Source organism: Mesorhizobium sp. M0816 (assembly GCF_040320005.1).
In the GTDB taxonomy this organism is placed as follows: Bacteria; Pseudomonadota; Alphaproteobacteria; order Rhizobiales; family Rhizobiaceae; genus Mesorhizobium.
This window is the reverse complement of sequence record NZ_JAMYOT010000001.1, coordinates 171,992-398,976: the sequence shown is the minus strand read 5'-3', so window position 1 is coordinate 398,976 and position 226,985 is coordinate 171,992. Positions and strand designations below refer to the sequence as shown.

209 protein-coding genes, 3 pseudogenes and 1 riboswitch (2 of these 213 running past the window's edge) are annotated in these 226,985 nt (G+C 63.4%); of the genes and pseudogenes, 112 read left to right on the top strand and 100 right to left on the bottom strand.

Translation table 11 applies throughout. From position 1 onward, the window contains the following. From NKI17_RS01865 to NKI17_RS01825, 9 genes are all read left to right on the top strand, one after another. Positions 1-1,396: the 3' portion of an ABC transporter substrate-binding protein gene (locus NKI17_RS01865; RefSeq protein WP_352905328.1), read on the top strand. The gene continues 50 nt to the left of window position 1, outside the view; 1,396 of the gene's 1,446 nt are visible here — the last part of the coding sequence; the start codon falls outside the window, past its left edge; its stop codon occupies positions 1,394-1,396. Between the two features lie 152 nt (positions 1,397-1,548). Beyond that, positions 1,549-2,472 carry a carbohydrate ABC transporter permease gene (locus tag NKI17_RS01860; protein ID WP_023676026.1) on the top strand — a complete coding sequence of 308 codons (924 nt, stop codon included), beginning with the start codon at positions 1,549-1,551 and terminating at the stop codon, positions 2,470-2,472. 9 nt (positions 2,473-2,481) lie between these two features. Continuing rightward, positions 2,482-3,339, top strand: coding sequence for a carbohydrate ABC transporter permease (locus NKI17_RS01855; protein WP_023676025.1), 858 nt, complete (start codon positions 2,482-2,484; stop codon positions 3,337-3,339). Between the two features lie 5 nt (positions 3,340-3,344). Beyond that, a complete protein-coding gene (locus NKI17_RS01850; RefSeq protein ID WP_352796135.1) occupies positions 3,345-4,463 on the top strand; it encodes an ABC transporter ATP-binding protein in 1,119 nt (372 codons plus the stop codon). Further along, the gene (locus NKI17_RS01845) at positions 4,460-5,584 is read left to right on the top strand and encodes an ABC transporter ATP-binding protein (protein WP_352680414.1); all 1,125 of its coding nucleotides are present in this window, start codon (positions 4,460-4,462) and stop codon (positions 5,582-5,584) included. The genes NKI17_RS01850 and NKI17_RS01845 overlap by 4 nt, the downstream gene beginning before the upstream one ends. Next, positions 5,584-7,146, top strand: a complete 1,563-nt coding sequence (locus tag NKI17_RS01840; RefSeq protein ID WP_352796132.1) for an FGGY-family carbohydrate kinase — start codon at positions 5,584-5,586, stop codon at positions 7,144-7,146. Before NKI17_RS01845 ends, NKI17_RS01840 begins: the two co-directional genes overlap by 1 nt. Positions 7,147-7,153: 7 nt before the next feature. Next, the gene (locus tag NKI17_RS01835; RefSeq protein ID WP_352796129.1) at positions 7,154-8,194 is read left to right on the top strand and encodes a 2-hydroxyacid dehydrogenase; all 1,041 of its coding nucleotides are present in this window, start codon (positions 7,154-7,156) and stop codon (positions 8,192-8,194) included. 19 nt (positions 8,195-8,213) lie between these two features. Beyond that, positions 8,214-9,731 (top strand): glycerol-3-phosphate dehydrogenase, encoded by a 1,518-nt coding sequence (locus NKI17_RS01830; protein ID WP_352796127.1) that lies wholly within the window; start codon positions 8,214-8,216, stop codon positions 9,729-9,731. Continuing rightward, complete coding sequence (locus NKI17_RS01825) at positions 9,731-10,669, top strand: sugar phosphate isomerase/epimerase family protein (protein WP_352452428.1); 939 nt, start codon at positions 9,731-9,733, stop codon at positions 10,667-10,669. Before NKI17_RS01830 ends, NKI17_RS01825 begins: the two co-directional genes overlap by 1 nt. 47 nt (positions 10,670-10,716) lie before the next feature. Here the strand turns inward: NKI17_RS01825 and fba are convergent, their stop codons facing one another. Further along, positions 10,717-11,781 (bottom strand): class II fructose-bisphosphate aldolase, encoded by a 1,065-nt coding sequence (gene fba / locus NKI17_RS01820; protein ID WP_352905327.1) that lies wholly within the window; start codon positions 11,779-11,781, stop codon positions 10,717-10,719. A gap of 255 nt (positions 11,782-12,036) precedes the next feature. Between fba and NKI17_RS01815 the strand changes: the two genes are divergently transcribed. The 3 genes from NKI17_RS01815 to derI are packed head-to-tail and all read left to right on the top strand — an operon-like array spanning position 12,037 to position 14,040. Then, positions 12,037-12,801, top strand: a complete 765-nt coding sequence (locus NKI17_RS01815) for a DeoR/GlpR family DNA-binding transcription regulator (RefSeq protein WP_023676017.1) — start codon at positions 12,037-12,039, stop codon at positions 12,799-12,801. Between the two features lie 10 nt (positions 12,802-12,811). Next, a complete protein-coding gene (locus NKI17_RS01810) occupies positions 12,812-13,570 on the top strand; it encodes a triose-phosphate isomerase (protein ID WP_352796121.1) in 759 nt (252 codons plus the stop codon). 26 nt (positions 13,571-13,596) lie between these two features. After that, entirely contained in the window at positions 13,597-14,040 is a 444-nt protein-coding gene (gene derI / locus NKI17_RS01805; protein ID WP_352796119.1) for a D-erythrulose-4-phosphate isomerase, read from the top strand. Here derI and dhaL read toward each other — a convergent pair. From dhaL to mtnK, 10 genes are all read right to left on the bottom strand, one after another. Beyond that, a complete protein-coding gene (gene dhaL, locus NKI17_RS01800) occupies positions 14,037-14,675 on the bottom strand; it encodes a dihydroxyacetone kinase subunit DhaL (RefSeq protein WP_352452422.1) in 639 nt (212 codons plus the stop codon). The genes derI and dhaL overlap by 4 nt on opposite strands. A 9-nt stretch (positions 14,676-14,684) precedes the next feature. Further along, positions 14,685-15,692 (bottom strand): dihydroxyacetone kinase subunit DhaK, encoded by a 1,008-nt coding sequence (locus NKI17_RS01795; RefSeq protein ID WP_352905326.1) that lies wholly within the window; start codon positions 15,690-15,692, stop codon positions 14,685-14,687. A gap of 66 nt (positions 15,693-15,758) precedes the next feature. Beyond that, a complete protein-coding gene (locus tag NKI17_RS01790; protein ID WP_023676012.1) occupies positions 15,759-16,232 on the bottom strand; it encodes a 6,7-dimethyl-8-ribityllumazine synthase in 474 nt (157 codons plus the stop codon). Positions 16,233-16,309: 77 nt separating this feature from the next. Beyond that, positions 16,310-16,456: riboswitch (FMN riboswitch) on the bottom strand. A 116-nt stretch (positions 16,457-16,572) separates the two neighbouring features. Further along, the gene (locus NKI17_RS01785) at positions 16,573-18,882 is read right to left on the bottom strand and encodes a xanthine dehydrogenase family protein molybdopterin-binding subunit (RefSeq protein WP_352905325.1); all 2,310 of its coding nucleotides are present in this window, start codon (positions 18,880-18,882) and stop codon (positions 16,573-16,575) included. A gap of 308 nt (positions 18,883-19,190) precedes the next feature. Then, positions 19,191-19,451 (bottom strand): nuclear transport factor 2 family protein, encoded by a 261-nt coding sequence (locus NKI17_RS01780; RefSeq protein ID WP_352905324.1) that lies wholly within the window; start codon positions 19,449-19,451, stop codon positions 19,191-19,193. A gap of 71 nt (positions 19,452-19,522) precedes the next feature. After that, complete coding sequence (locus NKI17_RS01775) at positions 19,523-20,509, bottom strand: FAD binding domain-containing protein (RefSeq protein WP_352905322.1); 987 nt, start codon at positions 20,507-20,509, stop codon at positions 19,523-19,525. Between the two features lie 3 nt (positions 20,510-20,512). Further along, entirely contained in the window at positions 20,513-21,172 is a 660-nt protein-coding gene (locus tag NKI17_RS01770; RefSeq protein ID WP_352575587.1) for a 2Fe-2S iron-sulfur cluster-binding protein, read from the bottom strand. A 130-nt stretch (positions 21,173-21,302) separates the two neighbouring features. Next, positions 21,303-22,187 carry a helix-turn-helix domain-containing protein gene (locus NKI17_RS01765; protein ID WP_352905321.1) on the bottom strand — a complete coding sequence of 295 codons (885 nt, stop codon included), beginning with the start codon at positions 22,185-22,187 and terminating at the stop codon, positions 21,303-21,305. Positions 22,188-22,368: 181 nt separating this feature from the next. Beyond that, positions 22,369-23,463, bottom strand: a complete 1,095-nt coding sequence (gene mtnA / locus NKI17_RS01760; RefSeq protein ID WP_352455228.1) for an S-methyl-5-thioribose-1-phosphate isomerase — start codon at positions 23,461-23,463, stop codon at positions 22,369-22,371. Continuing rightward, positions 23,460-24,731, bottom strand: coding sequence for an S-methyl-5-thioribose kinase (gene mtnK / locus NKI17_RS01755; protein WP_352905320.1), 1,272 nt, complete (start codon positions 24,729-24,731; stop codon positions 23,460-23,462). Before mtnK ends, mtnA begins: the two co-directional genes overlap by 4 nt. 135 nt (positions 24,732-24,866) lie before the next feature. Here mtnK and NKI17_RS01750 point away from each other — a divergent pair, with 135 nt between their 5' ends. The 3 genes from NKI17_RS01750 (at position 24,867) to NKI17_RS01740 (ending at position 28,560) form a co-directional block, all read left to right on the top strand. Beyond that, entirely contained in the window at positions 24,867-26,378 is a 1,512-nt protein-coding gene (locus tag NKI17_RS01750; RefSeq protein WP_023676004.1) for a sugar ABC transporter ATP-binding protein, read from the top strand. Positions 26,379-26,461: 83 nt separating this feature from the next. Further along, positions 26,462-27,457 carry an ABC transporter permease gene (locus tag NKI17_RS01745; protein ID WP_023676003.1) on the top strand — a complete coding sequence of 332 codons (996 nt, stop codon included), beginning with the start codon at positions 26,462-26,464 and terminating at the stop codon, positions 27,455-27,457. A gap of 47 nt (positions 27,458-27,504) precedes the next feature. Continuing rightward, positions 27,505-28,560: a substrate-binding domain-containing protein gene (locus NKI17_RS01740; protein ID WP_023676002.1), complete on the top strand. Its 1,056-nt coding sequence runs from the start codon at positions 27,505-27,507 to the stop codon at positions 28,558-28,560. Between the two features lie 68 nt (positions 28,561-28,628). On the opposite strand, the gene NKI17_RS01735 is transcribed toward NKI17_RS01740, so the two are convergent. Together NKI17_RS01735 and NKI17_RS01730 are read right to left on the bottom strand one after the other, a co-directional pair. Beyond that, positions 28,629-30,683, bottom strand: a complete 2,055-nt coding sequence (locus NKI17_RS01735; protein ID WP_352569352.1) for a bifunctional aldolase/short-chain dehydrogenase — start codon at positions 30,681-30,683, stop codon at positions 28,629-28,631. An 84-nt stretch (positions 30,684-30,767) separates the two neighbouring features. Further along, a complete protein-coding gene (locus tag NKI17_RS01730; RefSeq protein ID WP_352905319.1) occupies positions 30,768-31,733 on the bottom strand; it encodes a sugar-binding transcriptional regulator in 966 nt (321 codons plus the stop codon). A gap of 188 nt (positions 31,734-31,921) precedes the next feature. Between NKI17_RS01730 and NKI17_RS01725 the strand changes: the two genes are divergently transcribed. The 7 genes from NKI17_RS01725 to msuE all read left to right on the top strand — a co-directional run bounded on the left by NKI17_RS01725 (position 31,922) and on the right by msuE (position 42,694). Beyond that, complete coding sequence (locus NKI17_RS01725; RefSeq protein ID WP_352905318.1) at positions 31,922-33,562, top strand: acyl-CoA synthetase; 1,641 nt, start codon at positions 31,922-31,924, stop codon at positions 33,560-33,562. 238 nt (positions 33,563-33,800) lie between these two features. Next, positions 33,801-34,409, top strand: coding sequence for a TetR/AcrR family transcriptional regulator (locus NKI17_RS01720; RefSeq protein ID WP_352724304.1), 609 nt, complete (start codon positions 33,801-33,803; stop codon positions 34,407-34,409). A gap of 62 nt (positions 34,410-34,471) precedes the next feature. Beyond that, positions 34,472-35,620: an efflux RND transporter periplasmic adaptor subunit gene (locus NKI17_RS01715; RefSeq protein WP_023675997.1), complete on the top strand. Its 1,149-nt coding sequence runs from the start codon at positions 34,472-34,474 to the stop codon at positions 35,618-35,620. A gap of 208 nt (positions 35,621-35,828) precedes the next feature. Then, positions 35,829-38,969: an efflux RND transporter permease subunit gene (locus NKI17_RS01710; RefSeq protein ID WP_352905317.1), complete on the top strand. Its 3,141-nt coding sequence runs from the start codon at positions 35,829-35,831 to the stop codon at positions 38,967-38,969. Positions 38,970-39,039: 70 nt separating this feature from the next. Continuing rightward, complete coding sequence (locus tag NKI17_RS01705) at positions 39,040-40,533, top strand: aldehyde dehydrogenase family protein (protein WP_352905316.1); 1,494 nt, start codon at positions 39,040-39,042, stop codon at positions 40,531-40,533. A gap of 132 nt (positions 40,534-40,665) precedes the next feature. Then, positions 40,666-42,021 (top strand): LLM class flavin-dependent oxidoreductase, encoded by a 1,356-nt coding sequence (locus NKI17_RS01700; protein WP_023675994.1) that lies wholly within the window; start codon positions 40,666-40,668, stop codon positions 42,019-42,021. A gap of 115 nt (positions 42,022-42,136) precedes the next feature. Continuing rightward, on the top strand, positions 42,137-42,694 hold the full coding sequence (gene msuE, locus NKI17_RS01695) for an FMN reductase (protein ID WP_352905315.1): 558 nt from the start codon (positions 42,137-42,139) through the stop codon (positions 42,692-42,694). Between the two features lie 147 nt (positions 42,695-42,841). Here the strand turns inward: msuE and NKI17_RS01690 are convergent, their stop codons facing one another. From NKI17_RS01690 to NKI17_RS01615, 16 genes are all read right to left on the bottom strand, one after another. Further along, a complete protein-coding gene (locus NKI17_RS01690; protein WP_352905314.1) occupies positions 42,842-44,551 on the bottom strand; it encodes a trimethylamine N-oxide permease in 1,710 nt (569 codons plus the stop codon). A gap of 216 nt (positions 44,552-44,767) precedes the next feature. Beyond that, entirely contained in the window at positions 44,768-47,137 is a 2,370-nt protein-coding gene (locus NKI17_RS01685) for a trimethylamine N-oxide demethylase (protein ID WP_352569358.1), read from the bottom strand. Positions 47,138-47,410: 273 nt separating this feature from the next. Further along, positions 47,411-48,040: a sarcosine oxidase subunit gamma gene (locus NKI17_RS01680; RefSeq protein WP_352569359.1), complete on the bottom strand. Its 630-nt coding sequence runs from the start codon at positions 48,038-48,040 to the stop codon at positions 47,411-47,413. Beyond that, positions 48,033-51,017 carry a sarcosine oxidase subunit alpha gene (locus tag NKI17_RS01675; protein WP_352569360.1) on the bottom strand — a complete coding sequence of 995 codons (2,985 nt, stop codon included), beginning with the start codon at positions 51,015-51,017 and terminating at the stop codon, positions 48,033-48,035. The genes NKI17_RS01680 and NKI17_RS01675 overlap by 8 nt, the downstream gene beginning before the upstream one ends. Beyond that, complete coding sequence (locus NKI17_RS01670) at positions 51,017-51,292, bottom strand: sarcosine oxidase subunit delta (RefSeq protein ID WP_352575616.1); 276 nt, start codon at positions 51,290-51,292, stop codon at positions 51,017-51,019. The genes NKI17_RS01675 and NKI17_RS01670 overlap by 1 nt, the downstream gene beginning before the upstream one ends. A 17-nt stretch (positions 51,293-51,309) precedes the next feature. Beyond that, a complete protein-coding gene (locus NKI17_RS01665; RefSeq protein WP_352575618.1) occupies positions 51,310-52,563 on the bottom strand; it encodes a sarcosine oxidase subunit beta family protein in 1,254 nt (417 codons plus the stop codon). Positions 52,564-52,599: 36 nt separating this feature from the next. Then, the gene (glnT, locus tag NKI17_RS01660; protein ID WP_023673983.1) at positions 52,600-53,907 is read right to left on the bottom strand and encodes a type III glutamate--ammonia ligase; all 1,308 of its coding nucleotides are present in this window, start codon (positions 53,905-53,907) and stop codon (positions 52,600-52,602) included. A gap of 33 nt (positions 53,908-53,940) precedes the next feature. Then, positions 53,941-55,269 (bottom strand): FMN-binding glutamate synthase family protein, encoded by a 1,329-nt coding sequence (locus NKI17_RS01655; RefSeq protein ID WP_023673984.1) that lies wholly within the window; start codon positions 55,267-55,269, stop codon positions 53,941-53,943. 6 nt (positions 55,270-55,275) lie between these two features. Beyond that, positions 55,276-55,938: a GltB/FmdC/FwdC-like GXGXG domain-containing protein gene (locus NKI17_RS01650; protein WP_245274607.1), complete on the bottom strand. Its 663-nt coding sequence runs from the start codon at positions 55,936-55,938 to the stop codon at positions 55,276-55,278. A gap of 94 nt (positions 55,939-56,032) precedes the next feature. Further along, the gene (locus NKI17_RS01645) at positions 56,033-56,926 is read right to left on the bottom strand and encodes a class II glutamine amidotransferase (RefSeq protein ID WP_352905313.1); all 894 of its coding nucleotides are present in this window, start codon (positions 56,924-56,926) and stop codon (positions 56,033-56,035) included. An 84-nt stretch (positions 56,927-57,010) separates the two neighbouring features. Next, positions 57,011-57,343, bottom strand: a complete 333-nt coding sequence (locus NKI17_RS01640; RefSeq protein WP_352542207.1) for a hypothetical protein — start codon at positions 57,341-57,343, stop codon at positions 57,011-57,013. Next, positions 57,340-58,020 (bottom strand): hypothetical protein, encoded by a 681-nt coding sequence (locus tag NKI17_RS01635; protein WP_352905312.1) that lies wholly within the window; start codon positions 58,018-58,020, stop codon positions 57,340-57,342. The genes NKI17_RS01640 and NKI17_RS01635 overlap by 4 nt, the downstream gene beginning before the upstream one ends. A 46-nt stretch (positions 58,021-58,066) precedes the next feature. Continuing rightward, positions 58,067-59,467, bottom strand: a complete 1,401-nt coding sequence (locus NKI17_RS01630) for an APC family permease (protein WP_292653875.1) — start codon at positions 59,465-59,467, stop codon at positions 58,067-58,069. Positions 59,468-59,482: 15 nt separating this feature from the next. Then, complete coding sequence (locus NKI17_RS01625; protein WP_023673991.1) at positions 59,483-59,644, bottom strand: hypothetical protein; 162 nt, start codon at positions 59,642-59,644, stop codon at positions 59,483-59,485. A gap of 16 nt (positions 59,645-59,660) precedes the next feature. After that, positions 59,661-60,038, bottom strand: a complete 378-nt coding sequence (locus tag NKI17_RS01620; protein ID WP_023673992.1) for a hypothetical protein — start codon at positions 60,036-60,038, stop codon at positions 59,661-59,663. 11 nt (positions 60,039-60,049) lie between these two features. Then, complete coding sequence (locus tag NKI17_RS01615) at positions 60,050-60,337, bottom strand: hypothetical protein (protein ID WP_023673993.1); 288 nt, start codon at positions 60,335-60,337, stop codon at positions 60,050-60,052. 286 nt (positions 60,338-60,623) lie between these two features. Here NKI17_RS01615 and NKI17_RS01610 point away from each other — a divergent pair, with 286 nt between their 5' ends. From NKI17_RS01610 to NKI17_RS01595, 4 genes are read left to right on the top strand one after another with little or no spacing between them, the layout of a single operon-like run. Further along, positions 60,624-61,757 (top strand): aminomethyl transferase family protein, encoded by a 1,134-nt coding sequence (locus NKI17_RS01610; RefSeq protein WP_352905311.1) that lies wholly within the window; start codon positions 60,624-60,626, stop codon positions 61,755-61,757. A gap of 14 nt (positions 61,758-61,771) precedes the next feature. After that, entirely contained in the window at positions 61,772-62,368 is a 597-nt protein-coding gene (locus tag NKI17_RS01605; protein WP_352905310.1) for a dimethylamine monooxygenase subunit DmmA family protein, read from the top strand. Continuing rightward, entirely contained in the window at positions 62,365-63,330 is a 966-nt protein-coding gene (locus NKI17_RS01600; protein ID WP_352704679.1) for a PDR/VanB family oxidoreductase, read from the top strand. The genes NKI17_RS01605 and NKI17_RS01600 overlap by 4 nt, the downstream gene beginning before the upstream one ends. A gap of 9 nt (positions 63,331-63,339) precedes the next feature. Further along, positions 63,340-64,380, top strand: coding sequence for a heme-dependent oxidative N-demethylase family protein (locus NKI17_RS01595; RefSeq protein ID WP_352621149.1), 1,041 nt, complete (start codon positions 63,340-63,342; stop codon positions 64,378-64,380). Positions 64,381-64,519: 139 nt separating this feature from the next. Here NKI17_RS01595 and NKI17_RS01590 read toward each other — a convergent pair. Beyond that, positions 64,520-64,889, bottom strand: a pseudogene (locus NKI17_RS01590) (endonuclease domain-containing protein). 159 nt (positions 64,890-65,048) lie between these two features. After that, positions 65,049-65,768, bottom strand: a complete 720-nt coding sequence (locus NKI17_RS01585) for a helix-turn-helix domain-containing protein (protein WP_352452528.1) — start codon at positions 65,766-65,768, stop codon at positions 65,049-65,051. Positions 65,769-66,027: 259 nt separating this feature from the next. Between NKI17_RS01585 and NKI17_RS01580 the strand changes: the two genes are divergently transcribed. Further along, the gene (locus NKI17_RS01580; RefSeq protein ID WP_352621151.1) at positions 66,028-67,386 is read left to right on the top strand and encodes a trimethylamine monooxygenase; all 1,359 of its coding nucleotides are present in this window, start codon (positions 66,028-66,030) and stop codon (positions 67,384-67,386) included. A gap of 26 nt (positions 67,387-67,412) precedes the next feature. On the opposite strand, the gene NKI17_RS01575 is transcribed toward NKI17_RS01580, so the two are convergent. Next, entirely contained in the window at positions 67,413-67,652 is a 240-nt protein-coding gene (locus NKI17_RS01575; protein ID WP_352905309.1) for a hypothetical protein, read from the bottom strand. Between the two features lie 421 nt (positions 67,653-68,073). Between NKI17_RS01575 and NKI17_RS01570 the strand changes: the two genes are divergently transcribed. The 4 genes from NKI17_RS01570 to NKI17_RS01555 all read left to right on the top strand — a co-directional run bounded on the left by NKI17_RS01570 (position 68,074) and on the right by NKI17_RS01555 (position 71,197). Further along, positions 68,074-68,658: an OsmC family protein gene (locus tag NKI17_RS01570; protein WP_245274597.1), complete on the top strand. Its 585-nt coding sequence runs from the start codon at positions 68,074-68,076 to the stop codon at positions 68,656-68,658. A gap of 44 nt (positions 68,659-68,702) precedes the next feature. After that, on the top strand, positions 68,703-69,989 hold the full coding sequence (locus NKI17_RS01565; RefSeq protein ID WP_352905308.1) for an NAD(P)-binding domain-containing protein: 1,287 nt from the start codon (positions 68,703-68,705) through the stop codon (positions 69,987-69,989). Between the two features lie 124 nt (positions 69,990-70,113). Further along, a complete protein-coding gene (locus NKI17_RS01560) occupies positions 70,114-70,344 on the top strand; it encodes a YjiS-like domain-containing protein (RefSeq protein ID WP_352905307.1) in 231 nt (76 codons plus the stop codon). Beyond that, a complete protein-coding gene (locus tag NKI17_RS01555; protein WP_352905350.1) occupies positions 70,316-71,197 on the top strand; it encodes an alpha/beta fold hydrolase in 882 nt (293 codons plus the stop codon). Before NKI17_RS01560 ends, NKI17_RS01555 begins: the two co-directional genes overlap by 29 nt. Positions 71,198-71,260: 63 nt before the next feature. Here the strand turns inward: NKI17_RS01555 and NKI17_RS01550 are convergent, their stop codons facing one another. From NKI17_RS01550 to NKI17_RS01535, 4 genes are all read right to left on the bottom strand, one after another. Further along, positions 71,261-75,979 carry an alpha/beta fold hydrolase gene (locus NKI17_RS01550; RefSeq protein ID WP_352905306.1) on the bottom strand — a complete coding sequence of 1,573 codons (4,719 nt, stop codon included), beginning with the start codon at positions 75,977-75,979 and terminating at the stop codon, positions 71,261-71,263. 235 nt (positions 75,980-76,214) lie between these two features. Beyond that, positions 76,215-77,708: a cysteine synthase A gene (gene cysK / locus NKI17_RS01545; protein WP_352569378.1), complete on the bottom strand. Its 1,494-nt coding sequence runs from the start codon at positions 77,706-77,708 to the stop codon at positions 76,215-76,217. Between the two features lie 121 nt (positions 77,709-77,829). Further along, a complete protein-coding gene (locus NKI17_RS01540) occupies positions 77,830-79,104 on the bottom strand; it encodes an MFS transporter (protein ID WP_352697860.1) in 1,275 nt (424 codons plus the stop codon). Positions 79,105-79,398: 294 nt separating this feature from the next. Beyond that, positions 79,399-80,736: an aminotransferase-like domain-containing protein gene (locus NKI17_RS01535; RefSeq protein WP_352905305.1), complete on the bottom strand. Its 1,338-nt coding sequence runs from the start codon at positions 80,734-80,736 to the stop codon at positions 79,399-79,401. Positions 80,737-80,845: 109 nt separating this feature from the next. Here NKI17_RS01535 and NKI17_RS01530 point away from each other — a divergent pair, with 109 nt between their 5' ends. The 5 genes from NKI17_RS01530 to NKI17_RS01510 all read left to right on the top strand — a co-directional run bounded on the left by NKI17_RS01530 (position 80,846) and on the right by NKI17_RS01510 (position 85,639). Further along, entirely contained in the window at positions 80,846-81,820 is a 975-nt protein-coding gene (locus NKI17_RS01530) for a substrate-binding domain-containing protein (protein WP_352569383.1), read from the top strand. Positions 81,821-81,892: 72 nt separating this feature from the next. Further along, positions 81,893-82,723 carry an ABC transporter substrate-binding protein gene (locus NKI17_RS01525; RefSeq protein WP_502894407.1) on the top strand — a complete coding sequence of 277 codons (831 nt, stop codon included), beginning with the start codon at positions 81,893-81,895 and terminating at the stop codon, positions 82,721-82,723. Positions 82,724-82,731: 8 nt separating this feature from the next. After that, complete coding sequence (locus tag NKI17_RS01520; RefSeq protein ID WP_352634368.1) at positions 82,732-83,652, top strand: amino acid ABC transporter permease; 921 nt, start codon at positions 82,732-82,734, stop codon at positions 83,650-83,652. Then, positions 83,639-84,412 carry an amino acid ABC transporter ATP-binding protein gene (locus NKI17_RS01515; protein ID WP_023674014.1) on the top strand — a complete coding sequence of 258 codons (774 nt, stop codon included), beginning with the start codon at positions 83,639-83,641 and terminating at the stop codon, positions 84,410-84,412. The genes NKI17_RS01520 and NKI17_RS01515 overlap by 14 nt, the downstream gene beginning before the upstream one ends. Before the next feature lie 45 nt (positions 84,413-84,457). Further along, complete coding sequence (locus tag NKI17_RS01510) at positions 84,458-85,639, top strand: M20 aminoacylase family protein (RefSeq protein ID WP_352455185.1); 1,182 nt, start codon at positions 84,458-84,460, stop codon at positions 85,637-85,639. Between the two features lie 123 nt (positions 85,640-85,762). Here NKI17_RS01510 and NKI17_RS01505 read toward each other — a convergent pair whose 3' ends face one another. The 4 genes from NKI17_RS01505 to NKI17_RS01490 all read right to left on the bottom strand — a co-directional run bounded on the left by NKI17_RS01505 (position 85,763) and on the right by NKI17_RS01490 (position 91,585). Continuing rightward, the gene (locus tag NKI17_RS01505) at positions 85,763-87,325 is read right to left on the bottom strand and encodes a hypothetical protein (protein ID WP_352905303.1); all 1,563 of its coding nucleotides are present in this window, start codon (positions 87,323-87,325) and stop codon (positions 85,763-85,765) included. A gap of 158 nt (positions 87,326-87,483) precedes the next feature. Continuing rightward, a complete protein-coding gene (locus tag NKI17_RS01500) occupies positions 87,484-89,466 on the bottom strand; it encodes an ABC transporter permease (protein WP_352612316.1) in 1,983 nt (660 codons plus the stop codon). After that, the gene (locus NKI17_RS01495; RefSeq protein ID WP_031211022.1) at positions 89,463-90,539 is read right to left on the bottom strand and encodes a quaternary amine ABC transporter ATP-binding protein; all 1,077 of its coding nucleotides are present in this window, start codon (positions 90,537-90,539) and stop codon (positions 89,463-89,465) included. Before NKI17_RS01495 ends, NKI17_RS01500 begins: the two co-directional genes overlap by 4 nt. 74 nt (positions 90,540-90,613) lie before the next feature. Then, positions 90,614-91,585, bottom strand: a complete 972-nt coding sequence (locus NKI17_RS01490; RefSeq protein ID WP_352473408.1) for an ABC transporter substrate-binding protein — start codon at positions 91,583-91,585, stop codon at positions 90,614-90,616. A 399-nt stretch (positions 91,586-91,984) separates the two neighbouring features. Between NKI17_RS01490 and NKI17_RS01485 the strand changes: the two genes are divergently transcribed. Next, positions 91,985-92,113: a hypothetical protein gene (locus tag NKI17_RS01485; protein WP_352569390.1), complete on the top strand. Its 129-nt coding sequence runs from the start codon at positions 91,985-91,987 to the stop codon at positions 92,111-92,113. Between the two features lie 32 nt (positions 92,114-92,145). Beyond that, positions 92,146-93,222 (top strand): D-alanine--D-alanine ligase family protein, encoded by a 1,077-nt coding sequence (locus tag NKI17_RS01480; protein ID WP_352569392.1) that lies wholly within the window; start codon positions 92,146-92,148, stop codon positions 93,220-93,222. 57 nt (positions 93,223-93,279) lie between these two features. On the opposite strand, the gene NKI17_RS01475 is transcribed toward NKI17_RS01480, so the two are convergent. The 5 genes from NKI17_RS01475 to NKI17_RS01455 form a co-directional block, all read right to left on the bottom strand. Beyond that, positions 93,280-94,065, bottom strand: a complete 786-nt coding sequence (locus NKI17_RS01475; RefSeq protein WP_352692641.1) for an SDR family oxidoreductase — start codon at positions 94,063-94,065, stop codon at positions 93,280-93,282. Positions 94,066-94,073: 8 nt separating this feature from the next. After that, on the bottom strand, positions 94,074-94,838 hold the full coding sequence (locus NKI17_RS01470; protein ID WP_352569396.1) for an SDR family oxidoreductase: 765 nt from the start codon (positions 94,836-94,838) through the stop codon (positions 94,074-94,076). 126 nt (positions 94,839-94,964) lie between these two features. Further along, on the bottom strand, positions 94,965-96,473 hold the full coding sequence (locus NKI17_RS01465; RefSeq protein WP_352455178.1) for a sugar ABC transporter ATP-binding protein: 1,509 nt from the start codon (positions 96,471-96,473) through the stop codon (positions 94,965-94,967). A 33-nt stretch (positions 96,474-96,506) separates the two neighbouring features. After that, positions 96,507-97,445 (bottom strand): sugar ABC transporter substrate-binding protein, encoded by a 939-nt coding sequence (locus NKI17_RS01460; RefSeq protein ID WP_023674026.1) that lies wholly within the window; start codon positions 97,443-97,445, stop codon positions 96,507-96,509. A gap of 149 nt (positions 97,446-97,594) precedes the next feature. After that, positions 97,595-98,578, bottom strand: coding sequence for an ABC transporter permease (locus NKI17_RS01455; protein ID WP_198023514.1), 984 nt, complete (start codon positions 98,576-98,578; stop codon positions 97,595-97,597). A 308-nt stretch (positions 98,579-98,886) separates the two neighbouring features. On the opposite strand from NKI17_RS01455, the gene NKI17_RS01450 reads away from it, so the two are divergent. Beyond that, complete coding sequence (locus NKI17_RS01450) at positions 98,887-99,849, top strand: sugar-binding transcriptional regulator (protein ID WP_352905302.1); 963 nt, start codon at positions 98,887-98,889, stop codon at positions 99,847-99,849. Here the strand turns inward: NKI17_RS01450 and NKI17_RS01445 are convergent. The 4 genes from NKI17_RS01445 to NKI17_RS01430 form a co-directional block, all read right to left on the bottom strand. After that, complete coding sequence (locus NKI17_RS01445) at positions 99,846-101,339, bottom strand: xylulokinase (RefSeq protein WP_352905301.1); 1,494 nt, start codon at positions 101,337-101,339, stop codon at positions 99,846-99,848. The two genes, NKI17_RS01450 and NKI17_RS01445, sit on opposite strands and share 4 nt — an antisense overlap. A 20-nt stretch (positions 101,340-101,359) precedes the next feature. Further along, positions 101,360-102,682 (bottom strand): NAD(P)H-dependent oxidoreductase, encoded by a 1,323-nt coding sequence (locus NKI17_RS01440; RefSeq protein WP_352579437.1) that lies wholly within the window; start codon positions 102,680-102,682, stop codon positions 101,360-101,362. 214 nt (positions 102,683-102,896) lie between these two features. Continuing rightward, positions 102,897-104,003: a mandelate racemase/muconate lactonizing enzyme family protein gene (locus NKI17_RS01435; protein WP_352905299.1), complete on the bottom strand. Its 1,107-nt coding sequence runs from the start codon at positions 104,001-104,003 to the stop codon at positions 102,897-102,899. A 50-nt stretch (positions 104,004-104,053) separates the two neighbouring features. Then, complete coding sequence (locus tag NKI17_RS01430) at positions 104,054-104,779, bottom strand: GntR family transcriptional regulator (RefSeq protein WP_352905298.1); 726 nt, start codon at positions 104,777-104,779, stop codon at positions 104,054-104,056. A gap of 251 nt (positions 104,780-105,030) precedes the next feature. Between NKI17_RS01430 and NKI17_RS01425 the strand changes: the two genes are divergently transcribed. After that, positions 105,031-105,651: a TetR/AcrR family transcriptional regulator gene (locus tag NKI17_RS01425; protein WP_352455172.1), complete on the top strand. Its 621-nt coding sequence runs from the start codon at positions 105,031-105,033 to the stop codon at positions 105,649-105,651. Further along, the gene (locus NKI17_RS01420; protein WP_084640922.1) at positions 105,593-106,111 is read left to right on the top strand and encodes a cupin domain-containing protein; all 519 of its coding nucleotides are present in this window, start codon (positions 105,593-105,595) and stop codon (positions 106,109-106,111) included. Before NKI17_RS01425 ends, NKI17_RS01420 begins: the two co-directional genes overlap by 59 nt. A 319-nt stretch (positions 106,112-106,430) precedes the next feature. On the opposite strand, the gene NKI17_RS01415 is transcribed toward NKI17_RS01420, so the two are convergent. The 3 genes from NKI17_RS01415 to NKI17_RS01405 are packed head-to-tail and all read right to left on the bottom strand — an operon-like array spanning position 106,431 to position 111,047. Further along, complete coding sequence (locus NKI17_RS01415) at positions 106,431-107,585, bottom strand: efflux RND transporter periplasmic adaptor subunit (RefSeq protein WP_352455171.1); 1,155 nt, start codon at positions 107,583-107,585, stop codon at positions 106,431-106,433. A gap of 16 nt (positions 107,586-107,601) precedes the next feature. Then, positions 107,602-110,781, bottom strand: coding sequence for an efflux RND transporter permease subunit (locus NKI17_RS01410; RefSeq protein ID WP_352615187.1), 3,180 nt, complete (start codon positions 110,779-110,781; stop codon positions 107,602-107,604). Beyond that, positions 110,775-111,047, bottom strand: coding sequence for a hypothetical protein (locus NKI17_RS01405; RefSeq protein ID WP_352905296.1), 273 nt, complete (start codon positions 111,045-111,047; stop codon positions 110,775-110,777). Before NKI17_RS01405 ends, NKI17_RS01410 begins: the two co-directional genes overlap by 7 nt. Before the next feature lie 253 nt (positions 111,048-111,300). Between NKI17_RS01405 and NKI17_RS01400 the strand changes: the two genes are divergently transcribed. After that, entirely contained in the window at positions 111,301-111,882 is a 582-nt protein-coding gene (locus NKI17_RS01400) for a TetR/AcrR family transcriptional regulator (protein ID WP_352569411.1), read from the top strand. Between the two features lie 548 nt (positions 111,883-112,430). On the opposite strand, the gene NKI17_RS01395 is transcribed toward NKI17_RS01400, so the two are convergent. From NKI17_RS01395 to NKI17_RS01370, 6 genes are all read right to left on the bottom strand, one after another. Then, a complete protein-coding gene (locus NKI17_RS01395) occupies positions 112,431-113,453 on the bottom strand; it encodes a LacI family DNA-binding transcriptional regulator (RefSeq protein WP_352905295.1) in 1,023 nt (340 codons plus the stop codon). 59 nt (positions 113,454-113,512) lie between these two features. Continuing rightward, entirely contained in the window at positions 113,513-114,307 is a 795-nt protein-coding gene (locus NKI17_RS01390; RefSeq protein WP_352569415.1) for an ATP-binding cassette domain-containing protein, read from the bottom strand. Positions 114,308-114,310: 3 nt separating this feature from the next. Continuing rightward, positions 114,311-115,297, bottom strand: a complete 987-nt coding sequence (locus NKI17_RS01385) for an ABC transporter permease (protein WP_023674041.1) — start codon at positions 115,295-115,297, stop codon at positions 114,311-114,313. Between the two features lie 107 nt (positions 115,298-115,404). Then, on the bottom strand, positions 115,405-116,337 hold the full coding sequence (locus tag NKI17_RS01380) for a substrate-binding domain-containing protein (RefSeq protein ID WP_352455167.1): 933 nt from the start codon (positions 116,335-116,337) through the stop codon (positions 115,405-115,407). Positions 116,338-116,587: 250 nt separating this feature from the next. Further along, entirely contained in the window at positions 116,588-117,382 is a 795-nt protein-coding gene (locus NKI17_RS01375) for an SDR family oxidoreductase (RefSeq protein ID WP_352905294.1), read from the bottom strand. Positions 117,383-117,459: 77 nt separating this feature from the next. Beyond that, positions 117,460-118,617, bottom strand: a complete 1,158-nt coding sequence (locus NKI17_RS01370) for a fumarylacetoacetate hydrolase family protein (protein WP_352905293.1) — start codon at positions 118,615-118,617, stop codon at positions 117,460-117,462. Between the two features lie 225 nt (positions 118,618-118,842). Between NKI17_RS01370 and NKI17_RS01365 the strand changes: the two genes are divergently transcribed. From NKI17_RS01365 to NKI17_RS01335, 7 genes are all read left to right on the top strand, one after another. Beyond that, a complete protein-coding gene (locus tag NKI17_RS01365) occupies positions 118,843-120,126 on the top strand; it encodes an NAD(P)/FAD-dependent oxidoreductase (RefSeq protein ID WP_352905292.1) in 1,284 nt (427 codons plus the stop codon). 84 nt (positions 120,127-120,210) lie between these two features. Then, the gene (locus NKI17_RS01360; RefSeq protein ID WP_352569420.1) at positions 120,211-121,098 is read left to right on the top strand and encodes an ABC transporter permease; all 888 of its coding nucleotides are present in this window, start codon (positions 120,211-120,213) and stop codon (positions 121,096-121,098) included. Continuing rightward, the gene (locus tag NKI17_RS01355) at positions 121,095-121,973 is read left to right on the top strand and encodes an ABC transporter permease (RefSeq protein WP_352905291.1); all 879 of its coding nucleotides are present in this window, start codon (positions 121,095-121,097) and stop codon (positions 121,971-121,973) included. The genes NKI17_RS01360 and NKI17_RS01355 overlap by 4 nt, the downstream gene beginning before the upstream one ends. Beyond that, on the top strand, positions 121,958-123,028 hold the full coding sequence (locus tag NKI17_RS01350; protein WP_352579424.1) for an ABC transporter substrate-binding protein: 1,071 nt from the start codon (positions 121,958-121,960) through the stop codon (positions 123,026-123,028). The genes NKI17_RS01355 and NKI17_RS01350 overlap by 16 nt, the downstream gene beginning before the upstream one ends. Positions 123,029-123,233: 205 nt before the next feature. Continuing rightward, positions 123,234-123,842 (top strand): cupin domain-containing protein, encoded by a 609-nt coding sequence (locus tag NKI17_RS01345; RefSeq protein WP_352905290.1) that lies wholly within the window; start codon positions 123,234-123,236, stop codon positions 123,840-123,842. Then, positions 123,832-124,917 carry an ABC transporter ATP-binding protein gene (locus tag NKI17_RS01340; protein WP_352473379.1) on the top strand — a complete coding sequence of 362 codons (1,086 nt, stop codon included), beginning with the start codon at positions 123,832-123,834 and terminating at the stop codon, positions 124,915-124,917. Before NKI17_RS01345 ends, NKI17_RS01340 begins: the two co-directional genes overlap by 11 nt. A 34-nt stretch (positions 124,918-124,951) precedes the next feature. Then, on the top strand, positions 124,952-126,379 hold the full coding sequence (locus tag NKI17_RS01335) for an aldehyde dehydrogenase family protein (RefSeq protein WP_352905289.1): 1,428 nt from the start codon (positions 124,952-124,954) through the stop codon (positions 126,377-126,379). A gap of 125 nt (positions 126,380-126,504) precedes the next feature. On the opposite strand, the pseudogene NKI17_RS01330 reads toward NKI17_RS01335, so the two are convergent. Then, positions 126,505-126,984 (bottom strand): annotated as a pseudogene (locus tag NKI17_RS01330) (SRPBCC family protein). 2 nt (positions 126,985-126,986) lie between these two features. Beyond that, positions 126,987-127,337, bottom strand: coding sequence for an ArsR/SmtB family transcription factor (locus NKI17_RS01325; RefSeq protein WP_292659938.1), 351 nt, complete (start codon positions 127,335-127,337; stop codon positions 126,987-126,989). A 155-nt stretch (positions 127,338-127,492) separates the two neighbouring features. Here NKI17_RS01325 and NKI17_RS01320 point away from each other — a divergent pair, with 155 nt between their 5' ends. Further along, positions 127,493-127,846 carry an ArsC family reductase gene (locus tag NKI17_RS01320; RefSeq protein WP_352905288.1) on the top strand — a complete coding sequence of 118 codons (354 nt, stop codon included), beginning with the start codon at positions 127,493-127,495 and terminating at the stop codon, positions 127,844-127,846. A gap of 187 nt (positions 127,847-128,033) precedes the next feature. Here NKI17_RS01320 and NKI17_RS01315 read toward each other — a convergent pair whose 3' ends face one another. The 3 genes from NKI17_RS01315 to NKI17_RS01305 form a co-directional block, all read right to left on the bottom strand. Continuing rightward, entirely contained in the window at positions 128,034-128,390 is a 357-nt protein-coding gene (locus NKI17_RS01315; RefSeq protein WP_352569431.1) for a DUF488 domain-containing protein, read from the bottom strand. A gap of 57 nt (positions 128,391-128,447) precedes the next feature. Next, positions 128,448-129,704 carry an aminopeptidase gene (locus NKI17_RS01310; protein ID WP_352905287.1) on the bottom strand — a complete coding sequence of 419 codons (1,257 nt, stop codon included), beginning with the start codon at positions 129,702-129,704 and terminating at the stop codon, positions 128,448-128,450. An 80-nt stretch (positions 129,705-129,784) separates the two neighbouring features. Continuing rightward, on the bottom strand, positions 129,785-130,699 hold the full coding sequence (locus NKI17_RS01305) for a LysR substrate-binding domain-containing protein (protein ID WP_352755501.1): 915 nt from the start codon (positions 130,697-130,699) through the stop codon (positions 129,785-129,787). A gap of 97 nt (positions 130,700-130,796) precedes the next feature. Here NKI17_RS01305 and NKI17_RS01300 point away from each other — a divergent pair, with 97 nt between their 5' ends. The 3 genes from NKI17_RS01300 to sbmA all read left to right on the top strand — a co-directional run bounded on the left by NKI17_RS01300 (position 130,797) and on the right by sbmA (position 133,669). Next, a complete protein-coding gene (locus NKI17_RS01300; protein ID WP_352579416.1) occupies positions 130,797-131,000 on the top strand; it encodes a hypothetical protein in 204 nt (67 codons plus the stop codon). A gap of 122 nt (positions 131,001-131,122) precedes the next feature. Then, positions 131,123-132,277, top strand: coding sequence for a YbfB/YjiJ family MFS transporter (locus tag NKI17_RS01295; RefSeq protein WP_352905286.1), 1,155 nt, complete (start codon positions 131,123-131,125; stop codon positions 132,275-132,277). 114 nt (positions 132,278-132,391) lie between these two features. Next, on the top strand, positions 132,392-133,669 hold the full coding sequence (gene sbmA / locus NKI17_RS01290; RefSeq protein WP_031211034.1) for a peptide antibiotic transporter SbmA: 1,278 nt from the start codon (positions 132,392-132,394) through the stop codon (positions 133,667-133,669). Between the two features lie 26 nt (positions 133,670-133,695). Here sbmA and NKI17_RS01285 read toward each other — a convergent pair whose 3' ends face one another. Next, on the bottom strand, positions 133,696-134,688 hold the full coding sequence (locus NKI17_RS01285; protein WP_352571431.1) for a polysaccharide deacetylase family protein: 993 nt from the start codon (positions 134,686-134,688) through the stop codon (positions 133,696-133,698). Between the two features lie 205 nt (positions 134,689-134,893). Here NKI17_RS01285 and NKI17_RS01280 point away from each other — a divergent pair, with 205 nt between their 5' ends. Then, the gene (locus NKI17_RS01280) at positions 134,894-135,559 is read left to right on the top strand and encodes a tetratricopeptide repeat protein (protein ID WP_023674063.1); all 666 of its coding nucleotides are present in this window, start codon (positions 134,894-134,896) and stop codon (positions 135,557-135,559) included. A 6-nt stretch (positions 135,560-135,565) separates the two neighbouring features. Continuing rightward, on the top strand, positions 135,566-136,999 hold the full coding sequence (der, locus tag NKI17_RS01275; RefSeq protein ID WP_352682787.1) for a ribosome biogenesis GTPase Der: 1,434 nt from the start codon (positions 135,566-135,568) through the stop codon (positions 136,997-136,999). Positions 137,000-137,009: 10 nt separating this feature from the next. On the opposite strand, the gene NKI17_RS01270 is transcribed toward der, so the two are convergent. Continuing rightward, the gene (locus NKI17_RS01270; protein WP_352905285.1) at positions 137,010-137,927 is read right to left on the bottom strand and encodes a LysR substrate-binding domain-containing protein; all 918 of its coding nucleotides are present in this window, start codon (positions 137,925-137,927) and stop codon (positions 137,010-137,012) included. 120 nt (positions 137,928-138,047) lie between these two features. On the opposite strand from NKI17_RS01270, the gene NKI17_RS01265 reads away from it, so the two are divergent. The 7 genes from NKI17_RS01265 to NKI17_RS01235 all read left to right on the top strand — a co-directional run bounded on the left by NKI17_RS01265 (position 138,048) and on the right by NKI17_RS01235 (position 143,592). Continuing rightward, positions 138,048-139,367, top strand: coding sequence for an MFS transporter (locus tag NKI17_RS01265; RefSeq protein ID WP_352755515.1), 1,320 nt, complete (start codon positions 138,048-138,050; stop codon positions 139,365-139,367). A gap of 107 nt (positions 139,368-139,474) precedes the next feature. Further along, complete coding sequence (locus NKI17_RS01260; RefSeq protein WP_352456843.1) at positions 139,475-140,659, top strand: cell wall hydrolase; 1,185 nt, start codon at positions 139,475-139,477, stop codon at positions 140,657-140,659. A gap of 255 nt (positions 140,660-140,914) precedes the next feature. Next, positions 140,915-141,313 (top strand): AtpZ/AtpI family protein, encoded by a 399-nt coding sequence (locus tag NKI17_RS01255; protein ID WP_352456844.1) that lies wholly within the window; start codon positions 140,915-140,917, stop codon positions 141,311-141,313. 70 nt (positions 141,314-141,383) lie between these two features. Further along, positions 141,384-142,142 carry a F0F1 ATP synthase subunit A gene (locus NKI17_RS01250; RefSeq protein ID WP_352635390.1) on the top strand — a complete coding sequence of 253 codons (759 nt, stop codon included), beginning with the start codon at positions 141,384-141,386 and terminating at the stop codon, positions 142,140-142,142. Positions 142,143-142,208: 66 nt separating this feature from the next. Beyond that, entirely contained in the window at positions 142,209-142,433 is a 225-nt protein-coding gene (locus tag NKI17_RS01245; protein WP_006206606.1) for a F0F1 ATP synthase subunit C, read from the top strand. An 81-nt stretch (positions 142,434-142,514) separates the two neighbouring features. Then, on the top strand, positions 142,515-143,090 hold the full coding sequence (locus tag NKI17_RS01240) for a F0F1 ATP synthase subunit B (protein WP_352579869.1): 576 nt from the start codon (positions 142,515-142,517) through the stop codon (positions 143,088-143,090). A gap of 10 nt (positions 143,091-143,100) precedes the next feature. Continuing rightward, positions 143,101-143,592, top strand: a complete 492-nt coding sequence (locus tag NKI17_RS01235) for a F0F1 ATP synthase subunit B (protein ID WP_023674071.1) — start codon at positions 143,101-143,103, stop codon at positions 143,590-143,592. A 256-nt stretch (positions 143,593-143,848) separates the two neighbouring features. Here NKI17_RS01235 and rnhB read toward each other — a convergent pair whose 3' ends face one another. Together rnhB and NKI17_RS01225 are read right to left on the bottom strand one after the other, a co-directional pair. Next, the gene (rnhB, locus tag NKI17_RS01230; protein WP_023674072.1) at positions 143,849-144,544 is read right to left on the bottom strand and encodes a ribonuclease HII; all 696 of its coding nucleotides are present in this window, start codon (positions 144,542-144,544) and stop codon (positions 143,849-143,851) included. A gap of 165 nt (positions 144,545-144,709) precedes the next feature. Beyond that, the gene (locus tag NKI17_RS01225; RefSeq protein WP_254818651.1) at positions 144,710-145,864 is read right to left on the bottom strand and encodes a PA0069 family radical SAM protein; all 1,155 of its coding nucleotides are present in this window, start codon (positions 145,862-145,864) and stop codon (positions 144,710-144,712) included. A gap of 151 nt (positions 145,865-146,015) precedes the next feature. Between NKI17_RS01225 and NKI17_RS01220 the strand changes: the two genes are divergently transcribed. Both NKI17_RS01220 and NKI17_RS01215 read left to right on the top strand, forming a co-directional pair. Next, a complete protein-coding gene (locus NKI17_RS01220) occupies positions 146,016-146,519 on the top strand; it encodes a glycosyltransferase (protein ID WP_292664385.1) in 504 nt (167 codons plus the stop codon). Positions 146,520-146,704: 185 nt separating this feature from the next. Beyond that, positions 146,705-147,679 (top strand): phytanoyl-CoA dioxygenase family protein, encoded by a 975-nt coding sequence (locus NKI17_RS01215; RefSeq protein WP_352905284.1) that lies wholly within the window; start codon positions 146,705-146,707, stop codon positions 147,677-147,679. Positions 147,680-147,712: 33 nt separating this feature from the next. Here NKI17_RS01215 and moaB read toward each other — a convergent pair whose 3' ends face one another. The 6 genes from moaB to NKI17_RS01185 all read right to left on the bottom strand — a co-directional run bounded on the left by moaB (position 147,713) and on the right by NKI17_RS01185 (position 151,407). Then, positions 147,713-148,255: a molybdenum cofactor biosynthesis protein B gene (moaB, locus tag NKI17_RS01210; protein ID WP_352456849.1), complete on the bottom strand. Its 543-nt coding sequence runs from the start codon at positions 148,253-148,255 to the stop codon at positions 147,713-147,715. Next, a complete protein-coding gene (locus NKI17_RS01205) occupies positions 148,242-149,144 on the bottom strand; it encodes a 4-(cytidine 5'-diphospho)-2-C-methyl-D-erythritol kinase (RefSeq protein WP_352905349.1) in 903 nt (300 codons plus the stop codon). Before NKI17_RS01205 ends, moaB begins: the two co-directional genes overlap by 14 nt. A gap of 26 nt (positions 149,145-149,170) precedes the next feature. Next, positions 149,171-149,356, bottom strand: a complete 186-nt coding sequence (locus NKI17_RS01200) for a membrane protein (RefSeq protein WP_023674078.1) — start codon at positions 149,354-149,356, stop codon at positions 149,171-149,173. An 81-nt stretch (positions 149,357-149,437) separates the two neighbouring features. Beyond that, positions 149,438-150,295 carry a S49 family peptidase gene (locus NKI17_RS01195; RefSeq protein WP_352456850.1) on the bottom strand — a complete coding sequence of 286 codons (858 nt, stop codon included), beginning with the start codon at positions 150,293-150,295 and terminating at the stop codon, positions 149,438-149,440. Positions 150,296-150,382: 87 nt separating this feature from the next. Continuing rightward, positions 150,383-151,183, bottom strand: a complete 801-nt coding sequence (locus tag NKI17_RS01190; protein ID WP_352905282.1) for a tRNA1(Val) (adenine(37)-N6)-methyltransferase — start codon at positions 151,181-151,183, stop codon at positions 150,383-150,385. Then, the gene (locus NKI17_RS01185) at positions 151,183-151,407 is read right to left on the bottom strand and encodes a putative signal transducing protein (RefSeq protein ID WP_023674082.1); all 225 of its coding nucleotides are present in this window, start codon (positions 151,405-151,407) and stop codon (positions 151,183-151,185) included. Before NKI17_RS01185 ends, NKI17_RS01190 begins: the two co-directional genes overlap by 1 nt. Before the next feature lie 426 nt (positions 151,408-151,833). On the opposite strand from NKI17_RS01185, the gene NKI17_RS01180 reads away from it, so the two are divergent. Next, positions 151,834-152,850, top strand: a complete 1,017-nt coding sequence (locus tag NKI17_RS01180; RefSeq protein WP_292663011.1) for a polyprenyl synthetase family protein — start codon at positions 151,834-151,836, stop codon at positions 152,848-152,850. Between the two features lie 26 nt (positions 152,851-152,876). Here NKI17_RS01180 and NKI17_RS01175 read toward each other — a convergent pair whose 3' ends face one another. Further along, positions 152,877-154,310, bottom strand: a complete 1,434-nt coding sequence (locus tag NKI17_RS01175; RefSeq protein ID WP_352905281.1) for an MFS transporter — start codon at positions 154,308-154,310, stop codon at positions 152,877-152,879. Positions 154,311-154,417: 107 nt separating this feature from the next. Between NKI17_RS01175 and NKI17_RS01170 the strand changes: the two genes are divergently transcribed. The 4 genes from NKI17_RS01170 (at position 154,418) to NKI17_RS01155 (ending at position 161,496) form a co-directional block, all read left to right on the top strand. Next, a complete protein-coding gene (locus NKI17_RS01170; RefSeq protein WP_352905280.1) occupies positions 154,418-155,023 on the top strand; it encodes a TetR/AcrR family transcriptional regulator in 606 nt (201 codons plus the stop codon). A 213-nt stretch (positions 155,024-155,236) separates the two neighbouring features. After that, the gene (locus NKI17_RS01165) at positions 155,237-157,012 is read left to right on the top strand and encodes a tetratricopeptide repeat protein (protein ID WP_352743552.1); all 1,776 of its coding nucleotides are present in this window, start codon (positions 155,237-155,239) and stop codon (positions 157,010-157,012) included. 264 nt (positions 157,013-157,276) lie between these two features. Next, entirely contained in the window at positions 157,277-158,311 is a 1,035-nt protein-coding gene (locus tag NKI17_RS01160) for a glycine--tRNA ligase subunit alpha (RefSeq protein ID WP_352743712.1), read from the top strand. A 446-nt stretch (positions 158,312-158,757) separates the two neighbouring features. Further along, entirely contained in the window at positions 158,758-161,496 is a 2,739-nt protein-coding gene (locus NKI17_RS01155) for a glycine--tRNA ligase subunit beta (RefSeq protein ID WP_352905278.1), read from the top strand. Between the two features lie 56 nt (positions 161,497-161,552). On the opposite strand, the gene NKI17_RS01150 is transcribed toward NKI17_RS01155, so the two are convergent. Then, positions 161,553-161,942 carry a hypothetical protein gene (locus NKI17_RS01150; protein ID WP_352905277.1) on the bottom strand — a complete coding sequence of 130 codons (390 nt, stop codon included), beginning with the start codon at positions 161,940-161,942 and terminating at the stop codon, positions 161,553-161,555. 201 nt (positions 161,943-162,143) lie between these two features. Between NKI17_RS01150 and NKI17_RS01145 the strand changes: the two genes are divergently transcribed. The 3 genes from NKI17_RS01145 to NKI17_RS01135 all read left to right on the top strand — a co-directional run bounded on the left by NKI17_RS01145 (position 162,144) and on the right by NKI17_RS01135 (position 165,326). Then, positions 162,144-163,124, top strand: a complete 981-nt coding sequence (locus NKI17_RS01145) for an L-threonylcarbamoyladenylate synthase (protein ID WP_352905276.1) — start codon at positions 162,144-162,146, stop codon at positions 163,122-163,124. An 18-nt stretch (positions 163,125-163,142) separates the two neighbouring features. After that, positions 163,143-164,573 (top strand): FAD-binding oxidoreductase, encoded by a 1,431-nt coding sequence (locus NKI17_RS01140; RefSeq protein ID WP_352905275.1) that lies wholly within the window; start codon positions 163,143-163,145, stop codon positions 164,571-164,573. A gap of 186 nt (positions 164,574-164,759) precedes the next feature. Next, entirely contained in the window at positions 164,760-165,326 is a 567-nt protein-coding gene (locus NKI17_RS01135; RefSeq protein ID WP_352571410.1) for a DUF6101 family protein, read from the top strand. 190 nt (positions 165,327-165,516) lie between these two features. On the opposite strand, the gene ubiA is transcribed toward NKI17_RS01135, so the two are convergent. Beyond that, entirely contained in the window at positions 165,517-166,500 is a 984-nt protein-coding gene (gene ubiA, locus NKI17_RS01130; RefSeq protein WP_352571409.1) for a 4-hydroxybenzoate octaprenyltransferase, read from the bottom strand. A 156-nt stretch (positions 166,501-166,656) separates the two neighbouring features. Between ubiA and purD the strand changes: the two genes are divergently transcribed. Further along, positions 166,657-167,934, top strand: a complete 1,278-nt coding sequence (purD, locus tag NKI17_RS01125; RefSeq protein ID WP_352571408.1) for a phosphoribosylamine--glycine ligase — start codon at positions 166,657-166,659, stop codon at positions 167,932-167,934. Positions 167,935-167,956: 22 nt separating this feature from the next. Here purD and NKI17_RS01120 read toward each other — a convergent pair whose 3' ends face one another. From NKI17_RS01120 to NKI17_RS01110, 3 genes are all read right to left on the bottom strand, one after another. After that, a complete protein-coding gene (locus NKI17_RS01120) occupies positions 167,957-169,057 on the bottom strand; it encodes a glycoside hydrolase family 25 protein (protein WP_352571407.1) in 1,101 nt (366 codons plus the stop codon). Positions 169,058-169,252: 195 nt separating this feature from the next. Beyond that, positions 169,253-169,645, bottom strand: a complete 393-nt coding sequence (locus NKI17_RS01115) for a GNAT family N-acetyltransferase (RefSeq protein WP_352905274.1) — start codon at positions 169,643-169,645, stop codon at positions 169,253-169,255. Between the two features lie 105 nt (positions 169,646-169,750). Beyond that, the gene (locus NKI17_RS01110) at positions 169,751-170,038 is read right to left on the bottom strand and encodes a type II toxin-antitoxin system TacA family antitoxin (protein ID WP_352463862.1); all 288 of its coding nucleotides are present in this window, start codon (positions 170,036-170,038) and stop codon (positions 169,751-169,753) included. A 252-nt stretch (positions 170,039-170,290) separates the two neighbouring features. On the opposite strand from NKI17_RS01110, the gene NKI17_RS01105 reads away from it, so the two are divergent. Next, entirely contained in the window at positions 170,291-172,054 is a 1,764-nt protein-coding gene (locus tag NKI17_RS01105) for an acyl-CoA dehydrogenase family protein (protein WP_352700346.1), read from the top strand. A gap of 53 nt (positions 172,055-172,107) precedes the next feature. Then, positions 172,108-172,860 (top strand): crotonase/enoyl-CoA hydratase family protein, encoded by a 753-nt coding sequence (locus tag NKI17_RS01100; RefSeq protein ID WP_352571404.1) that lies wholly within the window; start codon positions 172,108-172,110, stop codon positions 172,858-172,860. Between the two features lie 72 nt (positions 172,861-172,932). On the opposite strand, the gene NKI17_RS01095 is transcribed toward NKI17_RS01100, so the two are convergent. Then, positions 172,933-173,208 (bottom strand): hypothetical protein, encoded by a 276-nt coding sequence (locus tag NKI17_RS01095; protein ID WP_352571403.1) that lies wholly within the window; start codon positions 173,206-173,208, stop codon positions 172,933-172,935. A gap of 256 nt (positions 173,209-173,464) precedes the next feature. Further along, entirely contained in the window at positions 173,465-174,082 is a 618-nt protein-coding gene (gene pdxH, locus NKI17_RS01090; protein ID WP_352449910.1) for a pyridoxamine 5'-phosphate oxidase, read from the bottom strand. A gap of 39 nt (positions 174,083-174,121) precedes the next feature. Here pdxH and NKI17_RS01085 point away from each other — a divergent pair, with 39 nt between their 5' ends. Together NKI17_RS01085 and NKI17_RS01080 are read left to right on the top strand one after the other, a co-directional pair. Continuing rightward, positions 174,122-174,583 carry an RT0821/Lpp0805 family surface protein gene (locus NKI17_RS01085; RefSeq protein ID WP_352700347.1) on the top strand — a complete coding sequence of 154 codons (462 nt, stop codon included), beginning with the start codon at positions 174,122-174,124 and terminating at the stop codon, positions 174,581-174,583. A 100-nt stretch (positions 174,584-174,683) separates the two neighbouring features. Further along, positions 174,684-175,613: a DnaJ C-terminal domain-containing protein gene (locus tag NKI17_RS01080; RefSeq protein ID WP_023674103.1), complete on the top strand. Its 930-nt coding sequence runs from the start codon at positions 174,684-174,686 to the stop codon at positions 175,611-175,613. 77 nt (positions 175,614-175,690) lie between these two features. On the opposite strand, the gene NKI17_RS01075 is transcribed toward NKI17_RS01080, so the two are convergent. Next, complete coding sequence (locus NKI17_RS01075; protein ID WP_023674104.1) at positions 175,691-176,929, bottom strand: YcaO-like family protein; 1,239 nt, start codon at positions 176,927-176,929, stop codon at positions 175,691-175,693. A gap of 169 nt (positions 176,930-177,098) precedes the next feature. On the opposite strand from NKI17_RS01075, the gene NKI17_RS01070 reads away from it, so the two are divergent. Beyond that, entirely contained in the window at positions 177,099-178,829 is a 1,731-nt protein-coding gene (locus NKI17_RS01070; RefSeq protein WP_352905273.1) for an adenylate/guanylate cyclase domain-containing protein, read from the top strand. Between the two features lie 10 nt (positions 178,830-178,839). Here NKI17_RS01070 and NKI17_RS01065 read toward each other — a convergent pair whose 3' ends face one another. Next, the gene (locus NKI17_RS01065; protein WP_352456873.1) at positions 178,840-179,418 is read right to left on the bottom strand and encodes a hypothetical protein; all 579 of its coding nucleotides are present in this window, start codon (positions 179,416-179,418) and stop codon (positions 178,840-178,842) included. A gap of 173 nt (positions 179,419-179,591) precedes the next feature. On the opposite strand from NKI17_RS01065, the gene NKI17_RS01060 reads away from it, so the two are divergent. The 4 genes from NKI17_RS01060 to NKI17_RS01045 all read left to right on the top strand — a co-directional run bounded on the left by NKI17_RS01060 (position 179,592) and on the right by NKI17_RS01045 (position 184,073). After that, complete coding sequence (locus NKI17_RS01060) at positions 179,592-180,959, top strand: S8 family serine peptidase (RefSeq protein WP_352456874.1); 1,368 nt, start codon at positions 179,592-179,594, stop codon at positions 180,957-180,959. Next, positions 180,950-182,107: a DUF1501 domain-containing protein gene (locus tag NKI17_RS01055; RefSeq protein ID WP_023674108.1), complete on the top strand. Its 1,158-nt coding sequence runs from the start codon at positions 180,950-180,952 to the stop codon at positions 182,105-182,107. Before NKI17_RS01060 ends, NKI17_RS01055 begins: the two co-directional genes overlap by 10 nt. 528 nt (positions 182,108-182,635) lie before the next feature. Then, positions 182,636-183,454 (top strand): enoyl-ACP reductase FabI, encoded by an 819-nt coding sequence (gene fabI, locus NKI17_RS01050; RefSeq protein ID WP_352905272.1) that lies wholly within the window; start codon positions 182,636-182,638, stop codon positions 183,452-183,454. A 31-nt stretch (positions 183,455-183,485) separates the two neighbouring features. Next, positions 183,486-184,073 carry a histidine phosphatase family protein gene (locus NKI17_RS01045; protein WP_352905270.1) on the top strand — a complete coding sequence of 196 codons (588 nt, stop codon included), beginning with the start codon at positions 183,486-183,488 and terminating at the stop codon, positions 184,071-184,073. A 63-nt stretch (positions 184,074-184,136) separates the two neighbouring features. Here NKI17_RS01045 and NKI17_RS01040 read toward each other — a convergent pair whose 3' ends face one another. Then, complete coding sequence (locus NKI17_RS01040) at positions 184,137-184,400, bottom strand: DUF1344 domain-containing protein (protein ID WP_023716902.1); 264 nt, start codon at positions 184,398-184,400, stop codon at positions 184,137-184,139. Positions 184,401-184,675: 275 nt separating this feature from the next. Between NKI17_RS01040 and aroC the strand changes: the two genes are divergently transcribed. Together aroC and ribB are read left to right on the top strand one after the other, a co-directional pair. Then, the gene (gene aroC, locus NKI17_RS01035; RefSeq protein WP_023674112.1) at positions 184,676-185,785 is read left to right on the top strand and encodes a chorismate synthase; all 1,110 of its coding nucleotides are present in this window, start codon (positions 184,676-184,678) and stop codon (positions 185,783-185,785) included. Positions 185,786-185,902: 117 nt separating this feature from the next. Further along, a complete protein-coding gene (ribB, locus tag NKI17_RS01030) occupies positions 185,903-187,003 on the top strand; it encodes a 3,4-dihydroxy-2-butanone-4-phosphate synthase (RefSeq protein WP_023674113.1) in 1,101 nt (366 codons plus the stop codon). Between the two features lie 59 nt (positions 187,004-187,062). Here the strand turns inward: ribB and NKI17_RS01025 are convergent, their stop codons facing one another. Then, entirely contained in the window at positions 187,063-188,286 is a 1,224-nt protein-coding gene (locus NKI17_RS01025; protein ID WP_352905269.1) for an MFS transporter, read from the bottom strand. Between the two features lie 118 nt (positions 188,287-188,404). Between NKI17_RS01025 and NKI17_RS01020 the strand changes: the two genes are divergently transcribed. The 7 genes from NKI17_RS01020 to NKI17_RS00990 all read left to right on the top strand — a co-directional run bounded on the left by NKI17_RS01020 (position 188,405) and on the right by NKI17_RS00990 (position 194,135). Further along, the gene (locus NKI17_RS01020; protein ID WP_352756328.1) at positions 188,405-189,058 is read left to right on the top strand and encodes a TetR/AcrR family transcriptional regulator; all 654 of its coding nucleotides are present in this window, start codon (positions 188,405-188,407) and stop codon (positions 189,056-189,058) included. Between the two features lie 133 nt (positions 189,059-189,191). Beyond that, positions 189,192-190,118, top strand: coding sequence for a histone deacetylase family protein (locus tag NKI17_RS01015; protein ID WP_352456880.1), 927 nt, complete (start codon positions 189,192-189,194; stop codon positions 190,116-190,118). A gap of 3 nt (positions 190,119-190,121) precedes the next feature. Beyond that, positions 190,122-190,373, top strand: coding sequence for an exodeoxyribonuclease VII small subunit (locus NKI17_RS01010; protein WP_031211056.1), 252 nt, complete (start codon positions 190,122-190,124; stop codon positions 190,371-190,373). A gap of 109 nt (positions 190,374-190,482) precedes the next feature. After that, positions 190,483-190,749 carry a DUF2277 domain-containing protein gene (locus tag NKI17_RS01005; RefSeq protein ID WP_352905268.1) on the top strand — a complete coding sequence of 89 codons (267 nt, stop codon included), beginning with the start codon at positions 190,483-190,485 and terminating at the stop codon, positions 190,747-190,749. Between the two features lie 9 nt (positions 190,750-190,758). Further along, positions 190,759-191,679, top strand: a complete 921-nt coding sequence (locus NKI17_RS01000; protein WP_023674119.1) for a pirin family protein — start codon at positions 190,759-190,761, stop codon at positions 191,677-191,679. A gap of 81 nt (positions 191,680-191,760) precedes the next feature. Next, positions 191,761-193,674: a 1-deoxy-D-xylulose-5-phosphate synthase gene (dxs, locus tag NKI17_RS00995; RefSeq protein ID WP_023674120.1), complete on the top strand. Its 1,914-nt coding sequence runs from the start codon at positions 191,761-191,763 to the stop codon at positions 193,672-193,674. A 209-nt stretch (positions 193,675-193,883) separates the two neighbouring features. Further along, complete coding sequence (locus NKI17_RS00990; protein WP_352571390.1) at positions 193,884-194,135, top strand: hypothetical protein; 252 nt, start codon at positions 193,884-193,886, stop codon at positions 194,133-194,135. A gap of 68 nt (positions 194,136-194,203) precedes the next feature. Here NKI17_RS00990 and NKI17_RS00985 read toward each other — a convergent pair whose 3' ends face one another. Beyond that, positions 194,204-194,605: a GFA family protein gene (locus NKI17_RS00985; RefSeq protein WP_023674122.1), complete on the bottom strand. Its 402-nt coding sequence runs from the start codon at positions 194,603-194,605 to the stop codon at positions 194,204-194,206. 175 nt (positions 194,606-194,780) lie between these two features. Between NKI17_RS00985 and NKI17_RS00980 the strand changes: the two genes are divergently transcribed. The 3 genes and pseudogenes from NKI17_RS00980 (at position 194,781) to NKI17_RS00970 (ending at position 197,244) form a co-directional block, all read left to right on the top strand. Continuing rightward, on the top strand, positions 194,781-195,560 hold the full coding sequence (locus NKI17_RS00980) for a TlyA family RNA methyltransferase (protein ID WP_023674124.1): 780 nt from the start codon (positions 194,781-194,783) through the stop codon (positions 195,558-195,560). Further along, positions 195,557-196,798, top strand: a complete 1,242-nt coding sequence (locus NKI17_RS00975) for a class I SAM-dependent RNA methyltransferase (RefSeq protein ID WP_352571389.1) — start codon at positions 195,557-195,559, stop codon at positions 196,796-196,798. Before NKI17_RS00980 ends, NKI17_RS00975 begins: the two co-directional genes overlap by 4 nt. 75 nt (positions 196,799-196,873) lie before the next feature. Further along, a pseudogene (locus NKI17_RS00970) lies at positions 196,874-197,244 on the top strand (antitoxin Xre/MbcA/ParS toxin-binding domain-containing protein). Between the two features lie 54 nt (positions 197,245-197,298). On the opposite strand, the gene NKI17_RS00965 reads toward NKI17_RS00970, so the two are convergent. The 4 genes from NKI17_RS00965 to NKI17_RS00950 form a co-directional block, all read right to left on the bottom strand. Beyond that, complete coding sequence (locus NKI17_RS00965; RefSeq protein WP_023674128.1) at positions 197,299-197,688, bottom strand: type II toxin-antitoxin system VapC family toxin; 390 nt, start codon at positions 197,686-197,688, stop codon at positions 197,299-197,301. After that, on the bottom strand, positions 197,675-197,950 hold the full coding sequence (locus NKI17_RS00960; protein ID WP_023674129.1) for an AbrB/MazE/SpoVT family DNA-binding domain-containing protein: 276 nt from the start codon (positions 197,948-197,950) through the stop codon (positions 197,675-197,677). Before NKI17_RS00960 ends, NKI17_RS00965 begins: the two co-directional genes overlap by 14 nt. 151 nt (positions 197,951-198,101) lie before the next feature. Continuing rightward, a complete protein-coding gene (gene tldD / locus NKI17_RS00955; protein WP_352456885.1) occupies positions 198,102-199,514 on the bottom strand; it encodes a metalloprotease TldD in 1,413 nt (470 codons plus the stop codon). Positions 199,515-199,642: 128 nt separating this feature from the next. Continuing rightward, entirely contained in the window at positions 199,643-200,167 is a 525-nt protein-coding gene (locus NKI17_RS00950) for an invasion associated locus B family protein (RefSeq protein ID WP_023674131.1), read from the bottom strand. Between the two features lie 359 nt (positions 200,168-200,526). Here NKI17_RS00950 and coxB point away from each other — a divergent pair, with 359 nt between their 5' ends. The 12 genes from coxB to NKI17_RS00890 all read left to right on the top strand — a co-directional run bounded on the left by coxB (position 200,527) and on the right by NKI17_RS00890 (position 210,279). Further along, on the top strand, positions 200,527-201,417 hold the full coding sequence (gene coxB, locus NKI17_RS00945) for a cytochrome c oxidase subunit II (RefSeq protein ID WP_352635328.1): 891 nt from the start codon (positions 200,527-200,529) through the stop codon (positions 201,415-201,417). A 38-nt stretch (positions 201,418-201,455) separates the two neighbouring features. Further along, positions 201,456-203,108, top strand: a complete 1,653-nt coding sequence (gene ctaD / locus NKI17_RS00940) for a cytochrome c oxidase subunit I (protein ID WP_031211058.1) — start codon at positions 201,456-201,458, stop codon at positions 203,106-203,108. A gap of 75 nt (positions 203,109-203,183) precedes the next feature. Next, the gene (locus NKI17_RS00935; RefSeq protein WP_352905267.1) at positions 203,184-204,131 is read left to right on the top strand and encodes a heme o synthase; all 948 of its coding nucleotides are present in this window, start codon (positions 203,184-203,186) and stop codon (positions 204,129-204,131) included. Continuing rightward, the gene (locus NKI17_RS00930; protein WP_502894396.1) at positions 204,128-204,295 is read left to right on the top strand and encodes a cytochrome c oxidase system small membrane protein; all 168 of its coding nucleotides are present in this window, start codon (positions 204,128-204,130) and stop codon (positions 204,293-204,295) included. The genes NKI17_RS00935 and NKI17_RS00930 overlap by 4 nt, the downstream gene beginning before the upstream one ends. Before the next feature lie 7 nt (positions 204,296-204,302). Next, a complete protein-coding gene (locus NKI17_RS00925; protein WP_023674136.1) occupies positions 204,303-204,935 on the top strand; it encodes a cytochrome c oxidase assembly protein in 633 nt (210 codons plus the stop codon). 1 nt (position 204,936) lies between these two features. Beyond that, positions 204,937-205,818, top strand: coding sequence for a cytochrome c oxidase subunit 3 (locus tag NKI17_RS00920; protein ID WP_352578608.1), 882 nt, complete (start codon positions 204,937-204,939; stop codon positions 205,816-205,818). Between the two features lie 82 nt (positions 205,819-205,900). Then, on the top strand, positions 205,901-206,287 hold the full coding sequence (locus NKI17_RS00915; RefSeq protein ID WP_352796033.1) for a DUF983 domain-containing protein: 387 nt from the start codon (positions 205,901-205,903) through the stop codon (positions 206,285-206,287). Beyond that, entirely contained in the window at positions 206,284-207,039 is a 756-nt protein-coding gene (locus NKI17_RS00910) for an SURF1 family protein (protein WP_352905266.1), read from the top strand. Before NKI17_RS00915 ends, NKI17_RS00910 begins: the two co-directional genes overlap by 4 nt. 107 nt (positions 207,040-207,146) lie before the next feature. Beyond that, a complete protein-coding gene (gene ispH / locus NKI17_RS00905) occupies positions 207,147-208,151 on the top strand; it encodes a 4-hydroxy-3-methylbut-2-enyl diphosphate reductase (protein ID WP_254818458.1) in 1,005 nt (334 codons plus the stop codon). Positions 208,152-208,156: 5 nt separating this feature from the next. After that, complete coding sequence (locus tag NKI17_RS00900) at positions 208,157-209,119, top strand: homoserine kinase (RefSeq protein ID WP_023674141.1); 963 nt, start codon at positions 208,157-208,159, stop codon at positions 209,117-209,119. Then, positions 209,116-209,643, top strand: a complete 528-nt coding sequence (rnhA, locus tag NKI17_RS00895; protein ID WP_023674142.1) for a ribonuclease HI — start codon at positions 209,116-209,118, stop codon at positions 209,641-209,643. The genes NKI17_RS00900 and rnhA overlap by 4 nt, the downstream gene beginning before the upstream one ends. A 42-nt stretch (positions 209,644-209,685) precedes the next feature. Beyond that, on the top strand, positions 209,686-210,279 hold the full coding sequence (locus NKI17_RS00890; protein ID WP_031211060.1) for a histidine phosphatase family protein: 594 nt from the start codon (positions 209,686-209,688) through the stop codon (positions 210,277-210,279). Positions 210,280-210,283: 4 nt separating this feature from the next. On the opposite strand, the gene NKI17_RS00885 is transcribed toward NKI17_RS00890, so the two are convergent. The 3 genes from NKI17_RS00885 to NKI17_RS00875 form a co-directional block, all read right to left on the bottom strand. Next, positions 210,284-210,763 carry a DUF2938 domain-containing protein gene (locus NKI17_RS00885; protein ID WP_352905264.1) on the bottom strand — a complete coding sequence of 160 codons (480 nt, stop codon included), beginning with the start codon at positions 210,761-210,763 and terminating at the stop codon, positions 210,284-210,286. 147 nt (positions 210,764-210,910) lie between these two features. Next, positions 210,911-211,411, bottom strand: a complete 501-nt coding sequence (locus tag NKI17_RS00880; protein ID WP_023674145.1) for a peroxiredoxin — start codon at positions 211,409-211,411, stop codon at positions 210,911-210,913. 82 nt (positions 211,412-211,493) lie between these two features. Then, a complete protein-coding gene (locus tag NKI17_RS00875) occupies positions 211,494-212,300 on the bottom strand; it encodes a protein-disulfide reductase DsbD domain-containing protein (RefSeq protein ID WP_352456894.1) in 807 nt (268 codons plus the stop codon). A gap of 147 nt (positions 212,301-212,447) precedes the next feature. Between NKI17_RS00875 and NKI17_RS00870 the strand changes: the two genes are divergently transcribed. Further along, complete coding sequence (locus NKI17_RS00870; RefSeq protein WP_031211061.1) at positions 212,448-213,056, top strand: YqgE/AlgH family protein; 609 nt, start codon at positions 212,448-212,450, stop codon at positions 213,054-213,056. A 24-nt stretch (positions 213,057-213,080) separates the two neighbouring features. On the opposite strand, the gene NKI17_RS00865 is transcribed toward NKI17_RS00870, so the two are convergent. Genes NKI17_RS00865 through thrC form a run of 4 tightly spaced genes read right to left on the bottom strand, consistent with a single transcriptional unit; the run spans position 213,081 to position 219,288 of the window. Next, positions 213,081-215,969, bottom strand: a complete 2,889-nt coding sequence (locus tag NKI17_RS00865; RefSeq protein WP_023674148.1) for an EAL domain-containing protein — start codon at positions 215,967-215,969, stop codon at positions 213,081-213,083. Between the two features lie 2 nt (positions 215,970-215,971). Further along, positions 215,972-216,568: a GNAT family N-acetyltransferase gene (locus tag NKI17_RS00860; protein WP_352905263.1), complete on the bottom strand. Its 597-nt coding sequence runs from the start codon at positions 216,566-216,568 to the stop codon at positions 215,972-215,974. 15 nt (positions 216,569-216,583) lie between these two features. Continuing rightward, complete coding sequence (locus NKI17_RS00855) at positions 216,584-217,876, bottom strand: M16 family metallopeptidase (protein ID WP_352578600.1); 1,293 nt, start codon at positions 217,874-217,876, stop codon at positions 216,584-216,586. Between the two features lie 14 nt (positions 217,877-217,890). After that, complete coding sequence (gene thrC, locus NKI17_RS00850; RefSeq protein WP_352905261.1) at positions 217,891-219,288, bottom strand: threonine synthase; 1,398 nt, start codon at positions 219,286-219,288, stop codon at positions 217,891-217,893. A gap of 128 nt (positions 219,289-219,416) precedes the next feature. Between thrC and NKI17_RS00845 the strand changes: the two genes are divergently transcribed. Further along, entirely contained in the window at positions 219,417-220,115 is a 699-nt protein-coding gene (locus NKI17_RS00845) for a hypothetical protein (RefSeq protein WP_352593389.1), read from the top strand. 38 nt (positions 220,116-220,153) lie between these two features. On the opposite strand, the gene NKI17_RS00840 is transcribed toward NKI17_RS00845, so the two are convergent. Continuing rightward, positions 220,154-220,843 carry an HAD family hydrolase gene (locus NKI17_RS00840; protein ID WP_023674153.1) on the bottom strand — a complete coding sequence of 230 codons (690 nt, stop codon included), beginning with the start codon at positions 220,841-220,843 and terminating at the stop codon, positions 220,154-220,156. A 180-nt stretch (positions 220,844-221,023) separates the two neighbouring features. On the opposite strand from NKI17_RS00840, the gene NKI17_RS00835 reads away from it, so the two are divergent. Further along, the gene (locus NKI17_RS00835) at positions 221,024-222,157 is read left to right on the top strand and encodes a site-specific DNA-methyltransferase (RefSeq protein WP_023674154.1); all 1,134 of its coding nucleotides are present in this window, start codon (positions 221,024-221,026) and stop codon (positions 222,155-222,157) included. Between the two features lie 65 nt (positions 222,158-222,222). Here NKI17_RS00835 and NKI17_RS00830 read toward each other — a convergent pair whose 3' ends face one another. Together NKI17_RS00830 and mutY are read right to left on the bottom strand one after the other, a co-directional pair. Further along, complete coding sequence (locus tag NKI17_RS00830) at positions 222,223-222,834, bottom strand: HAD family hydrolase (protein WP_023674155.1); 612 nt, start codon at positions 222,832-222,834, stop codon at positions 222,223-222,225. 9 nt (positions 222,835-222,843) lie between these two features. Continuing rightward, on the bottom strand, positions 222,844-223,956 hold the full coding sequence (mutY, locus tag NKI17_RS00825) for an A/G-specific adenine glycosylase (RefSeq protein ID WP_352905259.1): 1,113 nt from the start codon (positions 223,954-223,956) through the stop codon (positions 222,844-222,846). 49 nt (positions 223,957-224,005) lie between these two features. Between mutY and NKI17_RS00820 the strand changes: the two genes are divergently transcribed. The 3 genes from NKI17_RS00820 to smc all read left to right on the top strand — a co-directional run. Continuing rightward, positions 224,006-224,506 carry a DUF721 domain-containing protein gene (locus NKI17_RS00820; protein ID WP_023674157.1) on the top strand — a complete coding sequence of 167 codons (501 nt, stop codon included), beginning with the start codon at positions 224,006-224,008 and terminating at the stop codon, positions 224,504-224,506. Positions 224,507-224,635: 129 nt separating this feature from the next. Next, a complete protein-coding gene (locus tag NKI17_RS00815) occupies positions 224,636-225,361 on the top strand; it encodes a DsbA family protein (protein WP_023674158.1) in 726 nt (241 codons plus the stop codon). A gap of 117 nt (positions 225,362-225,478) precedes the next feature. Then, positions 225,479-226,985, top strand: partial view of a chromosome segregation protein SMC gene (smc, locus tag NKI17_RS00810; RefSeq protein ID WP_023674159.1) — the 5' end (the start) only. The gene runs 1,952 nt beyond the window's last position; only the first 1,507 of its 3,459 coding nucleotides appear in the window; the start codon lies at positions 225,479-225,481; its stop codon lies beyond the right edge, outside the window.

Here is a 226,985-nt window from a genome sequence, read left to right as displayed (position 1 = left end):
CGACCGCCGTGGACTGATCAAGGGCCTCGGTGCAATGGGCCTTGCCGCCGGCACCGCCGGCACGCTGCTCAACCTCGGGCAGACCCGCGCCCTGGCAGCTGATTTCGACTGGCAGGCGCATAAGGGCAAGACCATCAAGCTGTTGCTCAACAAGCATCCTTACGCCGATGCGATGATTGCCAACCTCGACAATTTCAAGAAGCTGACCGGCATGGAAGTTGTCTATGACGTGTTTCCCGAAGACGTCTATTTCGACAAGGTCACTGCTGCGCTGTCGGCCAGCTCGCCTGAATACGACGCCTTCATGACCGGCGCCTACATGACCTGGACCTATGGCCCGGCCGGCTGGATCACCGACCTCAACGAGTGGATCAAGGATCCGGCCAAGACCAACACAAACTATGCCTGGGACGACTTCCTGCCCGGTGTCAGGAAGTCCTGCGCCTGGAACGGCCAGCCTGGCGGAGCGCTCGGTTCCGACGACGCCAAGCAGTGGTGCATTCCGTGGGGCTTCGAGCAGAACAACATCACCTACAACAAGGGCATGTTCGACAAGGTCGGCGTCAGCGTTCCCGGCAACATGGACGAGATGGTCGCTACCGCGGCGAAGCTCACCAAGGATGTCGGCGGTGGCGTTTACGGCATCGGCGTGCGCGGCTCGCGCTCCTGGGCGACGATCCACCCGGGATTCCTGTCGGCTTACGCCAATTTCGACCAGAAGGATCTGAACGTCTCGGCTGACGGCAAGTTGTCGGCCGCGATGAGCACCGCCGAATCCAAGGCTTTCCACAAGCAGTGGGTCCAGATGATCCAGGAGAGCGGCCCCAAGGACTGGTCGACCTACACCTGGTATCAGGTCGGCACCGATCTCGGTGCAGGCGCCTCGGCGATGATCTTCGACGCCGATATCCTCGGCTACTTCATGAATGGCGGCGACAACAAGATGGCCGGCAAGCTTGCCTTCTCGGCTTTCAAGGCCAATCCCGCCGCCAAGGCGCCGACGCCCAATATCTGGATCTGGTCGCTGTCGATGTCCAACTTCTCGAAGGACAAGGACGCCACCTGGTACTTCATGCAATGGGCATCCGGACCCGAGCATGCATTGTTCGGCGCGACCAAGATGGACTTCGTCAATCCGGTTCGTCAGTCGGTCTGGAAGGACGAGATGTTCCGCGAAAAGCTCAACAAGAGCTATCCGGGCTATGTCGAGATGTTCGACGTCTCGGCGCCGGGCGCCAGCATCAAGTTCACCCCGCAGCCGCTGTTCTTCGACCTCACTACAGAATGGGCGGCGACGCTGCAGAAGATGGTGGCCAAGGAAGTGCCGGTCGACGAGGGTCTCGACAAGCTGGCCGAGAGCATCAACAGCCAGCTCAAGGAAGCCGGGCTCGGCTAAGCCGCGCCAGGGCTGGCCCGCCCGGCGGGCCAGCCTTTGAGATGTTATACGTTTGCGACGCGGTGCCGAGCGGTGCCGCCTGCTCGCCCGACCGGCCGCCTTGCTCCCTTGGGCGGCCGGGACGGCGAAGCAACAGGATGACGGAGCAGCAGATGACTGCGGCGACAATACAAAGAAACAGGCCGTCGGGCTTCAGGATCAGCAAGCGGGTGCTGCCCTATCTCCTCAGCCTGCCGGCCTTGCTGGTCTGCATCGGCATCTTGATCCCATTCTTGACCTCGGTGGTCTATTCGTTCCAGCGCTACCGGTTGAGCCAGCCCTGGGCGCGGCAGTTCAACTGGGGCGACAACTACATCTCCTTCTTCACCGACCCGAAGTTCTGGAACACGTTGCAGGTGTCGCTGCTCTACGCCGGCATCACCGTTGTGCTCGAACTGCTTCTCGGTCTCGGCATTGCGATGCTGCTGCAAAAGCGCTCGACGCTGAACAACTTCATCTCGATCATGCTGTTGATGCCGCTGATGACGGCGCCGGCGCTCGCCGCGCTGATGTGGAAGCTGATGACCAACCCCGGCTTCGGCGTGCTCAGCTACCTTGCCAGCCTGATCGGGCTGCAGGATTTCCGCTGGGCCTCGTCCCCGTCGACGGCACTGCTCACCGTCGTCCTTGTCGACATCTGGGTCTATACGCCCTTCATCATGATCCTGCTGCTCGCCGGCCTGCGCAGCCTGCCGACGCAGCCCTTTGAGGCGGCAGCGCTCGATGGCGTGCCGAGGAGCTTCGTCTTCTTCCGCATCACCTTGCCGATGCTGACCCCCTATATCCTGACGGCGACGTTGTTCCGCCTGCTCGATTCCATCCAGCAGTTCGATATCATCTACGCCATGACCCAGGGCGGTCCGGGCGACACGCTGACCGTGTTCCAGGTTGAGGCCTATCTCAACTTCTTCCAGTCGACCAATGTCGGCCGCTCGGCGGCGCTGATGATCATCCTGTGGGCGATCACCTATTTCCTCTCGAACATTTTTATCAAGAACTGGCTGCGGCTGCGCGAACGCGCCCGCGGCCAGGCATAGGAGGCTGGCATGGAACACACCTCCCTTCTCGAACGCATCCTGCGCGGCATAGCCCTGGCGCTGGTCGTGATCTTCTTCATGTTCCCGATCGTCTGGATCCTGATGATGTCGTTCCAGACCAATGAGACAATCCTGCGGATTCCGCCGCAGCTTGTCTTCGAGCCGACGCTCGCCAACTATACCGCGTTGATCACCGGCAAGCTGATGACGGCGGCCGGCACGCTCGACATCGCCTTCATGCGCAATCTCTGGAATTCCGTCTTCCTGTCCGTCACTTCGGTTGCCGTCGCGCTGCTGCTTGGCGTCCCGGCGGCTTACGCCTTTGCACGGCACAAGTTCCGCGGCTCGGAGGACATCGCCTTCACGCTGCTGTCGTTCAGGTTTGCGCCGGCGCTGCTGGTGCTCCTGCCGCTCACCCTCTACTTCCAGAAGCTTGGGCTGGCCAACACCTATATCGGGCTGATCTGGGTTTACCAGCTGATCTGCCTGCCGCTGATCCTGTGGATCGTGCGCGGCTATTTCGAGGACATTCCGGCCGACATCGAATATGCGTACCGCATCGCCGGCCATTCCTGGTTTGCCACCTTCCGCAAGATTGCGCTGCCGCTCGCCGGCCCCGGCATCGCGGCTGCCGGCTTGCTCGCCTTTATCTTCGCCTGGAATAATTTCGTCTTCGCGCTGGTGCTCGCCTCGGCCGATAAGCAGCCGGTGACGGTCGGCGCGCTTGCCTTCATCACGTCGTCGGGCATCCAGTACGGCCAGATTTCGGCGGCGATCGTGCTGTCGATCACGCCGACCCTGGCGCTTGCGCTTTATGCGCAGCGTTATCTGGTCGAAGGCCTGTCGCTTGGCGCGGTGAAAGGATAGCTCCCATGGCAAGCCTCGAGCTGCGAAATATCGTCAAGCGCTACAAAAGCCAGACCGTTCTCGACAATCTGTCGCTGACCGTCGCCGACGGCGAAACGCTGGTCCTGTTCGGTCCGTCCGGCGCCGGCAAGACGGTGCTGTTGCGGCTGGTCGCCGGCGTCATCGATCCGGAGGAAGGAAAGATCCTCATTGGCGGCGAGGACATGACCGATGTCGATGCCGAGTTCCGTGGCGTCGGCATGGCCTTCCAGAACTTCGCGCTGTTCCCGCATATGACTGCGTTCGACAATATCGCCACGCCTTTGCAGGCGAAGCACTCATCGCAAGGCACGATAAAGACCGGCGTCGAGAGCGTCGCCAAGCTGTTGAAAATCGGCCATGTGCTCAGCCACAAGCCGCGGGCGCTGTCCAATGGCCAGAAGCAACGCACCGCGCTTGCCCGCGCCCTGGTCGGCTCGCCGCCGCTGCTGCTGCTCGATGATCCCTTGCGCAACGTCGATGCCAAATTGCGCTTCGAAATGCGGCTGGAATTGCCAAGACTGCTGGCGGATCGTGGCGCGACCGTCATCTACGTCACCCAGGACTACAAGGAAGCGATGGCGCTCGGCGACCGCATCGCGGTGATGTCGCAGGGCGTCGTCAAACAGCTCGGCACGCCCGAGCAGATCTATCGCGAGCCGGCCAATGTCGAGATTGCCCGGCTGTTCGGCGACCCGACCATCAACCTTCTGGACGTCAAGCCGGCGCGGGACGCCAAGGGCATCTATGTCGGCCTGTCCAACGTCCAGGTCCATCTTGCCGGCGCTCATGAGGCGGCGGTCGGCCGCGACTGCGTGATCGGTTTGCGGCCGGAGGCGCTGGCGTTTGTCGATGAACGCACGCCCGGCGCCATCCCGGTGACGGTCGAGGCCGAGACGCCGCTCAACGAGAAGATCGTCACGCTGGTGCGCACCGTGCGCGGCCGTGAAATTCTGGTTTCGCGTCCTTCCGGGACACCGGGCCAATCCGAGGGCAAGGTCTACATTGCCGTCGACAGTAAAAGCGCCCTTTTGTTCGATCGCACAAGCGGCGAGCGCATCGGCTCGAAAAACGTCGTCAATTTGCGCAGCGGAGAAGCGGCATGAGCCCGACCGCAATCACCATTTCGGGCGTCGACAAGTTCTACGGTCCGATCGACCGTGGCGTACACGCCGTCAAGAACCTGACGATGGAAATCGCCAAGGGCGAGATCGTGGCGCTGCTCGGCTCGTCCGGCTGCGGCAAGACCTCGACATTGCGCATGATCGCAGGCTTCGAAGAGGTCTCGCGCGGTAGCATCTCGGTTGCCGGCCGCAAGGTGCACACGTTGCCGCCGGTCAGGCGCAACGTCGCAATGGCTTTCGAGGGTTATTCGCTCTACCCGCCGCTGACCGTGCGCGAGAACATGGCCTTCGCCCTCAAGGCCGCCAGGCTGGCGAAGAGTGCGGTCGATGCAAAGGTTGCCAACATCGCCAAGCTGCTCGAGATCGAGGACATTCTCGAGCGCTATCCGAGCTCGATCTCCGGCGGCCAGCAGCAGCGCGCCAGCCTCGGCCGGGCGCTGATCCGCGAGGCCGACCTGCATCTGCTGGACGAGCCGATGGGCCAGCTCGAGCCGCAGCTTCGCGCCGTGCTGCGCGGCCGCATCAAGCATTTCATCAAGGAGCGTGGCCTGACCGCGATTCTGGTCACCCACGACCAGACCGAGGCCAATGCGCTGGCCGATCGCATCGCTGTCATGGAGGGCGGCGTGCTGCAGCAGTTCGATACGCCTGACAGGCTCAAGGAGCGGCCGGCAAACCTGTTCACCGGCACCTTCGTTGGCGAGCCGCCGATGAATGTCTTCGAGGCCTATGTCGGCACGGCTGCCGGCAAGATCAGTCTCAAGCTGCCCGACGGGCTTTCGCTCGACTACGACAAGGATGCGTTCAGCGGCCCGGTTCGCGACGAATTGCTCAACCGGCAGCGCGTCGTCATCGGCGTCAGGCCCTATGCGGTCCGCCGCTCCAAGGATGGTGTGCCGGCGACGGTTTCGGCCAATCAATGGCTCGGCGACCAGACCCATATCGCCGCCGATTTCGCCGGCGGTTCGCTGGTCCTGGTCGAACATGACCGAACTCGCTTGGAGCTTGGCGCGCCGATCAAGATCAGCATCGATCCGAAAAACCTTCACGTCTTCGATCAGGCGAGCGGCAATGCCATTTCGCACGGCACGGAGCTTGCTTGATGCAGGATGTGCTGATCGGCATCGACGCCGGCACGTCTGTCATAAAATCCGTCGCCTTTGACACGGCGGGCAGGCAGATCGCGTCCGCCGCGCTGCCCAATAAATACGAGACACTGCCGGGCGGCGGCGCCGAGCAGGACCTGACACGCACCTGGGCCGATACCGCGACGACCTTGCGCGAGCTTGCCGACAAGGTGCCGGATCTCGCCAGCCGGACCATTGCCATCGCCGTGACTGGGCAGGGCGACGGTACCTGGCTGATCGACAAGGATGGCGAGCCGGTTGCCAAGGGCTGGCTGTGGCTCGACGCGCGCGCTGCCGCGGTCGTCGAGGAGATCCGCGCGCGGCCGGAGGACCGGCTGCGCTTCGAAAAGACCGGCAGCGGGCTCGCTGCCTGCCAGCAGGGATCGCAGTTCGTGTTCATGAAGCGCCACATGCCCGCGATGCTTGCCAATGCAGCGACGGCGTTCCACTGCAAGGACTGGCTCTATTTCAAGTTGACCGGGCACCGCGCCACCGACCCGTCCGAGGGCACCTTCACCTTCGGCGACTTCCGCACGCGCGGCTATTGCGATGATGTGCTCGAGGTACTCGGCGTCACCGATCTCCGGCATCTGTTGCCGCCCATCGTCGATGGCACCAGGCAAAGCACCTCGCTGTCGGTGGCAGCAGCCGATGCGACCGGCCTGCTCGCCGGCACACCGGTCGTTCTGGCCTATGTCGATGTCGCCTGCACGGCGCTCGGCGCCGGCCTGTTCGATCGCGAACGCAAGCCGGGATGCTCGATCATCGGCTCCACCGGAATGCATATGCGGCTTGCCGAAACGCCGGACGAGGTTCTGCTCAACGAGGCTGCAACCGGCTACACGATGACGATGCCGGCACCCGGCGTCTTTGCGCAGATGCAGTCGAACATGGCGGCAACGCTCAATATCGACTGGGTCCTTGGCCTCGCCTCCGGCATTCTCGCCGCGCAAGGTATTACGCGGACCAATGGCGAGATGATCGCGCTGGTCGACCAGTGGATATCGTCGTCCGAGCCAGGCTCGCTGCTCTACCAGCCCTATGTCTCGGAGGCCGGCGAGCGCGGGCCGTTCGTCGATGCCAATGCCAGGGCCGGCTTCATCGGCATTTCGTCCAAGCACGGCTATGCCGACATGGTCCGCGCGGTGTTCGAGGGGCTGGCTTTCGCGGCACGCGATTGCTACGCCGCCATGGGGCCACTGCCCAAGGAAATCCGCCTGACCGGCGGAGCGGCCAGGAGCCCGGCTCTGCGCAAGATCCTGGGTGCTGCGGTCGGCGCCGACATTCGCACCAGCGAGCGCGAGGAGGCCGGTGCTGCGGGCGCCGCAATGATTGCTGCGGTCTGCGTCGGCCAGTACGCATCGATGGACGATTGCGTCAGTGAATGGGTCACGCCTTTGCTCCGTGCGGCCGAGCCCAGCGACCGGAAACTTGCCGGTGCCTATGAGGCGATGGCTCCGTCCTACACATTGGCGCATGAGGCGCTGCGGCCGGTCTGGCGTTCGATGGCCGCGTCCAGGCAAACCGACGTGAATTGAGAAGAGCATGCCCAAGAAAATTGCGATCATCGGCGACCGCTTCATGCTTCCGGAAGTGTTTCGCGAGAAAATCGAGGCGGCCTGCGGCGACAACCTCGACATCCGCAGCATTGAGACCGCTTGGCCCGACGAGCCGATGCAATTCGGCAATGCCGCGCTCGGTCTGGACAAGGTCAAGGAGTATTTCGGCGATCCCGACGAGGTGGTGGATTTCATCGGCGACGCCGAAATCTTCGTCACCCAGCTTGCGCCGCTCTCCGAAAGCATGATGCAGCGCCTGCCCACGCTTAAGCTGGTTGCGGTCTCGCGCGGCGGGCCGATCAACATCGACATGGCCGCCGCCAAGGCCCACGGCATCACCGTGGTCAATGTGCCCGGCCGCAATGCCAGCGCCGTAGCCGAGTTCACCATCGGCGCCATTCTCGCCGAAACGCGGCTGATCCGCGTCGGCCACGAAGCCTTGCGCAAGGGCGAGTGGCGCGGCGATCTCTACCGTGCCGACCGTACCGGCCGCGAGCTCAACGAAATGACCGTCGGCGTCATCGGCTACGGCAATATCGGCACCAGGCTGGTTCGGCTGCTGCGCGCCTTCGGCTGCCGCATCCTGGTCTGCGATCCCTATGTGCAATTGAGCGCCGAGGACCGCAATGCCGGCGTCGAGCTGGTTGCGCTGGACGATCTGCTGTCGCGCTCCGATGTGGTCACGCTGCACTCCCGGGTCACCGAAGAGACGCGCGGTCTGATCGCCAAGGACGCCATCGCCCGGATGAAACCCGGCGTGATCTTCGTCAATACCGCGCGCGGACCGCTGGTCGACTACGATGCGCTCTACGAGGCGCTCGTCTCGGGACACATCGGCAGTGCTATGCTGGAGACGTTCGCCGTCGAGCCGGTGCCTGCCGACTGGCCCTTGCTGCAGCTGCCGAACGTGACGCTGACGCCGCATATCGCCGGCGCGTCGGTACGCACCGTGACCTACGCGGCCGAGCAGGCGGCCGAGGAAGTGCGCCGCTTCATCGCCGGTCTGCCTCCGGTCAATCCATGCTGACGACAGGGCATAGAGCGAGATGAGCGGTGAAACCGAAATCGTCGACCTCTTCGTCATCGGCGGCGGCGTCAATGGCGCCGGCATCGCGCGCGATGCGGCAGGCCGGGGGCTGTCGGTCATTCTTTGCGAAAAAGACGATCTCGCCGAGGGCACCAGTTCGCGATCGGGAAAGCTCGTTCATGGCGGTTTGCGCTATCTCGAATATTACGAGTTCCGCTTGGTGCGGGAGGCGCTGATCGAACGCGAGGTGCTGCTCGAATCCGCGCCGCACATCATCTGGCCGATGCGCTTCGTGCTGCCACACAGCCCCGATGACCGGCCGGCCTGGCTGGTCCGGCTCGGCCTGTTCCTCTACGACCATCTTGGCGGCCGCAAGCGGCTGCCGGCCACGCGTACGCTCGACCTGCGCACCGCGCCCGAAGGCGCGCCGATCAAGGACGCCTTCAAGCGCGGCTTCGAATATTCTGACTGTTGGGTCGATGACGCTCGCCTGGTCGTCATCGACGCGCTCGACGCCGCTGAGCGCGGAGCCAGGATATTCACCCGCACCGCCTGCACAGCCGCCCGTCGCGAACACGGCGTGTGGTCGGTGGAGATGCGCGACGGTCGAACCGGCGTCAGGACCACAGTCCGGGCACGGGCGCTGATCAACGCCGCCGGACCCTGGGTCAACGACGTCATCAACCGCGTCGCCGGCCAGAATTCCAGGCGCAACGTGCGCCTGGTCAAGGGCAGCCACATCGTTGTGCCGAAATTCTGGGAAGGGCGGCAGGCCTATCTCGTTCAGAACAGCGACAAGCGGGTGATCTTCATCAATCCCTATCAGAACGATCTGGCGCTGATCGGCACCACTGACATTCCCTATGAAGGGCGACCGGAGGACGTGACCGCCGATGCGAGCGAGATCGATTACCTGATCAAGGCAGTCAATCGCTACTTCAAGCGCCAGCTCGCACGAAGCGACGTCGTCTACTCGTTTTCCGGCGTCAGGCCGCTCTATGACGACAATGCCGACAATCCGAGCGCGGTGACCCGCGATTACATATTCGAACTCGACGCACCGGCTGGGCAGGCGCCGCTGCTTTCGGTCTTCGGCGGCAAGATCACCACCTTCCGCAAATTGGCCGAGCACGCGCTCGACCGTATCGCCCCGTTCTTTCCGAAAATGGGCAAGCCGTGGACCTCGAAAGGGCACCTGCCGGGCGGCGATATCGCCAATGCCGATTTCGAGCAGTTTCTGGGCGACCTCGGCCATGAATTTCCCTGGATGCCGGCATCGCTGGTCAAGCATTACGGCAGGCTCTACGGCACAAGGACGCGCGATCTGGTCGGCGCGGCCACCTCGCTCGCCGAACTGGGCCGGCGCTTCGGCAAGGATTTTTTCGAGCGCGAAGCCAATTACCTGTTCGAGCATGAATGGGCCGAGACCGCCGCCGATATTCTCGAAAGGCGCACCAAGCACGGCCTGCATCTGTCCGCCGCGGAAAGAACCGCCTTCGAGGACTGGTGCTCGAGCCGGCTGGCAAAGGCCGGCTGATGGCCTTTACGCTTTCGCTCAACACCAATCCGCTGGTCAACCGCTTTGCGGAGCCGGACGACCTGATCGACGCGATCGCCTATCAGATCGGTATCAGGGACGTCCAACTCACCCATGAATTCGTCAATCCCGGCTGGCCGGCGGCGACGATCGCCAAATTCGTCCGCCTGTTCCGCTCCGCGCTCAACCGCACCGGTGTGCGCGTGACCTCCGCGATGACCGGCCCTTACGGCCGGCTCAATCATTTCGGCCATCCCGATGCCGACGTGCGGCGCTACTACGTCGACTGGTTCAAGACCTTTTCAGAAGTTTCGGCCGAGCTCGGCGCCGCGGGCATGGGCACGCAATTCGCGATCTTCACCCACCGGGATTACGACAATCCGGAGCGTCGCGCGCGGCTTTTCGACATCGCGCTGGAATGCTGGCGCGAGGTCGCCGAGCATGCCAAAGCAGCCGGCTTGACCTACCTGTTCTGGGAGCCGATGTCGGTCGGCCGCGAATTCGGCCATACGATCGAAAGCTGCCGGGCACTGCAGCGCGAGATCGAAGCGGCCGGCATGGCCGTCCCGTTCAAGATGATGGTCGACATCGACCATGGCGACGTGACCTCGAGCAATCCGGCGGACACCGACCCTTATGCCTGGGCCGAAGCCTTTCCCAGGCAATCGCCGATCATCCACGTCAAGCAGTCGTCGATGAACAAGGGTGGTCACTGGCCGTTCATTGCCGCTCACAACAAGGACGGCCGCATCACGCCGGAAAAGCTGCTGGAGACGGTTCGCCGTGGCGGCGGCGTCGACAACGAGATCTGCCTCGAATTGTCGTTCCGCGAGCGCGAGCCCGTCGACCACCAGGTCATCGCCATGATCCGCGAGTCGGTCGACTACTGGGCACCATTTATCGAGACCGGCAGGGCCGATCTCTTGCCGCGAGCATGATCGGATGAGCAGGAGCTGAGGCAGCTCCTGCTCAGAACCGGAATACGTCAGCCAAATTTCGGATCGAGGCTTCCGGACTTGTAGCGCTTGGCCATTTCCGACTGCGGCAGCGGCTTGATCTTCGGTGCGTTGCCGGCGGTGCCGAACTGCTCGAAGCGCTCCTTGCACAGCTTCCGCATCGCGGCCATTGCCGGCGTCAGATATTTGCGCGGATCGAATTCGCTCGGGTTCTCGGTCAGCACCTTGCGGATCGCACCGGTCAGCGCCATGCGGTTGTCGGTATCGATGTTGATCTTGCGCACCCCATGCTTGATGCCGCGCTGGATCTCTTCGACCGGCACGCCCCATGTCGGCTTCATCTGGCCGCCATATTTGTTGATGATCTCCTGCAACTCCTCTGGCACCGAGGACGAGCCGTGCATGACGAGATGCATGCTCGGTAGACGGCGGTGGATTTCCTCGATGACGTTCATGGCCAGTACAGCGCCGTCCGGCTTGCGGCTGAACTTGTAGGCGCCGTGGCTGGTGCCCATGGCGACGGCCAGCGCATCGACGCGGGTGTCGCGCACGAATTGTTCGGCCTGCACCGGGTCGGTCAGCAGCTGGTCGTGGCTGATGACGCCCTCGACGCCATGGCCGTCTTCCTGCTCGCCGCCGCCCATCTCCAGCGATCCAAGCACGCCGATCTCGCCTTCCACCGAGACGCCGCCCCAATGCGCCATGTCGACGACGCGGCGGGTGATGCCGGAATTATAGGCGTAGTCGGCCGGCGTCTTGCCGTCTTCCTTCAGCGATCCGTCCATCATCACAGAGGTGAAGCCGTGCTGGATCGCGGTGACGCAGGTCGCTTCGTTGTTGCCATGGTCGAGATGCATGCAGACCGGGATATCGGGATGGATTTCGACCAGCGCGTCGATCAGCTTGGCCAGCACCACATCGTTGGCGTAGGCTCGCGCGCCGCGGCTCGCCTGCAGGATAACCGGCGATTTGGTCTCCTCGGCGGCCTCCATGATGGCGAGACCCTGTTCCATATTGTTCATGTTGAAGGCAGGCACGCCATAGCCGTATTCGGCGGCATGATCGAGCAATTGTCTCAGTGTGATGCGAGCCACTCAGTAGTCTCCCGTATCCGGTTTCGAGCCAGTGTTTGCGGGCCGTTCGGTTGTCGTCGAGCCCCTGATGCTTCTGGCCGGATTTCCGCGGCACCGCAACCGCTGGGCGCTCGGCCGGCAGCAATTCTTGTTACAGGACGCGACCAGAAGCGTCATGACATCCCATAGAGATATAACATTATCACAAAAAATTTGGTGGCGTGTGCGACGTTTGCTGTTATGTCTCGGAACCGGATTGCACGAGGAAGCCGCGGAATGAAGAGCGACGGCCGTCGGCAAGGCATCATGGATTTTCTGATGGACATCGGCACCGCCAGTGTCGACGATCTTGCCTCACGCTTCGGCGTGTCAAAGATGACTGTCCACCGCGACCTCGACGAGCTCGAGGAAAGCGGCTTCCTGCGCAAGGTGCGCGGCGGCGCCTCGATCCAGCCGAGCAGCCTTTTCGAGAGCGATTTCCGCTACCGCCAGCGGCTGGCCGGCGACGAGAAGAAGCGCATCGCCGCCGCTGCCGTGACGATGATCGAACCGGGTCAGACGGTGATCATCGACGACGGCTCAACCGCGGGCGGCGTTGCTCGGCATCTTGCCGATCTGCGTCCGCTGACGGTGATCTCGAACAATCTGGCTGTCATCCAGGATTTGGCGGGCGTTGCCGGCATCAACCTGATTGCGCTCGGCGGCCAATACAACAAGAAGTTTCACGGCTTCTTCGGCCTGCTCGCCGAGGACACGCTGAAATCATTGCGCGCCGATGTCGCGTTCCTGTCGTCATCGGCCATCCATGGTGCCTCTGCCTTTCACCAGGATCAGGAAGTGGTCCAGACCAAACGGCTGATGATGGCCGCAGCAGCGCGCAAATATCTGCTGGTCGATCATGGGAAATTCGGCCGCACTGCCTTGCACTTCCTGACAGATCTCAAGGCCTTTGACACGGTCTTCACCGGCCGCGAGCCGCAGCCGCAGATGCGCGCCGCGCTGGATGGTGCCGGCGTTTCGCTGACAGTGATCGCAGAATAGGAGGGCACGTATGGTTTATTGGGTCGGCACCAGCTGGAAAATGAACAAGACGCTCGCCGAGGCGATGGCTTTCGCCGAGGCGCTGGCGGAGTTCGTCCCCGGTTTCGACGAGCGCATCCAGCCTTTCGTCATCCCGCCCTTCACGGCGATCCGCGAGGTCAAGAAAGCGCTGTCGCCGACGCGCATCAAGGTCGGCGCGCAGAACATGCATTGGGCCGACGCCGGCGCCTGGACCGGCGAGATCTCGCCGGTCATGCTGAAAGACTGCGGCCTCGACATGGTCGAGCTCGGCCACAGCGAACGGCGCGAGCATTTCGGCGAGACCGACAAGGCTGTCGGTCTGAAGACCGCGGCGGCGGTGAAGCACGGTCTCGTGCCACTCATCTGCGTCGGCGAGACCCTGGCTCAACGCGACAGCGGGCAGGCCGCTGCGGTGCTGGCCTTGCAGGTGCACGGCGCGCTGCAGTTTCTCGAAGGCGCGGCGAAGGCGGCGACGATCCTGTTTGCCTATGAGCCCGTCTGGGCGATCGGCGACAAGGGCGTGCCGGCCAGTTCGGACTATGCCGACAGGCAGCAGGCGCTAATCAAGAAAATCGCACGCGACCTGCTGCCGGTGGTGCCGCCGGTGCTTTATGGCGGCAGCGTCAATCCGCAAAATGCCGCCGAACTAGTCGGCCAGCCCAACATCGACGGCTTGTTCATCGGCCGCTCGGCCTGGCAGGCGGACGGCTATATCGACATCCTCAAGCGCGCCTCGGCGGCGATCTGAATCATCAAACAGGAAGGAAACGGAACATGAAAATTGCCATTGGAGCTGATAGCGCCGGCAAGCCGCTGCTCGACGTCATTGCCGCTCACCTCGCCACCAAGCCCGGCCTCACGGTCAACGACCTCAGCCAGGCGGGCTACTATGCCGACCTGTCGCAGAAGCTCGCCCAGACCATCCTGGACGGCGAGAACGATCGCGGCATCCTGTTTTGCGGCACCGGCATCGGCGTATCCATTTCCGCCAACAAGGTCCGCGGCATTCGCGCCGCACTCACCCACGACACCTATTCGGCAGAGCGCGCCGCGAAATCCAACAACGCCCAGATCATCACCATGGGCGCGCGCGTCATCGGCCCGGAACTGGCCAAGTCGATCGTCGACGCCTGGCTCGCATCGGAATTCGATGAGAAGGGACCATCGGCCGGCAATGTCCAGGCCATCGACAGGCTCGACGCGGCGAAGCGGGGCTAAGCCAGACTGTTCCGCATCGCCCTGATGATCGTCACGGCCGACGCGGCGCCGGGGTCCATATGCCCGAGCGAGCGCTCGCCGAGCCGCGATGAGCGGCCCTTGGCGGCGATCATGTCCTTGGTCGCCTCGGCACCTCGTTCGGCCGCTGCAAGTGCAGCCTCCAGGCTCTCGGACAGGCTCTTGCCGGCTTCCTGCGCGGCACCCGCTGCTTGCGCCGCCGGCAGCCAGGCGTCGACCATGGTCTTTTCGCCGAGCTCGGCCTTGCCGCGATCCTGGATGCCTTGCGCCATCGCCCGGAGCATGGCGATGATGTCAGCGTCCTCCAGAATTGCCTTGCCTTTGACGGCGGCCGCACCGCGCATGAAGGCGGTCGCATAGAGCGGGCCTGACGAGGCGCCCACCGCGTTGAGGAAGGATTTCGCCGCAGTGTTGAGCAGCGCCGTCGGCTCGGTCGCCGCGAGGTCGAGTTGCGCTAGTGCATCGCGCGCAGCAGTGAAGCCTAGTGCCATGGCGATGCCATGGTCGGCGTCGCCGATGACGCCGTCGAGTTGGCAGAGCCTGTCCTTGTCGGCGTCGATCGCCGCCGCGATCTCATCGAACATTCTTTTCAAGCCGACTGAATCGATCGAGGTCATGATGCTTTCTCAGCCGGCGCGGAACATGGCGCAGTCGCAAGGATGGTCGAGCATCGCCTGCAACTCGCCGTCGAGATGCATCAGCGTCACCGAGGCGCCGGCCATTTCGAGAGAGGTGCAGTAATTGCCGACCCAGGTCGCGTGGACGGAAACGCCGATCTCGTCGAGCCTCTGCTTGACCCGCCGATTCATGATGTAGAGTTCCATCAGCGGCGTCGAGCCGAGCGAATCGACCAGCACCGCGACCTTGTCGCCGCGCGCCGGCGCCATCTCGTCGAGGATATTGTCCAGCATCTCGTCTGTGATCTCGTCGGCGGTTTTCAATTTTCCGCGCGCGATGCCTGGCTCGCCATGGATGCCCATGCCGATCTCCATCTCGTCCGGTCCGATCTCGAAATTGGGCCGGCGGGTCTGCGGCAACGAGCAGGGCGACAGCGCCACGCCCATGGTGAAGGTGTGATCGTTGGCCTTCCTGGCGATACGCTCGCATTCATCGATTGACAGCATCTGGTCGCATGCGGCACCGGCGGCCTTGAAGATGAAGAAATTGCCGGCGACGCCGCGCCGCTTCTGCCTCTGGTCGCGCGGCGCCGAGGCGACATCGTCGGTGGTCAGCACGGTACGCACCTCGATGTCGTCCATTGCCGCCATTTCGGCGGCCATGTCGAAGTTCATCACGTCGCCGGCATAGTTGCCGTACATGAACAGCACGCCGGCGCCACCGCTGGCCGCCTTGGCGCATTCGAGGATCGGGTCCGGCGGCGGCGAGGCGAAGACATTGCCGATCGCGGCCGCGTCAGCCAGCCCCTTGCCGACGAAGCCGAGGAAGGTCGGCTCATGGCCCGAGCCGCCGCCGATGACAAGGCCGACCTTGTCTGGGCGCGGTCCGTCGCGGGCGATAATGGCGCGCGGACTGCCGTCCGCGCTTCTGAGGTGGCGCGGATGCGCGGCCAGAATGCCCTCCAGCATCTCGTCGACGGAGCGATTGCCGTCATTGATGATCTTCTTGGTCTGCACCGGCATCCTCCTGCTTCGTGAGATACTACAGCGCCTTACCGGGATTTCCACCCGGCGGTGGAGGTTTCACGCCGCGATGTGTTCGCGTGCTGCCAGCAGTTGCACGCAGGCACTGGCCGCCTCTTTGCCCTTGACCTTGAAATGCTCGAAGAAGAAGCGGTGATGGTCCGCGCTGTCATGGTAGTTGTGCGGCGTCAGCACCGCCGAAAGCACCGGCACGCCAGTCGACAATTGCACATTCATCATCCCGTCGATGACCGCGCTTGCAACAAACTCGTGCCGGTAGATGCCGCCATTGACGACGAACGCGGCGCCGAGGATAGCGGCATAGCGGCCGGTCACGGCAAGCGTCTTTGCATGCAGGGGAATCTCATAAGCGCCAGGCACATCGAAGACATCGACGGCAAAGCGTTTCTCTCCGAGAACCGCCAGTTCCGCCTCGAATGCTTCAACGCATTGGTCGACGATATCGGCATGCCAACGCGCGCGAATGACGGCAACGCGGATCGTTTCATAGTCGTTGTGGGAATGCTGATTCATGGGTCCATCCTTCCGTTTCGAACCAGAATCAGGACGCACGATACGGAGTCCGAACCGCGAAAGCGGACCGTCTTCCATTTCGTTCTCTTCCATCCGGACTGTGACCGTCGGCTCCGGAATCACACCGGATCTGCTGACCCCTCCGGCTAACCGGAAAGCGCTCGCGGGCTTGGGCCGAGACCCTTACCGCCGGTGGGGACTTTCACCCCGCCCTGAGAACATTGACGGCGTTTGTATGGAAGGGCCGGAAAGCGCTGTCAACCACCGGCGTCGTCGTCGATGGCGCAGAAATAGCGATTCGTTTCGACCTGGTCACCGTTGAGGGCGAGGGAGGAGAGCGTCAAATGGCGATCACCGGTAAGGCAGGCAGCACCTTGTCCAAGGTGATGGGAAATTCACGCACTCGCACGCCGGCCGCGTTGTAAACGGCGTTGGCGACAGCAGCCCCCGCACCGCACACGCCGAGCTCGCCGAGACCCTTTGCGCCAAGCGGGTTGGCCTTGTCGTCGTCTTCCTCGAGGAAGGCGACCTCCATATCGGGGACATCGCCATTGACCGGCACATGATACTCGGCAAGATCGTGATTGACGAAGTGGCCGTAGCGCGGGTCGAGCACCGTCTGCTCCATCAGCGCTGCACCGATCCCCCAGGTCATGCCGCCGATGATTTGCGAGCGCGCGGTTTTGGCGTTGAGGATACGGCCCGCGCCGATCACAGCCAGCATCCGGCGCATCCGGATTTCACCGGTATCGCAATCGACAGCGACCTCTGCGAAATGCGCGCCATAGGAATGCTGCGAATAGGTCTTGTATGACTGGGTGGTGGCGCCCGCGGCTACGGAGCCTTCGGCTTCGAGCCCGTCGGGAGAGATCCCTCGGATAAGATCGGCCAGGCTCGCCGATCGCTGGCCGACCCTGACCTCGCCGTCGGCAAAGCTTGCCTCGGTGGCGTTCGCGCCGCGCAACGGCGAGGCTTCGTTCGACTGCGCCGCCTCCAGGATCCGTTCCTTGAGGACGTTGCACGCATTATACAAGGCCGAACCCGCGCTTGCTGCGCCCCAGGACCCGCCGGAGCCGGCGGTACGCGGGAAGCGGCTGTCGCCGAGCTCCACCTTGACGGACGAGATCGGCAGGCCGAGGCTCTCGGCGGCAATCTGGGTCAGGATCGTATAGGTGCCGGTCCCAATATCGGTCATGTCGAGCCGCGCCGTCACCCGACAGTCCCGGTCGATCGCAACCCGCGCCGTCGCCGCGCCGATATAGTTCGGACGGATCGCCGCCGCCATGCCGTGGCCGATAAGCTTGCGGCCCTCCCGAGTTCGGCCCGGTGTCGGGTTTCTCCGCTCCCAGCCGAAACGGCGGGCGCCTTCCTCCATGCAGGCGACGAGATTGCGGGTGGAGAACGGCACGCCGCGCTCGGGATCCTGTGCCGGTTCGTTGCGGATCCTGAGTTCGATCGGGTCCAGACCGGCGCGCTCGGCGAGCTCATCCATGGCGCATTCGAAAGCCAGCATGCCGGGCGCTTCGCCGGGCGAGCGCATCCATTCGCCGCGGTTGATGTCCAGCGGAACCAGGCGATGGCGGGTGAGACGGTTCGGCGCGGCGTAGAGCGAGCGCGCAAAAACTGCCGTTTGTTCGCAGTACTCCTCGAAGCTGGACGTTGCGGACCAGACATCGTGCGCGATCCCGGTGAGCCGCCCGTCAGTGTCCGCGCCGAGACGTACCTGTTGGACCATCTCTGCGCGATGACCGGCATTGGCGAACATCTGTTGTCGCGTCAGCGCGATCTTCACGGGGCGCTGCAGCACCTGCGCTGCAAGTGCGGCCAGGATCGTGTCGGCATGGGCAATCAGCTTGGAACCGAAGCCTCCGCCGATGAAGGGGCTGACGATGCGCACTCGCTCGAGCGGGATGCGAAGCGTGCTGGCGACCCCGGCCCGGAAGTTCGCGAGGGTCTGCGCCGATGTACGGATCGTCAGCTCGTTGCCTGACCAGGCAGCAAGCGTCGCATGCGGCTCCATCGGATTGTGATGTTCGAAGGGGGTCCCGTAAGTGGAATCGATCTTGATCGGCGCCGTCGCAAAGGCGCGCTCGAAGTCGCCGACCACGCTGTCGGTCTCGAAGCCGGCATTGGTCCGCTTTGGCGCGTAGGCGTCGGCGATATGTCCCGGTAGATCGTAGAGGCCCGGCTCCTCGTCGTAGCGTACTCTGATGAGGCCCGCAGCAGCGCGCGCCGCCTCGAACGTCTCCGCAACGACCAGCGCGACCGGCTCGTCGTAATACCGTACCCGATCACTGTTGAGCGCGGGCCGGGGGCGCGTGAAGACCTCCGGCACCGTTGGCGTGACCGTTGGGCCGAAATCCGGCTGGGCCGGCGCATTGCGGTTCGTCATGACGAGCAGCACTGCCGGCGCCCGTTCGGCATCGGCCGTGTCGATCTCGGCGATGCGGCCCTTGGCGACGGAGGCGCCGAGAATGTAGCCATAGGCTGTACCATCCAGCTCATTCTCGTAAGCGTATGTGGCGCCGCCCGTCACTTTGAGCGGACCGTCGATGCGGTCGATCGGCCGCCCGATGATGCCAGCATCGGGACGAGGTTTCACCCTTGAATGGGTGGCGGAGCCGGGCAGTCCGGGTATGGTCTCGTTCATAAGTCACCTAAAGATTTTTCATCTGGAGTTCGGAAGCATCGAGGCCGCGACGACGCCGCTTCCTCGCACCTTTATGTTCGTCGCGCGGCGGCCGGAGCTCACGCGGCGATCTCGCCGAAATACTCGCGAAATTCGACCAGCCTCCCTGTCGGGCCGGCCCGCATGAGGATCGCATGCAGGCCAGTGTAGGGCGCGCCGCCGATTGTCCCGCTCCCGCGGTCGCAGACGATGACCCAGTCGGCGGCGAAGAGCTTGAGATCGACGGTCGATTTCGTGATCCTGTTTCCCTGCGCTTGATGCGCGGCGGTCTAGGCTGCGAGTGCCCGCTTGCCTTCCGGCGGTCCGTGTCGGCCTCGTTGCTCGCCGACAGGGAATTGGAAGGTCATCGTCTCATCGCAACAATCAAGGAATGCCGTCCAGTCGCCAGAGGCCCAGCCGGCAAAGAAGGCGTCGACGGCGGCCTCGAGCCCGTGACGAGCTCCCGGGTCGGATGTGGCGCCCCAAGCTGCGGCGGCAGAAACAAAAAGGCCGCCACCCGCGGCGGCAACGGCGCGTCGCGTGAGTTTCATATCGATCTCCTGCTCGTCGCCTGCATCTGGGAACCGCTGTTCGGGGTCGTCGTCTCTGTCATCGTGTCACCTCACGCACTCTCGACGGCAGCAGCGAGCGTGTGCCGCATCGTCCGTTTCGCCAGCGGGATCTTGAAATCATTGGCGCCATGCCCGACAGCTCCGGCGAGCGCGGCTTCGGCCGTGTCGATAAAGGCACCGTCGGACGCCGACGCTCCTGCGAGCGTGCGCTCCGCCTCCGTCGCGCGCCAGGGCTTCGCTGCCACGCCGCCCATGGCGATCCGAGCACTTCGGATACGGTCGCCGCCTTTCTCGACGATTGCTGCCACGGACACCAGCGCGAAGGCGTAGGAAGCACGATCGCGCACCTTGCGGTAAAGCTGCCGGCCGGGTGGCGGCGGCGGCAGGACAACCGCGACGACCATTTCGCCGTGGCCGAGCACGGTCTCCACCTGGGGCATCGTCTCGGGCAATCGATGGAAATCGCCGATCGGGGTCGTACGGGTCTCGCCGCCGGGCGAGACGGTCTCGATCCTGGCGTCGAGCCCGGACATGGCGACCGCCATGTCAGAAGGATGGACCGCGATGCAGGCTTCGCTCGCGCCGAGTACGGCGTGCATGCGGTTGAAGCCCTGAAGTGCCGCGCAGCCCGAACCCGGCTGGCGCTTATTGCAGGGCATGTTGCGGTCGTAGAAATAGGGGCAGCGCGTGCGCTGCAGGAGATTGCCGCTGGTCGAGGCCTTGTTGCGTATCTGGCCGGACGCTCCCGCCAGCAGCGCTTGCGTGAGCATCGGGTAGCGCGACCTTACCCGCGGGTCGGCGGCGAGATTGCTATTGCGGACCTGGGCGCCGACCCGAAGCCCGCCTTCCGCCGTCTCCTCGATCCGATCAAGCGGCAGCCGGCTGATGTCGACGAGATGCGCTGGGCGCTCGATCTCGAGCTTCATCAGGTCGAGCAGGTTGGTGCCGCCGCTGATGAACTTGGCGTCCGGCCGGGCCGCAACCGCGGCCGCCGCCTGCTCAGCACTCGTCGCACGTTCGTAAGTGAAGGACTGCATTGCTCATGCCTCCTCTGCCGCGTCGCGGATTGCAGCGACAATGTTCGGATAGGCGGCGCAACGGCAGATGTTGCCGCTCATCCGCTCGCGGATCTCGGCATCGGTGAGAGCGACGGAAGCCGCTGCCACGTCGGCGCTCGCATGGCTTGGCCAGCCGGCCCGCGCCTCGCCCAGCATGCCAACCGCCGAGCAGATCTGGCCTGGCGTACAGTAGCCGCACTGGAAACCGTCGCGGGCGACGAAGGCGGCCTGGACCGGATGCAGCCGGTCACCCTCGGCAAGGCCCTCGACCGTGGTGATCTCGTCGCCTTCATGCATTGCGGCAAGCGTCAGGCAGGAATTGATCCGGCGCCCATCGACGAGCACCGTGCATGCGCCGCACTGGCCGTGGTCGCAGCCCTTCTTCGAGCCGGTGAGGCCGAGATGGTTGCGCAGGGCGTCGAGCAGCGTCGTCCGCGGGTCGAGCTCGACGGCAAGATCCTTCGCGTTGATCCGTAACGACATCGTCATCGTCGGTAGCGGCGAGGACGATGCAGCCGCCGTGACGGTCTCGACCGGCTCGGCGTCAACCGGTAGTCCGGTAGCCAGGAGCACCCCGGTCGCAACACCGCCTTCCAATACCATCCGACGCGTCGGCCCGCTCCTGTTGTCCGTTTTGGCCATGCATGATCTCCCAGCCGCAATGAAGCGCAGACGGCAACTTGACCCGAGCGAACCCTCGGGTTCTGTCACCCAACGACACTGGAGGTGGGAGTGCGGGCGGCGGCTTTCTTTCAAGAAACCGGCGGCACTATCAGGATTCTGGAGAAGAATTCACCCGATAGGCACGAGGCGTAATGCCCCTCAGACGTCGGAAGGTCGTGGTGAAGTGGCTCTGGCTTGAGAAGCCGAGCCGAAAGGCAATGACACCGATCGACAAACCCGTTTCGCGCAGCAGCGCCTCCGCTCGCCGCACCCGTTCCTCGATCACATAGGCGTAGGGTGCAAGGCCGGTCGTCGCCTTGAAGCGACGCGCAAAACTGTCGACGGCCATGCCCGCGGCGGCTGCCAGCTCGCTTAGCGAAATGTCGGAATTCATATGCGCATCGATGTAATCCCGAACGCGACCAAGTGCCCGGCGGCTGAGACAGCCGTGACGTACAAACCGCGGTTGCTCCCGGCTCAGGTTGGCCACGCGGAGACTGACGAGGGCGACCAGATGCTCGACATAGGCAGTGTCTGGCTTGTGGCCGAGTGCCATCTCGTCACGAAGCGAACTCAAGAGCGTGGCGACGACCGCGTCTTTCTTGTTTATCAGTATAGGCAGGTTCCTCAGGCGTTCGCATCCGGGAAGCCCGATATCGGGATCGATCCACAGGGCTGAATAGGAGAGGTTTACATCGCGATAGAAGCCCTGTCGTTCCGCGCCTGCCGGGACGAAGGTGAGGGCTCCGGGACGGTCCATTCCGTCGTAAAGGGATCGTGCCTCGTGCCGGATGGATGTATGGGACGTGCCGCCTTCTTCGGTCAGCACGATCAGATGATGAGGGGCTGTCCAGCGGAGCTCCGCCTCCCGGCACGCCCACCGCCGGTTGTCGAAGACGATCGAGGAGCTGACCCATGACGCGGTTTGCAGGGGCTCCGACTTCTCGTCCTGGCTCCGAACCCGTCCGTCACCAAGCAACGGTCTGAATGACATCGCGGTATCCCGCTGGTTCACTCGCCGAGCCGTGGGCAACCCCGGCTTCGAGCGTTGGGCGCCGCCCCGCCGCTATGCATACGGCCGTCCATGTGGGACAGGCAACGGGCGTTTTTAACCGTGCCGTGTTCAAGAAATCGTGAGATCAGGCAAATCCGGAGCGCCCTCTCGGCAAAGCGGATCATCCGCGCTCGGGAAACATCGCCCTCAGGCCTTCGCGCGAGGCCGTAGCGACACCGCGTTCGGTGATCAAGCCGGTGACCAGCCGCGCCGGCGTCACGTCGAAGGCCGGATTGGCCGCCGGCGTGGCTTCCGGCGATACGCGGACCTGGGCGATCTCGCCGGAAGCGGTCTTGCCCCAGACCAGTGAGACCTCGTCGGGCGAGCGCTGTTCGATCGGGATGTCGGCCAGCCCGTCGCCCACGGTCCAGTCGATCGTCGGCGACGGCAGCGCGACATAGAACGGCACGTCGTTGTCGTCGGCGGCGAGCGCCTTGAGATAGGTACCGATCTTATTACAGACATCGCCGTCGGCGGTGGTCCTGTCGGTGCCGACGACGACCATGTCGATCTGGCCGCGCTGCATCAGATGGCCGCCGGCATTGTCGACGATCAGCGTATGCGGCACGCCGTGGCCGGCCATCTCCCAGGCGGTCAATTGGGCACCCTGGTTGCGGGGTCGTGTTTCGTCGACATAGACATGGACTGGAATGCCGGCTTCCGTCGCCAGATAGATCGGCGCGGTGGCGGTGCCGTAGTCGACCGTGGCCAGCCAGCCGGCGTTGCAGTGGGTCAGGATATTGACCGGTTCGCCCGGCTGCTTGCGCGCCGCGATCGCCTTGATGATTTCGAGCCCATGGGCGCCGATGGCGCGGTTGAGGCCGACATCCTCGTCGGCGATCTCGCCGGCACGCCGATAGGCAGCCGCGGCACGTTCTGCCAGGGGAAGCGTCAGCAGGAAGCGCTGCATTTCGTTCAGCGCCCAGCGCAAATTGATCGCCGTCGGGCGCGTTTCGTGCAAGGTTGCCCAGACGGCGTCGAGTGCAGCATCCGACGGATCGTCGGCCATCTGCATGGCGACGCCATAGGCCGCGGTGACGCCGATCAGCGGCGCCCCGCGCACCCACATGTCGCGGATTGCCGTGGCGATGCCGGCGACGGTATCGATCTTTTCGATGCGGAAATCATGCGGCAGCCAGCGCTGGTCGATGATCTCCACCGAACGCCCGTCGTCACTCGGCCAGATGGTGCGGTAGTGGCGGTCGCCGACGTTCAAATCCTGCTCTCCCGTTCGATCAGCGCGGCCAACCGGTTGACCTCGTCGATGCTGTGGATCTGGCGCCGGTTGACGGCGAGGTGACGGCCGAATTTCAGCGCCTTTGCCTCACATCTGGCGCGCAGATCCGGATCGGCAATGGTCTCGAAATCGGCATTGTGGGCAAGGCCGAGAATTCGCCGGTGAACCTCGACGCCGGCAAAGCCGAGCAGATCGGTCCAGATCGAATGCAGCATGTGGTCTAGCGCCTGCTCGGCGCCAAGCCTGTCGCCCTGATCTTCGAACAGGCTCTTCTGGTAGAGCATGCCGGTACGCTCGGTTCGCCACAGATGCGAGAACTCGGCGCGAAACACCGACCATGTCTCGACCGTAACGCCGAGCAGATAGTCACGCATGGCGTCGCGGCTTCCGTCCTGTTCATGGCCGCGCTGCGAGAAGAACGCCATCCAGAAATTGGCGAGCAGCATGCCGACGTCGAAGGCGATCGGCCCGTAGAAGGCGAATTCGGGGTCGATCATCCTCGTTTCGGTGTCGGTGACCATGATCGAGCCGGAATGCAGGTCGCCATGCAGCAGCGTCTCGGCATTGGCAGCGAAGATGTGCTTCATGCGCTGCGCCTCGACCTTGAGGTCGCGGTCGGCCCGCAGCTCTGCGACAATGCCATCGAGCTGCGGGCTGGTGTGCCGGTTCATCTTGGCATCGAAATACGGATCCGAGAAAACCAGGTTCTCGGTGATGTCGCAGAGTTCGACATTGTCGGCGAACAGTGCCAGATCGGCCTTGCGGTCCTTGGTCGCCATATGCAGGTCGGAGCCGCGAAACAACGTGCGGGCCATGAACAAGCCGATGTCTGTCGCGATGTTGGGCAATTGCCGGCCTTCGATCAGCGCCCGCCGCAGGATAATGTGCGGCGACAGATACTCCATGATGATCAGCGCCTGGCCTTCGTCGAAGTAATAGATATCGGGCACCGAACCCGGCGCCCGCGGCTGTTGCCGCGTCAGCGCATGGTATTCGAAGAAGGAGCGTTTTAGCGGCAGCGGCCAGCTGTCGCCGACCAGCCGGACGTAGGGCAGGGCCTGCTTGACGACGGCCGCACCCTCAGCACCCTCGACGATGAACACCAGGTTCAGATTGCCGTCGCCGACTTCACGAACCTTCCACTGGCTCGTATCCTTGCCGATCTGCGAACACAGGGGCTCGTTGGCACCGAGACGGCCCGCCAGTGTCTCGACCGACAGTGCTTCGAACGGCGATTTCCCAGTCATCCTCACCTCCCGCTCATGTGCTCCGATGATAGCGGAGCCAACGCGGTCGGGCCAAGCTAGGAAGCCTGCTGGCAATTGTCAATCGTGTTGACAATTGCCGATATAGCCCATAGCGTCATGGTCAGGGAGGAACGAATGGGCAATGATGCCGTGTTCCGCGTCGACGGCCTGAGGAAATCCTTTGGCCATATCGAGGTGCTTGGCGGCGTCTCGCTCGAATTGCATGCCGGCGAAGTGACCGTGCTGATGGGCGCCAACGGCGCCGGCAAATCCACCCTCGTCAAGATCATCAGTGGCGTCTACGACCATGGCGGCGGCTCGATGTCGCTTGCCGGTCATGAGTTCGACCCGAAAACGCCGGCGGAGGCGATCCGCGCCGGCGTCGTCACCGTCCACCAGAACATTAATGACGGTGTCGTCGCCGACCTCGACGTCGCCACCAATCTTACCCTCGACAGGTTGAGCGGCAGCGGCGTGCCGACCCTGTTCAATCCAGGCCGGGTGCGTCGCGAGGCAAAGGCGGTGGCCGACCGCATGGGACTGGCCATCGACCTCAAGGCCCGGATCAGCGATCTCTCTCTGGCCGACCGCCAGATGGTGGCGATCGCCCGCGCCATGGCGCACCGGCCGAAAGTGCTGATCCTAGACGAGCCGACTTCCTCGCTGTCCAGCGCCGAGGCCGACCGGCTGTTCGCGCTGCTCGACCGGCTTCGCCAGCAAGGCGTGGCCATCCTCTACATTTCGCACCGTATGTCTGACATCAGGCGGCTTGCCGATCGCATCATTTCGATGCGCGATGGGGTCATCTCAGGCATCTTCGACAAGAAGCCGCTGGATTACGAAGGTGCGGTCAACGCCATGCTCGGCCGCAAGATCCAGCTCGAGCGGATCGTCGCCAGGAATTCGGCCAAAGCAATTTTTGCCACGGACGGGTTGCGGGTTGCAGAAGGCGCCCGGCCGATTTCGCTGACCCTCGGCGACGGCGAGGTCGTTGCCATCACCGGCCTCGTCGGCGTCGGCAAGACCGCGCTCGCCGAGACGCTGTTCGGCCTGCGCCAGCCGCTGGGCGGGACCATGATGCTGAACGGGAAACCCTATGCGCCGGCATCGACCGGCGAAGCGATTGCCGCCGGTGTGTTTCTCGTCGCCAAGGACCGGGGCGAAAACGGCATCGTCGGCGACTTCAACGTCCAGGAGAATATCAGCCTGCCGTTCCACAGGCGCATGTCGCGTCTCGGCGTCCTCAAGCGCCGTATCGAACGCGCCATTGCTCGCCAGCAGATCCAGGAGTTGGGCATCGTCTGTCGCTCCGAGAGGGACGAGATGGCGTCGCTTTCCGGTGGCAATCAGCAGAAGGTGATGGTCGCCCGCTGGATGTCGCAGGCGGCAAGGCTTTTCATCCTCGACGAGCCGTTTCAAGGTGTGGACATCTCGGCCAGACGCGATATCGCCGCCAAGCTGCGGACCAGCGCCCACGGCCGCGCGACGCTGCTGTTCGTCACCGAACTCGACGAAGCCCTGGAGACGGCCGATCGCATCCTGGTGATGTCGGAGCAGACGATCGTCGGCGAGCACCGCAATACCGATGTCGATCTCGAGCGTCTGCTGGCCGAAGTGGCGGGCGGGCCTTTGCACAGCGCAGCCTGAGAGCGGGAAGACGATGAGAATTGGAATGGAGAGGGCATGAATTCGGGTCGGATAAAGACGGTGCCAGCGTGCGGGAGCGCTGAATGATCCTGCGCGACAATGCTATTCGCTACGGCTTCATCGTTCTGTTGTTCGGGCTGATCGCCTATTTCGCTGTTGCCGCCGATGGTTTCGTCTCGCCGCAAAGCGCCGTCTTCATCTTCCAGTCGGTCGCCATCACCGGTGTTCTGGCGCTCGGCGTCACCGCCACGCTGGTCGTCGGCGGCTTCGACCTGTCGATCGGCTCTGTCGCCACCAGCGCCATGATGGCGGCTGCCTATGTCATGGTGGTGCTGGGGCAGAACGCCGTCGTGGCGGTCGTCGTCTGTCTTGTGATCGGCGCCGTCGTCGGCCTGATCAATGGCTGGCTGATCGTCTATATGCGGGTTCCGGACCTTTTGGCGACGCTCGGCATGATGTTCCTGCTTGTCGGCCTGCAGCGCATACCGACCGAGGGCCGTTCGATCGCCACTGGCATGACCATGCCCGACGGCTCGGTCGCCAACGGCAGTTTCGGCGCCGCGTTCCTGGCGCTTGGCCGCCATCGCTTCGATTTCTTCATCCCGAACCTCATTCCGGTGTCGGTCGTCGTCCTGCTCGTGCTGGCGGTGCTGATCTGGTTCTTTCTCGAATACACGCGTTTCGGGCGCATGATGTATGCGGTCGGCAGCAACGAACGCGCCGCAGAACTCGCCGGCGCGCCTGTCAAGGCATACAAAATCTGGGCCTATGTGATTTCGGGAGTTTTTGCCTCGATCGGCGGCATTTTGCTCGCTGCCCGGCTTGGACGCGGCGACATCGCCTCGGGTAATAATCTGTTGCTCGACGCGGTGGCTGCGGCACTCATCGGTTACGCGGTTCTCGGCGCCGCCAAGCCGAACGCCTTCGGCACGGCTGTCGGCGCGGTGTTTGTCGGCGTGCTGTTGCAGGGCCTGACGATGATGAACGCGCCTTACTACACGCAGGATTTCGTCAAGGGCGTGGTTCTCGTGGTCGCCCTTGTCTTTACCTTCGCCCTTTCCGGCAGGGGCAGGAGATAGGGGTTCGACCGGGTCACATTTTGGGTTCAACAAGTGGAGGAAACGACGTGAACATCACAAGAAGGCTTTTAGGGAAGGCAGCGCTCGGGCTTGCCGGCGCAACATTGCTTATGCAGTTGCCGGCGATGGCGCAGGACAGGCCGGCGCCGTTCGACAAGCCGGGCGCCGTCAAGATAGCGCTGGTCCGCTATCTCTCGACTGGCGACTTCTTCCAGGCGTATCTGTCCGGCGTCGAGGCGCAGGCCAAGGCACTCGGTGTCGACCTGCGCGTGCTCGACAGCCGCCAGGACGCGGCGCTTCAGGCGGACATGGTCGACCAGGCCATCGCGCTCGGCGTCCAGGGCATCATCATCCAGCACGGCCTGACGGAATCGATGAAGGACGCCGCCCAGCGCGCGGTCGAGGCCGGCATCAAGGTCGTCGCCTTCGACGTCAATGTCGAAAACCCCAAGATCCCGCAGATCGAGCAATCCGACCGCGACCTCGCGCGCCTGGCGCTCGAACAGGCGGTCAAGGACAATGGCGAGAGCTGGAAGGCCGGCTATGTCTATGTCGCCGGCATCGCGCCGCTCGACCGCCGCAACGAGACCTGGGTCGAATTCAAGAAGAAATATTCGGGCATCAACGAAGCCGCCATGTTCGGCACGCTCGACAATCCGATCGCCAATTCGGTCGCCAACCAGGCCCGTTCGGTGCTATCGGCCCACCCCGACATCAAGGTGATGTTCGCGCCCTATGACGAATTCGCCAAGGGCGTGAAGATCGCGGTCGACGAAGCCGGACTGAACAAGGACATCAAGATCTATTCGGCCGACATCTCGACCTCGGACATCGCCGCGATGCGCGAGCCGGACAGCGCCTGGGCGGCAACCGCCGCCACCAACCCGGCCGTCGTCGGCCAGGTCTCGGTGCGTGCGCTGGCGCAGCTGTTGGCCGGTGAAGATCCCGGCCACAACGTCATTGTACCGCCGACGCTGATCACCCAGAAGGACCTCGTCGACAAGGACATCAAGAACATGGAAGACCTCTCGGCCAAGCTGCCGCAATTCGCCCATGCCGACGTCGCGATGCCGGCCTGGATGCCGAACCCGAACGCGAAGTAGTCTTTCGCTATAGGCAAAGGAAAAGAGCGGCTCGCGGGCCGCTCTTTTTGTTGGTCCGGTGTTTAGATCTACCTCAACGCCGCCGCGATGTTGCCGCCATCGACTGTCGTCACATCGGCGGTGGTCCGCTCGGCCAGCGCCTGATGCAGGAAGGCTTGGGCGACGTCTTCGGCCGTCACTTCCTGCCCGAGCAGGTTGCCGGACATGTACTCCTTCGCCGAGACGCCGCGCGCGCCCGAGCGGCTGGTGATCATGGCATCGGTCAACAGCCCCGAACGGATGCGGTCGGCGTTGACGGCATTGGAGCGGATGCCATGCGCGCCGTAGTCGAGCGCATATTGCCTGGACAGGAACAGCGTTGCCGCCTTGGGAATGCCATAGGCGCCGAACTTCGGCCCCGGATTGACCGCCTGCTTGGAGGTGTTGAACAACAGCACGCCGCCGGTGCCCTGTTCCAGCATGATGCGCACGGCATTCTGCGCCGCCGACTGATGGGCGAAGAAATTGAGTTCGAAGCTTTTGCGCAAGGTGGCGTCGTCGAGCTCGCCGATCCGGCCCTCCCAGGCAGCACCGGCATTGGAGACGAGAATGTCGAGGCCGCCGTAGACGTCGACCGCTTTGTCGAAGGCGGCGCGCATCTGCACCGGATCGGTGATGTCGGCGCCAATGCCGATCGAACCGTTGCCAGCCTTTTTTGCCGCCTCGGCAGCCCTTGACCCATCGAGATCGACGACGACGGCATGGGCACCGTTGTCGGCGAACAGCTTTGCCGTGGCAGCACCGATCGCGCCGGCGCCGCCGGTGACCAGCACCACCTGGCCGGTCAGCGGCTTCGGCTTGTTGGCGGCGAGCTTGGCCTGTTCCAGCGACCAGTATTCGAGCGGGAACAGATCGCTTTTGGAGAGCGGGCGGAAATCGCCGACGGCTTCGGCGCCGCGTACCGCCTCGATCCACATTTCGCCGACGTCCGAGGCAATCTTCGCATCCTTCAGCGTGCGGCCGTGGCCGAACATGCCGAGGCCGGGCACCAGCGTCAGCCGCGGCATCGGGTCGAGCATGGTGCGCTTCACGTCGTCGAGCGCATCATTGGTTTCGAAATAGGCGCGATAGTCCTTGGCGAATTTCTCGACATGCTGGCGGATGACGGATTTGTAGTCGCCGACCTTGTCCGCGTCGGGCGCCGGCAGTGCCATCGGTCCGGTTTTGATGCGGATCGACAGGTCGGGTGTCGACACGCCGCGTCCGGCATAGTCGGCAATTTTTGCCGAATTGATGAAATCGACGATCGCATCCGAGGTGCGGAAATCGCTGATCATCCGATCGAAGCGGCCTTCGCCGCGTGCCACCGCCACCGCGCCGCGCAGCATCGGCGCAATGTCCGCGGGCTTCGCCAGCCTGGCCGGCAGTGCCACTTTTTCGGTGCGCGGCTTGCCGTTCCCGGCGATGAAATCCTCGGCGACGTTCACATAATGGATCATCCGGTCATAGGCCTGCCTGGCATCGTCGCCGAAGGTGAAGATGCCGTGCTTGTCTAGGATCAGGCCTTCGACCGTCGGATCGGCGTCGAATACATCGGCGGCCGCCTTGGCCAGATCGAAGCCCGGCATGATGTAAGGCACGAAGCCCATCTTTTCGCCGAACACCTTCCGGCTCAGCGCTTCGCTGTCCTCCTGGTCGACGATGGCCAGGATCGCTGTCGAATGCGTGTGGTCGACGAATTTGTGCGGCAGGAAGGCGTGCAGCAGCGTCTCGACCGACGGATTGGGCGAGGACGGATCGATGAGGTTCGCCCGCTGCAGCGCGACCATGTCCTCGTCGGAGAGCTTCTTGAGCGACCGCGCCTTCAACAGCGCGCCGAGTTTGACCGCCGGCAGGCCCTGCGGCTCGATGACGCCCATGTCCCAGCCGCTGCCCTTGACGCAGAGCACGTCCCATTCGTCGCCGACAAGGTCGGTGGCCTTGGTCTTGCACGATGTGTTGCCGCCGCCATGCAGGACGAGCCGCGGCTCGCCGCCCAGCAGCCTGGTCGTGTAGACGCGCAGCGCCAGGTCGCGGGCCACACCCTTTTTAGCATAGTCGGCGACCAGCTTCTCCGCCTCGCCGTCATTCCAAAGGTTCTTCATGTCAGCTTCGTCCGATTTCTCTTTGTTGTGAACAGGAATGCCGCGACGCCTTGATGACAATGCACCGGCGGCTGGAATTAACTATCAGGCGACCTTCTCCGCTGCCGCTCCGGCATGGTCGAGCAGCCGTCGCGCCATGCGCGCGCCTACGACGAGATGGGTGCAGAGCCCGCCGGCGATCGCCGCGACGAGCGGTTCGAACTTGCTCTCTTCCTGCACCACCACAAGGCGCTTTCCGATCTGGCGCAGCGATGACAGCTCTGCCGAAATCAGCCGGCGGTTGTAGCCGCAGTCGAGCGCCTGGCCTCGGGCGTCGATGATCTGCCCGGCAATGACGCCGGCCGCACCCGCCTTGCGCAATACAGCCATTTCGCTTGGCGTCAGCGCGCCGCATTTGACCAGATGGCTGTCGGTGTCCACCGAGCCTACCGAATACAGCGCCAGGCCGCATTCGCCGATGCCCGACAATTGCTCGCGGATCACCGGCTCGGCGCGCAGGCCGCGTGCCAGTTCTTCCGTCGTCAGCACCAGCGGCGCGTAGAAATTCAGCCCCTTGGCATTGAGCCGGCGCGCGATTTCCATCGTGCATTGGTCCGGCCGGTACGAATAGGGGGCGCCCAGATTGCCGCAGAGCTGCACCACGGTGACGTCCTGCAGATCGGCATAGGACATGATGTCGGCGATGGTGTAGATGGTCCGCCCCCAGGCGACGCCGATACGGTCGCCCTTCCTGATCAGCTCGAGAAAGACGCTTGCCGCCAGCACCGCGATGTCGGTCGAGGGGTCGGCGACATAGCCGTTTTCCGGCGCGATCCAGACCGCGTCGAGCTTCAGCGCGTCTTCCAGCTTGCGCGCCAGCACGTCGTCGGTGAAAAGCTGGGTCGAGGTCGAGATGTTGACGATGCCGGTCTCGCGCGCCTTGCGCAGATACATCGCCACCGAGGCACGGGAAATCTTGAGCTGGCTGGCCACCTGGTCCTGGCGCAGGCCGTGTGCATAGTAAAGCCAGGCGGCCTTGTGGATAAGCTGTTCTGCCGGTCGGATCGCCATGCCATCTCCTCGCTGACATTATTCACGGCTCTCGACAAAAGTCAAATTGGAGGAAGGAATAGATGCGCTTTCGCCGCCGAATCTAGACCATTCTTGTGCCACACGCGGTCTATGATGGCATCGTTGGTGGTGACGGGCCGGAAGCCGGTAGCTAAAGTTCTCGACGAACACATTGCGCGGAGGACGGGATGGGCAATCCCTACGAACAGGACCTCGATCGAAACCCGGCCAACCATCAGCCGCTGACGCCGCTGACCTATTTCGAGCGGGCGGCAAAAACCTTTCCCGACCAGACCGCCATCATCCATGGCCGCCAGCGCACGACCTATCGCGATTTCTGGAAGCGCTCGCTGAGGCTTGCCTCGGCGCTGGCGAAGCGCGGTATCGGCAAGGGCGACACTGTCACCGTCATGCTGTCCAACACACCGCCGATGCTGGAAGCGCATTTCGGCGTGCCGATGACCAAGGCGGTGCTGCATTCGCTCAACACCCGCCTCGACGCCGCGGTCATTGCCTTCCAGCTCGACCATGCCGAAACCAAGGTGCTGATCGTTGACCGCGAATTCGCCGGCGTGGTTCGGCAAGCGCTGACGCTGGCCAAGGTCAGGCCGCTGCTGATCGATTACGACGATCCCGACTATGCCGCCGATGCGCCCTATGCCAAGGGGGAGCGGATCGGCACGCTGGACTATGAGGCGTTTGTCGCCGACGGCGACGAGGATTTCGCCTGGTCGATGCCGGACGACGAATGGGATGCCATTTCGCTCAACTACACCTCCGGCACGACAGGCAATCCGAAGGGCGTCGTCTGTCACCATCGCGGCGCGGCACTGATGGCCTATGCCAACACCATCCATGCCGGGATGGGCAAGCACCCGGTCTATCTGTGGACGTTGCCGATGTTCCACTGCAACGGCTGGTGCTTTCCCTGGACGCTTGCCGTGCAGGCTGGCACCCATGTCTGCCTGCGCTGGGTGCGGCCGAAGCCGATCTACGACGCCATCGCCGATCACGGCGTCACCCATCTGTGCGGTGCACCCATCGTCATGTCGGTGCTGATCAACGCCAGGGACGAGGACAAGCGGCAGTTCCCGCAGACCGTCACCTTCAACACCGCCGCGGCGCCGCCACCCGAGGCGGTGCTGTCGGGCATGGCCGATGCGGGCTTTGCCGTCACCCATCTCTACGGCCTGACCGAAACCTATGGCCCGGCCGTCGTCAACGAATGGCATGGCGAGTGGGACCGGCTGGAGAAAGGGGCGAGGGCGGCGAAGAAGGCCAGGCAAGGCGTACGCTATGCCGCGCTCGAAGGCCTGACGGTGATGGACCCGCAGACGATGCAAGAGACGCCGGCCGACGGCGAGACGATCGGCGAGGTGATGTTCCGCGGCAACATCGTCATGAAGGGCTATCTCAGGAACCGCAAGGCGAGCGACGAGGCCTTTGCCGGCGGCTGGTTCCATTCGGGCGACCTCGGCGTCATGCACCCGGACGGCTACATCCAGCTCAAGGACCGTTCCAAGGACATCATCATCTCCGGCGGCGAAAACATCTCCTCGATCGAGGTCGAGGAGGCGCTGTACAAGCATCCCGCCGTCGCTTCTTGCGGCGTTGTCGCCCGATCCGACGACAAATGGGGCGAGGTGCCGGTCGCCTATGTCGAGCTGAAGCCGGGCAAGGCGGCGACCGAGGCGGAGGTAATCGAGCACTGCCGCGCGCTGCTCGCCCGCTTCAAGGTGCCGAAAGCGGTGATCTTCGCGGAAATCCCGAAGACTTCGACGGGCAAGATCCAGAAGTTCCGGCTGCGGGAGATGGCAAAGCAGCCTTAGGGCCTGATCCGAAAACGGAACCGATTTCGGAAAGCATCTTTTCAAGATCCTTCGCAAAAAAACACGGGGCGGCGTTGCAGGCTCGCCCGGCGGAAACCACATGCGTTTCATGGGCCAACTCCGTCCAGGGATGTCACCATCTGTCATCAGCAGCCAAAATCGTGCCTTGACAGGTGATGGTTTTCAATTTACGAGTGACGAAATTCTAAATTCGTCAGTCGTAAATTTGGCCAACGAGATGCTTGAAACCCTAGACACCACCGCCGATTCCGCCCGCCAGGAAAATGTCACGCGCATCCTGGATTGCGCGGAGCGATTGTTTCGCCACTACGGCTACGGCAAGACCAACGTCGCCGACATTGCGCGCGAACTCGGCATGTCGACTGCCAACATCTATCGCTTCTTCGCCTCCAAGGTGGAAATCCACCAGGCGGTTTGCGGCCGCATGCTCGAGACCTGCTACCGGTTGAGCTACGAGGCCTGCCATGGTTCCGGCACCGCCAGCGAAAAGCTCCGCCGCTACGTGCATACGCACTACCAGTGGACGCTCGAGACCATGATCGACCAGGAGAAGGTGCACGAGATGGTCATCGTCGCCATCGAGCGCGACTGGCACGTCATCGAAAAGCACATCGACAGCATCCATGAACTGGTCGCGGAAGTGATCCGCGAGGGAATCGCTACCGGCGAGTTCGTCGATCAGGATCCGGTGATCGCTTCCCGGTGCTTCGGCGCTGCCATTATCAGCCTCTGTCATCCGCAGATGATGGCCCAGTGCCTCGCCAAGAAGAACCGGGCGACGCCGGACGAGCTTACCGAGTTTGCCATCAGAGCCTTGAAGAAATGACCGTTGCCGCCCGTCGGGCGGCGATACCGGCAATTCATCCCCACAGTTCGGGAGTACGAAAAGTGTCTTTGTCCAAGTCCATCACCTACAGGCGACCGGCCGCCGGCCTAGCATTGATTATGGTTGTCGCTCTCGGCCTCGCCGGCTGCTCGCAGGAGAAAGCCGAGGTCACCGAGATCATCCGCCCGGTCAAGGTGGTCGAGATCGCTAAGGCGAGCGATACCCGTCAGCTTTCCTATTCCGGATCGGTGCGTGCCCGCACCGAGATGAATCTCGGTTTTCGCATCAACGGCAAGATCACCGAGCGCCTTGTCGACATCGGTGACCGCGTCAAGCCGGGCGACGTTCTCGCCCGCATCGATCCCACCGACTACGAGCTTTCGGTGAGAAGCGCTCAGGCCAGCCTCGATGCTGCCGACCGTCAGGTCGAGACAGTCGAGCTTACGCGCAAGCGGGCCGAACAGCTCTACGCCAAGAATTTCGCGCCGAAGTCGCAGCTCGAGCAGGCGACGCTCGCCTATAATCAGGCTGTCGCCACGCGAGACTCCGCCCGCTCGCAGCTTGCCCAGGCACAGAACCAGGTCCGCTATACCGATCTCAAGGCGGACAAGAACGGCATCGTCACTGCCGTTGCCGCCGATGTCGGCCAGGTGGTCGGCTCCGGCACGCCGGTGGTGACCGTTGCCATCGACGGCGAGAAGGAAGTCCTGATCGCTGTTCCGGAAACCGATATCGCCGAATTCAAGCCGGGCAAGACCGTCAAGGCTGGCTTCTGGTCCGATGAGGCGCTGACGCTCGACGGCAAGGTCCGCGAAGTCGCCGGCAGCGCCGATCCGCAGTCGCGCACCTTTGCCGTTCGCGTCAGCCTGCCCAACGATTCTCGCGTGCTGCTAGGCATGACCGCCTCCATCGAAGCCGCGGCGGACAACCGGCAGCAACTGGTGTCGATCCCGCTGGCCGCGTTGGCGCAAAAGGACAGCCAATCGATCGTCTGGACAGTCGACCGCAACGGCGGGACCGTCCATGCGCATCCGGTCAAGGTCGCCGCCTTCACCCCCGACGGCGTCAGTGTCGCCGATGGGCTGAAGCCGGGTGACGTCGTCGTCGCCGCCGGCACGCAGTTCATGACCGAGAATCTGAAAGTCAAGCTGACCGGTGATGCGGCGCAACAGTCGGCGTCGGCCGATGACGCTGCAAGGCGCTTGCGCTGACGGCCAGGCAATTCACGGTTTCCGGGCGGCAGGCGCCCCCGATTTTCGAGATCTCAGGTCGATGTAACCCCCACGTCGATCCTCGCGTCCCACCGCGATGTAGATCTCTCAACTCGGAAAGCCACGCCGCCCGGAAGCCCACATCGGAAGTTCCTTGGGCATGCGAAAGCGCGTGCTCTGTTGATCAAATTGAAACGGACTGACGCCGATGACCATCGACACCAATGAAAAGCGGTCTTTCAATCTTTCGCGCTGGGCAATCGGCCATCCGAGCATTGCCCGCTTCCTGTTCGGGCTGATCATCGTGGCCGGTGCGCTCGGCCTGATGCGCATGGGCCAAAAGGAAGACCCCGATTTCACCTTCCGCGTCATGGTCGTCCAGGCGATCTGGCCAGGCTCCTCGATCAAGGAGATGGAGGACCAGGTCGTCAACAAGATCGAGCGCAAGCTGCAGGAAACGCCGCACCTCGATTTCGTCCGCTCCTACACCCGCGCCGGCAGCGCCATCATCACCTTGCAGGTCAAGGGCGACACCAATCCGGCGCAGGTCGCCGATGCTTTCTATCAGGTGCGCAAGAAGGTCGGCGATATCGCCAATGAGCTGCCGCAGGGGCTGCTCGGGCCTTACTTCAATGACGAATTCGGCGACACGTTCATCACCCTGCATTCGATCAGCGGCGACGGCTACAGCTATCCCGAGCTGAAGAAATTCGCCATCCAGGCGCGTGACATGCTGCTGACGACGCCCGGTGTCGAGAAGGCCGTGATCATCGGCGACCAGCCGGAAAAACTCTACATCGACGTTTCATCCAAGGCGCTTGCCGAACGTGGCCTGACGTTGACCGACCTGCAGAATGCGATCCGAGGCCAGAACAATGTCGACCCGGCAGGTTCGGTCGACACCGGCCAGCGTTCGGTGCGCATTTCGGTCGAGGGCGATGTCACCAGGGCGGCCGACATCCGCGAGCTTCGCCTGCGCGCCGGCAACCAGGTGACGCGCCTCGGCGACATCGCCACCGTGACCTCCGGCCTCGAGGATCCGTACCAGCGCAAGTACCGTTTCAACGGACACGACAGCGTCCAGCTCGGCGTCGTCATGGCCAAGGGCTTCAACGTCACCGACGTCGGCAAGGACGTCGAAGCGACCTATAAGCGCTTCGAAGAGGCGCTGCCCTATGGCGTTTCGGTCGATCAGATTTCCGACCAGCCGCATGTCGTGAAGGAGGCGGTGAGCGAGTTCATGGAAGCGCTCGGCGAAGCGCTGCTGATCGTGCTTTTTGTATCGTTCCTGTCGATCGGCTGGCGCTCGGGCCTGGTGATCGCGATCGTCATTCCGCTGGTCCTGGCCGCCACCTTCGCCATCATGTACGAGCTCGGCATCGACCTGCAGCGCATTTCGCTCGGCGCGCTGATCATCGCTCTTGGGCTCTTGGTCGACGACGCGATGATCGTCGTCGAAATGATGGAGCGAAAACTAGAGGAAGGCTTGGTCAAGGTCGAGGCGGCGAGCTTCGCCTACTCCTCGACCGCTTTCCCGATGCTGACCGGCACGCTGATCACGACGGCAGGCTTCATCCCCGTCGGGTTCGCTGCCTCGACCGCCGGCGAATATGTGCGCACCCTGTTTTACGTCGTCGGCATCGCGCTGATCGTGTCCTGGTTCGCGGCGGTCTATTTCACGCCATGGCTCGGCCACATGATCCTGAAGCAGCGCAAGCACGCCGGCAACCATCACGATGTCTTCGACACGCGCTTCTACCGCCGTCTTCGCTCGACCGTTGCATGGGCGGTGCGCCACCGCATCATCGTGCTGGTAATGACGCTGATGACGTTTGCCACCAGCCTGTGGGCGTTCCAGTTCATCCCGCAGAATTTCTTCCCGCAATCGTCGCGCCCGGAAATCCTTGTCGACCTCTGGCTGCCGGAAGGCACCAGCATCAAGGAAGTCGAGACCCAGGCCAAGGCGCTCGAAGCCAGGATGATGGACGACAAGGACAAGCGCTTCATCGCCACCTATGTCGGCGAAGGCGCGCCGCGCTTCTTCCTGCCGCTCGACCAGCAGCTTCGCAACCCGAACTTCGCCCAGCTTCTGGTGATGGCCAATGACGAACCGGCCCGCGAGCGGCTGATCGTCAAGCTGCGCACCATCCTGGCCGAGGATTTCCCATCGATCCGCGCCAAGGTCGACCGCCTGTTCCTCGGTCCGCCGACCGGCTGGCCGGTGCAGATGCGCGTCATGGGTCCGGATCGCCAGGAGGTGCGCCGCATCGCCGACGAGGTGAAGGCGAAGTTCCAGGCAAATCCGCTGCTCGGCGCCATCCACGACGACTGGCTGGAGCCGGTGCCGACGATGAAGCTGGTGATCGACCAGGATCGCGCCCGTGCTCTCGGCGTCACCTCGCAGCGCATCCGCCAGATGCTGCAGGCGGCCATGTCGGGAGCGCCGCTCGATGACTTCCGCGACGGCGAGGAGACGGTTTCGATCGTCGCCCGTGAGCCGGAGGCAAGCCGTCACCTGCTGTCGGCGGTCGACTCCGTCTACATCCCGACCGATTTCGGTGGCTCCGTGCCGCTGTCGCAGGTCGCCAAGGTGGTCCCGGTGCTGGAGCAAGGCGTCGAATGGCGGCGCGACCGCTTGCCGACCATCAGCGTACGCGCCACGCTGCCGGACGGCGTGCAGCCGAACGATGTCGCCATGAAAATGTACAGCGAGATGCAGGGCCTGCGCGCCAGCCTCGCCCCCGGCTACAAGATCGAGATCCAGGGCGGCGCCGAGGATGCGGCCGAAAGCCAGGCCTCGATTGCGGCGAAAGCGCCGATCATGCTGGCCGTCATCGTCGTGCTGCTGATGATCCAGCTGCAGCATTTCGGCAAGGCCATGCTGGTGCTGGCCACCGGTCCGCTCGGCATCATCGGCGCGGCCGCGGCACTTTTGATCAGCGGCGCGCCGTTCGGCTTCGTCGCCATCCTCGGCGTCATCGCCCTGCTCGGCATCATCATGCGCAACTCGATCATCCTGGTCGACCAGATCGACCAGGACATCGCCGCCGGCGTGGAGCGCTCCGAGGCCATCATCGGCTCGGCGGTGCGCCGGTTCCGGCCGATCGTGCTGACGGCGCTGACGGCGGTGCTGGCGCTGATCCCGATCTCGCGCGGCGTCTTCTGGGGGCCGCTCGCCTACGCCATGATGGGCGGCATTCTCGTCGCCACGGTGCTGACCATCCTTGTCCTGCCGGCAGCCTATGCGCTGTTCTTCGGCAGGGAGCCCAAGAAGGTGGTGGCAACGGAAGAGGCGGCCAAGGTGGCAGAAGAAAGCGAAAGGCCGCAACTGGCCCTGGCGGCCGAATAGAGCTGTTGGCAAATGTGACCTCCGGCGGTTTAATCCGCCCACCAGGCGTAGGCGCCGGAGGAGGACCGTCATGACCATGGCTCAGACAAAGGCACCGCTGCGGCTGCCGATCGACGGGCGCCATCGCCGGATGCTCATCGGCGGCGGCTGGGTCGATGCCCGCTCCGGCCGGACCACGGAGAGCCGCAATCCCGCCACCGGCGCGGTCATCGCCACGGTGCCGCGCGCCGACCGGCAGGACATCGACTCGGCGGTGACTGCTGCGCGCAAGGCGTTCGAGGGCCCGTGGAGCCGGTTCAAGCCTTATGAGCGGCAGGTGCTGCTGCTGAGGATCGCCGACCTCTTCGAAAAGCACTGGGAAGAGATCAGCCGCTCCGACACCACCGACATGGGCATGCCGATCATACGCACCCGCGCCAATCGCAACCGCGTCATCGGCATGCTGCGCTACTATGCCGGCATGGCGACGGCGCTGCACGGCGAGACGATCGACAACTCGCTGCCCGGCGAAATCGTCTCTTTCACCCGCAAGGAGCCGGTCGGCGTCGTCGGCGCCATCATTCCCTGGAACGCGCCAACGGCGGCGTCGATCTGGAAGATCGGGCCGGCGCTGGCGACCGGCTGCACCATCGTGCTGAAGCCGTCGGAAGAGGCGCCGCTGACGCCACTTTTGATCGCCGACATCATGAACGAGGCCGGCGTGCCGGCCGGCGTCGTCAACATCGTCACCGGCACCGGCACCGAGGCAGGTGCCGCACTCGCCGAGCATATGGGCATCGACAAGATCGTCTTCACCGGCTCGACGGCAACCGGCCAGTCGATCGTGCGGGCCTCGGCCGGCAACCTCAAGCGCGTCTCCCTGGAGCTCGGCGGCAAGTCGCCGGTCATCGTCTGCGCCGATGCCGATCTCGACAAGGCGGTGCCGGTGGCGGCGATGTCGGTGTTCGCCAATTCCGGCCAGATCTGCATCGCCGGTTCGCGCCTTTTCGTCGAACGCGCCGTCCATGACGAGTTCGTCGAGCGGCTCGCGGCATACGCCAAGGGTCTCAGGGTCGGCGACGGCATCGACCCGGCGACCGAGATCGGTCCGCTCGTCTCCGAAAAGCAGCTGCAACGGGTCACCGGTTACCTCGAGGCCGGCACCGCGGAAGGGGCGAAACTCGTCACCGGAGGCACCCGGCTTGTGGAAGGCGCGCTTGCCGCCGGCAATTTCGTCGCGCCGACCGTCTTTGCCGGCGTCTCGGACAACATGAAGATCGCCCGTGAGGAGATATTCGGGCCGGTGATTTCAGCCTTGCCGTTCGATACGCTGGACGAGGCGGTCGAGCGGGCCAACAACACGCCTTACGGCCTGGCTGCAGGGGTCTTCACCCAAAATCTCGCCACCGCCCACCAGCTGTCGCGCAAGATCCGCGCCGGCTCGGTCTGGGTCAATACCTATCACGCCATCGATCCGGCCGTGCCCTTCGGCGGCTACAAGATGAGCGGCTACGGCCGCGAGGGCGGCGCCGAGCACCTCGCTGAGTATCTCAACACCAAGGGCGTGTTCATCAAGATCGATTGATCGGTCCGCCGCCCGCACAAAAATGCTCCCCGACGCCGGTTTTGCAAAACAGAATTCCTTCCCATGGCCGCAAAGCCATCCCATGCTCGAGCAATTGGAGCGTTACGCTCGTCGTCATCGGTGCGTTTTTCCATGGCAGAAAATCGACAATTGCGGCTTGGCGCTTTCATGCGGCCCGTCAGCCTTCATACCGGCGCCTGGCGCTACCCGGGCGCCTATCCCGACGCCAACTTCAATTTCGCGCATCTCAAGCACTTCGCGCAAAGGCTGGAAGCGGCGAAGTTCGACGCCTTCTTCATGGCCGACCACCTGGCCGTGCTCAACATGCCGATCGAGGCGCTGCGGCGCAGCCACACGGTCACGTCCTTCGAGCCGTTCACGCTGTTGTCGGCGCTTGCCGCCGTCACCGATCGTATCGGGCTGATCGCAACCGCCTCGACGACGTTCGACGCGCCGTACCACATCGCCCGTCGTTTCGCCTCTCTCGACCATATCAGCGGCGGGCGCGCCGGCTGGAATATCGTCACCACATCCAATCCCGACGCCGCGCTGAATTTCGGCCTCGACGAGCATGTCGAGCACAACGAGCGCTATCGCCGGGCGCGGGAGTTTTATGATGTCGTCACCGGCCTGTGGGACAGTTTTGCCGACGATGCCTTCATCCGCGACGCCGAAAGCGGGCTCTATTTCGATCCGGCGAAGCTGCATGTGCTCGACCACAAGGGCGAATATCTTTCGGTGCGGGGACCGCTCAATATCGCGCGGCCGGTGCAGGGCTGGCCGGTCATCGTGCAGGCCGGCGCGTCGGAGGCCGGACGGCAGCTCGCCGCGGAAACGGCCGAGGTGATCTTCGCCGCCCATGCCGATCTCGCCTCGGGGCAGCGCTTCTTTGCCGACGTCAAGGAACGTGCGCAAAAACTTGGCCGGTCGCGCGACGACATCAAGATCCTGCCCGGCGCCTTCGTCATTGTCGGCGAGACTGTCGAGGAGGCGCAGACGAAGCGGGCCAAGCTCGACAGCCTCGTCTACTACGAGAGCGGCGTCGCCTCGCTGTCGATCGCGCTCGGCCACGACGCGTCGCGGTTCGATCCGGATTCAGTCTTGCCCGAAATCCCGGAAAGCAACGCCAGCAAGAGCGGCCGCGAGCGCGTCATCGAACTGGCGCGCAAGGAAAACCTGACCGTCAGGCAGCTTGCGCAGCGGCTGGGCGGCTATTCCGGTCTTGCCTTCGTCGGCACTTCGAAAACCATCGCCGACGAGATGGAGGAATGGCTAGTCACCGAAGGCTCGGACGGGTTCAACGTCATGTTCCCCTATCTTCCCGCCGGATTGGATGATTTCGTCGAGAAAATCGTGCCCGAATTGCAGCGGCGCGGCATTTTCAGGAGCGAATACGAAGGATCGACCCTGCGCGAAAATCTTGGCCTGAAGCGGCCGCCAAACCGGTTCTTCCAACCTGAGACGGCAGCGATCCGCAAAGCTGGTTAGAACCGGTAATGATTTTAGACCGTGGCAAGCATCCGTTCTTTTCGTTCGGTCCGAATGTCCATAGGGTCATGAGCAGCGGGCTGGCAGCCCGAAATCGTCGCGAGGGCTTTGCATCATGACCAATCCGGCCGTTGTCGGTTTCTCAGGCAATTTCACCCGGCCGTCCAAGACGCGCGGCTTCGTCGATCGTATCGTGAACGAGGTAGCCGGCAGATATGGCCTGGCCGCCAGCACGCATGACGTCGTCGACCTCGGCCCCAGCCTCGGTGGCGCCAGATGGGCGCGTGAACTGGATGCGCAAGCGGGCGATATCCTCAAGTGCGTCGTCGCGGCGGACGTGCTCGTCGTTGGCTCGCCCACCTACAAGGGCAGCTACACCGGCCTGTTCAAGCACTTCTTCGATCTTGTCGACCCAACGGCGCTCAGGGGCAAGCCGGTGGTGCTGCTGGCGACCGGCGGCGACCGGCATGCGCTGATCATCGAGCACCAGCTGAGGCCGCTGTTCGGCTTCTTCGAGGCCTTTACGCTGCCGACCGCGATCTACGCTTCGGACAGGGATTTCATCGACGGCGTGCTTGCGTCCGAGACGATCCAGGCGCGCGTCGGACAGGTGCTCGAGGATATCGGTGCAGCGCTTGGCGGTCGCTCCCGCGCAGGCACCGCTGCCGAATAGCCCCTAAAAAGAAAAACCCGCCTCGGCGGCGGGTCTCGGGGCGAATCAGCACCATATCGAGATTAGTAGCATAGCTGCCGGCACAAAGCAAGAACAAAATGCAGGGATCGAGCGCGCCTTGCGCGCCCGATCCCTCAAGGCAAGCCGTCAGATGACGAACAGCCAGTTGGCGAGCAGCATCACCACGACGCCGGCGACGAGCGTCAGATAGGGCAGCATCCCCGCCTTTTTCACCGCAAGGTCGGACGAGCTCATGCCGAGATCGGCCAGCATGTGGTCGGGGAATTTGCCCTTGTCCTGGATGTAATGCCGGAAGCAGAACACCGGGATGATCAGGGCTGCCGTGATCAGCCCGGCCCACAATGCCATCGGATTCCAGACCTTGGCGCCGGCGCCCATGAAGACCGCGTTGACGTAGGCAAAGATCGCGCCGAGGCCGAGCAGCCAGCTCGGCGCCTTCCATGGCCGCGCGATGTGGCCATTGTCGATGCGGTGGATCCAGCCGGCATTGAGGTTAAGGAAGTTGAAGATGATGTAGCCGCAATTCGACACGGCGAGGATGAAGAAGAAGCTCGTTGCGTCGGCCGAGGCGATGGCCAGCACGATCAGGTTGAAGATCAGGTCGGTCCACATCGCCCGCGTCGGGGCGCCGTGCTCGTTGACATGGCTGAGATAGCGCGGCAGCCAGCCGTCGACCGAACCTTGATAGAGCGTGCGCGAGGAGCCGGCCATCGCCGTCATGATGCAGAGCACCAGGGCCAGGATCATCAGCATCACCAGCAGGCTGTGGATCAGCTGTCCGCCGCCGACCATGCCGGCCAGCGCATCGGCAACGCCGGAGCCGTCGACGATCGGCGTCGCCAGCATGCCGTTCAAGCCGAGCACGCCCTGGAAGGTGAACGGCACAAGGATGAACAGCAGCATGCATAGCAGGCCGGAGTAGAAGATCGCCTTGAAGGTATCGGTGCCCGGGTTTTTGAACTCGGAGGTGTAGCAGACCGCGGTCTCGAAGCCGTAGGTCGACCATGCCGCGATGAACATGCCGCCGAGCACCAGCGTCCAGGCGGCGATGTTCCATGCGCCGGGCTCCGGCGCATAGGCTGCCGCGAGCGGCACCAGCGGCGAGAAGTTTGCCCAGTTGATCTGGCCGGTGACGATCGGCACCACGCCGACGATGAGCATCGGGATGATCACCAGCAGGCCGATATATTTCTGCACGTTGGCCGTGCCCAGGATGCCGCGATGCTGGATCGAGAAGATGATCAGCATCAGCACCGCGCCGATGAAGAAGGTTGCGTTGAAGGTGAAGGAAACCGGGCCAAGCGTGTGACCGTAGAGCGTCCAGTTACGGATCGCCGGCGTCGCCGCCGCGGTGACCGCGGTGATGGCGTCAGCGGCGCTGGTTCCGGCATGGGCCGCAATATAGGCGGCGACTTCCGGCGAAGTGTCGGTGAACAGCGGCACCGGCGCCAGTGCGTTGAGGATATAGGCGGCGGCGATCGAGCAGCCGAGCGACAGCACCGGCGACCAGGCGAACCAGTTGCACCACACCGAAAGCGGCGCGATGAATTTCGAATAGCGCAGCCACGCGGTGGCGCCGTAGACCGAGGCGCCGCCGGATTTGTTCGGGAACAGCCCGGCGATCTCCGCATAGGTGAAGGACTGCAGGAAGCCCATGACCATGGATACGGCCCAGATCAGGAAGGCCAGTGTTCCGGTGGTGCCGGCGATGCCGCCGATCGAAAACAGGACAAGGGCCGGAACGCCGCTTGCCACCCAGAAGGCGCCGCGCCAATCGATGTTCCGGTGCAGCTGCCCTTCGGCAGGCGGCACCAAGGTGGTGACTATCGTGCTCATTTACGTGGATTCCCCATTTTTGATGTTCCCCATCGGCAACAGCCGCAATCTCGCGAGGCGTCATCGACGCTCACGTTGAACGGCCCCAGGCGTTTTCCGCTCAGTAGTATTTTTTTCTTAGCAGTGAAGATTGACCCAACGCGCTTTCACGTCAAGCGCTTTGTGACGCTGTGCACATTGCGCTTGTGTGAGAAGGGAAGAACCAGGCAGCGTCGATCACGAGCGCGGCCTGGTCTTTTGCGGGTCGTAATGGGCGAAGGCGACGACGCGCGCCGGTAGCCGCTTGCTGTGGCCGTCGAGCTTGCCGATTTCGACCTCGGTGCCGATCGCCGAATGCGCGACGTCGAGCCTGGCCAGCGCGATAGTCTTGTTCAGCACCGGCGAGCGCATGCCCGAGGTGACGACGCCGATCTGGGCCCGGCCGACATGCACGCAATCGCCGTGGCCGACGGCGACATTGGCGTCGATGTCGAGGCCGACCAGCTTCTTCTGCGGGTTTTCCTTGCGCCGGATCAGCGCCTCGCGGCCGATGAAATCGTCGCTCTTGGTCTTCAGCGGTACGGTGAAGCCGATGCCGGCCTCGAACGGATCCGTCTGGTCGGAAAACTCGTAGCCGGCAAAGATCAGCCCGGCCTCGATGCGTACCATATCGAGCGCCTGCAGCCCCATCGGCTTCAGGCCGTGCGGCTGGCCGGCCTGCCAGATCGCGTCGAACACCTTTTCGGCGTCGCGCGGATGGCACCAGATCTCATAGCCGAGCTCGCCGGTGTAGCCGGTGCGCGACACCACGACGGGAATGCCGTTGCCGCCGCCGATGCGGGCGACGGCGAAACGGAACCATTCGAGCTCGTCGATCGACGGCTGTAGCGGCGAGGTCCAGATGATCTGCCGCAGGATGTCGCGGCTTTTCGGTCCCTGCACGGCAACATTGTGCATCTGGTCGGTCGAGGAGCGCACCAGCACGGTGAGGCCGAGTTTTTGCGCCGTTTCCCGCAGCCATTCGCCGGATAGATCGTCGCCGCCGACCCAGCGGAAATTATCCTTGCCGAGCCTGAGCAGTGTGCCGTCGTCGATCATGCCGCCATGCTCGTAGCACATGGCGGAATAGACGATCTGGCCGACGCCGAGCTTCTTGATGTCGCGGGTCAGCGTGTATTGCAGCAGCGCCTCGGAGTCCGGCCCGGTGACCTCGAACTTGCGCAGCGGCGACAGGTCCATGATCACGGCGTCCTGCCGGCAGGCCCAGTATTCATCGATCGGGCCTTGCCTGGCGAAGGAATTGGCCAGCCAATAGCCCTTGTACTCGACGAAGTTGCGGGTGTGCTTGGCAAAGCTCGAATGAAAGGCGGTCTCGCGGGTCATTTTCGGTTCCGAATCGGGCGTCATGCGTCTGGCGATCGCTCGCGAGAATTTGTGCTGGCCGGAATAGGTTCGCACATGGATGTCGGTCAGGTTCCAGCCATTGGCCGGCGTCGTATCGTCGGGGCAGGCGGACGAGACGCAGACGATGTCCGTGAGCGCCCTGAGTAGCACATAGTCGCCCGGCCGCGACCACGGCTCGTCCGATACCACGACGCCATGCGCGTCGATGGCCGTGTTGAAGAAGAAGTTGATCGCCATCCAGCCGGCGCGAGGCGTGACACCCTTGTCGGCCAGCGCGCGGTTGAAATTCTCCGAGCAGTTGGGATGGCCGGGATAACCGATGTCGTCGTAATATTTGGCCGCGCAGGCGAGCGCGAATGCATCGTGGCGGCCGCAAGTGTCCTGCACAACCTCGACCAGCGGCTCCATGTCCTGGTCGTAGTATTTCGAGTGCAGACCGGGCATCGGATAGCTCGAACCCATCAGCGTGCGCGTCGTCGTCACGTCGAGCGGATGATCGCGGCCCTTGTCCAGCTTGCGCGCCGAAAAGCACTGGAAGTCGGTGCATTGACGCCCGTCGACATCGATGATCTGCAGATAGTCGCCCGCCTTGACGAAGTAGGCCTCCGCCGTCGCCGAATGGACGCGCAGGTCGAGCACGGGATCGGCCAGCGGGTCGGCAAGCCCGGATTTTGCCGCCGGGCGGATGGTGGCGCGGCGGACGATGACGCTAACCGGCGTCGCCGTATCGTGGCCGTCGACCAGCATCGGCCCGCCGGGCGCGGCAATCAGCATCGACCCATCGCGGGCGACGGTAAAAGCCTGTTCGGTACCGGCAGGGGTGGCGCCGCCGAAAACGCGAACCGCCTTCGCCTGGTCGATCTGCACCTGGCGCCGCTCGAGCCCCCGGCGCAAGGATGCGAGGCTGTCGTCGCCTTCGGCCAGCAGCGCCTTGATGCCGGCGGCATTGCTGTTCGATTTCTCGCCGAGAATGCCGGGATCGGTCGCGTCGCTGCTGTCCCATGCCAGCAGCTCGCAGGCCTGCCCGCCCTCGACATCGCGCACGGTGACAATGTCGCCGGCCTCGACCTCGATCAGCACCGCACCATTGCCCTGAACCGAGTAGCGCTCCATCCCGGCCGGCAGCGTAATCTGGCCTGGCCGCAGGATCAGGCTCGGCCGGGGCGGTCCGGCGACGACGGCGGGGTAGGGCGACTGGCTCATCTCAACCTTGGTTTCGAGAAACAAGTTTGCCTGTGTGTGAAATTATTTTAGCGGGAAGAATAGGATAGAAGAGCCGGAGTTGGCAAGTGAAGGCGGCGCGCGCGCCTCTTCCTTCTCTCCTTGTGGGAGAAGGTGGATCGGCGCGCAGCGCCGAGACGGTTGAGGGGTGTTGGACGGAGTGCCGTCATAGCCAAGCTGGAGCACCCCTCATCCGACCGAGCTTCGCTCGGCCACCTTCTCCCACAGGGGGAGAAGGGAAGGTGGCGCACAATCCTACCCCAATTCCTCGGAATGCCCGATCTCGACGCCATACTCGGCGGCAGCGTCCAGCATCGTATGCCACAGGCTTTCCGCGAAGGTGGCGAACACCAGAAGATTGAACACCGCCTGTCCGTTCGGCCGGTCATTGGCGCGCCAGAGATTGATGCTGGTGTGATCGACCGAGGTCGCCGCAGCGGTGCCGGCCGGGAACGCCGCGGGGTGCAGGTCTAGCGACGACAGTTTGGCCAGCATCGCGCGCGCCTTTTCTCCGGAAACGCTGATCAGCGCGCGCGCATGCGACTGGTCGGACAACGAGGCGGATTGCGCAAACGCCTGGCTCAGCGGTTCGCTCGCGTGCTTGCCGCCATTGGACAGGACCAGGAACTGATCCGGTCCCGACCAGATCAGCCTAGCGTCGGGAGTTCGGGTCGCCTTGGGCGTTTCCGGGGCGGCAACGCCGAAGCGGGTTTCGGCGGCCTTCGCCAGTTCTGCCGCTTTGCCGCGCCGCGCCATCACCTGGATCAGGTCGAAATTGCGGATCTCGGTGAGCGATACGCCGGCCGCCGTGCCGCGCGCGCCATAGGCGCCGACAACAAGCGCTTTCTCCAGCGGACTGCGGGCAATCCAGGAAAACTCAGCCACGCTGGCGCCCTCCATCCGGATCGTATAAGACCGGGCTGCACAGCTCGACGTCGTAGTCTTCGCCGCGTAGCGGATCGTGCGCATGGACGATCTCGCCGATGCGCTCGCGGCCACGCTCAACAAGCGCCAGCCCGATCCACTGGTCGAGCATGGGCGAGAAGCAGACCGAGGTGACGTAGCCCTGGTCGTTATCGGGGCCGGGCGTCTCGCCCTTCGGAATGATATGCGCGCCGGAGCGCAGGCGGCGCGTCTTGTCGACGGGCTTGATGCCGACGACGACCTGCCGGTCCGGGGCAATCAGCGCCTCGCGGCCGGCCATGACGCGGCCGATGAAATCTTTTTTGGTCGACATCATCTTGCCAAGGCCGAGGTCGGCGGCCGTCGTCGTGCCGTTCAGCTCCGGTCCGGCGACATGGCCCTTTTCGATGCGCATGACGCCGAGCGCCTCGGTACCGTAGGGCGTAACGCCGAACGGCTTGCCGGCCAGCATCAAATTGCGCACCAGCGCCTCGCCATAGCGGGCGGGAACCGAAATCTCGAACGCCATTTCGCCCGAAAACGAGATGCGGAACAGCCGCGCCTTGATGCCACCGCGAAGCGCAACTTCCCGCGCCCCCATGAAGGGAAAGCCTTCGTTCGACAAATCCTCCGCCGGATCGACCATTTCCCGAAGCAGGTCCCGGGTCTTCGGCCCGGCGATCGAGAATTGCGCCCACTGGTCGGAGACCGAGGTCAACTGCACGTCGAATTCCGGGAACAGCACCTGCCGGCAGAATTCGAGATGCTGCATCACCAGCCCGGCCTTGGCGGTGGTGGTGGTCAGGAAATAATGATCCTCGGCCAGCCGCGACGTCGTGCCGTCGTCATAGACGATGCCGTCCTCGCGCAGCATCAGCCCGTAGCGGGCTTTGCCGACGGCGAGACTGGAGAAGGTGTTGATGTAGACGCGGTCGAGAAAGGCGCCGGCATCCGGGCCGTGCACGTCGATCTTGCCGAGCGTCGAGACATCGCAGAAGCCGACGCCGGAGCGCACCGCCTTGACCTCGCGGGTGACCGATTCCAGCCAGTCCTTTTCGCCGGCGCGCGGATACCATTGCGCCCGCTTCCACAGGCCGGTGTCGACGAACACCGCGCCCTGTTCGGCTGCCCAGTGATGCGACGGCGTCAGCCTCGTCGCATGGAAGTCTTCGTCGCGATGATGGCCGGCGAAGGCGCCGATGGCGACCGGCACATAGGGCGGGCGGTAGATCGTCGTGCCGGTTTCGGGGATCGATTTGCCGCTGATTGCCGCCATGATGGCGAGACCGGCGACGTTCGAGGTCTTGCCCTGGTCGGTGGCCATGCCGAGCGTCGTATAGCGCTTGAGATGCTCGACCGATTCGAAACCTTCGCGCTGCGCCAGTTCGATATCGGACGCGGTCACGTCATGCTGGTAATCGACGAAGGCTTTCCCTTTGCCGGCCACATACCAAAGCGGCGTCAGCGAAAACGCCTCGCTGTCGGCGACCGGCGATGTGCCGGCATTGCCGCTGCGTCCAGCACCCTGCGCTGCCGCAGCACCCGCGGCAAAGCCCTGGCGCAGGCAGTCGCCCAGCCCGAAGGCGCCGTTGGCGGCGCCGACGGCCACCATGCCGGGCGGCGCACCATCCGGTACGAAGGCTGCGATATCGTCCTGCCATTTCGGCCGGCCGCGATGATAGGAGGTCAGCCCGACCGCCGGATTCCAGCCGCCGGACACGGCAAGCCCGTCGACTTCGACTTCCGCCCGTGCGCCGCCGGTCAGCGCCACCACGATTTTCCGGAGCCCGTCCTTGCCGCCTTCGACCCCGCTGACCGAGCCGTTGAGCACGGCAAAGCCGCCTTTGGCGGCAAGCGCGCGATGCGCGGCGGAGACGTCCGGGCGCGCATCGACGACCGCCGCGATCTGCAAACCGGCGCCAAGCGCGGTCTCGACCGTGCGCCAGCCATCCTCATTGTTGGTGAACAGCGCGATCCTCTTGGCAGGGGTAACCGCGTAGCGCGCGACATAAGTCCGCATAGCCGAAGCCATCATCACGCCCGGCGTGTCGTTACCGGCAAAGACGATCGGCCGCTCGATGGCGCCAGCGGCAACAATTGAGCGCTTCGCCACGATCCGCCACAGCCGCTGGCGCACCTGGTGCTCGGGCGGCGAGGGCAGGTGGTCGTTGACCCGCTCGATCGCGCCATAGGTGCCGCCATCATAGACGCCGAACAATGTCGTGCGGGTCATGATGCGGACATCGGGCAGTGCGGCGAGTTCGGCCAGCGTGCGCGTAATCCATTCGGCCGCCGGCGCGCCGTCGATCATGCCGCCGTCGGCGAGCAGGCGGCCGCCAAGCGCAAAATCTTCCTCGCACAGGATGACGCGGGCGCCGCCGCGCCCAGCCGCCAATGCCGCAGCCAGCCCGGCCGGGCCGGACCCGGCAATCAGCACGTCGCAATGCGCCCACGCCTTGTCGTAATGGTCGGGATCGGCGACGCCTGCAGCGCGGCCGAGGCCGGCGGCGCGGCGAATCGTTGGCTCGTAGATCGTTTCCCAGAATTTCGCCGGCCACATGAAGGTCTTGTAGTAGAAGCCGGCGACGAAGATCGGCGCGAACAGCTGATTGACCGCCATCAGGTCGTGGCGCAGCGATGGCCAGCGGTTCTGGCTGGCGGCTTCGAGCCCGTCATAGAGTTCGGCCGTGGTCGCCTTGGTGTTCGGCTCGCGCCGCGCTCCGCTGCGCAATTCGACCAGCGCGTTGGGCTCCTCCGAACCAGCGGTCAGGATGCCGCGCGGCCGATGGTATTTGAACGAGCGGCCGACCAGCTTGACGCCATTGGCGATCAGCGCCGAGGCCAGCGTGTCGCCTTGGAAGCCGGCAAAGCTCTTGCCGTCGAAGCGGAAGGCCAGCGGTGCGGCGCGATCGATGAGACCGCCGCTCTCCAGCCGGTGTGTCTGCGCGGGGCCAACCATCAGGCCCCAACCTCGGCGGCACCAACGCCTGCAGCCGGTTCGACCGCCGAAATCTCATGCGTCAGCGTGTTGCGGGCGACTTTCAGCCAGGCCCGGCAGCCGCCGCCATGGTACCAGTATTCGCTCATCGGCCCGGCGATGTTGTCGCGCAGATAGACGTAGTCGAAGACCTCGTCTTCGGTGGCGCCGGCCGCCGGACGCGCCGGCTTGGCGTCGCCCAGATAGGTGAATTCGCCGAGTTCGCGTTCGCCGCAGAAGGGACAGACAATGCGCATGCTTCTTCAGCCAGCCTTCAATGCAGGTTCGGTTGGGCGCCCTGGCCCTTTTCGTCGATCATCGCACCTCGCCGGAAGCGGTCGAGACGAAAGCGAGTAGCCTCCTTGTGCGGCTCGTCGCGCGCCAGCAGATGGGCAAAGACCAGGCCGGAGCCGGGCGTCGCCTTGAAGCCGCCATAGCACCAGCCGGCGTTGAGATAGAGCCCGTCGACCGGTGTTTTGTCGATGATCGGCGAGCCGTCCATCGACATGTCCATGATGCCGCCCCACTGACGCAGAAGCCGTATCCGGCCGATCATCGGCATCAGCGCCATGCCGCCTTCGCAGACGTCTTCCATGACAGGCAAATTGCCGCGCTGGGCGTAGGAATTGTAGCCGTCTATATCGCCGCCGAAGACCAGGCCGCCCTTGTCGGACTGGCTGACGTAGAAATGCCCGGCGCCGAACGTCATGACATTGGGGATCAGCGGCTTGATCGCCTCGGAGACGAAGGCCTGCAGCACATGGCTTTCGATCGGCAGCCGTATGCCGGCCATCGCCGCGACGCGCGACGAGGAGCCGGCGACCGCCATGCCGACCTTGGCCGCGCCGATCCTGCCGCGGCTCGTCTCGACACCGGTCACCTTGCCGTTGGCGTCGCGGACAAAACCGGTCACTTCGCAGTTCTGGATGATGTCGACGCCGAGCGCGCTCGCCGCATGCGCATAGCCCCAGACCACGGCATCGTGGCGCGCCGTGCCGCCGCGCCGCTGCAAAAGCCCGCCCTGCACCGGAAAGCGCGCATTGTCGAAGTTCAGGAACGGCATCATCTTCCTGACCGCGGCGAGGTCGAGCAGTTCGGCATCGATGCCGTTGATGCGCATGGTGTTGCCGCGCCGCGCATATGCGTCGCGCTGCGCGTCGGAATGGTAGAGATTGATGACGCCGCGCTGGCTGACCATGGTGTTGTAGTTGAGGTCCTGCTCCATCCGTTCCCACAGCTTCATCGAAAGCTCGTAGAAACCGGTATTGCCGGGCAGCCCGTAATTGGAGCGGATGATGGTGGTGTTGCGGCCGGCATTGCCGGAGCCGATCCAGCCTTTTTCCAGCACCGCGACATTCCTGATGCCGTATTCGCTGGCGAGGAACCATGCCGTCGCCAGGCCATGGCCGCCGCCGCCGATGATCACCACGTCGTAGTGGCTCTTCGGGCTGGCGTCGCGCCAGGTGCGCTGCCAGTTCTTGTGGCCGGAAAATGCCGCCCGGGCGAGGGAGAAGATCGAGTATTTCATGAACCTGTTTCGCGCCGGGCGTGCAACAATTCCGGATCAGATGTCGAGCGTGTGGTCGCGCTCCCACTGGGTGAAGTGGGAAGCATAGGAATTCCATTCCTGCTGCTTGAGCTTTAGATAGGCCGACGAGAATTCCTCACCCAGCGCCGCCTTGAGCGATTTGTCGTTGTCGAACTCGCGCAACGCGTCGAGCAGGTTGAGCGGCAGCTTCGGCGCGCCCTCGACCGTATGGCCGAACTGGTACATGTCGATATCGTAGCGCCTGCCGGGGTCGGCCTTCGAGCGGACGCCGTCAAGGCCGGCGGCGATGATCACCGCCTGCAGCAGATACGGGTTCGCCGCGCCGTCGGGCAGGCGCAGCTCGAAGCGGCCGGGGCCGGGTACGCGCACCATGTGGGTGCGGTTGTTGCCCGTCCAGGTCACCGTGTTCGGCGCCCAGGTGGCGCCGGAGATGGTGCGCGGTGCGTTGATGCGCTTGTAGGAATTGACCGTCGGGTTGGTGATGGCGGCAAGCGCGGACGCATGTTTCATGATGCCGCCGAGGAAATTCCTGCCCTTGGCCGACAGGCCGAGCTCCATCGCATTGTCGGCAAAGACATTGGTCTTGCCGTCTTTGTCCCACACCGAGATGTGCGCATGGCAGCCATTGCCGGTCAGGCCCTGGAAGGGTTTAGGCATGAAGGTTGCGCGCAGGCCGTGCTTTTCGGCGACCGATTTCACCATGAATTTGAAGAAGGAATGCTTGTCGGCGGTCGCCAGCGCATCGTCGAAGGCCCAGTTCATCTCGAACTGGCCGTTGGCATCCTCGTGGTCGTTCTGGTAGGCGCCCCAGCCGAGCGCCAGCATGTGGTCGCAGATCTCGGCGATCACATCGTAGCGGCGCATCACCGCCTGCTGGTCGTAGCAGGGCTTCGACGCCGTGTCATATTCGTCGGAAATCGTCTTGCCATCCGGCGAGATCAGGAAGAATTCGGCCTCGACGCCGGTCTTGATGTGCATGCCGTCGCCGGCCGCCTCCGCGATCAACCGCTTCAGCGTGTTGCGCGGCGCCTGCTCGACCGATTTGTCGTCCATGATGCAGTTGGCGGCGACCCAGGCGACCTCCGGCTTCCAAGGCAACTGGATCACCGAGGCCGGATCCGGCACCGCCAGCATGTCGGGATGCGCCGGCGTCAGGTCGAGCCAGGTGGCAAAGCCGGCAAAGCCGGCACCGTCCCGCTGCATGTCGGCGATCGCCTGCGCCGGCACCAGCTTGGCGCGTTGCCCACCGAACAGGTCGGTGTAGGATATCATGAAATATTTGACGCCCTTCTCCTTGGCGAAGGCGGCGAGATCGTTCCCCATTATAGTTCCTCGCTTACTGGCATTTGGTTTGTTTTAGAAGCCGTTCTTGCCCGGTATCCAGTTGGTGCCGGCCAGCGGCACGCCGGCCATGGCGGCGGCTTCGATCGTCAAGGCGACAAGATCCTCGGGCTCGAGATTGTGCAGGCTGTTCTTGCCGCAGGCGCGTGCGATTGTCTGAGCCTCAAGTGTCATCACCTTAAGATAATTCGCCAGCCGCCGTCCGGCCGCAATCGGATCGACCCGTTTCATTAGCTCGGGATCCTGCGTGGTGATGCCGGCCGGGTCGCGACCCTCGTGCCAGTCGTCATAGGCGCCGGCGGTGGTGCCGAGCTCGTTGTATTCCGCCTCCCAGCGCGGGTCGTTGTCGCCGAGCGCGACAAGCGCTGCCGTGCCGATCGACACCGCGTCGACGCCCAGCGCCAGCGCCTTGGCGACGTCGGCCCCGTTGCGTATGCCGCCTGAGACGATCAGCTGCACCTTGCGGTGCATGCCGAGATCCTGCAGCGCCTGCACCGCCGGCCTGATACAGGCAAGCGTCGGCTGGCCGACATTTTCAATGAACACTTCCTGGGTCGCCGCAGTGCCGCCCTGCATGCCGTCGACGACGACGACATCGGCGCCCGATTTCACCGCAAGCGCGGTATCGTAATAGGGCCGCGCGCCGCCGACCTTGACGTAGATCGGCTTTTCCCAGTCGGTGATTTCGCGCAGTTCGAGGATCTTGATCTCGAGGTCGTCCGGCCCGGTCCAGTCGGGGTGGCGCGAGGCCGAGCGCTGGTCGATGCCTTTCGGCAGCGTGCGCATTTCGGCGACGCGGTCGGAGATTTTCTGGCCGAGCAGCATGCCGCCGCCGCCTGGCTTGGCGCCCTGGCCGACGACAACCTCGATCGCGTCGGCACGGCGCAGATCGCGCGGGTTCATGCCGTAGCGCGACGGCAGATACTGGTAGACCAGCGTCTTCGAATGGCCGCGCTCTTCCTCGGTCATGCCGCCGTCGCCGGTGGTCGTCGAGGTGCCCGACAGCGTCGCGCCACGGCCGAGCGCTTCCTTCGCCGGGCCGGACAGCGAGCCGAAGCTCATGCCGGCAATGGTGATCGGGATTTTCAATTCGATCGGCTTCTTCGCATAGCGCGAGCCGAGCACGACGCTGGTGTCGCAGCGCTCGCGATAGCCTTCGAGCGGGTAGCGCGAGATCGAGGCGCCGAGGAACAGAAGGTCATCGAAATGCGGCAGCTTGCGCTTGGCGCCGGCGCCGCGGATGTCATAGATGCCGGTCGCCGCGGCGCGGCGGATCTCGGAAAGCGTGTAGTCGTCGAAGGTCGCGGATTTGCGCGGCGTCGTCGGCGGGTTGCGATAGGTCATTGAGCCTCAATACGCGTCGGCGTTGTCGATATTGAAATTGTAGAGGGTACGAGCCGAGCCGTAGCGCTTGAACTCCGCCGCCTTGACGCCGGTCACGCCGGCGCGGTCGAGCAAGCCTTGCAGCAATTCGAGATGCTCGGGCCGCATCTCCTTGGCGATGCAGTCGGCGCCGAGGCTTTCGACCTTGCCGCGCACGAAAAGCCGCGCCTCGTAAATGGAATCGCCGAGCGCATCGCCGGCGTCGCCCAGCACCACGAGGTTGCCGGACTGCGCCATGAAGGCCGACATGTGGCCGATATTGCCATGGACGACGATGTCGATGCCTTTCATCGAGATGCCGCAGCGCGACGACGCGTTGCCTTCGATGACGAGCAACCCGCCCCGGCCGGTGGCGCCGGCGTACTGGCTGGCATCGCCTTTGACGACGATCTGGCCGGACATCATGTTCTCGCCGACGCCGGGCCCGGCCGAGCCATGCACGGTGATGGTGCCGCCGTCGTTCATGCCGCCGCAATAATAGCCGACGCTGCCGCGCACATCGATGGCGACCGGCTGGTCGACGCCGACGGCGACCGAATGGCTGCCTCGCGGGTGGAGCACCTCCCAGGCGGTCTCGTTCGAACCGGGCGCCAGATCGTGCAGCGCCTGGTTGAGCTCGCGCAGCGACATTTCGGCCAGGTCGAAGACCCGCGATGCCTGGCCCGGCTCGCGCGCGGCCTTGGAGAGGTTGCCCGTATTGAAGGCATTGCTTGCCGGCATTGGTTCAATGCTCCCAGAAATAGACGGTTGCGGGCTCGGGTTCCCAGACCTTCGCATTGTCTATGCCGGGCAGTTTGGTGAGCGCACGATATTCCGAGCCGAAGGCGACATACTGGTCGGTTTCGGCCATTACGGCGGGCTTGCAGGCGATCGGATCGCGCACCACGCCGAAGCCGTTCTTGGTGCCGACGACGAAGGTGAAAAAGCCGTCGAGATCGCTCAGCGTGCCTTCCAGCGCCTCGCCCAGATTCTTGCCATGCGCCATCTGCGAGGAGAGATAGGCGGCAGCGACCTCGGTGTCGTTCTCGGTCTCGAATGTCATGCCTTCGCGGATCAGCTCGCGGCGGACATTGTTGTGGTTGGACAGCGAGCCATTATGCACCAGGCACTGGTCGGCGCCGGTCGAGAACGGATGCGCGCCCATCGTCGTCACCGCCGATTCGGTCGCCATGCGGGTATGGCCGATGCCGTGCGTGCCGGTCATCTCGCGGACGCCGAAACGGTCGACGACCGCTTCGGGCAAGCCGACTTCCTTGTAGATTTCGACGACGTCGCCGGCGCCCATGATGCGGATGTCGGGGCGCAGCGTCTGGATCGCCTCGCGCGCATCGTCGATCTTGGCAGGCATCGTCCGGACCACGGCATGCGTCGACTTCGCAGCAATGCTCACCGGCGCGCCGATTGCCTTGGCGAGTTCGGCGTCGAGGCCGCGGAAATCGCGCTCCGGCTTGGCCGACTGGATGGTGATCTTGGCTTCACTGGAGGGCGCGCCATAGATGGCGATGCCGGCGCTGTCGGGACCGCGATCGCTGAGCGAGATCAGCATCTCCGACAGCATCGCGCCAAGCTGGGGCTCGAGCGACTTGTCCTTCAAAAACAGTCCGACGATTCCGCACATGTCAGCCTCCGCGAGTTTGTTCCCTCCGAGATGTATCGAATGAGTCTCGGGAATTCAATTGGTATGAAAAAAATTTTCCTGTCGTTATATATCGGCTGAGGCGCCGCCGGCCGCACTATCGCTGCGCTGGCCGCCATTGTGAACCCATTTGGCATAGCGGATGCGGGCGATCTTGTAGGCATCCAGGATCGACAGGGCATAGATCAGGAAGCCGCCGGCATGGCGTCCGACGAAGCTGGCGTCGGGCGGCGCGATCTTGGCGGTGACCCAGGCAAGGATCACCATGAAGAACAGGAATTGCAGGCCGCGCACCGGCACCCCGAGCACGACATGCCCGCTCGCCGGCAAGACGATCGCAGCGCCCAGAACCAGATAGGGGCTCGGTGGTGCGGGGGAGGTGGTGATCTGGCTGGTCATGCCGCTTGCCGTTCGCTTTGATTGATGGCATCGCGCAGCGCCGAAGCCGACGACAGCAGCCTCTCGATCAGCACCGGATCGAGCCTGACCGCGCCGAATTCGGCTTGCCGGAATACGCCGTAGCGCGCCCGCTCGGCCTCGGCCAGCAGCCAGACGATGCGCACGCCGTTCGGCGTGATCAGCAATTCCTTGGCGCGCTCCTCGGCAAAGACATCGAGGTGGCCGGCGATGATGGCTTCGGGGAAGCGCACGCCCTTGCGGTCGCTCCGCAGCACCGCCTCGGCCGGAAACCCCGCCGCCTTCGGCAGCGGATGGACGAGATGATCGAAATTGGAAAAAGTCGTCGGCGATCCCGGCCGCATCATCATATCGAAAGTGCCTGGTATCGCGACCTTTTCGGTGATCGAAACGCTCAGCCAGCGCGCCGGCAGCTTCCTGATCGCCAGCGTGTCGACGATGGTCCGCACCTGCACCCGCCGGCCGTTCCACGAGCCGGCGAAGGTAACGACGCCGGCAGTGCCGTCCGAGACGTTGGCCGCGTCGGGGATGACGGCGCGGACGCCGGCTTCGTCGGCGGCAAGCCTGGTCGAAGCCTTGGCGCGGCTGGCCCGCGCAAGCCAGGCTACGTGGAGGACGAGAGCCAGGGCAACCGCCCCGGCGAGCAATGCTGAGATCACCTAACGCACCTCGTCACGCAAATGCCCGCCCAGACCGGGCGCGCCGTCAGTAGCCCTGCGGCTTCGGCCACGGCATGGTGAACTGGGCGCCACGGCGCACGAATTTGTAGCGGTAGAAGTGGAACCACAGCGAGATCAGGAAGTAGAAGGCGACCATGGCGATCAGCTGCGAGCCGAAGCCGAGGAAGATCGCAAAGAAGGTGACCACGCAAAGGCAGAACAAGACGATAGCCGGCAGCGGATGGAACGGATGGGTGTAGCCGCGGCGGATCGAGCCGAGCGGCCACTTTTTCCTGAACATGATGATGTTGATGCTCATGAAGGTGTATTGCAGCACGCCCGACAGGATCGAGAAGGTGATCGCCTGGTTGAGGTCGGCGATGAAGGCGAAGGCGAGCGCGATCGGCAGCAGAAACAGGATCGAGCGATAGGGCGTGCGGTATTTCGGATGCACCGCCGAGAACCAGGTCGGCAGATAGCGGTCGCGGCCGAGCGAAAACCAGGCGCGCGCGGCGTCGTTGATGCAGCCATTGGCGGAGGCGAGCGCGGCAAGCAGCGTCGCGATGAACAACAGGTTTTCCAGCAGCGCACTGCCGGTCAGTTTGCCCGCGTCCCACAGCGGATAATAGGTGATGCCGAGATATTCCCAGGGCATCAGCGAGGCGCAGACATACCAGGTCATGGCGGCGGCGATCAGAAGCGTGATCATGCCGGCCATCGTGCCGTAGGGCAGCGAGCGCGCCGGCGAGCGCACTTCCTCGGCCGCCTGCGTGGTGCCCTCGATGCCGAGATAGTACCAGATGCCGAACTGGAAGGCGGCGATGACGCCGATCCAGCCATAGGGCAGGGCGTTGCCCGGGGTCACCAACTCGTTCAGCTTGAGCACGGCGCCTTGCGTCCACGGGCTGACCGAGAAGAACAGGATGACGATCGAGACATAGGCTATCGCGGTGATGACGAAATTGACGTTGAGCGTCATCAGCACGCCGCGATAGTTCAGCCATGCCAGCACGACGATGGTCGCGGCGATGAAGGAATTGTGGTTGAGCCCCTCGACGCCGGCCTTGGCGACGATGGTGTCGCCGAGCAGGATCGCGTCCGACACTTCGAGCATGGTGTAGGCAAAGACCAGGAACAGCGCGACGTTGAAGGCCATCAGCGGCCCGACAATGTGCTTGGCCTGCGCATATTGGCCGCCGGCGGCGGCAACCGTCGAGGTAACTTCGGAATCGATCATCGCGACCGAGGTGTAGAGCAGCCCGACGATCCAGCAGACGATCAGCGCCGCCAGCGCGCCGCCCTTGTCCGCCGCGAAATTCCAGCCGGTGAATTCGCCGACCAGAACGATGCCGACGCCGAGCGCCCAGACATGGGCGGGGCCGAGCACCCTGAGCAGTGAAACCCTGTCGCCTTGCACTTGCACCGCTGGTTCAGCCGTGATCGTCATCGTTCAATCCCCCACTCAGATCCGGTGTTTTTCGGACACGGCTTCAAGTTCGCCTTCCCTGGACGAGGTCAGCATCTCTTCGGAATAGGTCGTGTCGATCTTGAACCAGTCGTAGAGCATCCACAGCGCGAGCACGATCGAGATGCCCCAGCATGCGTAAGAGAGTGCCACCCACATGACGATGCTTCCCTATCTATTTGTCGCCGAACTTTTCGTCGATGACGTCGCGGTATTCGCGGTCCGATGCGCGGAACAGAAAGATGAAATAGCCGATCAGCACCGCCGCCATGATGATCAGCGTCGGCCAGTCGATGATGTAGTGGAACCGGTTCTGGATGATGTCGTGCGCGGTTTCCGGCGTGTAGCCGAGCTTTTCCCAGATCGAGGCCATGGTCGGGTTCTGGCCGAGCGCTTCCCACGTCTTGGCGTCGAGCGCGTCGATGGATTTTGCCGCCCCTGCCAGACCTAGTTTCAGCGGCAGCCACAGCGCGACGAAAATCGCGACCACGACGACGGCGATATCGAAAACCTGTCCGGCCTTGCTCTGTTCGGGCGGTGTATAGCGGGCCATGCGTCTCCCCCTCAGGACTTGCGGTTGCGGTAGGCGTCGGCATTCTTGATGTCGAGGCCGTAGATGAAGTCCTTGTCTTCCTTGTAGTGGTTGACCATCGCCAGGATGGCGGCCGTGTTGAAGATCAGCACGGCGGCGGCGGCGACCGCGACGACGAGCTTGATGCCGGCGTCGGGGACGTATGGCCATGTCATGAACAGGACAAAGAGGATCGTCGCCCACAGGCAGACGATCAGGAGCATGGATCCACGCACGTCGGAACGGTACAACGCTTCCACGCGCTGTTGCAGGTCGGACATCGGCTTTCCCCTTTTTCAACGCCGGTCCGGATTGGCCGGTCATTGCCCTCTTTCAAGAGAGTGAAATTTTTTTCATAAAATCCGGCCGAATTCTGGAATTGTCAAGACGATTTTACGCGACGTTAACCGTTTGTTTGGGCTCGCCGGATTTGCCTGACAATGAAATTATTTGCTTACGGGTATTGCAGGCTCCCGGCGTTTGCGATCAATATTCAAGGCAACGCTCCCGCCTGTGTGCAGGGAGCAGGGGAAAGCAAAAAAGTTTCTTTCGAACGGAGGACAGCGGATGACGGCATCCTGGAGATTTTCGACGCTTGCGGACCGCCATCGCGCGCTCGGCTCGAAGCTCGAGGACTGGAGCGGTATGGGCACCGCCTGGACCTACGACAAGGACGCCGACGAAGAGTATATCGCCATCCGCACCAAGGCCGGCCTGATGGACGTGTCCGGCTTGAAGAAGGTCCACATCACCGGGCCGCACGCCTCGCACCTGATCGATCTGGCGACGACGCGCGACGTCGAAAAGATCTATCCCGGCAAGTCGGCCTATGCCTGCATGCTCAACGAGGCCGGCAAGTTCACCGACGACTGCATCCTCTACCGCACCGGCCCGAATTCCTGGATGGTCGTGCATGGCTCGGGCACCGGCCATGAAGAGCTGCAGCGCGCTTCCGTCGGTCGCGACGTGTCTCTGCGCTTCGACGACAATCTGCACGACCTTTCGCTGCAGGGGCCGCTAGCCGTGGATTATCTGGCAAAGCATGTGCCCGGCATTCGCGACCTCAACTATTTCCACCACATGCAGACGCAATTGTTCGGCTTCCCGGTGATGATCTCGCGCACCGGCTACACCGGCGAGCGCGGCTACGAGATCTTCTGCCGTGGCCAGGACGCCGGAACGATCTGGGACAGGATCCTCGACGAGGGCAAGAGCGCCGGCATCATCCCGTGCCGCTTCACCACGCTCGACATGCTGCGCGTCGAGAGCTATCTGCTGTTTTACCCCTACGACAATTCGCAGAAATACCCGTTTGAGAACGAAGGCCCGGGCGACACACTGTGGGAGCTTGGTCTCGACTTCACCGTCAGCCCCGGCAAGACGGGCTTTCGCGGCGCCGAGGAACACTACCGCCTCAAGGGCAAGGAGCGCTTCAAGATCTTCGGCGTGCTGCTCGAAGGCAGAGAGCCGGCCGACGACGGCGCACCGGTCTATCGCGACGGCAAAAAGGTCGGCGTGGTGACCTGCGCAATGTATTCGCCGCTGGTCAAAAAATCGATGGGCATCGCCCGGCTCGAGGTCGACTGCGCGGTGCAGGGCACCAGGCTCGAGATCCGCAACAAGAGCGGCGCCATCAGCGCAATCGCCGAGCCGCTTCCTTTCGATGATCCGAAGAAGACCAAGCGCACGGCGAAAGGCTGAGGCATACTGCGGGTATGGCAGCGAAAAGCATCATCAGCCGGCCGGTCTATGGGACCCTGTCTCCGCAGCCTGGCAAGCATCATCTTTTCATAGCGGATGCAGAGGGAGCGCTGGCGATTGCCGATCTGGCCGCCAAGGCACCGGCGGATTTCTTCGGCGGCGCCCACATCATCTTCATTCCCGGCCGCGACGGCAAATACGCCGATGCGCTCGAAGCACTGAAGCCGGCGCAGTTCTACCTCGGCCATTCCTTCGCCAGCGCCCTGCCGCGGCTGAAGCAGACGCTGGCCAACGCGCATATGGGCCTCAGGCTCTACCTTGCCGGCACCGAAGGGCTGATCGGCCAGGCCATGCAGGCGGCGCTCGAAGCCGGCATCGACCACACCTCGATCCAGACCGAGCATCGCGGCTCGCTGGCGCGCCGCATGCAATGCGTCCACTGCAAGGGCATCACCGAGAACGTGACGACGCAGCCGGCGACCTGTTCGCATTGCGGCCTGCTGCTTCTGGTGCGCGATCATTATTCGCGGCGGCTCGCCGCCTACCAGGGCGTCTGCATCAATGCCGAGGACCGCAGCGAAATTCCTCCGATCGAGGAGGTCTTTCGATGAGCACCGGCACCACCAAGCTCGATGTCCTCGTCAGCGATGTCGTCCCGGTCAACGAGCTGGTGACGCGCTTTCATTTCCGCCGGCGCGACGGCGAGCTTTTGCCGACCTTCTCCGGCGGCGCCCATGTCGTCGTCGAGATGCGCGATGGCGAACGCACCAGGCTCAATCCCTATTCGCTGATGGGCTCGCCGCTCGACACCCGCGAATACACCATCTCGGTGCGCCGCGACGACGCCGGCCGCGGCGGCTCGCTGTTCATGCACAGGCAGGTCAGGCCGGGCACGGAGATGGTGGTCAGCTATCCCGTCAACCTGTTCTCGCTCGATCTGCGCGCCAGGAAGCATCTGATGCTGGCCGGCGGCATCGGCATCACCCCGTTCATGGCGCAGACCGCGCAGCTGGCGGCGGAAGGCGGCAATTTCGAACTGCATTACACCTGCCGCACCGCCTCGCTCGGCACCTATGCCGACCTGCTGAGAGAGCGCTACGACCGCCGGGTCAGGCTCTATCACGACGACCGCGACGAGCGCGTCGATCTCGACCGGCTGCTGTCGTCGCAGCCGCTCGGCACGCATCTCTATGTCTGCGGCCCGTCGGGCATGATCGGCTGGGTGCGCGAGCGTGCCGCCGCCCTCGGCTGGCCTCGCGAGACCGTGCATTTCGAGCATTTCGCGGCCCCGCAGCCCGGCGCGCCCTTCGACGTGACGCTGGCGCTCAGCGGCAAGACCATCCGTGTCGACGAGCAGCAGAGCCTGCTCGAGGCGATCGAGGCGGCCGGCGTCGATCCGCCCTATCTCTGCCGCGGCGGCGTCTGCGGCCAGTGCGAGACCAACGTCATTTCGCATGACGGCAAATTCATCCACAACGACCACTGGCTGAGCGAGGAAGACCACCGTTCGGGCTGCAAGATCATGCCCTGCGTCTCGCGCTTCGAGGGCCGGTCGCTGGTGCTGGAAAGATAGGAGGCGAGCTTGGGCATCACCTTTCGCAAGGAAACCTTCCGCGACGACTTCACCTTCAGGAACAGCCCCGAGCACATCAGGCGGTTCCCGTTCCCGTTCCATGAAGACAGCTACATGTATGCCGTCAACATCGAGCCGCATGTCGTCGGGCCGAAGGGCAGCGTGCTGGAGAACCTGATCGACGTCGACGAGCACTATGTCGCCGAGATGCAGGACCGCGCTTTGGTGCTGGCCGAGGATCCGCTGCGCTGCCAGTCGCTGCCGCACATGACGCTGGCCGGCTGGGATCTGCTCGAGCTTTTGATGGAGCAGCAGGCGCTGGGCTATCCCGAGCATTTCACGCTGACGCGCGATGGCGACCGCTGGCGCTGGATCAACCGGCCGCTCGGCATCGACGACAGCTTCACCTTCGGCGATGTCTCGACGCTGCCCTATGGGCCGATGGAATACATTACCCGCCAGAGCCAGGGCGATTTCTGCATCCTCGACCAGCGCGACGGCAATCTGTGGATGGATGCCGGCATGGTCACCACCCAGGCCGACTGGTCGCTCGATTTCGACATCGGCATGAACTTCTTCGAATGGCACGCGCCGGTGCCGCTGGCGCATGAGAAGGGCATCTTCGTCCGGGCACTGAAGTTCCTCACCAACATCCAGCAGGGCAAGCCGGCGCGCCGGCTGAACTGGACGATGACCATCAATCCGCGCCTCGATACCAGCCCGGAAAATTACCACAAATGGGGTCCGGACCGCGCCACGGTGACGCCGGAAAATGTCGGCGACAAGGTTCATCTGCGCGTCGAGCTGCAGAGCTTCTGGCGGCTGCCGCGCTCGAATGCGATCGTCTTCCCGATCCGCTGCTACCTGATCAAGATGGACGAGCTGGTGACGCAGCCGAAATGGGCACGGCGCCTGCACCGCGTCATCCGCGACCTTCCCGACGAACTCGCCGCCTACAAGGGCCTGACGCGTTACCGTGCGACATTGGTCGAGTGGCTGTCGAAGTTGGATGACGGCAGTGCGACGTCGGTGGGTTTTGGGCCTGATTGAGTTTTTCCTGCTGATATTTGCGCTGCCCTCTCAAGCTGCCAATCTTCCCCCCAAGAGGGGGAGATGCCCGGCAGGGCAGAGGGGGGCGCCGTAGAGCGCCGGCCTTCCCACAATGCCCACTCCACCGCTTCGGCGAAGATCACGACGCGCCAGCCAGCCCAGCCACAATCACGATATGCTGGCAGACATTGTTGATATCGCGGATAACGTCATCATTCCAGAAGCGAAGGCTGGTCCAGCCCAGCGCTTCGAGCTTTGCGGTTCTTGCAGCGTCTATCCGACGCTTCGGCCTCAGCGTGCTGGGAACCGTCGAGCTCCACGATCAGCTTTTTGTCCGGGCATGCAAAGTCGACGATATAGCCGGCGATAGGCATCTGGCGCCGAAACCCCAGTCCCATCAGCCTGTGCGCCCTGATCTCGTTCCAGAGCTTCAGTTCGGCATCGGTCATCACCTTGCGCATCCTGCGCGCATTGCGGCGATTGTTGGCGGGTACTGGATTATGCGTCATCGCGGTTCGCCCCCCTCTGTCCTGCCGGACATCTCCCCCTCAAGGGGGGAGATTGGATGTCACCTCAGCTTTCGCCAATCGCCAACGCTGCAAAAGAGGCGTCGTCGGCGAAGCTGCCGATCTCCCCCCACGAGGTCCCACGAGGGGGAGATCGAACTCTCACCCCGCGCTTTGCGGGTAGCAGATGATCGACAGATAGCGCATCGGCAGAACGCTCAGCACTTCCGGTCCGTGCGGCGCATCGGCGTCGAAGAACAGGCTGTCGCCGGGCTTCATCGGGTAGAGATTGCTGCCGTGCCGGTAAACCACCTCGCCCTCGAGCATATAGAGGAATTCCATGCCCTCGTGCTGGAAGGTCGGAAACACGTCGGAATCCTCGGTCAGCGTGATCAGATAGGGTTCCACGACGACGCCGCTGGTGTTGGAGCCGATATGGCCGAGCAGATTGTACTGGTGGCCGGCGCGCGTGCCGCGGCGTTCGACGTCGAGGCCTTCGCCGGCCTTGACGAAGACGGCACTGCGCTCTTCCTCGAAGCGGCGGAAGAATGCGGTGACGGGAACGCCGAGTGCCCGCGACAGCGCCTGCAACGTGGTCAGCGACGGCGAGGTGATGCCGTTCTCGATCTTCGACAGCATGCCAAGCGAAATGTCGGTGGCGGCAGCCAGATCGGCGACGGTGATGCCGAGCTTCTTGCGGAATGCCCGCACCTCGCGGCCGATCGCGACCTCCAGCACTTTTTCGCGGGTGTCGCGAATGGCGTGCGGGTTCTGGGTGAGCGGCGCGCGTATCTTGCGCGGATCGATTGCAGCGACCGACGGCTTGGCTTTGGCGGCGACGACGGCCGCAGCGGGCTTTAGACTGGATGCTTTTTTCGCCATGTTGCCACCCCGGACCTTGCCGATTCATTTCACTCACGGTGAACATATTCGGTGCCGATACAGAAGCGCAACTGCCACGGCAAGCCACCCGTGTCGAATTGCGCAATGTCCGGATTTCGCCCGAGCTACTGCGTCGCTTGGAAATCCAGCTGGGCGAAGCGCGGTTTCGCGACAAGCCCTGTTGACAGCATCGAAGGGGCAATTACTGTCCTGTCAGTGAAATTTGTTTCGTTAGGGAAATGAGATCGGGAGGCCCGCAATGAAAGATCGTGTTGCCGTCATCGGAGCCGGGCCGTCCGGCATGGCCCAGCTCAGGGCCTTCAAGTCGGCCGCTGACAAGGGCGCCGATATTCCCGAGATCGTCTGCTTCGAAAAGCAGTCCGACTGGGGCGGCCTGTGGAACTACACCTGGCGCACCGGCCTCGACGAGCACGGCGATCCGGTGCACGGCTCGATGTACCGCTATCTCTGGTCGAACGGGCCGAAGGAATGCCTCGAATTCGCCGACTATACCTTCGAGGAGCATTTCGGCCGGCCGATCGGCTCCTATCCGCCGCGCGCCGTGCTGTGGGACTACATCAAGGGCCGCGTCGAAAAATCCGGCGTGCGCCAATGGGTGCGCTTCAACAGCCCGGTGCGCATGGTCACCTTTTCCGAAACGACAAAAAAATTCACGGTCACCGCGCATGACCGCACCAGCGACGTCACCTACTCGGAAGAGTTCGACAATGTCGTCGTCGCCTCGGGCCATTTCTCCGTGCCCAACGTTCCCTATTTCGAAGGCTTTTCGACCTTCAACGGCCGTATCCTGCACAGCCACGATTTCCGCGACGCGATGGAATTCAAGGGCAAGGACATTTTGATCATCGGCCGTTCCTATTCGGCCGAGGACATCGGCTCGCAATGCTACAAATACGGCGCCAGATCGATCACCTCCAGCTACCGCTCGAAGCCGATGGGCTTCAAATGGCCGGACAACTGGAAGGAAGTGCCGCTGCTGCAGAAGGTCGTCGGCAAGACCGCGCATTTCAAGGACGGCAGCACCAAAGACGTCGACGCCATCATCCTGTGCACCGGCTATCTCCACTCCTTCCCGTTCCTCACCGAGGATTTGAAGCTGAAGACCGCCAACCGTATGTGGCCGGACGGGCTCTACGAGGGCGTCGTCTGGGAGAAAAACCCGAAGCTGTCCTATATCGGCATGCAGGACCAGTTCTACACCTTCAACATGTTCGACGCGCAGGCCTGGTTCGCCCGCGACGTCATCATGGGCCGCATCAAGCTGCCCTCGGCCGAAGCGATGGCCGAGCACGGCCGGAAATGGCGGGCACGTGAAGAAACACTTGAAGACGCCGAGCAGATGATCTGGTTCCAGGGCGACTACACCAGGGAGCTGATGGAGCAGACCGACTATCCCGGCTTCGATGTCGAGGCTGTCAATCAGACCTTCATGGAGTGGGAGCACCACAAGGCGGAAGACATTATGGGCTTCCGCGACCACGCCTACCGCTCGCTGATGACCGGCACGATGGCGCCGCTGCACCATACGCCCTGGCTGCAGGCGATGGACGATTCAATGGAAAGCTATCTCGAGGTGAAGGGCGTGGCGGCGGAGTAAGCAGTCCGAACGGCGATTGACTTGCCTCAGTTAACTTCCCGCGCCGGGCCGGCTGCCAGCGCCACGGAATTTGCGACGTGCTCGAGGTGCTCCTCGCTCAGGATGCTGGTCGCGACGCGCACGGCGCTGGTCTTTCCGGTCGAAAACTTCGCCCCGGCATGGACCGCGATGCCGTGTGCGGCCAGCTGGACGTCGACCGAAAACATTATCCCGACAAGTGTTGTCGACGGGGGGCCGATCGGCACTCCCGCCGCAACAAGCCTCATGTGGTTTTCTCGCGGCCGGGCCGATTTAGGGTGCTCGCGTATATGTGAATGTTCGCGATATGGGCGAGCACCTCGGCCTTGCTTGGCCCGCGAGCTATGACAGCCCAGTCGGTTGAGGACGGGCGGGTATCCTTTCCAAATGAACGAGACATGGTCTGATCTCCTGTGGTTTCGGTTGCGAAGCGTTCTCGGCGCTTACGGGAGATCGCACCGCGCGAGGAAGCAAAGCGTTTGAAGGCCCGCCGTTTCGCTGATTGCGGATCTGGCGCTGTTCACGACTGGTTGACGCAAAAAAACCTCTCGTTTTCCCACTGTTGTTCCCACTGCACGTCAAACGCTGCCGGCCGAGGTTTAGCCGTCCGGGGCGATCCCGGTCGCGCAACATCCGAACCCAGGAGTGAATGACATGCAGGACGATACAATGGTCATGGAAAAGGCTTCCGTTAAGAAGGCGTCGCGGGAGCCGAGGAACGGCGTCAATACGCCCACCCTTCTGGCCACCATCAATGCCGTCGCGGGCCAGCCGGAGCTTGCCAAGTTCCAGTTCCGGGCCAAGAGCCGCTGGATCACCGGCACGCACAGCCGCAGCACGATGGCCAACTTCTTCGGCGCTGGCGCCGAGCAGCCGCATGTGACGGCATACCAGGCCGACAGCGATCATCCGGCGGTCCTGTGCGGCGAAGACAACGGCCCGACGCCGGTCGAATACCTACTCCACGCGCTTGCTTCCTGCCTCACCGCCGGCATCGCGAACATCGCGGCCGCGCGCGGCGTGACGCTGCATGAGGTGGAATCGACCGTCGAAGGCGACATCGACCTTCGCGGCATCCTCGGCATCTCTAACGAAGTCCGCAACGGCTACCAGGGCATCCGTATCTCCTTCAAGATCAAGGGCGATGCTTCGGCTGAGAAGCTCGAGGAAATCGTAATGCAGTCGCGCGCCCGTTCCGCGGTGTTCGACGTGCTGACCAACGGCGTGCCGGTCTCGGTTGCCGTGAAAGGCTGACTTCGGTCCGCAAGAGCAATATCGCCGGCCTCGTCCTGAAAAGGATGGCGCCGGCGATCTGTTGCCCCTGCTTACAAGGCGCGGATTCCATGCAGCATACAGACGTAGCCATTATCGGCGCCGGACAGGCGGGTTTAGCCATGAGCCGGTGCCTGTCCGAGCGCGGGGTCTACCACGTCGTGCTGGAGCGCGGCCGCATCGCTGAGCGCTGGCGCAGCGAACGGTGGGATTCGCTGCGCCTGCTGACGCCCAACTGGATGACACGCCTGCCCGGCGGCGGTTATCGCGGAGCCAATCCCGACGGCTTCATGACAATGGCCGAGACGGTGGGGTTCCTAGAGGATTACGCGTGCTCGATCACCGCACCGGTGGAGGACGGTGTGGAGGTGCTTTCGACCGAAAGGGTCGACGGAGGCTTCCGGCTGCTGACCGATCGCGGCCAATGGAGCGTACGTGCGGTCGTGGTCGCGACCGGATACAGCAACAGGCCACGCATTCCGCCACTAGCAAAGCAGATCTCCTCTCGTATCAGGCAAATCGTGCCGCGGGACTATCGCAATCCTCAGCAACTGCCCCAGGGTGGCGTTCTCGTGGCCGGGGCCTCGGCGACCGGCATACAACTTGCGGAGGAGATCAATCGCTCCGGGCGCCCGGTGACCCTGTCGGTCGGCAGTCATACACGCCTACCGAGGCTTTACCGCGGGCACGACATCCTGTGGTGGCTCGACCGGCTGGGAATGCTTGCCAAGCCTGTCGCTGAAATTCCGGATCTCACCGCGGCACGGCGGCAGCCCTCCCTGCAGCTGATAGGCACACCCGAGCGCAGGACGCTCGACCTTGCCGGTCTTCGGGAGCAAGGCGTTCGTCTTGTCGGTCGAGCGGCTGCCGCTTGCGATACACGCATTCGGTTCAACGGCGATCTCGCCGACACGACCATGGCGGCGGAACGCAGGCTGAGGCGCGTGCTGGCCAATATCGACCGCGCGGCCGCCGGAGACGGCCTCTACTCGATCGATCCCGGTTCCATTCCGAGCCTGATCCTGAGCGCCGAGGCGACCGAAATCGACCTCATCGACCAGGGTATCGAGACGATCATATGGGCCACCGGCTATCGCCGGGAATACCCATGGCTGAAGCTGGATGTGTTCGACGCCCGGGGCGAAATCCTGAACGATGGCGGCGTCTGCGCGTATCCGGGACTCTACGTGCTCGGCCTCAATTTCATGCGCCATCGAAGCTCCAGCTTCCTCGACGGCGTCGGCCGCGATGCGGAGGCGCTGGCGGCTCACCTGGCAATGTTTCTCGACGTCTCCCGCCGAGCCGCGGCCTGACCGCCGAATACAACGCTGGCGCGGCAAAAATCGACGTTGCCTTCAACGATGACGCTCACGGCGGACAACGACAAGGGCTCCACCGGCGCCGTAGTCAGCGCCCGCAACCATGGAGAAAATCAAAATGAGTGAAATGGTGAACCCATCCCTGTGCCTCACCAGAACGCGAGGTTTGCGCTGGGCTGGCGGAACAATGTTGGCCGCAGTCTGGCGTTTCATTCGTATCCAACGGGACCGTAGACAGCTTTATGAGTTGCCGGACTACATCTTGCGCGACATCGGCATCACCCGCTTCGAGATCAACTGGATCACTTCGTTTGCCGGGCGTGATCCAGCCGCCGCACGCGTTTTTTGAGGGCGGAGGAGGGCGGGGCTCGATGATTGCCGCATCGACGTCCCACGTCACGCATAGGGCGTGTCAGGCACCGCTTGTCATCGCCCTGCACTGCTCAGGCGGCAGCGGACGGCAATGGCGCAGCCTGGCGGAGCGGCTCGATGACAGCTACCGGCTCATCGCACCCGATCTGATCGGGGCGCCGGGCGGCGGCACCTGGACTGGTGCCGGCGCTTTCCATCTGACCCACGAAGCCGCCGGTATCCTGGAGATGATCGACCACCATGACGGGCCTGTGCATCTTGTTGGCCATTCCTATGGTGGTGGATTGGCCCCGCATATAGCGGCGATGCGTCCAGACCGGCTGGCCAGCCTCTCCCTTTATGAGCCGTCTGCCTTTCACCTGCTGCGCGAGCTGGACTGTGAGGGCCACGAGGCGCTCGGCGAAGTCTTGGCGATCGCAGGCACCGTCCATGACGGCCTGATCAACGGCAGTTACCTGACCGCGACAGCTCATTTCATCGACTACTGGGGTGGGGCCGGCATCTTCGCCGCGATGAAGCCGGAACTTCAGGCTGCACTCGTGCGGTTTCTGCCGAAGGCCAGCCTGGACTTCCACGCATTGATCCATGAATCGACGCCAGCAAGCGAATATGCCCGATTTGGCTTTCCGGTCTTGGTATTGCGCGGCGAATTTGCACCAGTTCCGACGCGGCTCATCGCCCGCGAACTCGTTTCCCGCGTTCCGGCCGCAATCGGGGCGATTGTTCCTGGCGCCGGACATATGGGACCGCTGACCCACGCAGACGTGGTGGCGGATCGTTTGGTCCGGCAGATATCGTTCCATGACACCGCGGGGTCGCGAGCTGCGTGACCGCGGCTTGCTTGCCCTACAGGCAGCGCAAACCTTCGAAGCAGATCCCTGGATGCGGAGGGATCAAGCCGTAACCGCCATGGGAACGCGATCGGGCAGGACACTTCCGGTCGGCTCCTCCATGCCGGAGAAATCCTCCCGCATCTGCATTTCTGTGTAGAGCTTGGCCGCTTGCGCGAGAGTTGCATCCGCGCCAGCAATCTTGCCGCGCCGCTTCGCGAGCCCGAGAGCTAGCAAGGAGCGGGCAAGCTCCGGCCGCAATTCAACCCGCCTGGCAAGATTGCAGGCCTGTTCGAGCCAGCCAATGGCCGATCTGGAAGGCTTCAGCTCGGCAAGGCCGCGCAGTACGATGATCTCGCTCCACGGATCGCCGCGTCCCCGCGCAAGCTCGAGCGCATGGCCGAGATTGGCCGCAGCTTCCGGCTCATACAGGCGCGCACGCACGCATGCGAGCACCGCGCGCGCGTGACATTCGAACTGGGCAAGATCGAGCCGCTCAGCCTCGGTCACCGCCATTTCCAAGGTGGCGCCCGCGTCGTGGTTGCGGCCGAGCAGGAATTCCGCATGCCCGAGCACGGTCAACAGCCATGGCCGGAGTAGGATAGATGCGCTGGTAGCGGCTTCGGAGGACCACAATTGCAGCGCCTCGACAAGCGCCGGCTCGGGCCCGCGCAGGACGCCCACCACACCGGTGAAATAGGCGGCCGCGCAGCTATCGATCGGGCGCGCCACTTCGGCGGCGACCTTCTGCAGTTCGGCAAGCGAACGTTCCGCATCATCGAACCGGCCAAGCCGCGCTTCCGCCTGCGCGCGGTGCCCAAGGTACCAAACCGCACGCGCACCGAGCTGTCCGAAACGCTCCAGACGCCAAGCTTTGGTGAACCTCTCCTCATGCGGAACAAGCCGCTCCAGCACCTGCCGCGCCTCGCTGCGGATCAGAAGCGCCTGTGAGGCGGCCAGGTCCGACTCGCTTATGCAGCGCTGCACGCCATTTGCCGTCGCGCCGCGCTTGAGTGTGTCGGCCGGTTCCAGCGCCTCCTCGTAGCGGCCGTGGGAGCTGTTGAGATAGCTCAAGTGGAGCAACACGTCGGAGATGAGTTGCGGATCGCCCAGTTCCATGGCCAGTTCGCGCGCTTCCAATAGCTGCGGCAGCGCCTTCCGATAGGCACCCAGGGCGCCGTAGGCGGGCCGCATCCGCACCCGCAGGTTGATCGCCTGGGCGAGGGTTTTCGGATTTCGGGGCAGCGCGGCGACTGCTTTGCGGGCGTTTTCGAGGAACTGGACCGCGGCGGAATAGGCCGAGCGTTCCTCGGCCCGGCCCGCCGCTTGCAGCAGATAATCCGCGGCCGGTTCCCAAGCCTCGGCACGAAGCGCGTGTTCGGCCAGTTCCTCGATGTGGTGGTTCAGCGATCCGGCATAGAGTCTGTCCATCGCAACCAATGCAGCCCGATGCAGCCTTTTTCGGTCCTCCGCCAGGAGAGATTCGTAGGTCACCTTGAGCGTCAACGCGTGCTTGAACGTATACTCCACGTGAGGATAGCTCTGGACCTCGAACAGGAATTCCAAACTCTGCAGTTTGGCCAGGCATACCCCCAGCTCCGCCTCCGAGAGCGGCGAGAGCGCCCTCAGCAGGGGATACGGAACATTCTTGCCGATAACCGAAGCGAGTTGGAGTGCCTGCCTTTCCGAGTCACCCAGCTGCTGGATACGTGCGGCGATGAGCGATTGAACTGTCGACGGGATGGTGATGGAATCCACTGGCCTCTTGAGCTCGTAGCGGCCGGACTGGCCGGCAAGTGCACCGTCCGCAACCAATCCGCGCACCATTTCTTCCAGGAATAGCGGCGTGCCCTCGGCCCGCTCGGCAAGCGATTGCCGCAGTTCCCCCAAGCTGGGATCGGATCCCAGCAATTCGGTGAGGAACTGCTCCATTTCGTCCCGCGCGAACCGCTCCAACCTTATCTGCTGGAAATAGCCGCGGCGGTTCCATTCGTGTCGGTACTGCGGCCTGTAGGTGGCGAGCAGCATGATACGGTTGGCGCCCATGACCTCGACCAGCCTGTTCATTACGGCCTCGCTCTCGGCATCGATCCAGTGCAGATCCTCGATAAGCACGGCTACGGGCGAGGCCCGGCTCAAGGCAACGAGAAATGCGCTCATCGCCTCGGATACCCGTGAGGTCCGCTCCCGCGCGTCGAGATGCCACCAGGAAGAATCGTCGACCGGCAGGTCCGCGAGGAAGGAAAGCGGCGCCGTATGACTTGGGTCCAGGTCCAGTTCAGCCCGTTTGAAGGCAAACAGGCGCTGGGCTTCCGCCAAGCCGTCTTCGCCACGAATGCCACAAGCCGAGAGCAGCAGCTTCTTTACAGCACCCAGAGTAACTGATGAATCAAACTCCAGACCGCCACATTCAAGCACAGTAAAACCGGCCACCTCGTCGAGGGAGAGAAATTCATGGGCAAGCCTCGACTTGCCCATGCCGGCGTCGGCGACGATCCCGGCGACCTGGCCGTGGCCCTCCCTGACCCGGCGCCAGGTTGCAAGCAGGATTTTCAGCTCGAGCTCGCGCGCCACCAGTCCGGTGAGGCCACGGTTGGCCCTCAGGTGCCAGCGCGACAAAGCGTGATTTTCGCCCAACAGCTCGTAAATGCGTTCCTCTTGGCCAAGTTGCGGATGCTCCGAATGCGCTAAGCGGTGCATCTGCACATAGCCGCCGGCGGCTGCGCGCGCCCGGCCTGTCGCGGCGATCGTCGCACGGTGCAAGGCACGCATCAGCCGGTTGGCCGCACGCGGCGCGGCTCCGGCCAGTTCAACCTTGCTGGCTTTGGTCGTCCATTGCTGCCGTACGATCACCTCGCCGGTGTCTATTCCGGCCCTCAACTGGATCCCGCCCTGGGAAAGCTCCTCCACTGCCAGCTTGGCCGCAAGCGCGGCGCGGCATGCAAGATAAGCGTGATCCTCGGTGGCGCGAGCGAGGCCGAATGCTGCGGTGATTGTCCCGTCAGCAGCCGACGTGACGACGCCGCCATGGCTCTCCACGACTTCTACCACCCGATCCTCGACGGGCTGGAATTCGCGGATCGCCACTTCGGGATCCTCCGTTTCGAGGAGATGCATGGGACTGACCACTTCCGCGGCCAGCACTGTTATGTATTGCCGAGAGCGGTTGATTCCCAAGGACGCCGGAGGGCCTGCCAGTTGCTGCGTCTGTTCGGGGTCGGCAAGGAAACGACGCGTTTCGTCGACGAAGGTCGCGAATGCCGGTTCGTGGCCAAGCAGCACGTGGTTGACGCCGTCTAGCGCAACGAAACGCGCGCCGGGGATTTTGCCGGCCATCGCCCGGCCATGATCGAATGGAATGACCGCGTCCCCCGTGGCATGCATCACCAGGGTTGGGACGCGGACCCGCGGTAACAGCTCGTCGACGTCGATGACGGCGCCTTCCTCGAAAATGCGATGGGCAATTTCCGGCGAGACGGTATTGCGTTGCAGCTCGTTATACCAATTCCTCTGTTCCGGCGTTGCTTCCGGAATGAAGAGGGAGGTGAACATTTGCCGGAACACCGGGTCGTCTTGGCCCCAGCCTTCCTGTATCAGCGCTCCCATCGCTTCGCGGCGCGCTATTTCGCGCTGATTGCCCCGTTTGCGCCAACCTTTGGTGAATCCGCCATACAGCACCATCCCCGCCACACGCTCTGGATGCCGGACGGCATAGGCTATCGAAACGGCGCACCCCTGGGAAATGCCAAGCAGGGAAACGCGGCGCAGACCAGCGGCATCGATGATGCTCTCCAGGTCGGCAACCATGGCCTCGAAGGACAGGTCGGCGGGATACCGGTCCGACAGGCCGTTGCCGCGCTGGTCGTAGCGTATCAGCTGGTAGTGCGCGGAGAGGCCCTCGATCCAATGCTTCCACACCGGACTGTCCCATTCGAGCTCGAGATGGGACATCCAGTGGGCGGCCCTTACCAAAGGGGGGCCTTGACCACTCAAGGAATAGGCCAAGCGCGCGCCGTCGGGCGTCGTGCACCGGCGAATCTCCTGCGCCAGGGTTCGCTCCGGCGGAGAGGCAAGCTGTATCTCCGACGCAGGCAAAACACGAGTCGGAGGGACGGTCTCATCGGCGGGAGCGACCTCGATGTCGGTTCTCGAAGCGCGGCTTTGGACCATGGCGGATTGCCGTGCTGCCTCGCTCAGCCGGCGGATGTCCGCTCGAAGAGCCTCGTCCCCAGGCTCCAACCCGTCCAGGACATGCGCGTACGGAAGTGCCCGCGCCGGCTCAAGCCGGTCGACGAGCACCCGAAGGATGCGCAGATGCGTCACGTGCAGTTCGTCGGCGGTCGCAAGGCGCCAGGCTTCGAATTCCGGACAGCGCGGCAGTGAAAGATCATCCAGGAAACGGCCGCGGAACGCTCCGGCGAGGGCCTCCAGTTTCTCCGGTTCGAGAGCCTCTATGTCACGACCGCCGAGGCCCCGGAGCGGCGCGATGTCCAGCACGACTTCGCTGGTGTTCAGGCGAACTGCGTTGCGGTCGGCTTGCAGGATCTCGCCGTTCCCGAGGTCGACGACCTGTCGGATCTTCGAGAGACTCCAGCGCAGGGCGCCGCGAGGATCGTCCGGTACCTCCCAAAACATTTCGCAAAGGCGCTCGCGCCGCTGCGGGCGCTCTACGAGCGCAAGATAGGCCAGTAGCGCCCGCGTCTTTTTCGAAGGCGGCAAGGAAACGACCTCGCCAAGGCGAAGAACGGTCAGATCTCCGAGAACGCGAATTTCGAGCGACACTTTGCCAATCCCAGTCGCTGCTAAATTAGCCATGGATTGTATCAAGTCCGTGCCGTTGCCGAAAGCTTTCGTTTCCGGAAGCGTGAGGTTTCCGCCTGCGCTCTGATTTGCCTTCCCTTCGTGGGAAGGCCGACACGGACAAGTCCACATGAATGCCGAGCCGGAACGGGATCACGCCCGTTCCGGCTCGCTTTGATGGTGCCGACGGCACTCTGAAAGGCCCGGAGGCGGGGTCTCACGCTGCCGCGCGCACCCATCGGGGCAGCAGGCTCTCGGGATTTGCGCATGCGCCGGGCGTGTAGTTTGCGCCAACGAACTCCAGCCGGGCGGCGAGCGTGCCGTCCCGCCAGGCCGCAAGCGTATCCATGCAGCCACCGATATGCTCGCCGCCGACAAAGACCTGCGGAATTGTAGGCGAACCGATCCGGGCCCTCAGAGCCTTGCGGATTTCCCCGTCCCGGCCGTTCTTCTGGAATTCCGGAGCATCGATGTCGATGGACCTGTAGGCGATTCCGGCACGGTCGAAAAGCTTTCTTACCGTCCAGCAGAATTCGCACCATGTCAGGGCGAATATGACCACCGGATGCTCCGGATCATAGATCGCCTCATCGACAAACGCATGCGCCGACTGATCGATTTGGATTTCGTTCACGGGCGCCGATGAAAGGGCGAAGGACGGCGGCCGGTCGAAGCGGTAGCCGGGTGTGGAGCGAGAGATCGCCTCTTCGGCTGGCGACATTTCCTCGCTGATGTGATCGAACAGGATCGTGCTGAGATACCGCTCGCCCGTGTCAGGCAACATACAGAGCACGTTCCGCTCCGGTCCGACGCGTCCAGCGATTTCCAGTGCCCCGCTCAAGGTAGCCCCGCCGGAGATCCCCGCCAGTATTCCTTCTTCCGTCGCAAGCCGGCGCGCAGCTTCCAAAGCGCTGGCGCCTGAAACCGGCAAGATTTCGTCCACAAGATCGTCAGCCATCGCGTTGCCGACGATCTGCGGAATGAAATCAGGGCTCCAGCCCTGCATCGGGTGTGGCCGGAAGCGAGTGTGCGCCCGAGTGGGCAGTCCGTGTTCGTCGAAAGTTTGGGGAATGCCACTCGACAGCAGCGCCGAATTGTCGGGCTCGCAGACGATGATCCGCGTTTCCGGGCGCTCGCGCTTGAGTACTCGCGCCACACCGGCCAGCGTTCCGCCGGTCCCGGTGCCGGTGACCCAGTAATCGAGTGGACGGTCCTGGAACGCCGCGAGGATTTCGAGCGCTGTCGTGCGGGCATGGACATCGGCGTTGACGGGCGTCTCGAATTGCCGGCAGAGGAACCAGCCGTGCGCTCCGGCCAGCTCGACCGCCTTGGCGAGCATGCCGCTGCCGCGCTCGACGGCAGGGGTCAACACGACCTTGGCACCGAAGAAACGCATCAGCTTGCGGCGTTCGAGGCTGGCGTTCTCCGGCATTACGATGACGAGAGGATAGCCTTTCCTCGCGCAAACCATGGCGAGTCCTATGCCAGTGTTGCCGCTCGTCGCCTCGATCACCGTCTGGCCAGGCCGAAGTGCCCCGGAACTCTCCGCTTCTTCGATGAGCGCGGCGGCAAGCCGGTCCTTGACCGAGCCGCCAGGATTGAACGCCTCGAGCTTGGCATAGAGCGAAGCGGCGCCGTTGTTGATGCGGGAAAGACGGACGACCGGCGTATCGCCGATCGTGTCGAGAATGCTGTCGTAGATACTGCTCATCTCAGCTGTCCTTGCCTGGTGATGACGGTGCTCCGCCCTCTTCGATCTCTGAGGTTGGCAGGAAGGCCGTGGTTTGCAGCGTTCGAACCAACGTGGAATCAAATGGATTTCGACGTTTGAATCAGCGGCTCATCGCAGGGTCCGGAAGGCGGCCGCATGGGACCTGCGCTCTCGCGCCGGATGACGCCGCCAATACGCCCAGAACCACGAGATTGGCCGCGCCAGCGACAAATGCCACCAGGAAAGCACGCCCATAGCTGCCGAAGCTGTCATAGACGAAACCGCCGAAATAACCGGCCACCCCCATGCCCAGCCAGGCGATCAGCATGACGATGCCGAGTGACTGGCCAAAGCGTTCGGCTGGCGCAAACTGGCGCACGCAAAGGATCAGGCACGTCATGTTTCCGGCGAAGCCGAAGCCGAAAACCGCCGACAGCGCCAGAAGGCTCAGCTGCTGGTCCAGCGCGGGAAAAATCGCAACGCATGCCGTCTGAATAAACGACGCCAGGGCATAGGCGGCAAGATTGCTTGCCCGGTCGGCGAGGAGCCCGAACGCGATCCGCCCGACGGCGCCGAACAGCATGGCGGTCAGCAGGCTGAGCGATCCGACATCCGAAGACCCGCACACAGCCGTGACGAAGCTCGTGAGGTGCATCAGCGGGACGCCCATGCAGGCGCAGCAAAGGAAGGCTGCAGCTGATAGCAGCGCCACCGGAGAAAGCCGGCCACTTTGGAACCCTGGCTTTGCTAAAAAACGCACCGGCGCGGGAAGGACCTCACTGACGGGCGGCGCCTGAACCGCCGGCATGGAGATCGCCAGCGCAGCCATCGTCCCCGCCGCCATGATCGCGTATGCGAGGCGCCAGCCGACGCCGTCAATCAAGGCATTTGCGGCGTAGGGCATTATGCCTTGGCCTAGGGCTCCGCCTGCTGTGACGATCCCTATCGCCAGGCCGCGGCGGCGGTCGAACCAGAGTCCGGTCACTGCAAGTACCGGCGCGTACAGACAGGCAAAGCCTAGCCCGCCCAAAGCGAAGTTGGCCGCATAGATCTGCCAGAGCGAAGTGGCGGAGGAAAGCGCGGCGAGCGCGATCACCATGCCAGCCGAGCCGATGAATAGCAGGCTTTTGACATTCAGGCGGTCCGACAGCCGGCCCCAGAACAGCCCGCCCAACGCCATGCCGACGCTTGATAGCGTGTAGGCAAGGCTGATGTCGGCTCGCGACCAGCCAAACTCCGCCTCAAGCGGTCTGATGAAGACGGATGTCAGCGCCAGGCTGCCAAATCCGAACGCCATGGCGGTTGTGGCACCGGCCGCAGCCAACAGGCCGCGCAGCCGTATTGCGCCGTCCCGAACCTCCCTGCCTCCAGTTGGTGATACCTGACGATTCGACATGTTTCTGACCTCGAAGGACCTCTTCGAAGCTGTCATCGGCCAGCGGTATGGAAGCAGGCGTGTGCGTCAGCGTGGAAAGCTCCAACGCGGGCCGTGGAAACGCCCCGCCTAAACTTGCAGCCTCCTCTCGGTGAACGGCGGATCAGGGAGATCTTATGATCATCGCCAGCGCCACCATGACGGACTGGTTGACGCCGAGCATGATCTCGGGACCGGCCAGCGGCAGTTGAACGCGAAAGAAGACAGGGTCTGTATATGGCCGGTCGCCAACTATCCGTCGGAGCAGCTGACCCTTTAGCTAACCTCCCGCGCCGGATCGGCTGCCAGCGCCAGGGAATTTGCGACGTGCTCGAGGTGCTCCTCGTCCAGAATGCTGGTCGCGACGCGGACAGCGTTCGTTTTTCCCGTCGAAAACTTCGCTCCGGCATGGACCGCGATGCCGTGGGCGGCCAGCGTGACCATCGCGTAAGGTTCCGAAGCAACCGGAATGAGGACGCTGAGACCGTGTCCGGCGTCGATATCGACATTGCGTTTGGCCAGTTCGCCAGCGAGCCGTTCGCGACGGCCGCGGTATACCTCCTTCGCCTGCTCCACCAGGGCGGCCGTGGCCGGGTCTTGCAGCAGCCAGGCGGTGGCTGCCTGCAGGATGCGGCTGGTCCATCCCGAGCTGAAGCTGCGGTAGGACTGGATCTGCTCGACGATCGTCGCCGATCCGGACAGCACAGCGAGCCGCAGATCCGGGCCGTGGGTCTTGGAATAGGACAGGATATGGACGACGCGATCGGGAAAACGCCGGCCAAGCGAAATGCGCGGCGCCGAGGCAATATCGCCGACGCCGTCATCTTCGACAATCAGCACGTCGGTGCCGGCGAGCAGGTCGCCGGTGACTTCCAGCCGCGCCGACGACATGCAGGCGCCGGTAACCGAATGGACGCGCGGCTGGAACAGGAACGCGACGGGCCGCTGCCGCAGAGCGTTGGCAAGTGCATCCGGCAAGGGACCGTCGCTGTCGCAGTCTACCGGGATGATCGGCACATCGAGATCCTCGAGGATGTCGAGCAGGCGAAGCGCCGTCGGGTTCTCGATGGCCACCGGCGCCCCCGGCGGGACCAGCGCATGCAGCAAGGTGTAGATGGCGTTGTAACCGCCATTGGTGGCCAGGAACGCGCCGGGATCGTACGGCCATGACGGGCGCACTGCGGCCTCCAGCTCGGGCAGGATGCGCACCCGCTCGTAGCTGTTGAGCTTTTCGGCGCGCGCACCATGCGCCAGCGCGATGTCGAGCGGCGGCAAGAGCCTCACATCGGGCTCCGCGATCGCCAGGTTCAGAACATCCTGTCCGTAATTGCCGCCGCTCATGTGGCGCTCGGGCCGGGCGGCAAAGCGGTTGCCCATGATCCAGGTGCCGTTGCGTCCGCGGCCGCCGATGATCTTGTAGCGCCGCAACTCGCTCCACGCCTGCGAGACCGTCGCCGGGCTGACGCCAAGCACATAGGCCAGATCGCGCACCGGCGGAAGCTTTGCGCCGACAGGCAGCGCGCCGCTTCTGATCAGCGCACTGGTCTCGCGCGCGATGCCGCGCATCGTGCGGTCGCCAAGGCGATCAGCGAACCATCCTGCATCGAAATCCATCGGCACCCGCGACCATTAAAGCTAATGTTCAATAACATAATAACATTTGATCGGCCAAAAATAAACATTTACCAATCGCCGGTCAAACATAGCGTTGAAGTTCATGCCGATGCCCGTTTCCATCACTGTAGCCACCCGCGATTGGGACTATCTCACCCCTTTGGTGCTGGGTGACGTTACTTCGAGCCGCTTGTCGGTGAAGGTTGATCGCGTCGCCACGCTCATTCCGGACCTCGGTACCGATCCGCACTACGATGCGGCGGAGGTCTCATTCAGCCGTTATGTGTCGGCCATGGCTTCGGGCGTCGATACGGTGGTTGGACTACCGTGCTTCATCATGCGCGGCTTTCGCCATCGCTGCATCATAACGGTCGAGACCAGCCCGCTGGAACGGCTTTCCGACCTTGCCGGCAAACGCATCGGCGTGACCGGCTGGCGCGATTCCGGCAACACATGGACGCGCGCAGCACTTCGCCGTGGAGGCGTCGGCGTCGAGGATGCCTATTGGTTCGCCGGCAGGCTGACATCGGGGCACCCGATCGCCGACCGCCTCGACGGATTCGGCAGGCCGGGGCGCATCGAAGCAGCACCAGGCGAGCGCCCGATGATGGAGCTGCTGGCACAAGGCGAGCTCGACGCCGTTTTCACGCCCTTCATGCCGGACGGCTTTTTCGGCCCGGCTTCCGGCTTCCGGCAAGTGCTGCGCGATTTTCGCGCGGCCGAACGCGCCTATTTCGCCGACGTCGGTTATGTCCCGGGCATGCATCTGGTCGCTGTCAAGGCCGCCCTAGTCAGGGAGCACCCCTGGCTGCCGCAGGAACTCGCCAGGCTGATCAACGAAAGCCAGCGCGTCTGGACGGCAAAGCGCCGAAAATATGCCGATACCTCGCCCTGGATCCTCGAGGAGCTGCTTCATGCGGGGCGCGACCTGCCTGCCTCCTGGAACGCCAGCGGCCTGCCGGCCAACCGGCGCATGATCGAGGATTTCGTCACCGAGCTCCATGCCCAGGGCATTCTGGCGGAACCGATTTCCGCCGAAGCCTTGTTTCCTTTCGAGGCCAGATCGCGGGCCACCGCAGCCTGAGAACGCACAACGAAGAACACGAAGGAGAATGCCATGAGGACAATCAGCTTCATATTCGCCTCGCTCGTCACCATGCTGGCGCAGGCCAGCTTTGCCCAGGATATCCAGAAGCAATCGGTGAACGAGGATTTGCGGGCCCGGCTGCCGGAAGAGATCCGCGCGGCGGGAAAGATCACAGCCGTCAACAACGGCTCGTTCCCGCCCTATGAGATCGTCACCGGCACCGAACTGTCGGGGGCGACCAAGGACATTTCCGACGCCATCGGCCTGCTGCTCGGTGTCGAGATCGATCATGCCTCGGTCGCCGGCCTGCCGGCTTTTCTGAGCGGCATCAATGCCGGCCGTTATCAGTTCGCGATGGGGCCTGTCGGCGACTATCCCGACCGGCAGAAATCCAACGACTTCATCGATTGGGTGCGCGAATACGTCGTCTTCGCCGTCGAGAAGGGCAACCCGGAAGGCATCACCTCGCTCGACACCGCGTGCGGCAAGCGCATCGCCGTCATGTCGGGTGGCTCGGCCGAAAAGGTCATCAAGCAGCAGGCGCAGAAATGCACCGAGGGGGGCAAGCCGGCCGTCGAGGTGCAATCCTTCACCGACCAGCCGAGCTCGATACTGGCCGTCCGGTCGAAACGCTCCGACGCATTCTTCTCCTCGCAGGCGCCGCTGACCTATTTCGTCGAGCAGGCGAAGGGCCAGCTGGAACTCGCCGGTGTCGGCCAGGCCAACGGCTTTAAGGACATCTACCAAGGCGCCGTCGTAAAGAAGGGTTCGCCGCTGGGCGGCGTGCTGCTCGACGCCTTCAAGATCCTGATGAAGAACGGCACCTACGCCGCGGTCATGAAGAAGTGGGGCCTCGAGAAGAACATGATCGACGCGCCAGGCATCAACCAGGGCCAGTAGAGGCTGCCATGACCGACGCCACCGCTGCCTACGCGGCCGGGCTGCCGCGACGTCCCGACGACGCGCTGCGCGACGTCAAACGAGCCCACAGGCCGTTTCCGCTCGTCCGGCTGGCGCTCTGGGCGTTCACCGTCGCCGTGGCGGCCGGCTTCGCCTATATCGTTGCGGTCAACCCGAATTTCGGCTGGCCGGTGGTCGCCCAGTATTTCTTCGATCCGACGGTCATGCAGGGGCTTTCCGTAACGCTCGGCCTGACGGTCGTGGCGATGATCCTGGGTATCGTGCTCGGCCTGCTGCTCGCCATCGCGCGCATGTCGAACGACAGGCTGGCATCCCTTCTCTCCGGCCTGTTCATCTGGTTCTTCCGGGGAACGCCGCTGCTGGTGCAATTGATCCTGTGGTACAACCTTTCGACGCTGTTTCCGCGCATTTCCATTGGCTTCGCCAGTTGGAACACCAACGACCTGATCACGCCTTTGACGGCCGCCGTTCTTGGTCTGGCGCTGAACGAGGCCGCCTACATGGCCGAGATCATCCGTGGCGGGCTGCTGTCGGTGGACAAGGGACAGGCCGAAACGGCTGAAGCCTTCGGCATGACCCGCGCCCGGTCCTTGCGGCGCATCATCATCCCGCAGGCGATGCGGTCGATCGTGCCGCCGACCGGCAATCAGCTGATCAGCATGATCAAGGCGACGTCGCTTGTCAGCGTCATCGCCATGGCCGACCTGCTCTACTCGGTGCAGTCGATCTACAACCGCACCTTCGAAATCGTTCCGCTGCTGATGGTTGCAGTGCTGTGGTACCTGCTGATCACCTCGGTCCTCAATGTCGCGCAAGGCGCGATCGAACGCCACTACAGCCGCGGCGACCGCGGCGCGCGCGAGAAGACCGCGACCGCCACCCTGGAGGCCGCCAATGAGCGCGCATGACACGCCCCTGGTCCGGGCGCGCAACGTTCACAAGGCGTTCGGCCCGCTCGAGGTGCTGAAGGGCATTGATCTGGACGTCGCGCCTGGCGAGGTGGTGGTCATTCTCGGACCGTCCGGCTCCGGAAAGTCGACCTTCCTGCGATGCATCAATCATCTCGAGGCGATCGACCAAGGGTCGATCGAGGTGGACGGCGAGCAGATCGGTTACCGGTTGCACGACGGCCGCCTCGACAAGCTTTCCGACCGCGCGATCGCCGCGCAGCGGCGCAAGATCGGCATGGTGTTCCAGCAGTTCAATCTCTATCCGCACATGACGACGCTGCAGAACGTCATCGAGGCTCCGGTCGGCGTTCACCGGGAGAACCGCAAGGAGGCGATCGGCTACGCCCGCGAACTGCTGACCCGTGTCGGTCTTGCCGACAAGATCGACGCCTATCCGCGCCAGCTTTCAGGCGGCCAGCAGCAGCGCGTCGCCATCGCCCGTGCGCTCGCCATCCGCCCGAAATTGATGCTCTTCGACGAGCCGACGTCGGCGCTCGATCCGGAGCTGGTCGGCGAGGTGCTCGCCACCATGCGCGATCTCGCCAGGCAGGGCTTGACCATGATCGTGGTCACGCATGAGATCGGGTTCGCCCGCGAAGCGGCGGATCGGGTGGTGTTCATGGACGACGGTAATGTGATCGAGGCCGGACCTCCGGACGAGGTTCTCGCTAAACCCAGGCACCCGCGCACGCGGGCTTTCTTAAGCCGTTTCATCTAAAAGCAAAGCCGGCGCGGCACCTGCTCGGCCGGCAAAGGACCTCCCATGCCAAAGACCTCCAACCAGTTCGCCGACATTTCCGACTTCGCCGACAAGGCCGCCGAGCTTGCAGCGGCCCGCCAGCACCTGCACGCGCATCCCGAGCTTTCATTCCAGGAGCACGAAACGGCTGCATACGTTGCCGAACGGCTCGAAAGCTGGGGCTATGAGGTGACGCGCAATGTCGGCGGGCTCGGGGTCGTCGGCCGCCTGCGCCAGGGCAGCGGCCGCAGCATCGCCATCCGTGCCGACATGGACGCCCTGCCGATCACCGAAGCGACCAATCTCCCTTATGCCAGCCAGGCCAGCGGCAAGATGCACGCCTGCGGTCATGACGGCCACACCACGATGCTGCTCGGCGCCGCCGAATACCTGGCGCGCACACGGCATTTCAACGGCACGGTGAACCTTATCTTCCAGCCGGCCGAGGAAGCCGGCAAGGGAAGCGGGGCGCAGGCGATGATCGCCGACGGCCTGTTCGAGCGCTTTCCCTGCGATGCGATATTCGGGCTGCACAACCACCCGGGCGCGCCGACGGGTTCGTTCCTGATGCGCGCCGGGCCGCTGATGGCGGCGAGCGATACCGTCACCATCAGGATCGCCGGGCGTGGCGGCCACGCCTCGCGTCCGCACCTGACGGTCGACCCGATCGTCGCTGCCGCCAACATCGTCATGACCCTGCAGACGGTTGTGTCGCGCAACGTCAACCCGATCGAGACAGCTGTCGTCACCGTCGGCACGATTCACGGAGGCACGGCCTCCAACGTCATCCCGGAACACGCCGAAATCACGCTGAGCGTCCGCTCCTTCTCGGCCGAGATCCGCGACACGCTCGAGCAGCGTATTCGCAATATCGCAGCACTTGTGGCGCAGGCGCATGGCGCAACGGTCGAGATCGATTACGAGCGCGGCTACCCAGTGGTGGTCAACTCCGAGCGCGAGACGTCCTTTGCGACAGACATCGCTGTCGAACTCGTCGGTCAGGACAAGGTGTCCGTCTGCCCGTTGATCCCCGGCAGCGAAGATTTTTCTTATTTCCTCGAACACAAACCCGGTTGCTTCCTGCGCCTCGGAAACGGCGAGGATTCAGCCATCCTGCACAGCTCGAAATATGATTTCAACGACGGCAATCTGACCGTCGGCGCAGCGCTCTGGGCTCGTTTGACCGAGAGATTCCTGGCCGCTTGATCCATACTTGCGGCTGGGATTGTCGATCGGCCGGTCGAGCATTATTGGGGCGACCGGCCGCGCGACGATGCTCAACGAATTCTCACGCATTCCCCCTCTTCGAATGCGATAAGAGCTTCGCTTTCAGACAAACAAAAAGTCACTCGTCGTCAGCGGGCTTGTAAAGTTTGCGAGAGTAACTTGATCGACTCCTGCGGTAATGATGGTGTCGGTTCCACTTTGCGCAATTGTGAGATCATCGAACGATTGCACGCCCTCCACGCCACTAAATACAATGGTGTCGCCTTGGGTCTGGCTGAAGTCGTAGATGGTGTTTTGGGTTCCGACCGTCATTGAACCATCGTCCTTGAATATGAATTGATCTCTGCCGCCCTGAGCCAGTTCGCTCAGTTGCCCGTCACCCCACATGTCGTTGATGACCGTACAGCCGGGTGCCGCGCTCCCGGCGTACAGGGTATCGTTTCCGCCCAGAGCCGAACCGGACATTTGTAGAGCGTCGCCGCACAGGAAGTTGCGGACCTGGCCGCTTTCGCTATTGTGGCCCCCGGTAAGAATGTCGTTGCCGCCCCTGGCGGAACCGGACATAGCGAGGGCGTCGCCGTACAACTCGCTTAGAACATCCGGACCGGAGTTCCTGTCGCCACCAGTCAGGGAATCATTGCCGCCCACAGCGCTGCCCAGCATCGTGACCGCATCGCCATACCCCAAATCATGAGTGCCTTGCAGCACGGCCACGTCGTCGCCACCGCGAGCGTGGTCGGACATGTTGGCGCCCGCGTCACCGTAGAAACTTATCTGGGACCCACCAGCGCTCGTGAAGTTGTCGTTGCCGCCCTCGGCGAAACCGGAAAGATCACCGCCCGCATCGCCATAGAGAGTTTTGCTCAGAAGAGCCCCACCCGTGTCCGTGTAATGGTCGTCGCCGCCCTGAGCATGGTCAGACATGTTGCCGCCGGCATCGCCGAAGAAAGTGTTGGTGGAAAAGAAGCTGCTCGTGAAGGTGTCGTTGCCACCCTTGCTGTGGCCTGACATATCGCCGCCGGCATCACCGTAGAAAATATTGACGGAGTCGGTCCGGCTCGTAAAGCTGTCGTCGCCGCCTTGCGCATGGCCGGACATGTTGGTGGCGGCGTCACCGAAGAAAGTGTTGGTGGCCTGTTGGGAACCCTGGAAGGTGTCGTTGCCGCCCTTGCTGTGGTCCGACATTTCGCCGCCCGCATCACCGTAGAAGGTGTGGGCAGTTCCTTGTTTGGTTTGGGTCAGGAAAGTGTCATCCCCGCCCCGGGCATAGCCGAACATCTTGCCGCCGGCGTCACCATAGAAGGTATCGACTACCTGCCTTGCCACTCCACTGTTGAAGGTATCGTTGCCGCCCCTGCTATGGTCCGACATATCGTCGCCCGCGTCACCAAAGGCAGTGGTGGTGGAGGATGACAGCCCCGTGGTGAAGGTATCGTCACCGCCCCGAGCAAAATTGAACAAGCTCCGAGCCGCGTCACCGTAGAAGGTGTAGGTCGACGGTGCGGTTTCCGTAAAGGTGTCGTTGCCGCCTCTTGAGAAATCGAGCAGGCTGCCGCCAGCGTCGCCGGTCAAGATATTCGTATTTGGATCGCCTGTGAGGGCGTCATCGATACCCCGCTGATGATCTGCTAGATCACTGGTAGTAAAGGGAACGCGTGTAGACATTATCCGCTCTCCTGTTGAGCCTACCCGTCCCATAACAGCCGTACGATGTGAGGCAAAAACGAGCAATAATCCCGAATGGCTATGTCTTTAGACGTAGGGATCGGTGCCTCGTTAACGGCGCGCTTGGCGGCAGCTTCCTGAGGCCGTCCTATTCCGGACTATCCCAGCCTTGCCCGAGCCTTCGCCGTCCAGGCGTTGAACAGCCGGTCTGCGACGATGCCGATGAAGGCGATGGCTAGGCCGGCGACGATGCCGCGACCGGAATCGGCCTTGGACAGGGCGATGAACACCTCCTGGCCGAGATCGCGCGTGCCGACCATGGCGCAGATGATGATCATCGCCAGCGCCATCAGGATGGTCTGGTTGACGCCGAGCATGATCTCGGGCAACGCCAGCGGCAGCTGCACGCGAAAGAAGGTCTGGCGCCTGGTGCAGCCCGAAACCTTCGCCGCCTCGATCAGCGCCGGCGGCACCTGCCGGATCCCGTGATTGGTGTAGCGGATCGCCGGCACCACGGCGAAGGCGACGGTGGCGATCATCGCGGTGACGTCGCCGACCCTGAACAGCATGACCACCGGAATGATGAAGCAGAACGACGGCAGCACCTGCAGCGTGTCGATGACCGGCGTGACGGTCTTTTCGAAGCGGTCGCTGCGCGATGCCATCAGCCCGATCGGGATGCCGATCAGGCAGGCGATAAAGGCGGAGATGCCGCACAAATAGACCGTCGCCATGGTCTTTTCCCAAAGTCCGGTGACGGCGCAGAACGCTGTCAAAGCCGCGACCAGGGCGGCGAGGCGCAAGCCGCCGAGCTGGTAGCCGGCAAGGCCGAGGAGACACACCGCGCCCAGCCACGGAAAGCCCTCGCAGAAGGCGCGCACCGGGTTGAGCACATTGAGGATAAGCGCCACGCGGAACGCTTCGATCGTGTCGAAGAAGTTGATGGTGATCCAGTTCACCGCCGCCTTCCACAAAGGCGCGGTGGTGAAGGTGATCGCCTTCGGCACCGTCGCGAACGCCGGCACGAACAGGCCGAGCAGCGTGGCGACGGCGAGGATGGCAACGGCCAGCGTCAGATTGGGATAGCGCCGCCAGAAACTGGTGCTGGCCTGGTGGCGGACATTGCCCTTGGCGTGATTGTGCGCGATCGCCTGGCTCAGCCGGTCGAGTGCAATTGCCAGTGCGACAATGGCGAGGCCAGCTTCCATGGCCTCGCCGACCTTGAGCGCGCGCAACGCCAAAAGCACGTCATAGCCGAGCCCACCGGCACCGATCATCGAGGCGATGATCACCATATTGAGCGCCAGCATGATGACCTGGTTGACGCCGACCATCAATGTCGGCCGCGCCGACGGCAACAGCACCCGCCACAGCTTCTGCCGTGCCGTGCAGCCGGCCATCTCGCTGAAATCGTCGATCTCCGACGGCACCCGCGACAGGCCGAGCATCGTCGCCCGCACCATTGGCGGCGTCGCGAAAATTGCCGTCGCGATCATTGCCGAGACCGGGCTGTTGCCGAACAGAAGCAGCATCGGGATCAGATAGGCGAAGGTCGGGATCGTCTGCATCAGATCGAGGGCAGGGGAGATCAACAACCTCTCCGCCCAAGGCTTGCGCCATGCCCAGATGCCGGCGAACAGCCCGGTGACAATGCAAAACGGCACGGCGATCGAGATCAAGCCCAGCGTCAGCATGGCGCTGGTCCACTGCCCGAACAGCGCGATGTAGAGAAAACAGCCGCCGGCCAGCGCACCCAGCTTCCAGCCGCCGGCGGCGCGTCCGGCAAGGTAGGCGGCAGCGCAGACGCCGACCCAGGACAGGCGCGGCAAGACGATCATATCCGCGCCATGGCCGATCTTGAAATTCTTGGCCAGAAGACCGAGCGCGAAATCGAGCGGCACGCCGAGCACCGCGGTGATCGAGCGGGTCAGCCAGGAGAAGTTCGACTTCACCCAGTTCATCAGCGCACCGACCCAGTCTGCGACAGGAACGATCGCGCCGGCCGGGTAATTGACCGCCCAGGGCAGGCTTTCCTGCAGCAGGAAGACAATAAGCACGGCGGCGAGCGCGCAGGCCCAGATCGCCAGCCAGGTCTGAACCGGCCGGGGCCTCGCTGCGCTGGCGCTTGCCGTGACCGTCATGCGCCGGCCCCACGACGTTCTATGCCGGCGAGAAGATCGATCACCGCCTGCGGCGTGACTAAGCCGATCGGCTTGCCGGTGCCGTTGACCACCGCGAAGGGCTTGCCGGCAGAGACGATATCAGCCGAAAAACTTGATATCTTGGCATCCGGCGCGACCGTGCCGCCGTACTCGGCGCCGTCGCAGGCGCGCATCAGGCTGCGCGCCGATATCACCTTGGCGCGATCGACATCGCGGGTGAATTCGGCGACATAGTCGGTCGCCGGATTGACCACCAGTTCTTCCGGCGTGCCGATCTGGATGACCTCGCCGTCCTTCATGATGGCGATCCGGTCGGCCAGCCGGATGGCCTCGTCGAAATCATGGGTGATGAAGACGATGGTCTTGTGCAGCATGGTCTGCAGCCGCATCAGCTCGTCCTGCATCTCACGGCGGATCAGCGGATCGAGGGCCGAGAACGGCTCGTCGAGGAACCAGATTTCCGGCTTCGTGGCGAGGCTGCGGGCGATGCCGACACGCTGCTGCTGGCCGCCGGAAAGCTCGCGCGGATAGAAATGCTCGCGACCGCGCAAGCCGACCAGCTCGATCACTTCCCGCGCGCGCGCCTCGCGCGTCGGCCGGTCCTGCCCCTGGATGCCGAGGGGGAAGGCAATGTTCTCCAGTACGTTGAGATGCGGCAGCAAGGCAAAATTCTGGAACACCATGCCCATGCGGTGGCGTCGCAGCTCGATCAGCGCGGCATCGGAAATCTTGAGCAGGTCCTTGCCTTCAAACTCGACCTTGCCGTGGGTCGGCTCGATCAGCCGCGACATGCAGCGCACCAGCGTCGATTTGCCGGACCCCGAAAGTCCCATGATGATGAAGATCTCGCCCTGGCGGATTTCGAGATCGACGGCGCGCACCGCGCCAACCAGTCCGGCAGCGGCGATGTCCGCCAGGCTGGCCTTGCCGTCGCGCCGGCGGATGAAATCGGCCGCGTCCGCCCCGAACAGCTTCCAGACATTGCGACAGGCAAGCTTTATCGGGCGGGCGTCGTTGCCCGCTTTCGCCGCCTGTTCAATCGTATCGGTCATGCGATCGTCCTTCTGGAACACGGGATCGCGACCCGGCCACGGATGGCCGGGTCATCGGATTTCCAGTCAGACGGTCACTCGGCCCAGGCTTTCCAGTCGGCTTCGTGGGCGGCGATCCAGGCGGCGGCGACGTCTTCCGGCGTCTTGCCTTCGAGATCGATCTCGCCGCTCATCTTGTTGAGCTCGTCGGTGTCGACCGTGTAGTTTTTCGCGACCTTGTAGGCGACAGGCCATTTGTCCTTCATGCCGGCCCAGGAATATTTCCAGATCTCGCCATGCGGCTTGCCGCAGTCATATTTCGCGTCGGGGTTCACACCCCATTTCGGGTCGGTGTAGCACTCTGTCGTATAGTCGGGGAATTCGACCCATTCGCCCTTGTATTTGGCCGGCGCCCAATGCGGCGAATAGATCCACAGCATGATCGGCGCCTTGCGCTGATAGGCCGAGTCCAGTTCGGCGAACATCGCCGCATCGGTACCGGCATGGATGACGGTGAAGGGCAGTTTCAGCGCCTCGACGCGTTCGTCGTCAAAACCTTCCCATGTCACGGGTCCGCCGAGATAACGCCCCTTCGGCGCGGTTTCGGCCGTCGAGAAGGCCTCGGCGCATTTCGGGTCTTTCAGCGCCTCCCAGTTCGGCAGGCCGGGGCATTTCTCTTTCATATATTCGGGAAACCACCATTCTTCCTTGGCCTTGGGTCCGAGCTTGCCGAGGCGTTCGGTCTGGCCCGTCGCGTCCGAGGCCTTCATCGCCTCGCCGGCCGTCGTGTCCCAGAATTCCAGGCCGACATCGATGTCGCCATTGGTCAGGCCGGTGGTCAGGCTGGAGAGATAGTCGGCGGTCGGATACTCGACGGTATAGCCGAGCTTTTCGAGGATGCCGCCGAGGATCTTGGCGTTCAGATTGACGCTGGTCCAATCGAACAGTGCGATCTTGATCGGGTCGTTGGATTCCGGCGCTGCCGCATAGGCCGAAGATGTCAGTGCGGCTGCGGCAAGTGTTAAGGCTCCCATTGAGAAATTCGAAATCATGCTCCGAAGTGACATGCTTGTTCTCCTGTCAAGCTCTGGTGGACGTTATCGTTAGTTCCCTTCTTGCGTCTTTTTTGATTGTGTTGGAACAGCTGGTCGTTGCGCAAGGCCGTAGGCGCCACAATGCTGCCGAAGCGGATGCCGGCGCAAAACGGGGTTGGTGCCCAAATTGGTGAAGATGTGGCGGGACCGGCCGCGTCATGACTGCCGAAGGATTGCTGCCAAGGCAGTCATCCACGGATCGATCGCCGGTCTTGAGGGGCAAACCATCAAAGTCCCATGATCTCGGCTGTTGGCTCGGCAACTCGCCCAGCGCCACTTTCATGGGATGAAATTATATATACCAACGTTCACGTCGCGCAACGATTAACGCCGGTGCCAATTTCACGGCCCGTCTTTTGCGTGGACCCGTAGATGAGTTTGAAAAAAGCCAAGATTGCCGGTCATCCCGTGTGCGAGCCGCAAGGACAGGGTACCGATACAATGCAGCACACCAAAATGCCTTACTTCTTCGCCAACCGCGGGATCGCCGCCGGCTTGTGACCTTTCAACACCAGATCATATCCGAGGCTTTCATGACCTCTCCCTTGAACAGACTGCGAATTGCCGTGCTCTTTGGCGGACGTTCCGCCGAACATGACGTTTCGGTGCTTTCAGCAACCAATGTCATGCGTGCGCTGCTGTCCGCCAAATACGATGCCCTCCCAATCTTCGTCACGAGCGAAGGACAGTGGCTGCTGAGCAGCTTCCAGGATGGTACGCTCGCAAAACCTGCGGCCGGCACGGAAGTTTGCCTGGTTCCGGGTGGGCGCGGACGGATGATGGCGATCCCGGCCGACGGCACGCCCTATGATCTGCCGAAGATCGACATCTTGTTTCCTGTCCTGCACGGCCCTCATGGCGAAGACGGCTCGGTACAGGGGGTGGCCGAGGTGGCTCGGGTGCCGCTCGCCGGCTGCGGCATCCTGGGTTCGGCAACCGCGCTGGACAAGGACATCGCCAAACGGCTCCTGGAAGCGGCGGGGCTGCCAATCGCGCGCTCAGTGACGATCCATGAAGGTGCGGCGCCTGTCCTCGCCATACTGGAAAGCGAACTCGGCCTGCCGTTCTTCATCAAACCGGCGCGTCAGGGATCGTCTGTCGGCGTCGGAAAAGTCCATGCCAGCCAGGAATTCGATGGAGCGCTTGCTGAAGCCTTCCGGCACGATTGCAAGCTGTTGGCCGAGGAATTCATTCGTGGGCGCGAGATCGAATATAGCGTGTTGGAGGACCCGGCAGGCGACCTGTTCGTCTCGCGGCCAGGCGAGATCGTGCCGGCCGAAAGCCACGATTTCTACAGCTACGATGCCAAATACATCGACGAGAACGGCGCGGCACTTAAAGTGCCGGCCGAACTGCCGCCGGAGGTCGAGGCAGCCATGCGGGACGTGGCCGCAAGGGCTTTCAGAGCCGTCGGCTGTGACGGGATGGCGCGCGTCGACTTTTTCCTGACACCGGACATGCAATTCTTGGTCAATGAAATCAACACCATCCCCGGCTTCACCGATATCAGCATGTATTCCAAGGCAATGGCGGCGAGCGGCGTCAGCTATTCCGAAATCATCGACCGGCTCGTGGAGCATGGATTGGCACGGGCCGGCCGACCGGTCTGAACGCGGCGAAGGGGGCTTTCAGATCCCGGTGGATGGTACGTTGGCCCGCGCCGCCGCTCACGACATGATCAGGCCGCCATCGACATTGATGGTCTGGCCGGTGATGTAGGCTGCATCGTCGCTGGCCAGAAAGCTGACCAGGCCGGAGACATCTTCGCCGCTGCCGGCGCGGCCCATCGGGATGTTCTTCACCCATTCGGCCATCAGCTCGCCGGGCTTGTACTCGCCCATCAACTTGCCCCATGCGGCGTCGTTATAGGCCCACATATCGGTGTCGATGATGCCGGGGCAGATCGCGTTGACGGTGATCTTCTCCTTGGCCACTTCCTTGGCCAGGCTCTGGGTGACGCCGACGACGCCGAATTTCGAGGCCGCATAATGCGGCGTGTAGATAAAGCCCTGCCGCGCCTGGCCGGATGCGGTGTTGATCAGCCGGCCGCCATCACCATGCTTGCGAATGCGCGCGATCGCCTCCTGGCAGCACAGGAACACGCCCTTGGTGTTGACCGCCATCACCTTGTCCCATTCGGCCTCGGTCATCGCCTCTATCCTGGCGATGGTGATGACACCGGCATTCTGCACGGAGATGTCGACGCGGCCGAACTGTTGCTCGGCCAGGTCATAGAGGGCGACGACCTCGTCCTTTTTGGTCACGTCCATGCGCAGCGATGCGACCCTGGCGCCCGTAGCCTTGAGATCGGCGGCGACCTCTTCGACGCGCGGGTCGATGGCGCTGACAACGACCGCGGCACCTTCCGCCGCGAAGCGCCTGGCCATTGCCGCGCCAATGCCGCCGCTGGCGCCGGTGATGACCGCCGTTTTTCCCAGGAATCGCTTCTGCATCTTTTCTCCTACCAGCAGACGAAGCCGCCATCGACGATCAGGTCGATGCCGGTGACGAAACTCGAGGCGCGGCTGGCCAGGAACACGGTCGGGCCGACCATCTCTTCCGGCGCCGCCATGCGGCCCATCGGCGTGTCGCGCTCAAAGATCCTGACCTGGTCGGCGACCTCCGGCCGCTTGTTCATCGGCGTCAGCGTGTAGCCGGGGCTGACGACATTGACGCGCAGGCCGCGATCGGCCCATTCCATGGCGAGGCTCTTCGACATGTGGATCACCGCGGCCTTCGACGAATTGTAATGCGCCTGGGTCAGGCCGCGATTGACGATCGAGCCCGACATCGACGCGATGTTGATGATCGAGCCCTTGCGCCGCGTCAGCATGGCGCGGGCCTCGGCCTGGCAGGACAGGAACACGCCGCTGACATTGACGTCATAGAGCTTCTGCCATTTCTCCAGCGACAGCGTCTCTGCCGGCTCAGCTCCGGCGACGCCGGCATTGTTGACGGCGATGGTCAACGCGCCGAGTTCCATCTCCGTACGCTCGATCGCGGCCGCGAGATCGGCCTCTGAAGTCACCGTGCCGTTCAGCACCAGCGCCTTGCGGCCGAGTGCCGTGATCCGGTGCGCGGTCTCCTGTAGCCCGCCTTTCGAGGCGTGGCCGAAGCAGGCTATGTCGGCGCCGGCCTCGGCCAGCCCAATGGCGATTGCCTGCCCGATGCCGCTGCCGGCGCCTGTCACAAGTGCCACGTCACCATGAAGGTCGAATAATTTCATCGTCGGTCCCTCTACTCCAACCGCCGTCCTCCGGAAATAAAGGGGCGCCAACTCTGTTGCTGGCGCCCCGCGCGGTCTGGTGCTCGGGAGGATACCACCTGCTGCGCTTTGTTTCGATGGCTGTTCCTAGCTCGTGGCGAGTTCCATGACGGCGATATTGCTTGCTTCGCTGCGGTCGAGAATGCCGCGTTGCCGGCCGCGGCTCAGCACCAGCACGCGATGCGACAGGCCGAGAACTTCCTCGAGGTCGGAGCTCACCACCACCACCGCCATGCCGGAGCGGGCAAGGTCGGCGATGACATCATAGATCGCGGCGCGTGCACCGACGTCGATGCCGCGCGTCGGCTCGTCCAGGATGAATACCTTGGGCGGGCGCGACACCCATTTGGCGATGATCACTTTCTGCTGGTTGCCGCCGGAGAGCTTGCTGACCGCCTGGTTCGGCCGGCCCTTGACGCCGAGCCGGCGAATGCCGGCCTCGGCGAATTTCTGCACCGCCTTCGGGAACACCCAGCCATTCGGCGCGACATGGTCGAAATTGCCGATCGCCAGGTTCTCGCCGATCGTCTGGTCGAGCACCACGCCCTGAGCCTTGCGGTCTTCCGGTACCAGGACGACGCCGGCCTTGATCGCCGCCGCCGGGCCATTGAGATGCACCGGCTTGCCGGCGACGCGCACCGATCCCGATGAGATCGGATCGGCACCGGCGATCGCCCGCACCAGCTCCGTGCGTCCGGCGCCGATCAGCCCGGCAATGCCGAGGATTTCGCCGGCCCGCACTGAAAAGCTGACATTTTGAAAGCTGCGTTCCGGCGAGGACAGGTTCTCGACCTCGAGCAGCGTGTCGTTGCCCGGCGCCGATACCGTAGGGAACATCCGCTCGACACTGCGGCCGACCATTTGCTCGACGACAGTGCGCACCGGAATGTCGGCGCGCTCGTGCCGGGCGACGATGCGCCCGTCGCGCATCACCACCACGCGATCGGCGATCTGGGCGATCTCGTCCAGCCGGTGGCTGATATAGATGAAGGACATGCCTTCCGCCTTGAGCTTGCGGATCTGCTGGAACAGGAGCTCCGTTTCCTCGCCGCCAAGGGCTGCCGTTGGTTCGTCGAAGATCAGCAGCTCGGCATTGAGCGTCAGCGCCTTGGCGATCTCGACCTGCTGCTGGGCGGCGATACGCAGCGTGCGCACCTTGCGCTCGGGCGAGACATCGAGGCCGAGGCGCTTCAACTGGGCCGATGCCCGTGCATTCATTGCTGCGCGGTCGATGCGGCCGCCACGCATCGGCAGGCGCCCGACATAGACGTTTTCGGCGACCGACAGATCGGGCAAGAGCTTCAGCTCCTGGTGGATCATGCCGATGCCGGCGTCGATCGCCGCGGCAGGATTGGCGGGGGAATAAGCGTTCCCCCGCCAGGTGATGGTGCCGGCATCGGGTTTCGTCGACCCGGCGATGATGTTCGAGACAGTCGACTTGCCGGCGCCGTTTTCGCCAAGCAGCGCCACGACCTCGCCCGGCCGCACCTCGAAGCTCGCATCGGCCAGGACCTGCACCGGCCCGTAGCTTTTGCAGAGGCCGCTGACGACGAGCCCGTTATGGGGGCTGTGCGTGTGGCGAGGATCGGTGGACATCGTTGCGCTCGTCGACTGCCGGACTGGTCTCAATCAGGGATGCTTGGCGATGAACTGCTCGACATTGTCCTTGGTGGTCAGCGTCGCATCCTGCAGCTGTTCGGCGGGAATGGTCTCGCCGGCCACCAGCTTGATTGCTGCATCGACGGCGAGCCGGCCCATGCCCTGGGTTTGCTGCGTCGCGGTCACGTCGAAGACGCCGTCCTTCAGTGCCTTGAGCGCCGCCACGTCGCCGTCGAAGCCGGCAACCCAGACCTTGTGGCCGGGATTGGCGACCTTGACGGCCTGTGCCGCACCGAGCGCCAGCGCGTCGGCCTGGCCGATGACGATCGACACGTCGGGGTGCGACTGCAACAGATCCTGCGTCAGCTTGAAGCCTTCGTCCTGGTGCCAGCCTTCGCTCCACAATTCTCCGACAACCTTGATGTCGGGATAGCCTTTCAGCGCTTCGCCGCAGCCCTTCGAGCGGTCGACTTCGGGCGTCGTGCCCTTCTGGCCGTGGATGATGATCAGCTCGCCCTTGCCGCCGGCCTGCTTGGCGATGTAGTCGCAAACCGCCTTGGCCGATGCCACGCTGTTGGTTGCGATGAAGGTATCGCCGGGCGCGCCATCGGCGTTGCGGTCGACATTGACGACTGGGATGCCGGCAGCCTTGGCGGTCTTGGTCGGCACGGTGGCGGCGGTGGCGCCGGCTGGAATATAGATCAGCGCATCGATGTTCTGCGTGATCAGGTCCTGCACCTGGCTGACCTGGGTCGCCGAATCGCCCTTGGCGTCGACGGTAACGACCTCGATGCCCTTTTCCTTGCCGTAGGCTTCGACGGACTGCTTGATCTGGTTGAAGAAGTCGGCCTGCAGATTGGCGACGGCGAGGCCGAGCTTTTTGGCCTCCTTGGCCGAGGCCATGTCGGACAGGCCAAGCAGCGGGATGACGGCCGCGGCGGCAAGCAGCAATGAACGTTTGGTCAGCATGTTTATTCCTCCGTTGATGTTCAATCTGTCCTGCCCGCGCATCGCGGCGCCCCTTGGCCGAACAACTCCCAGTTTCGGATCACCGATCCGTTTTCGCCCGAATATCGGGCGAATCTCATTGAGCCCCATTCTTCATTGTGCCCCATTCTTCATTGTGCTCGGCGCCGCCACGTATCGGTGGCCACCGCCAGCGCGATCACCACGCCGATAACCACTTGCTGGATGAAGGGCGAGACACCGAGCAGGTTCAGCCCGTTGCGCAGCACGCCGATGATGAGGACGCCGATGGCTGTGCCGCCGATCGAACCGACGCCGCCCGACAGGCTGGCGCCGCCGATCACCACCGCCGCGATGGTGTCGAGTTCGTAGCCAAGGCCGGAGCTCGGCTGGACGGAATCGAGCCGGGCGGCAAGCACGATGCCGGCGAGACCGGCCAGCACGGCGCAGATCGCATAGACCCAGTTTGTCAGCGACTTGACTGGTATGCCGGACAGCCGGGCGACTTCGGCGCTGCCGCCGATTGCGTACAGGCTACGGCCGGTAGCGCGATAATTCAGGAAGATCGCGAAAATGACGGCAAGCACGATCATCAGCCCGACGGTGACCGAGAGGAATCCGAAATGGCGGATTATCGACAGGCTGGTGAACCAGTCGGGAAAGCCGACGATCTGCGAGCCGTCGGTGATCATGTTGGCGAGGCCGCGCGCCACCGACATCATCGCCAACGTGGCGATGAAGGGCGGCAGCTTGGTGACCGTCACCAGCAGGCCCGAAACCAGACCGCAAAGGCCGGCGACGACGAGGGCTGCGGCGATGCCGGCCGGCAGGCCGAGATTGAGATAGTCCGGATGGGCGACGAAGCCCATCACCATGGAAGCCAGCGCCAGCACCGAGCCGACGGACAGGTCGATGCCGCCGATCAGGATGACCAGCGTCATGCCGATCGCCATGATGCCGAGCACAGTGACCTGGTCGAGCACGTTGAGGATGTTGCGGATGGTCAGGAACGTGTCGGTGGTCAGCGAGAGCGCCAGGCACAGCAGAACCAGCCCGATCAGCGGACCCATGGTTCCGGCAAAGACAGCTGAAAACCTTGCGCCCGCCGTAGCCTGCGCGCCAGAGCCTGCCTTCAACTCGCCTGCCTTCAAATTGCTTGCGTCGTTGCTCACAGCCACTTTGTCTCCTCCACAGCAATCCGGCGCTGCATCACCGGGCCACTTTGTTCACCAGGCCCCTCCCTGTGAACAATTTATCTTTAACATGCAATTTTGTTCAGCTAAACTGTTCGTCGGAAAATTGTCAAGGCCTGCCGCTTCATTCGACGACGGGTTTGCGCTGTCCGCCGGTTTGCCTTACGCAAGGTCTCGGAAATCTTGGGCATTTCGAAGTCGCCGGATTGGAATATCATGAGCAGAGCCGGCGGCTGCGGCAAGGCAAACAGATGACGATCGTAGAGAACGAAAGAGCCCCGCGCTTCCCCGACGCCGAACTCAAGGCTCGCGCCGCCTGGCACTATTATGTCGAGGGTCTTACACAGGAGCGGATTTCCGAAATTCTCGGCGTCGGCCGCATCAAGGTGCATCGCATTCTCTCCGCCGCCCGCGAAGAGGGTGTCGTCCAGTTTCGCATCCGCGACAGCGTCGTCGAATGCGTGATTTTGGAGGAAAGCCTCAAGCAGCGGTTCGGGCTCAGCCAGGCTGTTGTGGTGCCGTCGGCGGCCGACCGAAGCAACGCGCCGCTGATGATCGGCCACGCCGCCGCCGCCTACCTGGCCGACCATGTGAATGCCGGCGATGTCATCGCACTGGGCTGGGGGCGGACACTGAAATTCGCCATCAATGAATTGCCGCGGCGGCCCATCGCCAGGACGACGGTGGTTTCGATGCTTGGCGGCCTCACCCATGCCCAGCCGCTCAACCCGACAGAAAGCGCCTGGGATTTCGCCGAAAAGATCGGTGCGGAGTGCTTCCTGCTGCCGGTGCCGGTCTATGCCGACAGGCCGGAGCAGCGCGACGCTTTCATGAGCCAGCGCAGCGTTCAGGACGTCGTCTTCCGTGCACGCCGGGCAAACATCGCCGTGCTCAGCGTCGGCTCGTTTTCCAGCGACAGCCCGATCGCCAATTACGGCTTCATCAAGCCAAGTGAACTCGAGGAACTGCAGGCGGCCGGTGCCGTCGGCGATATTCTGTGTCATTTCATCGACGCCGAGGGCCGCCCGGTCGACCACGAGGTCAACCGCCGCGTCTGTGCCTATCCGCTGCAGGATCTGTCGGATATTCCTAGCATAATCCTGGTTTCGGGAGGGCAGGAAAAGATTGCCATCATGCGGGCGGCGCTGGCCAACACCAAGGTATCGGTTCTGATCACCGACGAGGATGCGGCCAAGGGGCTGCTCAACCGCTAGATTTCGTCGAGAGCGCCGAGGCGGGTGTGGATGTCGCGCGTCGCCTGATAAAGGTCGCGGTAGATTTCCTTGCGGCTGCGATAGGCGGCGACAAGCCCGTCGACCGGATCGACATGCCTGGTGGGAGCGGCAGCCATTACCTCTGCTGCGGCTTCCGGCGAGGCAAACCAGCCGACAGCCGCTGCCGCCAGCATGGCAGCGCCGAGTGCGGCGGCTTCGTTGACCGGCGAAACCGAGAGCGGCCGCTCGAGCACGCTTGCCATGATCTGCATTAGCAGCGCGCAATTGGTGCCGCCGCCGGCGGCAATCATCGCCGCCGGTCCGCCGGCCTGGGCTTCCATGGCCTCGGTGGCGACGGCCTGCTCGAAGGCGATGCCTTCCAGGACAGCGCGGAAGAGATGCTCCGGCCGGTGATCGAGCGACAGGCCGACAATGGCGCCGCGCGCCGCACCGTCCCAATACGGGCTCATGACGCCGGCCCAATAGGGCATGATGAGCAGGCCCTCGCTGCCCGCGGCAACATCCAGCGCCACTTTCTCCAGCGCTGCCGCCGAGGGCGAACCGGTGGTTCGCACGATCCAGTCGACCAGCTGCATGCCCGAGCGCAGCACGGTCTCCAGCATGAATCCGGAGCCGGTCGGCGAGACCAGCGTGCGAAAGGCGTCCGAGGTTTTCACCTTGCCGGAATAGCAGCCGCTGACCACGCCGGAGCCGAGCGAGAGATAGCTCTTGCCCTCGCCGTAGACGCCCATGCCGAGGCCCATCGCCTGGCCGTCCCCAGCGCCGGCAACGACCGGCGTGCCGGCCCTCAGGCCGGTCAGCTGCGCTATGCTTGCGGAAAGACTGCCGCAGACCACGCCCGGCGCGACCAGCTCGGGCAATTGCTCCATCTGCAGTCCGGCGGCCGCAACGAGGCGGGGATGCCAGGTACCTTTCTCGACGTCGAGCAGCCCGAGCGGATCCGCACTTGCGGTGCTGGTGACCAATCGCCCGGTCAGCCGCTGGACGAAGAAACCGTGCACGTCGACCAGTGCCGCTGCCCGGCGAAGCACTTGCGGCTGGTGCTCGGCAAGCCAGGCAATGGCGTAGAGCGCCGGCGTCGGGTCCGGGGGCTTGCCGCTCCAGTCGCGGATCGCCTCGCGGCCGAGTTCGGCCGAAAGCCTGATAACCTGCGGCCGGGCGCGTTCGTCGAGCCACAGGATCGCCGGCATGAGTGCTTTGCCGGCGCTGTCCACCAGCGTGAAGGTCTCTCGCTGGTGAGCGATGCAGATCGCCGCCACCCGCGTAGCGCCGACCGCCTCGGTGACCTGCTTCAATGCGCCAAGCAGCGCCGTCCACCAATGTTCGGCGTCCTGCTCGAAATGGCCGGGCTTCGGATTTGAAAGCGGGTACGGCTCGCGCGCCTGGAACAGCTCCTCGCCGTCGCGCGCGAAGGCAATCGCCTTCACGGCCGTGGTCGAGGCGTCGATCCCGATTACGACATCGTCCATCAGGCGGAGATCCGGCGGGGTCAGGCTGCGTTTGTAACGAACCGTCCGTCCGACTGGTCGAGACGGCGGCGGATCTGGGTTATCACCATCGAATCGTCGGGTACACAATTTTCATAGGTCAGGAAGTCGCCGGTCTTGAGCGGCTTGACCACCTTGGCGCGTTCGGCAAGGCCGAGCGGCAGGGCGCCGCGGGCGCGCGCATCCCCCCAGGTCATGGCGAAGCCGCGATAGTCGTTCTCGCCGATCATGCCGAGCGACTGGCCAACGCCAAGATCGCTCTTGGCGACCGCCACCGCCTCGGCCACAGGATGGTCGAGCGGCTCCATGTCGGCCCGCTTGTAGACCACGGCGCGCGCCGCCGACAGCGGCACTTCCAGGCTGGTCAGATGATAGGGCCGGAAGATCGTGAAATAGGGGCCCTTGCCGACCTTGAGGTCGATCATGCGCTCCAGCACACGCGGATGCCGGGTCTCGATGATGCAGAACACGCCGGGCGCCACTCCCTTGCCGATCGAGTAATCGACCACGCCCTTGCGATGCAGCACGCCGCCATCCTCGCGCGGGCAAAGCACGCTGGCCAACTCCTCCAGCGTCGCGGTCGGGCCGTGCATGCCCGGCACGTCGGGCACCAGGCCGGTCGCATTGGCGATCGCCACCATCTCGATCGCCGTCTTCGAGCCGTCGACGAATTCGACCAGCATGCGCGCATTCATGTTGCGCTCGGCCGCCTCCTTCTCGTAGTCGGCCGGCATGGCGTCGATCTTCAGCGGATTGTTCTTGCCCTTGCCGGCGGCGATGATGTTGAAGCCGAGGCTTTTGGCAAAGCCGATGATCTCCAGCGTGCAGGCGGGCTCGTCGCCGGCGGCACCGGTATAGACGACGCCGGCCTTGCGTGCCTCCTCCTTGAGGAAGCGGCCGATGGTGATGTCGGCCTCGACATTGAGCATGACGATATGCTTGCCGTTCTTCATCACTTCGAGCGCAAACAGCGTGCCGATATTGGGATTACCCGTTGCGTCGATGATGACGTCGATCCGGCCGGCCGCCGCCAGCGCATGCAAATCTTCGGTCACCGCGATCTTGCCGGCCTCGATGGCGCGGTCGATCGCGGCCGCATTGCCGGCCTGGACGATGTCGGAACGGTCATGGCCAGCGAGCAGCGCCGCGTCGATCGCTGCCTGCGGCCTGACTTCGGAAATGGCGCCGATCCGCATGCCCGGCATCAGCGCGACCTGGACGACGATGTCGGTGCCCATCTGTCCGGCGCCGGCAAGCCCGATGGTGATCGGCCCCTGCTGTTCAGCGCGCTGCAGAAGTTCCGCTGCAAATTGCGGATGGGACATGTCGCTTCCTCCAGTTCCTGACGCGCCGCAGCGTCCAAATCAACGTTTTGAACATTTCTATTTGCAAATGAAAAATATTTCAACCGGCAATTGGGCATTGTCGCTCTGCAATCGGCCGAAGACGATTGGATGAGCGGTCAATCCACACGGCCGTGCCTCCGCCGTCAGAAGGACGCGGCATATTCAGGTTGATTGGGTGCAGCCTTGTTGTAGCTCAGCTGCCGATTTCGAAGAAGGGCGCACCAAGCAGGCCGGGAACGACATCGATGCCGAGGCCCGGCCCATCCGGAATGCCCATACGGCTTCCCGAAACCGGCGGCATGTTGGATGCGGTGCGCACTGTCACCCATTCGTGAAAGGCGATGGCGTGCAGCCGGCGCTCCTCCGGCGTCGACAGCGACAGATGCGCCATGGCGGATGTGTCGATCTCGGCGCCGCCGGTGTCCTCGACCGTGATCATGAAGCCGAGGTCGACGGCAAGGTCGCGGATCTGGCGCGTCTTGGTGACGCCGCCCAGCCGCGAGATCTTCAGCGTCAGCCCGTCGGCGGCGCCCTTGCGGTGGATATCGAGCATGTCGTCCAGCGAGGCGACGGATTCGTCGAGCACCATCGGCTTGTCGAGCGAGCGGCGCACCGACAGGCATTCGTCGATCGTCGTGCAGGGCTGCTCGAACGTGTAGTCGATGGTGCGCGTCGCATCCACGAACTGGCGCGCCTGGTAAGGCGTCCAACCGGCATTGGCGTCGCAGAAGATGACGGTGCCCTTCGGCACCGCGGCGGCGACGGCTGTGACGCGCTCGATGTCGTCATGGACGTTGCCGCCGACCTTGACCTGCAGCCGATGAAAGCCGTCTTTGATGATGCGCTTGGCAAGTGCGGCCATCGCGTCGACCGTGCCGTGGGTGACGACCTTGTAGAGTTCCGCCGTCTCGCTCTCGCGGCCGCCAAGCAACGTGACCAGCGGCACGTCGGCGGCGCGCGCCGCGAGATCCGAGCATGCCATGTCGAGCGCCGACTTGATGTAGGGATGGCCCTTGAACACCGTGTCCATCAGCCTGTTGATACTGGCAAGCCCGCGTGGATCATGGCCGATGAGATGCGGCGCGATTTCGATGACGCCGGCGCGCGTGCCGGCGGCGAAGGCAGGCGAATAGAAGTTGCCGAGGGGCGCCATCTCGCCCCAGCCGGTGAGCCCGCTATCGGCGATGATGGCGACGATCACCGCGTCGAACGCATCGGCGACACGCCCCTTGGACATGCGGTAAGGCCCGTCCACGAAGGGCTGCACGACATGGTAGGCCTTGATGGTTTTGATCTGCACGTTTTCTGTCCGTTGTCTGTGTTCCGGGATGTCCGTCAAATTTGTCGGGCTCAGCCGCCTTTAGGTCGGCCGGCACGATCGGCGCCGGCGCCCTTTGAGCCGCGCTGTTCCAGCCCGCGCGCATAGGCGAGCAGTTCCTCGAAATCGAAATCGATATGCTCCTTGGCATGGCGCTGGGCGGCGGGCATGTCGGTGCCCTTGAGCAGCCGCACATAGGTCTCGTGGACGTCTTCGGCAGGCACCGGCTCGTTGCGCGCCCGCTGGTGCAACGCGAAATACATCTGCAGCCGGCTGGTCAGCCGTTGCCAGGTTTCAAGCAGCACCGAATTGTCGGCCCATTCGTGGATCAGGCCATGCAGTTGCAGCGCCGTTTCGATCTGTCGCGTGGTGTCCAGGTCGCGCGTCGCCTGCTTCACCGCCGCATGGCGCCGGTCGAGTTCGTCGAAGAAGCGCTGGTCGCGAACCGGCCAGGTCCGCTCGATGGCGAACTCGTCGAGCACCTTGTTGAGCGAATAGGCGTCGTCGATGTCCTTGGCGGTGACGTTGATGACGAAGGTTCCGGCGTAGGGAATGCTGGTCAGGATGCCTTCCTGCACCAGCTCGCGCATCGCCTCGCGCAGCGGCGCGCGGCTCACCCGCATCTGCTCGGAAATCCTGAGTTCGTTGAGCTTCTGTCCCGGTTCCAGCTGGCCGGTCAGGATCGCCCGCCGGAGCAGCCCCACGATCTCGGCGCGTCTTGTCGTGTCGGCGATCGGACTGAAATCCAGCTTTGCCATTCGGCTGCTCCAGGGAACCGAAAGCAAGACAAGCAGATTGTCGACAATCTAACAAGAGCTGGATTCGCGATCCTGGAGACATTGGCGCCCTTTCGGCCTCAGCCAGCCTGGCCATGCAAGCCGACTAGGTCCCGGCCGCTGAGCGTCAGCTGGCTTCTCGCAGCGGGAAACGGCCCGGTGCGTAGCCTTCGCAATGTCCATTGACGACTGGGAAGGTTTGTGTCACTAGCAGTGACATGAATTCACAAACGATGACTCAGAAATACGAGAGCCCGCTGCGGGCAGAGCAGGCGCAGGCCACGCGCGAGCGCATCCTCGCGTCCATTCGAACGATTCTGGAGCAAAATCCGTACAGCCTCCTTGGCTTCGATGAGGTTGCCGAGGTTTCGGGCGTAAACCGACGGACCATCTTCCGCCATTTCCCGACGAAGGAAGCGCTTTTGGAGGCCTTTTGGGCCAGCACCAATGCCTCTCTGGGAGTGCGGTTCTGGCCTGAGCGGGAGCAGGATCTGATCGATCTTCCTCCCGACCTTTTCGCCTCGTTGGACGCAATCGAAGGCGTAGTCAGAGCCTCGCATGCGAGCGCTACCGGGCGCGAGATGCGCCTGCAAGCCAATGGTGAGCGGCAACGTGCCTTTCAGAGCAGCCTTTCGCAAGTCGCAAACGGAATGGACCCGAAGGCGGCGCGCCAGCTTGAGGCCGTGATCCAGCTCCTGTTCAGCGCCACTGCCTGGCAGACGATGAAAGACTACTGGGGTCTTACCGGCCGTGAGGCCGGAGAGGCAGCCGCCTGGGCAATTCGCGCCTTGCTCAATGCGGCAAAATCGCAGCAAGGCGCTGTTCGAAAGGAAAAAGCAAGTGACTTGGCATAAGACCAAAGCGACGGTCCATCCGGCCGATTCGGTTCAAGGCTTCTGGGTGATGGGCGATCAGGTCGCTGTCCGGGCAAAGCTCGCTGGGACGGCACTCAACGTGATCGACGTCACGGTACCTCCTGGAAGCGGCACGCCGCCCCACACGCATCCTTCCGCGGAAATTTTCCGCATTCTCGAGGGCACCCTCACGATATGGACAATGATCGATGGGGTCGCGCAAGAATATGAGGTGGAACCCGGTGATGTCGTCACCATTCCGGGCAACGCGCCCCATGGCTATCGCAATGCTGGTCCCGTGCCGGTTATTTTCATGGCGATCGTCGACGACCAGATGATCGCATTTTTCGAAGAGGCTGCATCCAAGGACGCGCCCTCCGGCCCGCCGACCGCTGGCATGATTAACCGCGTGATCGAGCTTACCGGACGCCATGGGATCCGGATCCTGCAGGCGGCCTGACCGGCGAAACCGTTGCGCCAGGATTTGACCTGGAAGACGGTGCCTTATGCCGCCTAAATCCAGCAGTCCATCCATCCAGGTCGAAGCGGGCGTTCGCGCGAGTGATACGTGTGGCCGCGACAAGCCGTCGGCTGGATGGATGTCTCGTTTGCTGATCCACAAACTGCCTTCACAGTTGGAGAGCGCCTCTATGCTGCCATCGTCGCCAGAGCCGCCGTTCGCACTACGGCTTGAATCGGCCGTGTCGAAAACATCAGCAAAAACGGCGCCCTTGGCGTGGGAGCCGAGGGCGCCGCGGGACCGGACCTGATGGGGGTTATCAGGTGGCCGGTTTCTCGGGCAGCGGCGAGATCGGCATTCCCGGGCCGATCTTCTGCAGATTGCCGGTAATCACCCGGTCGCCTTCGGCCACACCGCTCAAGATGGCGACCTGATCGCCATTGGTCGGTCCGAGCGAAACGATACGCTGGTCGACCGTGTTGTCCTTGCCGACGACATAGAGGTATTTGCCGAGCTGGCCTGAGCCGAGTGCCGTCTGCGGTACCATCAGCGCATCGGGCTGCTCTTTGACGTGCAGCCGGACGCGGACATATTGGCCGGGGAGCAGCGTGAACTTGCCGTTGCCGATCGTCGCCCGTGCCGTGATCGTGCCGGTCGAGCGGTCGATCGTGTTGTCTATGAAGGTAAGATCGCCCTTCTGGCGCGGTTCCGTTTCACCGGGAAGCAGGACGTCGACGCTGATCGGTCCCGCGGCGCGGGCCTCCTCGATCTGGGCCAGGTCCGTTTCGCTCGGATTGAAGGTGACGTAGATCGGATCGAGTTGCACCAACGTGTTGAGCACCGTGCCGGCGACGCTGACCAGCGTTCCGACGGAAGCCTGGCTGCGACCGATGCGTCCCGCGAACGGGGCACGGATTTCGGTGTAGCTCAAATTGAGCTCGGCGGTCCGTACGGCGGCTTGATTCACGGCGAGCGAGGCCTGTGCCCCGCGCAAGGTGCTGGTGCGCTGGTCGAACACGTCCTTGGCGAGATAGCCGCTCTTGGCGAGCTCGCTGCCGCGCCCGAGATTGGAGCGCGCATAGTCGAGCGTCGCCGTGTCGCGCTGGACCTGCGCCTTCGCCTGCTCGAGGGCAGCCTGGAAATCCTCCGGCGCGATCTTGTAGAGAAGGTCGCCCTTCGCAACGTCGCTGCCGTCGGTGGCGACCTGCTCCTGCAGATAACCCGGCACGCGCGCCTGCAGCGTGATGCTGCGGATCGGCTCCACCCGGGCGGCGTAGTCGAGATAGATCGGGATCGTCTTCTTGACGACGCTCACCACCGGCACCGGCATGACAAAGGCTTCCGGCTTGGGTGTCGCCGCCCCGGCTGTGCCGGCGTTGAGGCTGAGGCTGCCCATGTCGAGCAGGTGAACGCTCGCCACCGAAATCGCCCCAAGGGCGACGGCCGTTCCCAGCGCGATTTTCCATTTACGCATGATCAATTCTCCAGTCCTATTCAGCCGCTTCGGCCAATGGCTCGAAGGCGGGTTCGGCAGTTGGTTGTTCGGTCGCTTCGGAAACCGGTTCGCTCTCGCTGCGGCGCTCGCGCAGCTGCTCGATCACCGCATAGAAGACCGGCACGAACACCAGCGACAGGATCGTCGCCGCGACCATGCCGCCAAAGACGGTGGTGCCGATCGACTGCCGGCTCGCCGCACCCGCACCCGTGGCGAACATCAGCGGCAGCACGCCGAGGATGAAGGCGAAGGCGGTCATCAGGATCGGCCGCAGCCGCAGCCGCGCCGCTTCCATCGCGGCGTCGACGATGCTGAGGCCTTCTTCACGCCGGCGCCGGGCAAACTCGACGATCAGAATCGCGTTCTTGGCCGCCAGTCCGATCAGCATGACGAAGCCTATCTGCGAATAGACGTCGATCTGCATGCCGCGCAGCCACAGCACGACGAATGCACCGAACAGTGCGAGCGGCACCGCCAGCAGCACCATGAACGGCATCGCCCAGCTCTCATATTGCGCGGCGAGGATCAGGAAGACGAAGACGATCGCGAGACCAAAGACGACGGATGCGATCGATCCTGCCTTGAGCTCCTGATAGGTGATGCCGGTCCATTCGTAGCCGAAATCTCTCGGCAATGCCGTGGCAGCGGCACGTTCCATTGCCGCCACCGCCTGGCCGGACGAAAAGCCGGGGGCGGCGCCGCCATTGATCAGGGCCGACGCATTGTTGTTGTAGTGCGGCACGGTCTCGGGGCCGACGACGGGCACAAGCTTGCCCAGCGTGCTCAGCGGCACCATGCCACCCGACGCATTGCGGACATAGAGCCGCGAAATGTCGGCCGGACCGGCGCGAGAGTCCTTGTCGGCCTGTATCGTCACCCGGAAGGTGCGGCCGAACAGGTTGAAATCGTTCACATAGAGCGAACCGAGATAGATCTGCAGCGTGTTGAAGACGTCCGGCAGGTTGAGCCCGAGCAGCTTCGCCTTGGCGCGATCGAGATCGTAGTTGAACTGCGGCGTCGAGGTCGAGAAGGACGAGAACAATTGCTGCGGGTTGAGCTCCGGCTGCTTGCGCGCCTCGGCAATCACCGCTTGCGTCGCATCGTTGAGCGCCACGCTGCCGCGCCCGGTCAGGTCCTCGACCTGGAACTCGAAGCCACCGGTGGTACCGATGCCCGGGATCGACGGCGGGTCGAAGCTCAGCGCAAAAGCCTCTGGAATTTGCAGCAGCTTGTTGCGTACGTCGGCGACGAGCTTAGAGGCGCTCTGGTCGGGGCCGCGTTCGTCCCATGGCTTCAGGATCGCGAATTCGACCGCCGAGTTCGACTGCGCGGCGCTGGTCAGGAAGTTCAAGCCGCTGATCGAGCCGACGATGTCGACGCCGGGCGTGTTCTGCAGGATGTCGCGTGCCTTTTGCGCCACCGCGTCGGTGCGTTCCAGCGAGGCCCCGTCGGGGAGCTGGATGACGACGAAGAAATAGCCCTGGTCCTCGACCGGAAGGAAGGTCGAGGGCAGGCGCTGCCAGACGAAATAGGTCGCGACAAGTCCGGCCGCGAACACGCCAAGCATGATCCAGCGCAGGCGGATGAGAATGCGCACACCATTCGCATAGGCATGCGCCAGCCGTTCGAAGCCCATGTTGAACCAGCGGAACAGCACGAACTGCGTTTCCGGCCGGTGGCGCAGGAAGGCGGCGCTGAGCGACGGGGTAAGCGTCAGCGAGACGAAGGCCGAGATGCCGAAGGAGATCGCCACAGTCAGGGCGAACTGGTTGTAGAGCCGGCCGGACACGCCGGGAATGAAGGCAACCGGCACGAACACAGCCATCAGCACGGCGGTCGTGGCGATGATCGGGCCGGTAACCTCCGCCATCGCGGTACGCGTGGCAGCCAGCGGTTTGAGGCCGGCCTCAAGTTGGCGTTCGACATTCTCGACGACGACGATGGCGTCGTCGACGACGAGGCCGATCGCCAGCACCATGCCGAGCAGGCTGAGCATGTTCAGCGAGAAGCCAAGCATATGCATGACGGCCAGCGTCGCCACCAGCGACACCGGAATTGCGATCGTCGGGATGATCGTGGTGCGCCAGCTTTGCAGGAAGATGAACACCACGGCGACGACCAGGACCAGCGCTTCGCCGAGCGTGATCAGCACGTCGTGCATCGAGGCGGAAACGAAACGTGTCGTATCGTAATGCATGGCGTAGCTGACGCCCTTCGGGAAACGGGCCGACAGCTCCTGCATCTTGTCCTTGACGCGCTGCTGCAGATCGAGCGCGTTGGAGCCCGGCATCTGGTAGACCGCGAGCACCACCGTCGGGTCCTTGCCGAAGAAGGCCGACGACGAATATTGCAGCGCGCCGAGCTCGATGCGCGCAACGTCGCGCAGCCTGACCAGCGAGCCGTTGGCGGTATTGGCCCGCACGACGATGTCGCCGAACTCCTTGGGATCGCTCAGCCTGCCGACGGCGTTGACCTGCATCTCGAAGGCGGTGCCGGCCGGAGCCGGTGATTGCCCGATCTTGCCGGCCGCCACCTGGACGTTCTGCTCGGCGACGGCGTTCTGCACGTCGACGGCAGTAATGCCGAGATTGGCGAGCTTGTCGGGGTCGAGCCAGATGCGCATCGAATAGCGCCGCTCACCGAAGATCTGCACGTCGCCGACGCCGGGCAGGCGCTTCAGCGGATCGACCACCTGCAAGTAGGCGAGATTGCTCAGCGCGACCGGGTTGACGGAACCGTCCGGCGAGGTGAGGTCGACGATCAGGACGAAGTTAGGGTTCTGCTTCTTGATCGTCACGCCGCCCTGGTTGACGATGGCCGGCAACGAGGAAGCCGCCTGCGAAACGCGGTTCTGGACGTCGACGGCCGCCGTGCTCAGATCGTAGCCGACGTCGAAGGTGATGGTGATCGTCGAGGAGCCGTCATTGGAGCTCGACGACGACATATAGGTCATCCCCTGGACGCCATTGATCTGCTGTTCGAGCGGCGTCGTCACCGTGTCGGCGACGACCTGCGCGCTGGCGCCCGGGTAATGGGCGCTGACCACGACCTGGGGCGGCGTGATGTCGGGAAACTGCGAGACGGGCAGGAGGAAATAACAGATCGCTCCGGCGAGCACCATGATGATGGCGATCGCCGACGCAAAGATCGGACGATGAATGAAGAAGTTTACCATGATATGCACGCCTCGCCCGATGCTCTGGCCCGGCCAAACGCCCTGGCTACCCTGGAAAGCCGCCGGCTGGGTGTTGAGCCGGAATCTTCGAGAAAGCCGAAATCTTCAAGGCTGCGCGGCGCATTGCGGCGCTCGGCCTGTTCGTCCGCCAGCGCACGCAGCATCGCCTCGAAAGACCGCGGGTCGACGCGGTCGGCCTTCATCAGCATGCGGATCATCGGATCCCTCACAACTTCATCGATCGTCAGATCATTGCGCTGCGACATCGAAGCGGCTCCTGGTTTTTGGTGATCCGCGGCAAGCCGCGGATCGGGTGTTTTCTTGCTCGCCGGCCGAGGCCGTAAGGTGCGGTTCGTCCCCTTGCCGATCGGGGCGGGGCTGATGGCCGGCACTTGCGAGTTTGACATGATGCAATGCGGGTGTTACAGGTAAGTAACATCTCTAACGTTACAGACCGGTAACACCCTAGTCAAGAGGTGCACCGAGGGAATTTCGGGAAACGCAATCACGGAGGTTTTGATGACAGACGTTGTTGTGGAGCGTGTTCGCCCCCGGGACAGGATCCTGGAGACGGCACGGGACATGTTTCACAAGCATGGCATTCGCGGCGTTGGCATCGACGCCATCACCGAGGCCGCCGGCACCAACAAGATGACGCTCTACCGGCATTTCGAGTCCAAGGACGACCTGATCATCGAATGTCTGCGGGCAACCGCCTGCAGCGCCAACGCGATGTGGGAAAAGTTCGAGGCTGAGAATCCGGGCGACAAGCTGGCGCAGCTGCATGCCTGGGTCCGGATGGCGGCCGATTGCCTGATGTCGGACCGTCGCGGTTGCGACATGGCCAACGCCGCCATCGAGCTGAGCGAGGCCGATCATCCGGCAAGGCAAGTGATCAAGGAACTCAAGGAAGCGCAGCGCGAGCGGCTGGTCTCGCTGTGTCGTGATGCCGGCATTGGACAGGCCGAGCTTCTTGCGGACACGCTGTCGCTGTTGCTCGAGGGCGCCCGCGTCAGCCTGCAAAGCGTCGGCGCCGAGGGCCCGAGCGCGCAGTTCGTCCGCATGGCAGAGGGCCTGATCACGTCTTTCAGGGCCAGATAGTCTCGCAAGCGGTGGAACGATACGTGGCGTTTCGATTGCGGGCCGCGCCGCCGGGTGATGTCTCGTCCCATCGCGATGTGCCATCTCGCGTCTCCTGTGCCGATCCTCCGCACCATGGCCGGCGCGGCGTTGATTGCTGGTCGTGAGGCAGGATAGGGCCGCCGGCGAACCGGTGAGAGTGACAAGTGTGACAGGATTCTGCCCGACAAGCCGCGGCGGTCGCAGCGAAGCTCACCGATCCGCGGATCAGCAATCGTGTCCGGTGCCAGTCACGATCCCAGCATCGCCCGCTATCCCGGAGCCGGAACAAAAAAAGCCCGCTGCCGGGAGGAGGTGGCAGCGGGCTCGATTTCGAATACGGCACGGGAGGAGGTGTACCGCACTCAGCGTCGGCATCGCATCTGGGAGGAGTAGATGGCCGACACCTGCGAAACTATCGATTGCCCAATGATTCGGCAACCACAAAAGTTGCATAGGTGATGTGCAGATTTGCGGTATCAACCGAATTTTAACGATCGAGGCCCGAGCGACCATCGCCTTGCGCGACATCACTGCACCGGGACATTTTCCTTGAAGATCAGGCGCGGCTCGATGAATTTTCGCGTCAGATAGGGCGCCGACGAGGCGATCGAGCCGAGCAGGCGAATGACCGACTGTTCGGCAATCAGCCGCGCATTCTGGTCGATGACGACGTCGAGCAGATCGTCGACGAGATAGCCGCGCGTCTCGCGCGTCAGATCATGGCAGATGAACACCGGCTTCGTCTGCGGCCTGACTTCGAGCAATGCTTTTGCCACGCCCGAGCGCCCGGCGCCGATACAGTAGATGCCGAGCAGCTCCGGCTCGTTGTGCAGCGCCTTCATGGTCGCGGTATAACTGACCCCCGGCTCATCGTTGATCTCCACGGCGCTGGTGACGGTTAGGTTGGGGAACTCCTCGCCGAGCACGGAGCGAAAGCCCATCTCGCGTTCCTCGTGGCCGCGGTAGGAGCGTGAACCGACGACCATCGCCAGATGGCCCTGGCGGCCGCCGAGGAACCGTCCCATCAGCAGCGCCGCCGTTCGTCCGGCCACACGGTTGTCGATGCCGACATAGGCCGAGCGTGGCGCGCCCGGAACGTCGGACACCAGTGTGACCAGGCGGATGCCGGCCTCGACGATCTCGCGCAAGATGTTGCGCGTTCTCGGATGATCGATGGCGATGACGCCGACGCCGTTCGCCTTGAGCGAGAGGTTTTCGACGGCCGCCTGCAAGGCGCTCGGCGAGATGCCGGCGAGCTTGTGGATGCGGCAGGAGGCGACCAGCGGCAGGCGCGCCGCATAATCCTCGATGTGTCTGGCCAGATCGGCCATGAAGGCATTGCTGCCTATCGGCAGGAAGAATTCGAGATGTGCCGGCCGCGACGGCAACGCGACCTGGTCGACGACCGGCAGATAGCCGAGTTGCTTGGCCGCCTCCATTACGCGCTGCCGGTTGGCGGCACTGGCTCCCGGCCGGTTGTTGAGCACACGGTCGACCGTCGCGGTCGACAGGCCGCAGCTTCTGGCAATATCCGAAACGGTGGCTTTCATGTCGCAACCATGTGGCGATGCGATCCAGTGCCTCGACGATCAGGCCGACCCCCGGCTGCTCAGCTGGGCCGTTGCGTGCCCTCGACCAGCGCGTCATGGATCTCCTTGTCCGACATGCCGGTGATGACGCGTTCGACTTCGGCGACGCTGGTCTTCTTCGGGTCGATATCGTCGGCGACCACCTTGCCGCGGCGCATGACGACGATGCGGTCGACCACCTGGAAGACATGATGGATGTTGTGGGCGATGAAGATGCAGGAATGGCCGGAATCGCGGGCACTGCGCACGAAGCTCAGCACGCCTTGCGTTTCGGCGACGCCGAGATTGTTGGTCGGCTCGTCGAGGATGATGAGATCGCTGTCGAAATGCATGGCGCGCGCAATCGCCACCGCCTGTCGCTCGCCGCCGGAGAGCGAGCCGATCGGCGTCGTCGGCGGGATGTTCTTCGAGATGCCGACCTGCTTGAGCAGGTCACGGGCAACCACGTTCATCGCCTCCTGGTCCATGCGGTTGAGGAAACGCGGCGGCTTGATCGGCTCGCGTCCAAGGAACAGGTTGCGGGCGATCGACAACTGCGTCACCAGCGCCGAGTCTTGGTAGATCGTCTCGATGCCGTGGGCGATGGCGTCGCTGGTACTGCGCAAATTCACCTTCTTGCCGCGGATGAAGATGTCGCCGCTGGTCAGCGGGACCGCGCCCGACAGCACTTTGATCAGCGTCGACTTGCCGGCGCCGTTGTCGCCGAGCAGACCGACGATCTCCCTTTCGTTGACATGGAAATTGGCATCAACCAGCGCCTGCACGCGGCCATAGGACTTGCGGATATTTTCCATGCGGACAAGCGGTTCGGCCATGGTTCAAGTCCCTGCCTGATGCCGGCGTTCCAGCCATGAATGGAGCGCCATCATGCCGAGGATGATGGCGCCGATGAAAATATTATAGGCAAGGCCCGGCACACCGATCAGCACGATGCCGTTGCGCATCACGCGCAGGATCAGGATACCGAGCACCGTGCCGATGATTGTGCCGCGCCCGCCGGTCAGCGCCGTGCCGCCGATCACCACCATGGCGATAACTTCGAGCTCGTAGCCGGTGCCGCTGTTGGGGTTGGCCGCCGAGGTGCGCAGCGAGGAGATGACGCCGGCAAGCGAGGCCAGGATCGACGACAGGATGAACAGGCCGATCTTGACGCCGCTGACATTGACGCCGCGCGCCCTTGCAGCACTCGGGTTGCCGCCGGCCGCCTGGATCCAGTTGCCTGTCCGGCTCTGCGTCAGAACGTAGCCGAGCGCGATTGCGGCGGCGATGAACCAGAACAGCGACATGTAGATACGGAACGGCCCGATGAAGAAATCGCCGACCAGCGCTTCCGCCAGCCAGCTGCCCTCGGCGCTCCAGGTCCGCTGCGGAAACCCGTTGGTGACGAACAAAGCGGTGCCGCGCACCACCAGCAGCATGCCCAGCGTCACCAGGAAGGACGGGATCTTGAGCTGCGTCACGAACCAGCCATTGACCAGTCCAATGAACGCAGCGACCACCAGCGCAATGACGAAGGCGGCTTCCAGCGAGGCGACGCCGCTGTTGAACAACGTCCACATCAGGACCGGCGAGAAGCCGAACACCGAGCCGACCGAGAGATCGAATTCGCCTGATGTCATCAACAGCGTCATCGCCAGCGCGATCAGCCCGAGCTCGACCGTGAAGGCCAGCGTGTTCGAGATGTTTTGCGGCGACAGGAAGTCGTGGTTGATGCCCCAGAACACGGCGATCTCGACGACGAGCAGCACAAACGGCCCGAACTCGGGCCGCGCGATCGAGCGTTGGATAAGAGAACGATTTTCCACCTTGGACCCGCGATAGGATTGGATTTGGCCGCGACCGCAACCGGCTTCGGCGGAATGATGAGACAGTCACGGCCGCCGAAGCGGCCGTGACCAACTCGATCGCGGATCTATTTGCCGGACAGGATCTTGTCGTAGACTGCCGCGGTGTCCTTCTCGTAGAGCGCGCCGGTGATCACGTCGAACCCGGGTGGAATACCGCTCGCCGCCATGTTGGCGAGCGAGAGCGCGACGTAGCTGGTCGCCTGCGGATCCTGCCACTGCGCGGCATTGACGTAGCCGTTCAGCACTTCCTGGGTGGTGTCGAGCGAGTTGCCCCAGCCGACGACCGGGATTTCGCCCGGCTTGACGCCGACCTGGTCGAACACCCGCTTGATCGAACCGGTGACAAGGTCGCCGAGGCCGATAACCGCCTTGACCTTGGCCCTGTTGGCGGTGAGGTAATCGACCATGCGGTTGATCACTTCGGCCTGGTCGAGCGTCGCTTCGGTGATTTCATAGGTGATGCCGAGCGGCTCGAACACGCTCTTGATGCCTTCCTCTTCCTGGACGCCATAGGTGGCGCCGGGAATCTCGACCGGCATCCAGACGAAGTCGCCCTTCTTCACAAGGCCCTTGTCGACCAGATACTGCGCCCAATGTTTGCCGAAGGTGACGTTGTCGCCGCCGACATAGGCGTTGAAGTCCGCCTTCGGGTCGGGCGTGTTGAAGTTGATGATCGGGATGTTCGCCGCCCGCGCTTCCTTGGCGATCTCGACAAGGCTGCCCGGATCAGGGCTGGTCGTGGTGATGCCGTCGGCCTTGGCGGAAATCGCGGCGCGAACAGCCTCCTGCTGCGACGCCACGTCGCCATTGTGGAACGACGTGTTGACGGTGTTGCCGGTGTCCGCCGCCCATTGCTTGGCGCCGGCAAGGAAGTATGTCCAGACCGGATCGGCCGGGCCGCCATGCGAAATCCAGTAGAACGTCTTGGCCTGTGCCGCGGCCGGAATGGCCAGCGCCACCATCAAGCCAAGTACAAGCAGTCTTAGCCTCGTCAGCATTTGATTTCCTCCCATTTGAACCGAACTCCTCCTCCTACGACGATCGCGGCCAAAAACCGTGCGCGGCCAAAGCCGTGATCGCATTTGCCAGCGTCGACCTGGGCGCATTAGAGCATTCCCTTTTTCGATCGATGGCAAGCCTCGATTGCCAATGGACGTTGGCGCAAGGCACCACGCCATCAGCAATCCCATCAGATTGCATCAGTTTGGCTGATATTTTCCAGGCGGCCGACGATCGGCCTTGCGACCGTCATGCAATGCTGCGCGGCGGCGCGCCGAGCACGTATTGCTCTAGGTCGATAAGCGTCCCGGTCATCAGCCCGGAGGCGTCGCTGAGCAGGAACAGCGTTAGCTGGGCGACTTCGTCCATGGTCAGCAATCGACCAAGCGGCAGGCCGGCGGCGGCAATCTTTGCCCAGTTTTCGCCCTTGCCCAGCGTGCGCGCCTGCATCTCTTGTTCGGCCGGCGTCGCTACCCAGCCCATGTTGATGCCGTTGACGCGGATGCGATCGGAAAGATGCGCGTTGGCAATGTTTCTGGTCAGCGTCGAAAGCGCGCCCTTGGTTGCGGAATAGATGGCAAGGTCCGGCGCACCGCAATGCGCATTCACCGACAGTATGTTGACGATGGCGCCCGCCGCCCGCCGTGTCTTCATGTCGGCTACGGCTGCCTGCATGAGGAAGAACGGCGCGCGCGCATTGACGGAAAACAACCTGTCCCAGTCGTCGATTGTGCCAGTTTCCAGCGAGGCCCGGTCGGTGAGGGCCGCGGCGTTCACCAGACAATCGATGCGGCCGAGTCTTTTGATCGCTTCCGCCATGACAGCTGCAGGCGCGGCCGGATCTCCAAGGTCGGCCTGGATGAAGACGACGGGCCGGCTTGGTCGTGAAAGCTCTTCGGCGATGCGTCTGCCACGCTCGGCATTGCGGCCGACAATGGCGATCCCTTCGCCGCAGTCGGCTGAGGCCAGCCGGACGATGGTCTCGCCAAGCCCTTGCGTTCCGCCGGTAACGACAAGGGTCTTGCCCTCAAGAGCGACGATCAATGGACTCTCCCGAATGCCGACGAGCAGGTAATTTCCAATCAGAGAATTCTAGAATCTATCGGATGTAGGGTGGGGGACTAGATGAGGTCGGCCCTGGCGAGGTCGCGCATCAGGTGGCTGGCACCGTAAGTCCAGTGCGGACAGTCGGGCGACAACCGCACCCGGTTGACCAAGGCGCCGAACTTCTCTGACGATATGGTGACGATGTCGCCGACCTTGTGGGTAAAGCCCTTGCCTGTTTCGCCGCGATCCTTCGACGGCACGAACATGGTGCCGAGATAGAGCGCCAGCCCGTCCGGGTACTGGTGATGTGGCCCCATGGCGGCGGCGACCAACTCTTCCGGCGAGCGGCTGATCTCGGCCATCGAACTGGCACCCTCCAGCGAGAACCCATCCTCGCCTTCGACTTTCAACCGTACGATCGCCTGCTTCACGTCGCCGATGGAAAACGTCTCATCGAACAGCCGGATAAAGGGGCCAAGTGCTGCCGAAGCGTTGTTGTCCTTGGCTTTGCCGAGCAGCAGCGCCGAGCGCCCCTCGACGTCGCGCAGATTGACGTCGTTGCCGATCGTCGCCCCGACAATCCTGCCGCTGCCGGCGGCAATCATGGCGATCTCCGGCTCCGGATTATTCCATGTCGAAACCGGATGCAGGCCGACATCGGCGCCGAAGCCGACCGAGGCCATCGGCTGGCATTTGGTGAAGATCTCGGCATCGGGGCCGATGCCGACTTCCAGATATTGCGACCAGGCGCCGCGCGCTATCAGCTTGGCCTTGATCTCCATCGCTTCCGGCGAGCCGGGCTTGAGCTTCGACAGATCGTGGCCGATCAGCCCGGCGATGTCGGCGCGAATGGCGTCGGCCTTTTCCGCCGAACCGCGCGCCTGCTCCTCGATCACCCGTTCGAGCAGGCTGACGACAAAGGTGACGCCAGATGCCTTGATCGCCTGCAGGTCGACGGGGGACAGCAGATACGGTTTCCCCGGATCGCGCGCTGTCTCGAAACTGTTGGCGGCAATGGCATCGAGCGGGCCGATCGGCCGCCCCTTGGCCGAGCGGACGTGCCCCGCCGGATCCGGCAATTCGCAAACGTCGCGCACGGTCGGCGCCACATTTGACGTGATGTCGAAGACCGTGCCGTCACGCACCGTGACCGCCAGCGGATGGGAAGCATCGCTCGCCCGGGCGCGGCCCACGAAGAGGCCTTCGGCGGGCAAATGTGTGGCGTTCGTCATGGCTTACATTTCCTGTTGTCTTGTCCTTCGGCCGCGGCACTTTCAACAAATTCCCGCCAAAGGTCTATCCCGCTTGCAGGGCGAGCTTTGTCAATTCTTTCAAGCGGTCTTCGCATCGCTGGACCTTGATCGAGCCTGACGTGCGCCAACGGCGACGGAAAACGCTCTTTCAAAATAATGAAACCGTCGCTAGGGTTTTCACCTACTGAAATCTCCAGGTGACGCTTGCCCGTACGGTTTTCCGATCCAATCTGGCAGAAGCCGCGGACAGCCACCGCGTTCCAGTCGCTTTTTCCCGCCGGCCAATGCGTCGATGTCGTTATCGTCGGCGGCGGTATCATGGGGCTGTCGACAGCCTTGCACGCTGCCCGGTTCGGCCTTGCTGTCCAGGTGCTGGAGGCCGGCGAAATTGGCAATGGCGCATCCGGCCTGAACGGCGGTCAGGTCATTCCCGGCCTGAAATACGATCCGGATTGGCTGCTGGAGCATTTTGGTCTCGAACGCGGCGAAGCGCTCGTCAACTTTGCCGCCTCGACCGCTGACACCGTCTTCGAATTGATCCGCGACGAAAGACTGGCGGTGCCGTTCGTCCGCAATGGCTGGATCCAGGCCGCGCATACCGAGACCGCGCTGAAAGCGGCGGCGAACCGGGATCGGCAGTGGCGCGCCCGCGGCGCCGATGTCCGGCTGCTGAGCGGGACGGAGATCGCGACGATGACCGGCGCGCAAGGCTATCTCGGCGGCTGGCTCGATCGCCGCGCCGGTGTCATCGATCCGCTCGCCTACACGTCGGAACTGGCGCGCGTCGCTGCAGCGGCGGGCGTAAAGATCGCCGAGCGCCAGAACGTGATGCAGATCAGCAAGAATGCTGGCATTTGGCACGTTTCTACGGAAAGCGGCGCCGAACTCAAGGCCAAGGCGATTGTCCTGGCGACCAACGCCTATACCGGCGGCCTGCTTCCCGGCCTCACCGAGACGATCGTCCCGCTGCATTCCTTCCAGATCGCGACAGCACCGCTATCGTCCAATCTCGCGGCGGCTATCCTGCCGGAAGGGCAGGCAGTGTCGGATTCGCGCCGCATCCTCGTCTATTATCGCAAGAGTGCCGACGGCCGGCTGGTGCTCGGCGGGCGCGGCCGCATGGCTTTGCCGAACGGCCCGGCCGACTGGGCGCATCTGGAGCGCGCGCTGCTGCGGCTTTATCCGGCGCTGTCAGACATTGCCATTGAAAAGCGGTGGTTCGGCCGGGTGGCAATGACGCCGGACCATCTCCCGCATATCCACGAGCCAGAGAAGGGTCTGCTGGCGGTCGTCGGTTGCCAGGGCCGCGGCATCGGCCTGATGACCGCGCTTGGCGAGCGCATCGCCTCCTATCTGTCGAGCGGCGACACCAGGCAATTGCCGTTCCCGGTTTCGCCGATCCGGCCGATCCCGTTTCATGCGTTTCGGCAGGTCGGCGTTGCCGCGACGATCGCCTGGTACCGGATGCTGGACGCCTTCGAACGCTGACGTTCATTCCCAAGCATGAAACAGCTTGACAGCTTCACGAATATGAAAAAAGTTTGGTCAATTTCAAATTATGATGGGTAGTCGATGTCGACCATCGCCGCAACGCAGCCGCTGCCGGAAACCCGGTCTTCGCCGGGTTTTCGCTTCGCCATGCTGCTGCCCGGCGGGTTGGTCACCTTCTTGCTGATCCTTTTCGCCCTCGGCCTGGTGTTCTTTCTCGCCTTTCGCGGCAATGACGGCTCGCTGCTGGGGGCTGGTTTCACCCTTGCGAATTTCGTCACTGTGGCCACCGATCCGCTGTACTGGACGGTGACGCTGCGCTCGCTGGGCATCGCCGGCCTGGTGACGCTGGCAACCGTCGTCACCGCCTATCCCGTTGCCTACTATCTGGCTTTCCATGCCGGGCGGCGGCGCGGGCTGCTGCTGTTCCTGCTGACCCTGCCGTTCTGGACCAGCTATCTGCTGCGCGTCTTCGCCTGGAAGATCGTGCTTGCCTATAATGGCGTGCTGAACTCGGCGCTGATCGAAAGCGGCATCTGGTCGGAGCCGACATTGGCCTTCCTTAATACGCCGGCAGCGGTCGTCGTCACGCTCGCCCACGCTTATGCGCCGTTCGCTATCCTGCCCATCTATGTGGCGCTGGACACCATCCCGAAATCGCTGCTCGAAGCCGCTTCCGATCTCGGCGCAAAACCATTCACCAGCTTCCGCCGCATCGTGCTGCCCAATTCGATGCCGGGCGTGCTGGCGGCCGCTCTCGTCGTCTTCGTGCCGACCGTCGGCGATTATGTGACGCCGGCGCTGGTCGGCGGCCCTGCCAGTACAATGATCGGCACACTGATCCAGGCCGAGTTCGGCAAGGCCAATGACTGGCCGTTCGGCGCCGCACTCGCCGTCGCCGTCATGCTGGTCATTCTCGCCGTGGTGCTGGTGGTGCGCTTCGCCGACCGGCGATACGGCAGCCGCACATGAACACCGCGCGCCTGGACGCAAAGCAAGGCGGCGGCTGGCTCGGAGCCTACGTCCTTGCCTATCTGGTGTTCCTGTATCTGCCGATATTGCTGATCCCGCTGTTTTCATTCAACAATTCGATCCAGGCGGCATTTCCGCTGCAAGGCTTCACGCTTGAGTGGTACGGCACACTTTACGGCAATTCGGCGCTGTCCGGTGCGCTTGCCACCAGCCTCGTCATCGGCGCCATTGCCGCCACCGGCGCAACACTCTGCGGCATCACCGTGTCCTATATGGACCTCTACGGCCGCTCGCCGCTGGCCGCCACGATCAGTGCCATTGCGCGGCTGCCGATCCTGATCCCCGGCGTCATCGTCGGCATCTCGCTGTTGATCCTGGTCAATCTCGCCGGTTTCGGGCCGTCGCGCATTGCCATTGTGCTCGGCCATGTATTGGTGGCGCTGCCGACGACGGTGGTGGTCATGCGCAGCCGCTTCGCCGCCATCCCGAAGACCATCCGCGAGGCAGCGCTCGACCTCGGCGCCTCGGACTGGACGACCTTCAGACGGGTGATGCTGCCGCTCAGCCTGCCCGCCATTATTTCGGCGTTCATGCTGGCCTTCCTGACCTCGTTCGACGAGTTCATCGTCGCCTTCTTCCTTGCCGGCACCGAGCCGACGCTGCCGCTTTATATCTGGAGCCAACTGCGCTTCCCGAAATCGCTGCCGACCGTCATGGCGCTCGGCACGGCGATCCTGGCCGTGTCGTTCGTTATCGCCGCACTCGCCGAAATCCTGCGCCATCGCGGGCTTGCCGCCACCCGGCAGCCAGCGCCCGCCAGCCTGTCAAAACCAGAAGAAACCGAAAGAGGAGAACTGCAATGGCATTCGACTTGAAATCGATAACGGCAAAGACAGCGAAAACCGGACTGGCCGCCTTCGCGCTGGCGCTTGCGTCGACTGTCGCCTTTGCCGGCGACAAGCTGCAATATTTCACCTGGTCGGGTTACGAGCTGCCCGACTTCAACAAGAGCTTCCTCGCCGCGCACCCTGATGGCGTCGAAGCCGCGACGTTCGGCGACGACGATGACGCCTTCACCAAGGTCAAGGCCGGCTTCCGCCCCGATGTCGCGCACCCTTGCTATGACAAGGTGGCGCGCTGGAACAAGGAAGGCCTGCTGCAGCCGATCGACACCAAGCGCATCAAGAACTGGGATTCGATCTTCCCGGTCTTCAAGAACCTGCCCGACCTGCAGGCCGGCGACGGCAAGGTCTGGATGGTGCCGTGGGACTGGGGCAATACCTCGATCCTCTACCGCACCGATCTGGTGAAGAACCCCGAAGCCAGCTGGAACCTGCTCTGGGACAAGCAATATGCCGGGCGCATGGCGACCATCGATGCCGTCCACGACACACCGGTGGTGGCGGCCCTTCTGGCCGGCGTCAATCCATTCGACATGACACCGGAACAGATGGACAAGGTGGCGGAGAAACTGCGCGAGCAGCGCCCGCTGCTCTCGAACTACACCACCGACATGACCTCGGTCGAACAGGCACTGGCGAGCGGCCAGCTGGTCGCGGCCATGACCTGGAACGCCTCGGCCACCTCGCTGAAGAAGCAGGGCGTGCCTGTCGAGTTCATGAAGCCGAAGGAAGGCATGCTGACCTGGGCTTGCGGTTTCGTCATGCTCAAGGACGCCAAGAACGTCGATCTTGCTTATGACTTCATCAACAGCCGGCTGGAAACGGATTCCGGAAAGTATCTGATCCAGGCCTACGGCTATGGCAGCTCGACCAGCTCGGCTTTCGCCGCCGTGCCAAAGGAGGAGTTGGAGAAACTGCAGCTGCCTTCCGATCCCGAGGTGATGCTGAAGACCACGATCTTCACCGGGCCGATGAAACAGAATGACGAACTCGCCAAGATGTTCGAGAAGGTCAAGGCAGGCGGCTGAGTTCGCTCTTCCTTCTCCCCTTGTGGGAGAAGGTGGATTGGCGCGCAGCGCCAAGACGGTTGAGGGGTGTTGGAAGGAATGAGGCGTTGGTGTTTTCTGGAACACCCCTCATCCGACCGAGCTTCGCTCGGCCACCTTCTCCCACAAGGGGGAGAAGGGAAGAGCGCGCGGCGCCGGCCAAAAATACTGTAACAAGGACGAACGAATGGACATGCTGGACGAAGCGGCTGAGAAGCCGAAGGACGACGCCGACGTCAGGGTCGGCCGGCGCGTGCGGGCGCTCAGGCTGGAGCGCAATCTCTCGCTGGCCGAACTTGCCGCCAAAGCCGGCGTGTCGATCGGTGCACTGAGCCAGATCGAGCGCGGCATGTCGTCATTGCGGGTCCGCGTGATCTGGCCGCTTGCCGCCGCCCTCGATATAGAGCCGTCGGCGCTGATCGCCGACGGCAATGATGTCGGCAACGACCTCTATTGCGTGCGCGCCAACAGCCGGCGGCAGATCCCGGTAAAATCGGAAGGCATCGCCAAGGCACTGCTGTCGCCGCCAGCCGCCACGCTGACCGGCATGCTGGTGACCGTGGAAGCCGGTGGTGGCACCGCCGAAGCCTACGCCCATGCCGGCCATGAATTCGGCTTCGTCCTGTCCGGCGAGGTCGAGCTGGTGGTCGATTCGACCAGATACGGGCTGAAGGCCGGCGACAGCTTCGCCTTCAAGAGCACCTTGCTGCATGCCTTCCGCAATCCGGGCAGCGAGCGCTGCCAGATCCTGTGGGTCAACACGACCAAACCGTCCGAGATTCGCGATGGCGCCTGATCCGCTCGTCCGGCTGGACAAGGTCTCCAAGATTTTCCCCGGCGGCATCATCGGGCTCGACGCCGTCGATCTCGATATTTCGCGCGGCGAGTTCCTGACCCTGCTCGGACCGTCCGGCTGCGGCAAGACCACCAGCTTGCGGGTCATCGCCGGCTTCGAGAGCCCGTCGAACGGCAGGGTCCTGCTCGAAGGCCGCGACATCACGGCGCTCAGGCCCTTCGGCCGTCCCGTCAATACCGTGTTCCAGGACTACGCGCTGTTCCCACACATGAACGTTGCCGAAAATGTCGGCTTCGGCCTGTCGCTGCGCAAGCTCTCCGGTGCCGAACAGGCAAAGCGCGTCGGCGCAGCGCTCGACATGGTCGGCCTTGCCGAGAAGCTCGGCGCCCGCGTGTCCGAATTGTCGGGTGGCCAGCGCCAGCGCGTCGCACTTGCCCGCGCGATCGTCTGCGAGCCGCGTGTGCTGCTGCTCGACGAGCCGCTGTCGGCGCTCGACGCGCATCTGCGCGAGCAGATGCAGGTCGAACTGAAGCGACTGCAGTCGCGGCTTGGCACCACTTTCGTCATGGTCACGCACGACCAGACCGAGGCGCTGTCGATCTCAGACCGCATTGTCGTCATGAACAAGGGCCGCATCGAGCAGATTGCGCCGCCGGCGACCCTTTACGATCGACCCGCCACCAAATTCGTTGCCAGCTTCATCGGCACCATGAACCTTCTGCAGTCGCGCTTTGTCGGCCGCGATGGCGAGCGCTTGCGGTTCATCGCCGGCGCTCTGCCGCTGGAAGCGATTTCGGATAAAGGCGAGCTGCCTGGCGAGGGCACGGTGCGCACCATTGGCGTGCGTCCGGAGGACCTTTTGGCCACGACCGAGGCGGCGGCCGGTACTGCACCGGTGCGGGTGAACAGCATCGTCTTTCACGGCCGCACCTTGCGCCTTCATGCAGAGTTGGGGCAGGGGACACAGGTGGTGATCGACGCGCCGCGCCGGACAGAGGGTTTTCAATTCAGCGTCGGCGACGTGGCGCATATCAGCCTGCGCCGTGGTGCCAACTGCCCTATGCTGCCTAGCTAGTCTCACTCATTTCCAGAAAACCGGAGCACGGCCCATGAGCAATCATCTCAATTTTTTCATCGGCGGCAAATGGGTCGGCCCCGTGGTTCCGGCAACGCTGGATGTGATCGATCCGTCCACTGAAGAGGCCTACACCAAAATCTCGGTCGGCTCGAAAGCCGATGTCGACAAGGCCGTGGCTGCGGCCAAGGCGGCATTCCCGGCCTTTTCGCAAACGACCAAGGCCGAGCGCCTGAAGCTGCTGAAGCGTATCCTCGAAGTCTACAATGAGCGCTACGAGGACATCGCCCAGGCGGTCAGCCAGGAAATGGGCGCGCCGATCAGGTGGGCGCGCGAGGCGCAGGCCTGGGCGGGCAGGGCGCATATGGAAGCCACTATCAAGGCGCTGGAGGATTACGAATTCAGCGAGAAGCGCGGCACCACCATGGTGGTCAAGGAGCCGATCGGCGTCTGCGCGCTGATTACACCGTGGAACTGGCCGCTCAACCAGATAGTCTGCAAGGTGGCGCCGGCCATCGCCGCCGGCTGCACCGTCATTTTAAAGCCTTCCGAAATCGCGCCGATCAGCGGCATCATCTTTTCCGAGGTGATGGACGCCGCCGGCACGCCGAAGGGCGTCTACAATATGGTGAATGGCACTGGTCCGGATGTCGGCCAGGTCATGGCTGGCCATCCCGACGTCGACATGGTCTCGTTCACCGGGTCGACCCGGGCCGGCATCATCGTCGCCAAGACGGCGGCCGAGACGGTCAAGCGCGTGGCGCAGGAGCTCGGCGGCAAATCGGCCAATATCGTGCTGCCCGACGCTGACTTCGAGACGGCGGTGCGCAAGGGTGTCAACGCCTGCTTCGGTAACAGCGGCCAGTCCTGCGACGCGCCGACCCGCATGCTGGTGCCGGCCGCCCGTCACGACGAGGCGCTGACGATCGCCAGGAAGGCCGCCGAACGGCACAAGGTCGGCGACCCACGCTCCGAGGAGACCAAGCTCGGGCCGGTGGTCAGCACCATCCAGTTCGACAAGATCCAGCGGCTGATCGAGGCAGGCATCGCCGAGGGCGCGACGCTGGTTACCGGCGGACCCGGCCGGCCGGAGCACCTCAACCGTGGCTATTATGTGCGGCCGACCGTTTTCGGCCACGTCAGGCCCGGCATGACCATCGAGAAGGAGGAGATTTTCGGGCCGGTCCTGTCGGTCATCTCCTACGATGACGATGATGATGCGGTGAAGATCGCCAACGACACCGTCTATGGCCTGGCTGCCTATGTGCAGTCCGGGGATATCGACCACGCCCGCAAGATTGCCAGCCGGCTACGCGCCGGGCAGGTGTCGATCAACTATCCGGAATGGGATACGTTTGCGCCCTTCGGCGGCTACAAGCAGTCCGGCAACGGCCGCGAATATGCCGACTGGGCGATCCACGATTTCCTCGAGATCAAGGGCATCATCGGCTACGGCGCCTGAGCGTTCAACATTGGCATTACGCCAACCGTCAAGTTTGTTGCGAGCGTTGGTGCCTCGGCACCGGCGTTCGGCTGAACGGCCACAACGATTGCGTGGCCGCAATGTGAGTGCGAAGCAGGGTCGCCTCAGATCGTCTTGAGATAGCCGGCCAACTGATCCGCCACCGTGCCCCAGCCGTCGTGGAAGCCCATCTCCTCGTGGCTGTTGCGCGTGGCTTCGTCGCGGTGGATGGCGGTGGCGGTGTAGCGCGTCGTCTCGCCATGCGATTGCAGCGCTATGACGGCTGTGATGAATGGGTCGCCTGACGGCCGGTAGCCGGGCAGCAGCGCATCGGTCCACACCAGCCGCTCGTCCTGGACGATCTCGAGGTAGCAGCAACGCCTGTCGTTGACCTCCTTGCCGTCGGGCGACTGCATGCGGGTTCGGAACAGACCGCCGGGCCGCAGGTCGATCTCGCAATCGGTGATGATCTACGGCTTCGGCGTGAACCATTGGCTGACATGCTCGGGTCTCGTCAGGGCCATCCACAGCAGTTTTCGCGGCGCCTCGATCGTCCGTTCGAGCACGAGGTCGAGCTTCGGATCGGGTTGGAACAACGGCACCATATTCATCTGTCTTTCTCCTTGAGTTTCAGCACGTAATCGTCGAACTGGTCGAGACGGCGCTCCCACAGCGCACGCTGCTCGGCCAGCCAGTTTTCCGCGAGCTTCAACGGCTCCGGCGCGAGCCGGTAGGTCCTGACGCGGCCGGCCTTTTCCGAATGCACCAGCCCGCAGCCTTCCAGAACCCTGAGGTGTTCGATGAAGGATGGCAGGGCCATCTCGAACGGCTGGGCAAGCTCGCTGACCGAGGCGGGGCTTCGGTTCAGTCGCTCGACCACGCGTCGCCGGGTCGGATCGGCGAGCGCCCGGAAAATGCCGTCAATGGGCGGGGGGCTTTCGGTCTGCAGGCCCGTCATGGTCGTTTCCTTGCCTCAAATTAGCTCGGGAAATAGTTAGGAAGATTCCTTACTATTGGCAAGCGCGAAAATCGCAGACGGCCGGCGAGGCCGCTGGAAAACCGAGAGGCGCGGTTTTAGGGTGCCGTCAGATTCGACTGGTCCGAGGACGCGTTTTGACGATCACCATGTACGGCATCACCAATTGCGATACGGTCAAGAAGGCGCGTTCCTGGCTGGCGAGCCACGATGTTGCCTATCGCTTTCACGACTACAGGGCAGACGGCCTTGACGCGGATCGGCTGAACGGCTGGTCAGGCAAGGTCGGCTGGGAAATCCTGCTCAACAAGGCGAGCACAACGTTCCGTGAACTGTCGGAGGAGGACAGACTGGGCCTGGACGAGAAGAAGGCCAAGGCGCTGATGCTGGCCAAACCGACGATGATCAAGCGTCCGGTGCTGGAACTTGGCGACAGGGTTCTCGTTGGCTTCAAGCCTGATGTTTATCAAGAGGCGGTGAGTGGGAAGTAGAACCGACCCGCCACGATCCGTCGCGCCCCCCTCTGTCCTGCCGGACGTCTCCCCTCTGGGGAGATTGGATGTCACTTCGGCTTTCGCTAGTCTCCAAAGAAGGGCGCTTTCGGCGAAGCTGCCAATCTCCCCCCTTGAGGGGGAGATGGCCGGCAGGCCAGAGGGGGGCGCTGTCCCGCCGGCGTGACTAATTGATCCCACGCAAATAGCTCGCCAGTGCCACCGCATTGTTGTGCGCCTCGTCATGGGCGCCGTAGAGCAGCGTCACCTTGCCTTCACGGAGCAAGGCACGTAGTTCCGCCACCGCCTCGCCGTTCCGGTCGAGCTCATCGCGGTATCGCCGCTGGAACTCCGCCCAGCGCGCCGGCTCATGGCCGAACCATTTGCGCAACCCATTGCTTGGCGCGATGTCCTTTAGCCATAGCGTCAGCGCCGCGTCCTCTTTGCGGACGCCGCGAGGCCATATGCGGTCGACGAGCACCCGCTGCCCGTCATCGGGCGCCGGCGGCTCATAGATGCGCTTGACCGCGAGCTCCATTGCCAACCCCGCATGGGCCAGCAGGCGCCGCTGCTTGCTGGCCTTCGTTTAGAGATACCGGGCCTAAACCCACTCGCCCTTGCGCATCACCGGCACGCGGCTGCCGTCCTTATGGACGCCGTCTACGTCGATCTTGTCCGAGCCGATCATCCAGTCGATGTGGATGAAACTCTTGTTGCCGCCGCGCGCCGCGATCTCGTCCTGGCTGAGCGAGGCGCCGTCGACGAAGCACTTCGAATAGCACTGGCCGAGCGCGATGTGGCAGGCGGCGTTCTCGTCGAACAGCGTGTTGAAAAACAGCAGCCCGCTCTTGGCGATCGGCGAGGAATGCGGCACCAGCGCCACCTCGCCGAGACGGCGCGAGCCTTCGTCGGTATCGAGCACCTTTTGCAGCACATCCTCGCCCTTCGTGGCCTTGGCCTCGACAATGCGGCCCGCCTCGAAACGCACCGCAATGCCGTCGATCAGCGTGCCCTGGTGGGACAGCGGCTTGGTGCTGGTGACATGGCCTTCGACGCGCCTTGCATGCGGCGTGGTGAAAACCTCTTCGGTCGGGATGTTGGGGTTGCAAGTGATGCCGTTCTTGGCGGTCGAGGCGCCGCCCATCCACTCGTGCCCCTCGGCCAGCCCGACGGTCAGGTCGGTGCCGGGGCCGGTGAAATGCAGCGCGTGGAAATTGTGGCCGTTCAGCCATTCGGTGCGGCTCTTCAACGCCGCATTGTGCGCCGTCCAGTTGCCGATCGGGTCTTCGACATCCACCCGCGAGGCGGCAAAGATGGCGTCGGCAAGTTTGGCCACGGCGACGTCTTCGGCGTCGTCCGGGAATACCTGCTTGGCCCAGGCCTGATCGGGATAGGCGACGATGTTCCAGTTGATGTCGAAGCCGGTGATCTTCTCCAGCGCCGGCTGGTAGGCCATCGAATTCGCCCTGTTGGCACGCGCCACCTTTGCCGGGTCCTGCGCCGAAAGCAGCGACGGATCCTCGCCGCGCACGGCAAGCCTCGCCGCATTGTTGGCGAAGGCTTTTGCCATGCCTTCATAGAGCCAGCCGGCGGCGCGGTCGAAACCGGCGTCGGCGCCGTAGCGGAAGCGCGCGAGAGTGATCTCATCGTCGTTGAAGATCGGCGTCACCAGGCCCGCGCCTGCCTTGTAGGCGTGCTCGACGATCCGCCGCGTCAAAGGCAGCGCGGCAATAGACGAGGTCAGCACCAGATCCTGCCCCGGCTGCAATTGCAGCCCGACCTTGACGGCGACCTCCGCCAGCCTGTCGAGCTTCACCGGGTCGATGCTTGCGGAAACGCCGCGCGAATGTGTGGTCATGATCCTGCCTGCCGTGATTGGGGACTGTTTCTTACATAGACCGGCGCTACCGACCTTTCCACCGTGATGTGCTGGCAGGCTCAGCTGGCGCTCTCGAGCGACCTGAACTGCGCCATCGTCGCCTCGATCTCTTCGCGGATCCAGATCTTGAAATCCCTGACCTTACGGCTTTCGTTCTTGCTGGCCGAAGTCACCAGCCAATAGCCGAGGCCGCTCTGGGCGCGTATGCCGAACGGCGCGACGAGACGGCCGTCGGCCAGCGCGTCGGCGGCCAGCAACTGCCAGCCGAGCATGACGCCGTGACCGGCAATCGCCGATTCCAGGCACAGCATCGGATCGGTGAAGCGCGCGCCCTTCATGAAGGTGACCGGCTCCACCCCGGCGGCTTCGAACCAGCTCTCCCAACTGATCATCGATCTTTCGTCGGTGATCGCACAGGTCAAAGCAAGGTCCTCGATCGATTTCAGCTTGCTGGCGATCACCGGTGCACAGACCGGAAACACCTCTTGCGCCAGCAGCAATTCGGCCCGCCCGCCCGGCCATTTGCCGTCGCCGAGCCGGATGGCGACGTCGATGTCCGAACGATCGAGATCGGCAAGCCGCACCGAGGCATCGATGCGCAGGAGCACGTTCGGATGGCGGGCGAAATGCCGCGACAGCCGCGGCAGCAGCCATTTCGAGGCGAAGGCCGGCGCCACCGAAACCACCAGCGTGCACTCCGAGCTTTCATCGGCAAGCGCCACCGCCTGTGCGAGTTCGCGGAAGCCTGCGCTGAGCCGCGCGGCAAAGACGGTGCCGAATTCCGTCGCCACCAGGCCAGCCGGCGTTCGTTCGAACAGCGCGCGGCCGAGTTGTTTTTCTGTTCGGTTGATCTGCTGGCTGACGGCGCTGACCGAGACGTTGAGCTCGCCGGCCGCCGCCGCGAGCGAGCCCAGGCGCGCGACGGCTTCGACGGCGCGCAAGCCGTTGAGATGGACGCGGTTCAGCATAGCCATACAGTTTTTCTAAACTGGAGCGGCGGAAATCTCAATTGCCAGACGCTAACGAACGGCGGATTCTAAGTAGGTTACGCAGAGTGAGGAGGCAAATCCGATGAAGATTTTATCATGGCTCGGCGCCTTTTCCCCGATCGGGGCGCAGCCACACCGGGATGACAGCGAGGCCATCAATTGGGTGACCGATCCGCTGGCGCATCCGCTCCTCGATACCATGTCGGAGCGCGAACTCGCCGACATGCCATTCAGGCTGACCGCGCGTCGCACTCGCTACGAGACGGCCTCGACCTGCTGCGGCTGAGTTCCTGAACGAGGATCGTGCTTGGCACCTCAGGCGAGCCAGCCGCCGACGCGGCTGCGAACACTTCTGGCCCAATAAAAGGCGGATTGTCTCACCGGCAGGCGCACCTATGGTGCACCGCGATGAACATCGCTTCGCCTTTCCGCCTCGCAATCGCCGGCATGATTGCCCTGGCCGTCGCCATGGGCATCGGCCGTTTCGTCTATACGCCGATCCTGCCCGGCATGATGGAGGAGCTCGGCCTGTCGCCGGCCGATGCCGGCTGGATCGCATCGGCCAATTATCTCGGCTACCTCGTCGGCGCGCTTGCCGCCACCGGCGGCTGGGCGCAAGGCCGCGAGCGTCAGCTGATGCTGGCCGGCCTTGCCGCCACCGCGATCCTCGCCGGCCTGATGGGCCTGACCGGCACGATGGCCGCGTTTCTCGTCATCCGCTTTCTTGCCGGCGTTGCAAGCGCCTTTGTCCTGGTCTTCATGACCAGCATCGTTTTCGGTCATCTCGCCGCGGCCGGGCGAAACGACCTGCAGGCGCTGTATTTCGGCGGTGTCGGCCTCGGCATCGCGGCGTCCTCGGCGCTGTTGGCAGTCCTCGTCACCGAACATGCCGGCTGGGCGGCGGGCTGGCGGTGGTCCGCGGTGATTTCGGCCTGCGGCTTTGCCGCCGTCGCGTTACTGGCTGCCGGCACCTCGACCGCGAACAGCGTTGCCGGGCCCGAGCCGGCGTTGCCGAAGCACCGGTCGCTGGTGAAGATCATCGTCGCCTACGGCCTGTTCGGCTTCGGCTACATCGTCACGGCGACGTTCCTGGTCGCGATCGTCCGCCAGGGCGGCGGCGGCCGGATCTTCGAGGCCGTGGTCTGGATGGTCACCGGCCTTGCCGGTTTCCCCTCGGTCTGGCTGTGGCAGAAGCTCGCGGCGAGAATCGGGCTTTATGCCGCCTATGCCCTGGGGTGTCTGGTCGAGGTGGTCGGCGTGAGCGCCAGTGTCATCATGGGCGGGCGCACCGGGCCGCTGCTCGGCGGCCTTCTTGTCGGCGGCACCTTCATCGCCATCACCGCGCTTGGCCTGCAGGCCGGCAGGCAGCTTGCTCCGCAAGCGCCGCGCCGGATGCTGGCGGTAATGACGGCCGCCTTCGGCCTTGGCCAGATCATCGGCCCGATCGTCGCCGGGCTGCTTGCGCAGGCCTCGGGTAACTTTTTCCTCGCCTCGATCGTGGCCGCCGCCGTCCTGCTCGCTTCCGGCGCGATCGCCTGGTCGGCTGCGCCAAAATCGCCATGATTATGGTCTTGCTCGGTTGCGGGCATCGGGCACGGGCATTTTCTTTCCCACTAATGTGTGACTTTATGCCCGCTGAACCCGCTGATTTGCGCATCGACCGAGGATTTCGCCACAGTGTTCGTATCGTTTTTTCCGCAGCCGAAGCTGTTCTTCAGTTCGGTCGCCGTCTGGAGCCTCGCGGCCGTTCTGTTTTGGTTTTTTGGAGGAGAGCAACTTGGAGCAGTGTTTGGACTGCCCCCGATGGCCGCCGGCGTCGACAAGATCATTGGCGTGTCGCTCTTTTGGTCGAAGCCATTTCTCTGGTTCTATATATATTTTGCGGCTGTCGTCCTCATCTTCTACGGCTTTTGGGCCTGGTACCGACCTCATCCATGGCGGAATTGGTCGATCCTTGGCACCTCACTGATTCTCTTTGTGATCTATTACCAGGTGCAGGTAAATGTCGCCTTCAATGACTGGTATGGCCCTTTCTACGATCTTATTCAGAAGGCTTTAGGCACACCGTACTCTACGACGCCGTGGGACTTCTATATCCAACTGCTGACAATTATGTGGATTGCGCTTCTGGCTGTGACCGTTGGTGCCCTCAACCGGTTTTTTGTAAGTCATTGGATATTTCGTTGGCGCACCGCAATGAACGAATACTACATGACCAACTGGGAAAGATTGAGGCGCATCGAAGGTGCGTCCCAGCGTGTTCAAGAAGACACGATGCGCTTCTCCAGCACGATGGAGGATCTGGGCGTAAGCTTAGTCGGGTCCATCATGACACTGATAGCGTTCCTTCCCGTGCTGCTGCATCTCTCTGAAAACGTCACGGAACTGCCGATTGTCGGCACGGTGCCTTACTCCCTGGTCGTTGTAGCAATCCTTTGGTCGGCCTTCGGAACTACTTTCTTAGCTGCGGTAGGAATCAAACTGCCGGGTCTCGAATTCCGCACCCAACGTGTCGAGGCAGCCTACCGCAAAGAATTGGTCTATGGTGAGGACGATGCAGATCGCGCCCAACCGCCAACTGTCGCTGACCTTTTTAGAAGTGTAAGAAGCATCTATTTTCGTAAATACTTCCACTACTTATATTTTAACGTCGCTAGAATATTCTATCTACAGATCGACAATATATTTCCATATATTGTTCTTGTTCCTACGATGGTCGCGGGAAAGATCAAGCTCGGCGCTCTGAACCAGATTCTCAACTCCTTTGAGCAGGTCCGATCTTCATTTCAGTATCTGGTCAATGCCTGGCCGACGGTCGTGGAACTGATCTCGATCTACAAACGCTTGCGCGCCTTCGAGGCCACGCTCGAAGGCGAGCCGCTGCCGGAAATCGACCAGCGTTATCTCGAACGTGAGCAAGCCGGGTTGCGCCCTGAGGACCAGCCGGCAAGCTAAGACTGGCGGGCGGCGAGCGCTTCCGCTCAGCCGCCCACCGCCGCGTGCCTTTCGCCTCGCCGCGAAACATAATCGTGAAAACTGATGCACTCGACTTGTTTCATCACGCAGACCTCGCCGGCAAAGCGTTCCAGCGCGTTCCAGTAGGCGCCGTCATTCATCAGCGTGAAGTGGAAGCCGAGCTCAAGCGGAATGCGCTTGCCCTGGTATTGCGCATCGAAGGCGGCGCGGAACGCGTTATAGGTCCGGTCAGCGAACTCTTCTGCCATGCTCGGCCGCTCGAAGCCGCCGGAATGTCTGACATAGAGATTGTAATCCATGGCGATCACGCGCCTTGAGCTCGGCCCTTCCGGGATCTGCGGCAGCGAAAAGCGCGTGATGCCGTTGACGGTCGGCGGCTCGACCGGCCCACGCGAGACGCCGCTTGCGTCGAGCAGGAAACCGGCCGCGGGCAGCGCCTCGTAGAGCGCCTTGTTTGCCGACAAATAAGGCGCGCGGAACCCGACCACCGACTTGCGGGCGAAATCGCGCCAGCCCTTTGGTTCGGGTGCAATGCCGTTGATCGAATAGGCGTTCTCGAGAATATGCTTGAACGAGCCGAACTCGCCCAGCCAGTCGGCCTTGCTCCAGTCCTTGCCATCGAAATGGCCGCAGCCGTGGCTGCCGATGTCGTGGCCTTCTGAGGCCGCAAGGTTGATCTGCTCGAGCCGGTCGGCGACTTCCTGCCTGGAGGCGGCAAAGCCGATATTCGATTTGCCTTCTGTTTTGCCGGGCGCGGTGTATTCCTTGCGTGTCTGCGGCGACAACAGGAACACGCAGGAGACGAAATAGGTGAAATGCGCGCCTGTGCGCCGGGCCAGCGCCCGGCTGCGCTGCCACTGCGAAATGTCGCGGGCGCTGTCGAATGAGATGATGACGATCTGCTTCGGTTTTGCCGGCGGCGCCGGCGGGTCGGCAAAAGCCGCGCCGGTAGCAAGCGCGGCAATCGAAAACGCAACAACGCGGGACAAACGGGGCAAAGGCATCTGACCGGATCAAGGAATGTAGAAGCGACGCCTACCGGTGAAATATGGCACGGGTAGGATCGACCTGTACGGCCGCCGTTGGCGGCGACTGCCTCGTGAATAGGCGATTTTCCTGCCGAACCCCTTCCATGCCGGCAAAATTTCGCTAAAACGCGGGCTCATCAACCGCCCCGCCCGGGGCAGGAAATGGTTTTGATCCATGTCGGACGACAGTTTTATCCGCGAAGTCAACGAAGAGATTCGTCGCGACCAGGCGCATGCGCTGTGGGACCGTTTCGGTCCCGCCTTGCTCGTGCTGGCCGTGCTGGTGGTGCTCGGCACTGCTGCTGTCGTCGGCTACCGCTATTGGGACGAAACTCGCGCCAACCGCTCGGGCGATGCTTTTTCGCAGGCGCTCAAGCTTGCTAATGACGGGAAGAACGACGAGGCGCTTGCCGCTCTGGAGGCGTTGGAGAAGGACGGCTACGGCGCCTATCCGCTGCTCGCCCGCATGCGCGCGGCAACCGTCAAGGCGGACAAGGGCGACGTCGACGCCGCCGTCAAGGATTTCGACGAGGTCGCCGCCGACACCAAGATCCCCTCTGGCATTCGCGACATGGCTCGTCTCAGGGCAGCGCTGCTTCTGGTCGACCACGGCTCTTTCGCCGATGTCTCCAGCCGCGTCGAGGCGCTCACCGCCGACACCAACACGCTGCGCCATACGGCGCGCGAGGCGCTTGGCCTTGCCGCCTGGAAGGAAGGCAAGGCGGCGGATGCATTGAAGCTGTTCGACCAGATCGCCGCGGATGATGGCGCCCCGCGCAACACGCGCGAGCGGGCGACTTTGATGTCCGAGCTGATCCGCGGCTCGGGCGGCGTGTCGTGATAGTCCATGACCTTCAAAGTCGCCATCATCGGCCGGCCTAACGTCGGCAAATCGACCCTTTTCAATCGGCTGGTGGGAAGGAAGCTGGCGCTTGTCGACGATACGCCCGGCGTCACTCGCGATCGACGCGTCCACGCCGCAAAACTCTACGATCTGCATTTCGACGTCATCGACACCGCCGGCTTCGAGGATGCGGCCGCCTCGACGCTGCCCGGCCGCATGCGCGCCCAGACCGAGATCGCCATCCGCGAGGCCGACCTGATCTTTTTTACGATCGATGCCAAGTCCGGGCTGATGCCCGACGACAAGACGTTCGCCGAGATCGTGCGCAAATCCGGCAAGCCGGTTGTCGTCGTCGCCAACAAGGCCGAGGCGCGCGGCGCCCAGGGCGGCATGCTGGAGGCCTGGGAGCTCGGCCTTGGCGAACCGATCCCGGTCTCGGCCGAACACGGCCAGGGCCTGCCCGATTTGCGCGACGCGGTGATCGCGGCACTTGGCGAGGCGCGCGCCTTCGGCGAGGACGAAGAGGCCGGCGAGGATGAGGTCGCCGCCAGCGAGGTGCTGATCGGCGAGGACATCACCGACCCGGACGCCGAGCCGAGCTATGACGACACCAAGCCGATGCGCATCGCCGTCGTCGGCCGCCCCAACGCCGGCAAGTCGACGCTGATCAACGCACTAATCGGCGAGGAGCGGCTGTTGACCGGCCCTGAGGCCGGCATCACTCGCGATTCCATCTCGGTCGACTGGGACTGGCATGGCCGCCGCTTAAAATTGTTCGACACCGCCGGCATGCGCCGCAAGGCCAGGATCCACGAAAAGCTCGAAGTGATGTCGGTGCAGGACGGCTTGCGCGCCATCCGCTTTGCCGAGATCGTCATCATCGTGCTCGACGCCACCATTCCCTTCGAGAAGCAGGATCTGCAGATCGCCGACCTGATCATCCGCGAGGGCCGTGCCCCGGTGATCGCCTTCAACAAATGGGACCTTGTCGATCATCCCCAGGAGTTGCTGGCCGAGCTGCGCGAAAAAACCGAGCGGCTGCTGCCGCAGGCGCGCGGCATGCAGGCGGTGCCGGTGTCGGCCGAGACCGGGCGTGGCCTCGACAAGCTGATGGATGCTGTCATCAGGACGCATCGAGTTTGGAACAGCCGTGTGTCGACCGGCAAGCTCAACCGCTGGCTGGAAGGCATCCTGGCGCATCATCCGCCGCCCGCTGTCGCCGGGCGTCGGCTGAAGATCAAATATGTCACGCAGGCCAAGACGCGGCCGCCGGGCTTCGTCGTCTCCTGCTCACGGCCGGATGCGATGCCGCAATCCTACGTCCGCTATCTCTCGAACAGCCTGCGCGAGGCTTTCGACATGCCCGGCGTGCCGATCCGCATCGCCTTGCGCACCTCGGACAATCCTTTCGCCGGCAAGGCAAAGAAGCGCCACTGAGCCTCTGCCTTTACGCTACGTTGCGCAGAACGGGCGCCGGTTGCGTCTGCGGCAAGGCTTCAAGCGCTGCCTGCAGCAGGATGTCGCCAAGCCGCGCTGCCACGGGGTCGGGCTCGGCCTCCTTGCGATGCAGGAACAGCGCCATCTTGGGCAAGGCGGGCAGCCCGGCGATCTCCGGCGTCATCGCCCTGACGGTTGCCGGCAGGCCGATATCGGTGCGGATCGTCAGTCCGAGCCCGGCGGCGACGGCTGCCCAGATGCCGCCAAGGCTCGGGCTGGAGAAGGCCATCCGCCATGCCAGGCCGGCGCGGTCGAGCGTTTCGGTCGCCACGCTGCGCAGCAGGCACGGCGCTTCGAGCGCCACCAGCGGCAACGCCTCGCCATCGCGCAGGCTGGTCTCGATCTGTTTTGCCGGGCCGATCCAGCGCATCTGGACGTCGGCGACATGCCGGCTGTAGGGCAGCGTCGCGCCATTGTGCCAGGCAAGCGCGATATCGAGGCTGCCCGAAATGATCCGTTCAGCAAGCTCATGGCTGCGTGCGATCCTGGCCTCGATCTTGACCTTGGGATGGGCGCGGGCGAAGCGCCCGAGCACCTCCGGCAGCACCGCCTCGCCGAAATCCTCCTGTAGCCCAAGCCGCACCCAACCCTCCAGCTCGACATCGTGGATGGCGGAGGCGGCCTCGTCATTGAGCTCGATCAGCCGCCGCGCGTAGCCGAGCATGGTCTCGCCCGCGTCCGTCAGCGCCAGGCCACGCCCAGATTTGCGGAAGATCGGCGTCGCCGCCTGCTCCTCCAGCTTCTTCAATTGCGCACTGATTGCCGAGGTCGAGCGGCCGAGCCGGTCGGCGGCCTTGGCGAAGCTGCCCAGTTCCATGCCGGTGACGAAGCTGCGCAGGACGTCGAGATCAAATGTCACGCGTCGCATGGCGATAATCCTGATATTCGGGACATTACGTCAAAAACTTCCTGATATTCAGTACGAAGCTATGGCGGTAGAGAGAGCGCGTCAACACCGAATGCAGCCGACCCATGCAGGAGCTGAACCATGTCCGCTGTCGCCACACGAGCAGATTGCAAACCGCTTCGCCCGGCCGCCGTTGCCGCCCCGTCAGAAGCGGCGGCACTTCGAGCCAATCATCGCTGGAAGGTGCTGGGCATCGGCGTCGCCGCCAATGCCTGCTTTTCCGCGACCTTCTCCGGCATTCCGGCGACGGCGGTGTTCCTGCGCTCGGGCTACCATCTCTCCAATGGCGAACTCGGCCTGGCACTTGGCCTTCTCGGCCTGGGCGTGGCGCTGAGCGAATTGCCGTGGGGGCTGCTGACCGATCGCTGGGGCGACCGCCGCGTTCTGCTGACCGGGCTCGGCGCAACCGCGGTTTGGCTGCTTGTCATGGCTGCGCTGGTCGTGCCGTCACCGGCCCATATTCCCGGCATCGCGCTTCTCGCCGCTGCCCTGCTGGTCACCGGATTGCTCGGCGGCAGCGTCAACGGCTCCAGCGGCCGCGCCATCATGGCCTGGTTCGGCGAAGGCGAGCGCGGCTTTGCCATGAGCATCAGGCAGACGGCGGTGCCGCTTGGCGGCGGGCTTGGCGCGCTCGTGCTGCCGTCGCTCGCTTCAGCCCATGGCTTCACGGCAGTCTTCGGACTTTTGGCGGCTGCATCCGCGGTCTCGACCTCGCTCGCCTGGCGCTGGCTGCATCAGCCGCCGGCGCATGATGATGCCAATTCGGGCAGCATGGCATTGTCGGCCGGCCCGGCGCCGCTGCGCAACCCGGCCGTCTGGCGCATCGCAACAGCCATCGGCCTGCTTTGCTTTCCGCAGGTGGCGGTGCTTACATTTGCTTCCGTATTCCTGCATGATTTCGCCGGCATGGGAACAGCCGTGATCAGCGCTAGCCTCGCTGCCGTGCAGGTCGGCGCCATGGTCATGCGCGTCTGGAGCGGCCGCTACACCGACCGTCACGGCAACCGCCGGTCGTTCCTGCGTCTGTGCAGCATGCTGAGCGTGGCCGCCTTCACCGTGCTTGCGGCGCTCGTCTTGTTTTCGGCCCAATTCTTGTCAGGCCAAGCGCCGATGCTGTCGCCGGCGATCGTCGCGATGCTGGTCGTGGCCGGCATCTGCGTCTCCTCCTGGCATGGGGTCGCCTACACCGAGCTTGCGACGCTGGCCGGCGCCAGCCAGGCCGGAACGGCGCTCGGCCTCGCCAACAGTCTGGTCTTCATTGCCTTCTTCCTGGTGCCGATCGCCATTCCCGGGCTTCTCGTGCTCTGCTCGTGGGCAGGCGTCTGGCTGGGTGCGGCTATTTGCGCGCTGATCGCGTGGCCGATCTTTCTTCCGCCAACGGATAGCCGCAAAAGCGCCTGACTTCGACACGAGATGGGAAAACAACGTTCTAAGCTGTTAACGCCCCATCAAGGTTAATGCATCATTGTAGCTCTCCAGTGGGGTCCGTTGCGTTTCTGGAGAGTTCCGTGCATCGACGTGTTTTGACGCGGCTTGTCGCCGCCGCCGGTGAGAAAAAGCGTTCCTTCCTGTCTCCGTTCATTATTGGCCTTGGCATCTGGATCGGCTTTCCGACGGTCGCTGCCTATCAGGACATGACAAGCCTGGTCTCCGGTCTTGAGGCGCCGAGCGTCCGCTGGAACGCCTATGTCGAGAAATCCGTCGCCGGCTCCGTTCACGCAGCCGAAATGCCCTTCCTCGATTCCAGCAGCACCGGCTCGCTCTCCGGCTCCGGTGTCCAGTTGCCGGGCGTCGGCGCCGTCTCCTTTCGCGGCAAGGGCGGCATCGCCGGCACGACGCCGGACGAGAACCGCATCACGCGTGCCGAAAAGAAGGGCCGCATCATCCAGGTCTCGCCCGTCTCGCCGCCGAAGAACTTCAACGCCGGCTCTATCTTCGAGCGCACCTCTTCGCTGCTCCGCCCAAGCATGGATAGCGGCTTGAGGATGGCCTTCGCCAAGCCCGAGATCAAAGGCAAGGAAATCCAGATCGCCGCCGCCTTCCACACGCGCGTCGACAAGAAGCCGGATCCCGGCGTGCCGGCGATGCTTGCCGCGCTGGTCAACAATGATCATCCTGACGTGCTGGCGACCGCCTACGCCTCGTCCGCTCCCGATTATGCACAGGCGTCGCCTTTCGAGGCCTTGCTGCAGGACGAGGACCCGAACGATGGCCGCTTCATTCCGCCGCTGAGCAAGGGCGATCATTCTTGGATGCAGACGCCGCTGCCAGCGAGCGTCTTTTCCAAACCGGAGCAGGCCTGTCTCGCCAACGGCATCTATTTCGAGGCGCGCGGCGAAGCCGTGCGTGGCCAGGCCGCCGTTGCCCAGGTCATCCTCAACCGCGTCCGCAACCCCGCCTATCCGAACTCGATCTGCGGCGTCGTCTACCAGAACGACAACTGGTTCAACCGCTGCCAATTTTCCTTTGCCTGCGACGGCAGGAAGAAGCGCATCGACAACGCCGCCGCCTACAAGACCGCCCAGGATGTCGCCATGGCCGTCACAGCCGGCAAGATCTTCATTCCGGAAGTCGGCTCGTCGACCCATTATTACGCCAACTACGTCCATCCGGGCTGGGCGCGGACGATGCAGAAAATGACCAGGATCGGCCTGCACATCTTCTACCGCACCTATGGCGGCGGCTGGAGCTGAGTGCTCGGGCAGCCCTTGCATCTTTCGCGCGAGAGCGGCCGATCGAAGGCCCGTCGCCGTAGGGATTCGGCCGCAGCCCGCCAGAGGCCGCGTCGGGCACGATGTCGCACCCGAGCAAGTAGCTGATTTATAACAAAAAAATACTTGAGCTTGAACGTCCGCCCGTGGCTTGACGGGCGCGGACCCTCTAACTATGTTGCCGGCGACTTTAAGAAGCGGACGGACGGTGACGGTCTGACCGGGCAGGGGGGTTGCGTGGCCGACAAGAATGGGCCAGACGGAACCGGAAAAACCGGCCGCGGCAAGCAGCATGAAGCCGATATCCGCGACGAGGATCTTGAGCGCCGCCGGCGCGACCTTGAAGCATCGCTTGCGGCAAGGCGGCCGGACCGGCTCGAGGGGAAAGACGACGCGAAAGCGGGCAGTGCGGCCGGGTACGGCCAGGCGCTCAAGCTGTCCAGCGAGTTCATCGCCGGGATAGTGGTCGGTGCGGCTCTCGGCTGGTTTATCGATCGCGTGGCGGGGACAACGCCATGGGGTCTGATAGTCGGGCTGCTGCTGGGTTTTGGCGCCGGCGTGCTCAATGTCCTGCGTTCAGCCGGGCTTGTGTCGGAATTCGGAACGGGCGACAAGCCGCGCGATCCGAAAGAATGAATTGAGGCGCCGCATGCCGGCGCATTGAACAGGATACTGAAGCCGTCTGCGGCTTTGATGGGGATTTAAAGTGGCTGCTGACAAGGTCGATCCGATCCACCAATTCCAGATCCATCCGATCATTCCGATTCACATCGGCGGCTACGACCTGTCTTTCACCAATTCGGCTCTGTTCATGCTTGCGACGGTTGCTGTCGCATCGGCGTTTCTCTACCTCAGCACGTCGAGCCGCAGCCTCGTCCCGGGCCGCCTTCAGTCGGTCTCGGAAATGGCCTATGAATTTGTCGGCAATATGCTGAGGGACGCCGCGGGAACGCAAGGCATGAAGTTCTTCCCCTTCGTGTTCTCGCTGTTCATGTTCGTGCTTGTCGCCAACCTGCTTGGCCTGTTCCCGTATTTCTTCACCGTCACCAGCCACATCATCGTCACTTTCGGCCTTGCGGCGCTGGTGATCGGAACCGTCATCGTCTACGGCTTCATGAAACATGGCCTTGGCTTCCTGAAGCTGTTCGTGCCGAAAGGCGTGCCGATCGTCATGATGTTGCTTGTCGTTCCGATCGAGGTGATTTCCTTCGTCTCGCGGCCGGTCAGCCTCTCGGTTCGTCTGTTCGCTAACATGTTGGCCGGCCACATCACGCTGAAAGTGTTTTCGGGATTCGTCGTCAGCCTGAGCGCACTCGGCACGCTTGGTATCGCAGGTTCGATCCTGCCGCTGGCGATGGCCGTGGCGTTGACGGCTCTGGAGTTGCTCGTAGCGCTCTTGCAGGCCTACGTCTTTGCCGTGCTGACCTGCATGTATCTGAACGACGCATTGCATCCCTCGCACTAATTGGATTTCCGGCATTGCCGCCGGATGGAATCGCAACGGAATTTTAGATCCAAAGGAGTTGAACAAATGGACGCAGAAGCAGCAAAGTACATCGGCGCCGGCATCGCATGCCTCGGCATGGGCGGCGCGGGCATTGGCCTCGGCAACATCTTCGGCAGCTATCTGGCGGGCGCGCTGCGCAACCCGTCGGCCGCCGACGGCCAGTTCGGCCGCCTGATTTTCGGCTTCGCCGTGACCGAAGCGCTGGGTATTTTCTCGCTTCTCATCGCGCTTCTCGCTCTGTTCGGCTGAATGCTTGTTCGGCTGAACATTGGGAAGAATTGAACAGGCCGGCCGCGATCCTGCGGCGGGCCTGAATTTCGGGGATAGCCCATGTTCGTGACATCTGCCTTTGCGCAAGAGTCCGCGCCCGCCGTCGAAGGTGGCAGCGCTGGGACCGGCGTGCCCGCCGAGGCGCACGGCACGTTTCCGCCATTCAATCCGGCGACGTACCCGTCACAGCTGCTGTGGCTGGCAATCACCTTCGGGCTGTTTTATCTCTTCTTGAAACGGGTGGTGATGCCGCGCGTTGGCGGCATCATCGACGTGCGCAACGACCGCATCACGCAGGATCTCGATCATGCTGCCCGGCTGAAAGGCGAGGCCGATGCCGCCGTTGCCGCCTATGAGCAGGAATTGGCGGAAGCCAAGGGCAAGGCCAATGCGATCGGTCAGCAGGCCAACGATGCGGCCAAGGCGGAAGCCGAAGCTGCCCGCAAGACGATCGAGGCAGCGCTTGACCAGAAGCTTGGCGAGGCCGAGGCGCGCATATCTTCCATCAAGGCCAATGCCATGAAGGAAGTCGGCACGATCGCCGAGGACACCGCTTCGGCCATCGTCGAGGCGCTTGTCGGCGGCAAGGCCAGCAAGGCCGAAATCGCGGCCGCGGTCAAATCCGTGGCCGGGTGAGGAGCGCATCATGGACGCCACATCTCTCGCGACGCTTTGGGCAACGGTTGCTCTCGTAATCTTCCTCGGCATCGCCATCTACATCAAGGTGCCGGGCATGATCGCCAAGGCGCTCGATGCCCGCGCCGACAAGATCAGCAGCGAGCTCGAGGAAGCGCGCCGGTTGCGCGAAGAGGCCCAGCAACTGCTCGGGCAATACCAGCGCAAGCGCAAGGAAGCCGAGCAGGAGGCCGCGGCCATCGTTGCCGCCGCCAAGCGTGAAGCCGACATGCTTGCCGCCGAGGCGCACAAGAAGACCGAGGACTATGTCGCCCGGCGCACCGCCTTGGCCGAGCAGAAGATCGGCCAGGCCGAGCGCGAGGCAATCGGCGAAGTGCGCGCCAGCGCCGTCGATATCGCGGTAGAGGCCGCGCGCGCGCTGCTGGCCGGCAAGATCGACGCCAAGGCCGGCGCCGACCTGTTCAACGCCTCGCTGCAGGATTTGAAGTCGAAGCTGAATTAAGCGACTTCATCGAGAAATTCATCGAAAGCCGCCCGGGAAACCTGGCGGCTTTTTTGTTAGCGAAAGCGGCCAAGCGCGTAATCTCCCCCCTCGAGGGGGAGATGGCCGGCAGGCCAGAGGGGGTAGCCGCGCGTGAGGCGCCAGCCCTTCTCTTTCGTCCCGCATGGCGTCGCGCCAGGACGTACCGACCCCCTCTGTCGCCTTTGGCGACATCTCCCCCTCAAGGGGGGAGATTACGCCTAGCCGACAGGGTCGCTCAATCCAAACCCGAAAAACCCTCTTCCTCCAGCACCTCGGTGCCGCCGAACCGGAACGGCGCGAAGGAGGCGCGGTGCAGCCGTGCCACTGGCCCGTGCAGATCGATCGCCGTGCGATGGCGGACAGTGGCGTAGCCCATATGCAGCTCGAAGCCGTAATGCGCATGATGGCTGCCGCAGCCGCACATCATACGGTCGCGCATCACCTTGGCGACGATCGAGGCTGCGGCGATCGACTGCGAGCGCTGGTCGCCCTTGATCAGTGCTTTGCCCTCGCAGGGCAGGCCGGGCGGCACGTCGCGGCCGTCGGCCAGTGCCAGCTTCGGCCGGATTGACAGGCCGGCCACGGCACGGCGCATCGCCTCCAGGCTGGCCTTGAGAATGTTGGAGGCATCGATGCCTTCGGCACTGACCGAGGCCATCGATACGGCGAGTGCGGAGCCGAGGATTTTCAGGAACAGCGCCTCACGCTGCAAATGCGTCAGCCGCTTGGAATCGTCGAGGCCGTCGGGGATGTTGGCGGGATCGAGCACCACCGCTGCCGCCACCACCGGCCCGGCGAGCGGGCCGCGGCCGGCCTCGTCCATCCCCGCCACCGGCCACAGGCCTTCGGCCATCGCCTTCGTCTCGAACGAGAAGTCGGGTTTCTCGACAATTTCGAAGAGAAGCGGAGAATCGGAACGCGGGCGAGCCATGGTGCGGCGAGGTTCGCATCGGCTCCGATTCTCCGCAAGTCCCTCCGGGTCGGGCGGGGCACCGGACCAGGAGGGGCTACCGTCTGCAAGCCCGGGGACAGGACAGGCCGGACGGGATTTTTGCCTGTTGCCGGCCGTTTCAACCGGCTGGCGCGAGACGCTTTGTCACAGCAGCATCAACTGCTCGGTTGCCTTGGCGGCGGGGACGAACTGGTCGGTCCTCAGCGAGCGCCGCTCGGCGTTGAGGCCGAGCCGTTTGGCAGCGATTTCGAAACGCCGGCCGATCTGCCAGGCATACGGGCCGGAGCCTTTCATGCGCTTGCCCCATTCCGAATCGTAGTCCTTGCCGTCGCGCATCGAACGGATCAGCGACATGACGTGGCGATAGCGATCGGGATAATGGCGCAGCAGCCAGTCCTTGAAGATCGGCGCGACCTCCAGCGGCAGGCGCAGCAGCACATAGCCGGCCTCGCGTGCCCCCGCTGCCTGCGCCGAATCGAGGATGCGCTCCATCTCCGGGTCGGTCAGTCCGGGGATGATCGGCGCGACCATGACCGAGGCCGGTATGCCGGCATCCGAAAGCTGCCTGATCGCCTCCAGCCGCTTGGTCGGCGTCGACGCGCGTGGCTCCATGGTGCGCGCCAGCATGCGGTCGAGCGTCGTCACCGACAACGCCACCTTGGCCAGCCCGCGTTCGGCCATGCGTGACAGAATGTCAATATCGCGTGTCACCAGCGCCGATTTGGTGACGATGCCGACCGGATGCCCGCGCGCCTCCAGCACTTCGAGGATCTCGCGCATGATCCGGTATTGCTTCTCGATCGGCTGGTAGGGATCGGTATTGGTGCCGATGGCGATGGTGCGCGGCTGGTAATTATCCCTGGACAATTCCTTGTCGAGCAGCCGCGCCGCATCCGGCTTGGCAAACAGCTTCGATTCGAAATCCAGCCCCGGCGACAGGCCCATGAAGCTGTGCGTCGGCCGCGCGAAACAATAGACGCAGCCATGTTCGCAGCCGCGATAGGGATTGATCGAGCGGTCGAAGGAGATATCGGGCGATTCGTTGCGGGTGATGATGGTGCGCGGCTTCTCGACCTGTACCTCGGTCTTGAAGGGCGGCAGCTCCTCCAGCGAATTCCAGCCGTCGTCGAACACGTGCCGGCTGACCGGCTCGAAACGGCCGGACGGATTGATGCCCGCCGACCTGCCGCGATTGCGGTCCGGGCGGACGCGCATGCCGCTCTGCTCGATCATCGCATTCGCCATCTCGGCCCTGCCAGCGCCGAAGGCGGCAATATCGGCACGCACGATCTGTTCCATTTTGGCCCTTTCCCAGGGACTGTCCGCCCGCTGTCGATTCGCTCTGCTCATGAATGTATTCCTATCGTATCGATGAGAACAAAGCAAGAACTTTCTCGCGGCGCGCCGCAAAAACTGGCGCTGCCCACCGCTTTCCGCTATTCGGCTAAACATGCTCAGCGTCCTGATCGAAACCCTGAATGACGAGGAGGGCCTTGCCCGCACGCTCGCCTCGCTGATCGGCGGCGCGGTCGAAGGCGTGGTGCGCGACGTTCTCGTCTGCGACACCGGCTCGACCGATCAGACGCACCGCGTCGCCGAACATGCCGGCTGCCACTATGTCAGCGGCGGCATCGCCGCCGGCATCAGGCAGGCCAAGGGCGACTGGCTGCTTTTGCTGGAACCGGGCGCGCGGCTGGGAGAGGGCTGGATCGACGAGGTCGTCGCTCATACGGCGAGGCAAACCATGGCGGCGCGATTTTCGCGGGCACGCGGCAGCCGCGCGCCGTTCCTGTCGCGGGTCTTTGCCGGAAATCGCGCTCTCGCCGAAGGCTTGGTGATCAGCAAGCGACAGGCCGCGGCGCTGTCGAAGAACGCCCGCAGCGCCGAAGCGATTGCCCGCGGGCTGGCGACCAGGAGGCTCCACGCCGAGATCTGGGTCGCGCCGCGGAAGTGACGGCTTACCGTCCCGGTCCGGGGAACGCCCAAGCAAATTTTCTGGCGGGTCGTGGTTTATTGTGCATTGCACAAAATCTGGCCGGGGGTTACCATTCCCAGCGATATGGGCGAATAGGGTTTGGGGTGTGCCGGAGCGGCGACGACTAACGTCGATGCTGTTCCCTCGACATTTTGAGGACCCCGATGACCCTTTCAAGCCCTGACAAGTCCGGCGCCGCAAGCCTCGAGGCGATCGCACGCAACGGCGGCACGCTGCGCCGCATCGCCGCCCGCATCCCGACCTATCTTTCCGACCTTCGCGAGAATCCGGCATGGCTGCCGATGTTCATGCTGGCCCGCACCATGCCGGCGCGTCGGCTGCACTGGCGCGGTGCCAAGCCCGTTCGGCCGGCGCGCAACGTCGGTGAAACGATGTTTGCCGGCGTCGATCGCAACGCCGTCGTCGGCGCGCTGCGGACGGAGGGGCTCTATTCGGGCCTGATGCTGCCGGCCGCCATCCATGAGGAGATTGCCCGCTTCGCCGAGCACACGCCATGCTTCGGCAATTTCGACCGCCGGCTGGAATTCCTGCCCGAAAAACACGCCGATGCAGAAAAGCATTTCGGCCGCCCGCTGCTCAGCGGTCACTATTTCGAGCGGGTCCTCGACTGCAGCGCTGCGGTCGCCGTACAGCGCGATCCGCTGCTTCTCGACGTCGCGGCGCACTATCTCGGCAGTCAGGCCAAGCTGATCACCACCCGTGTCTGGTGGAGCTTTCCGACCGGTGGCGTCTCGGACGCCGACAAGAACATGGCCTCGCTCGGCAAATACCATTTCGACCTCGACGACTGGCGCATGCTGAAGTTCTTTTTCTACCTGGTGCCGGTCGACGCCGACACTGGGCCGCATGTCTATGTCCGCGGCTCCCACAACCGCCGCATCCTGAAGCATCAGCTGACGCTGCTGGTCGGCCATTCGGCGGAAGAGGTGCTGGGCGTCTACGGCGAGCAGAGCCCGGTCACGCTGACCGGGCAGGCCGGTCTCGGCTTTGTCGAGGACCCGTTCGGCTTCCATATGGGTACCGTGCCGACGCGCACCCCGCGGCTGATGATGGAGGTTGGCTTCGGCGTGTCGCCGCCCTCGCGCCGCCGTTTTCACGGCGAGCCGGTCATTCGCTAAACCGAGGTCGCTTGGCTGATACCTCGGTTCGCCTCAGCCGCGCCGCAAATGCTCGTCCAGCCGCGGCATGATCTCGACGAAGTTGCAGGGCATGTGCCGGTAGTCGAGCTGCGGCTTCAAGATGCCGTCCCAGGCGTCCTTGCAGGCGCCCGGCGAGCCCGGCAGCACGAAAACGAAGGTGGCATTGACGACGCCGCCGGTTGCCCGGCTCTGGATCGTCGAAGTGCCGATCTTGTCGTAGGAGATGCGGTGGAACACTTCGGAAAAGCCATCCATGCGCTTTTCGAAGATCGGCTCCAGCGCTTCCGGCGTCACGTCGCGGCCGGTGAAGCCGGTGCCGCCGGTGGTGATGACGACATCGATCGCATCGTCCTTCGACCAGCCCAGGACCTTGTCGCGGATCTTGTCGCGGTCGTCGGTGACGATGTCGCGGGCGGCCAGGACATGGCCGGCCTCGGCAATGCGGTCGGCCAGCGTCTGCCCGGATTTGTCGTCGGCGAGGCTGCGCGTATCGGAAACGGTCAGTACTGCGATACGCACGGGAACGAAGGGGCGGCTCTCGTCAATCCTGGCCATGGGCATCAACCTCCGATGTCACGCTTCGCGTCGCCGCGACAAACCAGTCGGGATGGCGGCTGCGAATATCGACGGCCGCGCGCTTGGCCACATTGCCGGTCTCGAACAGCCCGAAGCAGGTGGCGCCGGAACCGGACATCCTGGCAAAACCGGCTCCGGCCTTGTTGAGCACGGAAATCGCCTTGCCGATGGCGGGCTGGATTGCGCGCGCCGCAGGCTCGAGATCGTTGCGGGTGATCTCCAGCCAGTTGCGGATGCTGTGGAAGTCGAGATTGCGCGGCAGCGGCGGCAGTCCCGCATTGTCGCGGCGGCCAAGCGCCTCGAACACGTCGGCCGTCGAGACGGCAGTTCCTGGATTGACGAGCACCAGACCCAGCGCCGGGAAACCCGGCACGAGCGTCAGCTCGTCGCCGACGCCGCGGGCGATCAGCGGTCTGGCGGCGAGGCACATCGGCACGTCGGCGCCGAGCGACAGGCCGATCCGCGCCAGTTCGGCGTCGCCGATGTCGAGCCTCCAGGTCCGGAGCAGAGCGCGCAGCACAGCCGCCGCGTCGCTCGACCCGCCGCCGACGCCGGACGCAACCGGCAGGTTCTTTTCGAGCCTGATGGCGACAGCCAATGCGTGCTGGGGACCGGCCTCGCGCCGCAGTGCATCGCGCGCTCTCACCACCAGATTATTGTCGTCGACCGGCACCGCGGAGGCGTATTTGCCGGACACGGAAAACCTATCGCTGTCGGCAAGTTCCGTCTCGATGCGGTCGCCGAAGCGCGTGAACACAGCCAGGCTTTCGATCGTGTGATATCCGTCGGCGCGCTGGCCGGTGACGTGCAGCGCGAGATTTATCTTGGCGTGCGCATGCGACGCCCGGATGCTGGCCTCGGCGTTCACTGGCTCGGCCGCGAGGGGGACGACGGTCAATCCTTGGCCAGACGGTATTCGCCGGTCTTGGGATCCTTGACCAATGTTCCCATTGTACCGTTGGCGGCTTGCTTTTCGGTACGCCGCACCTTGGCGGTCACACGCTCGGCTTCCCTGACGAAGGAGCGGTAGCCGAAATAGGCGGCAATGCCGACGACGGCGAAGAAAATGATCTGCGGCATGTCAAACTCCTCCCTCGCAAGGCCGGCAAGGCGGCCGGTCGGGTCGGTTGATGATTTATGCTAGACGCTTTCACCAGCTTTTCAAAGCCCGAAGCGCGCCCACAGCGCGCGCTCTTCCGCCGCATCGATGACGCCGCTTGCCGCGGCGGCGGCGATATCGGGCGCCGAAAAGCTCGAGCCGAACAGGCCGAAGCGGCCGAACAGGCCGCGCGGTGCGGTGATCAGCTTGAGCTGGGTTTTCGGCCCGAAACGGCTCTTCAGCACGCTGCGCATGTCGCCGAGCGCATCGACCAGCCCGAGCTCCAGCCCCTTTTTGGCCGTCCAGAACAGGCCGGTGAACAGGTCGGGATCATCCTTGAGCTTGCTGCCGCGCCTGTCCTTGACGAGATCGATGAAGGTCTCGTGGACCTCGAGCTGCAGCGCCTTCAGGCGCTCGACGTCTTCCTTCTTTTCCGGCTTGAACGGGTCGAGCACCGCCTTGTTCTGGCCGGCGGTGTGGACGCGGCGCTCGACGCCGATCTTCTTCAACAGCTCCGGAAAGCCGAACGAGGCCGACACCACGCCGATCGAGCCGACGATGGAGGACGGGTCGGCAAAGATCTCGTCGCCGGCGACCGCGATCATGTAGCCGCCCGAGGCCGCCACGTCCTCGACGAAAACCAGGACTTTCTTGTTCTTCTCGCTCGCCAGGTCGCGGATGCGCCTGAAGATCAGCCGCGACTGCACCGGCGAGCCACCTGGCGAATTGATCGAGATGGCGACCGCCGGCGCGTCGAAGGAAAACAGCTTTTCGAGAAGGCCGGCGGTGGAAGCGAGCGACAAGCTCGGCCGGAACTGGCCGCCGCCGGGCATGATCGTGCCGTGCAGCCGGATGACCGGAATGGTGACGACGGTGGAGCGCCAGGACTTCGGCAGCAGGCGGTTGAAAAGGCGTTTCACGAGGGGGCTGTCTCCGGTCGATATGCTTGAGGCATGTAGGAATTCGCCGGCCAACGGCAATGCCGTCAACCCGGCAATCAGAATGGATCAGTCTCCGAACAGCGACGCCAGCCCGTTATTGATCAGCTCTGCCCGTTCCGAGGGGCCATTGCCTGAATAGGCATGCAGCATCAGCGGTGGCTGGATCGACAATTTGCCGCGTGCGCCGAGTGCTGCCCGGACGATGATGCGGATCGCCGCCGCTTCGGGGCGAGGGTGGACGGCCAGCATCTCGGCGTCGCCGAAGCGGCCGGCAATGGCATCGAGGATGGCGCCGAGCTGCTGCGGCCGGGCGATGACGGCCAGCTCGCCGCCCGGCCTGACCACCGCGGCCGCGCTGCGGATCCAGCTGTCGAACAGCCCATCCTCCGAGACATGCGCGGCCTTTCTCAGCGGATCGGGCGTCGCGCGATCCTCGGCGGCATTGAACGGCGGGTTCATGATGACGAAATCGAAGCTGTTGTCCTCGAGGCCGGCGGCCGTTCGCGCCCGGCCCGACAGCGCGACATCGGCGACGAGCACCGAAGCGCGGTTGCTGAGATGCGCATTGCCGGGATGGGCAAGCGTGGTGGTGGCGAAGGCCGCCATTTCCGGAGAACGCTCGACGAGCACGGCTGCGGCACCGGGGCAGCGCGACAGTACCGCCAGGCCGGCCGCACCAGCGCCCGCGCCAAAGTCGGCAAGCCGCCCGGCGAAGGAGGACGGCACGGCAGCCGCCAGCATCATCGCATCCATGCCGGCGCGGTGGCCTGCCTTTCTCGGCTGCACCAGCCAGAAGCGACCGCGATGAAAGGCATCGACCGTATGAGCCGGCATGTCCGGGACAAGGACAGCGGGCGACGCGGACATTATTTTTGGCGGATCTCGTTGGCGATGCCAGCATCCGTCAGGATGCGCCGCGCCGCATCGGCCTTGTCGGCGTCCACCATGACACGGCGGGGCAGGATGCCGATCGAGCCGTCGAGGACGCTCATATTCTGGTCGGCGACGAAACAGCCGATGCCGGCATCGCGCATCAGCGATTCGACAAACGAAATGATGACGGCGTCGTTGGTGCGGATGAGCTCTATCATCGGATTGGGGCCATGATCTATCGATATGGTCGAAATGGCGCCTGAAACGGCAAGAAGATGCGAGGAGAAGCGCGAAGGTCGGGGTCTTTCCCCCGGCCGAGCGGTTCGACGACGCAGCTTGCAGCCGTTTCGGCGTCCGGAGGATGTGGTCCATCTGCCCGGCTACTTTGTCGCGAAGGACTTGAAAGCCGAATGGCTTCCTGCGCCTTCGCTCCGCGTATCCCGACAGATGGCCTCACACCATTTCGATCATATCGATAGATCATGGCCCTAAACTCGCAGTTTGCGGCGTTGATGTAAACGTAGGCGTGATCATGTACCAGAGCCGGCGCGCCAATTCGCCTCTTGCCGCGCCGGTGGGTGACACCCTAGAGTCTGTCCAGGGACCATGTTGCCGTCGTGCATATCGAGGTTGGGAGTTTTGCCGTGGGTGTCGTTCTCAACATTGAAAACGGGAAGCGCGAAGCCGCCTCGATAAAGGACCTCATCGACCTGACCGCGGCCGACATGGGGCGCGTCAACAAATTGATCCTGTCGAAGGCCGGCTCCGATGTCGAGATGATTCCGGAGATAGCCAACCATCTGATCTCGTCCGGCGGCAAACGGCTGCGGCCGATGCTGACGCTCGCCGCGGCCCAGATGTTCGGCTATTCCGGCGACGGCCATGTCAAGCTCGCCACATCGGTCGAATTCATGCATACCGCGACACTTCTCCACGACGACGTCGTCGACGAAAGCGGCATGCGGCGCGGCAAGAAGACGGCGCGTATGATCTGGGGCAACCAGGCCAGTGTTCTGGTCGGTGATTTCCTGCTCGGCCAAGCCTTTCGCATGATGGTCGATGTCGGCTCGCTTGAAGCGCTCGATATCCTGTCGAGCGCGGCCTCGGTCATCGCCGAAGGCGAGGTGATGCAGCTCGCTGCCGCAAAAAACCTCGAGACCACCGAGGATGAGCATTTCGCGGTGATCAAGGCCAAGACCGCGGCGCTGTTTTCGGCCGCCGCCGAGGTCGGCCCCGTCATCGCTCAGGCGACGCGCAATGATCGCGCAGCACTCCGCTCCTACGGCATGAATCTCGGCCTTGCCTTCCAGCTGATCGATGACGCGCTGGATTACGGCGGCACCAGCAAGGACCTCGGCAAGAATGTCGGCGACGATTTCCGCGAGGGCAAGGTGACGCTGCCGGTGATCCTCGCCTATCGGCGCGGCACCAAGGCCGAGCGCAGCTTCTGGAAACGCGCCATCGAGGACAATGCCGCCGACGATGCCGGGCTGGAGAAGGCCATCGGCCTGATGCTCCGCCACGGCGCAATTGCCGACACCATCGGGCGCGCCCGCCATTTCGGCGAGATCGCCCGCGACGCGCTGGCGCCGCTCGAGGCGACGCCGCAGAAATCGGCGCTGATCGACGTCATCGATTTCTGCATCAGCCGGGTGAATTGAGAGGCATCGGCGGCCCGCGCTTGTTCTCATCGAGCCTTTGCCGGAAGAACCATTGCTGCCAGCAGGCTAACGACGATGCCCGCCGCCGCGAGCCAGAAGGCGACCTGGATGCCGTCGGCGACGGCAATTTTCAACGCATTGCCGGACAATTCGCCGATTTGGCTGTTCGCAATCGCAATCAGCACGGCCATGCCGATGGCGTTGCCGACATTGAGCGTCGTCGAAGCCATCCCCGAGGCGACGCCTTGCTGGTCATGGGCAACGCCGGAAGCGGCGGCAATCCACATTGCGGTCCAGACGATGCCTTGTCCGACGCCGGAGACGATCAGGCCAGGTACGAGAGCCAGATAGCTGCTCTCCGCGGTCGCGCCTGATACCATCAATGCTGTGCCGACCGCGCCGACGATCATGCCGCCGACCAGCGTGCTGCGCGTCGAAAAGCGCGTTGCCAGACGCTCGCCGAGTTGCGTGCCGGTGGCGATGGCGACCGACGGCACGAGAAAGGCGAGGCCCGTCTGCAAGGCAGTGAAGCCGTGCACGTTCTGCAGCAGCACGGTGAGGAAGTAGGGCAGCGCGCCGAAAGTGGCCATGTAGAGGAAGGTTATCGTCATGCCGGCGACAAGGCTGCGGTTGTGGAACAGGCGCAGCGGCATCAGCGGATCGGCGCTGTTGGCCTCGATCACGGTGAAGGCGATCAGGAAGAATGCCGCCAGTGCCGCGCTGGCGATGATTGCGCCAGAGCCCCAGCCATATTCGGGCCCTTGAACCAGGGTGAAGACAAGCAGCGTCGCGCCGGCGGTGACGGTCAGGGCGCCCGGCAGATCGAAGCTGCGGCGCTCGTGCCGCTTGCGATCGCGCGGGATGATGGCGAAAGCCGCGATGATGGCGATCCCGGCCAGCAGCACGTTGACGTAGAAGACCGACGGCCAGCCGAAGGCGCTGGTCAGAAACCCGCCGGCAAGCGAACCGAGCGTCAGGCCGCTGGCGCCCGTGCCGCCCCAGACGGCGAGCGCCCGGTTGCGTTCCGGCCCTTCGGCGAACAGGCGGCTGATCAGCGACAGCGTCGCCGGAAACAGGAACGCGGCGCCGATGCCTTGCACGGCGCGTGCCGCGATGATGATTTCCGGCGACCAGGCCAGGCCACCGACGAGGGACGAAAGTGCGTAGAGCCAGAGCGCGAAGATGAAGACGCGGCGCTGGCCGATCAGGTCGGCCGCCCGGCCGCCGAACAGCAGGAAGCCGCCGGTGAACACGGTGTAGGCGCTGACCACCCACTGCAGGGTCTGGCCTGAAAATCCGAGGCCAGCGCCGATCTCCGGCAGCGCCACGAAGACGATGTTGAGGTCGAGCGAGATGATGAGCTGCGCGAAGGCGAGCAACGCCAGCGTTGCGCCATGTTTCGCCCTGCTTGCTCCCTGCGTTATCGCCCCGAGCGGCGCGCCTTGATCGAGTGAACTCATGTCGGACTCCTTGTCGACAATTATTATTTAATGATCGACAAAGAATTGAGATTTGCAATCCGAAGTCAAGCGGATTATTTGTTGATCGACAAAAATTGGAGACCGCCATGGCAGGCAGGCCAAGGGAATTCGACCGCGACCAGGCGCTGGAGAAAGCCCGCGATGCTTTCTGGAGGCGCGGCTACGAGGGCACCTCGATGGCCGATCTCGTATCGGCGCTTGGTCTCGCATCGGCGCGCATCTATGCCGCCTTCGGCTCGAAGGAGGATCTGTTTCGCGAAGCGGTGGCGCTTTACGAGGCCAATGAGGGCGGCTTTGCCACGCGCGCGCTAGAGGAAGAACCAAATGTCCGGCGCGCCATCGAGCGCATGCTTCGCGACGCCGTCGAAATCTATACGCGGCCCGGGCGGCCGCAGGGCTGCATGGTGGTGACGGCCGCGACCAATTGCGCCGTCGAAAACGACGCCGTGCTGCAATGGCTGGCGGAGCATCGGCTGGCGCGTACCGCGTCGATCGTCGAGCGATTGAAAAAGGCCGTGCGCGATGGCGAATTGAAGCCGGATACCGATGCCGAGACGCTGGGTGACTATTACGCCACGCTGATGCACGGCCTTTCGGTCCAGGCACGCGACGGTGTGCCGAAAAAGCGGCTGCACGATCTTGTCACCGTCGCCATGCAGGCGCTCGACGCAAGCCTTTCGCAAGCGTCCTGAGTTTCTTCAGGGCCGTGACGCCGGTTTCCCATTGCCGGATTGTCGCAATGCGGTGGTGCGACCTCTTTCGGTATGATTTATTAATTGCTTGACCCGATTGTGAATTCGGGCCGGGTTGAAGCACGACCCCAAAAAGGCCATGCTTTATCTGTAAAGATCGAGTCTACGGCGATCCCGCTGACGCGGAGATGGCGTTTGGCTGAAAGGGATATGATGCGGCAAGGATATGCGCGCTGGCTGACGGGGCTGGCAATCGCGACGGGCATGGCGATCTCGGCTTTGCCGGCGCATGCCAAACAGACCGCCGAGCCGGTCAGGATCACATCCTTCTCGGGGGCCTATCTTGCCGCCAGGATCGCCGACGGCGACAACGACCTCGACAGTGCCATCTCCTATTACAAGCAGGCGCTTGCGTTCGATCCGAACGATACGGGACTGCAGCAGAGCCTGATGCTGTCGCTGATCGCGCAGGGGCGCTTCGACGAATCCCTGGTCTATGCCGACAAGCTCAAGGCGGTTCCCGACGTCGAGCGCTTCTCGCGCCTGGCGCTGGCCATCGATTCCTTCCACAAGAAGGATTTCTCCAAGGCCGAATACTGGCTCAAGCTGTCGCTCGAATCCGATCTCGACCGGCTGATCTCCGGCGTCATGACCGGCTGGGCCAAGCAGGGTGCGGGTGACGCCGGCGAGGCCATGGCTTCCATCGACAAGCTGCAAGGCCCCGACTGGTTCAGCCTGTTCAAGTCCTTCCACCGTGCCTTGATTGCCGACGCCTCCGGCCTGCCCGACAGGGCGGATGCGCTCTACACCGCCACCGTGCAGGACACGGCCGCCGGCGGTGCGGCCCCCGAAACATGGATGCGCAACGCGCAGGCCTACGCCTCTTTCCTCGCCCGCAAAGGCGACAAGGCCAAGGCGCTGTCGGTGCTCGACAAGGCCGAGGCGTTCGCCCCCGGCAAGGTCGAGATTGCGGCGCTTCGCGATAAGATCAACAAGGGCGAAAAGATCGAGCCCTTCGTTGCCGGTCCGTCGGACGGCGCCTCGGAAATCCTGCTCGATCTCGCCACCGCGCTCAACCGCGGCGGCGGCGAGCCGTTCGTGCGGCTTTATCTGCAATATGCCCTGGCGCTGCGGCCCGACAACGACGCGGCGCTCGTTCAGCTTGCCGCCGTTGCCGAGCAGTTGAAAGACGGCGAGGGCGCCATCGCGCTCTATCGCCGCATTCCCGCTGGCTCGCCGCTGAAGGAGCTTTCGGACCTGCAGCTTGGCCTCAACCTTGCCGATCTCGACCGCAACGACGAGGCGATCGCTCACCTCAAGGCCATCGTCGATGCGCATCCAGACGACATGCGCGCCTATCTGGCGCTCGGCGGCGTCTATTCCTCGAAGGAGGATTTCCGCTCCGCCGCCAATCTTTACGACAAGGCAGTCGAGGTGCTGAAGACGCCGACCGCCGCCAACTGGAACATTTTCTACCAGCGCGGCATCGCCTATGAGCGACTGAAGGAATGGCCGAAGGCCGAGCCGAATTTCCGCAAGGCGCTGGAGCTCTACCCCGACCAGCCGCAGGTTCTGAACTATCTCGGCTATTCCTGGGTCGACAAGAACATGAACCTCAAGGAAGGCCTCGCGATGATCCAGAAGGCCGTCGACCTGAGGCCGAGCGACGGCTACATCGTCGATTCGCTGGGCTGGGCCTATTACCGCCTTGGCCAGTTCGACGATGCGGTGCGCGAAATGGAACGCGCCGTTTCGTTGAAGCCGGAGGATCCGGTGCTCAACGATCACCTCGGCGACGTCTACTGGCGCGTCGGCCGCAAGCTGGAAGCCACCTTCCAGTGGAACCAGGCCCGCGACCTGAAGCCGGACCCGGACGTGCTTGCCGCCTTGCAGCAGAAATTGATGAAGGGCCTGCCGCCGATCGAATCCAACACGGCGCAGGAAACCCCGAACGTAAAGCCCGTGCCGGGGCCCGCGCCGAAGGGGTGACCCTTCTTTCCTTCTCCCCTTGTGGGAGAAGGTGGATTGGCGCGCAGCGCCAAGACGGTTGAGGGGTGCTGGACGGAGCACGTTGATGCCAAGCTGGAACACCCCTCATCCGACCGAGCTTCGCTCGGCCACCTTCTCCCACAAGGGGAGAAGGGAACACCTTCAAAGGCCTGACCCCCGCTGCCTTGACGCTTGCTGGCCAGGCATCTAGGACGTGCCGGCATCCCGCCGGAGGCCGCCGTGACCGTTGATATCCCTGCCCACATGCATCCCAGCCGCTCGTTCCAGGGGCTGATCCTGACCTTGCATAATTATTGGGCGGACTATGGCTGCGTCGTCCTCCAGCCTTACGACATGGAAGTCGGCGCCGGCACATTCCATCCGGCAACGACATTGCGCGCGCTCGGCCCAAAACGCTGGAACGCGGCCTATGTCCAGCCCTCGCGCCGCCCCAAGGACGGCCGCTATGGCGAGAACCCGAACCGGCTGCAGCACTATTACCAATACCAGGTGATCCTGAAGCCCAATCCGCCCAATCTGCAGGAGCTTTACCTCGGCTCGCTGGCCGCGATCGGCATCGATCCGCTGCTGCATGACATCCGCTTCGTCGAGGACGACTGGGAAAGCCCGACGCTGGGCGCCTGGGGGCTGGGCTGGGAGTGCTGGTGCGACGGCATGGAGGTGTCGCAGTTCACCTATTTCCAGCAGGTCTGCGGCATCGAATGCGCCCCGGTGGCGGGCGAGCTCACTTACGGGCTGGAACGGCTGGCCATGTATGTGCAGGGCGTCGACAATGTCTACGACCTCAACTTCAACGGCCGCGAAGGCGCCGACAAGGTGACCTATGGCGACGTCTTCCTGCAGGCCGAGCAGGAATATTCGCGCCACAATTTCGAATTTGCCAACACCGCGATGTTGCTGCGCCATTTCGAAGACGCCGAAGCCGAGTGCAAGGCGTTGCTACAAGCCGGCGCGCCCATCTTCCCCCTTGAGGGGGAGCCCGCGAAGCGGGCAGAGGGGGTCGCCTCAGAAGGCACCGCAGGTCAGGCGTCGAGCACTGCACGAGCGACCCCTCCCGGCCAGACCTTGTCTGGTCCCCTCAAGGGGGAGGGATTCCACCGCATGGTCTTCCCAGCCTACGACCAGTGCATCAAGGCCAGCCACGTCTTCAACCTGCTCGACGCACGCGGCGTCATTTCGGTCACCGAGCGCCAGAGTTACATCTTGCGGGTGCGCAATCTGGCCAAAGCCTGCGGCGAGGCGTTTCTGCTGACGCAGGCGGGCGGAATGGCGGCTTAGCTCCAGGCGATTTCGACAGGGGCGCTGATTGGCAACGTGCCTTGGCTGCTTGCACCGGCTATTGTCCGCAGCGCTTGCCTGACGCCGGGCATCGAGAACGTGCCATGCACCTGCGCTGTAAAACAGGCGCTGAGCGCAAGGATTTGCAGGAATGTCGATGCCGTTTTCATGCTCGTTCAGCCAATAGCTCTCTGCCTGAGCGTTGGTCGCTTCAGCGCTGCGTTCGGTTCATGGAAATCTTTGATCCAAGGACGGGCGGACCGGCGCGTGTCCGACAGGAGGCTGAATTTTTTCGGAACTCGCCGTTGGACGCCTTGATCGTGCTGGCCCGATCTTGCTGGGAAGGGTGACAGCAGCCGACCGAGTTGCTATGCCCCGCTTACCTCCGCCTCGATGGGGGAGGACGCCGCGAAGCGGCGGCTGTTTTTGTCGCGTGAGCTCTTTCAATGCCTGACCTGCTTCTAGAACTTCGTTCCGAGGAAATCCCCGCTCGCATGCAGCGCAAGGCGGCCGGCGACCTCCGAAAGCTTTTGACCGACGGCCTGGTCGAAGCCGGGCTGACCTATGAGGCGGCGCGCGAATATTGGACGCCGCGCCGGTTGACGCTCGACATTCGCGGCCTGACCGCGCGCTCGAAGGACATCAGCGAGGAGATCAAGGGGCCCTCGACCAAGGCGCCCGAGCCGGCGGTGCAAGGTTTTCTGCGCAAGGCCGGCCTTGCCTCGATTGCCGAGGCGCATGTTCATTCCGATCCGAAGAAGGGCGACTTCTATGTCGCCCATATTTCCAGGCCGGGCAGGCCGGCGGAGCAGATCATCGCCGAGCTGGTGCCGGGCATCATCCGCAACTTCCCCTGGCCGAAATCGATGCGCTGGGGGCCGGCTTCGGCCAAGCCCGGCTCGCTGCGCTGGGTGCGGCCGCTGCAATCGATCCTGTGCACCTTCGGCCCAGAAACCGAGGAGCCGGTGGTCGTCGATTTCGAGATCGACGGCATCCGCTCCGGCAATGTCACCTACGGCCACCGTTTCCATGCGCCGGGCGCCATCACGGTGCGCCGCTTCGACGATTATGTCGCCAAGCTGGAGGCGGCCAAGGTCGTGCTCGATGCCGACAGGCGCAAGGAGATCATTCTTGCCGATGCCAGGAACCTCGCCTTCGCCAGCGGGCTCGACCTTGTCGAGGACGACGGGCTGCTGGAAGAAGTGTCGGGCCTCGTCGAATGGCCGGTCGTGCTGATGGGCGAATTCGAGCAGGATTTTCTGGCCATTCCGGCCGAGGTGATCAGGCTCACCATCCGCGCCAACCAGAAGTGTTTTGTGACGACGCGCCAAATCTCCCCCCTCGAGGGGGAGATGTCGCCGAAGGCGACAGAGGGGGTCGCCTCGCGTGGATCGGCGGCATCCCCTGTCCGCGATAGGGAGTCGCGTCAGGTCGTGCCGACCCCCTCTGGCCTGCCGGCCATCTCCCCCTCAAGGGGGGAGATCAGCCAATCGCCGCTCTCCAACCGTTTCATCCTGACCGCCAACATCGAGGCCAAGGATGGCGGCAAGGAGATCGCCCATGGCAACGGCAAGGTGGTGCGTGCCCGCCTGTCCGACGCGCTCTATTTCTGGAAGACCGACCAGGGCGATCTGCCGGATCTCGACCAGCTCCAGGCATCGGCGCAAAAGTTCGGGCTTGATCTCAAAAAGCCGCTCGACCAGCGCATGGCCCGCCTCGACCACCTCGGCGTCACCTTCCACGCCAAGCTCGGCACGCAAGGCGAGCGGGTGGAGCGGATTGCCAGGTTGGCGGAAGAACTGGCGCCAATCGTGGCGCAGTCGATCTCCCCCCTCGAGGGGGAGATGGCCGGCAGGCCAGAGGGGGTCGCTTCGCGTGAATCGCCGGCATCCTCTGTCCGCGATAGGGCGTCGCGTCAGGACGTGCCGACCCCCTCTGTCGCCTTCGGCGACATCTCCCCCTCGAGGGGGGAGATTATCGCGCTGGCGCGTCGCGCTGCCGTGCTCGCCAAGGCCGACCTCACCACCGAGGTGGTCGGCGAATTCCCCGAGCTGCAAGGCCTCATGGGCCGCAAATATGCGCTGCTGCAGGGCGAGCATCCTTCGGTCGCCGCGGCGATCGAGGAGCACTACAAGCCGCAGGGCCCGTCCGATCGCGTGCCGACCGATCCGGTATCGGTCGCCGTGGCGCTTGCCGACAAGCTCGATACGCTGGTCGGGTTTTGGGCGATCGATGAAAAGCCAACCGGATCGAAGGACCCCTACGCGCTGAGAAGGGCGGCGCTGGGGGTAACGAGGATACTGATTGAGAACGGGATTAGGTTGTCCCTGAAATCTGTGGCCAATATCGCGTCCAAAGATATTGCAGATCACATACGCGATCCCAAACTCGACCGACAGTTCGAAATTGCTGCGGAGCTAGAGCAGCAACTCGGGGGAGATTCGCTTACCGATCTCGTCATCGAACGCGATTCCGCAATCTCAAACAACACCTTTGAGCGTTCCGGAGAAAGGCAGCAGCAAGAGATCAACAACCTCCTCGCCTTCTTCCACGACCGCCTGAAAGTCTATCTCCGCGATCAGGGCGCGCGGCATGACCTGATCGACGCGGTGCTGGCGGCGGGCTCGCGCCCGATCTCCCCCCTTGAGGGGGAGATGTCGGCGCAGCCGACAGAGGGGGGCGCTGTCCCGCCGGCCTCTCATTCTGTCGCGCCCCCCTCTGCCCTACCGGGCATCTCCCCCTCAAGGGGGGAGATTGGCCAGAACGACGATCTCCTGCAGATCGTCCGCCGCGTCGAAGCACTCGGCTCCTTCCTCGACACCGAGGACGGCAAGAACCTGCTTGCCGGCACCAAGCGCGCGGCCAACATCGTGGCTGCCGAAGAGAAGAAGGCGACAGCGATCGCAAGCAGCGTTGAGCCGGCTCTGTTCCGGGAGGACGCCGAAAAAACCTTGTTCGCGGCGGTGAATCAGGCTGAGAGGCAAGCCGGCGAAGCAATTCAAAACGAAGACTTTTCCGCCGCCATGCTGGCGCTTAGTGTGTTGCGCGAGCCGGTTGATTCATTCTTTGAGAAAGTCCTCGTAAACGATGAGGACCAGGCGGTGCGCGCCAATCGCCTGGCGTTGCTCGCCCGCATCCGCGCGGCGACCGACCGGGTCGCGGATTTCTCCAAGATAGCCGGCTGACATCCGCGAAAAAAAGCGCTCTCGCGCGGCCCTGGCTTCCGGAGCTGCTTCAGGCGCTATTTGGGCTGGTCGGGAGCTGCTAGCGGCGCAGGCTGCTGCGCAGCTGGTTCAGGGGTTTTGCTGGCGACCTTTGGATCGGCCTTGCTGTCCGCGGCGGGCGCGGCAGCGGTGGCCGGCGCGGCTTTGGGCGCGGGCGTTGCAAAGGCATCGCCGACGATACCGCCGCGAATGATCATCGGGCTTCCGGCGAAGCCATGGTTCGGCTGGCTCGGGATCGCCGCGACCTTTTCATCGGTGACGTTTTCATTGACGTCAGGCAACTTCTCGCCGAGCGCGACGATCGACGGTGTTTTCGCCCGCTCGAGCGCGCCGGCACCTACCACCGACGGCGTCGCCGTCGTTTGCCCGAGAAAAACCAGCGACGAGGCCTGTGCCGTGCCGGCCATAAACGCCAAACCAAGCGCTCCAAGGATACGCATCGAAAGCATGATAATTCCCCTTGCCCAACGAGACGGCACCCTAGCCAAGGGCAGTTGATGCCGGCTTGCGGGGAAACATAGCATTTTAACGATTTGCGATTCGCCAATGCCTGGGCTTGCTCGCCCGGCGTCAGCGTATTAGGCACCCGCATCCGTGAGGTGACGACAGTGGCTGAAATTCGTGCCGTCGGCGAGGCGATGGAAAGGGCGTTGACGCTGCTCGAGAGCGGCGATGTCGTCGCCATCCCGACCGAGACCGTTTATGGGCTGGCCGGCGACGCGACCAATGGCGTTGCCGTGGCTCGTATCTTCGAAGCCAAGGGCCGACCTCGCTTCAACCCGCTGATCGCCCATATAGCCGATCCGGCTATGGCCGAGCGCATCGCGCTGTTCGACCCGCTGTCGGAAAGATTGGCGCAGGCATTCTGGCCGGGGCCGCTGACGTTGGTGCTGCCGCAACGGCCCGGCAACGGCATTCATCCGCTGGTCACCGCCGGCCTGGAAACGATCGCGCTGCGCATGCCGAAAGGCTTTGGCGGCGAGCTGATCGCCAGGTTCGGCCGCGCGCTGGCGGCGCCAAGCGCCAATTCCTCGGGCAGGATCAGCGCCACGACGGCCGAGGCCGTGGCCGCCGATCTCGGTCCCCGGATCAAGCTTGTGGTCGATGGCGGCGCGACGCCGGTCGGGCTGGAATCGACCATTGTCAAGGTCGAAGCTGGAAAGCTGCGGCTGCTGCGGCCGGGCGGCATTGCCGCCGAAGAGATCGAAGCGGTGGCCGGGTCAAAGTTGCTGCGCGGCGCTTCGGTCATCGAGGCACCTGGCATGCTTGCCTCGCACTATGCGCCAGGTGCGGCGGTGCGGCTCAATGCTGCGGAGGTCGCACCGGGCGAAGCCTTGCTGGCCTTCGGCCGCCGCCGTGCCGAAGGCTGGCGCGACGCAGCCGCCCTGCGCAATTTGTCGGAGACCGGCGACCTGCGCGAGGCGGCAAGCAATCTCTTCGCTCATCTGCAGGATCTCGATAGCAGTCGCGCCAAAACCATCGCCGTCGAGCCGATCCCGTTCGACGGGCTGGGCGAGGCGATCAATGACCGGCTTTCGCGCGCCGCCGCCCCACGTGACAAGATCGCCCCGCGTGACAAGATGGATTGAGCACCATAGTTTCCACCCATGAACGACATTTCCCCCGATCTCGACCCCGCCGTCGTCGCCCGCTTTGCGGCAATCGTCGGCGACAAATATGCGCTGCGCGATCAGCGGGACATCGCACCGTACCTCACCGAGCGGCGCGGACTTTGGCACGGCAGGACGGCTTTGGTGCTGAGGCCGGGGACCGTCGAGGAGGTCAGCAGCATCATGCGGCTGGCGACCGAAACCGGCACGCCCATCGTGCCGCAAAGCGGCAACACCGGGCTGGTCGGCGCCCAGGTGCCGGACGCATCCGGCCGCGAGATCGTGCTGTCGCTGTCGCGGCTGAACCGCATCCGCGAAATCGATACGCTGTCCAACACGGTGACGGTCGAAACCGGCGTCATCCTGCAGACGCTGCAGGAAGCGGCCGATGCCGCCGACCGGCTGTTTCCGCTGTCGCTTGCCGCGCAAGGCTCCTGCCAGATCGGCGGCAATCTCTCGTCCAACGCCGGCGGCACCGGCGTGCTTGCCTACGGCAATGCGCGCGAGCTCTGCCTCGGCGTCGAAGTGGTGCTGCCGACCGGTGAAGTGTTCGACGATCTGCGCAAGCTGAAAAAGGACAATACCGGCTACGATCTGAAGAACCTGTTCGTCGGCGCCGAGGGTACGCTCGGCATCATCACCGCCGCCGTGCTCAAGCTGTTCCCCAAGCCCAAGGGGCGCGAGGTGGCGTTTGCCGGCCTGTCATCGCCGGAGGCGGCACTGTCGCTGTTCAGCCTGGCGATGGATCGTGCAGGGGCAGCGCTCACCGCCTTCGAGCTGATCGGCCAGAGGCCCTACGACTTCACGCTTGCCCACGCACAAGGCGTGGTGCGGCCGCTGGCCGGCGATTGGCCGTGGTATGTGCTGATGCAGATATCGTCGGGCCGTTCGGCCGACGATGCCAGGGCCCTGATCGAGGAGGTGCTTTCGGCAGGCCTCGAGCAAGGGATCGTCGGCGATGCGGTAATCGCGGCAAGCATTGCCCAGGGCGATGCGTTCTGGAATTTCCGCGAGGTGCTGCCCGAGGCGCAGAAGCCGGAAGGTGCCTCGATCAAGCACGACATCTCGGTGCCGGTGGCGTCAATCCCGCCCTTCATTGAAAAGGCCGCCGGCGCCGTGCAATCGGTCAGTCCCGGCGCGCGCGTCGTCTGCTTCGGCCACATGGGCGACGGCAATCTGCACTATAACATCTCCCGGCCGGTCGACGGCGATGACGAGGCGTTTCTCGGCCTTTACCACGTCATGAACAAGGCCGTGCACGACGTCGTGCGCGCGTTTCATGGCTCGATCTCAGCCGAGCACGGCATCGGCCAGTTGAAGCGGGACGAATTGATCGCGACGGCGCCGCCGATGGCGATCGAGCTGATGCGCAGGGTGAAGGCCGCGTTCGACCCGGCCGGCATCATGAATCCGGGTAAGGTTATCTGATCCTTTCGCCGGCCTGCGCCGGTTCGCATTCCGATAACCATCTGCCCCGGATCAGCAAAATTTAACCGACTTTCTTAAGCGCGAGGATAAGAAGCCCGCGCTAATGTTTCTCCACAAACGAGGCTGGGAAAACCGGCCCGGAGAACCGGAAACACCGGCTCTCAGGAGAAACAGGAAAGGCACGATATGAACACTGGACTGAAGCCAGTCTGGGCCGGCCGCAATATGCGTCTCGACCCATTCCGCCTGCCGCAGGTGGTGAGCTACGCCACGCGCGACGACTATGGCGACGTCACCTTCACCATCGACCAGCGCGGCGCGGTTATCCGCCGCACGCTGGAGATGAGCGGCGTGCCGGCGATCATCGCTCTGCCCGCCAACGCGTTTCGCGGCGTCGCCGCCCGCGCCATGGAGGATCCGGATGGCAATGTCACAGTGACGCTTGAGCTTCTGCACAATGACCCGATGCTGTCGGTGCCGCTGCTGGTGGCCGACGATCTCGACGATGTCGCCGCTGACTGGCGCGCCTGGGCCGATGCCTACCGCCTGCCGATGCTGCTGATCGAGGCCGACGGCATTGCCCGCACGCTCGAAGAATCGCTCGGCGCTGCTATCAAGGCGCTGCCGGCGCAGGAGCGCCGCAAGGGTCGCGTCTCGACCATGCGCCGCCCGCGCTTCCTCGCCCGCCGCCGCGCCGGCGATCTCGGCCTCAGGCTGGTCATCGGCGGCGAGGAGCTCATTTCGCGGGAATAGCATGGGCTTGGCGGGCTTGCGCCGCCCTTCTTTCCTTCTCCCCTTGTGGGAGAAGGTGGCCGAGCGAAGCTCGGTCGGATGAGGGGTGTTCCAGGGAACGCCAACGCCTCATTTCTTCCAACACCCCTCAACCGTCTTGGCGCTACGCGCCAATCCACCTTCTCCCACAAGGGGAGAAGGGAACAGGCCGCTAAACCAGCGGCTTCAGCGCCACCCAAACCGCGCCGCCGATCAGGCCGAGGAAGATCAGCCAGCCGACCTGGTTGTTCGATCTGAACAGCCTCAGGCACTGGTCCGGATCGTCGATGTCGAGCACGGCGATCTGCCGTGCCATATGCGCGCCGGCGGCGATCAGCCCGGCGAGTGCAGGCACCGGTGCCTGTGCCGAGGCGAAAGCAATGGCGAAGCAGACCAGCGCTCCGCCATAAAGTCCGGCCAGCCAGGCTTTGGTGTTGTCGCCGAACAGGCGCGCCGTCGAGCGCACACCGACGATGGCGTCGTCTTCCTTGTCCTGATGCGCATAGATCGTGTCGTAGCCGATCACCCACAGGATCGAGCCGATATAGAGCATGATTGCCGGCCCATCGAGATCGCCGAACTCGACCGCCCATCCCATCAGCGCTCCCCAGGAAAAGGCAAGGCCGAGAACGAGTTGCGGCCAATTGGTGTACCGCTTCATGAATGGGTAGACGGCGACGATGCCCAGCGAGCCGATGCCGAGCGAGATGGCGAAGCTGTTGAACTGCAAAAGCACGGCAAGGCCGCCCAGTGCCTGCACGACAACAAACATCCAGGCCTGCCGGCGCGTGACCTTGCCGGCCGGCAGCGGCCGCGAGCGCGTGCGTTCCACCTGGTTGTCGATGTCCTCGTCGACCAGGTCATTGTAGGTGCAGCCGGCACCGCGCATGGCGAACGCGCCAAGAAAAAACAGCAGCAGATACCAAGGCGACGGCAGCAGCGAGAGCAGCGGATCCGCCGGACGCGGATAGGCGCTCGCGGCAAGGGCAGCCGACCACCAGCATGGCCACAGCAGCAATTGCCAGCCGATCGGCCGGTCCCACCGGGCAAGCTGCGCATAGGGCCACAACCCCCGCGGCAGCACGCGATAGACCCAGTGGCCGCTCGGCGCATCGGCGACGCGGCCCTGGGCCGCTTTCGACTGGACGGTTTCCATTTTGCTGGAGTGGCAGCAGAGGCGAATGCCGTCAAGCGTCAAGCAGCCCCCGCACGCTCGCCACGCGCAATCGGCGCTTCGGCAGCCAAATGTCTTGACCCGTCGCGCGCGGCGCAATAGCGCAGTCCTGGTCTTGGAATGACGAGGAATCTGGGCATGCGTGTTTTGCTGATCGGCTCCGGCGGACGAGAGCATGCGCTGGCCTGGAAGATCGCGGCGTCGCCGCTGCTGACCAAACTCTACGCGGCGCCCGGCAATCCGGGCATCGGCCACGAAGCCGAACTGGTGAGGGTCGATATTGCGGATCACGCAGCGGTGGTCCGGTTTTGCCGCGAGAATGAAATAGACCTCGTCGTGGTCGGGCCGGAAGGGCCGCTGGTCGCCGGCATTGCCAACGACCTGCGGGCCGAGGGCATCCGCGTCTTCGGCCCGTCAAAAGCGGCGGCACGGCTGGAAGGATCAAAGGGTTTCACCAAGGATCTCTGCGCCAGATACGGCATCCCGACCGCCGCCTATGGCCGCTTCGGCGATCTGGCTTCGGCCAAGGCCTATGTCGAGAAGACGGGTGCGCCGATCGTCATCAAGGCCGACGGCCTCGCTGCCGGCAAGGGCGTCACCGTCGCCATGACGCTTGACCAGGCGCTGGCCGCGCTCGAGGCCTGTTTCGACGGCTCCTTCGGCCAGGCCGGGGCGGAAGTGGTGGTCGAGGAGTTTCTCGTCGGTGAAGAAGCAAGTTTCTTCTGCCTGTGCGACGGCACCACCGCGCTGCCCTTCGGTACCGCGCAGGACCATAAGCGCCTCAGTGACGGCGACACCGGCCCGAACACCGGCGGCATGGGCGCCTATTCGCCGGCCCCGGTGATGACGCCGGAGATGATCGACCGAACCATGCGCGAGATCGTCGAGCCGACCATGCGCGGCATGGCTGAAACAGGCGCGCCGTTTTCCGGCGTGCTGTTCGCCGGGCTGATGATCACTGACAGCGGGCCGAAGCTGATCGAATACAACACCCGTTTCGGCGACCCGGAATGCCAGGTGCTGATGCTGCGGCTGAAGGACGATCTGCTCGTCCTGCTCAACGCAGCCGCCGACGGCCAGCTGGCGCATACTTCGGTGCGCTGGCGCGACGAGGCGGCGCTCACCGTGGTGATGGCAGCCAGGGGCTATCCCGGCACGCCGGAAAAGGGCTCGGTCATCCGCGGCGTCGAGGCAGCGGCAGGCGACGGCGTCGAGATCTTTCACGCCGGCACCGCCATCAACGGCGGCGCACTCGTCGCCAATGGCGGTCGCGTGCTCAACATCACGGCGACCGGCCGCACCGTCGGCGAGGCGCAGAAGAAGGCCTACGCCGCGCTAGACCGGATCGACTGGCCGCAAGGCTTTTGCCGCCGCGACATTGGCTGGCTGGCGGTGGCGCGCGAGCAGGCGAACTGATGCTTCGGGCGGGCCTTCGGCCTCAGCGCAAGCCGTGATCGAATTCGGTCGAGACGCTGCTGACCGCATCGGCGGTGGAGACAAATCCTGGCACCGATGCCGCACGCTTTTCGTTTCGCGTCCAGGCGACATATTCGGCAATCCCGCGCGGAAGGCCCGGCGCCGCTTTCGCCGCAGGCATTTGAAAGCCGCTGCTGAACCTGGCTAGGCGCGCCCTGAATACCGCGACCATCTCCTCGAAGCTTGCTGGCGTCACGCTAGCGTAAGCGATGGTGCCGCCGGCGAGCCCGGCTTCGCGTGAGAGCGGCACCGGTATCGAGGTGAGATAATCCGGCTGCACGTCGATCAGGCCGCCGAACGGCCACTGCGCGCGCAATTCCGTGGCGTTCATCGGCGCGACGCTGACGTCGATATCGTTGGGTGTGCCCGCGACCCTGTAAGGGCAGCGGAACCGGCCGCAATTTGCTCGCGCCGAAAACTGCCAGAGCGCATAACCCTGCCAGTTGCCCATCGGAAAATGCACGTCGATGTCGGGCTTGTAGCGCGCATACCACAGCGGCAGCCGCGACAGCAGCTGGTATTTGTATCTGTTGTCGGCGATGTGCCGGGCGGTCGTTCCATTGGTGTAGAGCACCGGAAAGCGGCCGAGCCGCCGATGCACCTGGCGGACGAATTCTTCGGCGTCGTTCAGCGACATCCACTGCGCCGGGTCGTCGTCCTCGATGTCGAGGGCAAGCAGGTCGTCCGGCCCGGGTTCGGCGAACTCGATGAAATGATTGGCCTGGCCGACCGGGTTGCCGGGGCGGGCGAGGTGATAGGCGCCCCATTTCAAGCCAAGCGCCTTGGCCACAACCTTGCGCGTCTGGAACAGCTCACGCGCCACCGCATGGCGCTTCCAAAGCGTCTTGCACAGCCGCGTCTCGGTCTCGTCGCCGAAACAGAAATAGGGTGGCGGCATTCCGTCGGATGCCTTGTTGATGAAGCCGACAAGACGCTTGTCGGTGGCAAGCCTGGTCCAGTCGATGGAATTGTATTCGTAGGCGTCGACGACCAGCGCCCTGTCGGCATCCTTCCACGGTTCGGAGAAATCCGAGGCCTTTGCCGGCGTCAGCATCAGGGTCATTGCGGCCGCGACAAGGAGAAGCGCTGAGCGGACAAGGGGGCGCGCCGGCGTTTTCAAACAGCAGATCCTTGCTGGCCAAAGCCAAATCCTGAACCGCCATGGTTAAGGAAATGCTTCGGGTGCCGAGTGGGCGAGTTGGAGCGCTGGCGAAGCGATCCTTGGTGCTCCTCAAGAGCAAAGCGATGGTTGCGATTGTCAGCCAAATAGCTTCAACGCTGTTGCTATGGGCAGGAACAGTGATGCCGGGCGGCTCTGAAACGAGGTGAAGCCATGCCTGCGATAATACGCGACCGCCTGGTCATCCTTGGCGTCGACAATCAACGCGAAGGCTGCTGGGGCAGCGCTGACGCTACGTCGTAGCGCATCCACGATCAGCGCCGACCCGACCCGCCGCCGCTGGTATCCGGCATCGACGGCCAGCCTGCCGACCAATATCGCGGGCAGAACCGGGTAGCGTGGCAGATGTTTTGTCTGTTCGTCAGGCAAGGACGCGATCGGTATGCTCGGCCGCCAAAGTGTAATATCCGGCGATCGCGCCGCCATCGCGATCCACGGCAACGAAGCAATTGCCGACTCGGCGTTTGACATCCTGGCTGGCTTGCTCCCGAATGTAGCGGTCGAGCGCCGGTACCCCGCAGCTGAACGCCTTGCGATCATGCGATCCGCCGAGCGGTTCGATAATGACGGCGAAAGTCACCGGGTTTCGACGACCAGCCGTTTGTGGGCGTCGGCAGCCTTGCGCAGTGCCTCATTAGGCTCGGGCGGATTGAGAATCGCCTCCATCATGGCGCGCTGATCTTCGACGGAGATACGCATGATGGTGGTGTTCTCGATAGTACGCTGCGCCGCCTCTTGAGCGGCGGCGACCACGAAGTCGCTGACGCTGCGGCCCTGGATTTCGGCGGCACGTTTCACCACGTCCAGCATATCCGGCGAAATACGGGCTTCGAGACGGGCGGTGCGGGTCTGTTGGTTTGGCATTATCGTCACCCCTGATGCTGCCTTGTACGGGAACTAGCCGTACAAATCAAGTGCGTCGTCCGGCTCTAAGTAATTTTGCATACGAGCCAGCAATTGCAAAATCCGCGTGACAAAGTTTGACGTTTACGTAAAAAGAAGATGGACAGGGAACTCCGAAAGCAGATGATTTTGCATCGGCACAGGTCTTAAGTAGACCTGCCAGACTGGGGAGGGCCAGACTGGGGAGGGCCGGGCTGAGGAGGAGCGAACGCCATGTATCGGGCACCGGTCGAGGAGATCGCCTTCACCCTGAAGCATGTCGCCGGCTTGAAGCCGGCGCTCGATGCCGACACCTTTGGCGAACTCGGTGAGGACCTCGTCGACGCCATTCTGGCCGAGGCCGGCCGCTTCGCCAGCGAGGAGGTGGCGCCGCTCTACACGGTCGGCGACCAGCACGGCGCGGTGCTCAACGGCGCTGCCGTCATTACCCCGCCCGGCTGGAAGGAACTTTATCGCCGCTGGATCGGCGGCGGCTGGAATGCGCTGTCCGCGCCGGAAGCGTATGGCGGCCAGGCGCTGCCGGCCATGCTCGGCGTCGCCGCGCTCGAAATGTGGAACTCCGCCTCGATGGCGTTCGGCATCGCCCCGACGCTGACCATGGCCGCGGTCGAAGCACTCGACAAGCATGGCTCGAAGGCACTCAAGGTCAAATATCTGGAAAAACTGGTCTCCGGCGAATGGATGGGCACCATGAACCTGACCGAGCCGCAGGCAGGCTCGGACCTGAATGCCTTGCGAACCCGCGCCGAACCGGCCGGCGACGGCACCTACCGCATCTTCGGGCAAAAGATATTCATCACCTATGGCGAGCACGATTTCACCGACAACATCATCCATCTGGTGCTGGCGCGGCTGCCGGACGCGCCGGTCGGCACGCGCGGCCTGTCTTTGTTCCTGGTGCCGAAATTCCTCGTCGGAGACGATGGCGCGCTGGGCAGGCGCAACGACGTCTTCTGCTCCGGGCTGGAGCACAAACTGGGCATCCACGCTTCGCCGACCTGCACCATGATCTATGGCGATGGCTTCGAAGGCAGCAGGCCCGGCGCGATCGGCTGGCTGGTCGGCGAGGAGAACAAGGGCCTCGCCTGCATGTTCACCATGATGAACAATGCGCGCCTTGCCGTCGGCATGCAGGGCGTCGCGGTCGCCGAGGCGGCGACGCAGAAGGCGCTCGCCTATGCAAACGACCGCCGGCAAGGCAAAGCGGCGAGCTATCGCGGTGCCGGCATGGCGCCGATCGTGCATCACCCCGACATCCAGCGCAGTCTTCTGACCATGAAGGCGCTGACCCAGATTGCCCGTGCCATCTGCTATTCCTGCGCCCACGCCATCGATCTCGCGTCACAGAGCGAAGATGCAAAGCACTGGCAGGAGCGCGCCAATCTGTTGACGCCGCTGGCCAAGGCCTTTTCGACCGATGTCGGCGTCGAGGTCGCCTCGCTTGGGCTGCAGGTGCATGGCGGCATGGGGTTCATCGAGGAGACAGGCGCCGCAGCACTTTATCGCGACGCGCGCATCGCGCCCATTTACGAAGGCACCAATGGCATCCAGGCGATCGATCTGGTGACGCGCAAGCTGCCGCTCGGCGGCGGCCGGCATGTGCATGGCTACATCGCCGAACTCAAGGCCGTCGCCGATGCGGTGCGAGCGTCGAACCTTGAAGGCTTCGGCCGCACCGCCGATCGCCTCGACCAGGCGCTCGACGACCTGTCACAGGCGAGCCGATTCCTGCAAGACCTGCAAGCCGAAGGCCGATCGGACGAGGCGCTGGCCGGCGCCACACCCTATCTCAGGCTGATCTCGCTTGCCGCAGGCGGCGCCTATCTGGCGCGCGGCGCGCTTGCCGACCAAAACCGCATCGCGCTTTGCCGGTTCTTCGCCGAGAACCTGCTTGGCGAAGTGGGCGCGCTGAAGGAGCGCGTCGTCGGCGGCGCCGACAGCCTTGCCGTTGCCGGCAAGGCGCTGATTTCAGCCTGACGTTCGCAACGCCCGAAATTCACCAAGGCCCGAAATTCACAAAGGACCAATCCGTGACAGACCACATCCTCGTCGAACGCCAGGGTGCCATCCAGATCATCCGCATGAACCGTCCGGACAAGAAGAACGCCCTGACCCGCGCCATGTACGCGACGATGTCGGCGGCTCTTGCCGGCGGCGACGCCGATCCGGCGATCCGCGTCCATGTCTTTCTCGGCGTGCCCGGTGCCTTCTCGTCCGGTAACGACCTTGCCGATTTCATGGTCGTCGCCTCGGGCGGCGAAAGCGGTACCGAAGTCTGGGATTTCCTGATGGCGCTGGCCAAAGCGGAGAAGCCGATGGTTTCCGGCGTCGACGGCATTGCGGTCGGTATCGGCACCACGCTCAACCTGCATTGCGACCTGACCTTCGCCACGCCGCGCACAATATTCCGGACGCCCTTCGTCGATCTCGGCCTTGTGCCGGAGGCCGGTTCGAGCCTGCTCGCGCCGCAGATCCTCGGCCGCCAAGGCGCCTTCGCGCTGCTTGGCCTCGGCGAGGGCTTTTCGGCCGAGAGGGCGAAGGCCGCCGGGCTGATCTACGAGGTGGTCGAGGAGAGGGAACTCGAAGCATCGGTATTGGCGGCGGCGGGCCAGATCGCCGCCAAGCCGCCGCAAGCGCTGAAGATCGCGCGCGACCTGATGCGCGGCTCGCGCGACGCCCTTGTCGAGCGCATCGGCCAGGAAAGCCAGCATTTCCGCGAGCGGCTCAAATCCGACGAGGCCCGCGCAGCCTTGACGGCCTTCATGACCAGGAAGAAGGCCTAGACCTTCTGGCCTTGTCTCGCACCGTGGACCCGCCGGCAGCAACCGGCGGGTTTTCTTGCCATGATCTCTTTGTCACATCGCCATTTTTTTACATTCGGCCTGGGCCTTTGGCGAAGACGTGTCGATCATGAATGTCTTGCCTTTGGCGTCGGTCATCAACATCATGCAATGCTTGATCGGTTTCGCCATTTTCATCATTTCGGCGCTCATCTTCGCGTCGGGCATCATGGTGCCCATATGCCCATCGGGCATGATCGCCATGACCTCCCCACCCTTCATCACCGTCATTGTCCCCATCGCGTCCTCCGCAAAGGCTTGCGAAGCGAAAAGGCAGGCAAGACCGGCCATCGTGACCAACCTGAGTGAATGCATTGCTTCCTCCTGAATTTGCGCCAGCGGCGCGTTGAGCCCTTCCCTGGTTCGTTCCGGCAAGCTGGAACGTTTCACGCACACGAGATCGTGATAGTGGGAATTGGAAATCCGGCAGAAGCGGCCCGGCCTTGGCCGCCTTCATGACCAGGAAGAAGGGCTGAAAAAATGGGCGCCGGTGCGGAAGCTGCCGATGTCCCCCTTGTGGGGGAGATCGGCGCTCCACCGTCGTGCCCTACGGATAAAGCCTCACCTTGTCCCAACCGCCCTCGGCGTTGCGCGAAAACACCACACGGTCGTGCAGCCGGAACGGACGGTCGTGCCAGAACTCGATGGTCTGCGGCACGATGCGGAAGCCTGACCAGTGTTTTGGCCGCGGGATCTCGCCGATCGCATGGCGCGCCGTATATTCGGCGACCGCCTTTTCCAGCGCGAAGCGGCTCTCCAGCGGCCGCGACTGTTTGGAGGCCCAGGCGCCGATCCGGCTGCCGCGCGGACGCGTCGCGTAATAGGCGTCGGCTTCGGCGTCGGTGACGATCTCCACCGGGCCGCGCGCTCGCACCTGCCGGCGCAGCGATTTCCAGTGGAAGCACATCGCCGCTTTCATGCTGCCAAGAATCTCACGGCCCTTGGCGCTCTCGAAGTTCGTGTAGAAGACAAAGCCGCCCTCGTCGAAGCCCTTAAGCAGCACCATACGGACATTCGGCATGCCTTCGGCATCAACGGTCGCCAGCGCCACGCTGTTGGGGTCGTTGATCTCGCTCTTCGTCGCGTCGTCGAGCCACGCCGCAAAGAGCCGGAACGGCTCCGCCGCCTCGGTAAAGTCACCGCTTGTTAACCCGGTTTCGCTCATAGTTTTCCCAAATTTGTCGCCGGCTGGGGAGATTGCCGATTGTCGCGTATCGCGCAAGCTTTTGACAGTGGGCAATGGAGCGTTATCGCTTCGGCCAGCGCCAAAGCCATGATCGTGACAATCATCCTGCCGCTTGCCGCCTGTGGCGGCGGCGGCTTCAGCCTGGAGCAGGCGGAGGTCGACCGCTCGATACTGACCTCGAGCACGCCGGCCTCAGTCATGTCGCTCGATCAAGACCGCGCCTCCGATCAGGCCACGATCCGCAACGCCGTGTCCTCCGCTGACGTCGAGCAACTGGCTGGGCAGGCCGTTCGCTGGGCGAATGCCGACACCGGCTCGCGCGGCTCCATCACCGAGCTGGCGGAATTCAGGGCTAACGGCGAGACATGTCGTCGCTTCACCGCATCGCGCGAAAGCTTCGACGGCGTCGCGCTGTTCAAAGGCGAAATATGCCTGGCCGGCGGCAGCATCTGGCGCATACAGGACTTCAAGGCGCTCTGATTTTCCGCCGGCAACATGGTGGTAAGCCACTGGAATTCCTTCCTATGCGAGCGCATATAGGAGGCGATTATGGACTCACTCCTTCTCCAGGGCAGTAAGCATGCGCGACCCCTATGAGGTGCTGGGCGTTGCCAAGAACGCATCGGCCAAGGACATAAAATCCGCATACCGGAAGCTCGCCAAGAAGTATCATCCGGACCAGAATCCGGATGATCCCAAGGCGAAGGACCGTTTTGCCGCCGCCAACCAGGCTTACGAGATCGTCGGCGACGAGAAGAACCGGGCGGCATTCGATCGCGGCGAGATCGACGCCGACGGCAAACAGCGTTTCCAGGGTTTCGAAGGCGCGGCCGGCGGCGCCGATCCTTTCGCCGGTTTCCGCCGGCAGCAAGGGCCGGGCGGCGCGCATTTCGAATTCCGCACGGGCCGTCCCGGCGGCGATCCGTTCGACGGCAACAGCGACATCTTCAGCCAGATCTTCGGCGATGCTTTCAGCCAGCAGCGCGGCGCCGGCACCGGCGGCCGCCGTCAGGCCCCGACCGCCGCCGATCTCAACGTGACGCTGGACGTCACCATCGAGGAGGCCGCCACCGCGGAGAAGGTGACGGCGATGTTCCCCGACGGCCGCAAGATGGCGGTCAAGTTGCCGGCCTATGTCGAGGACGGCCAGACCATCCGGTTGAAAGGCCAGGGTGAGCAAGGACCGGGGCAGCCGGGCGATGCGCTGGTTAAAATCCGTTTCCGCCGGCACCCGCGCTACCGCGTCGAGGGCCGCGACCTGCATGTCGACCTGCCGGTGGAACTGGCCGATGCGGTGCATGGCGCCAAGGTGGCGGTCGAAACCCCGACCGGCAGGATTGCGGTCAACGTCCCCCCTTGGTCGAGCTCGGACAAGGTTCTGCGGCTGAAGGGCAGGGGCCTACCGGAAAAGGCCGGCGGTCACGGCGACCTCTACGCACACGTGCGGCTGATGCTACCGGAAGGCGGCGACGCCGAGCTCGAGGCGCTGATGCGCCGTAGAAAGGGCTGACGGTCGAAAAGGCTGGCGCTTAATGCCGTGTGTGTAAAGCGGGCACTCCGGGGTGGGCATGCCCGCGACCATCCGGATCACAATGGAAAGGGAACCTCGTTGATGGCCTGGGAAACTGATGGCTTCAAACCTAGGCGCACAGGAACATCATAGAGCCTGCCGCCGCCCAACCGGGGCTTGGTAGGACGAAGTCCAGGTACAAACACTCGTGCAACAGGCGATTCGGCGTTGTGCGTCAGGTTGACCGCGAAGATCTCAAGTTCCTGCTCGTGGCAGATGTCGAGGCAATAGTTCCAATCCAGTCGCAACTCGGCCGACGAGGCCTGAACTGCTGAATTGCCGGAAAGGTGAGGAAGGCGATGAATGTTCTCGTCCATGTGCCACCGATAGAGGTGCAGCGCGCCGGGGGTGAAGGCCGCCGTGCCGGACGTATCGGCGTTCCGTTTGAGCAGGGTAAGGTTCGCCTCACATTCTGCAAGTTCCCCCACCGCGCGCCGGGCCGCCTCCGACATGGATCGTCCGGCCGCGAATCCGAACGCAATCGCGTCACCGCCCACGTGATGAGAAATTGCAGCGACAATGGGGATGGGCAGGTCAAGCGTCAGGAGCAGAAGCCGCAATTCGCGGTTCTGCGTCAGCAGCCAATCGGCGTACTGGGACGCCAGTCCATCCGACAGCGAAGTCAGGTCTATCCGAGGCAGAACCAGCCGATTGTACCACCATATGGCTGTTGCATCGCGCTCCACGACTTCGCAGAAGCCGCGCACGACCGCGTCCTCTATGCTCGATCCCCTCGCAAGACCATTGGAGTCCGCCGGGGGCAGACCTGATGACTCATCGTTGGGATACCCGAGAAAGCACAATCCCGCAGGCACCCAGGCCTCGCTCGTGCTGAAGCGCGGATCGCTCCGGATCCAGTCCAGCGGCTGCGACCTGCGCCAGCGGATCGGGACCGCGCGGCTATCATCGACGTTTTTGTTCCAATGCAGCCGCTCGCAATACTGCGCATCACTGAAAAGTGTGAGTGCAGGCGGCTCGATCACGCGCCCGCGCAATTCGCCGGCGCGGGCGCGTGAGAGTCGCTCATGAGGGATCATCTGGGCGAAATAGGTTTCATCGGCCTCATACCCGCAGGCGGTTGCCGCCTCCTGGGTGGTGTTGCCCCACCCTGACACAAAACGAGAAGGTCTGGCCCCTCGGACGGGGCCGACCGCGACCGTGATCGGGCATCTGAGCGTGGGATCGGTGATCACGATGGGGCCGTAAACCAGGCTTGACCCGCCGGCCCCTGCCTCGGACGCCCGCCGCTCCGGCATTATGGACCCTTCACCCAAGCACGGCCCTCACATGTTCAATCCTCTACAGTATCGGCACCAATTGCTCATTCGCACGCTGACACGCACTGGAGTATGATGCAAACTCCTGCGAGACGCTTTGATATCGTCAAGCCGACGTCGAACATAATATAACCCGCCGAGGGAGAGAATGAACGCGGGCGACAGCAATCTTCAGCGACGTCTGACGGCTATCCTGGCTGCTGACATGGTCGGTTACTCGTCGCTGATGGCCCGCGACGAAGAGCGCACCTTCGCGCTCGTCAAACATCTCATGCAGGACGAAATAGAGCCTAGGATCACGCAGCACCGGGGACGGGTTGTGAGAACGACCGGAGACGGGATGCTCGCCGAGTTTCCAAGCGCTTTCGGAGCCGTGCAGTCAGCAGTGGAAGTCCAGGAACTGCTTGTCGGCCAGTCTTCGGGGAAGGCCAGCCAGGAAATTTTTCTCCGGATTGGGATCAACTTCGGTGATATTATTGTCGATACCGATGGCGATGTGTTTGGAGATACCGTCAACATAGCCGCGCGCCTGGAACAGTTCGCCAGCCCGGGCGGTATCTGCCTTTCCGGAAAGGTACACGACGAAGTTCGCGACAAATTTAATCTTCCGTTTGAATATTGCGGCGAACAGCATCTCAAGAACATTCCACGCCCGATTCCCGTATACTCGTTGTTCCAAAAGCCCAAAGGGCTGCCACCTGCATCGACTGCGCAGGTGGCTGGTCCGAGCAAGCCCTCCATCCTCGTTCGCCCGTTCAAGAGCGCGGGCGACGTCCAACCCTATTTCAGTGGCGGCTTCACCGAAGACATCGTCACGGAACTGACGCGCTTTACTCAGCTTACGGTTGCGTCCCATTATACGTCGACGCGGCTCAAGGATGTGGACCTGGTCGCGGATAACGGCGTGGATTTCGTCATCGAAGGCGGGATCCGCCGCATGGGCCGGCGAATGCGCATTACATGCGAGCTGGTCGACGCAACCTCGGGTGAGTGCTTGTGGGCCGAGCGCTACGACGGGGACGAGCAGGACATCTTCGATGTCCAGGACGAACTGATCGGGAAGATCGTCGGGACCGTTATCGGCCGTCTTACGGCCGCAGGCGCCGAGAAGGCGCGGCGTAAACCACCTGCCAATCTCGCGGCCTATGAGTGCGTGCTCCGGGGCAATGCCCTGCCCCTGGGCGACATCGCGGCCGAAATGGAGGCTCGACAGTGGTATCAGCGAGCGATCGAGCTCGATCCATCCTACGGGCGCGCGTACGCCAAGCTCGCCCACTATAAGCAGCTTGAATGGTTTCGCGACATGGGGCCGTCGGATGCGGTGCTTGCCGAGGCTTATGACATCGCCAAAAAAGCGGTGGCGCTTTCCCCCAATGATCCAGTCTGCCTGAACATACTGGGCTGGGTGCTCCTCCACCGTCGTGATTTCGACGTCGCATCTCAGCTATACACACGCGCGCTCGAACTCAATCCGCACGATCCCGAGCAGGTCTCCTATCAAGGGACTTATCAAACATTTGCCGGCGAGCCCCAAAGTGCCTTGGACTGGTTCGAACGGGCGCGAGTGCTCGATCCCCTGTACGAGCCTTCATGGTATTGGCCGTTCCGCGGTGTTGCCCATTTCATTGCCCACCGTCCGGATAAGGCAGTTGTCGATCTTGGCCGCTCGTCCACCATGCCGACCTGGGTTAAGGTCTATCTGGCTGCAGCGAACGCCCTGCTTGGCCGAAGCCAAGAGGCGAAGAGCTACACGTTTCTGGTTCTGCGTGGCGCACCGGAGTTCTCCGGGCGGCGGTTCGCCACCAAGGAACCTTACAAGCTGGACGGAGACCGTAGCACGCTGCTCAACGGCATGCGGGAAGCGGGATTGCCCGAGTAGGGACTGGCGACTACCTGCAGCCGAAGAGCACGGCCGTGGCGAGCTCGTCATGGTAGTGCCTGCCCTGGGCGTATTTGTGGTAGTCGTGGAGATAATCGATCAGATCGCTGCGGGTCAGGACCCCCCTCGGCACCTGGGGCACCACCACATTGATCAAGTTCGGTTCGTCCACGTGAACTTCGACAGACACTCCCGTTTCCACGATGTCTTCCAGCACCATTTTGAGATCACGCTTCAGGTCCGCATAGGCGGCAGCATCCGGGATTGCGTCGCCCCCGTCGAGAGGGTCATCCTCGTATTTTGTGGGCTGCCCATTCAGATCTTCTATCGTCAGTGTCTGCGAATGTGGCGCTGTACCGGCGGCGGCGGTCCGGACCCTGATGTTGCCGATGGCACGGCCTGCTTCCGGCCGAAGTCTGATAGTATCACCGACGGCGAAAATCTGCCGATCAATGGTAATTGTTAGGGGATATGTTGAATCCATGGACAAGATACGTGACGAGGCCGGCAAAAGCTTGAGCCAGACCCCTACGATCGCTGCGCCGATCTCTTGGACTTGCCGACCTGGCTTCAATTCTGCCCTGGGCATCGCCGAGGCTCCCCTCCGAGGTCAATGCAAATAGCCTAAACGCATTTTGCATCTGTCGCAAGCAATGCGCAGGCGGCATGCTCGCATCGACTCGATGTTTTCATGGACAGAAAGCCGTATTGGGAGCATTCTGATCCTCGCGGTATCAGTAACGACAGCCGGAGGATGCACGAATGATACTTGCTCAACTTCGTGTGCTGTTGCTCGGCTGTCTCCTCGCCGCTGTCGGAACAGGGAGACCGGAAGCGTCAGGCCAGGAGGGCTTAACCGACAGCGGTGACATCGAAAAGACTTTCATCGTCGACATCGCCAGGGCGGCGGAGTTACGCAAGGATATCGGCGCGCTGAACAAGTTCATCGCAGGCAAGGGCAAGCTGGAAGCGGTGGACATGCCGGATATCGGTATCAGCATCGTGACGGGGACCTTTTCCGAGAGCGAGATCGAAGAGCTGCGCTCCAGAGGATATGAGGAGCCGGATCCTTTCGTGGTGAACCTGTTCGATGGTGCCACCTGCGAGGGGCCGGAACTCCTGGGCATCTCGCCGACTGCGGACGTTGTCCCTCCCAGCGTCTGCAGGGTCGTCGGGTCACCACAGCCGGTGGCTTCAGGATCGCCCACCGTATGGATCATCGACAGCGGAGTGGATTGGAACGTTGTCACCGCCGGGCTCCTCAAGGTTCAGGAAGCCATCGATTGCACGAGCAGCCCATGCCAGACCGTGTCGAGCCTCGACGACACGGTAGGGCACGGGACGATGGTGGCAGCAGTTATCGGCGGAAAGCGTGTCAAGCAGGGCGACCAGTATATAGGTCTGGTTGGTGTCAGCCCCGACGCCCCGCTCAAGATCGTAAAGGCCTTCAGTAAGCTGAAGACCGAAATTTTCGGCCCGCCTCTTCTCGCGCTTCGCCATGTTCGGGACAACGCGGTCGCTGGGGATATTCTGAACGTGAGTTGGGGTGCATTATATCTGGAGAGCACCAGACGCGGAAGCACGTTGCAAGATCTTAAATTTCTCGACGCCCTTCTTTATCAGATCGCCGACCGTCAGGTGCGCGTTGTGGTAGCTGCGGGCAACCCCCGGGAAGACGAAGAGGGCCCTTGGGTACAGTCTTATTTCCCGGCCAATGCGGCGACTTATTTTTCGCCTGTGACGACAGGAAACAAGGTGGGAGCGATATACAGCGCTTCGGCTTCCAACAGCGAATATATTCAGGTGGCAACTCCTGGGAAATGCCAAGGCATCAGCAACGCCTGGTGCGACACGCTATGGCGCGGGGGGGCGTTCGGCGCGTCCTATGCCGAACCGGGCGTCAATGTCCTGTCACTGTGGAAGAGCCGAAAGAACGGCAAGCTCCGGAGGAACATCTGTTCGGGCACATCTTTCGCAGCCCCGGCACTTGCCGGCCTTTTGGTTCGCAACGCGCAGCCGACTAACAAGGCTCTGACAACGGGAAGTCTTAGCCCGAATACGGATCTGCTAGGGTATATGACCGCGGGTACGCCGGTGAACCCAAGTTCGGACGAGCCTAAATGCAACTGACCCGAAGGGCAGCGCTGCAAGGTTTGGCCTTGGCGTCCGCGTTCGGTAGCGTGCGTCTGGCCGGTGCCTCGCTTGTGGACGAAGATCCTCGCCTTCTGCTCGTCCACGTGCGTGGCGGACTCGATGCACTAGCTGCCGTGCCGCCCTACGGCGATCCGCATTTTGCCTCGGCGCGCGGGCCCCTCGTGCCTTTCCCGAACTCTGGCGTCGCCGAGATGCTCAAGCTCGACGGGCTCTTCGCGCTTCATCCGGCGCTCGGGTCTCTGCTGCCCCACTACTCGTGCGGCGAGTTGCTCATCGTGCCCGCGACCGCCATTCCGGATGCGGGCCGGTCCCACGCGACCGCCCAGGCGGCGCTGTTCGACGGCGATATTGACGGCGGCAGCGCCGGATGGCTCGACCGGGCTTCGTCTGTACTGTCGCGCCGGCAGAAGGCGGTGTGGCGGGCCAGACCGGCCGATCGATCGATGGACATGCTGGCCCATCTTGCGCTGGCCAATCCTCGGCTCGACCTCGTCCGCCTCTGCGCCGAGGGCACTTGGCCGTCCGGCGCAAAGGGCAGCGAAAGCCTGCTGGAACAACATGCCGCATGCGACGCGGCTCGCTTCGGCGACGCGGCCAGGAGCGCGGCGCTTGCCCTGTCAGCTACGGGCGGACCGCGGATCGCGATGCTCGAGGTGGCCGGCTTCGACACGCATGTGGCGCAGGGAGCGGACTTCGGAAGGCTGGCGCGGAGTTTGAATGGGCTGGCGCGGGGCCTCATTGCATTTGCCCAAGCGTCCGGGCCTGCCTGGAACAGGACGGCGGTGCTGGTGGTCACGGAGTTCGGCCGTTCCGTGGTGCCCAACACCGACGGCGGCACTGATCACGGCGTCGCGAGTGTCACCTTGTTAATGGGTGGCGCCGTTGCCGGCGGGCGAGTAGGCAATCGCTGGCCCGGTCTTGCTCGAGACCTGCTTCATGGCGGAACAGACTTGGCTGCTACGACGGACGTACGATCGATCATAAAGGGCGTGCTGACGGAACACCTGCGTCTTCCTGACCGAGCAATGGCTGAAATTTTCCCAGGCGCTGCCGGGATACCGGCGGTGCGTGGACTGTTTATCGGGAGCCGTTGTCCAGGCGGAGGTCGACTGGCTTCGATGTGATCTCCAGCGCGGTTTAGCTTCTTATCCGCGTTTTCGTCGGCTACGGGACGCATCGGACTGCAATAGGCGACGCCTAATCTTAAGTGGCCGCTTCTAAGAAGCTTCCGGAATCACGGCTATTGTGAAGGGTTTCGGATGCCGGCCCCCGGCGCGGTCGCCTATAATGTCCGGTTTAAGGCAATGGCCGAGCTAACTTGAATGGCCGAGATGAGGCGCAAAGCGATCGTCCACGGCCCAAAGTATGGAAGTCGGCTCGGGGTCATGAGCGTGACTTCGGCCGCTGGCCAACGAAACTTCCGCCAAAGGGTCATCTTCCGCCGTGCCACACCGATACCAGTGTCGGATTTTTCCACTGGCCCACGACCGCAAGGTCAAGGCGCTACAGCGTCCTTTGCGCGCCCAAACGACGCGCGGCGCTGTTGAGCAACCGCTTTGTCCCCCGAACTGTCCGCTTTGAACGCTTGAAGGGGCACTGTGGCTGTGCGATAGGCACTCCACAAAGTAGAGAACCTTGCGGAGAGCGCTGACATGGCGGGTGGACGGGGCCTTATGGCCGGCAAGCGCGGCCTTATCCTTGGCATCGCCAACAATCGCTCGATCGCTTACGGCATCGCCAAGGCCTGTGTCGACCACGGCGCCGAGATCGCGCTGACCTATCAGGGCGAGGCGTTCAAGAAACGTGTCGAGCCGCTTGCCGCGGAACTGGGCGCGCATGTCGCCGGCCATTGTGACGTGACCGACCCGGCCAGCCTCGATGCGGTGTTCGCCGATATCGCCAGCCATTGGGGCAAGCTCGATTTCCTCGTCCACGCCATCGCCTTTTCCGACAAGGACGAGCTGACCGGCCGCTATGTCGAGACGACGCGCGACAATTTCCTGCGTACCATGGATATTTCGGTCTATTCCTTCACCACCATCGCCAAACGCGCCGAGGCGCTGATGACCGACGGCGGCTCGCTGCTGACGCTGACCTATTACGGTGCGGAAAAGGTGATGCCGCACTACAACGTCATGGGTGTCGCCAAGGCGGCACTCGAGGCCAGCGTGCGCTATCTGGCCGTCGACCTCGGCGCCAAGAAGATCCGTGTCAACGCGATCTCCGCCGGCCCGATCAAGACGCTTGCCGCATCCGGCATCGGCGATTTCCGCTATATCCTGAAGTGGAACGAATACAATTCGCCGTTGAAGCAGACGGTGACGCAGGAGGAGGTCGGCGATTCCGGCGTCTATTTCCTGTCCGACCTTTCGCGCGGCGTCACCGGCGAGATCCATCATGTCGATTCCGGCTATCATGTCATCGGCATGAAGGCGGTCGACGCGCCGGATATTTCGACGGTCAAGGACTGACGCCACCGCCTGACCTCTTCCGGAAGACCTGATGTACCCGCTCGTCTATATCGTGCGCCACGGCCAGACGGCGTGGAACGCCGAGGCCCGGCTGCAGGGGCAGGCCGATACCGACCTCAACGAGCTCGGCCGCGAGCAGGCTAGCCGCAACGGGCACAGGCTGGCCGAACTCATCGACAAGCCCGAAGATTTCGAATTTGTCGCCAGCCCGATGCGGCGCACGCGCGAGACGATGGAGCGCCTGCGCGCGGCGATGAAGCTCGATCCGCACGCCTATCGTACCGAGCCGCTGCTCGTAGAATTGAGCTTTGGCGACTGGCAGGGTTTCACCTTTGCCGAACTCGAGGCGAACAATCCCGGTTCGACCAGGCGACGCCGCCTCGATAAATGGAATTTCCAGCCGCCCGGCGAGGGCGCCGAAAGCTACCAGATGCTGCTCGAACGGGTGAAGCCGTGGTTCGACGCGCTCGATCGCCAGACGGTCTGCGTGACCCATGGTGGCGTCATGCGCGCGCTGTTCCGCTTCGTGCTGGGGATGTCCGAACAAGATGCGGTCAGCATGGAAGTGCCGCAGGACCGCGTGCTCAGGCTGGACGGCCGGCGCCTGGAGTGGCTTTGAGACCGATGACGTAGCCTATGTTGAGATCAGGTCGGGCCGGCCTCAGCTGAATATCGACGCGCCCTATTCCGTCGATCCGGTGTCCGGCAGTTCCATGTCGGTGACGACGTTCTCGCCATTCGTCACGTCGTAGGCGAGGACGATGTCCATGCCTGGCTTCAGCGCATCGAGGTCGGTTTCGGCGTTCAGCTTGTAGGACTTGCCGTCGTCCAGCGTCAGCGTCAGCGCATCCTTATCGACCTTCTTGATCAGGCCTTCGGTCTGGCCGGCGAAGGCGGCGGTGGAAATCAACAGCGTGGCGGCAACAGCGCCAATCAGGATACGCATCATCGTCCTCTTTAATCATTGCCGGTACAGCGGCTCGGTCCAACGGAACAGAACTGAGCAGAAACCAATCGAATGTGTCAAAACTAAATCCGCGGGATCACAGTTTGACCACTGTGGAAAACGCCAATAGAAGGCAGGCGACAGCGCCGCGCGTCCTCCTGGGCGCGCAAAGGACGCTGTAGCACTTTTGATTTTGTGCATGATCCTTTCCGAAAATCGCTCCGATTTTCGGGGTCATGCGCTGAGCCGGCTTCGACGCCGGCAGGGCTGGTTCCATGTCGCACAACACGTTCGGCCATCTTTTCCGCGTCACCACCTGGGGCGAAAGCCATGGGCCGGCGCTGGGCTGCGTCGTCGACGGCTGTCCACCAGGCATCCGCTTCAGCCGCGACGAGATCCAGGCCGAACTCGACAAGCGCCGCCCCGGCCAGTCACGTTTTGTGACGCAGCGTCGCGAACCTGACGAGGTCAAGGTCCTGTCCGGCTTCATCCTCGATGAGGACGGCGAGACGATGATCACCACCGGCACGCCGGTGTCGATGCTGATCGAGAACGTCGACCAGCGCTCCAAGGACTATGGCGACATCGCCCGCCAGTTCCGGCCGGGCCATGCCGACTACACTTACGAGGTCAAATACGGCCTGCGCGATTACCGCGGCGGCGGCCGCTCCTCGGCGCGTGAGACGGCGGCGCGGGTGGCGGCCGGAGCGCTTGCCCGCAAGGTCGTGCCCGGCATGGTGGTGCGCGGCGCGCTGGTGTCGATGGGCGATAAATCGATCGATCGCGCCAATTGGAACTGGAATTTCGTCGGCGACGCCGAAAACCCGTTCTTCACGCCTGATCCGGCGTCCGTCGCCGTCTTCACCAAATATCTGGACGGCATCCGCAAGGCGGGCTCCTCGGTCGGTGCGGTCATCGAGATCGTCGCCGACGGCGTTCCGGCGGGGCTTGGCGCGCCGATCTATGCCAAGCTCGACCAGGACATCGCCGCCGGCCTGATGTCGATCAACGCCGTCAAGGGCGTCGAGATCGGCAACGGTTTCGAGGCCGCCCGCATCACCGGCGAGGAGAATGCCGATGAGATGCGCATGGGCAATGACGGCAAGCCGGTCTTCCTATCCAACAACGCCGGCGGCATCCTCGGCGGCATCTCGACCGGCCAGGCGATCGTCGCGCGTTTCGCCGTCAAGCCGACCTCGTCGATCCTGACGCCGCGAAAGTCGATCGACAAGGACGGCAACGACGTCGAGATCATGACCAAGGGCCGCCACGATCCATGCGTCGGCATCCGCGCCGTGCCGATCGGCGAGGCGATGGTTGCCTGCGCCATTGCGGATCATTATCTGCGTCATCGGGGACAGACAGGTAGGGGAGTAGGGGAGTAGGGCAGTAGGGCAGTAGGGCAGTATGTTTATGTTAATGCCCGGCAGGCAGCCATTTTCGCTTTCCCCTACTGCCGTACTGCCCTATTCCCCTACTCCCTGCGAGCGAAGCGAGCACCCATGCCTTACGACCAGAAGAAGATCGTTGAAGCCCTGCGCGCCTTCGAGCGCGGCGAGATCGTCGTCGTCATGGACGATGACGGACGCGAGAACGAGGGCGACCTGATCGTCGCCGCCGTCCATTGCACGCCGGAAAAGATGGCGTTCATCGTCCGCAACACGTCAGGCATCGTCTGCACGCCGATGCCGCGCGAGGAAGCCAAGCGGCTCAACCTGTCGCCGATGGTGGCCGACAATGATTCCGCCCACACCACTGCCTTTACCGTCAGCGTCGACTTCAAGCACGGCACCACGACGGGCATTTCGGCGGACGACCGCACGCTGACGGTGCGCAATCTCGCCAACGGCAATGTCGGCGCGTCCGATTTCGTGCGCCCCGGCCACATCTTTCCGCTGATCGCGCGCGAAGGCGGCGTGCTGATGCGTTCGGGCCATACCGAGGCCGCTGTCGACCTCTGCAAGCTCGCCGGCCTGCCGCCGGTCGGCGTCATTTCCGAGCTGGTCAATGATGACGGCACTGTCATGCGTGGCCCGCAGGTGCAGGCCTTCGCGGAAAAGCACGGGTTGAAGCAGATTTCGGTTGCCGACCTAATCGCCTACCGGCAACGCAAGGAAACGCTGGTCGAGCGCGTCGCCTGTTCGGACATCGAGACGCCCGGCGGCAAGGCACAGGTCTTCACCTACACGCTGCCCTGGGATTCCATGCATCACGTGGCGGTCGTCTTCGGCGATATCCGCGACGGCGTCGAGGTGCCGGTGCGCCTTCATTCCGAGGACGTGGTCAGCGACGTCTTCGGCACCAGCCACCGGCTGGACGCCATCATGAAGGCGATGGGCGAGCGCCAGCGCGGCGTCATCGTCTATCTGCGCGAAGGCTCGGTCGGCGTCGCCCATCAGGAGCGCAAGCGCCCGGCTGCCGGCGACCGCGAGGATCATGAAGAGGCTCGCCGGCGCGAGAACGAATGGCGCGAGATCGGCCTCGGCGCGCAAATCCTCAAGGATCTCGGCATTTCCTCGATCAATCTGATCGCCTCGCGCGAGCGCCATTATGTCGGCCTCGAAGGTTTTGGCATCCACATCGCCAAGACCGAGATTCTTTAGGCCATTCTCACGATGCTGGTATGCGTCCGGCCCCGCCTCGGGACCGGACGCGCCGGAAACTATTCCGCAGCGACCGCGGCTGCGTCGCATGCAGCCATGTCGCAGTCCGGCGCGACAAGGCTGCGCTGGCCGGCGAGCACGATGACCAGCGCGATTGTGCCCGATGCCACCGATACCCAGAACCCGTTATGCGCGCCGAAAGCGTCCACCACCCAGCCGGCGGCGAACGAGCCGAGCGCCATGCCGATGCCGATGCCGGTCATCACCCAGGTCACGCCTTCGGTCAGCACCGCCTCGGGCACGCGCCGCTCGATCAGGCCGAATGCCGTGATGAAGGTCGGCGAGATCGCCACGCCGCTGACGAAGACGGCCAGTGCCAGCAGCGGCACGGTGTCGGCGACGAGCAGCGGCAGCGTGGTAAGCGCAATGATGGCGATTGCGATGGCAAGCTGAATCTGCAGCGGCAGTTTCAGGTTCAGGGCGCCGATGATGATGCCGACGACAAACGATCCAAGCGCGTAGACGCCGATGACGAAGCTGGCGGCGCCCGGCTGGGCAAGCTCCTTGGTGATCGCCACCGTGCTCACCTCCGTGGTGGCGAAGGTCGCGCCGATGAAGATCAGGGCCAAGGTGATGATCTGGACCGGCCGCAGGCGGATTGCCGAGCCGCCTGAACCATGTTCCACCGGTCGGGCTCGCGGTTCGGTCGAGCGCTGCAGGATGAAGGCCGTCGAACCGAAGGCGAGGAACAATGTGCTCGCGAGCACTCCCGCTTCCGGGAAAAGCGCGACGCTCAGCCCTACCGACAGCGATGCGCCGGCTATGTACACCAGTTCGTCCGCCGCCGACTCGAAGGCGAACGCCGTGTTCAGCTCGGGGCGGTTGCGAAAAATCTCGGTCCAGCGTGCGCGCACCATTGCCGGGATGCTGGGCATGACGGCGGCGAGCAGCGCCGAGACGAATAGCGTCCATATCGGCCAATGCTGATTGGCCGCCGCAATCAGGATCGCGAAAGCGAGCGTGGAAATCACAGTGGTCGGCACCACAATCCGCGTCTGGCCGAGGCGGTCCACCAGCCGTGATACCTGCGGGGCGACGAAAGCGTTGGCCAGCGCATATGTCGCGGAGACGGCGCCGGCCAGCCAGTATTCGCCATCGGTCTGCGACAGCATCGCGACGATCCCGATCGGAGCCATGGCGATCGGCAGCCGGGCAGCGAAGCCGGCGGCGGCAAAGCCCTTGGCGCCGGGCGCGCGAAAGATCTGGGAATAGGGATTTTGCATGGTCTGGCTCCTCGACAACGGCCGGTTCGGCGATTACATACGTGGCGTATGAGTTTAAATAGATCATACGCGGCGTATGTCAATTGGCATACGAGACGTATGTTAATAGGGCCAGAGCATGCATAGACCACGCAAGGAGATGATTGCCGAAACCCGCGCCAAGCTGATCGGGGCGGCGCGCCAGGCCTTCGGCACGCTCGGCTATGCCGAAGCCTCGATGGACGATTTCACGGCATCGGCCGGGCTGACGCGCGGTGCGCTCTATCATCATTTCGGAGACAAGAAGGGCCTACTCCAGGCGGTTATCGCCGAGATCGACGCCGAAATGGCAGCCCGGCTGAAGGTCGTTTCGGCCAAGCCGGACAATCTCTGGCAGGGCTTTGTCGACGAATGCACCGCCTATATCGAGATGGCGCTGGAGCCGGAGATCCAGCGTATCGTGCTTCGTGACGGGCCGGCGGTGCTCGGCGATCCATCGCAATGGCCAAGCCAGAGCACATGCATCCGCTCGATGACAGAGAGCCTGCAAAGACTGAGCGACGAGGGGACAATTCTCGCCGTCGATCCCGAAGCCGCGGCAAGGCTGGTCAGCGGCGCCTCGTTGCATGCGGCGCAGTGGATCGCAAATTCGAACGATCCCGAAGCGACGTCGAAGAAGGCAGTGAAGGCGTTCAAGGTTCTTCTGGAAGGGCTGCTCAATCGCACCGGCAAGCTGCCTAAGCCTGATCGATCGTCAGCGAAGCAGCCCCAGATTGACCGATCACCGGCCTGAGATCATTCTTTTCGCCGATCCCAGGCGGCTCGCGGTGGGTTCAGCCGACGCCGGTTGCCTAAACCCTGTTGAACATCGCCTCACCAGCGCGCGAAAACATGGCCAAAGCGGCGAGGCGCGCCTATATCGGGGCATGGTCACGAGACTTTACACCCACCCGATTTTCCTCGAGCACATAACACCGCCCGGTCATCCGGAGCGGCCGGACCGTTTGCGCGCCATAGAGCGTGTGCTTGACGACGAGGCCTTCGCGGCGCTCGATCGCGTCCAGGCGCCCGAAGGCGACGAGGCAACCATCCTCTACGCGCATCCGCCCGAATTCGTCGAACGTGTCCGCGCAGCGATACCGGACACCGGCATCGCCCGTATCGACGCCGATACCACCGCCAGCCCAAAGAGCTGGCAGGCGGCCGTGACCGCGATCGGCGCAGCCAACGCCGCGGTCGACGACGTCTTCACCGACCGTGCCGAAAACGTCTTCGTCGCCGCACGGCCGCCCGGCCATCATGCCGAAAAGACCACCTCCATGGGTTTTTGCCTGTTCAACACCGCCGCGATCGCGGCACGCTACGCGCAGAAGAACCATGGCGCCGACCGCGTCGCCGTCGTCGACTGGGATGTGCATCACGGCAACGGCACGCAGGACATTTTCTGGGACGATCCATCGGTGCTCTATTGCTCGACACACCAGATGCCGCTTTACCCGGGAACCGGGGCCGTGAGCGAAACCGGCGCCGGCAACATCGTCAACGCTCCGCTGGCGCCGCAGAGCGGCAGCGATAGTTTCCGCGACGCCTTTCTGTCGCGCATCCTGCCGGCGCTCGACAATTTTGCGCCCGACCTCATCATCATCTCCGCCGGTTTCGATGCCCACCACCGCGATCCGCTGGCCGAGATCAACCTGACCGAGGATGATTTCGACTGGGCGACCGGCCAGTTGCTCGAACGAGCCGGGCGCCATAGCCGCAACCGGCTCGTCAGCGTGCTCGAGGGCGGCTACGATCTGCAGGGATTGGCATTTTCAGTCGCCGCCCATGTCGGGCGGCTGATGAAGGGATAGACGATGGCTGGTGAGACCAACGAGGACGTCAAGGCGATGAGCTTCGAGCAGGCGCTCGAGGCGCTGGAGAGGATCGTCGACGATCTGGAGCGCGGCGACGTGCCGCTCGACCAGTCGATCCGCATCTACGAGCGCGGCGAGGCGCTGAAGGCGCATTGCGACCGGCTGCTGAAGGCGGCCGAGGACAAGGTCGAGAAAATCAGGCTGTCGCGTGACGGCAAGCCGGTGGGGACAGAGCCGTTGGACGCGGATTGAGGCGCGGCCTCGAACGACAATTTTGCTTACCGGCTTTGGACATCATCACGATTGAGGATAAAACTCATCCCGTTTGAAACGGCTCCAGGACGAGAGGAGATTGCGAAGGATGTGCAGAAACATCAAGACCCTGTTCAATTTCGATCCGCCGGCAACCAATGACGAGGTCCGCGATGCCGCACTTCAGTTTGCCCGCAAGCTGAGCGGAACGACGCGGCCGTCTAAACAGAACCAGCATGCGTTCGACCATGCCGTCGAGGCCATTGCCGCCTCGGCGCGCGAATTGCTCGACAGCCTCGAGACGACACAGCATCCGCGCAATCGCGAAGAGGTGGCGGCCAAGGCGAAAGCCAAATCTGCACTTCGCTTCGCCTGAGGGGACCGCGTGAGCTTCTTTCCCGGAAACGATCCGCAGATGGGCGATGCCTTCGCCAGCGATCAGATCGAGCTGATGGTCATTCCGAACGCCAAGGATATTGGCGGATTTCAGGTTCGCCGCGCCTTGCCGACGGCCAGGCGCCGGCTGGTCGGACCCTTCATCTTCTTCGACCGCATGGGTCCAGCCGTTCTGCGAGCGGGCCAGGCGCTCGACGTGCGTCCGCACCCACATATCGGCCTGTCTACGGTGACTTACCTGTTCGACGGCAAGATCAGGCATCGCGATTCGCTCGGCACCGAGATGGTAATCCAGCCCGGCGACGTGAATTTGATGACCGCCGGCCGTGGCATCGTCCATTCGGAGCGCACGCCGGAAGAACTGCGCGGCGCGCCGATGTCGGTTTCCGGCCTGCAGACATGGCTGGCGCTGCCGGACGGCAAGGAAGAAGTCGCGCCGGTCTTCGAGAACACCGCGGCCCTGCGCCTGCCCGAAATCGATGCGGAGGGCGTTAGCGGCCGCGTGATCATCGGTGCGTTTTCCGGACTGCGCTCCCCGGTCGCCACCGCTTCGGACACGCTTTATGCCGATCTCAGGCTGGCGCCGGGTGCCAGCGTGAAAATCCCGGCCGATGCCGAGGAGCGCGCCATCTATACGCTGGAAGGCGAGGTTTCGATATCCGGTGACCGCTTCCCGGCCGAGCGGCTGCTGGTCTTCCGGCCCGGCGACGAAATCGTTGTCTCATCGGAACGCGGCGCCCATTTCATGCTGTTTGGCGGCGCCTCGCTCGGTTCGAAACGCTATATCTGGTGGAATTTCGTATCGTCCTCAAAGGAACGCATCGAGCAGGCGAAAGAAGAATGGAAGACAGGCCGCTTCGATATCGTTCCTGGAGACGAGCAAGAGTTCATCCCGCTGCCCGAAAGCTGATGCGCGTTACCGCCACATTTACATTCGCCGGCCAGCGGCATATTTCACGATGAACAGAAAATCTGACCAGGCTCGCAAACAGTGAACGCAAAGCCCGATACGCCGCTTCTCGACAAGGTCCGCGTCCCAGCCGATTTGCGCACGCTTGCCGAAGGCGACCTGCCGCAGCTGGCGTCAGAGCTTCGCGCCGAACTGATCGACGTCGTTTCCCACACCGGCGGCCACCTCGGCGCCGGCCTTGGCGTCGTCGAACTGACCGTCGCGCTGCACTACGTCTTCAACACGCCGGACGACCGGCTGATCTGGGACGTCGGCCACCAGGCTTATCCGCACAAGATCCTGACCGGCCGCCGCGACCGCATCCGCACGCTGCGGCAGGAGGGCGGCCTGTCCGGCTTCACGCGTCGCGTCGAGAGCGAATACGATCCGTTCGGCGCAGCCCACTCCTCAACCTCGATTTCAGCCGGCCTCGGCATGGCGATGGCGCGCGATCTGTCCGATGGCCGCAACAATGTCATTGCCGTCATCGGCGACGGCGCCATGTCGGCCGGCATGGCCTATGAGGCGATGAACAATGCCGGCGCACTCGATGCCCGGCTGATCGTCATCTTGAACGACAACGATATGTCGATCGCTCCGCCGACCGGCGCAATGAGCGCCTATCTGGCCCGTCTGGCGTCGGGCAAGACCTATCTGGGCTTGCGCGATTTCGGCAAGAAGCTGACGTCGTATCTCGGCGAGCGCGCCGATCGCGCCATCAAGCGAGCGGTCGAGCATGCGCGCGGTTACGTCACCGGCGGCACGTTGTTCGAGGAAATGGGGTTCTACCACATCGGCCCGATCGACGGTCACAACCTCGAGCACCTGATCCCGGTGCTGAAGAACGTCCGCGACAATGCCGACGGCCCGGTGCTGATCCATGTCGTGACCCAGAAGGGCAAGGGCTACGCCCCGGCCGAGGCGGCGGCCGACAAATATCATGGCGTCAACAAATTCGACGTCATCACCGGCGCCCAGGCCAAGGCGCCCGCCAATGCGCCGAGCTACACCAAGGTGTTTGCCGAAAGCCTGATCCAGGAGGCCCGAGAGGACGACCGCATCGTCGCCATCACCGCCGCCATGCCGAACGGCACCGGGCTTGATCTGTTCGGCGAAGCGTTTCCGGCGAGGACCTTCGATGTCGGCATCGCCGAGCAACATGCGGTGACCTTCGCCGCCGGCCTTGCCACGGAAGGCTTCAAGCCTTTCGCGGCGATCTACTCGACCTTCCTGCAGCGCGCCTACGACCAGGTCGTCCACGACGTGGCGATCCAGAAATTGCCGGTGCGCTTTCCGATCGATCGCGCCGGCTTCGTCGGCGCCGATGGTGCCACCCATTGCGGCGCCTTCGACACGACCTTCCTGGCGACGCTGCCCGGTTTCGTCGTCATGGCCGCGGCCGATGAGGCCGAGCTGCGCCACATGGTACGCACCGCCGCAAGCTACGATGACGGCCCGATCGCCTTCCGCTACCCGCGCGGTAACGGCGTTGGTGTCGAGATGCCGCAACGCGGCTCGGTATTGGAGATCGGCAAGGGCCGGATCGTCAGGGAAGGCACCAAGGTTGCGCTGCTTTCCTTCGGCACCAGGCTGCAGGATTGCCTGGCCGCGGCCGAGGAGCTTGGCGCGGCCGGGCTTTCGACCACGGTCGCCGATGCCCGTTTTGCCAAGCCGCTCGACGAGGACCTGATCCGGCGGCTGGCCCGTTCACACGAGATACTGGTGACGGTGGAAGAGGGCGCGGTCGGCGGCTTCGCCAGCCATGTGCTGCAGTTCCTGGCCCATGAAGGGCTGCTGGAGAGCGGCCTGAAGGTGCGCCCGCTGGTGCTGCCCGATACATTTGTCGACCATGCCAAGCCGGAAAAGATGTATGCCGATGCCGGGCTGGACAGCGCCGGCATCGTGCGCACCGTGTTCGTGGCGCTGGGGCATACCGCGCAGGCCCAGCGCGCCTAGCTTTTAGACGCATTCCCGCGACGCCGACGCGATTCAACTTGGCTGCAAGATGCTAGTCTGAATCAATATCTCAAACGCTTGAATCAAATTACCGGCGAACAATCGTAACATGCTGTTTACGCTGCCGTTTGGCGATTTGCTTACCGTGTCCTTTGGCCGTTCTTCAACGCTGCCCTGCTAGAAGGCAACAGGCAGGGGAAAGCAGACCAATGAGATCGCTTTTGGGCGGCATCGCGCTTGCGGCCATCTTCGTCTTGTCGGCTACAGCCGAAACGCGCTACGACCGCAAACTCGAAGAGGCGGTGATGGGCGTCGTCGCCGGCAAGATCGGCGAAATCCGTGGCGGCTTCTCCTACAAGCAGGCGCCGCAATTCGTCGTCGTGCCCGATACCTTGCCGAAGGCGTCCAGTTCCGCTGACCGGCGCGCACACAGGTGTCCGGCGACAGCAGCGACGGTCTGACGCCGGCCGTCGAACGGCGGGTTTCGCGGACCATATTCTAAAGCATGATCCCGAAGAGACTCTAGAAACTAGAACCACATGTCCCGCACACAGCGACCATCTCTCGGCAAATCCTCGAATGTATCGAGACCCTCGAAATGGTCGATCGGGAGATCGGCGACGGCCTCGGGCGGCGCAAGCCTCACATTGACGGCGATGCGGTAGCGCCCAGCCGCCTCGGGATGCAAACCGCGCCAGGCCAGGACGCAAGCGCAGGTTGGGCAGAAGAGAATCTCAAGCGAAGGATGAGCCTTTCCGACGCGCCGATAGGCGCTTACGGGCCCGGCAAGGCGGATGCGTTCGTCGACATAGTCGTAAGCCCAGAGCGTGCCGTAGCGACGGCAAAGTGTGCAATTGCAGGCAGTGATCGAACCGGGATCGCCCTCCAGGGTCCAGTGGGCTGCGCCGCAGTGGCAGGTTCCCGTCAGCATGTTCCTCCTCCACGTTTCGACGGCTAAACGGCATCTCTTTCTTAGCATTGCGTCGGGTCTCGTGCGAGGCTCGACAAACAGCGCAGCGGCTTGATGCGCTCACCGCCTTTCCAACTATGCCTTGTCTGATCGCCAAATTCCTTGCCATCATCGTTGGCTTTCGCCATGAAGGCCGATGACTTCCCTTCCGCCAGCCAGCATACGCCAGCGGCTCGACGAATTGCTCGTCCAGCGCGGCCTGTTTGCCAGCCGCTCGCGTGCCCGCGACGCGGTCGAGCGCGGCACCGTGACGGTCGATGGCATCGTCGCCCTCAAGCCGGGCCAGGCCGTTCTGCCTGAGTGCAACATCGTCGTTGACGATCCGGCGCAAGGTTACGTGTCGCGCGCTGCACTGAAGCTGAAGGCTGGTCTCGACCATTTCGCCCTCGACCCCACCGGCAACGAAGCGCTCGATGTCGGCGCCTCGACCGGCGGCTTTACGCAGGTGCTGCTCGAACGCGGCGCGGCGCATGTCACGGCGATCGATGTCGGGCACGGCCAGATGCACTCCGACATTGCCGGCGATCCGCGCGTGACGGTAATTGAAGGCCTGAATGCGCGCGAACTATCGGCCGCCGATCTCGGCGGCCGTGTGCCGGATTTCATCGTCTCGGATGTCAGCTTCATATCGCTGAAACTGGCGCTGCCGCCGGCGCTTGCCTTGGCCAGGAATGGCGCAAAAGCTGTGTTTCTGGTCAAGCCGCAATTCGAGGCCGGCCGCGAGGCGATCGGCAAGGGCGGCCTGCTGAAGGACCCCTATGATGCGGCGCGCATTGCCGGCCTGATGCAGGACTGGCTCGATGCCATTCCCGGCTGGCGCTCGCTGGGGCTTCATCTGTCACCGATAGAGGGCGGCGACGGCAACCGCGAGTTCCTGCTCGGCGGCATCAAGGACGTCGAGACCCAGAGGCGATGAGCACCCGTTTCACGATCGCAAGGTTGGGCTCGCAGGGCGACGGCATCGCCGAGACGGAAACCGGCGAGGTTTTCATTCCGTTCGCGCTGTCGGGAGAGGTCGTCACCGCCGCGCGGGAGAAAGATCGCGCCACCTTGATGTCGGTCCTTGAGGCTTCGCCGTTGCGGGTCGATCCGCCGTGCCGGCATTTCGGCGCGTGCGGCGGCTGCGCCGTCCAGCATCTCGAGACTGAAGCCTATCACCGGTGGAAGCGCGAAAAGGTCGTGCATGCGCTGAAGAGCAAGGGCATCGCTTGCGATGTCGGGGCGCTGGTGCCGTGCGCGCCGCACACACGCCGCCGTGTCGTCTTCACCGCCCGGCGGAGCGAGGCGGGAATGCAGTTCGGCTTCGTTCGCGCGCTGTCATCCGAGATCATCTCGATCGAGGAATGCCCGATCTCGGCGCCGCAGATCGTCGCTGCGCTCGACCGTTTGAGGATGCTTGCCGGACTGATCTGCACCACGACCAAATCGTTCCACATGACGGTGACGGTGACCGGTTCCGGCCTCGATGTCGCGGTTCACGATTCCGGCAAGCTCGGCGAGAACCAGCGCCGCGTCGCTTCCAACTTCGTCATCGCCGAGCGGCTAGCCAGGCTGTCGGTCGACGGCGAGGTCATTATCGAACCAAACAAACCGGTCGTCCTGTTTGGTGGCGTCGCCGTCGCAGTGCCTCCGGGCGCTTTCCTGCAGGCGACCGAGGCTGCCGAACAGGCGATGGCCAACATTGTCGTCCAGCATTTCGCGCGCGCCAAAAAGGTCGCCGATCTCTTCGCCGGCTGCGGCAGCTTCGCGCTGCGCCTAGCCGCAAGATCGGAGGTTCATGCGGTGGAAGGCGATGCGGCAGCACTCGCGGCGCTCGACCGGGCATTCCGTTTCGCCAGCGGCCTGAAGCGGGTGACCGGCGAACGTCGCGACCTGTTCCGGAGGCCGCTGACATTCAAGGAGTTGAATGCCTTTGACGGCGTTGTCTTCGACCCGCCTCGCGCCGGCGCCGAGGACCAGTCGAAGCAGATCGCGCGCTCCGACGTGCCGCTCGTCGCCGCGGTGTCTTGCAATCCGGTAACGCTGGCGCGGGACCTACGCATCCTCATGGACGGCGGCTACGCCCTGAAGAGCGTGACGCCGATCGACCAGTTCCTGTGGTCGCCGCATGTCGAGGTCGTGGCGCTGTTGGAGAAGCCGAGACGAAGGCGCTAGCAGCCAGGGCCTGAAACGCGCACCAAAAAAGCACATTTTGAACGCACGTCGTTCAGACTGTGCTAGGGAATTGCCATGAGCACCGCAGCCTTCGAAATTTCGGCATGGCGCTTCGGCGAGGAGCGGGCGCGTTTCTCTCGCCAAGGCGGGTCGCTGAACTGCTAGGGGTTAATATGACAGAACTGGCGGGGCTGACCGGTCTCGCGCGCAACACGCTTGCCGCCAAGTCCGGTGCGCGCAAGGTCGACGCCGCATTGAGTCCCATCGTCCGTATCCTGGCGATGGCCGGCGAGATGGCCGGTGATGAACATCGTGCGGCGATCTGGTTCAAGCATCAGCCGATCCCCGGTTGGGCCGGAAAGACCGCCTACGATCTGGTTCGCGAAGGCAAGACGGACAAGGTGCTTGCCTATCTGGAGGCAGTCCGCTCCGGCATCTATGCCTGAAACCAGGCTGACCCTGTGGCGCGCTTTTGTGCCGCGCTGGGCCGCTGTGAGCTGCTATGCTTCTTGCACGCGTTCGTATCCGGCCGCCTTCGCGGCCCTGACGAACTTGCGGTCAAAAGTCGCGAAGCCAGCGCAGTGAGCGGACTTGCCCAGATGCAGCGCGTCAGCGAAATCCAACCCCTGTTCCGAGAGGTCGAGCGCGGACGACACGACCGCCCCGTCTTCCACCTCTACCGTGGGAAGCCCGCTAAACACCCGTAGCGTACGGGCGATTTCAAGCGGCGCAAAACCGTAGGCGCTGCGCAACACCCATTCGACTTCCAGCATCACCGTGACGGCGACAAAGACCGGCTGGCTATCGATCAGCGCCCGGGCGCGGGAAGACTGCGACGGGTGATCGCCCGTCAGGTAGCGGACGATCAGGTTGGTATCAATTGCGAGCATGGCGCCGCCGCGCTTCGGCGAGCACGCCCGCGTCCATTTCTTCCAACGTCTTCGGCCTGCCGCTATAGCGCAGCGATCCAAACACGTCCTCTGGCCGCGTCTCGGCGAAGACTGGCGCAGGCTTCAGTAGCACGCCCTCCGGGGTATCCTCGACCAGAAGGCGTGTGCCGGCATGCCATTCCCTCCGTTTCCGGATCGCGCTGGGCAGGATGACCTGTCCCTTGGTCGAGACCGTAGTTACGAGCTTCTCTGCGGCAGCCATCTCGGCACGTCCTTAGGTGTAAGACGAATGTAAGATAGTCGAAGCTCTCGGCAAATTCAAGGCGCAAGCTACTCCTACTTAAAGCGATGACAAGGCAGTGGGCGGCGGGGATTGGTTGTTCCGGAGCGGCGATAATTCGGCGTCAACTCCATCAAACCCTGGTGCCGCCGACTGTCATCTGGTTCATCCTGAGATGCGGCTGGCCGACGCCGACCGGCACGCCCTGTCCGGCCTTGCCGCACATGCCGATGCCGGTGTCGAGCTTCATGTCGTTGCCGATCATCGCCACACGATGCATGGCATCCGGCCCGTTGCCGATCAGCATGGCGCCCTTGATCGGTTGCGTCACCTTGCCGTTCTCGATCATGTAGGCTTCGGTGCAGCCGAACACGAACTTGCCCGAAGTGATGTCTACCTGGCCGCCACCGAACGACACGGCATAGATGCCGTTCTTGACCGAGGCGATGATCTCGTCCGGCTCCATGTCGCCTGCTGTCATGTAGGTGTTGGTCATGCGCGGCATCGGTTCGTGCGCATAACCTTGGCGTCGCCCGTTGCCGGTGGCTTTCATGCCCATTAGCCGGGCGTTCTGACGATCCTGCATGTAGCCGACCAGCTTGCCATCGTCGATCAGCACGTTATGGGCCGATGGCGTGCCCTCATCATCGACGGTAAGCGAGCCACGCCGCTCGGGCATGGTGCCGTCGTCAACGACGGTGACGCCTTTCGCTGCCACCTGCTGGCCAAGCAGGCCGGCAAAGGCCGACGTCTTCTTGCGGTTGAAATCGCCCTCCAGCCCGTGGCCGACCGCCTCGTGCAACATGACGCCCGGCCAGCCGCTCGACAGCACGATGTCGAAAGTGCCGGCAGGTGCTGGAACCGCTTCGAGATTGACCAGCGCTTGCCGCAATGCCTCCTTGGCCGCGTGCCGCCAGCTGTCCTCGATCAGGAATTCACCAAAATCCTTGCGGCCTCCCATGCCGTAGGAGCCGCTCTCCTGGCGGTCGCCGTCGCCGACCACCACCGACACGTTGATCCTGACCAGCGGACGGATGTCGCGCACCATCTGGCCGTCGGCGCGCACGATCTCGACATGCTGCCAGGAGGCGGCGAGCGACGCCGTCACCTGCCTGACGCGCGGATCCTCGGCCCGCAGCCATGCATCGATTTCCTGAAGCAGCTTGGCCTTGGCCTCGAAGGAAGGCGAGGGGATAGGGTTTCCGTCGCCGTAGAGATGGCGGTTGGTGCGGGCAGGCGCTGCGGCAAGCGTACCGGAATAGCCGCTCTTCACCGTCGAAACGGCATCGGCGGCGCGCAGCAGCGAGGCTTCGGAGAGATCGCTGGAATGGGCGTAGCCGCTGGCTTCGCCGGCGACGGCGCGCAGGCCGAAACCCTGGTCGGTGTTGAAATTCGCGGTCTTCAGCTTGCCATTGTCGAACATCAGCGATTCGCTTTCGCTATATTCGAGAAACAGTTCGCCGTCGTCGGCGCCGTTAATAGTCTCGGCAACGATTTGCTTGATGCGATCGTCGGAAATGTCAAATTGGCCGATCAGGCTGTTCATGGCAGGTCCATTCGCAGGAGGATTGTTTCCCACGATGTAGGCGCGAAGGCCCGCACAGACAATCTGAAATGAGATTTGCCGTGACCTCGGCCGGTCAACATCACTGGATCATGCTACAAGACCCAGTCTCAAGGCAGGGCGGCGAAGCCGTCGGCGAAACCCTTGAGGTCGACGGGAATGCCGATGCCCTCTTCCGGCGTCTGGAAGACGATGAAGGTGGCGGACGTACCGGTCTTCAGCGTGTCGAGCAGCGGCTTTTCCAGGATGACCTCGGCATAGCAGCCGTCCTGGAAACAGCGCACGAAATAGGCGCGGCCGATATCCTTGCCGTCGACATTGAGGCCGAGGCCGTTGGGCAACAGGACGCCGAGCGGCGCCAGCACACGCAGGATTTCGGCCTTGTTGTCGGCTGTGCGCAGCACGACAACGGAAAGACCCATTTCCGGACGGTCCTCGGCGACGACGTTCTGCATCATCACGCATTGTTCGGATGTAGCACCGGCGGGCGTATCGCAGATGATCGACCACGCCCCATGCGTTGACTTCACCGTGCCGCTTGGCTGCGCGGCATTGGCCAGGCCGGCGCCGGACAAGGCTATTGCGGCGGCAACAAAGATGACCTTCGCCAAGGTTCTCGAAAGCCAAGGGTTCATGACGGCTCCATTGCGAATCACGGCACTTTAAGCCGCACTAAACCCAAGTAAAGGACGAGACCCCAGCGATCTGCCCCGACACAGGCGACAATGCGCTTTTCAGTGCCAATTTCGCCCTAATTGCGACGGCTCCGCACGCCGCGCGGCTCATTCTACCCGGATGCCGCTCCGGTGATTCGCGGCAAGCAGTCACCGCACGAAGCCACAGCCGCGCTTGCGCGCAAAAATGCCGCACGGGTTCCGGCGCTCCTTTCTTGCGGAGGCAAATAGAGTATGGTTTGAACCAGCCTTGAATTGTCCGGGATTCCCGTCCCGGCATTGTTCGACATTCTTGCGGTCCGATCGCGAGGAACTGGGAGATGACGAGGGCGATGAGAAAATTCCTGGCAACCGCCAAAATCGTAGCTAGTGCCGCCGCCACGTTGTTTGCCGCTGCATCCGCTCATGCAGCCCAGCCCCAACCTTGGGAAACCAGTTTTCAGCCTCCGGCAACCGACATTATGCGGCAGATCGAGTGGTTCGGGAACTACTCTTTCGCGTTCATCATTGTGATCACCGCCTTGGTGCTTTTCCTGATCGCCTACTGCATTTTGCGGTTCCGGGCGAGCGTCAACCCGACGCCGTCGCGCACCAGCCACAACACGCTGATCGAGGTCATCTGGACTGTCGGTCCCGTGGTCATCCTGCTCTGTCTCGCCATTCCCTCGTTCCAGCTGCTGACCGCGCAATACACGCCGCCGGAAGAAGCCAAGCTGACCGTCAAGGCGACCGGCAATCAGTGGAACTGGGACTACGAATACCAGGTCGACAACACGCTTTCCTTTAATTCCGCGATCCTTCAGGATGCCGACAGGGCTGCTGCCGGCAAGGAAGATCGCGCCGAGTATCCGCGCCTGCTCGCCGTCGACAATGAGATGGTGGTGCCGGTCAGCACCATGACCCGCGTGCTGGTGACGGCGACCGACGTCATTCACGCCTTTGCCATGCCGTCCTTCGGCATCAAGACCGACGCGGTGCCGGGCCGCATCAACGAGGTCTGGTTCAAGGCCGACAAGGAAGGCCTCTATTACGGCCAGTGCTCGGAACTCTGCGGCAAGGACCACGCCTTCATGCCGATCGCCATTCGCGTCGTCTCCGATGCACAATACAAGACCTGGCTGGCGGCAGCCAAAACCGACCTTCCCGGCGCCAACAAGGCGCTGATGGCCGAGGTCGATGGCACGAACAAGGTAGCGGCCGCCGGCAATTGATGCCGCGACCAGAAAAGATTCAGGGAACGGAGCCGACCATGGCGCACGCTGCAGCTCACGACGACCACGACCACAAGCCGTATCATGGCTGGGTCCGGTGGGTGTATTCGACCAACCACAAGGACATCGGTACGCTTTATCTGATCTTCGCGATCATGGCGGGCTGCATCGGTGGCGCCTTGTCGGTCGTCATGCGCATGGAATTGCAGGAGCCGGGCATCCAGATATTCACTGGCCTGGCGCAGATGGTCTACGGCATGAATGGCGACGCCGCCATCGACGGGGGCAAGAGCATGTACAATGCTTTCACCACCGCGCATGCGCTGATCATGATCTTCTTCATGGTGATGCCGGCGCTGATCGGCGGCTTTGCCAACTGGATGGTGCCGATCATGATCGGCGCGCCGGATATGGCCTTCCCGCGCATGAACAACGTTTCGTTCTGGCTGCTGCCGCCGGCTTTCATCCTGCTGATTTTCTCGGCCTTCGTCCCGAGTGCGCCCGGCGCCTACGGCGTCGGCGGCGGCTGGACGCTTTATCCGCCATTGTCGACATCGGGCCAGCCCGGACCGGCCATGGATCTGGCGATCCTGTCAATCCACATCGCCGGCGCCTCCTCGATTCTTGGCGCCATCAACTTCATCACCACCATCTTCAACATGCGCGCGCCCGGCATGACCATGCACAAGATGCCGCTTTTCGCCTGGTCTGTGCTGATTACCGCCTTCCTGCTGCTGCTGTCGTTGCCGGTGCTGGCCGGCGGCATCACCATGCTTTTGACCGACCGCAATTTCGGCACCACCTTCTTCGCCCCGGACGGCGGCGGCGATCCGATCCTGTTCCAGCACCTGTTCTGGTTCTTCGGCCATCCGGAGGTCTACATCCTGATCCTGCCGGGTTTCGGTATCATCAGCCATATCATCTCGACCTTTTCGAGGAAGCCGGTGTTTGGCTATCTCGGCATGGCCTATGCGATGGTTGCCATCGGCGCGGTGGGCTTCATCGTCTGGGCCCACCACATGTACACGACGGGCCTATCGCTCGACACCCAGCGCTATTTCGTCTTCGCCACCATGGTCATCGCGGTGCCGACGGGTGTGAAGATCTTCTCGTGGATCGCCACTATGTGGGGCGGGTCGATTTCGCTCAAGACCCCGATGCTGTGGGCGATCGGCTTCATCTTCCTGTTCACTGTTGGCGGCGTCACCGGCGTGCAGCTGGCCAATGCCGGCCTCGACCGCCCGCTGCACGACACCTATTTCGTGGTCGCGCACTTCCACTACGTGCTGTCGCTGGGCGCGGTCTTCGCGATCTTCGCCGGCTGGTACTACTGGTTCCCGAAGATGACCGGCTACATGTATTCGCCGGTGATCGCCAACACCCACTTCTGGGTCACTTTCGTCGGCGTCAACCTGGTCTTTTTCCCGCAGCACTTCCTCGGTCTCTCCGGTATGCCGCGTCGTTATATCGACTATCCGGATGCCTTCGCCGGCTGGAATATGGTGTCGTCCTACGGCTCGTACATCTCGGCTGTCGGCGTCGTCATCTTCCTGTTCGGCGTCTTCGAGGCGTTCCAGAAGAAGCGGGTCGCCGGCGCCAATCCTTGGGGCGAGGGTGCGACCACGCTGGAATGGCAGCTGCCTTCGCCGCCGCCGTTCCACCAGTGGGAACAGTTGCCGAAGATCAAGTAGGCGGTTGCCTCCTTAATACGGAACCGCCGGCCGGCCGGCGGTTTTGGCCAACGGAATGATGGACTTTAAGTACGCATGGCCCTTGCCGAAGACAGACTGATTGACGAGCCGGGCTTCCGCATGTCGGAAGCGACGGCGGGCGATTTCTTCGCCCTGCTGAAGCCGCGCGTCATGTCGCTGGTAGTGTTCACCGCGTTTGTCGGCATGGTCGCCGCCCCGGTGACCATCAATCCGCTGCTGGCGGTGATCGCGATCCTGGCTATTGCCATCGGCGCCGGCGCCTCCGGTGCGCTCAACATGTGGTATGACGCAGATATCGATGCGGTGATGACGCGCACCGCCGGCCGTCCCGTGCCGGCCGGCCGCATCCGGCCAGGCGAGGCATTGAGTTTCGGGCTGGTGCTGTCGGTTCTGTCGGTGATGACGCTCGGCGTGCTGGTCAACTGGTTGGCAGCATCGCTTCTGGCCTTCACCATCTTTTTCTATGCCGTCATCTATACGATGTGGCTGAAGCGCTGGACGCCGCAGAACATCGTCATCGGCGGGGCTGCCGGTGCCATTCCGCCAGTCATCGGCTGGGCGGCGGTAACCGGATCGGTCAGCCTCGAAAGCTTGGTGCTGTTCCTGGTCATCTTCCTGTGGACGCCGCCACATTTCTGGGCGCTCGCGCTGTTCAAGTCGGAGGACTATGCGAAGGCAGGCATTCCGATGATGCCGAATGTCGCCGGCCAGGCCTCGACCAGACGCCAGATCTTTGCCTATGCGCTGGTCCTCGCGCCGGTTGGCGTGCTGCCCTGGGTTCTCGGGTTCACCACGCCGGTCTATGGCATCGTTGCATTGCTGCTCGGCGCCGGCTTCGTCTGGTATGCGTGGAAGGTGCTGCAAATGGCCGATGACGACGACCGGGCGATGAAGCCGGCCAAGGCCTTGTTCGGCTATTCGCTGCTCTATCTCTTCGCCATCTTCGCCGCCTACCTTGGCGATTGTGTCGTCGAGCGCGCGCTGACCATTGGTGGAGCATGAGCATGGCCGAAAAGAAGCTTGAACTGGTCACGCTGACCGAACGTCAGCAGAAGGCCCGCCGCAATCGCTCGGCCGCAATCGGTTTCGCGCTGGCGGCGCTGGTCGTCATATTCTACGTCGCGACCATCGTGAAATTTGGTCACAGCCTCACCGGCTCGATGTGAGCTGAACATGACCAGGCAAACAGTCACCGATCCTACGAAGAAAAACACGAACCGCGTCGTCGCTGGCGTCTGCATCGCGTTTTTCGGCGGCATGATCGGCATGGCCTACGCCGCGGTACCACTCTATGCGATGTTCTGCCAGGCGACAGGCTACGGCGGCACCGTCAAACGGGCGACCCAGCAATATGCCGATCGGGTGCTCGATCGCGACATCACCATCCGCTTCGACGCCAACACCGCCGGCGTTCCCTGGCAATTCCAGCCGGTCGCCCGCTCGATCACCATCAAGATCGGCGAAACCGCCGAGGCGCATTTCAGCGCGACCAACAAATTCAACCGTCCCATCACTGGACGCGCCACCTTCAACGTGCAGCCGGAACTGGCCGGACCTTACTTCAACAAGGTCGAGTGTTTCTGCTTCACCGACACGACGCTGAAGCCGGGCGAGACACTGGACATGCCGGTCGTCTTCTATGTCGATCCCGACATCGTCAACGCGCCGGAATTGAAGGATCTGACGACGATTACCCTGTCCTACACGATGTTCCCGGTCGACAAGACCAAGCCGGTCGCATCATCGGTGCCGGCCGACGGCCGGCGCAACAAGATTTCAGATACCGAAGCAAGCCTCGGGGGTTGATATGGCAGACGCACACGCAAAACCACAACATGACTACCACCTCGTCGACCCGAGCCCGTGGCCTTTCCTGGGCTCCGTCGGGGCGCTGGTGACCGCGTTCGGCGGCGTCTGTTACATGCAATATCTCAAGGGCGGCGATTTCCCGATCTTCGGTTTCAACATCGCTAATCCATGGCTGTTCTTCATCGGCCTGCTGATCGTCATCTACACAATGTTCGCCTGGTGGTCGGATACGATCAAGGAGGCGCATGAGGGACACCACACCCGTGTCGTGTCGCTGCATCTGCGCTACGGCATGATCATGTTCATCGCCTCCGAGGTGATGTTCTTCGTCGCCTGGTTCTGGGCCTTCTTCGACGCCAGCCTGTTTCCGGGCGAGGTCCATCAATATGCCCGTACCGCCTTCACGGGCGGCGTCTGGCCGCCCAAGGGCCTCGAGGTTCTCGACCCCTTCCATCTGCCGCTCTACAACACCGTCATCCTGCTTCTGTCGGGTACCACGGTGACCTGGGCGCACCACTCGCTCATCCACGGCGACCGCAAGGGCCTGATCAATGGCTTGGTGCTGACCGTCGGCCTCGGCATGCTGTTCACCATGGTGCAGGCCTACGAGTACATGCACGCGCCGTTCGGCTTCAGGGATTCGATCTACGGCGCCACCTTCTTCATGGCGACCGGCTTCCATGGTTTCCACGTCATCATCGGCACGATCTTCCTGTTGGTCTGCCTGATCCGCGCCATGAAGGGCGACTTCACGCCCAAGCAGCATTTCGGCTTCGAGGCCGCCGCCTGGTATTGGCACTTCGTCGACGTGGTGTGGCTGTTCCTGTTTGCCTCGATCTACGTCTGGGCATCGAACGGCGCGATGATCGAACCGCACTAAGATCGAGCTGAGGAAATCGACAAGGCGGCTGCGGCGACGTGGCCGCCTTATCTTTTGCGGCAAATGCTCCTAGGATGACCTCATGAGCGACGACAAGGCGATCTGGCCACCAATCGATCCGATCTCGGCCGGCTTGCATGGCCGCTGCCCCCGCTGTGGCGAGGGCAAGCTGTTCTCCGGGTTCCTCACGGTCGGTGATCGCTGCTCCAATTGCGGCCTCGATTATTCCTTCGCCGATGCCGGCGACGGGCCGGCGGTGTTCGTTATCCTGATCATCGGCTTTATCGTCGTCGGCCTGGCGTTGTGGATGGAGGTGACGCTCAATCCGCCGCTCTGGCTGCATCTGCTGCTGTGGATTCCGCTGACGCTGGTGCTTTGCCTGGCGGCGCTCAGGCTGATCAAGGGCGTGCTGCTGACGCTGCAATACCGCCACAAGGCGGCCGAGGGCCGGCTGGACCGCGGCGAATGAGCGAGGCATCAGGTTCGGTGGCCGGCCGGTCGCGGCCGAAGCGCGCATTGGGGCTCGGCCTGGGTATCGTCGTGTTTTTGATCCTGCTGGCGCTCGGCACCTGGCAGGTTCAGCGCCTGCACTGGAAAGAGGGCCTTGTCCAGACGATAGACCAGCGCACGCATTCGGCGCCTGTGCCATTGGCCGAGCTCGAAAAGCGGTTTGCTGCCGCCGGCGACGTGGACTACACGCCGGTGATAGTGACCGGCACTTTCCTGCATCGAGGCGAGCGGCATTTCCTCGCCACCTGGGAAGGCCAGTCCGGTTTCGACGTCTTCACGCCGCTACAGCTCGACGATGGCCGTTTCGTGCTGTTCAACCGCGGCTTCGTGCCTTACGATTTCAAGGATCCAGCCAAGCGGCCGCAGGGGCAGGTAACGGGCAAAGTGACGGTGACGGGGCTCGCCCGCAACCCGCTGCCGGCCAAGCCCTCGATGATGCTTCCCGACAATGATCCGCAGAAGAATATCTTCTACTGGAAAGATCGTGACGCGATGGCCTCGAGCGCCGGCCTGCCGACAGGTGCGGCGCTGGTGCCGATCTTCATCGATGCGAACGCCACGCCCAACCCCGGCGGGCTGCCAGTTGGCGGTGTCACCGTCATCGACCTGCCGAACAGCCATCTGCAATATGCGATAACCTGGTACGGCCTTGCCGCCGCCCTTGCCGGCGTCCTGATCTCCTGGCTCCGCCGCCCGGCGAAAGACCAATGATCGCCGCCACTACCCTTGACAGGGCAGGGCCGCGCACCTCATTTCGCGCCTTGAGCTCAGAAGTCATAGTCCGATCAACCGGCCTACAATCAGCGTAAGATGCAATCATGCTTCACACAAAGCCGCCGCTGACCATCCGGCTCTGCCAGCCCCGCGGTTTCTGTGCGGGCGTTGACCGTGCCATCCAGATCGTCGTGCTGGCGCTGAAGAAATACGGCGCGCCGGTCTATGTCCGCCACGAGATCGTGCACAACCGCTACGTCGTCGAAGGGCTGCAAAGCCTCGGCGCGGTGTTCATCGAGGAGCTCTCCGAGATCCCGCCCGAGCATCGCCAGAGCCCGGTCGTCTTTTCGGCGCATGGCGTGCCGAAATCGGTGCCGGCCGACGCCCAGTCCCGCAACCTGTTCTATCTCGACGCGACTTGCCCGTTGGTCTCGAAAGTCCATAAGCAGGCGATGCGCCATCAGCGGCTTGGCCGCCACGTGCTCTTGATCGGCCATGCCGGGCATCCGGAGGTGATCGGCACAATGGGCCAGTTGCCGGACGGCGCGGTCACTCTGATCGAGACCGAGGCCGACGCCGCAAGCTTCGTGCCTGCAGACCCGCAAGCGCTCGGCTTCGTCACCCAGACGACGCTGTCGGTCGAGGACACCGCCGGTATCATCCGCGCCCTGCAGCAGCGTTTTCCCGAGCTGCACGCGCCGGCGGCGGAATCGATCTGTTACGCCACCACCAATCGCCAGGAAGCGGTCAAGGAAACAGCGGCCGGCGCCGATCTCTTCCTGGTTGTCGGCGCACCTAACTCCTCCAACTCGCGGCGCCTGGTCGAAGTGGCCGAGCGCGCCGGCGCCTCGATGTCGCTTCTCGTGCAGCGCGCCTCCGAAATTCCGTGGAATGAGATTGCCGGCATTTCGACGCTCGGCCTGTCGGCGGGCGCCTCGGCGCCGGAGATCATCGTCGACGAGATCGTCGATGCGTTCAGGCAGCGCTTCGACGTGACCATCGAGCTGGCCGTGACGGCGACGGAGACGGAGGACTTTCCGGTGATGCGGGTGTTGCGCGATGTCGAACTGACGGCTGCCGACATGGCCTTCGTCAACGGGGCCGCGTAGCAACGATGGCGGTTTACACCGACGTCAACGAGGGCGAGCTCGGCGCATTCCTCAGGAACTATCCGGTCGGCGACCTCTTGTCCTACAAGGGCATCGCCGAAGGTACCGAAAACTCGAATTTTCTGCTGCACACCAGCAGCGGCTCCTACATCCTGACGCTTTACGAGAAGCGCGTCGACAAGGCTGACCTGCCGTTCTTTCTCGGCCTCATGGCCCACCTCGCCAGAAAGGGCATTTCGTGCCCGCTCCCGGTCACCGCACATGATGGCGGTGTGATCGGAACACTTGCCGGCCGGCCGGCGGTCATCATCACCTTTCTCGAAGGCCTGTCGCTGCGGCGGCCGACGGCTGCGCATTGCGGCGAGGTCGGCAAGGCGCTGGCGGCACTGCATCTCGCCGGCGCGGATTTTCCGATGACCCGCCCCAACGCCCTTGCCATCGATGGCTGGCGCAAGCTGTGGAATGCCGCCCGCGCCCGCGCCGACGAGGTCGAGCCGGGACTGGCTGCCGAGGTCGATGCCGATTTCGCCGATTTCGAGCGGAACTGGCCGAACGGTCTGCCGCGAGGCATCATCCATGCCGATCTTTTCCCGGACAATGTGTTCTTCCTCGGCGAGAAACTGTCCGGGCTGATCGACTTCTATTTCGCCTGCAACGACCTCTACGCCTATGACGTTGCCACGTGCCTGAACGCCTGGTGCTTCGAGAAGGATTTTTCCTTCAATCTGACCAAGGGCACGGCGCTGCTTGCCGGCTACCAAAGCGTGCGGCCGTTGAGCAGTGACGAGAAAGCTGCGCTGCCGATGCTGGCGCGCGGCTCGGCGCTGCGCTTCATGCTGACCCGGCTCTACGACTGGCTGACGGTCCCGGACGGCGGGCTGGTGATGAAACGCGACCCGACCGAGTATATCCGCCGGATGCGCTTCCACCGGGCGATCAACTCTCCTTCCGAATATGGACTGACATGACCAAGCGCGTTGAAATCTTCACCGATGGTGCCTGTTCGGGCAATCCCGGGCCTGGCGGCTGGGGCGCAATCCTGCGCTTCAACGGCGCAATTAAGGAGCTCCATGGCGGCGAGGCTGCCACCACCAACAACCGTATGGAACTGTTGGCGGCCATCTCGGCGCTTAATGCGCTCAAGGAGCCCTGCGCCGTCGATCTTTATACCGACAGCAACTATGTCAAGGACGGTATTTTCAGCTGGATCGACGGCTGGAAGCGCAACGGCTGGAAGACGGCCGCCAGGCAGCCGGTGAAGAATGCCGAGCTGTGGCAGCAGCTCGACGCGGCGCGTAACCGCCATCAGGTCACCTGGCATTGGGTCAAGGGCCATGCCGGCCATCCCGAGAACGAGCGCGCCGACGAATTGGCGCGGCTCGGCATGGCGCCATTCAAGAAAGGCCTCGTCAAGACTGCGGCGCCAGAACCAGGTTCGCAGTCAAAGCAGCCGGCCGCCACAAAGGCGCGGCGCTCGACGCAAAGCTATTGAATTCCGGCTGCGGGTCCGCTCTCTGGCAGGAAAGCTCTTATCATGCCGATTGCATACTACATCACGCATCCCCAGGTTCAGGTCGATGCCAACGTTCCAGTGCCGGAGTGGGGACTGTCCGACATCGGGCGAGCGAGAACATCTGCAATGCTCGATCAGCCGTGGGTTGGGTCGATCCGGCGGATCGTGTCGTCGGGTGAACGCAAGGCGATAGAAACCGCCGAGATACTCGGAAGGCATCTCCGCCTTGCAGTCGAGGTGAGGGAACGGATGCATGAGAATGACCGATCGGCAACCGGTTTCCTGCCGCCATCGGAGTTCGAAGCGGTCGCCGACCAATTCTTCGCCAATCCAAACAGCAGCATTCGTGGATGGGAGCCAGCTATCGAAGCCCAGCGTCGTATTCTAAGCGAGGTAGACACTGTGCTACGCACCGACGCCGCCGTCGACGTTGCTTTCATAGGTCACGGAGGTGTCGGAACGCTCCTGCTGCTCTCTTTGAGCGGTCGGGAAATCAGCCGCGAGGCGGATCAGCCAGCGGGCGGTGGGAACTACTTCGCATACGATATCAGCGCGCGTCGCGTTATCCATGGATGGCAGCCGATCGACAGGCCGACGCAGCGCCGCGACAGTTAATTACCTATCGGATCAGCAGGGCGGTGCCGAACAGTCCGATTGCGAACACCGTGTGCGACACAAGATTGAGGGCGCGGACCTGCATCGGATTGGGCCGCTTCGAAGCGGCCCAGCCGGCGCCCATGCCGGGCGCCAGCAGAAACCAGCCGGCGCCGACGGTGACCATGCTGATGATAAAGGCCGGCAGGAAGGTCGGCGCGGTGAGCCAGGCCGTTCCGGCCAGCACGACCAGTATGATGCCGTAGACGATACCGACAGCATAATGAAAGGCCCAGCCAAGTACTGATTCATGCGGGTAGGGCGAGGCCTCGCCAATGTCGTCATGGAAGACCTTGCCTTCCCTGAGATGCCAGACCCAGCGGCCGACCAGCCCCCAGTTCGGTCGCGGTTGGGCAAAGGCCTTGCTCAGGAAAATCGCCCAGACATCCATAAGCGCGGTTGCGCCGATGCCGATCGCGACGCTGCGCCAGACGATGTCAGACATAATCGAGGTCCCCAAAAGCAAGCAGTCCCGAAGGGCCGACACATGGCCCCGAAAACCGGGTCGGCTTTCGGAAGGATCATGCGCCGATGCAAAAGTCAGCGTCCTTTGGACGTTGAGCGCTCGAAGGCGCCCTTTGCCGTGCCTGGCCTAGGCTGTCGCCAGGACGGAAAGCTGTCCGAGAATGTGAGCCGCACCGGATTCGTCGACGCCGGGCTTTGTCTCGACATTGAGTGCGGTGACCTTGCCGTCATCGACGATCATCGAAAAACGCTTCGAGCGTAGCCCCATGCCGCCGCTGGAGAGGTCGGCGTCGAGGCCGACCGATTTGGCGAAATCGCCATTGCCATCGGCAAGATAAAGGATTTTGCCTTCACCGCCGCTGAAGCGGGCCCAAGCCCCCATGACGTGAACATCGTTGACCGAGACAACGGCGATAGTGTCGACGCCGCGCGCCAGGATGGCGTCGTAATTGTCCAGGTAGCCGGGCAGATGATTGTTGCTGCAGGTCGGCGTGAAGGCGCCTGGAACGCCAAACAGCACGACCTTCTTTCCTGAGAATATCTCGCCCGTCGTGATCGGCCTTGCACCGTCGGCGGTCATTGTCTTGAAGGTCGCATCGGGCAGTTTGTCGCCAACGGAGATCGTCATGATGGTCCTCGCTTGGAAATGGAAGGGAGTGTCCTTGCGATAGCGAATTAAGGCGCGCCCGGCAACCGTCCAGACGTTGGCATCACGGGAATGGCAACAGGCCTTCGACCGCGCCTGCGGCACTTGTCAGTGTGTAGTGCAGGCCGCCATCGGTTGGCGTTGTCGACGGCCTGTCGAGGATCGGCACCGTAAAGATCAGCTTGCCATCCTTTTCGCTGCGTGCCGGGGCACCGAACATGTAGTCGCGTTCGCCGGCAACGAAGAAGTCGGCGCCCTCGGGGCTGCCCGGAAAGCTCGCTTCGACAATCAGCGTTTCGTGGTCGCCCGGCAGTACGTTTATGCCGAAATCGGGCGTTGCCGTGGCGGGCAGGGTTGCAAGGCCCGCCTTGACCAGTGCCGCATCCTCGGCGTTGTCGGGATCGGCGCCGGGATCGACGGTCAGCCTTGTCTGCACCGGGATGCAGATGGTTTCGCAAATGCCGAGGAAGATGTCCGCATCGATGACGGCCGGCTGGCCGGGCGCGGCAAGCGTGAACGTCACCGGCAACGAAACCGGGTGGTCGTAGCCGGCCCATTTGCCATAGCCGTCATCGTGGCGCTGCGGCGGCGGAAACGAAAGCGTCGCGTCGGCAATGTTGGTGCTGGCCGAGACGTCGATCTGTGGCGGCACGCCCGCATCACCCGGATCGCGCCAATAGGTCTTCCAGCCCGGCTTCAGCGCAATGTCGAGGACGCCCTGGAGACGTCCGGCCTCGTCGGCTTTGCCGCTTGTTACCAGCCGCACCCTGCCGCCTTCGCTGTTGTACCAGGCCGATGAGGAGGCTGAGGCGGGGAGGCCGGTCGCCGATCCAATGGCCACACCAAGCAGCAGGATTTTCAAGCTTTGCATGGCGATGATTTGATCGTCTGTTGATGGCCGCACAATGATTTCATGACGCCGCCAGCATCATATTTGCGTGACCTTCGATTTACGAGCCTGATCAAATCGGGCGCCGCCCATCTTTTCGACGCCCCGGAAACGCGTTACCCTGTGGCCATGGATTTGTTGCGCCATAAAAGGACGGCCGCAGGACCCGGCTTTCTCGACGATCAGTTCCTGATTGCCATGCCCGGCATGAAGGATGACCGCTTCACGCGCTCTGTCATCTACATTTGCGCGCACAGCGACGAAGGCGCGATGGGGCTGATCATCAACCAGACGCAGCAGATGCTGTTTCCGGACCTGCTCGTGCAACTCGGCATCATGAACGAGCTGGAGGCAATTCGCCTGCCGCCGCCGGCGCGCGACTTCGTCGTGCGCAATGGCGGACCGGTGGATCGCAGCCGCGGCTTCGTTCTGCATTCGGGCGACTACCGGGTGGAATCCTCGCTCGCCGTGTCCGATGATGTCTGTCTGACCGCGACCGTCGACATATTGCGCGCCATCTCCTCCGGCCGCGGACCCCGGCGGGCTCTGATGGCGCTCGGCTATGCCGGCTGGGGTGCTGGCCAGCTTGAAAACGAGATCGTCGAGAATGGCTGGCTGACTTGCCCGGCAAGTGCCGAGCTTCTGTTCGACGCCGACATCGACCGCAAATACGACCGGATCCTTGCCTCGATCGGCATCGATCTCGCGCATCTCAGCCTGGCTGCCGGTCACGCCTGAGCCTCATTACGTCCCCGAAACTTGTCACGCTTGAGTGAGCGGATACTGTTCCTTCAGCGTCTTCAGCACCTGGTCGCCCGGCATCGGCGCTCCGAACATGAAGCTCTGCACGTATTCGCAGCCCATCTGCCGCAACTCCAGCGCATCGCTCTCGTCCGAAATGCCTTCGGCGACAACCGACAGGCCGAGTTCATGCGCCATGTTGACCATGGATTTGAGCAGCACCGCACGTTTCGGCGTCGCGTCGTCGACGAAGCTCTTGTCGATCTTGATGGTGTCGAACGGAAAGCGCGTCAGATAGGCCAGCGATGAATAGCCGGTGCCGAAATCATCCAGCGACAGGCCGATGCCAAGCTGCTTCAACTTGGTCAGCACATGGGCGGTCTGCTCGGGATTGTCCATCACCAGCGATTCGGTGAGTTCGAGCCGGAAGCAGCGCGGTTTCAGGTTGGCTCGCGCGATCACCGAGCGGACGTCGCTGACCAGGTCGCGGCGGATGAGCTGGCGGCTGGACAGATTGACCGAGACTGACAGCGGCGCATCGCCGATCTGCTTTTGCCATCCCGCCAGGTCTTCGGCAGCCTGCTGCATGGCGAACAGCCCAAGCTGCACGATCAGGCCGCAGTTTTCGGCAACCGGAATGAAATCCGCCGGCGGGATCATGCCGCGCCGCGGATGGTCCCAGCGCAGCAGCGCTTCGAAGCCTGCGACGCTGCCGTCCTCCAGCCGCACGATCGGCTGGTAGGCAAGCGTGAATTCGCGTCGTTCGATGGCGCGGCGCAGATCGGACTCGAACTGCAGCCGGTCGGTGCCGACGGTGCGGAAGGCGGGACGGAACGGCTCGATCCGGTCGCCGCCGAAGCGCTTGGCCTGATGCATGGCAAGCTCGGCATCCTTGACCATGTCCTCGGCCGAGGTCTGCGTGGCGGTCCAGGTGATTAGCCCGATCGAGGCCGTCAGCACGATCTCGCGCTTGGCGAAGGTGATCGGGTTGTTGATGGCGTGCTTGATGGCATCGGCAATGGCCGCGATGCGGGCCGGATCCTGCTCCGACAAAAGCATCAGCGCGAACTGGTCGCCGGCAAAGCGCGACAGCGAATCCTTCGGCTTGAGCAGTCGGTGCAGCCGCCGCGCGATAGTCAAAAGGATGGTATCGCCGGCCGAGATGCCGAGCCCGTCATTGACCTGCTTGAACCGGTCTATGTCGATGACGAAGACGGTCGGGCGCACCTTCTCTTCGGTGCGGGCAATCGAAATGATCGCCTCCAGCCGGTTCATGAACAGCTCGCGGTTGGGCAGGCCGGTCAGATTGTCGTGCACGGCGTCATGCAGCAGCCGTTCCTCGGATTTCTTCTGCTCCGTCACGTCGACCATGGTGCCGACGCAGCGGATGACCTCGCCGTCCGAGCCGATCACCGGCCGGGCGCGCAACGAAAACCAGTGATAGTGCCCGTCGGCGCCGCGCAGGCGGAAGTTTTGCGACACCCGGCCGCGCCGATGCTCGAGCACCACGTCGAGCGTCGTGCGAAACGTGTCGCGGTCGTCGGCATGCAGCACCGGCAGCCAGTTGCGGGCAGGGCCGCCGAGGCTGTTGGGGGCAAGACCGAGCTGAATGCTGACGTCGGGACGAGTGACGACGCGGTCGCGCAGCACGTCCCAGTCCCACACAGTATCGCCCGATCCGGCAACCGCCAGCGCCTGCCGCTCAAGGTCGGAGAACAGGCCCTGATGCAGCGCGCCGCCGGCAAAAGCGTGCTGCATCACGGTGAAGCCGATCAGCAGGATGATGAGGATCAGCCCACCGCCCAGCGCCGGCTGAGCGATATCGTTGTCCAGCATGCCGGTGATTGCCATCCACGATCCGCATAGCCACAGCAGAACCATCACCCAACTGGGCACCAGCATGATGGCGCGGTCGTAACCGCGGATACCGAGGAAGATGATCAGGCCGAGCCCGGTCAGCGCGGTGGCGGCGAAGGACAGCCTGGCAATTCCGGCGGCAACCGCCGGATCGATGATGGCGACACCGGCGATCAGCACCAGCCCGAGGATCCAGACCAGTGCGCCGTAGCTGAAATGGCCGTGCCACCGGTTGAGGTTGAGATAGGCAAACAGGAACACCACGAAGGTCGCCGCGAGCGCCACCTCCGTTCCGGCGCGCCACATCTGCTCATTGCCCGGTGATATCTCTATGATCTTGTTGAGAAAGCCGAAATCGACGCAGATATAGGCAAGCACCGCCCAGGCTAGGGCCGCCGTTGCCGGGAACATCGAGGTCCCCTTGACGACGAAAAGAATGGTCAGGAACAGCGCCAGCAGGCCGGCGATGCCGATGACGATGCCACGAAACAGCGTGTAGGAATTGACCGAATCCTTGTAGGATTCAGGGTCCCACAGATAGACCTGCGGCAGCTTGGGCGAGGCGAGCTCGGCGATGAAGGTAATCACCGTGCCGGGGTTCAACGTCACCCGGAACACGTCGGCGTCGGGGCTGGTCTGACGGTCGAGCGCAAAGCCTTCGCTGGGCGTGATCGCAGCGATACGGGTCGAGCCGAGATCGGGCCAGAACAGGCCGGAATTCACCAGCCGGAAATGCGGTGCGACAATCAGCCTGTCGAGCTGCTGGTCGGTGGTATTAGCGAGCGCGAACACCGCCCAGTCACCGGTCGAGCGCGCATCATTTGCCTCGACCTCGATGCGCCGCACGATGCCGTCCGGGCCTGGCGCGGTCGACACCTGAAAATTCTCGCCCTGGTTCCGGTAGATCGAGACGGCCCCCGAAAGATCGAGCGCAACGTCGTCGCGGGCGATCTTGATCGGTTCTACGGCAAACGCCGAGGATGCCGCGCAGAGCGTGACGATTGCCGCCAGCATAAAGGCAAGCAGCGACCCCTTGCGCAGAAAATTCGTCAAAATCAGTCCTTTGTTCCAACGCCCGGCGGATCGTCCGCGATTCGGGCGTATAGGTAATGGTCCTGCCAGATGCCGTTGATCCTGAGATAGGATCGTAGCAGTCCTTCGCGCTGGAATCCGGCTTTTTCAAGCACGCGGATCGACCGGGCGTTGTCGGGAATACAGGCAGCTTCGATCCGGTGCAATCGCAGCGTTTCGAAGGCGAAACGCGTCACCACCTTGACGGCATCGGTCATCAGGCCGCGTCCGCTGAAGCGCTCGCCGATCCAGTAGCCGATATGGCCGCTTTGGGCGACCCCGTGGCGGATATTGCCGAGGGTGATACCGCCGGCCAGCCTGCCGCTGCTTTTCTCGAAGATGAAGAAGGCGATCGCCGTCCCCTGCGCGTAGTCCTCGCGGTAGCGCCCGATACGATGCCGCCACGCCGTGCGGTCGAGTTCGTCAGGGGTCCATCGCGGCTCCCACGGCTCAAGAAAAGCGCGGCTTTCACTGCGCAGCACCGACCACTCGCGATAGTCGTTGGTCAGCGGTACGCGCAGCGTGACAAGCTCGCCCTTCAGTGCCGGCAGGTCGCGGCGAAAGAAAGGGAGCGCGAACACGACGCTCGAATAGGCTTAGACGGCAAGCTTACGGGCAGTGGTCTGCGTGCCCGAAAGCGAATCGAGGATTGCCTCATAGGGCGCGAGCGTACCCACCGGCCCGACGGCTGTAAGCGTCGGCTTGGTCGAAAAAAGCCGGGACGACAGATCCGTCAGCCGCTCGACAGTCAACGCCGCCAGCCGCTCCATCAGCTCTTCCTTGGCGATCGGCCTGCCGAACAGAAGCAACTGCCTGGCGATCTGGGAGGCGCGGCTGGCCGGGCTCTCGGCCGACATGATCAGCCCGGCGCGGTATTGGGCACGCGCCCGGTCAAGCTCCTCCTGCAGGATGTTTTCACCGGCCTTTTGCAGCTCGTCGATGATCACAGGCACCAGCTCGGCAATATCGCTTTGTCCGGTCGCCGCATGGACCCCGAAGACGCCCGTGTCGGAAAAACCCCAATGGAAGGCATAGACCGAATAGCACAGGCCGCGTTTTTCGCGGACTTCCTGGAAAAGTCGCGACGACATGCCGCCACCCAGGATCATCGACAGGACCTGGGAGGCATAGAAATCGCGGACGTGATAGGCGCGGCCCTCGAAACCCAGCACGATCTGGGCGTCCATCAGGTCGCGGTCCTCGCGAAAATCGCCGCCGACATATTGCGCATATTGCGGGACGGTGCCGTCGGCCTTGCCGCGGAAGCCGCCGAGACGGTTTTCGACCTCCCGCACGAAATCGTCGTGCTTGATATCGCCGGCCGCCACCATCACCATGTTCTCGGCGCCGTACTGCCGTTCGATGAAGTCGTGCAGCTGCTTCGAAGTGAAGGATTTGACGGTTTCCGGCGTGCCAAGAATCGAGCGGCCGATAGTCTGGTGGCGGAAGGCGGTCTCGGTAAAGTGATCGAAAACGACGTCGTCGGGCGTATCGTGCGCCGCGCCGATCTCCTGCAGAATCACATGCTGCTCTCGTTCCAACTCCTGCGGATCGAATTCGGATTCCTGCAGGATGTCGGAAAGGATATCGACGGCCAGCGGCACGTCGTCGCTCAGAACCCTTGCATAATAGGAGGTCGTCTCGACGCTGGTGGCGGCATTGATCTCGCCGCCGACGTCCTCGATCTCCGAGGCAATCTCGAAGGCGCTTCGCCGCCTGGTGCCCTTGAAAGCCATGTGCTCGAGCAAGTGCGCCATTCCGTGCTCTTCGTCACGCTCGTTGCGTGCGCCCGACTTGACCCAGGCGCCAAGGGCAACAGATTCGAGGCTTGGAAGGGTTTCGGTGGCGACTGTCAGGCCGTTCGACAGACGGCTTACCTCAACACCCATATGGCAATTACTCCCTAACGCGCCGCCCGCGTGTGGCGGCCGAGATAATCTTCCACCATTTTCAGGTCGGATGGAAGTACCGTGTATTTTTCCTCGGCGCTCATCAACCCGCCTAGCCATGCAGGCAGGGCAGGCGACACGCCGCTGGCGGCTTCGACGGCGGCGGGAAACTTTGCCGGGTGCGCAGTGCCCAGCACCACCATCGGCACCTCACCCGCAGCCTTGCCGGCGGCCACATGCACGGCCGCGGCCGTATGCGGGTCGAGCAGATAGCCGCTCGCCGCAAGTGTGGTGCGGATGGTGGCGGCGACCTCGTCCATGGTGGCGCGGCCGGCGTCGAATTCGGAGCGGATCTTGGCGATTTCGCCGGCCTCGATGGTGAAGGCACCGGACTGCTTGAGCCCGTTCATGTAACGCCGCACGGTCGAGGCATCGCGGCCGGACGCTTCGAACAGCAAGCGTTCGAAGTTCGAAGACACCTGGATGTCCATCGAGGGCGACGTGGTCGAAAAGACCCCCTTCATGCGGTATTCGCCGGTCGCCAGCGTGCGCGCCAGAATATCGTTGTCGTTGGTGGCGATGATCAGCCGTTCGATCGGCAGCCCCATCTTCTTGGCGGCATAGCCGGCGAAGATGTCGCCGAAATTGCCGGTCGGCACGGTGAAGGAAACCGGCCTGTCGGGCGCGCCGAGCGACAGGCCGGACGAGAAATAATAGACGATCTGGGCCATGATGCGGGCCCAGTTGATCGAGTTGACGCCGGACAGCGATACCCGGTCGCGAAAACCGTGGTCGTTGAACATGGCCTTTACCAGGCCCTGGCAGTCGTCGAAATTGCCTTCGATCGCCAACGCATGGACGTTTGCGGCGGTCGAGGTCGTCATCTGCCGCTGCTGTACCGGCGAGACGCGGCCGTACGGGAAAAGCACGAAGATGTCGGTGCGGTTGCGCCCGGCAAAGGCATCGATGGCGGCCCCTCCGGTGTCGCCGGAGGTGGCACCGACAATGGTGGCGCGCTGGTCGCGCTCGGCCAGCACATGGTCCATCAGCCGCGCAAGAAGCTGCATCGCCACGTCCTTGAACGCGAGCGTCGGGCCGTGGAACAGCTCGAGCACGAAGCTGTTCGGCCCGGTCTGCACGAGCGGGCAGACGGCCTCATGGCGGAAGGTCGCATAGGCTTCGCGCACCAGCCGTTCGAACACCGGCGCCGCGATCTCGCCGCCGAGGAACGGCGACAGCACACGGATGGCAAGATCGGGATAGGCAAGGCCGCGCATGGCGCGGATCTCGGCTGCGGAAAAATGCGGCCAGGCGCTCGGCAGGTAGAGCCCGCCGTCGCGCGCCAGTCCGGCCAGCACCGCGTCGGAAAATCCAAGCGCGGGCGCTTCCCCGCGGGTACTCACATATTGCATCGTCACGTTTCCATTGCTGCCGGGAATTTTCGCCCGCCGCGAGGTGGTGGATTTCTGCGCAGGCTCAGTCGCATTTTTGCCGCGCGGTTGATATACGTCACCGGCTTTGCGAGAGGGAAGTGCAGTTCATGGCGTTTCATTCATTCAACGGTCGTTTTGTCGCGGGTCTGGCGCTCGCCGGCTTTATGCTTGCCGCCGCAGGTTGCCAATCGAGCGACAATGGAATTCTCGGCTTCGGCAAAAAGGATACGACACCGCCACCGCCACCCGATCCCAAGGTGCTTTCCAGCCAGCTGCAGGCCTATTGCCCGAAAGTGACGTTGCGTGACGGCACTGCCTTCTTCAATACCTACGCCAAGAGCGGTCCGAAGCCGAAGAAAAAAACCGATGTTGCCGCCGAGGAAGCCGCCCAGCCGGCAGCGGACGCGGCTGGCGCCGATCAGCCGGACGATTCCGCCAAGATCATCTATCAGGCTTCGATCACCGATGTGACCCGCGACTGCAGCCGCGCCAACGGCTCCTTGTCGATGAAGATAGCCGTCGCCGGCAAGGTCGTGCCTGGCCCGATGTTCACCCCCGGCTCCATCACCATGCCGATCCGCATCGCGGTGATGCACGGCACCGAAGTTCTCTATTCGCAGCTTCACTCCTATCAGGTCCAGGTTACCGATCCTTCGAGTGCCACGCAGTTCGTCTTCACCGATTCCAACGTCGTCGTTCCGGAGCCGACGGCGAAGGACTACCAGGCATATGCCGGGTATGACGAGGGCGCTCCGAAAGTAGCGACAGACAAGCCGAGGAAGAAGAAAGCCGCCGCGACCAACTGAGCCGCTGCATTCGCGCCACGGCGGTTGGAGGCGGCCTCTCAGGCGTCCGCCGACCATTCCGACAGCGCGGCGATCACGCTTTTCAGTTCCGCCCAGCGGCGGATGACCGTTTCCGCGCCGGCCTCGGTCAGCGCATCGGCGTGGCCGGGATAGCTGTGCGCCGCGCCGGTGAAGCCGATGACGCGCATTCCCGCCGTCTTGGCGCCGGTGACGCCATGCACCGAATCCTCGATGACAAAGGTGTTCGCAGGATCGGCCTTGAGCTTTTCCGCGGCGAACCGAAACACGTCCGGCGCCGGCTTGGATTTCCCGGTCGGGGTTTCCAGCGAGGAAAAGATACGGCCGGCAAAGAACGGCAAAAGCTGCACCTTCTCCAGCATGAATTCGATTCGCTCCGAACGCGAATTCGAACAGACGCAGCGCGGCACTGCTACCGCGGCGACAGCCTCGTGCGCCCCGTCGATGGCACGCACGTCGCTGCGCAGCCGACGATCGACCAGCTGTTCCTCCTTGTCGATCAGCGAGGCCTGGAACGGGATCCGGGACTTTTCCTCGACCCGCATCATGATGTCCTTGAAAGTCAACCCGGCATAGACCTCGGAAATCTCCTCGGCCGATATCTCGTAGCCGGCCGAGGTCAACAGCTCGGCATCGATCCGCGCGGCGATGATTTCGGAATCGACGAGCACGCCGTCGCAATCGAAGATGACAAGGTCTGGCTGGGGCATGGTGATCCGGAAAGCGGGATGAGGGGAATGCCGAGGGCCCTTTGGTCCAAACGGCTCAGGCGGCGCGGCATACACCAACAGGCCGGGCTTCGCAAATTCGGCGGGCTGCTTCACTGAATATTTACGCTGATCGGTAACCATAACGGACAGTAAACAGTAACGCGTGCCTTGGGTGTCACAATGTCTGCCGTGCGTCTTCTCGACGAGCTTTCCGATGCTCCCCAGCAATCCGAGTGGCTGGATACGATCCTGAAGGGCGACTGCGTCGCCGCGCTCGAACGGCTGCCGGAAAAGTCGATCGACGTGATCTTCGCCGATCCGCCCTATAATTTGCAGCTCGATGGCGATCTGCACCGGCCCGACCAATCCAAGGTCGATGCCGTCGACGACCATTGGGACCAGTTCGACAGTTTTGAGGCCTACGACGCCTTCACCCGCGCCTGGCTGCTGGCGGCGCGCCGTGTGTTGAAGCCCAACGGCACGATCTGGGTTATCGGCTCCTACCACAATATTTTCAGGGTCGGGGCAAAGATGCAGGACCTGGGCTTCTGGATCCTCAACGACGTCGTCTGGCGCAAGACCAATCCAATGCCCAATTTCCGTGGCCGCCGTTTCCAGAACGCGCATGAGACGATGATCTGGGCATCGCGCGACCAGAAGGGCAAGGGCTACACTTTCAACTACGAGGCGCTGAAGGCATCGAACGACGACGTCCAGATGCGCTCGGACTGGCTGTTTCCGATCTGCACCGGCGGCGAGCGCCTGAAGAACGACAATGGTGACAAATTGCATCCGACGCAGAAGCCGGAAGCGTTGCTTGCCCGCGTCATGACGGCATCGACCAGGCCGGGCGACATCGTGCTCGACCCGTTCTTCGGTTCAGGAACCACCGGGGCTGTGGCCAAGCGGCTTGGCCGCCACTTCGTCGGCATCGAGCGCGAACAAACCTATATCGATGCCGCCATGGAACGTATCGATGCGGTCCGGCCGCTGGAAGGCGCCAATTTGACGGTACTGACCGGCAAGCGCGCTGAGCCGCGCGTCGCCTTCGTCACGCTTCTCGACAATGGCCTGGTGGCGCCAGGCGCCACGCTTTACGACGCCAAGAAGCGCTGGGCGGCAAAAGTGCGCGCCGACGGCACGCTGGCGATCGGCGACAGTGCCGGGTCGATCCACAAGATCGGCGCCGAGGTGCAGGGGCTGGACGCCTGCAACGGATGGACCTTCTGGCATTATGAGCGCAGCGGCGGCCTGACCCCGATCGACGAGCTTCGCCGCATTGCTCGGCTAGGCATGGAGCGGGCGGGCGCCTGACGGCTTCCGAGTTGCGACAGATCGGTTAATGCGAAGGCTCAACCAACTCCTGGAACCGATTCAAATCACACTTTGATCCCAAGGCGCTCAAGGTCCGCCCTGAGCGTCTTTGCATCGGTGAACAGCACCGACTGCCAGCCCGCCGCCTTGGCGCCGTCGACGTTCTTCTGGCTGTCGTCGATGAACAGCGTCGCTGACGGTTCGAGGCTGAACGCGGCGACGTGGTGGTCATAGATGGCGCGATCCGGCTTGATCTGGCGGATGTCGCCGGAGACGGTGACGCCGCGCGGCCGATTGAGGAAATCGAAGCGCTCGCGGGCCTCGGCGAGCGTATCCGCAGCGAAATTGGTGAGCATCGTCACGTCATGGCCGCTGTCGATCAGGCCGATCATGATGGCGACGCTGTCCTCATAGGCGTGAGGCACCATCTCGTGCCAGTGCCGGCGGAAATTGCGGATATTTTCGGCGTGCTCGGGATATTGCGCGATCGCCAGCGCTTCGGCCTCTTCCCAACTGCGGCCGCGATCCTGCTCGATGTTCCAATCATGCGTGCAGACATTGTCGAAGAACCATTTCCGTTCGTCGGGATCGGGGATCAAGCGACTGAAGGGCAGGTCCGGATCATAGTGGATCAGCACTTTGCCGATGTCGAAAACGATGTGGCGGATTTCAGTCATTCTTCTCTTTCAACGCGGCCGCTGCTTTTTCGTCGCGCCCGGTATCGCCGCTTCGATTACCTTTTTCATGACGCTCGGCAGCGCTTCCCCGGAAATTTCATGGGCCAGCGACCAGAAATGCCCGACCGGGGCGGCAACGTCGGTCTCCGCCTTGAACACGTCGAGTTCAAGCGCAAAATGGGTAAAGATATGGCCGATGCGTCCGGCCTGCCGCCAGTTGCCGGGGAGCGGGGCCGCCGCTTCCGTGGTGGCGCCGTCTATGCGCGCCGTCCAGCCGGTCGTCGGCACCTCAGTCATGCCGCCGAGCAGGCCTTTGTCCGCGCGCTTGCGCAGAAGGATGGCGCCGTCGCACCTGACGGCAACGAAGGCGGCACCGCGGCGTAAGGGTCTTTCGGCCTTGGGCAGGCGGACCGGAAAGCGTTCGGGGTCGCCCGAGATCGTGGCGCTGCAGTCCACGCGAACGGGGCACAGAATGCAGCGGGGCCGGCGCGGCGTGCAGATCGTCGCGCCCAGGTCCATCATCGCCTGCGCGAAGTCGCCGGGCCTTGTCAGGGGAACCATGCGTTCGACCTGGCCGCGTATCTCGCCCTTGGCTTCGCCCAGCGGCGTGGCGATCGAAAACAGCCGTGAGACGACCCGTTCGACATTGCCGTCGACGACCGCGGCTGGTCGGTCGAAGGCGATCGCTGCGATCGCCGCCGCCGTATAGGCGCCGATGCCGGGCAGTTCCTTCAAGCCGGACTCGCTGTCCGGAAAGCGGCCGCCTTGCCGCGCGACGAGATCGGCACAGGCTTTGAGGTTACGGGCGCGGGAATAATAGCCGAGCCCGGCCCAGGCCTTCATGACGTCTTCGGTCGGTGCCGCCGCCAGCGCCTGGACCGTTGGCCATTTCTGCATGAACGCCTGAAAATAGGATTTTACCGCCTCGACCGTGGTTTGCTGCAGCATCACCTCGGAAAGCCAGACCAGATAGGGATCGGGCCGCGCCCCGCCCGCCAGCGCGCGCGGCGAAACGCGCCAGGGCAGGTCGCGGTGATGCGCGTCGTACCAGGCAAGCAGCCGGGAGGCGATCTCGACATTGTCTCCGGATACGGCCTTGCGGGTCTGGTCGTGCAGTGCCATTGATCGAGGGTCGGCCCTAATCCATTGGTGCTGAAGCTGGAGAACGCACATGGCAGGGAAAAGGCCCTTCGGCAATCCCGTTCCGGTGAGCGATCTCGCAACCGAGATCCTCGACCCGGTGCTGCGCAAGCGGGCCGGTATGTCGATCGGACTGGTCCAGTCATGGGAAGAAATTGCCGGGCCGCGGCTTGCCGGCCGCTCGCGCCCGGAAAAGATCCAGTGGCCGCGCCGCATGCATGAGGACGATCCTTTCGAACCGGCGGTGCTGGTGATTGCCTGCGAGGGTGTAGCGGCACTGCATCTGCAGCACGAGACCGGCGAGATCATCAACCGGGTCAATGCCTTCCTCGGTTTCAATGCGATCGGCCGGATCAGGATCGTGCAGAAGCCGGTAATGGCGGGCAAGGACAAGCCGAAACCCAGTTTGCGGCCGCTGACTGCGGCCGAGAAAGCGAAGCTGTCGGGCACCGTTGGTTTGATCGAGGACGGCGGGCTGCGCGCCTCGCTGGAGCGGCTTGGCGCCACCATTCTCGGTCAAAAGAAACCGTGATCTCGCGCTATCGTGATGGTATGCCCGGATTTGGCGATTGGAATAGGGGCGGTAATGCCTTAATTCGCGCCAACTCTCGCTTTTTGTAGACTTTGCATTGCAAAATCCAACTATTGCCAGGTGATTCGTATGATCCGTTCCTTGTCCCGCAGAAACCTTTTGACTTCGCTGGCCGCAATACCAGCGGTGGCGCTGCTTGCCGCCTGCAGCGACTCGGGCGAGAAAGCCGAGGCGCAGGATGTGAAGCCTGCGGCTCCGGAACCTGCGAAGCCGGCCGCTCCGGCCGCCGCGGCGGCGCCGGAGGCTCAGGGCACGGTCGATATGGCGGCACTGCTGAAGCCCGGCGCATTGCCCGACATGCAGCTCGGCAAGGACGATGCAAAGGTCACTATCGTCGAATATGCATCGATGACCTGCCCGCATTGCGCGCATTTCGCCGAGACCACTTTTCCGGAGCTGAAGACGAAATATATCGACACCGGCAAGGCCCGTTACATACTGCGCGAGTTTCCGTTCGATCCCAGCGCCGAGGCCGGTTTCATGCTGGCGCGCTGCTCCAAGGACAACTATTTCCCGATGGTCGACGTACTGTTCAGGCAGCAGGCGAACTGGGTTGGTGTGAACAATACCAAGGACGCACTGCTGCAAATCGCCAAGCTTGCCGGTTTTACACAGGAGTCCTTCGAGGCCTGCTTGACGGACCAGAAACTTCTGGACGATGTGAGATCTGTCCAGAAGCGCGGCGCCGACGAATTCAAGGTCGATTCCACACCGACCTTTTTCATCAACGGAAAGACCTACAAAGGGGCGATGTCGATTGCGGAAATGTCGGCCATCATCGACCCTCTGCTCTGACGTTTCGGCAGCGCCGAAGCGGCGTAGCTTCGGCGTGCGCACTTCTTTGTCTTGCCGCGGGTTCTCCTTGCAAAACCGCGGCACAGTTTTGCGAAACTTGGCTATGGGCCGGCGCGAATGAAGTTCTCGCGCCTTCGCCTCCTCGGCTTCAAATCCTTCGTCGAACCCGGCGAGTTCGTCATCGAACGCGGTCTGACCGGCATCGTCGGGCCGAACGGCTGCGGCAAGTCGAACCTGGTCGAGGCGCTGCGCTGGGTCATGGGCGAAAGCTCCTACAAGAACATGCGTGCGTCCGGCATGGACGACGTCATCTTTTCCGGCTCGGGAACGCGTCCGGCCCGCAACACCGCCGAAGTCACGCTGTTCCTCGACAATAGCGACCGCACCGCGCCGTCCGCCTTCAACGACGCCGACGAATTGCAGGTCTCGCGCCGCATCGAGCGCGAGGCCGGCTCGCTCTACCGCATCAACGGCAAGGAGGCTCGCGCCAAGGACGTTCAGCTGCTGTTCGCTGACCAGTCGACCGGCGCCCGCTCGCCCTCGATGGTCGGCCAGGGCCGCATCGGCGAGCTGATCCAGGCAAAGCCGCAGGCGCGCCGCGCGCTGCTGGAGGAGGCGGCCGGCATTTCCGGCTTGCACACACGGCGCCACGAAGCCGAGCTGCGGCTGAAGGCGGCGGAACAGAACCTCGAAAGGCTGGACGACGTCGTCGGCGAGCTGGAGGGTCAGATCGAAAGCCTGAAACGCCAGGCCCGCCAGGCCTCGCGCTTCAAGAACCTGTCGGCCGACATCCGCAAGGCCGAAGCGACGCTGCTGCATCTGCGCTGGACGCTGGCCAAGACGCAGGAAGGCGAAGCGCGTTCGGCGCTGGCGATTGCCACCGCGCTGGTCGGCGACCGTGCCGCCGCCCAGATGGCTGCCGCCAGGGAACAAGGCATCAACGCCCACCGGCTGCCGGACCTGCGCGATGCGGAAGCCGCTGCCGCCGCCGCCTTCCAGCGTCTATCGATCGCCAAGGCGCAGATCGAGGAAGAGGCAGGCCGCATCCGCGCCCGCCAGGCTGAGCTCGACCGCCGACTGCAACAGCTCGATGGCGACCTTGCCCGCGAGGAGCGCATGGTCCGCGACAATGCGGATATCCTCGAACGCCTCGCCGCCGAAGAAGCCGCGCTCAACGCCGAAAACGCCGGCGCCGCCGAGCGCGAGGCCAGCACCCGCGCGGCTTTCGAGCAGGCGGCATCGACGCTTGCCTCGAGCGAGGCCAGGCTCGCCGCGCTGACCGCCGAACGGGCGGAGGCTGCCGCCTCGCGCAACCAGATCGAACGGACGCTGCGCGACACCGCTGAGCGCCGCGACCGCTTTGCCCGCCAGCTTGCCGATGTCGACCGCGAACTGTCGGAGATCGTCTCCAGAGTCGCCGGCCTGCCCGATCCCGCCGAGAAGCGGCTGCTGGTCGATCAGGCGCTGGCGCTGCTCGAAGAGGCTGAGGCAGCCGCCATTGCCGCCGAACAGGCGGTCGCCGAGGCGCGTGCAGGCGAAAGTGCTGGCCGCCCACCGGTTCAGGACGCAAAGGCCGAGCTGGCGCGGATCGAAACCGAGGCCCGCACGCTGGCCAAGATCCTCA

Excerpts from the sequence above, each read along its gene's own strand:
- NKI17_RS01625 (WP_023673991.1), bottom strand. The coding sequence starts at position 59,644 with ATGTGGGTGGCACTCTCTTACGCATGCTGGGGCATCTCGATCGTGCTC.
- NKI17_RS00965 (WP_023674128.1), bottom strand. The coding sequence starts at position 197,688 with ATGCTCGCAATTGATACCAACCTGATCGTCCGCTACCTGACGGGCGAT.
- NKI17_RS01395 (WP_352905295.1), bottom strand. The coding sequence starts at position 113,453 with ATGAAAGCCACCGTTTCGGATATTGCCAGAAGCTGCGGCCTGTCGACC.
- NKI17_RS01690 (WP_352905314.1), bottom strand. The coding sequence starts at position 44,551 with ATGAGCACGATAGTCACCACCTTGGTGCCGCCTGCCGAAGGGCAGCTG.
- NKI17_RS01165 (WP_352743552.1), top strand. The coding sequence starts at position 155,237 with ATGCGGCAAGGATATGCGCGCTGGCTGACGGGGCTGGCAATCGCGACG.
- NKI17_RS01070 (WP_352905273.1), top strand. The coding sequence starts at position 177,099 with ATGAACGCGGGCGACAGCAATCTTCAGCGACGTCTGACGGCTATCCTG.
- NKI17_RS01855 (WP_023676025.1), top strand. The coding sequence starts at position 2,482 with ATGGAACACACCTCCCTTCTCGAACGCATCCTGCGCGGCATAGCCCTG.
- NKI17_RS00840 (WP_023674153.1), bottom strand. The coding sequence starts at position 220,843 with ATGCCCCAGCCAGACCTTGTCATCTTCGATTGCGACGGCGTGCTCGTC.
- NKI17_RS01825 (WP_352452428.1), top strand. The coding sequence starts at position 9,731 with ATGGCCTTTACGCTTTCGCTCAACACCAATCCGCTGGTCAACCGCTTT.
- NKI17_RS01765 (WP_352905321.1), bottom strand. The coding sequence starts at position 22,187 with ATGTCATTCAGACCGTTGCTTGGTGACGGACGGGTTCGGAGCCAGGAC.
- NKI17_RS00830 (WP_023674155.1), bottom strand. The coding sequence starts at position 222,834 with ATGACTGAAATCCGCCACATCGTTTTCGACATCGGCAAAGTGCTGATC.
- NKI17_RS01075 (WP_023674104.1), bottom strand. The coding sequence starts at position 176,929 with ATGCCGGAGCGGCGGGCGTCCGAGGCAGGGGCCGGCGGGTCAAGCCTG.
- NKI17_RS01700 (WP_023675994.1), top strand. The coding sequence starts at position 40,666 with ATGGCAGAAAATCGACAATTGCGGCTTGGCGCTTTCATGCGGCCCGTC.
- NKI17_RS01495 (WP_031211022.1), bottom strand. The coding sequence starts at position 90,539 with ATGACCGATACGATTGAACAGGCGGCGAAAGCGGGCAACGACGCCCGC.
- NKI17_RS00880 (WP_023674145.1), bottom strand. The coding sequence starts at position 211,411 with ATGACGATCTCCGTTGGCGACAAACTGCCCGATGCGACCTTCAAGACA.
- NKI17_RS01025 (WP_352905269.1), bottom strand. The coding sequence starts at position 188,286 with ATGCAAAATCCCTATTCCCAGATCTTTCGCGCGCCCGGCGCCAAGGGC.
- NKI17_RS00915 (WP_352796033.1), top strand. The coding sequence starts at position 205,901 with ATGAGCGACGACAAGGCGATCTGGCCACCAATCGATCCGATCTCGGCC.
- NKI17_RS00925 (WP_023674136.1), top strand. The coding sequence starts at position 204,303 with ATGACCAGGCAAACAGTCACCGATCCTACGAAGAAAAACACGAACCGC.
- pdxH (WP_352449910.1), bottom strand. The coding sequence starts at position 174,082 with ATGAGCGAAACCGGGTTAACAAGCGGTGACTTTACCGAGGCGGCGGAG.
- rnhB (WP_023674072.1), bottom strand. The coding sequence starts at position 144,544 with ATGGCTCGCCCGCGTTCCGATTCTCCGCTTCTCTTCGAAATTGTCGAG.
- msuE (WP_352905315.1), top strand. The coding sequence starts at position 42,137 with ATGACCAATCCGGCCGTTGTCGGTTTCTCAGGCAATTTCACCCGGCCG.
- coxB (WP_352635328.1), top strand. The coding sequence starts at position 200,527 with ATGACGAGGGCGATGAGAAAATTCCTGGCAACCGCCAAAATCGTAGCT.
- NKI17_RS01605 (WP_352905310.1), top strand. The coding sequence starts at position 61,772 with ATGGCAGCGAAAAGCATCATCAGCCGGCCGGTCTATGGGACCCTGTCT.
- NKI17_RS00990 (WP_352571390.1), top strand. The coding sequence starts at position 193,884 with ATGAGATCGCTTTTGGGCGGCATCGCGCTTGCGGCCATCTTCGTCTTG.
- NKI17_RS01580 (WP_352621151.1), top strand. The coding sequence starts at position 66,028 with ATGAAAGATCGTGTTGCCGTCATCGGAGCCGGGCCGTCCGGCATGGCC.
- NKI17_RS01520 (WP_352634368.1), top strand. The coding sequence starts at position 82,732 with ATGACCGACGCCACCGCTGCCTACGCGGCCGGGCTGCCGCGACGTCCC.
- NKI17_RS01705 (WP_352905316.1), top strand. The coding sequence starts at position 39,040 with ATGACCATGGCTCAGACAAAGGCACCGCTGCGGCTGCCGATCGACGGG.
- NKI17_RS01200 (WP_023674078.1), bottom strand. The coding sequence starts at position 149,356 with ATGCCGCAGATCATTTTCTTCGCCGTCGTCGGCATTGCCGCCTATTTC.
- NKI17_RS01135 (WP_352571410.1), top strand. The coding sequence starts at position 164,760 with ATGAACACTGGACTGAAGCCAGTCTGGGCCGGCCGCAATATGCGTCTC.
- NKI17_RS01810 (WP_352796121.1), top strand. The coding sequence starts at position 12,812 with ATGGTTTATTGGGTCGGCACCAGCTGGAAAATGAACAAGACGCTCGCC.
- NKI17_RS01415 (WP_352455171.1), bottom strand. The coding sequence starts at position 107,585 with ATGCGTAAATGGAAAATCGCGCTGGGAACGGCCGTCGCCCTTGGGGCG.
- NKI17_RS00875 (WP_352456894.1), bottom strand. The coding sequence starts at position 212,300 with ATGCAAAGCTTGAAAATCCTGCTGCTTGGTGTGGCCATTGGATCGGCG.
- NKI17_RS01300 (WP_352579416.1), top strand. The coding sequence starts at position 130,797 with ATGAAGATTTTATCATGGCTCGGCGCCTTTTCCCCGATCGGGGCGCAG.
- NKI17_RS01725 (WP_352905318.1), top strand. The coding sequence starts at position 31,922 with ATGGGCAATCCCTACGAACAGGACCTCGATCGAAACCCGGCCAACCAT.
- derI (WP_352796119.1), top strand. The coding sequence starts at position 13,597 with ATGAAAATTGCCATTGGAGCTGATAGCGCCGGCAAGCCGCTGCTCGAC.
- NKI17_RS01510 (WP_352455185.1), top strand. The coding sequence starts at position 84,458 with ATGCCAAAGACCTCCAACCAGTTCGCCGACATTTCCGACTTCGCCGAC.
- NKI17_RS01400 (WP_352569411.1), top strand. The coding sequence starts at position 111,301 with ATGACAGACGTTGTTGTGGAGCGTGTTCGCCCCCGGGACAGGATCCTG.
- NKI17_RS00820 (WP_023674157.1), top strand. The coding sequence starts at position 224,006 with ATGGCAGGGAAAAGGCCCTTCGGCAATCCCGTTCCGGTGAGCGATCTC.
- NKI17_RS01780 (WP_352905324.1), bottom strand. The coding sequence starts at position 19,451 with ATGAAACTCACGCGACGCGCCGTTGCCGCCGCGGGTGGCGGCCTTTTT.
- thrC (WP_352905261.1), bottom strand. The coding sequence starts at position 219,288 with ATGCAATATGTGAGTACCCGCGGGGAAGCGCCCGCGCTTGGATTTTCC.
- cysK (WP_352569378.1), bottom strand. The coding sequence starts at position 77,708 with ATGAGCAGTATCTACGACAGCATTCTCGACACGATCGGCGATACGCCG.
- NKI17_RS00845 (WP_352593389.1), top strand. The coding sequence starts at position 219,417 with ATGGCGTTTCATTCATTCAACGGTCGTTTTGTCGCGGGTCTGGCGCTC.
- NKI17_RS01640 (WP_352542207.1), bottom strand. The coding sequence starts at position 57,343 with ATGACCAGCCAGATCACCACCTCCCCCGCACCACCGAGCCCCTATCTG.
- NKI17_RS01295 (WP_352905286.1), top strand. The coding sequence starts at position 131,123 with ATGAACATCGCTTCGCCTTTCCGCCTCGCAATCGCCGGCATGATTGCC.
- NKI17_RS01840 (WP_352796132.1), top strand. The coding sequence starts at position 5,584 with ATGCAGGATGTGCTGATCGGCATCGACGCCGGCACGTCTGTCATAAAA.
- ctaD (WP_031211058.1), top strand. The coding sequence starts at position 201,456 with ATGGCGCACGCTGCAGCTCACGACGACCACGACCACAAGCCGTATCAT.
- NKI17_RS01665 (WP_352575618.1), bottom strand. The coding sequence starts at position 52,563 with ATGAAATACTCGATCTTCTCCCTCGCCCGGGCGGCATTTTCCGGCCAC.
- NKI17_RS01565 (WP_352905308.1), top strand. The coding sequence starts at position 68,703 with ATGGCGCCGGCGATCTGTTGCCCCTGCTTACAAGGCGCGGATTCCATG.
- ubiA (WP_352571409.1), bottom strand. The coding sequence starts at position 166,500 with ATGGAAACCGTCCAGTCGAAAGCGGCCCAGGGCCGCGTCGCCGATGCG.
- NKI17_RS01155 (WP_352905278.1), top strand. The coding sequence starts at position 158,758 with ATGCCTGACCTGCTTCTAGAACTTCGTTCCGAGGAAATCCCCGCTCGC.
- NKI17_RS01490 (WP_352473408.1), bottom strand. The coding sequence starts at position 91,585 with ATGTCACTTCGGAGCATGATTTCGAATTTCTCAATGGGAGCCTTAACA.
- NKI17_RS01710 (WP_352905317.1), top strand. The coding sequence starts at position 35,829 with ATGACCATCGACACCAATGAAAAGCGGTCTTTCAATCTTTCGCGCTGG.
- NKI17_RS00920 (WP_352578608.1), top strand. The coding sequence starts at position 204,937 with ATGGCAGACGCACACGCAAAACCACAACATGACTACCACCTCGTCGAC.
- NKI17_RS00935 (WP_352905267.1), top strand. The coding sequence starts at position 203,184 with ATGGCCCTTGCCGAAGACAGACTGATTGACGAGCCGGGCTTCCGCATG.
- NKI17_RS01340 (WP_352473379.1), top strand. The coding sequence starts at position 123,832 with ATGGCGCCTGATCCGCTCGTCCGGCTGGACAAGGTCTCCAAGATTTTC.
- NKI17_RS01835 (WP_352796129.1), top strand. The coding sequence starts at position 7,154 with ATGCCCAAGAAAATTGCGATCATCGGCGACCGCTTCATGCTTCCGGAA.
- glnT (WP_023673983.1), bottom strand. The coding sequence starts at position 53,907 with ATGGGGAACGATCTCGCCGCCTTCGCCAAGGAGAAGGGCGTCAAATAT.
- NKI17_RS01190 (WP_352905282.1), bottom strand. The coding sequence starts at position 151,183 with ATGTCCGCGTCGCCCGCTGTCCTTGTCCCGGACATGCCGGCTCATACG.
- NKI17_RS01370 (WP_352905293.1), bottom strand. The coding sequence starts at position 118,617 with ATGACGAACGCCACACATTTGCCCGCCGAAGGCCTCTTCGTGGGCCGC.
- NKI17_RS01005 (WP_352905268.1), top strand. The coding sequence starts at position 190,483 with ATGTGCAGAAACATCAAGACCCTGTTCAATTTCGATCCGCCGGCAACC.
- NKI17_RS00890 (WP_031211060.1), top strand. The coding sequence starts at position 209,686 with ATGCCGATTGCATACTACATCACGCATCCCCAGGTTCAGGTCGATGCC.
- NKI17_RS01815 (WP_023676017.1), top strand. The coding sequence starts at position 12,037 with ATGAAGAGCGACGGCCGTCGGCAAGGCATCATGGATTTTCTGATGGAC.
- NKI17_RS01350 (WP_352579424.1), top strand. The coding sequence starts at position 121,958 with ATGGCATTCGACTTGAAATCGATAACGGCAAAGACAGCGAAAACCGGA.
- NKI17_RS01650 (WP_245274607.1), bottom strand. The coding sequence starts at position 55,938 with ATGTCGCTGCGCGAGCTCAACCAGGCGCTGCACGATCTGGCGCCCGGT.
- NKI17_RS01325 (WP_292659938.1), bottom strand. The coding sequence starts at position 127,337 with ATGACGGGCCTGCAGACCGAAAGCCCCCCGCCCATTGACGGCATTTTC.
- NKI17_RS00910 (WP_352905266.1), top strand. The coding sequence starts at position 206,284 with ATGAGCGAGGCATCAGGTTCGGTGGCCGGCCGGTCGCGGCCGAAGCGC.
- NKI17_RS01540 (WP_352697860.1), bottom strand. The coding sequence starts at position 79,104 with ATGTCGAATCGTCAGGTATCACCAACTGGAGGCAGGGAGGTTCGGGAC.
- NKI17_RS01065 (WP_352456873.1), bottom strand. The coding sequence starts at position 179,418 with ATGCCCAGGGCAGAATTGAAGCCAGGTCGGCAAGTCCAAGAGATCGGC.
- NKI17_RS01220 (WP_292664385.1), top strand. The coding sequence starts at position 146,016 with ATGCTCAGCGTCCTGATCGAAACCCTGAATGACGAGGAGGGCCTTGCC.
- NKI17_RS01310 (WP_352905287.1), bottom strand. The coding sequence starts at position 129,704 with ATGACCACACATTCGCGCGGCGTTTCCGCAAGCATCGACCCGGTGAAG.
- NKI17_RS01575 (WP_352905309.1), bottom strand. The coding sequence starts at position 67,652 with ATGAGGCTTGTTGCGGCGGGAGTGCCGATCGGCCCCCCGTCGACAACA.
- NKI17_RS00950 (WP_023674131.1), bottom strand. The coding sequence starts at position 200,167 with ATGAACCCTTGGCTTTCGAGAACCTTGGCGAAGGTCATCTTTGTTGCC.
- NKI17_RS01015 (WP_352456880.1), top strand. The coding sequence starts at position 189,192 with ATGGTCACGAGACTTTACACCCACCCGATTTTCCTCGAGCACATAACA.
- NKI17_RS01055 (WP_023674108.1), top strand. The coding sequence starts at position 180,950 with ATGCAACTGACCCGAAGGGCAGCGCTGCAAGGTTTGGCCTTGGCGTCC.
- NKI17_RS00985 (WP_023674122.1), bottom strand. The coding sequence starts at position 194,605 with ATGCTGACGGGAACCTGCCACTGCGGCGCAGCCCACTGGACCCTGGAG.
- NKI17_RS01775 (WP_352905322.1), bottom strand. The coding sequence starts at position 20,509 with ATGCAGTCCTTCACTTACGAACGTGCGACGAGTGCTGAGCAGGCGGCG.
- NKI17_RS01420 (WP_084640922.1), top strand. The coding sequence starts at position 105,593 with ATGCGGCAAAATCGCAGCAAGGCGCTGTTCGAAAGGAAAAAGCAAGTG.
- NKI17_RS01750 (WP_023676004.1), top strand. The coding sequence starts at position 24,867 with ATGGGCAATGATGCCGTGTTCCGCGTCGACGGCCTGAGGAAATCCTTT.
- rnhA (WP_023674142.1), top strand. The coding sequence starts at position 209,116 with ATGACCAAGCGCGTTGAAATCTTCACCGATGGTGCCTGTTCGGGCAAT.
- NKI17_RS01475 (WP_352692641.1), bottom strand. The coding sequence starts at position 94,065 with ATGCAGAAGCGATTCCTGGGAAAAACGGCGGTCATCACCGGCGCCAGC.
- NKI17_RS01440 (WP_352579437.1), bottom strand. The coding sequence starts at position 102,682 with ATGTCCCATCCGCAATTTGCAGCGGAACTTCTGCAGCGCGCTGAACAG.
- NKI17_RS01185 (WP_023674082.1), bottom strand. The coding sequence starts at position 151,407 with ATGATAGAGCTCATCCGCACCAACGACGCCGTCATCATTTCGTTTGTC.
- NKI17_RS01095 (WP_352571403.1), bottom strand. The coding sequence starts at position 173,208 with ATGGCCGGTCTTGCCTGCCTTTTCGCTTCGCAAGCCTTTGCGGAGGAC.
- NKI17_RS01630 (WP_292653875.1), bottom strand. The coding sequence starts at position 59,467 with ATGACGATCACGGCTGAACCAGCGGTGCAAGTGCAAGGCGACAGGGTT.
- NKI17_RS01655 (WP_023673984.1), bottom strand. The coding sequence starts at position 55,269 with ATGACCTATCGCAACCCGCCGACGACGCCGCGCAAATCCGCGACCTTC.
- NKI17_RS01505 (WP_352905303.1), bottom strand. The coding sequence starts at position 87,325 with ATGTCTACACGCGTTCCCTTTACTACCAGTGATCTAGCAGATCATCAG.
- NKI17_RS01245 (WP_006206606.1), top strand. The coding sequence starts at position 142,209 with ATGGACGCAGAAGCAGCAAAGTACATCGGCGCCGGCATCGCATGCCTC.
- NKI17_RS01480 (WP_352569392.1), top strand. The coding sequence starts at position 92,146 with ATGACCTCTCCCTTGAACAGACTGCGAATTGCCGTGCTCTTTGGCGGA.
- NKI17_RS01175 (WP_352905281.1), bottom strand. The coding sequence starts at position 154,310 with ATGAGTTCACTCGATCAAGGCGCGCCGCTCGGGGCGATAACGCAGGGA.
- NKI17_RS01560 (WP_352905307.1), top strand. The coding sequence starts at position 70,114 with ATGAGTGAAATGGTGAACCCATCCCTGTGCCTCACCAGAACGCGAGGT.
- NKI17_RS01845 (WP_352680414.1), top strand. The coding sequence starts at position 4,460 with ATGAGCCCGACCGCAATCACCATTTCGGGCGTCGACAAGTTCTACGGT.
- NKI17_RS01115 (WP_352905274.1), bottom strand. The coding sequence starts at position 169,645 with ATGTCAAACGCCGAGTCGGCAATTGCTTCGTTGCCGTGGATCGCGATG.
- dhaL (WP_352452422.1), bottom strand. The coding sequence starts at position 14,675 with ATGACCTCGATCGATTCAGTCGGCTTGAAAAGAATGTTCGATGAGATC.
- NKI17_RS01600 (WP_352704679.1), top strand. The coding sequence starts at position 62,365 with ATGAGCACCGGCACCACCAAGCTCGATGTCCTCGTCAGCGATGTCGTC.
- aroC (WP_023674112.1), top strand. The coding sequence starts at position 184,676 with ATGTCGCACAACACGTTCGGCCATCTTTTCCGCGTCACCACCTGGGGC.
- NKI17_RS01430 (WP_352905298.1), bottom strand. The coding sequence starts at position 104,779 with ATGGCAAAGCTGGATTTCAGTCCGATCGCCGACACGACAAGACGCGCC.
- ribB (WP_023674113.1), top strand. The coding sequence starts at position 185,903 with ATGCCTTACGACCAGAAGAAGATCGTTGAAGCCCTGCGCGCCTTCGAG.
- NKI17_RS01450 (WP_352905302.1), top strand. The coding sequence starts at position 98,887 with ATGACGATCGTAGAGAACGAAAGAGCCCCGCGCTTCCCCGACGCCGAA.
- NKI17_RS01585 (WP_352452528.1), bottom strand. The coding sequence starts at position 65,768 with ATGGCGAAAAAAGCATCCAGTCTAAAGCCCGCTGCGGCCGTCGTCGCC.
- NKI17_RS00960 (WP_023674129.1), bottom strand. The coding sequence starts at position 197,950 with ATGGCTGCCGCAGAGAAGCTCGTAACTACGGTCTCGACCAAGGGACAG.
- NKI17_RS01670 (WP_352575616.1), bottom strand. The coding sequence starts at position 51,292 with ATGCGCATTGTCTGTCCCTTCTGCGGCGAACGCGAACTCGGCGAATTC.
- NKI17_RS01280 (WP_023674063.1), top strand. The coding sequence starts at position 134,894 with ATGTCGGACGACAGTTTTATCCGCGAAGTCAACGAAGAGATTCGTCGC.
- NKI17_RS01215 (WP_352905284.1), top strand. The coding sequence starts at position 146,705 with ATGACCCTTTCAAGCCCTGACAAGTCCGGCGCCGCAAGCCTCGAGGCG.
- NKI17_RS01445 (WP_352905301.1), bottom strand. The coding sequence starts at position 101,339 with ATGGACGATGTCGTAATCGGGATCGACGCCTCGACCACGGCCGTGAAG.
- NKI17_RS01730 (WP_352905319.1), bottom strand. The coding sequence starts at position 31,733 with ATGGCGATCCGACCGGCAGAACAGCTTATCCACAAGGCCGCCTGGCTT.
- NKI17_RS01120 (WP_352571407.1), bottom strand. The coding sequence starts at position 169,057 with ATGACCCTGATGCTGACGCCGGCAAAGGCCTCGGATTTCTCCGAACCG.
- NKI17_RS01080 (WP_023674103.1), top strand. The coding sequence starts at position 174,684 with ATGCGCGACCCCTATGAGGTGCTGGGCGTTGCCAAGAACGCATCGGCC.
- NKI17_RS01060 (WP_352456874.1), top strand. The coding sequence starts at position 179,592 with ATGATACTTGCTCAACTTCGTGTGCTGTTGCTCGGCTGTCTCCTCGCC.
- NKI17_RS01405 (WP_352905296.1), bottom strand. The coding sequence starts at position 111,047 with ATGTCGCAGCGCAATGATCTGACGATCGATGAAGTTGTGAGGGATCCG.
- NKI17_RS00855 (WP_352578600.1), bottom strand. The coding sequence starts at position 217,876 with ATGGGTGTTGAGGTAAGCCGTCTGTCGAACGGCCTGACAGTCGCCACC.
- NKI17_RS00885 (WP_352905264.1), bottom strand. The coding sequence starts at position 210,763 with ATGTCTGACATCGTCTGGCGCAGCGTCGCGATCGGCATCGGCGCAACC.
- mtnK (WP_352905320.1), bottom strand. The coding sequence starts at position 24,731 with ATGACTGGGAAATCGCCGTTCGAAGCACTGTCGGTCGAGACACTGGCG.
- NKI17_RS00835 (WP_023674154.1), top strand. The coding sequence starts at position 221,024 with ATGTCTGCCGTGCGTCTTCTCGACGAGCTTTCCGATGCTCCCCAGCAA.
- NKI17_RS01390 (WP_352569415.1), bottom strand. The coding sequence starts at position 114,307 with ATGGCCGAACCGCTTGTCCGCATGGAAAATATCCGCAAGTCCTATGGC.
- NKI17_RS01470 (WP_352569396.1), bottom strand. The coding sequence starts at position 94,838 with ATGAAATTATTCGACCTTCATGGTGACGTGGCACTTGTGACAGGCGCC.
- NKI17_RS01860 (WP_023676026.1), top strand. The coding sequence starts at position 1,549 with ATGACTGCGGCGACAATACAAAGAAACAGGCCGTCGGGCTTCAGGATC.
- NKI17_RS01265 (WP_352755515.1), top strand. The coding sequence starts at position 138,048 with ATGTCCGCTGTCGCCACACGAGCAGATTGCAAACCGCTTCGCCCGGCC.
- NKI17_RS01150 (WP_352905277.1), bottom strand. The coding sequence starts at position 161,942 with ATGGCCGGCACGGCACAGGCCTCGTCGCTGGTTTTTCTCGGGCAAACG.
- NKI17_RS01570 (WP_245274597.1), top strand. The coding sequence starts at position 68,074 with ATGGTCATGGAAAAGGCTTCCGTTAAGAAGGCGTCGCGGGAGCCGAGG.
- NKI17_RS01850 (WP_352796135.1), top strand. The coding sequence starts at position 3,345 with ATGGCAAGCCTCGAGCTGCGAAATATCGTCAAGCGCTACAAAAGCCAG.
- NKI17_RS01515 (WP_023674014.1), top strand. The coding sequence starts at position 83,639 with ATGAGCGCGCATGACACGCCCCTGGTCCGGGCGCGCAACGTTCACAAG.
- NKI17_RS01040 (WP_023716902.1), bottom strand. The coding sequence starts at position 184,400 with ATGCGTATCCTGATTGGCGCTGTTGCCGCCACGCTGTTGATTTCCACC.
- moaB (WP_352456849.1), bottom strand. The coding sequence starts at position 148,255 with ATGGCCAGGATTGACGAGAGCCGCCCCTTCGTTCCCGTGCGTATCGCA.
- NKI17_RS00900 (WP_023674141.1), top strand. The coding sequence starts at position 208,157 with ATGGCGGTTTACACCGACGTCAACGAGGGCGAGCTCGGCGCATTCCTC.
- NKI17_RS01355 (WP_352905291.1), top strand. The coding sequence starts at position 121,095 with ATGAACACCGCGCGCCTGGACGCAAAGCAAGGCGGCGGCTGGCTCGGA.
- NKI17_RS01720 (WP_352724304.1), top strand. The coding sequence starts at position 33,801 with ATGCTTGAAACCCTAGACACCACCGCCGATTCCGCCCGCCAGGAAAAT.
- NKI17_RS01770 (WP_352575587.1), bottom strand. The coding sequence starts at position 21,172 with ATGGCCAAAACGGACAACAGGAGCGGGCCGACGCGTCGGATGGTATTG.
- NKI17_RS01790 (WP_023676012.1), bottom strand. The coding sequence starts at position 16,232 with ATGAATCAGCATTCCCACAACGACTATGAAACGATCCGCGTTGCCGTC.
- NKI17_RS01380 (WP_352455167.1), bottom strand. The coding sequence starts at position 116,337 with ATGCTGACGAGGCTAAGACTGCTTGTACTTGGCTTGATGGTGGCGCTG.
- NKI17_RS01465 (WP_352455178.1), bottom strand. The coding sequence starts at position 96,473 with ATGTCCACCGATCCTCGCCACACGCACAGCCCCCATAACGGGCTCGTC.
- NKI17_RS01345 (WP_352905290.1), top strand. The coding sequence starts at position 123,234 with ATGGACATGCTGGACGAAGCGGCTGAGAAGCCGAAGGACGACGCCGAC.
- NKI17_RS01620 (WP_023673992.1), bottom strand. The coding sequence starts at position 60,038 with ATGGCCCGCTATACACCGCCCGAACAGAGCAAGGCCGGACAGGTTTTC.
- purD (WP_352571408.1), top strand. The coding sequence starts at position 166,657 with ATGCGTGTTTTGCTGATCGGCTCCGGCGGACGAGAGCATGCGCTGGCC.
- NKI17_RS01410 (WP_352615187.1), bottom strand. The coding sequence starts at position 110,781 with ATGGTAAACTTCTTCATTCATCGTCCGATCTTTGCGTCGGCGATCGCC.
- NKI17_RS01530 (WP_352569383.1), top strand. The coding sequence starts at position 80,846 with ATGCCCGTTTCCATCACTGTAGCCACCCGCGATTGGGACTATCTCACC.
- NKI17_RS01140 (WP_352905275.1), top strand. The coding sequence starts at position 163,143 with ATGAACGACATTTCCCCCGATCTCGACCCCGCCGTCGTCGCCCGCTTT.
- NKI17_RS01020 (WP_352756328.1), top strand. The coding sequence starts at position 188,405 with ATGCATAGACCACGCAAGGAGATGATTGCCGAAACCCGCGCCAAGCTG.
- fabI (WP_352905272.1), top strand. The coding sequence starts at position 182,636 with ATGGCGGGTGGACGGGGCCTTATGGCCGGCAAGCGCGGCCTTATCCTT.
- NKI17_RS01425 (WP_352455172.1), top strand. The coding sequence starts at position 105,031 with ATGACTCAGAAATACGAGAGCCCGCTGCGGGCAGAGCAGGCGCAGGCC.
- NKI17_RS01525 (WP_502894407.1), top strand. The coding sequence starts at position 81,893 with ATGCTGGCGCAGGCCAGCTTTGCCCAGGATATCCAGAAGCAATCGGTG.
- NKI17_RS01270 (WP_352905285.1), bottom strand. The coding sequence starts at position 137,927 with ATGCGACGCGTGACATTTGATCTCGACGTCCTGCGCAGCTTCGTCACC.
- NKI17_RS01615 (WP_023673993.1), bottom strand. The coding sequence starts at position 60,337 with ATGTCCGACCTGCAACAGCGCGTGGAAGCGTTGTACCGTTCCGACGTG.
- NKI17_RS01485 (WP_352569390.1), top strand. The coding sequence starts at position 91,985 with ATGAGTTTGAAAAAAGCCAAGATTGCCGGTCATCCCGTGTGCGAGCCG.
- NKI17_RS01675 (WP_352569360.1), bottom strand. The coding sequence starts at position 51,017 with ATGGTTGGCCCCGCGCAGACACACCGGCTGGAGAGCGGCGGTCTCATC.
- NKI17_RS01610 (WP_352905311.1), top strand. The coding sequence starts at position 60,624 with ATGACGGCATCCTGGAGATTTTCGACGCTTGCGGACCGCCATCGCGCG.
- NKI17_RS00975 (WP_352571389.1), top strand. The coding sequence starts at position 195,557 with ATGAGCACCCGTTTCACGATCGCAAGGTTGGGCTCGCAGGGCGACGGC.
- NKI17_RS01160 (WP_352743712.1), top strand. The coding sequence starts at position 157,277 with ATGCATCCCAGCCGCTCGTTCCAGGGGCTGATCCTGACCTTGCATAAT.
- NKI17_RS01735 (WP_352569352.1), bottom strand. The coding sequence starts at position 30,683 with ATGAAGAACCTTTGGAATGACGGCGAGGCGGAGAAGCTGGTCGCCGAC.
- NKI17_RS01460 (WP_023674026.1), bottom strand. The coding sequence starts at position 97,445 with ATGCTGACCAAACGTTCATTGCTGCTTGCCGCCGCGGCCGTCATCCCG.
- NKI17_RS01170 (WP_352905280.1), top strand. The coding sequence starts at position 154,418 with ATGGCAGGCAGGCCAAGGGAATTCGACCGCGACCAGGCGCTGGAGAAA.
- NKI17_RS01785 (WP_352905325.1), bottom strand. The coding sequence starts at position 18,882 with ATGAACGAGACCATACCCGGACTGCCCGGCTCCGCCACCCATTCAAGG.
- NKI17_RS00930 (WP_502894396.1), top strand. The coding sequence starts at position 204,128 with ATGAGCATGGCCGAAAAGAAGCTTGAACTGGTCACGCTGACCGAACGT.
- tldD (WP_352456885.1), bottom strand. The coding sequence starts at position 199,514 with ATGAACAGCCTGATCGGCCAATTTGACATTTCCGACGATCGCATCAAG.
- NKI17_RS01240 (WP_352579869.1), top strand. The coding sequence starts at position 142,515 with ATGTTCGTGACATCTGCCTTTGCGCAAGAGTCCGCGCCCGCCGTCGAA.
- NKI17_RS01685 (WP_352569358.1), bottom strand. The coding sequence starts at position 47,137 with ATGAGCCAGTCGCCCTACCCCGCCGTCGTCGCCGGACCGCCCCGGCCG.
- NKI17_RS01305 (WP_352755501.1), bottom strand. The coding sequence starts at position 130,699 with ATGGCTATGCTGAACCGCGTCCATCTCAACGGCTTGCGCGCCGTCGAA.
- NKI17_RS01360 (WP_352569420.1), top strand. The coding sequence starts at position 120,211 with ATGTCGACCATCGCCGCAACGCAGCCGCTGCCGGAAACCCGGTCTTCG.
- NKI17_RS00980 (WP_023674124.1), top strand. The coding sequence starts at position 194,781 with ATGACTTCCCTTCCGCCAGCCAGCATACGCCAGCGGCTCGACGAATTG.
- NKI17_RS01010 (WP_031211056.1), top strand. The coding sequence starts at position 190,122 with ATGGCTGGTGAGACCAACGAGGACGTCAAGGCGATGAGCTTCGAGCAG.
- der (WP_352682787.1), top strand. The coding sequence starts at position 135,566 with ATGACCTTCAAAGTCGCCATCATCGGCCGGCCTAACGTCGGCAAATCG.
- mutY (WP_352905259.1), bottom strand. The coding sequence starts at position 223,956 with ATGGCACTGCACGACCAGACCCGCAAGGCCGTATCCGGAGACAATGTC.
- NKI17_RS01645 (WP_352905313.1), bottom strand. The coding sequence starts at position 56,926 with ATGTGCGGAATCGTCGGACTGTTTTTGAAGGACAAGTCGCTCGAGCCC.
- NKI17_RS01235 (WP_023674071.1), top strand. The coding sequence starts at position 143,101 with ATGGACGCCACATCTCTCGCGACGCTTTGGGCAACGGTTGCTCTCGTA.
- NKI17_RS00870 (WP_031211061.1), top strand. The coding sequence starts at position 212,448 with ATGGATTTGTTGCGCCATAAAAGGACGGCCGCAGGACCCGGCTTTCTC.
- NKI17_RS01830 (WP_352796127.1), top strand. The coding sequence starts at position 8,214 with ATGAGCGGTGAAACCGAAATCGTCGACCTCTTCGTCATCGGCGGCGGC.
- NKI17_RS01500 (WP_352612316.1), bottom strand. The coding sequence starts at position 89,466 with ATGACGGTCACGGCAAGCGCCAGCGCAGCGAGGCCCCGGCCGGTTCAG.
- NKI17_RS01745 (WP_023676003.1), top strand. The coding sequence starts at position 26,462 with ATGATCCTGCGCGACAATGCTATTCGCTACGGCTTCATCGTTCTGTTG.
- NKI17_RS01105 (WP_352700346.1), top strand. The coding sequence starts at position 170,291 with ATGTATCGGGCACCGGTCGAGGAGATCGCCTTCACCCTGAAGCATGTC.
- NKI17_RS01110 (WP_352463862.1), bottom strand. The coding sequence starts at position 170,038 with ATGCCAAACCAACAGACCCGCACCGCCCGTCTCGAAGCCCGTATTTCG.
- NKI17_RS01225 (WP_254818651.1), bottom strand. The coding sequence starts at position 145,864 with ATGGAACAGATCGTGCGTGCCGATATTGCCGCCTTCGGCGCTGGCAGG.
- NKI17_RS01535 (WP_352905305.1), bottom strand. The coding sequence starts at position 80,736 with ATGGATTTCGATGCAGGATGGTTCGCTGATCGCCTTGGCGACCGCACG.
- NKI17_RS00815 (WP_023674158.1), top strand. The coding sequence starts at position 224,636 with ATGATCCGTTCCTTGTCCCGCAGAAACCTTTTGACTTCGCTGGCCGCA.
- NKI17_RS01045 (WP_352905270.1), top strand. The coding sequence starts at position 183,486 with ATGTACCCGCTCGTCTATATCGTGCGCCACGGCCAGACGGCGTGGAAC.
- ispH (WP_254818458.1), top strand. The coding sequence starts at position 207,147 with ATGCTTCACACAAAGCCGCCGCTGACCATCCGGCTCTGCCAGCCCCGC.
- NKI17_RS01335 (WP_352905289.1), top strand. The coding sequence starts at position 124,952 with ATGAGCAATCATCTCAATTTTTTCATCGGCGGCAAATGGGTCGGCCCC.